Source organism: Streptomyces sp. Ag109_G2-15, from assembly GCF_900215565.1.
GTDB classification, from domain to species: Bacteria; Actinomycetota; Actinomycetes; order Streptomycetales; family Streptomycetaceae; genus Streptomyces; species Streptomyces diastatochromogenes.
The window spans coordinates 222,925-451,517 of the sequence record NZ_OCNI01000002.1; the positions used below are offsets into that span (position 1 = coordinate 222,925).

Here is a 228,593-nt window from a genome sequence, read left to right on the forward strand (position 1 = left end):
GGTCACTCGGACGGCGCCTACTACCAGCTGGTGAACCGGAAGACGGATCAGGTGATCGGTACCGGCGGCAAGACCAACGACGCGAACATCGGCAACGGCGACGTTCCCGACGTCCGTCTGGAGGCCCCCGGCTCGGCGGCGGACGCCGACACCCAGTTCTGGCACGTCGTGACCGAGCCCAACGGCGGTGCCACCCTGCTCAACAAGGCGGGCGGCCGCGCGGCAGCCATCTGGACGGGCAACGCGACGGTGGGACAGAAGATCGGCCAGTGGGTGGACAACAGCGCCACCGGCAGCTGGAACCTCGTCAAGACCAGCGACGGGTTCTACAAGCTGCAGTCCGTCAAGAACACGAACCTGTACCTGACCGGTGCGTCCGCCGGGGCACAGCCGACCTTGCAGAACGCGCTCACGGACGGCTCGCAGGACTGGGAGCTCGTCCAGTAGTCAGGGCGCCGGGGTGACAGCCCGGCAGTCGGGGCACAGACCCCAGAAGGTCACGGCGGCCTCCTGGATGTCGTACTCCTTGGGAAGCCGCGGTTCCAGGCAGGGAGCCGCACCCACCGAGCATTCCACGTCACGGATGGCGGCGCAGCGGAGGCACACGAAGTGGTGGTGGTTGTCGTGATGCTCGATCTCGTAGCGGGCCGGGTGACCGGGGATCTGGGTGCACCGGACCAGACCGGCGTCCGTGAGCGCGCGCAGCACGTTGTAGGTGGCCTGCAGGGACAGGCCACCCGTGACCCGCTGGGCGCGCTCGCGCAGGGCGTCGGCGTCGAGGTGGCCGGCCGACTCGGAGACCGCCATCAGCAGCGCCATGCGCTGCGCGGTCACCCGCATGCCTGCCGTGCGCAGGCGTGCCGCCGCCAGCGCCATCGGCTCCTCGCCAGTCGTCGCGGTTGTCATGCTGCCTCGCCTCTCCAGCCGCCCCTCAGTGCCACCGGGCCGTTCACGACGCTCCCGTCCCTCCACAGTGCGCTCTGCTCGTCCGAGGAATCCCCTCCGCCCGGCCCCGGCTCGTCCGCCCCGGCGGAGAGTTCGAACCATACGGTCTTCCCCAAGGGCAGGCCGCGCTCGTAGCCCCACCGTGCGGCCAGCATGTCCACGAGTGCCAGTCCGCGGCCGCCCTCGTCCTCGGAGCCGGCGTCGGAGAGTCGCGGAGGTTGCGTGGAACCGTCGCTGACCGTACAGCGCACATCCGGGACCCGCTCGAGGGTGAGGCGCAGCGGGCCGGCGCCATGCCGCAGCGCATTGCACACCAGCTCGCTCACCAACAGTTCGGCGACCGGGACGAGATCGCCGAGATCCCATCGGGGCAGTACGTCGCGTACGGCGGTCCTCGCCAGACCGCACGCGGTCGGCGACCACGGCAAGAGTCCAGGTCCCGGTCCCGAACGGGCCGGGGGCGGCCGTGTCAGGGATCGCTCCGCCCGAGCGGGAATCCCGGGCGATGGTGCGGGTCATGCGGGCACCCTTCAGGGGACGGTTGCCTTCTCTCTTTCGACCGTACGCCTTCTTTGGAGTCAGTCAAGTCTATGGAGTGGGTCCTCTTCTCTGATTACCTCAAGTTACTGGAGGCCACTCGGGTTGATTCCGCACGCCGGTGGGGGCGGGCCCGGCCGTTCGCAGGACCCACCCCCGGAAACGTCTCAGACGCCGACGGGCTTGGCCGGGCCGGGGACGTTGCGGAAGCGGAACGGCTCCGGTTCGCGGCCGGCCTGGATGAACCAGCACTCCCCGGTGCCGTCGCCGGCGACGATCCGCAGCACCGTGTCCGCGACGACCTCGGCCGGGATGACCGGCAGACCCTGCTCGGAGAGCATGCCGCGCAGGGGGTCGATGATGCGCGACTCGGCGAACCCTGGGCAGACCGCGTTGAAGCGCACGTTCTCCGGCGCGAGAGCCGGCCCCAGAGAGCGTGCGAGTCCCACGACCGCGTGCTTGTTGGCCCCATACAGCGGATCGAGCGGCACCGCCGCCAGGCCCGCCAGGGAAGCGGTCGCCACGATCGATCCTCCGCCGCGGGCCCTCAGCGCGGGCAGGACCGCGTGGGTGCCGAAGACCACGCCGTCGAGGTTGGCACCCATCGCCCGGCGGTAGCGCACCAGGTCGAAGTCCTCGCCGACGCCGCATCCGGTCGCCACGCCCGCGTTGAGCAGTGCGATGTCGACACCGCCGTACCGCTCCTGGGTGAACTCCACCAGGGCGCGGTTGGCGTCGAGGTCGGAGACGTCACAGGCGCGGAAGTGGCCGTCGACCATGTCGGCCACCTCCCGCCCGCCCTGCGCGTCGAGGTCGGCGACGACCACGCGCGCGCCCGCCCTCGCCAGTGCCAGCGCCGAGGCCCGGCCCAGTCCGCTGGCAGCGCCGGTGACGATCGCCACCTTTCCCTGGAGCGAGACGCCGTCCTTCTGCTCTTCCCACGGGGCGACGGACCCGCTCTCAGCGGCGGTCATGCCAGCTCCAGCACGAGCTTGCCGACGTTCTCGCCGCGGAAGAGCATCTGCAAGGTCGCGGGGAAGTCGTCGACGGTGCCCCTCACCACGTGTTCCTTGACCTTGATGCGGCCGGCGCCGATCCAGGCGGAGATCTCCTGCGCCGCCTCCGCGTAGCGCTTGGCGTAGTCGAAGACGACGAAGCCCTCCATGCGGGCGCGGCGCACCAGCAGCGAGAGGTAGTTGGAGGGGCCCTTGACCGGCGTGGCGTTGTTGTACTGGCTGATCGCGCCGCAGACCACAACGCGCGCGTGCATCGCGAGCCGGGTCAGGGCGGCGTCCAGGATGTCCCCTCCGACGTTGTCGAAGTAGACGTCGATGCCGTCGGGGGCGTGCTCGCGCAGCGCCTTTCTGACGTCTTCGGCTCGGTAGTCGATCGCCGCGTCGAATCCCAGTTCGTCGGTGAGCATGGCGCACTTCTCCGGCCCGCCGGCGATGCCCACGACGCGGCAGCCCTTGGCCTTCGCGATCTGACCCGCGATGGTGCCGACCGCGCCTGCCGCCCCCGACACCACGACGGTCTCGCCGTCCTGCAGCGCGCCGACGTCCAGCAGGCCGAAGTAGGCGGTCATGCCGGGCATGCCCAGCACTCCCAGATACGTCGAGGGCGGGGCGAGGGAGGTGTCGATCTTCAGGGCGCCCCGGCCGTCGGAGACCACGTGCTCCTGGACGCCGAACGTGCCGACCACGTGGTCGCCGGGCTGGAAGTCGGGGTGATTGGATGCGGTGACCTCAATGACCGATCCTGCGCGCATCACCTCCCCGATGCCCACTGGCGGCAGGTAGGAGGGGCGGTCGTCCAGCCAGCCCCGCATGGCCGGGTCCAGGGAGATGACGCGGGTCCGGCCCGCGAACCGGCCCGGACCCGGTTCCGTGAGCGGTGCGGAACAGTGCTCCCAGTCTTCGGGTTTCACTTCGCCCACGGGGCGGGCTGCCAGACGGATCTGGCGGTTGGTCGTGGACATCACGCCTCCTGTTGTTGCGGCTCCCCGAGACCATACCGACCAGTAGGTAGGTCGTTGCTCGTGATATTCCCCACAGATCATCCATGAGTCCGAGGACCTAGGGTCCGGGGGTCATGAACCGTCGACGGACCGCCGTCGACCGGATGCCTCATCGAGCCGAAAACGTAACTCTCCGCAGGGTTATCGGCCATTCCAACCAGTCGGTATCGTGCGCCGCCACACCGATGCTTCACCGCCACCTCCCACGGATCCGAGCCGCACCGGAAGGCCACGCGATGACACACCCCGACGACAACCGGTACCCGCCGCCGGGATGGCCGCAGACCGAGCCCCATGGCCACGCCCCTCGGCGCGAGCCGTACGGGCGGGATCCATGGCAGGGGTCGTACGGAAACGACGCCTCGCAGGACACCTCGTACGGATACGACGCCCCTTGGTACGACTCTTACGGGCAATCCCCCCGGCGCCCACCGCACGCGCACGAACCCCATCCGCACGATGCCGACCTCGCCGCCCTCCGCTCGGCCTACCGAGTGCTCCGCCGGGTCTCCACGCTCACCGCGCTCGGCTCTTTCGTGGTGTACGTGGTGCTGTCCTGCTGTGCGCCGGACCTGATGGGTTCCAAGATCGCCGGGGAGCTGAGCCTGGGAATGGGCCTGGGGATCCTCCAGCTCGTCGTCACCTTCGCGGCCGTCCTCTGGTACGGACGCAGTGCGCAACACTCCGTGGACCCGCTGGCGCGGGCCGTCAGGGAGCGCACGGTCCGGCCGAGCCGGGATGCCGGGGTGGCGGGATGAACGACTTCGGCTCAGGGACGCAGGCGCTCGTCCTGGTCCTGTTCAGCACCCTGGTGACCCTCACGCTGCTGATGTGCGTGATGGCGGGACCGGACCGCGACGACCTGACGAACTTCTACACCGGCTACCTCTCGCTCACCCCCCTCAAGAACGGCCTGGCGATCGCCGGCGACTACATCTCCGCGGCCACGGTGCTGAGCACCACCGGCATCATCGCGCTCGCCGGATACGACGGTTACGTCCTGGCGGTCAGCACCGCCCTGTCGCTGGTGCTGCTGATGTTCCTGCTGGCCGAGCCGCTGCGCAACGCCGGCAGCTTCACCATGGGCGACGTCCTGGCCCGCAACATGCCCGGGCGGGCCGTCCGCATCGCCTCCTGCCTGGTGACGCTCTCGGCGACCCTCCCCTTCCTGGTCGTCCAGCTCTCCGGGGCCGGGTCGCTGCTCACCTTCATCCTGGGCATGCCGCACGAGGCCGGCGCCAGGACGACATGCATCGTCCTCGTCGGCAGCCTGATGATCATCTACGCGGCGATCGGCGGCATGCGGGGCACCGCGCTCATCCAGATGATCAAGATCGTGATCCTGCTCGGCACCAGCGTCACCGTCGCCGCCCTGGTCCTCAACCGCTTCGACTGGAGCCTCGGCGAGGTGCTCCGAGCCGCCGAGCGCGGCAGCGGAACAGGCCCGGCCTTCCTTCAGCAGGGCCTCCAGCTGGGCACGTCGGCAGGTGAACGGCTCGACTTCGCCAGTCTTCAGATCACCGTGATCCTCGGCGCGGCCTGCCTGCCGCACATCACGATGCGTCTGTACTCCGCGCAAGACGTGCCCGCCGTGCGCCGCTCCATGTCCTGGGCGGTCGTTACGGTCACCGCGTTCTGCCTGACGGTGATCATCATGGGTACGGGCGCGGCGGCCCTGGTGGGATCGCAGTACATCACCGCGACCGACCCGCACGGCAGGACGTCGGTGCTCATGCTGTCCAGGGCGCTCGGCGGCGGCGCCGGCTCCGCGGGCACGACGGTTCTCTACGCGGCCATGGCGGGCACGGTGTTCATCACCCTGCTGTCCTCGGTCGCGGGGATGACCCTGGCCGCGGCCTCGTCGCTCGCCCACGACCTGTTCGCCCATGCGCTGCGGCGGGAACGGGCGGCGGCGCGTACGGAGATGACGGTGGCGGCGTGGACGAGCGTGGCGGTGGGGACCGTTGCCATCCTGCTCTCCGCCCTGGTCCAGAACTGGGACGTCGGCGTACTGACCACGCTGGCGATCTGCATCGGGGCATCGGCCGTCGCCCCCGCGTTGACCTACTCCCTGTTCTGGCGCGGATTCACACGCACCGGCCTGCTCGCCAGCCTCTACGGGGGCACGGTCTGCGCGCTGGTGCTGATGGTCTTCTCCAGGGCCGTTTCCGGCACGCCGTCCGCCGTCTTCCCGCACGCGGACTTCGACTGGTTCCCCATGCAGTCCACCGGCCTGGTCTCCATCCCGTTCGGCTATCTCGCGGGCTGGCTGGGCAGCCGTCTGGACCACCGGCGCCGCGCCGCCGAGAGCCGCGAGATGCGGCGACTGTACGAGGAGAGCGAGGCGCGGCTCCTGGCCGCGGCCGAATGACCCGCGACGACGGGCGGCCTCGAAGCCGGAGGTGATGCGGAGGTAAGGGCGTCGGTGCGGCACACGGCCGCGCCGACGCCCTGTGAGCTGCCTCACCCGGCGCCGTCGGCCCGGGCGCACGAACTGCCTGACCAGACCCCCTCTTCGCCCTCCGGCAACAGCACGTTGGCCGGATCCGTCAGTAAACTGTCATTGCAGCCAGTGCCACGCCCGATACAGGGTGTGACCGTGTTGGAGCGACGTGTTGTTGTGGTGGTGTACACGGGCGCGATGGCCCTGGACATCACCGGACCGATTGAAGTGTTCGATACCGCGAACCGGCTCCTGGGTCCGTCGGGCACCCCCTACCGAACCGAGTTCGTCTCCGCCGACGCACCACTGGTGCGCATGAGTTCAGGAGTGGTGGTGGGGGCCTCGCCGCTGGAGGCGGGGCAGGGCCCGATCGACACGCTCCTCGTGCCCGGCGGATGGAGTCTCGACAACGCGCTCCAGGACCGGGCGCTCGTGTCCTGGATCGGCCGGGCAGCGGCCCGGTCGCGCAGAGTCGCCTCCGTGTGCGGCGGATCCTTTCTGCTGGCCGAGGCGGGCCTCCTCGACGGCAGACGCGCCACCACTCACTGGGCGTACAGCGAGGCGATGGCCTGCCGCTATCCGGACGTCACGGTGGACGCCGAGCCGATCTTCGTCTGGGACGGCCCCTTCGTGACCTCCGCGGGCGTGTCCACGGGCATCGACATGGCGCTGGCCCTGGTGGAGGCCGATCACGGTGCGGCGCTCGCGCTGGAGACGGCAAGGTTTCTGGTGCTGTTCCTCAAGCGGCACGGAGGACAGTCCCAGTACAGCGCCCTCCTCGACGCCCAGTTGGCCGACCATCCGCCGATCCGGGCAGCACAGGAGTGGATTCTGGGCAACCTGGACAACCCGCTGCCCGTGGCCGAGATCGCGCGGCAGGCCAACATGAGCCTGCGCAACTTCGCCCGGGTTTTCCGGCGCGAGGTGGGCACGACACCCGGCCAGTACGTCGAGCGGACGCGTATCGCCCGCGCACGCGAGCTGCTGGAAACCACGGACCTGACGATCAGCCAGATAGCGGGCCGCTGCGGATTCGCCGCTCCCGAGACGTTCTTCCGCTCCTTCGGACGAACCCTGGGACTCACCCCCAAGGAATACCGGCACCGCTTTCAGGTCATGTCGCCATCCGGCCTCATCGACCGACACCACAACGAGGGCAGGAGCCCCGTATGACCGACACGACCTCGGAGTTACGCGAGGCAGGAACGGTACGCCTGGTCGACTATCTGGCCGCGGAACTCGCCAGGGCAGGCGTCACCCACGTGTTCGGCGTCGGCGGCGCGAACATCGAGGACCTGTACGACGCAGTGCATCGCGGCGGCGCCGTCCGCGGCGTCGTCGCCAAACACGAGTTCTCCGCCGTCACCATGGCCGACGGATACGCGCGTACCACCAGGCGCCTCGGCGTCGTTGCCGCCACCTCGGGCGGTGGGGCGATGAACCTCGTACCAGGTCTGGCGGAGGCGTACGCCTCCCGGGTGCCCGTGCTGGCTCTGGTGGGCCAGCCGCCGACCGGCCAGGAGGGCCACGGGGCGTTCCAGGACACCAGCGGCAAGGCGGGCTCCTTCGATGCCCTGGAGGTCTTCGCCCCCGTCGCCCGGTTCTGCGCCCGCGTCACTGAAGCGGACTCGATCTTGGAGTTGCTGCCCCGGGCAGTGGCGGCGGCACAGGCCGATCCACGCGGACCTGCCGTGCTGCTGCTGCCCAAGGACGTGCAGCGGGCACAGATCCAGCTGCCCGACCGTGACGCGGCGCCGCCACCGGGCGTGCCGGCGCCACGGCTCGACATACCCGCCCTCACCGCCGTGTCGGATGCCCTTCGCCGGGCCGGCCGCGTCCTCGTCATCGCCGGTGAAGATGTCGCCGCCGCCAACGCCCGTACGGAGCTGGCCGAACTGGCCCGGCGCCTGGGAGCGTGGGTGGCGGTCACCCCGGACGCCAAGGACGTCTTCGACAACCGTGATCCCCGATTCGCAGGTGTGGCCGGGGTGATGGGCCACGCCAACGTCGAAGACTGCCTGCGGCGGGCCGACGTATGCCTGCTGGTCGGAAGCCGCCTGCCGCTCCTGGCCCGCGGCGGCCTTGACCAGGCCCTGGCCACCACCGAGGTCGTCTGCCTGGGCCCCGAACCGCCGTTCGTGGCAGGCACCGCACTGGGCGGGAACCTGCGGGACGCGCTGAGCGCGGTCATCACCCAGCTGCCGTCTCGCCCGCGTCCCTGCCCGCCGCACACCGGTCCCCTTCCCACACCCGTGCCGAGCCCGCTCTCCCGGACACGTGGGCGCACCATCCCCTATACCGAGGCGGTCGCCGCGGTGGAGGCGGCACTCCCCCACGACGCCCACGTCTTCGTGGACGCCGGCAACGCAGGGGCCAGCGCGGTCCATCTCCTCCCGGCACCGCGCCACGGCCGCTTCGTGGTGGCGGTCGGCATGGGCGGCATGGGCTACACCTTCGGTGCCGGTATCGGCGCCGCGCTCGCCACCGGCCGACGCACCTACGTCCTCGCCGGCGACGGGGCCTTCTTCATGCACGGGATGGAAGTGCACACCGCCGTGGAGTACGCCGCACCCGTGACCTTCGTGATCTTCAACAACAACGCCCACGCCATGTGCGCGCTGCGTGAGGAGCTCTTCCAGGGCGGTATCCGCAGCCACGACCTGTTCGCCCGGACCGACCTCGCCGCCGGGGTGGCCGCCGCCTTCCCGTCCCTGGAGGCCATAGGGGCCGAGGACGCGGCGCAGCTGCGCACGGCGCTCCTGCGCAGCAATGCGGGCGGCGGCCCGGCGTTCGTCGCAGTGGCCTGCGATCCACGGGAGATCCCCCGTTCCTTCCCTTCCAGTCCTTCACCGAAGCCACCGAGAGCAAGGAGGGTTCAGATGAGCGAGGAGTCGTCCACGTTGGCTGACATCCCCGGTCTGGTCCGGATCGAGAACGCCGGCAAGGAGGAACTGACCGCCCACTGCATGGAACTCACGCACGCGGTCTACCCCCACCATCAGGTCTACGGGCAGTACTGCACCATCCACGAGTACGTCGACTGCCCCCCGGAGCAGGCCTACGACTACCTGCGCCAGGGACACCATCTGGAGGAGTGGACCTGCAGCCTGCGGGACTTCGCGCCATCCGGCACACCGGGTCTGTGGGTCGGTCACGACAGGCTGGAGGACGACACCAGGATCTACTGCGAGGTGCGCGCGAACCCCGAGGCCATGACCGTGGACTACCACTGCTCCTGGGACCAGGGCGAGAAGCTGTGGATGATCTACCTGATGCGTGTCGTACCGGCCCGGCTCGTGCTCGACAAGCCGGGTTCGGTGATCACCTGGACCAACTGTCGGCACCCGTACTACGACGACAACCCGCACCCCGACCTGGCGCCCCGCCCGGACCGGCCCTGGGTGGGCGACTACTGGGACCTCTTCTACGCAGGGCACACCGTGGAGATGCACAACCTCAAGGCCATCCTGGAACACCGCCACCGCAACGGCCTGCCGGTCAGCGCGGCTCCGGCGAGGGCGGTGGAGCGGTGACCACGGTCAGCCTCACCGACGTCGCGAGCTACCTGCCCGGCGAGCCGGTCCCCGCGGAGTTCTACACGGACTTCCCCGGAGCCGAGGACAAGCTCCGCAACCACCCCATGTTCAAGGTCCCGCCGTTACGGCACCACGTGGCCAGGGACGAGACCAACGCGGACATGGTCGAGCGCGCCGTACAGCCCCTGATCGAACGGTACGGCGCGGCGGAGATCCGAGGCGTCGACGTGCTGTTGGTGCACAGCCAGTTGCCGGACCTGCCGTTCGTGGGCGCCGGAACCGAGGTGGCGCGTCGGCTGGGTCTGAACCCGGAGTGGCTCGTCGACGTGGCCAACGCGGGCTGCGCGTCCTTCGTGTACATGGTGAAGATGGCCCGGCAGATCCTCACCACCACCGATGCGAGGACCGCGCTGATCTGCAACGCTCAAAGTGCCGCGGGTCAGTGGTTCACCCAGTCCGAGGTGCGCAAACTCGCCCAGGCGGCGATCCCGGGCGACGGGTGCGGTGTGGGGTATGTGACGACGTCGGCACAGTCGCCGGTCCTCGACGTGGAGACCCGGCACATCGGCGAGTACGCCGGGGACATGACGGTGGCGGTCGACGACGGTCGCAAGTACTGGGAGCCGGGAGAGTCCCAGCTGCGGATCGGGTTCACCGACGCGAGCGTCGCCAAGGTCCTGGCCCGCGGGAACCGCCTCGTCCCCGAGGTGGTCACGGACCTGTGCCGACGGCTCGGCGTGGCGACCACCGACATCGACGTCCTCATCACGAACCAGCCCAACCGGACCTTCCTGCGGAACTGGCGAGAGGCGCTGCAGTTGCCGGCCGAACGGCACCTGAACACTTTCGATGCGTACGGGAACCTGTTCGGAGCGGCGATTCCGATCACCTTGGACCGCGCGATCAGCTCCGGGCAGGTGGAGGACGGTGACCTGATGGTGCTCGGGGGGTTCGCTCACGCGGGCGACTTCGCCGGTGCCGTCGCCGTCCGCTGGCACGGCGGACGGGACTGAGCGATGGACATCCCCGTGCTGCACCGACTTGCCCTGAACGAGAGCCCGTATCCCCCGCTGCCCTCGGTGCGCGAGGCGATGCAACGGGCCGTCGCACAGGCCCACCGCTACCCGCAGTTCTACCCCGACGACCTCACCGAGCGTATCGCCGCATGGTGCCAGGTGACCCCCGACCGTGTCGCGGTCGGCAGCGGATCGGTGGGCGTGGCCCTGCAGTTGCTCCAGGCAGTGGTCCGGCCCGGCGACACAGTGGCCTACGCCTGGCGCACGTTCGACGCCTATCCCCTGCTGACCGCCATGGTCGGCGCTCAACCCGTCGCCGTACCCCTGTCGCCGGACGGACACCAGGATCTGGGCGCCCTGCTCGCGGCGCTCGACCACCGCACCCGTGTCGTGGTGCTGTGCAATCCCCACAACCCCACCGGAAGCCTCGTCACCGCCGACGCGCTGTCGGCGTTCCTGCGTCAGGTCCCCCGACACGTCACCGTGCTCCTCGACGAGGCGTACGTGGAGTTCGCCCATCACACCGCCCTGCCGGATGCGCGCTCGCTCTTGGGCACACACCCCAACCTGTTCGTCCTGCGCACCTTCTCCAAGGCCTACGGCCTCGCCGCCCTGCGGGTCGGCTACGGACTCGGCGCCTGCGAGCTGGTGGAGCGGGTCCGTCGGCAGCAGCTGCCCTTCGGGATCAACACGGTGGCAACAGCGGCGGTGAAGGCCTCGTTGCAGGCCGACAGCGAGTTGCGCCTACGGGTGGACACCGTCGTCGCCGAACGCGAACGGCTCCGTCACGAACTCGTCGAACTCGGCTGGCACGTACGCCCCGGCCACGCCAATTCCGTCTGGCTCGCCGCGCCCGACCCGATCTACGAGGGCGCCGCGGCACTCACCGACGCCGGTGTCCAGGCGCGCCACTACCCCGGCGAGGGACTCCGGCTCACCGTCGGCAGCCGAAATGCCAACGACACGGTGCTCACCGCGCTGGCGGGCGTGCGCGCGCACCCGTGTGTATCGCGGGGGTGAAGCACACGGGTGCGGCGGCCGGGCAGGGAGGCAGGCTCCAGCGGCAGAGGCCAGGAAGCGACGTCGTCGCTGGGGCGCGAGGGCACGAGTGAGTCGACCACTGCTCGGCACGTCCGTTCCAGGGCGTCCGCGGGGCGGGTGAGCGCTGCGCCCAGCTTGGTCAGGGCGGTGTCGGCATCGATGTGGCGTTCGCCGATGACTCCGTTGGTGTAGAGGCACAGCAGGCTTGCCTCGGCCAGTTCGATCTCCCGGGCCTCGAACGGCAGCCCGCCCAGGCCGGGCGGTGGGCCGGCGGGCAGGTCGAGCGGAGCCACCTGTCCGTCCGGAGCGGTCACCCACCGGCGGCGGGTGACCGGCGCGGGCCACGGAGCAGCGCCCGGAGACCGGGTCAATCCACTCACGGACCCCGTCATCTCGTGAGAGCGCATGGGCCCTCACTCCCGTCTCCACGAGCCGCCCGTCCCGGTGCCGCAAGGTGAGCACGCCGAACCAGCCGCCGACTCTCCTGCAGCTCACCGCGGCCTCCGTGACAGCCGGCAGATCGCGAGGATCGACCAGGACCTCGATGGCCGGACGACCGATCACGGCCGTGTCCGGATGGCCGAGCAGGTCCTGGGCACGGCGGTTCCATCCGACCACGACTCCCCGGTCGTCGAGCACCGCCAGGGTGGCGAGGTGCAGGGCGAACGGATCTTCGTGGCTTTCGTTGAACTCCTTCATCCGCTGCTCCACCGGTCACCACCACGTTGTACTCGGTCACCGATGTTTCTGCCGCGGGTCCTGACCGCGGCCGGTGACCGGCCTGAGGGCGTCCGGGGCGGTGGCTCTGCGTTCCCGCATGCACGCTGACCTGCTGATGCCATGCTCATGCCGGACCTCGTGGAGGTGTCCCCGGCTCGCGCGCCGCCAGGGCCCAGCTGAGCTCCAGCGCGGTGTCCGGAGCGTCCAGGCTGGTGCCGGTCAGCTCCTCGAAACGGCGCAGCCGATAGCGGACGGTGTTGACATGGACGTGTGCGCTGAGGGCGACTGCGCGGATGTGCCGGCCCCTCTCCAGATATCCCCGCACCGACTCCTCGATGAGCGCGCCGAACTCCCCCTCCGCCTCCAGTGGGCGCAGATAGCGGTCGAGCAGCAACTCGGCGAGTTCCGGTTCGGCGACGACCGCCACCCGCCAGGACAGGTCGCCCAGGTCGTACACGCCGCGCAGACCGTACGCACGGGCGGCTTCCAGCATCCTGCCGGCGGCACGGCAGGAGCGGTGCGCCGCGGCCAGGTCCGTCGGCGGGCCGAGCCCCGCCGTCATCTCCAGGTCACCGGTCTCCGGCTTGGCCCCGACGACTCCGACGACAGCTTCGTCCAGCACGGTGAGCAACGGGCCGCGGCCGTTCCTGCGGCCGAGGGACTCCAGGGAGCGTTCCAGCGCGTCCGGACCGGCGTTGCCGTTCGCGACGGCTCTGATGGCCCGGTACGGCCGTGACGGGTCCAGTCCGTAGATCGCCGCACCGCTGTGGATCTCCGCCGCGCTCAGCGTCCCGTAGAGCAGTCCACGCAGGAAGTCGGCGCGGCGGCGGGCGTCGAAGAGGGCGGAGGCGACCTCCGCCTGCCGGTGGACGGCGGCGATCTGCAGGCTCGCGACGTCCGCGAGTTCCCACAGGCACTTGGTGCGGTCGACGATGAGGCCGGGGTCCAGCCCGCGTTCGGTCGCCTCGGTGATGAACAGATCCCGTATCGCGCTCAGCGCCCGGCGGAAGGCGCGGAGCCCGTCGCCGAGCGGCACGCCTCGGGCGGCCCGGTCGCGGGCCACATCGGCTTCGTCGAAGCCGTCCGGCGCGGGCACCACTCGCCAGCCTACGACAGCTCCAAGGCGGGCCTGTTCGGTCTCACCCGCCATGTCGCCAAGGAGGGTGCGCCGCGCGGGATCCGCGCCAACCTGGTCGTCCCGGGCCTGATCGACACCCCGATGGGCCGTGAGGCCTCGGCCCGGCGGGCGTCGCGGTCCACCTCGTTCACCCGCATACCGCTCGGCCGCCAGGGCACCGCCTGGGAGGTGGCCGAAGCCGTCACCTTCCTGCTCTCCGACCGCGCCTCCTACATCACCGGGCAGAGCCTGGTGGTGGACGGAGGGTTGAGCGCCGTCTGAGTACTCAGGCGCCTGCTGACGGGCGAGGGCGGTCCCCAGGGATCACGGCATCGACCGGGACCGCCCCCACCGGCTCACCTCGTCAGCGGGCCGAACTCCTTGCGGGTGTCCACCGGCTTGCCGAACAGCTGCCACCGCTCACCCTTGAACCTCATCAGCTGCATCGTCTCGAGCGGGAAGGCGTCCCCGTGGCCCGTGGACAGGGTGACACCGGGCAGCAGCAGTCCCACCCTCACGTCCTTCAGGTTGCGCACCGCGTCCCGCAGCCCCTCCCTGGTCGGACACTTCATCGCGTCCAGGGCCTTGTGCAGGCTCGAGGCGACGGCCCAGCCATAGGCGTTGAACTGGTTGGCCGGGTCGGCGTCCGGGGCGTACTTGTGCATGGCGTTCATGTAGGTCTTCATCTCGGGGTCGTTCGCCCACTGCGGGTCGGCGGGGTCCTTGAAGTACGTCGCTGAGACCACACCCTGCACGTTCTTGAACCCGACGGGCTGGAGCACGGCGGCTGACGAGGCCACGTTGTTCACGATGTGCAGCGGGTTCCACTTGGTGTTCCTGACGTCGGCGGCGAGGGCCTGGCTGCCGAACTTGGGGGTGGTGACGTCCAGCAGCACACCCGCCTTGGATCGGGACAGGCTCGCCATCTGCGCCGACACGGACGGATCGGTGACCTCGTAGCTCTCCTCGGCAACCACCTTGATGCCGCTGCCGGCAACGGCCTTCTTGAACCCGCCGAGCAGGTCCTTGCCGAAGTCGTCGTTCTGGTAGAGGACCGCCACCTTGGCCTTCGGCTTCTTGTCCTTGAGGTACTTGGCGTACACCCGGGCCTCGGCCACGTAGTTGGGCTGCCACCCGATGGTCCAGGGATGCTTGTCGTCCGTGCCCCAGGCGGAGGCGCCGGTGGCGACGAACGGCTGTGGCACCTTCTGCTTGTTGAGGTAGTCCCGGACAGCTGCCGTGGACGGGGTGCCCAGGGTCTGGAACACGGCGAAGACCTTCTCCTGCTCGACGAGTCTGCGGGCCTCCTCGACCGCCTTGGGCGGCTGGTAGCCGTCGTCGCGGACGATGAACTGCACCTTGCGGCCGTCTATGCCGCCCTTGTCGTTGACGTACTTGAAGTAGGCGGCCACGCCCTTGCTGATCGTGCCGTACGCGGACGCAGGTCCTGACAGCGGGTAGATCCCGCCCAGCTTGATGGTCTTGTCGGTGATGCCGGTGGTCTGCTGACCCTTGCACGCGCCACCGGCGGTGGTGGACTGGTCGTCCTGCCCTCGCTGGCTGCTGCAGGCGGTGGCGGTGAGCAGGGCGGCGGTTGCGGCCGCAGCCGCCCGCAGAGCGGTCGTCTTGCGCATGTGGTTCATTCCTTTTCCGTGCGGGGCGGTGCGCCCACGGGTTCGGCGTCGACAACTGCGGAGTCCGCAGGGGTGAGGGTCGTGGCGGGTCGGCATCCCGCCTGGGACTTCGGTTCCGCCTCGGGCACGGAGTCCGCTTCGGGCGTCCGGTCGAGGGCGGCGGTGGTGCGGGGCAGGCGACGGGAGACGGCGCCCAGGACGCGGCCCGGCAGACCGGCCAGTCCCGTAGGGGCCACGAACATCACCGTGATGATCAGCAGCCCGAACACCACTCCCGGTGCCGCCTCGCTCAGGTCCTGCGACACGCTCGGCACGTACATCACGAACGCCGCGCCCAGCAGGGGTCCGTACAGCGAGGCGAGCCCCCCGACGACCAGGCCGGCCAGCAGGGTGATGGACAGAACGAAGCTGAAGGAATCGGGCGAGACGAAGCCGATCACCCAGGTGTACAGACACCCGGCGACACCCGCGAACATCGCGCTCCACGCGAAGGCGAGGGTCTTGTGCAGCGACAACCGCACTCCCATGACCTCGGCGGCGCTCTCGTTGTCACGCACGGCGAGCAGTGCCCGGCCGACCCTGGACCGCAGCAGGTTGCGGGCGAGCAGCAGGGCCACCGCGGTGACGGCGAGGACGACGAAGTACGTCCACTGGTCCTCGGCCAGTCCGCTCCACGCGGGCGGCTGCAGCTTGTCCACGGTCAGGCCCATGGAACCGCCCGTCACCGGTTCGAGCCGCTTGAGCAAGGGCGGCAGGAACACCGCGAACGAGAGGGTGACCAGGGCCAGGTACAGGCCGCGCAGCCGCAGGGCGGGCACTCCGAACCCGAGGCCCAGCAGGAAGCATCCGGCGGCCGCGACCGGCAGCGTGGCCAGGTGGCCGGAGTCGTACCGGTCGAGCATGACCGCCGCCGTGTACGCCCCCGCCGCGAAGAACGCGCCGTGCCCGAGCGAGATCTGCCCGCCGAAGCCGACCAGCAGGTTCAGCCCGGCCAGCGCCACGGCGTACAGGAGCACCATGGTCAGCTGGAAGACCTGGAAGGGGGCGAAGTAGAACGGTGCGCCGACGGCGGCTGCCGCCGCGAGCAGGACGGTGAGCGCGGCCCGCGGCCGCCGGGCCCGGTCGGTGCCGAGCGCCGCTGTGATGGTGTTCATGCGCGCTCCACCGCCGCCCGTCCGAACAGGCCCTGGGGCCGCACCAGCAGCACCGCCAGAATGATCACCAGGGGGACGCCCACCTTCAGATCGGCACCGATCACGCCGACGTACGCCCCGGTCAGCGTCTCGGCGACGCCCACGAACAGGCCGCCGACGACCGCACCGACCGGGCTGTCGAAGCCACCGAGGGTGGCCGCGGCGAATGCGTAGATCAGCACCCCGCCCATCATGTTGGGCTCCAGGAACAGCACCGGGGCGACGAGCACACCCGACACCGCGCCCACCGTCGCGGCCAGCCCCCAGCCGAGCATCAGCACCCGTCCCACCCGGATACCCGACAGCCGGGCGGAGGCCGGGTTGCAGGCGACCGCCCGCATCACCAGGCCGATGGAGGTGTGCTGGAACAGCAGATACAGCACGCCCATCACGACGGCCACCACACCGATGATCCCGAGCGTCGACCAGTCCACGCGCACCCCGGCCAGGTCGAGCCCGCCGTCGGGGAACGGCTGCGGGAAGTCCTTCACGGTGAACGACCAGATCAGGCCGGCCAGCGCGTTGACGAAGATGAACAGGCCGACCGTGACGATGACCACCGTCAGCTCGGGCGCGCCCTGCACGGGGCGGATGACGATCCGCTCGACCAGCATGCCGCCGGCGAAGGACACCGCGAGGGTGACCGGCAGTGCCAGCCAGAACGGCATCCCGGACGCCACCAGCTGCCAGGCGACGTACGTGGAGAGCATGGCCAGCTCGCCCTGCGCGAAGTTGACGATCCCCGTGAACCGGTGGATCAGCACCAGGGCCAGCGCCAGGCTGGCGTACACAGCGCCGGAGCCCAGTCCTTCCACCACTTGCTGGAGAAGATCGGTCACGGCGCTCACCCGGTCTTCCGGGAGCGGACGGAGACGCCGAGGTACACCTCGGCGACCTGCCCGTCCTCGCGGATCTGTGCGGCCGGTCCGGACAGCACCAGGCGGCCGGCCTCCAGTACGTGCGCCCGGTGCGCGATGTCCAGCGCCAGCTGGGCGTTCTGCTCGACGACGACCACGGTGGTGCGTTCCTCCTCGTTGACGGCACGGACGATCTCGAACAGCTCGCGCGTGACCAGCGGCGCGAGACCCAGGGACGGCTCGTCCAGGAGCAGCAGCGAGGGCCGCAGCATCAGCGCCCTGCCGATGGCGAGCATCTGCTGCTCCCCGCCGCTGAGGCTGCCGGCGGCCTGACGCGACCGCTGGCGCAGTTTGGGGAAGTAGTCGTAGATGCGTTCCAGGTCGGCGGCCACGGCCGCACGCTCGGGGCGGTCCCGCCACCGGGGGCCGGTGCGCAGGTGGGCGCCGATGCGCAGGTTCTCCTCGACGGTCAGGTCGTTGAAGGTGCCCCGGCCCTCGGGTACGTGCGCCACGCCGAGCCTGGCGGCCTGTTCGGGCGAGCGGCCCAGCAGTTCCGTGCCGTTCAAGGCGACCGAGCCGCGGCCGCCGCGGACCATGCCGCTCAGCGCACGCAGCGTGGTGGTCTTGCCCGCGCCGTTGGGTCCGAGGATCGCGCACACCTCACCGCGGGCGACGGAGAAGTCGAGGCCCTGGAGCACGCGGGCCTGGCCGTATCCGGCGTGCAGGCCGGAGACCTTCAGGAAGTCCGGCTGCGCACTCGCCTCGGCCTCGGTGCGGTCGGTGGTGGGCTCGCTCATGCGGCCACCCCCAGGTACGCCTCGATGACCGCGGGGTCGCGCTGGATCTCCTCCGGCGAGCCCTCGGCGATCTTGCGGCCGAAGTCGAGGCAGACCACCTTGTCGCACAGGCCCATCACGAACCCCATGTGGTGTTCGACCACCACGAGCGTGACGTCGAACTCCTGGCGCACCGACCTGACCAGATCCGCGAATTGGCCGACCTCGCCGTGGCTGAGCCCGTTGACGGGTTCGTCGAGCAACAGCAGCCGGGGCCGTACGGCGAGCGCCCGCGCGAGCTCGACGCGTTTGAGTGTGCCGAACGGCAGCCCGGAGGCGGGGTGGTCCGCGACGTCCGCCAGGCCGAGCCGCCGTAGCAAATCGTCCGCCTGGTCACGTAGTTCCCTCTCCTCCCGCCGGACGCGGGGCAGCCGGAGCGCCGCGGCGAGGTGTCCGGTGCGCCCCCGGCTGTGGGCGCCGACCATGACGTTCTCCCGGACCGTGAGCCGCGGGAACAGGCCCAGGTTCTGGAAGGTACGGGCGATGCCGCGCCCGGCCACGGCGTGCGGAGGGAGGACCAGCAGGTCCTCGTCCTCGAACCGCATGCCTCCCCCGTTGGGAGTGCAGCGCCTGGTGAGGCAGTTGAACAAGGTGGTCTTGCCGGCTCCGTTCGGCCCGATGAGCCCTACGGCGGTGCCCGGCTCGACGGTGAACGCGACACCGTCCAGTGCCGTGATCCCGCCGAAGAGCACGGTGATACCGTCGACCGCGAGCATGAGTGACGCCCCTTCCGACGTGCTGGGGGGGTGGGCGAGCGTCACAGTAGGTGCGGGCGTTCCAGGCACACATTGGGTGTGAGCACCCAACTTCTCGGTCGCCGAACTGTGCGCCGCGCACAGGTGCCGGGAGATGTCTCACACCGAGCCTGTTGACGGAGCACTAGGCGGACGGCGACGATCGGCGCCATGCCTCGCGGTCCTGCCCTGGGCACTCCCCAACTCTCCGAACCGCTCCGCCGCGAGCGGTGGCGGATCCTGCACGCCGTCCACGACCGGGTCGAGGAGGTGGCGGAGACCGCCGTCGATGTGATGCGCGCGGAGATCCCGTCGTACGCACTGCAGGACGAACGGTTCTTCGACGAGGTACGGGAGCAGGTGCTCGAGCACTACCGGATGCAACTGGCGGCGCTGGCCGGCGACCGCGACATCGCTCCCGAGGACCTGGTCTTCAGCCGCGCGGCAGCCATGCGCCGAGCACGCGCGGGGTTCGCCCTGGAGGACTGGATCAGTGCCTTCCGGGTCGGCCGACAGGTGATGTGGGACGCGCTGCTGGACTGCGCGGGCACCTCCGCCGAGGCCCAGCAGGCCGCGCTGTCCCTCGTCACCCCGCTGATGCGGTACGTCGACTACGCCAGCACCCATGCCGCGCAGGCATACGTCGAGTACCAGCAGCACGTGGTGGCGGACGCGGACCGGGAGCGCCGGGATCTCCTGGACCAGCTCCTGGCCGGCGTGGTGCCGACGCGCGGTCCGCTGTTCGCCGCGGCGCAGGCGTACGGCATCGGACCGCGCTCGCCGATGATGGCGGTCGTGGCGGTGTGTGTCGGCGACACGCGCACCGGGGACCTCACCTGGGCCGAGAACGGGTATGCCACCAGCGCGTCGATCAGCGTCGCCGGGCCCTGGGCCGGCAGGACCCTGGTCGTCGTGCGCCACGGCGAGGTGGTGGCCGTGCCCGTGGTCCGGGCCGGCATGAACGCAGAAGACATATGCGCCCACTTCGAGGCCGTGCAACAGCGGCTCGCGCGAGACGGAACCATGCTTTCCATGGGGATCAGTACGGTCGCGCAGGGCGCGTGCGAACTGCCGCGCGCCTACCAGGAGGCGCGTGCCGCTCTCGATCTGGTGCCGAGCGAGGGCGGGGTGGCGGCGCTGCCGCGGCTGTCACCGTTCGACTACCTGGCGCTGCGCGCCGACGACCTCGCCCGCCAGCTGGTCGATCCCCGCGTGCGTGTGCTGCTGGAGGAGGACCACAGGCGTGGCGACACGCTGGCCGCCACCATACGGGCCTTCGCGGAGGCGGACCTCAATCTGCGGCTGGCCGCCGACCGGCTGCGGGTGCACCACAACACGGCGCACTACCGGTTGCGACGGATCGAGGAACGCACCGGCCGCAACCCGCGCCGGATCGCCGACCTCCTGGAACTACTGGTCGCCCTCGCCATCCGCGACGGTGCCGGGGAAGGTGGGGATTGCCAGTGAGCGGCACGGTGGAGTCCGCCGGGACCGAGTCGGCGCGTCAGCTGCCGGGCGGGCAGGGGGGAACGGGTCTGCCGGAGGGGCGCGCCGGGCAGAGCCGAACGGTCCGGCGTGCGCTGCTGGACGCCGCGCTGGAGGTGTTCACCGAGCGCGGCTACACCGACGCCGGTCTCACCGAGATCGCGGCGCGCTCCGGCATCCCGGTGGGCAGCCTCTTCCAGCACTACGGCGGAAAGCGAGGGCTTTACCTCGCCCTGTGGGAGGAGTTCCGGGAGGAGCAGGAGCGCCGGACCGCGGCCACGCTGGCCGCCGAGCGCAATCGTGGTGTGGACGATCCCATCGCCCTCTTCGTGGCGGGGGCCAGGGCGTATCTGGAGGGTGCCTGGGACAACCGGAGGCTCGGCAGACTCCTCGTGGAGGACGACGGCCCCGCGGGCTTCGACGCGCTGCGCCGCCAGTGGGACCGCGCATGGGTACGGCGCAACGCCCGGCTGCTGGAGGTGGACGAGCGGCGACGCGCCGGCCGGGTCCGGGTGAGCGTGCTGACCACCGTCATCGGAGGGGCGGCGCGCGAGCTGGGCGACTGCGGGGACGAGACCGAGGCCCGGGAGATCGTGGACGAGGTGTGCGGCATCCTGATCCATCTGTCGGCACCGCCCGGCTGAGACGCCCGGCGAGGGCGACGCCGATGCCGACTCCCTGCCTGAATGGGCTTGCGTCACCGAGCAGTTGCCCGCGGTCCAGCACCATCGCGGCGTCATCTTCAACCAAGTACCGCCGTTGCCGGAATGCGCATGCTCGCGGTCTTGACAGTCCGTTCTTTCACCTGAAGGCTACCGACCAGTTGGTATGGAGAGGTGGATCGTGACTGAGCTGAGCATCTCCACCGGTGCGGGCGTGTTCGACGCGATTGTGTCGGGCCCGCCCGAGGGCCGCCCGGTGCTGCTGCTGCACGGCTTCCCGCAGACGGGGCTGGTGTGGGAACGGCAGATCGCGTCGTTGGCCGCGCACGGCTACCGGGTGGTGGCGCCCGACCAGCGTGGGTACTCCGTCGGCGCCCGCCCTCAGCGCCCCGAGGACTATCGCATCGGCCTCCTCGTCGACGACGTGGTAGCGATCACCGAGGAACTGGGCTGGCCGGAGTTCGACGTGGTCGGCCACGACTGGGGAGGTGCGGTGGCCTGGTGGACCGCTCACTTCCACCCCGGCCGTGTACGCACCCTGACCGTTGTCTCGACCCCGCACCCCGCCGCTCTGGCCACCGCCCTGCGCACCGACCAGGATCAGCGCGAGCGCTCGCATTACATGATCGACTGGCGCGAGACACCCGCGACCGAGGAGCGCATGCTCGCTCACAATGCCCAAGAGCTTCGCGACCTCTACGCCGGAAAGGTTCCGCAGGACAATGCCGAGGCCTACGTACGGCACCTGTCCCAGCCGGGCGCTCTCACCGCGGCGCTGAACTGGTACCGGGCCGGCCGCCCCGACGGGGCGATCGGCGTCATCGACGTGCCCACGCTGTACGTCTGGAGCACGGAGGACAGCGCGTTCGGCCCGGCGGCCGCACAGGAGACCGGGCGGTGGGTCAACGGGCCGTACCGGTGCGAGATCCTCCAGGGCGTCAGCCACTGGGTCCCCGAGGAGGCACCCGAAACGCTGAGCCGACTGCTGCTCGAACACCTACGAGCGCACGGCGAGTACGGAACCGGAGCGCATACCCCGCTCGTCGACTCCCCGAACAGGTGACCGCATGAAGACAGCACGTGCGGCCTGGCGCCGCCTCGAGCCGGTACACGGCATGATCTACTTCGTCCCCGAGGCAAGGCGACGGTACGCGGACCTGGGACTGAGTGGACGCGCCGGGTACTTCGCCTCCCGCGGCGCCGCCTTCGGCCGGGCATCCGCCGAGCTGATCATCTCGACCTTCTACAACTTCAACCCCGCTTTCGTACGGCAGGCGGTCGACGGGGCCTGGGACGCGACGACGCCGCAGCAGGTTCTGGACGCGCGGTACGCCGCGGCGGGCGAAGCCCTGCGGCGGGCGGGAATCCACGAGCTGCCCGACCTGGACGAGGTCCTGGCGCTTACCCGCCGGGCCGCCGAGGCGGCCGGCGAACACGGGCAGGGTCGCCCGCTGTTCGCCGCGCATGCCGCACTGCCCTGGCCGGAGGAGCCGGTGGTGCAGCTGTGGCACGCCCAGACGCTGCTCCGGGAGTTCCGTGGAGACGGCCATGTCGCGTGCCTGCTGACCGAGGGCGTCGGGGGCCTGGAGGCCCTGATTCTGCACGCAGCCACCGGTGAGGTTCCCGTCGACCTCCTCAAGGCCAGCCGCGCATGGCCCGCGGAGGAGTGGGCCGGCACCCGGGAGCGCCTGCGCGAGCGAGGCCTCCTCGACGGCGACTCCCTGAGCCCGGAAGGCCTGCTCCTGCGCCGGCACATCGAGGACCGCACCGACCGTCTGGCACTTCCCGCCTACGCCGCCCTGGGTGACGCCGGTTGTGAGCGTCTCGCCGAACTCGCCAGCCCCTACGGCCGCGCCGTCGTCGAAGCGGGCCTTCTCAAGCTCCGCTGACCGGGCCTTTCCCCCTCCGCCTGTGGTGGCCCGTCTACGGCCTCAGCGCACCGATCGGCGGACCCGGCCTGCCGGTGATCGTCGACATCGCCGGTGAACCCGGCCGAGGAAGCCTCGTCAACCGCCGCAGGCAGCGCGAATCCTGTAAAACGTGCTCAGGTACTTCGAGTGGTAGGACGCGCCGGCGATCCGTACGAGCGCCTCGTCGGCCGAGCGCAGCGACGACCCGGTCAGATTGGCGCTGCCCGTGTAGACGCGCGGTGTGGTGTCGCCGTTGTAGTACCCGTCGATCAGGAGCTGCTTGTTGTGCGGACGGACGTCGATTCCCGGGCCGTTGGGAATGCGGCACCTGCGGTACTGGATGCCGGCGGTGTTCAGCTTGGTGGTGATCGTGCTGTCGCTCTCGGCGTAGATGATGTCGATCCAGCAGCCCCTGCCGCGCAGCTGGGCCAGCTTGTCGGCGACCTGGACGCGCGAGCGGTAGAAGCTGTACATCACGATGCGGATGTCGCTTTGGTGCCGTAGCCCGTCCGTGCCGGTGTAGGCGCAGCTGATCTGGTTCAGCGCATTGACGACGGTGTCGGTGGCCGGGTTGTAGTACGAGGTGTCACCGCGCGGGAAGAAGAAGGCCCGGTAGGTCGAGCCGGTCGGGGTGGCGAAGTACGCGTTGTTGTCGCCGCGTGCGAGGGTGCGCCCGTACCGGAGCTTCTCGTGGTACGAGGCGTAGCCGTCGTAGACGGCGGCGTTCGCGAAGGTCACGGCGTCGTTGAAGGACTCGACCTTGTACCAGTCGGAGAGGTTCGAGGAGGTCTGGAAGACGACCTTCGGGTAGCTGGTGCCGTCGTCGAAGGGCCCGATCCTCGAGAAGATGAAGAACTTGTTGTGGTTGTAGGCCGGTTCGGGCGGAGCGACGCTCAGGCAGCCGCGCTGGACGTCATCCACGCCGTCGGCGTCCTCGAACCTGTCGTCGCAGACGACGATCCAGGAGCGGGCGGCGTCATTGGTTCCGAGCCCTGCTCTGAGGGACTTGTAGGCCGGATTGGCGTACTCGGCGCCGTTACCCCCGACATAGGTCGAGTCATCGACGATGAGCTTGACGTTGACGCCGCGCTGGTGGGCGGCGAGCAGCGCGTTGGCGACCTCCTGGTCCTGGAACTCGTACATCGAGCCGCGGATCTGCGCCCCGGCGGGCGTCGCGGCGATCAACCGAACGAGCTGGGTGAAGATTGCCTTCTGCTGCGTCGGCGTGCCCAGCGGGTCGTTGAACACGGGCCCGTTGACGATCGGCTTGGTCAGCGCGGCGGCGGGTGTCGCGCTGCCGAGGAGGAGGGCGGCCACCAGGTGCAGGACGACGGCGATGGGCGGCAGCGTACGGAGGTAGCGGGCCGCACGCGGGCGCACAATCGAACGGGTCATCTTCGCCTTCCTTGAGGTGAGTGCACGGGCGATTCAGGCATGAACAGCGCGGTCGGTCGGCGAAGGGCATGGCATGGGCGGGCAGAAAGATCACGAGAAGCGGCAAGATCACTTTGCGTCGTAGGGTCCAGTAGGCCACTGGAGGCCAGGCATTCGGGGCATTCGGCGAGCCGGGCCCTGCACGCCTACCTCCGATGGCGCAATGCCAACGACCGCCACCGCGACGTCCTGGTCGCCGAGCGCGAGGAACACGCCCGGATCCAGGGTGAGATCGAAGCCGAGGTGCACGGCTCGGCCCGGTGAGGGTGAGGCTCACAGATCCGGCGCCGCGGCCGTCGCCACCCCCGACCGCTCGCGCCTGTTCAGCCAGGCCGCTCCGCGATGGGAGCCCCAGGGTTGGGGTATTCGCTGTAGACGGTGCCGTGCCGCCCCCAACCCCGTTACAGCGACGCGAGGTTGTCGGCCAGGTCAGCGAGGCCGAGAGAGCCCTGGGCGAGCGCGTTCGTGTGCCAGGTCCACAGGTCGAAGCTGGTGCCGAGGCGTCGGCGGGAGGCGTCGCGGCCCTGCAGCCAGGCGCGCTCTCCGAGCTTGTAGCCGATGGCCTGGCCGGGCCAGCCGAGGTATCGGTCGATCTCGCTGGTGCGGCGGGCGGTGTCGCTGCCGTGGTGGGCGGCCATGAACGCGGTGGCGAGGTCCGGGGTCCAGCGCTCGCCGGGGTGGAAGCCGAAGCCGGCGGGGATGGCGAGTTGCAGGTGCATGCCGATGTCGACGATCACGCGGATGATCCTGAGCATCTGCTTGTCGAGGTAGCCGAGGCGGCGGGCGGGGTCGGTGAGAAAGCCCAGTTCGTCCATCAGACGCTCGGCGTACAGGGCCCATCCCTCCTTGTTGGCGCTGACCGCGCCGAGGGTGATCTGGTAGCGGCTGAGGCCGCCTGCCGCGGCAGTCCATCGGGCGGTCTGCAGGTGGTGCCCGGGGACGCCCTCGTGGTACCAGGTGCTGACGATCTGCCAGGTGGGGAAGGTCTGTTGGCCCAGCGTGGGCAGGTAGGTGCGCCCGGGGCGGCTGAAGTCGAGGCTGGGACCGGTGTAGTAGGGGGCGCCTGAGCTGCCCGGGGGCGCGATTCTCGTCTCGACCTGGCGGAGCGGGCCGGAGATGTCGAAGTGGGTGCCGTCCAGGGCGTCGATCGCCTCGTCCATGACGTTCTGGAGCCAGGCGCGGATGTTCTCCTCGCCCGCGATGGCATGGCCGTACCGGTTCAGGTGGTCCATGGTCTCCCGGACGGTCGCTCCCGGGAGGATCCGGCCGGCCTCGGCCCGCATCTCGGTGGCCGTGCGGTGGAACCCTTCCCAGGCCCAGGCGTAGGCCTCGGCAGGGTCCAGGTCGGTTCCGTTGGCCCAGCGGGCCGAGCGGAGGTAGCGTTCGCGGCCGACGGCGTCCGGGGTGCCTTCCGCGGCGGGCAGATAGGTGCCGTGCAGCCAGTCGCGGAAGCCGGCCACTGCGGCCGTCGCTCGTTCGGCGGCGGCGTCCAGCTCAGGCCTGAGCCGGTCCGGAGCGCCGGCCACGAACTCGGCGAACCAGCCGGCACCGCCGACGTCCTGGCCGGTCCAGGCAGCGAGCTGCCCGATGACGGCCCGGGCCTGGCGGGGCGCGCACAGCAGATCGCGTGCGATGCCCTCGGTCAGGGTCGCCCGGTAGCCGTCCAGCGCTCCGGGCAGGTTGCGCAGCCGCCCGGCGACGGTGGCCCAGTTCTCTTCGGTGTCGGTGGGCATGAGGGTGAACATGCGCCGCACCTTGTGCAGGGGCGAGCTGACGTTGCGCAGCTCGCGGACATGGTCACCGGCCTCATACAGGGCGAGTTCCGAGGTCAGTCTCTCCCGCAGCAGCCGGGCACAGTTGCGCTCGGCGTTCTCGAACTCCATGCCGTCCTTCTCGGTGGCATCGAGCGCGCAGAGTGTTCGCCGGGCCAGTTCGGCGAGGGCCTCGAAGCCCTCCGGTGACAGGTCCGGCTGCCGGTCGTCCTCGGGGTGCAGCCCGAGTCGGGTCGCGGTCCTGGGGTCGAGGGCAGCGACCTGCGCGACGTGGTCGTCGGCGATCCGGCGCGGGGTGCTCGGCTTGTCGCACATGTCCTTCATGCTGTCGCACCACCGCCGATGGTGTCAGCTGCCAGCAGTCGGCTTTCAGCCGCTTTCGGACAGTTTGGATCGCCTGCCTGCACGACCAGCTGGGACTCCGGGGAAACCCCTCGCTTCACCAGTGCCCGCGATCACGTCGGCCGGGTGCTACGCCCAGAGCAACACCCCGTTCCTGTCGTGCGGCCAGGCGGCGAAGCCCCTCTGCTGAGGGGCTGTCAGGCTGTGCGGTCCATTTCACGATGTGCGAGTCGTCGTAGAGAGCCCGCAGTTGGGGGGCAGGACCAGGGCGGCTGGTGAGCCCACCTGCGGTGTTGCGTTCCCTACATTTCCTATCGATTTACTAGGAAACCGTTGACGGCCCGCCCGGCGGGTGCGCAGGATGATGCACATGGCCCACACGCAGCAACGACTTGTTCGTCGTCGGCATGTCGACTTTGGTCACGTCGTCAGCGCCGCCTGCTGTCGCCTGTAGGGCACGCGGCTCACACGCCGCGCGTACCACTCCGCTCCTTCTCTCTCCTCCCAGGCGATCAGGCGAACCCACCCACCGCGCCTGACGGCCCGACGTACTTCTGAAGGACGACCGCCATGACCACGGCACTTCCGGCCCAGGCCACTCCATCGGATTCACCACTCCCCGACATGCGCCACCTCCGCCTCGTGGGCGACACCGCGCAGAGCGGCACGCCAAGGACGTCGCACGGCCGGAGAGTCGATCACGCGCGACATGTCGCAGAAGTGAACGGACGTGAACTCGGCCTCACCTACCTGGAGTTCGGGCTTCCGGCCCATCTCGTTCTGCACCCCCACCAAGTGCACTCGCGTGAGCAGCTGATGGCCGGCACATGGGGCTACGGCCACATCGGCGACGGTCGCACTGCGGATGTCCACATCGCGCGGCTCCGCCGCAAGCGGGGCCCGGATCACCGGCACCGGATCGTCACCGTACGGCGGGTGGGCTACAAGTACGTGCCCGACCAGCAAGAGAGTCCCAACACCGCGCCTTGCCGCCGACCTTGAGGGAGACCACCGCCATGGGCATTGCCACTGCGCCGTCCGGCACCACCTCGGAATCCGACTGGACCGTGCCCGGCCGTGCGCACTGGCTGCGCGTGGCCCGCGAAACGGCGGACGACCTGGCCACGGACGCGGTGGCCAGGGAGCAGGCAGGCAAGGCCCCGTTCGACGAGGTGTCCCGGCTTCGCGAGGCGGGACTGCTGACGCTCCTGATACCCGCCGAACTCGGGGGAGGCGGCACGGACTGGCCCACGGCCTACGCCGTAGTGCGGGAGATCGCCGCAGCCGACGGTGCGATCGGCCAACTGCTCGGCTGTCACTACTTCCTGTCGTGGAGCGCCCGGTTCTTCACCGAGCCCGCTCTCGCCGATCGGGTCGCGTGGCAGTCCGCGGCGGAGCAGTGGTGCTGGGGTGGTGGCTTCGCCCGTCAGGAACCGCTTCTGACACTGACCAAGACAGCTGATGGCCATGTGCTCGACGGCCGGCAGAGCTACGCCACGGGGGTCCTGGTCGCCGACCGCCTCGCCGTGCGGGCCGTACGAGCCGATACCGGCGAACCACTCGCCGTCGTCGTTGATTCCGTCCGTCACGGCGTGGGGATCGACGGCGACGCCGACACCTTCGGCCAGCGGCTCGCGGCCGGCGGCAGCGTGGAGTTCGACGCCGTACAGGTCGCTGCCGACGACATACTCGGCTCCCTGTCCGCGGACGAGGACACTCTGTCACCCCTGGCTGCTCTGGCATCGCCGGTCGGGCGTCTTCTCTCGGTCCAGCTCCTTCTCGGCATGGCTGAGGGAGTGCTCGCCGAAACCCGTGAGTACAGCAGGGCGGGCCACTCACCCTGGCATCCCGCCTGGCCGGTCGGCTCTCCCCAGGACCCGCATGTGCTGACCGCCTACGGAGAACTCACCGTCCTCACCCGCGCCGCGTCCGCACTGGCCGATCAAGCGCTGGAAGCCGTGCACGGCGGCCTGGCACGCGGCGAAGACCTCACCTACGACGAGTACGCGGAGATCTCGGTCCTCGTGGCCATGGCCGAAGCCGCCGCCTCCAGGGCTGCGCAGGAGTCCACCGCCCGCGCCCTCGACATCCTCGGCGCCCGCTCCGCGTCCTCGCGGCTGGGCTTCGACCGCTTCTGGCGCAACGCGCGGACCCACACCTTGTACGAGCCCGTCACCCACCGACTCCGCGACGTCGGGGACTACTTCCTCAACGGCGCACACCCTCCGTTCGTCCTGCCTGTCTGAGCCGAGAGGCCCTGCAGCACCGCACCCTCTGCCACGTCATCGAGGGCGGCGAGGCTTCCCGCTGCACGCCCGCCGCGGCCTGAGCACCCCGGCCGCCGGGTAGAGGAGACCCTCCCTGCCCGGCGGCCCGCCCGCAACGGACACCGCCGATGCCGTACGGGATAATGCGCACATGCGGATCTCAGCCAGAGCGGACTACGCGGTACGTGCCGCGCTGCATCTCGCCGCGTCACGGGATGACGGGCCGCTGAAGGCCGAGGCCATCGCCGACGCCCAGGACATCCCGCGCAAATTCCTCGAGAGCATCCTGAACGACATGCGCCGGGGCAGTCTCGTGCTCAGCCGGCGCGGCGGCAACGGCGGCTACCGGCTGGCGAGGCCCGCCGAGTCCATCAGCATCGCCGACGTCATACGCGCCGTGGACGGACCGCTGGTCTCGGTCCGCGGCGTCCGTCCCCCGGAGCTGTCCTACAGCGGCGCCGCCGAGTCGCTGCTCCCCTTGTGGATCGCGCTGCGGTCCCACGTGCGCGAGATCCTCGAGGGCGTCTCGCTCGCCGACGTCGCATCGGCCCAACTGCCCGCCGATGTACACGCGTTGACCAACGCCCCGGGCGCCTGGGTAAACCCCTGACACAGGGCCACTCAAGGTCCATCTCATCATGCGACACGGCTGTGTCCAACATACGAACACCCTCTTGGGGTGAACGCCGCCTTCTGCCACGATCCCTACCAGCCAGGTAGGAAAACTAGGGATCTTTGGGGGTGGCCGTGAGTAGGTTCGACCGCACGGGCCGAATGCTGCCCCTTCTGACCTCACGCCATCACATCGACCTCGGCCGTACGTCCAGTGCCATCTGTCGGCGCTTCTGACGCCACAGATCCTGACTCCCGCCGAACCAGCGCCGCCTCCCCGCCCGCTCCGCCCCTGTCGGCGGATCGGACACCCTCCTCGGCTGACCATGCCCCCACGTTCCACGTCTCAGCCCGCGACGGCATCCCTGCCGCCGACGGCCGAGGGGTGGAGCGTCGGTGCGTGCCGACAAGCAGCCGCTGCATCTTCGTACCTCCCTGATCACCCATCCCCTGAGAGGACACCTCCGTGTCTGCCGCGAGACCGCTCACCACCCTGCGCACCATTGCCGCCATAGCCGCGCTCCCCCTCCTGCTCACCGCCTGCGGCTACGGTTCCAACTCCACCGACGACGGCAAGCAGACCGCGGTCGCGGCAGGCGCCAAGAAGCTCTCCGCCGACGAGGTGAAGATCGGCTACTTCCCCAACCTCACGCACGCCACCGCTCTGGTGGGCGTCCAGGAGGGTCTGCTCCAGAAGGAGCTCGGCGGCACCACGATCAAGCCGTCCACCTTCAACGCCGGCCCCTCCGAGATCGAGGCGCTGAACGCAGGCTCCATCGACATCGGCTGGATCGGTCCCTCCCCCGCGATCAACGGCTACACCAAGTCGAACGGCAAGAACCTGCGCATCATCAGCGGTTCCGCCTCCGGCGGCGTGAAGCTCGTCGTCAACCCGAAGAAGATCAAGTCCCTGGACGACGTCAAGGGCAAGAAGATCGCGACCCCGCAGCTCGGCAACACCCAGGACGTGGCGTTCCTCAACTGGATCGCCGACCAGGGCTGGAAGGTCGACGCGAACACCGGCAAGGGCGATGTGTCGGTGGTCCGCACCGACAACAAGATCACCCCGGACGCCTACGCGTCCGGTGCCATCGACGGCGCCTGGGTGCCGGAGCCGACCGCGTCCAAGCTGGTCGCGGAGGGCGGCAAGGTACTGCTCGACGAGTCGACCCTGTGGCCCGACAAGAAGTTCGTGATCACGAACATCATCGTGTCGCAGAAGTTCCTCAAGGAGCACCCCGACGTCGTCGAGGCCGTGCTGCGCGGCTCCGTGAAGACCAACGAGTGGATCAACGCCAACCCGGAGAAGGCGAAGGCGTCCGCCAACGCGGCGCTGGAGAAGCTGTCGGGCAAGGCGTTGCCCGCCAATGTCATCGACCCCGCCTGGAAGTCCATCACCTTCCTCGACGACCCGCTGGCCGCCACCCTCAGCACCGAGGCGCAGCACGCGGTCAAGGCCGGTCTGCTGGAGAAGCCCAATCTGAAGGGCGTCTACGACCTCGCACTGCTCAACAAGGTCCTCAAGGCCGGCGGTAAGGACGCGGTCGACGACGCCGGTCTCGGCGCCGAGTAACGACAACCGGACCCGATGAGTTCCCAGGGGGTGACGAACATGGGTTCGCCACCCCCTGGAGGCCTGGGCGCGACCGGGCTGCGCGGGTCCTGGCACATCGTGATGCCGGGGGCGCTCCCCGGCTGTCTGGCGGGGCCGAGGCATGGCTGGGCGTTCTCCTGGCCAATTTCTTGGTCCTGCTCGTCGGTGTCGCCGTCGACCTGCCGGTCTTCGGCCCGCTGAGCGAACGGATCGCTCGGCACGGGATGCGCCACCCGACCAACGCCACATCCGGCGCACACCGGCTCTGCAGAGGCGCACGTGTTCCACGGTGTGCTCCCACCCGGTCCGCCGCGGGAGCGACAGCCCGGTCCAGCCGTCAGTGCCGGCCGCCCATGCCGGGGCCGGTCGCTTGTCACTCGCCCAGGTCGTTCGACAACCGAGAAATCCCCTTCAGTGGGATCGGTCATGGCTCATTCCGGGAACTCGGGCCCGATCGCGGTACGGGTACCGAGCGCCCTCCCCTTGCCCCGACCGAGCTCGCGCCGACACCCGCCGAGCGACCGATGCCGTCGCACCGCTCGCGCCCGTGTAGCCCTTGTCGACCAGGGCGACGTCGACGCCCGCCTGCGCGGCCTTGATCGCGGCCCAGGTACAGACGAGTCAGACGCCGGGCACCTGTGTCTCTGCGTGGTGGAACTGGTTGGCCGGCACGGGCAAACCGTAGTGCTCGCGGAGGGTTGCGCCTTCGTACTCCTCGCGGAAAAGGCCCTTGCCGCGCAGGATCGGCAGTACCTGATCGATGAAGGTCTCCAGGCCCGAGGGCAGGGCGGGCGCCATGATGTTGAACCCGTCCGCGGCACCGCCCTCGAACCAAGTGATGATCGTGTCCGCCACCTGCTCGGGCGTACCGATGAACTCGAAGTGACCGCGGCCGCCTCCCAGTCGCGAGATGATCTCACGGACCGTCAATTTCTCGCGTAGAGCAAGTTCGATGATCAGGTCGGAGCGGCTCTGTGATCCCTCGAGCTTGGGCCGCGCGAGGATGAAGTCCGGTAGGGGTTCGTCGAGTTCGAACACCGACGGCTCGGTTTCGAAGACCGCGGCCAGCTGGCGCAGCCCGTACTCGGGAATGCGCAGGTCGTCGAAGTGCTTCGCCAGCGCGCGGGCCTCCTCCTCGGTGGAGCCGATGTACGGGACGATTCCCGGCAGGACGATCACGCCGTCCGGGTCACGTCCCGCGGCCCTGGTCCGCGCCTTGATGTCGCCGTAGAAGTCGGCCGCGCGCTCGTACGTCTGGTGTGCGGTGAAGATCGCCTCGGCGTGCCGTGCCGCGAAGTCCTTGCCGTCCTCGGAGGAGCCGGCCTGGACGAGCAGCGGGTAACCCTGCGGTGGCCGCTCGACGTTGAGCGGGCCGGCCACCGAGAAGTACCTGCCCCGGTGGGCCGGTTTGTGGATCCGCGCGGGGTTGGCGTAGCGCCCTGTGGCTTTGTCCGCGACGACGGCCTCGGACTCCCAGCTGTCCCACAGTGCCTTGGCGATGTGCAGGAACTCGTCGGCCCGGGCGTAGCGTTCGGCGTGGTCGGGGCGGTTGTCGAGGCCGAAGTTGGCCGCTTCGTCGGCGCCCGCCGAGGTGACGATGTTCCAGCCTGCGCGGCCGCCGCTGACGTGATCGACCGAGGCGAGCCGACGCGCGAGGTTGTAGGGCTCGTTGTACGTCGACGACACCGTCGCGATGAGTCCGATCCTGCTGGTCGCCTGGGACAGCGCGGTCAGTAGCGTCAACGGTTCGAGCTGCCCCGGTGGCCGGAACTCGCCGGTGCCGATGATCGCCGGGCCGTCCGCGAGGAACAGCGAGTCGAACTTGGCACTCTCGGCCAGCTGGGCCAGCCTGATCCAGTGCTGCAGGTCGAAGTCGGCTCGTGGATTACTGTCCGGGAGCCGCCACGATGCCTCGTGGTGACCCGCCTCCATGAGGAAGGCGTTGAGATGGAGCCGGCGTCCTGTCTCGCTCACGCGTGCTCTCCTTTCGTGATCTGAGGGAGTCGAGCCTGCTCAGCCGACCTGCAGCTTCGAGCTGTCGAAGCCGGCCGGGAGCAGGTTGTCGGTGATCGACGAGACATCGACCTTCTTGGTGATCTGGCCCGCCTCCAGGAAGGCGTCGGCGAGCTTCTGCTCCGCCGCGATGTCCGACTTCTCCACCGGGGTCACCCGGGTCTCGAAGGCCTTCAGGGACGCCTTGGCATCGTCCAGGGGGATGCCCTCCTCCTTGGAGATCGCCTGCGCGTACTTGTCCTCGTGCTTGATCGCCCAGGCGAACTCGTGGGCCAGCCGCTGCAGGACATCGGTGAGAGCCGCCCGCTTCGTCTTGTCGTTCAGCGAACTCTCACTCGCGACGTAGTAACTGCTCGTCTGGTCGATCGGCGGGAGACCCTTCGCCAGGATCCGCGCCCCGTTCTTGACCGCGATCGCCGACTGCGGGTTCCAGATCGACCAGGCGTCGACCTTGCCGGTGTTGAACGCCGTGGCGCCGGCCGCCGGGTCGAGGAAGACCAGCTTCACGTCCTTGGGGCTCAGGCCCACGCTCTTGAGCGCGTTCAGGGCCAGACCATGAGCCGAACTGCCCTGCGGGACGGCGATCTTCTTGCCCTTGAGGTCCGCGAGCGTCTTCAGCTTCGATCCCTTGGGAACGATGATGTTCTCGTTCGACTGGGTGGGCGTGAGCGACCGGTTGACGGCCACGACCTTGAAGCCGTACTCCTTCGCGGCGCCCGTGATCGGCGGTACGTCGCCGACGGCTCCCAGGTCGATGTCGCCCGACGCGGCGGCCTGTACGAGCGGCGGCCCGTAGGTGAAGCGGGCGAACTTCACCTTGTAGGGCGCGTTGTCGAACACGCCGGTGATCTTCGCCAGTTCCTCGCTGCCGTCACCGCCGTTGTCACCGATGGTGAAGCTGTACTTCTTCCACTCGGGGTGGCTGCCGGCGCCCGATCCGCTAACGCTGCTCAGGGGCGCGGCTGCCTCCGACGTCGATGAGCAGGCGACGAGGGTGCTCCCCAGGGCGAGCAGGCCGGCGGCGGCGAGTCGGGAGGATCTTCTGGACATGAGTTCTCACGTGCTTTCTGTGCTGTGGTGGCAGAGGCCATTGGGTGTGGTGGGGGAAGTCAGCGCTGGTTGGCCAGACCGAGGTCTTCCAGAAGTGCGGAGCGCAGCTCCTCTCGCGCGATGCTCGCCTCGCGGTCCGCGGCGGACAGCTCGACGAGGTGGGAGGTGCCGATGCGTCCGTTACTCATGACGACGATGCGGTCGGCCAGCGCGATCGCCTCGTCGACGTCGTGGGTGACGAGGAGCATGGCCGCGTGGTGCTTACTCCTCAGCGCCCGCACGAGGTCGTGCATGCGCAGCCGCGTGATCGCGTCGAGCGCCGCGAAGGGCTCGTCGAGCAGCACGAGTTCGGGCTCGGAGACCAGCGCCCGCGCCAGCGACACTCGCTGGGCCTCGCCGCCGGACAGCTCCTTGGGCCACGCCTTCTCGCGGCCCGAGAGTCCGACCTCGGCGAGCACGTCGAGGGCCCGCTGGTCGGCGTCCGGTCCGTGCAGGCCGAGGGTGACGTTGCGCAGAACCCTCTGCCACGGCAGCAGACGGTCGGCCTGGAACACGATCGCCCGCTTCGCCGGGACCTCCACCCGCCCGCCGTCCGGCCGGTCAAGACCGGCGAGCAACCTGAGGAGGGTGCTCTTGCCGCAGCCGGAGGGGCCCAGCAGGACCACCAGTTCCTCGTCGGCGATGGTGAGGTCCAGGTCGTCGAGGACGACCCGGTCACCGAACTGCCGGACGACCTTCTCGACGACGGCTCCGGCCTGCCGGCGGGGCTGCGTGCTGTGCGTAGCAACCGTGGTGGTCATGCTGCCTCATAACTGGGGCGCCACCGCAGCAGCACCCGCTCGAGAGCCCGGACGAACTGGTCGGCGAGCAGACCGAGGAGCGAGTAGATCACCAGCCCCACGAAAACCTGGTTGGTCTGCAGGTAGGTCTGCCCTTGAGTGATGAGGAAGCCGAGACCCTTGTCCGCGTTGACCGTCTCGGCGGCGACGAGGCCCAGCACGCTGTACGCGAGAGAGAACCGGAGGCCGACCAGGAACCCCGGCAGTGCTCCCGGCACCAGGACACGGGTGACCAGGCGCCAGGTGCCGGCGCCCGTCGTCCGCGCCATCTCGATCAGACGCTGATCGACACCCCGGATCGCGGCGAACAGGTTGAGATACATCGGAACGCCTGCACCGAACGAGATCAGGAGCACCTTCGTGAGCTCGTCGATGCCGAACCACACGATCATCAGCGGCAGCACCGCCAGCAGCGGGATCGTGTTCAGCACCTGCACGACGCCGTTGAACAGATACTCGCCGCTGCGCAGCAGACCACCGAGCACCCCGGTGACGATGCCCACCGTCAGACCGATCACGAGCCCGATGCCGGCCCGTTGCAGCGAGATCGCCAGATCCGGCCCGAGGACGCCCTGCTGCCACAGATCGACGGCGGACTTCACGATGGAGGTCGGCGCTGGGGCATAGGTCTTCTTCAGCACTCCGGCCCTGGCCAGGATCTCCCAGGCGATGAGGACCACGATCGGAGTCGTATAGATCCCCAGCGGCCAGCGCAGGCGCTCGCGGAGCGTGCTGAACACCGTTTGGCGGCGGGCGTCGCGCGGCAGGAAGACCTCGCGCCCACTTGTCGCGCGTGGCGTCTCGGCAGCCGGCTCCACAGCCGGCGCCTTGAGGCTGACCTCGGTCACGCCGCCACCTCCAGGACGCTGCTGTAGTGCGAGGCGTCGCCGACGAGCGGCTCGCTGCGGCGGCCGTCGACGCCGACCGGCACATCTCCCGCGACCGTCACCCGGTTGAGGCGACGCGGGTGGTCGTCGTAGTTGTCCACCCCGTAGTGCTGGGTGATCCGGTTGTCGAAGATCAGCAGCTGGTCGGGGGACCAGGCCCAGCGCAGGATGTTCTCCGGTCGCGTCACGTACGACTGGAAGATGCGCAGCAGATCCGCCGACTCCCTGCTCGACAGGCCGACGATCCGCTTGGCGAACCCGCCGATGAACAGCCCGCGCTCGCCCGTCAGCGGATGCACCCGCACGAGAGGGTGCTCAGTCTCGTACGGGGTCGAGACGAAGACCCGGTCGTACTCCTCCCGCAGCGCCGTCGTGGCCGAAGGGCGCGCGTAGTCGTACTGGTTGGTGTGCACGACGCGCAGCGAGTCCGCGAGGGCGCGGAGCGGGTCGGGCAGGTCGCGGTAGGCCGCGGCCGCGTTCGCGATGAGCGTCTCGCCGCCGTACGGCGTGGTCACGATGGACCGGAGCGTGGTGAGCTGCGGTGGGTTGACCACGAAGGTGACGTCCGTGTGCCACTCGTTCGCCTTGGACGTCTCGCTGTCGACGGCGAGCACGTTCCTCGTACCGTCGGCGGCCGGCACGTTCGGGTGAGCGGCTGTCAGATCGCCGAACCACCCGGCCACATACTCCTGACCGGCGTTGTCGAGGTTCACGTTGTCGAACACGATCGCCTTGTGCTCGTTGAGGACATGGCGGAGCGTCGCGATGGTCGAGGGGTCGGGGCGCGCCGCCAGGTCGACGCCCTCGACGAGCGCGCCGATGCGGCCCGTGAGCTTGCGGATGGACGGAGACATGGGAGGTCCCTCTCAAGGAATTTGGGCACAGCCGGATGGCGGGAGCCGGAGTGAGCGGGTGATGGGCAGGGAGTACTCGGTCTGGGCGCGATGCGAGGGACCGACCACTACTCGAGGAGTGCCGGATGAAGGTCAGGCTCGTGTGGTGGAGGTCGCGCGATCGCTGCCTGACCGCACGTCACCTCGTCCACCTGGAGTGTGCCGCACGTACTTCTCCCCAACGGGCCGGGGAACGGCGGAGAGAGGATCAGGCGAAGGAGACGGTCACGCGGTGCGTACCGCGACCCCTCGTGGAGGCAGTGATGGGCCGAGAGCCGCTTTACGGATCAGCTACACGCTCTCCGGATCAACGGCAACAGAACGCGCTGGAGACGTGCGCCAGGTCGATGTGGCGCCGCCGAGTCAAATCCACGCGCGGGGTCATGGAACGTGAGTTGAGCAGACCTCCGCCTCTTCGGTCAATAGGTTCCGGACAGGTCTCACATTGCGGAAGCCTGATCCCGAGGGGGCGTCACGGACACGACGGCGAAGGCGTCCCGACTCATGTGCGCGAGGGCTTCGAGAGCGTCTTGGTGAAGTGGGTGACGGGGCGTTCCAGGCGTTCGCCGTCCACAGTGATGTCGACCGCTTCGTTGTAGAAGGCGAGGAGCCCCTTGATCGGGCCCACCGCGGGCAGCGGATCCGGGTAGCTCCAGACGATGCCGGGTGGTACGTCGGCCTCGCCGCGCCACGACCAGTACTCCGCCGTTCCCTTGTACGGGCAGCCGGTGCTGAGGTCCGTGGGTTCGAGCAGCTCGAGTCGGACGTCCTCGCGCGGGACGTAGTACCGCGTGGGCAGCCCGGTCTCGAAGAGCAGGACCGGGCGGTCGGTGTCGGCGACGACCGTGCCGTCGATCTCGACCTGGACATGGCGGCTGCTGGGGCTGGCGTCGACGCGTTTGTGCGGGTCGCGGGGGTGGATGAAGATCTCTTCCTCCTCCTCGTACCAGTGGTCGAGGCCCTTGCCGGTGCGCCGGAACCACTCGAAGGCGATGTGATCGGCCAGGTCGGCGGAGGGGTAGGTCCAGGCGGCGTTCTCCAGGAGTTCGCCGTCGACTGCGAGGTCGTAGAAGATCTGTGATCCGGCGTGGGCGCCCGTCGGCGGGCTCTTCGCCGGGCGGAGCAGGTCCTCGCGGACCTCCGCGCGGGGGAACGCGTACAGCGGGACGGGGACGCCGGGCTCCCAGACGAGGACGGGGTGCCGGCTGTCGACGACGGTGACGTCGCCCTTACGGCCGCGGACCCAGCGCTCGCTGGGCTCCCACAGGAGGCCCTCCGGGGTGGTCCGGACGGCTCGCGCGGTGGGGAATGTCGTCATGAGCGGCTCTCCTTCGGCTCGATCACGCGGTGACTTCAGCGACGTAGGGGCGGTTCTCCCGCCAGGCCGCGAGCTGCTCGGGGCGGCCGAACACCCGCAGGTACTCCTCGACGCTGCCGCTGGCCCTCTCCCACACTGACACGGGTTCGAAGTCGGAGCCCTCCGGGTCGGCGAAGGCCGGCAGCGGTTCCACGACCGTGTCCAGGCCCGGGTGGACGAACACCGCGGAGGAGCGGCGGGTCACCGAGCCCCCGGCGACCACGCGGTGCCGTCCGGGGCGCAGCCGCCCTTCCGTCCAGTTGGTCAGGAGGGTGCCGGTGAACACCTGAAGGGCGTCGGGCCGGATCGGTACGGGGGTCCAGGTGCCGTCGGGGCGCTGGCCCTGCAGGCCCGCGTAGTCGCCCTCCTGATGGAGCACGGTGATCACGGAACTGTCGGCGTGCTCCAGGAGCAGCAGCTTCTCCTCGTCCGAGGCGGCTGTGTGGGGCCACTTCGGGTAGTTGTTGACGACCACTGTCGTGTAGACGTCGTCGCCGAGCGGGAACGTCTCCGCGGGTACGTCCAGCACGCGCGCGTACAGGCCGAGGACGCGGCGCGCGACGTCCACGAACGCGTCGTGGTAGCGGTGGGTCGCGGCGCGCAGGCCGGGCTCCTGGGGCGGCCACACGTTGGCGTGCTCGTAGAGGGTGGCGTGCTCGGCGGACAGTCCGGCGGCGCGGGCCCCGTCCGTGTCGTCGTACTGGGCGATGCTGAACCGTTCGAGCTCCAGGCGCCCGAAGTCGTCCGGCCACTGGCGCCAGCCGCGGTAGGGGTGTCCGGTGGGACTGGTCAGCTGCTCCTTCTCCGCGCGGGGAAGGTCGAGGATGCGGCGGAAGCCGTCGTTGAACCCGGCGATCACCTCGGTGGGGACGCCGTGGTTGACGACCTGGATGATGCCGATGGTCTCGGCGGCGCGGCGCACGGTGACCAGCAGGTCCTCCGGGACGTCCTCGGCGAGGGCCGCGGCGAGGTCGATGACGGGGATGTCGTCGGACATGACGGGTGCTCCTTCAGGGGTCAGTCGGTCAGGGGGCGCAGGGCGTCGGCGAGGGACCGCGGATCCGGGTGGACGGTGACGATGTCGCCGTCGGGTACCTGGGCGCGGAAACGGTCGAGGGACACCGCGTCGAGCGGGCCGCCTTCGGTGCGGACGAGCAACGGGGCGGGGACGGCGGAGAGCTGCTCCCAGAGCGTCTCGTCGTCGAGGGCGGTGGGTGCGTCGGACGGCAGGCTGCCGAGGTGGTGGCGCCAGGACCAGGTGCCGTCCGCGGCCTGCTCGGTCTCCAGTTCGGCCGTGCGGGCGGTGTCGGTCGCACCACGCCCTTCCAGCCAGGCCGCCGCTTCGTCGCGGGTGGCGAACTCGGGGCTCGGCGTGGGCCACAGCCGCAGGCCCGGTGACAGTGTGCCGGGCAGCGCGTCGACGAGGACGAGGCGCCCGGCGCTGTGCGGGAACTTCGCCTTCAGCGCGATCGCGGCCAGCGCACCGAACCCGACTGCGACGACGGGCACGCCGCCCGGTGCGAAGGAGCGGATCGTCTCCTCCAGCGTGGCGGCCAGCCGGCGCGGACGGTAGTCGCCCCGGCCCCGCCTGCTGGAGCGGCCGTGTCCGGGCAGGTCGAGGGCGACGGCGGGCCGGTCCAGGGCCAGCAGCACCTCGTCCCACGCCCGGGCGCTGGAACCGGCGTCGTGCAGCAGGACGACGGCCGGCCTCTGCGTGTGCCAGAAGACGCCGCCGACATGGCCGCCGGTGGCGACGGTCACCCAACGGCGCTGGATGACAGGGGTGTTGGGCAGGTCGGCGAACTCCTCGGCGGCGGTGCTCGCGGTCGTGGTCATGAGGGCTCCCGGTGCTCGGGCGGTTATGGGTTCACAGGGGGTCGGCCGCGCTCAGCGCGGTGCTGGCCGGGATCCCGGCGGGCAGGTCGGAGGGGTCCAGGTGGCAGCGCACGACATGGCCCGCTCCCAGGTCTCTCTCCGGCGGCGGCACGTCCTCGCACAGCCCGGCGATCCGCCGCGTACAGCGGTCGGCAAAGCGGCAGCCGCTCGGCCGTGCCGGGGCTTTCACCGGTGTGGCCGCTTCCGGCGGGCCGGTCGCCACGGGGTGCGAAGCCGCCTCGACGAGCAGGGCGGTGTACGGATGCGACGGGCCGCGCAGCACGTCGGCCGCCGGTCCCTCCTCGACGATCACGCCGCGGTACATGACGGCGATCCGGTCGGCGAGATGGCCGACGACCGCGAGATCGTGCGAGATGAAGAGGTACGACGTCCCCGTGCGGTCCCGCTGGTCGGCCAGCACCTCCAGCACCGCCGCCTGCACGCTGACGTCCAGGGCGGACACGGGCTCGTCGCAGATCACCAGATCAGGGCTGCCGGCGAAGCTCCGGGCGATGGAGACGCGCTGTTTCTGTCCGCCGGAGAGCTGAGCGGGGCGGCGGTCGAGGAGGTCGGCGTCGATGTGGGTGCGGTCCAGAAGCGCCTCCAGGGACGTGGCCGAGGGATCTCCGAGGGTGGCGAGCGATCTCCTCAGGACGGTGCGCACGGTGTGACTGGGGTTGAGGGAGGATTCCGGGTTCTGGAAGACCATCTGGATGCGCGGGCGCAGGCGCGCGGCGCGCCGGGCGAGGCGCGCGGGCAAGGGTTCGCCATGTAGCCGCAGGCTCCCTTCGCCGTCCGGGGCGAGCCCCGCGATGGCCCGGGCGAGCGTGGTCTTTCCGCTGCCCGACTCCCCCACCAGGCCTAGGACTTCGCCCTCGCGGATGGTCAGATCGACGTGATCGACCGCGACCGTGGGCCCGAACCGCCGTACCAGGTCCCGGACTTCGACGAGGACCGTGGACGAATTCCTCGGCCGCGCGCTGCGCGCTGCCGTACGCACCCCCGTGTTGGCCTCCCCCGGGTGCAGGCAGCGCACTGCCCGGCCCCGTACCGCCGCTGCGTCCAGCGCGGGTTCGGCCTCCCGGCAGGCGTCATCGGCCAGCGCGCAGCGCGGCGCGAAGGCGCAGCCCGTCGCGGTCTCGCCCGGCAGCGGCAACCGTCCGGGCACGGGTCGCAGCGGGCGGTCGTGCCGCGTCGCACCGAGGACCGGCACCGCCGCCAGTAGGCCGGCGGTGTACGGGTGGGCCGGGGCGGCCAGGACCTCGCCGACCGGACCGGTCTCGACGAGGCGTCCCGCGTACAGCACTCCCACGCGGTCGCACATCCTGCCGATGAGGCCGAGGTCGTGGCTGACGAAGACCACGGCGGCGTTCAGCCGGCCCCGCAGCTCCTTGAGCAGGCCGAGCACTTCATGTTCGACCGAGGCATCGAGTCCCGTCGTCGGTTCGTCGAGGATCAGCAGGCGGGGCTGTGCGGCGAGGGCGGCGGCGATGACGACGCGTTGCTGCTGGCCGCCGGAGAGCTGGTGCGGGTAGCGGTGTGCGAGCCGCTCCGGGTCGGGCAGCCGTACCGTGCGCAGGAGTTCGACGACCCGATCGGCCGTCTCACCGCGTGACAGACCACGCCCGCGCAGGACCTCGGCCAGCTGCTTGCCGACCCGCATCGTCGGGTCGAGGGAACCCGCCGCGTCCTGGTGCACAAAGGCGAGCCGGGACGCGCGCCATTCCCGCAACCCGCGCCCGTTGAGGCCCAGTACGTCGGTGGCGTCCAGCCGCACACCGCCGCCGAGCACCCGCCCGCCCGGCGCGAAGTGGCGGGCCAGCGCGTACGCCAGGGTCGACTTGCCGCAGCCCGACTCGCCGACCAGGCCGAAGATCTCGCCGGGGGCGACCGTGAGCGACACGTCGTACAGCACCTGGGCGGAGCCGTACGCGATGCTCAACCCCTCGACCACGAGTCCCTGTTCGTCCGTACTCATCCGGCCCCGCCTCCCGCCGCCCGCCGTGAGGTGTCCGCGACCAGGGCGACACCGATCACCAGCGAGACGATCGCCAGGGAGGGTGCGAGAACCGTCCAGGGCGCGTTGTTCAGCCACACCCGGTTGTCGGCGACGGCCGCTCCCCACTCCGGTGAGCCCGGTGGCTGGCCGAGGCCGAGGAAGGAGAGGGTCGCGGCGGCGAACACGGCGTCGCCGAGCCGGGAGGTGACCTCGACGTACACGGTGCGGCGGACGTTGGGGAGGATCTCGCGGCCGAGCAGCGACCAGAGGGGTTCGCCGCGCAGCCGGGCGGCCTCGACGTACGGCTTCTCGCGTTCGACTAGGGTCGCCGCCCGCACGCTGCGCGTGACCAGCGTCGTGAGGGCGGCCGCGACCACGAGGACGAGCACCTCCGTGGAGCGGCCCAGGAGCGCCGCGAACAGGACGGCCGCGATGATGGCCGGGAAGACCACGACGGCGTCGACGATCCGCATCACCACGTCGTCCAGCCAACCGCCCACCCCGCCCGTGACCAGCCCGATCGTCGTGCCGGCGAGGACGGCCAGCGCGGTCGCGGCCGGCGCCACCTCCAGGACGGGGCGCGCTCCGGCGAGCGTGCGGGAGAACACGTCGCGGCCGAACTGGTCGGTGCCCAGCCAGTGTTCGCCGCCCGGCGACAGGAACCGGTCCTGGGGGCGCTGCACGTCGGGGTCGTACGGCACCAGGTGCGGCCAGAACAGGGCGACGGCCGTCCACAGCACGATCAGGGCGGCCCCGACGGCGGAGGCGATCGGCAGCCGTCCCGGTCGTCCCCATGGCCGCAGCGCGATCGACACGGCGATCAAGCCGCACCCCCAAGGCGTATACGCGGATCCAGCAACCGGTAGACCACGTCGGCGAGCAGCACGACCACCATGTACAGAACGCCCAGCACCATCGCGCTCGCCTGGAGCGTCGGCAGGTCCTTGTCCTGGGCCGACTGCAGCAACAGGGCTCCGGCTCCTGGGTAGTTGAAGAGAAGTTCGACCACGACGATGCCGCCGAGCAGGTACTGCAGCTGGACGCCGAGGGCGCTGGTGGCCGGCACCGTGGCATTGCGCAGCACGTGCCGTACGACGATCCGGGCGGAGCCGGCACCCCGCAGCCGGGCCGCTCGCACGTACGGGCCCTCGACCACGGCGATGGTGCTGGCGCGCACGTGCCGGGCGACGTAGCCGGTGCACACCAGCACCAGCGAGATCGCCGGCAGCAGCAGGTGCCACAGGGTCTGTCCCAGGCCGTCGGCTCCGGCCTGGGCCTGCGCGGACGCGGGCAGCCAGCGAAGCTGCACGGAGAACACCACCAGCAGGACGACCCCGGTCACGAACTCCGGTGTCGCACCCAGCGCCAGGGTCGTGGAGGTGATCGTCCGGTCCAGCGCCCGCCCGTGGTAGAGCCCCGCGACGACCCCGAGGGTGAGCGCGACCGGCACCAGCAGCAGGAACGCGAACACCGCCAGGAACAGCGAGTGCCCCAGCCGCTCCAGCAGCAGCCCGCGAACAGGCACGTGCAGTGTGTACGACGTGCCCCAGTCCCCGGTGACGAAGTGCCCCAGCCAGCTGCCGTACTGCACAGCGAGCGGCCGGTCCAGGCCGAGTTCGTGATGGAGGGCCCGCACCGAACCGTCGGAGGCCTCGCGGCCCAGCACAGTCCGGGCGACGTCACCGGGCAGCACCTGCGTGGCGAGGAACACCAGAAACGAGACCCCCAGCAGAGTCAGCGGGATCGCGGCGAGGCGGCGCAGCAGAAACCGGGTCATGGTTCAGACCCGGGAGACGGTGGTGAAGTCGACGTACTGGCTGGGGTGGGCCTCGACGCCCCGGAACCTGCCGCTGCTGTAGGCGCGCGCCGCGCCGCTCCAGTACGCGATGACGATCGGCACGTCCTCGTAGAGGGTCTTGGCGATGATCTCCGCCTGCTTGCGACGCTCGGCGTCGCTGGTGGCGGCGTCATAGGCCTCAGCGGCCGCGTCGAGGGCCTTGTCGGCGTACTTGGAGCCGTTCCAGACACCGTTGCTCTTCACCATGGGGATGATGAACTGGCTCGGCACGGCTCTGCCCGCCCAGCCGACCAGGTTGGCGGTGGTGAACAGCCAGGGCGTGTCCTTGGCCTGGTCGCCGCCGTAGAACTCCTTCGAGGAGCGCTGGTCGAGGTCGACCGTGATGCCGACCTCCTTCAACTGGCTCTGGACGGTGACCGCGTAGTCCTTGTTGGGCGGGTCGAAGGTGAGCGTGAAGCGCAGGCTGTCCAGGCCGGCCGTCTTGAGGAGTTCGGCGACCTTCGCCTTGTCCTTGGCGCGCTGCGGGATGTCGGTGGGTGCGGCCGGGAACAGCGGCGCGAACAGGTGGTCGTTGCCGAGGTCGCCCAGTCCACTGCCGGCAGCCTGGCGCACGGCGGGCCGGTCGAGGGCGTAGGCGACGGCCTGGCGGACCTCCTTGCGGTTGAAGGGCGCCTTGTCCACGCGGAGGGTGAGGACGGTGACACCGGTGCCCTTGACCTTGTCGACCGCGATGCCGCCGCTGTTCCCCAGGGGTTCGACGAGCGCGGGCCGGCTGAGGAACTGGGCGTCGATGTCACCGGACTGCAGGGCCACGAGGTCGGCCTGGTCGTCGGCGTAGAACTTCACCTCCACGCCGTCGAGGTAGGGCTTGGGGCTGTCCCAGTACTTGGGGTTGCGGACGAAGGAGGCGCCCGCGGACACGTCGTACGACTTGAGCGTGAACGGGCCCGTCCCGATGCCGTGCTTGGTGAAGTCGCCGGCGTAGTCCTTCTTCAGGATCACCGCGTTGTAGTTGCCGGCCGAGACCAGGTACGGGAAGTCGGAGAATGGGCGTTCCAGGGTGAAGACCACGGTCGAGTCGCCCTGGATGCTCACGCCGCCCGCCCTGAGGACGGTGTCGAAGGCGGACAGCGCGGCCGACTTGTTCTTCGGGTCGAGGAGCCGGTCGAAGGACGCCTTCACCGTGGCGGCGTCGAGCCTCGTGCCGTCGGAGAAGGTGACGCCCTCGCGCAGGGTGAAGGTCCACTTGCGGCCGGACGAGTCCGAGGTCCACTTGGTGGCGAGCCGCGGTACCAGCTTGAAGTCCTTGTCCAGCCAGATCAGGTACTCGGCGACGAGCTGGTAGAGGGCGATCGCGCTGCCGTCGTACGCGGTCACCGGGTCGACGGCGGTGGGCGGTGGCGGAGTGCCCACGCGGAGGGTTCCGCCGCGCTTGGCCGGGCCCGTGGCCGAGGCCTTCGTTCCGGCCGACGCGTCGTCCTCGGCGCTCGGGGCGCAGGCCGCGAGCAGGGCGGCCAGAGCACTGCCGCCGGCCAGGGTGAGGAAGCCGCGGCGGGAGGGTCCGGCGGGCAGGACGTCCTGCCAGTGCTGCGGGAGCGCGTCGGGATGGGATGCAGGCATGGGAGGTCTCCAGGGAATGACCGGCGGCACGGCACAACCAGGGGGAGCTGTACACGGGCGGGAGCGGGGCGAGGGAAGGCCGGGGGCCGTCAGAAGAGCGGCGACCGTGTTCGGCGCCGTATGAGCGCGGCCTCGGCGGGCCGCGCGCGATGGGGGGAACGCCTCAGCGCCGCGGACAGGCGCACGTGCCGACGCGCAGCAGATCCACGTGGATCCTTCGGGTCAGCGGCGTGTTCGCGGTCACGACTCATTGATAACAGCGGAGATCGACGCCAGACAATGCGGGACTTGTTTCAGAATCGAGAAACTCCGCCGTAAAACTCCGCCCGTAAACTTCCGGCATGACCGACTCCCGCACGCCGTCGCGCCTCGCCGCCGGCTGTCGCCGCCCCGGTTCCGACGACCACCGGCCGTCTCCCAGGCACGACACAGGAGTTGCTCGCGATGCAGTCACCGGCGCACATACGGCCCGAAGGGCTTCCGGGCAGCGCACCTGACACCGATCACCCGTCGATCGACGACCTGCTGGCCCGGGCCCGCACACGCCTGGACCGGCTCACGCCCGAGGACGCGGCCCGCGAACTCGCCGACGGTGCCCTGCTGGTGGACGTCCGGTCGGACATGGCGCGCCGGGCGGAGGGCGAGATCCCCGGCTCCCTCGTGATGGACCGGAACGTGCTGGAGTGGCGACTCGACCCCTGCAGCACCTGGCGCATCGAGGAGGCCGCCGACCACTCCCTGCGCGCCGTCATCGTGTGCTCCCAGGGCTACATGTCGAGCATGGCCGCCGCCGGGCTGCACGACCTCGGCCTGCTGCGGGCCACCGACATCATCGGCGGCTACGAGGCCTGGCGCGCCGCGGGACTGCCGATGGTGCCCGGCGGCACGATGCCCGGCTCGTACGTGGCCGCCGCGCCGTCTCCGATCAGCTTGGACCCCGGCGGGCAGCGCATGCTGGTCGACGGCGCTCCCGTCGCCCTGACCCCGCTGGAGTTCCGGCTGCTCACCGCACTCCTGCGCGGCAACGGCCGCGTGATACCCCGGGAGGACCTGCGCACGGGCCTGGGCGAATGGGACGGCAGCCGCAGCCGCTCCGTCGACCTCCACATCCACCGCATCCGCCGCAAGCTCGGACCACGCGCCGCGGCCCTGCTCACCACGGAGCGAGGCGTCGGCTTCCGCCTGCGCGCGGCGCCTGCTCCGGCCGACGGCCACTGAGCGATCCGCCTGCTCCTGCGCTCGGTTCGGACCCCGCCCGCCTGCTGAGCCGCGCGGAGCAGCTCGTCCAGCACCTGGTGGAAGCGTCGTGCGGACGCGCCGAGGGCTCGGGCGCGGCCAACTCGTGTCCGCCGACCAGGTCGTCGAGATGCCGGACGAGTACCGCCTCGAGCAGGATCTCCTTGCTGGGGTGCCGGTACACCTTGCCGGCGCCGACCCCCGCCTGCCGTGCGATCTCGCCGGCGTTCGGTCCGGCCGGTTCCGACGTGGAGCGGGAATTCGTCCGCGGCCGTGCTCTGGCCGATGCCGCGGTGGCCGCGGGAGTCGAACACGTCGTGTTCACCGGAGTCGCGTCCACGCCGAGGTCGGTGTCCGTGCTGCGCCTGGTGCGATTCATGGCGAACCATCTCGCGTCGCCGCTCTTCGGCATCGACGGCGACCGGCCGGACCGGTTCGCCGGGCGGACGCTGGAGCTCGCCGGGGACGCCCTCACTCCGACCGAAGCCGTCGCCGCGATCAGTGAAGCCACCGGTGTCACCATGCGCTACGAGCAGCTCACCCACGCCGAAGCCACAGCGCTCAACCCCGAGATCGCCCAGGTCAGGGAGCGGTGGGCAGCGGGCGCGCGCTGGCACGCCGGCATCGAAGCCCTGCGCGTCGTCCACCCCGGGCTGCGCACTCTCGCAGACTGGCCGCGGAATCCGGTGCCGCCCTGCTGCGGCCCCGGCTCCTCGGGACCGCCCAGGCGCATTGATCAGCAGCCCGCCTCACGGATCCACAAGGCCACCGCCGCTCCGGTGTCGAGGCGGCCGGTCCCGGTCGACGATGACGGAAGCGGGGGCAGCACGCGCGTGCTTCCCCGACGCAGGTGCTGACGGGCGTCGTGGCGTGGCGGCCCGGCGCAGCAACGACAGCACCAGGGCCAGAGTGAGCAGGCCGGCGCAGACACAGGAGGCCAGTGCATACGCGCCCCGAGGGCCGCTGTCCCCCGGCGACCTGGAAGCGGAGTGCAGATAGACCGCCGAGACGGCGCTGAGGCAGACGGCCGCCGCGATGCGCTGGGCCATCTGCAGGATGCCGCCGCCCACTCCGGCAGCTTCTGCGGGCGTGTGCCGCAGCACCTCGGTCTGGTTGGGTGACACGCTGAGCCCTCCGGCGACGCCGGCCATCAGCTGCGTTCCGGCCAACGCCATCGGAAGCCCCGCAGCCGGTACGGAGAGTGCGACCACCGCGCCCGCCAAGGCGGCGGCGGTTCCCAGTGTGAGGCCGACGGTGACGGTGCGCGGGCCGATCCGCCGCACCACCCGCCAGGCGAGTGCCGAGGAGACACCCATCGCGGCCGCCGAGGGCAGGGTGACCGCCGCCGTGAGCAGAGCGGACAGGCCCAGCCCGTCCTGGAGGAAGACGGTGAGCACGAGGGACGCGCCCAGCGAGGAACCGAAGTTGGCCATGGCGACAGCCGTGCCAAGCACATATTGTCTGGACGACGTCAGCGCCGGATGTACGAGCGGCTGATGGCCTTTCCGCACACGCATGCGCTGGTGTACCGCCAAGGTGACGGCGAGCACACACACCATGGCTCCCCACAGGAGCGCCTGTGACCCGCTGTCCGGGGTGCTGATGAAGGGCACCATCAACGTCAGCGTGCATCCGCAGGCCAGGCCGAGGCCGATGACATCCAGCCGGGAGTTCCCGGCGGTGCGCCGCGGCGGTGGCAGCCAGCGGGCCGCGAGGGCCAGGGTGATCAGCGCGCACGGTGAGCTCAGCAGGAGGCAGCACCGCCAGCCCGCCTGGGCGCCGAGTCCGGCGACGAGCGCACCGCCGAGTGGTGGGCCGAGTGCCGAGGCAACGCCGGCTGTGACCGCGTAGAGGCCCAGCGCACGGCCACGGTCCAGACCGTGGAAGACATCCTGAAGTGTGCCGATCACCTGTGAGTTGACGAGCCCCGCCGCGGCACCCTGCACCAGCCGCGCGCCGATCAGGGTCGCCGGCCCGCCGCCGGTCGCGGCCGCCACCCCGGCCACGACGAAAGCGGCCACTGCGGCCATGAAGAGACGCTTGCGCCCGTGCAGATCACCGAGGCTGCCACCGGGAACGAGGACCAGGCCGAAGGCCAGTGAGTAGCCGGCCACGATCCACTGGACGTCCGCCGCACTCGCCCCGATCGACTGACGCATGCTCGGGACGGCGATGTTCAGGACTGCCTGGTCCAGCAAGGTCGTCGCACCTGCGGCCATGCACACCAGCAGCACACGCCGTGCGGCACGACTCTCTCCGGGAAGCATGCGCCCTCTATCGGTGCCGGGATGGCCGCGGAAGGCCCAGATGTTCCCGCAGCGTGGCGCCCGTGTAGTGGGTACGGAACAGGCCGCGGCGACGCAGCTCGGGTATCACCAGCTCGGCGAAGTCGTTCAGGGTCCCCGGCAGATACGGGAAGATCACGTTGAAGCCGTCCGCGGCGCGCCCGTGGAACCACTCCTCGATGTGGTCGGCGATCTGCTCAGGGGTGCCGGTGACGGTGCGGTCGTCGTCGGCGAAGCGCCGGACGAGGTCGCGGATGGTGAGGTTGTCGCGGCGGGCCTCTTCGTAGATCTGTTGCTGGGCGGTGTGCGACTGGTTCGAGACCGGGAGTTCGGGCAGCGGGCCGTCCAGCGGGTAGGGGCTGAGGTCGAAGCCGCCGAGCCAGTACGAGAGGTCGGCCAGGGCGACCTGCGGTGGCAGGAGTGCGGTGAGCCGGGCCAGCTTCTCGCGGGCCTCGGACTCGGTGGGGGCGGTGACGACCGAAAGCCCCGGGAGCACCTTGAGGTGGTCCGGGTCGCGGCCGTGGGCGGCGGCGCGTTCCTTGATCTCGGTGTAGAACTCCTGGGCCTTGGCCAGGTCCCTGATGCCGGAGAAGATCACGTCGGCGATGCGGGAGGCGAGGTTCTTGCCCGCCTCGGAGGCACCGGCCTGCACGATGACCGGGTGTCCCTGCGGGGGCCGGGCGATGTTGAGCTCGAAGGAGTCCCAGAGCCCTGTCACCACGTCGTGGAACTCTTCGGCGCGCTCGTAGCGGGTGGCGTGGTCGAGATGGGCGTCGAGGCCGAAGTTCTGGGCCTCCCCGTCGTTGAGGGAAGTCACCACGTTCCATCCGGCACGCCCGTTGGAGATGTGGTCGATCGAGGCGAACGTACGGGCCACGTGATAGGGCTCGTTGTAGCTGGTCGACGCGGTGGCGATCAGACCGATCCGGGAGGTCCCGGCGGCGAGCGCGGCCAGCAGGGTCGTCGGTTCGAAGGAGTCGTTGACGACGCTGACCCTGCTGAGGACGTCCTCGCCCGCGAAGGGCACGCCGACAAGGTCGGCGAGGAACACCGCGTCGAAGGCGGCGTCTTCCGCGATCCTCGCGTAGGAGAGGACCTCCCGGATGTTCACCCCCGCGTCCGCTGCGGTGTCCGGGTGGCGCCAGGCGGCCAGGTACTCGCCCGGCGGCTTGAGGAAGGCGTTGAGGTGGAACTGGTCGCTGCGACGGCTCATCGTCCGGCCTCCTCGAGGTGTCGTGCGCGGGCGACGGGGCGCGACAGCCCGAGGTTCTCGCGCAGAGTGGTGCCCTCGTACGCGTTGGGGAACAGGCCGCGCTGCTGGAGCAGGGGCACGACGTGGTCCACGAAGTCCTCGGCGGGCCCGGGCAGATAGGGGAAGGAGACGTTGAACCCGTCGGCGGCACGCGCCCGGAACCAGGTCTCGATGTGGTCGGCGATCTGCTCGGGCGTACCGGCGACGACGGAGCCGGCGGCGAGGCGATGCGCGAGCTCGCGCATCGTCAATTTCTCGTCATGAGCCGACTTCAGCAACAGCTCACGGCGCGACCTGCTGCGGTTCGTGTCGGGGATGTCCGGCAACGGGCCGTCCACCGGATGGCCGGTCAGGTCGATGTCGCCGATGTGGTCCTGAACGAGGCGGCGTGCGACGTCGTCGTGGATGAGGTCCTGGAGTTCGGCGAGCCGCCGCCGTGCGTCCGCCTCGGTGGGTGCGACGAGCGGGGTGAGGCCCGGCCAGACCAGGACCTGGTCGGGGTCGCGGCCGTGGGCGGCGGCGCGTGCCTTGACGTCGGCATAGAAGGCCTGGGCGGCGCCCAGCTCGTGCTGGGTCGTGAACAGGACTTCCCCGTGCCGGGCGGCGAACTCCCGTCCCGTCTCGCAGGAGCCCGCCTGGAAGAGCACCGGATGGCCCTGCGGCGCGCGGGAGATGTTCAACGGCCCTCGTACGGCGAAGTGCTCGCCCCGGTGGTGCGGGGTGCGCAGCCCGGCCGGGTCGTAGTAGCGGCCGGTCGCCTTGTCCCGTACGACCGCGTCGTCGTCGAAGCTGTCCCAGAGGGCCTTCACGACCTGCACGAACTCGTCGGCGCGGCGGTAGCGCAACTCGTGTGCGAGGTGGGTGTCGTGGCCGAAGTTCGCCGCCTCCAGCGGAGCCACGGACGTGACGACGTTCCAGCCGGCCCGACCGGCGGAGAGGTGGTCGAGGGAGGCGAACTTGCGGGCGATGTGGAACGGATGGTTGTAGGTGGTGGTCGCCGTCGCCGCGAGACCGATGTGCTCGGTCACCAGGGAAAGCGCGGCCAGCAGCGTCAGCGGTTCGAAGTGCTCGGCACGGCCGGTGCGGGACAGGGAGTCGAGCTGGTGTCCCCGGCTCGCGACGACGTCGGCGACGAACAGCGCGTCGAACCGGCCGCGTTCGAGGGTTCGGGCGAGGTCGGCGTGGAAGGGGAAGTCGAGCTGTCCGTCGGGGCGGGCGTCCGGGTGCCCCCAGCCGGCGATGTGGCCGCCGGAGCCGTGCACCAGAGCTCCCAGGGTGAGTCGGCGGGGGCGTTCGGTCTGTGCTGTCATGTGAGCCTCACGGTCATGCGGGCAGCCGGGGTACGGCGGCCAGCAGGCGGCGTGTGTACGGGTGTCGGGGATCGGCCAGGACCGATGCGGCCGGGCCCTGTTCGACGGCTCTGCCGTCCTTCATCACCAGCACGTCGGTACACAGATGCCGTACGACACCGATGTCGTGGGAGACGAGCAGCAGCGTGAGGCCGTACGCCTCGGCGAGATCGTTCAGGAGGGCGAGGATCTGGGCGCGCACCGACACGTCGAGAGCACTGAGCGGTTCGTCGCCGACGAGGACCTTCGGCCCGGGGGCGAGCGCCCGCGCGATGGCGATGCGCTGCCGCTGCCCTCCGGAGAACTCGTGCGGATACCGGCCGCGCGCGGACGGGTCCAGGCCGACCGCGCGCAGCAGTTCGTCCACCCGGTCGTCGTGGTCGCCCGGCAGCCTCAGGCATTCCAGTGGCTCGGCGACGATGTCACGGACCGTGGAGCGTGGATCGAGCGAGCCCCTCGGGTCCTGGAGCACGACCTGGACCTCGCGCCGGTACCAAGTGAGCTTGCGTGGCACACCCGGCCGTACGTCCCGGCCCCGGTAGTGCACCGTTCCTGCGTCGGGCCGGTCCAGTGCGAGCAGGAGCCGGGCGAGCGTCGACTTCCCCGAGCCCGACTCCCCCACGATCCCGAGGCTCTTGCCCTCCCTCAGCTCCAGCGACACGTCCTGTACGGCGTGACGGAAGAGAGCCGGCGCGAACAGCGAGGTGCGCGGCAGCCGGAAGCTGCGGCTGAGGCCGGTGGCCTTGAGTAGCGTTGTCATCGCGCGACCTCCGGGGTGTCCCAGCCCGTCGCTCGGGCGGCTTCCACGAGCCGTTGTGTGTAGGGGTGCCGGGGAGCGCGTACGAGGGTGTCGGTGGCGCCTTCCTCGACGAGTCGCCCGTGCTCGAGTACGGCGGCACGTGCGCACAGCTGGGCGACCACGGCGAGGTCGTGACTGATGAACAGCAGTGCGGTGCCGTGCTGTTGGACGAGGTCGTCCAGCAGTCGCAGCATGTCGGCCTGGACGGTGACGTCGAGGGCGGTGGTGGGTTCGTCGGCGATGAGCAGCTCCGGGCGGGTGGCGAGTGCCATGGCCAGGCCGACGCGCTGCCGCTGTCCCCCCGAGAGCTGGTGCGGCCAGGAGCGGACGATGAGTTCCGGGTCCGGCAGTCCCACCTGTGCGGCGAGTTCGACGGCAGCGGCCGCGGCCCTGCGCCGGTTCAGCCCGCGGTGCAGCCGCAGGGGTTCGGCGAGTTGCTTTCCGATGCGCATCAGCGGGTTGAGCGCGCTCATGGGCTCCTGGAAGACCATCGCCATGCGCTCGCCGCGCAGCCGGGACAGCTCCCGGTCGCCGAGGCCGAGGAGTTCCTCGCCGCCGAGCCGGATGCTGCCGCCGGCCTCCGCGCCGACCGGCAGAAGTCCCATGACGGCGAGGGCGGTGAGGGACTTGCCCGAACCGGACTCGCCGATCAGCGCGAGACGTTCACCGGGAGCCAGCTCCAGGCCGACCTCGTCGACGACGGTCGTCCCGCCGATCCGCACACTCAGGTCGGTGATGTTCAACAGGCTCACGCCGGCACCTCCCGAGCCCTCAAGCGCGCATCCGTGGCCTCGCGCAGTCCGTCCCCGAGCAGGTTGAAGCCGAGCACGCAGGCGGCGACGGCCAGGCCCGGCCAGATCACGAGGAGCGGGCGGGCGGCGATGTACTGCTGCTGCTCGTGCAGCATGCGCCCCCAGGTGACCGCGGGGGCCGGAGCACCGAACCCGAGGAACGACAGGGCGGCTTCGGCGAGCACGGCCACGGACAGCACGAGCGAGAGCTGCACGATGAGCGTGGGCGCGATATTCGGCAGCAGGTGCTTGCGGACGGTGCGCCAGATCCCGGACCCGGCGGCGTGGGCGGCCAGAACGTAGTCGGTGCCCAGCACCCGCCCCGCTTCGGCACGGGCGACCCGGGCGACATTGACGCCCGCCCCGAGGCCGATCGCGGTGACCGTTGTCCAGGTGGAGCCGCCGTACACCGCGGTGAGGATCATCGCGATCAACAGAACGGGGAACGCGATCAGCACGTCCGTGAACTGGACCACCGCGGCTCCGATCCAGCGCGGTACGAGGACCGCGGCGAGCGCCAGGGCGAGCCCTACGACGGCCGCGACGGCCGCCGCGAGCAGGGCCGTCCGCAGGGTGCTGCGGGCCCCGGTGAGCAATTGGCTGAGCTCGTCCCGGCCCAGGCGGTCCGTCCCGAGGACGTGGCCGCCGGAAAGCGGCAGCAGCCAGCTGTCCTGCGGACGCACGAGCGTGGGGTCGTACGGCGTCCAGACGAGGGAGAGCAGGGCGGACAGCACGAGCAGGCCGACGAGGACCGAGCCGGCGAAGCCACTGCGGCTCCGCAGCAGCGCCCGGACGACGAGGGGGACCTTGAGAGGGACCTTCATACAGCGCTCCGCAGCCTCGGATCGATCAACCGGTGCACGAGGTCCACGAGGGTCCCGACGACCAGCACCGCCCCCGTGAGCAGCAGGATCTCGCCCTGCACCTTGTCCAGATCCCGGTTGCCGACATCCGTGATCAGCATCTGGCCCACGCCTGGAAGGACGAAGACCTGCTCCACTACGACCGCCCCCGCGACCAGCGCGGCGATCTGCAGCCCGAGCACCGACACCACCGGCACCGCCGCGTTGCGCAGCCCGTGCCGCACCAGCGCGCCCGTGCGGGTGTGGCCCTTGGCCCGGGCGGTTCGCAGCCAGTCCTGGTGCAGGACGTCCAGCACGGCGGACCGCACGAACCTCAGCAGTACGGCGCCCTCGGAAAGAGCCAGCGCCAGCCAGGGCAGGACGAGGCTGCGGAGCGCCTGCCCGGGCTCGTCCCAGCCGTCGACAGGGAACCCTTGGGCGGGCAGCCATCGGACCTGGACCGCGAACACCACGACGAGCAGCAGTCCGACCCACAGGGTCGGCAGCGCGATTCCGAGCTGCCCGAAGGCGTTGACCGCGCCGCCGAGCCGGGAGTCGCGGTGTACGGCCGCGAGGACGCCCAGCGGCACGGCGAAGGCGAGCGCGAGGACGACGGCGCCCACGGCCAGCGGCCCGGTCACGGCGAACTTCTCGGCGAGCTGCCCGGACACCGACGTGCCGTCGAGGGCCGACCGGCCGAGGTCTCCGGTCACCACTCCGCCGATCCAGCTTCCGTACTGCGCGACGAGTGGACGGTCCAGGCCCAGGTCGTGGCGGACGGCCGCGACCTGGGCCGGGGTGGCCTTGATGCCGCCGATGGTCTGGGCGACGTCGCCGGGCAGCAGCCGCAGCACGAGGAAGATCAGCACACTGGCGGCGAACAGGGAGACCAACAGGAGTCCGGCCCGGCGCAGCAGATACAGGGTCACGCGAGCCTCACTTCTTCGCCACGGCGAGGTCCGCGAGGTTGTAGCGATTGCTGGTGAAGTTGCGCGGCACGCCGGTGACTCCGCTGCGTACGACGGTGAGGGTCTGGTTGACGAACAGCCAGTCCGCGGCGGCGTCCTCGGAGACCCGCCGGGCCGCCTTCTTCAGGAGCGCGTCCCGTTGGGAGTCGCCGGCGGCGGTCTGCGCGGCGGCGTACCACTTCTGGACATGCGTGTTGTCGTAGCCGAAGTAGTAGCCGGGGTTGGCGAAGTTGTTCAGGTCGCGGGCTTCGGCGTGGTCGACGACGCTGAGCTGGTAGTCGTGCTTGGTGTAGACGGCGTCGAGCCAGGCCTGGAACTCGACCTGGCGCACGGTGAGTCGGACGCCCACCTGTTTGAGCTGGGAGGCGAGATAGTCGCCGATCTCGGCCGGGTAGATGTTGGGGATCTGTACCGTGAGCTTGAGGCCGCTGCCGTGACCGGCCTGCTTCAGCAGCTTCTTGGCGTTGTCCGGGTTGTAGGCGTCGATCGAGGTGAGGTTCTCGTAACCGGGATCGGTGGGCGGGATGGGCCCGCCGACCGGTACGGCGGCGCCGCCGAGAATCTTGATGAGCCCGGCGTTGTCGATGGCCTGACGGATGGCGCGGCGCACCCGGACGTCCTTGGTCGGGCCCGAGGCGTTGTTCAACGCGAGCGTGAACTTGTCGGTGGTGTCGCCGCGCAGCACCGCGTACCTGGTCTTGTCGGAGAAGGGCTGGAGCAGGTCCGCCTGCGCTGCCGTTTCGATGTCGGTCTGGCCCGTCTGCTGGGCGTTGTTGGCCGCGTTGGCGTCCTTGATGTAGTGGAAGACGACCTTCGCGACCTTCGCCTTCCTGCCCCAGTAGGCGTCGTTGCGGACGAAGGTGATGGAGGAGCCGCGTTTCCAGGCGCTGAGCTTGAAGGGACCCGTGCCGTTCTCCTTGCCGGCCGGCGCGGACAAGTCCGTCCCCTTCTTGAAGACGATGCCCGCCCGTCCGGTCAGGCTCCAGGTGAAGCCGGTGTCGCGGTGCTTGAGCCTGACGACCACGGTGTGGTCGTCGGAGGCGGACACGCTCTCCACCGATGCGAGCGCCGTCGCGTCGGGGTTCTTCGAACCGGCCGCGGTGACCTGCTCGAGCGACCAGACGGCGTCGGCGGCGGTGACCTTGGTGCCGTCGTGGAAGGTCGCGTTCTTCGCGAGGTGGAAGGTGTAGGTGAGCCCGTCGGACGACGTGCCGTACGAGGTGGCCAGACTCGGCTTGATCTTGTTGTCCTCGTCGCGGGTCAGCAGGCCCTGGTAGATGTTGTCGAGCAGGATCTGGTCGAGCGCCGCGCCCGCCGTGGAGGCGATGTCGAGGCTGGTCGGTTCCAGCACGAGGCGTATGTCGACAGTGGCATCGGTGTCGATGGCGGACGGTTCGGCGGCCTGGTTGGTCTGTCCGGCGTTCGCCGGGTCGTCGGCCGAGCCGGTGCCGCAGGCGGTCGTGGCCAGGCCGGCGAGTACTGCGATGGCGGCGAGCCGGACGGCGGTTCTGCGGCGCATGGCGGATGGTGCTCCTCGGGTGTGTGGGTGCTGACGGAGGTGCTTCATACGGCGGCGGCCCTCAGGCCCGCTTCGAGGTCGGCGATGAGGTCGTCGACCCCCTCGATCCCGACCGACAGCCGCACCAGGCCGGGCGTGACACCGGCCGCGGCCTGCTGACGGGCGTCCAGCTGGGCGTGGGTGGTGGAGGCGGGGTGGATGACGAGACTGCGTACGTCGCCGATGTTCGCGAGGTGGCTGAAGAGCCGGACGCCTTCGACGAAGCGCCGGCCCGCCTCCAGGCCGTCCGCGAGTTCGAAGGCGAGGACCGCGCCGGCGCCGCGCGGCAGGTAACGCTTGGCCCCGGCCTGCCACGGGCTGGAGGGCAGTCCGGCGTAGTGCACCTGCGAGACCTGCGGCCGCTGCTCGAGCCACTCGGCCAGCACCTGGGCGTTGGCGACGTGCCGTTCGATGCGCAGACTGAGCGTCTCGAGGCCTTGGAGAAGCAGGAAACTGTTGAACGGCGAGACGGCCGGTCCCAGATCCCGGACCAGCCGGGTGCGCAGGCGCAGCGCGTACGCGAGGCCCAGGTCGGAGAAGGAGTCCCAGAAGGACAGCCCGTTGTAGGTCGGGTCCGGGCGGGTCAGTCCGGGCCACCGGTCGGGGTCGGCACCGAAGTCGAAGTGCCCGCTGTCGACGACGACCCCGCCGATGCCGGTGCCGTGGCCGGACAGGAACTTGGTGGTGGAGTGCACGACGATGTCGGCGCCGTGCTCGATGGGCCGCAACAGGTAGGGCGTGAGCACCGTGTTGTCGATCACCAGCGGCACTCCGGCGTCGTGCGCGACCTGGGCGACGGCCTCGATGTCGAGCACGTTGCCGCGCGGGTTGCCGATGCTCTCGCCGAACAGGGCCTTGGTGCCGGGCCGTACGGCGGCACGCCAGGCTCTGAGGTCGTCCGGGTCGTCGACGAAGGTGACCGAGATACCGAAGTCGGCGAACGTGTGCTCGAGGAGGGTGCGGGTGCCGCCGTAGAGGGAGGAGGAGGCGACGATGTGGTCCCCCGTGCGGGCCAGGTTCAGCAGCGCGAGCGAGGTCGCGGCCTGGCCGCTGGCCACGGCGACCGCCGCCGAACCGCCCTCCAGGGAGGCGATGCGCTCCTCGGCCACGGCGGTGGTCGGGTTCGACAGGCGGGTGTAGGCGTGGGTGGTGAGGTCGGCCAGTTCGAAGGCCGCGGCGGCGTGCGCGGTGTCGCGGTAGACGTAGCTGGTGGTCTGGTGGATCGGCACGGCCCGCGCGCCGGTGGCCGGATCGGGTACGGCACCCGCGTGCACCTGGCGCGTCTCGAACTCCCAGCCGCCGGCCTGACGTTCAGTGGTCATCGACCGCTCTCCCTCCTCGCGACAACATCGGGCCACCAGCGATCGGCGACCCGTGGATGCGAGCGGAGCCAGCCGATCACGGCGTTCTCCCCGAAGGCCGCCAGGAGCGGGTTGTCCGGGTCGTCGGTGACACCTCGGCTGCGCGCCGCCAGTTCCGGCGGCAACTGCAGCGGCTTGACGACCGCGTCGAGGCGCGGGCCGAGGAAGAAGGGGATGGAGTAGCGGTGGACGCCCGGCTGTGGGCTGACGACCCGGTGCTGCGTGGCCCTCAGATAGCCCTGGGTGGCGATCTCCAGCATCTCGCCGATGTTGAACACGAAGGCGTCCGGCACAGGCGAGGCGGCGATCCACTCGCCGTCCTCGCGCCGCACCTGCAGCCCACCGACCTCGTCCTGCTGCAACAGGGCGAGATAGCCGTAGTCCTTGTGCGCGCCCACTCCCTGGTCGGCGTGCGCGGCCGCGCGCGGCGGGTAGTGCACGATCTTCACGTGTACGGCCGCCTCGTCGTCGAACCACTGGTCGAAGTAGCCCTCGTCCTGCCCGAGCGCGGCCGCCAGAGCCCGGAGGACCTCACGGCTCACGCGCAGCGCCTCCGCCTGCCAGCGCAGCACGACGTCCCTCAACTCCGGTATCGCGGAAGGCCATTGGTTTGGCCCGACGAGGCGCAGGTAGTCGGGATCGTCCGGGCCGGTGTCCAGTGCCTCACGCTCCGGGCCGATGTCGATCTGCTCGCGCCAGTCGGCACTGCCCGCCGTGTACTCGGTCCCCGTACGCGTGTAGCCGCGGAACTGCGGTGAGTTGACGTTCTCGATCTCCAGCCGTGCCTGCTCCGGCAGCGCGAAGAAGGCGCGGGCCGCGTTCAGCACCTCGTCTCTGAGCGATGCGGCAACACCGTGCCCGGTGACGTAGAAGAAGCCCACCTCGTGGGCGGCGGACCGGAGTTCGGCGAGGAAGGTGTCGCGGTCGGTGTGCGGGGCGCGGAAGCGGGAGATGTCGATGACGGGCAGGGCCGTGGGCTGGGCCATGGGTGTTCCTTCGCGGCAGCAGCGGACCGACTACGGCAACACAAGTGCCCTACCGACGCGGCCGGTTGTCGGTGGCGTGGTGTGCCGAGGCGAGTCGCAAGTCGAGAGAGGTCGAGATCAGGGGCCGTCGAACGACGGTCAGCAACAGACCTGGTCGAACTGGTCGGCGCGGCGGCTCACCCAGAACGGGTCGAGCAGCACCGTGCGTGCCGGGCCAGTTATCTCCATGGCCGGATCAAAGCACACAAGGGAAGGTGCGTCCACCACGCATCCCATCGGGTGAGACGACCACGTGGTGCCGGTGCGTGCTGCCCCGGTGTGCCATGAGTCAGCCGATCGGCTCCGTCACCGCCGGCCACATCGTCTCCAGCACGTCGTTGTAACCATCGAAGTGGAGCAAGTCGCCGCGCCGGTAGGCGAACTTGTTCCGCAGGCGCTGCCCGGCGGCCGGGGTGAGGCAGTCACTGGTGTTGTTCGCGGCGACTGTGGTTTGCTGGCTTCATGACCGTGCTCGTGACCCGCCGCCACGTCGACTACGTGCGCGTCACGACCACGGCCTGTTCCGCCGGACGGTGACGCCGCGCCCCAGGCGCCCGGCCAGTCCCTCGCGGCCCCGTTCATGCCGCCGTCGCGCCCTCAACCGCCCGTGAGCGGCGCCCCCTGACAGTGACCCTCTTCGCAGAGGGCTGGGACTCTCCGCTTCCGGTCCGGCAGCACGGTTGAGAGGAGCACCGCATGCATGCATACGGATCGAAGTCGAGCGGCGGCCCGGAGGTCCTGGGGGAGATCCAGACACCGGGGCGAGGGGACCGGCTGTCGGCGAGCAAGTCGCCGCCTACCTCCCGGCTTTCGGAGGCCAAGCCGAGTTTGCCGTGGCCGACACGGACTTCGTCCGACCGGTGGGCGCGCTGGGCTCCTCGAGAAGGCGGAACTGGCCGGCGTTTTGGGCTACGACACGTTGTTCGCCCGCGAGGGCTTCGCGGACGCAGGAACAGCCGCAGCATCGCCGGGTACAACATCGGGGACGTCGCCCGCCGCTCCCCCGCCAACAGACGCCGTGTGAGGCGCTGATCCTCCCCCAACCGGACTTAATCCCCAAGGAGTTCACATGACCGTCCAGGATTCCCCCACCGACATCGACGCCTTCACCGAGGAATGGGAGGCGTGGCACCTCCGGAAGGATGCCGCGCTCGCCCACGAACACGGATTCCTCGCCGTCACCGGCCTGCACTGGCCGACCGCCCAACCCCAGCGCTTCCCCGACGCGCCCGGCATCTGGTCGACGGGCGACGACGGTGTCAGCGTCGTACTCGGCGAGGACGAGGAACTCGTCGTCGACGGCACCGTGGTGCGCGGACGACACGCTTTCGGCGTCGTCCCGGAACGCGGCGGCGTCAACGCCGTCTGGAGGGACGCGGTGATCGAGATCGCCAGGCGCGGCGGCCACGACGTGATCCGGCCGCGGCACCCACAGCATCAGCTGCGCACCGCCTTCACCGGGACGCCCGCGTATGCGCCGGACCCGCGCTGGGTGGTCACCGGCAGGTACATCCCCTTCGCCCAACCACGGCCGACCACCGTGGGCGCCGCCGTCGAGGGGCTTCAGCACGTCTACGACGCACCCGGCCGGATCGACTTCGGCATCGCCGGCCGGGAGTTGAGCCTGACCGCGTTCAACGGACGCACACCGGGCAGCCTCATGGTGCTGTTCACCGACGCGACCTCAGGCGTGACCACATACGCGGCCAACCGCGCCCTGCAGATCGACGTCCCGGGGCCCGACGGCGCCGTGGTCCTGGACTTCAACCGCGCCACCAACCTGCCGTGCGCCTACACCGACTTCGCGACCTGCCCGCTGCCGCCCGCCGAGAACCGGCTCCCGGTGGCAATCGAGGCCGGCGAGAAGATTCCCCACGAACGGAAGTCGATCGCGTAGTGAGCATCTCACCCCCGCCTCGGATCCGCTCGTGTTCGAGTACGGGGAGCGCACCGCGTACGACGGCGCCTGGGTAGCTACGGCCGCATCAGGATTTTGATCGCCCCGTCCTGCTTGCGCTGGAACATCTCGTAGGCGTGCGGCGCCTCGGCCAGCGGCAGCCGGTGGGTGGCGAAGTCGTCGACACCCAGGGGGTCCTCGTCCGTGAGGTACAGCATGATCTGGTCGCTCCACCGGCGGACGTTCGCCTGCCCCATCCGTAGCTGGATCTGCTTGTCGAAGAGGGTGAGCAGGGGCATCGGGTCGGCCGTGCCGCCGTACACGCCGCTGAGCGAGATCGTGCCGCCGCGCCGGACCAGGTCGATGGCCATGTGGAGGGCTCCGAGCCGGTCGATGCTGAAGCGTTCCGCGAGCGGCCCGCTGAGCCTGCGGGGCAGGAGCGCGGAGGCCGTCTGGGCGAGTTTGGCGGCGGCGCTGCCGTGGGCCTCGGTGCCGACGGCATCGATCACGGCGTCCGGGCCCCGGCCGTCGGTCGCGTCGCGAATCGCGGTGACGAGCGCCTTCTCGTCGTCGAAGGCCCTGAGGTCGTACGTCTGCACGCCGCGTCGGCCCGCCCTGGCCAGCCGCTCGGGCACGAGGTCGACACCGAACACCCGCTCGGCACCCCGGGCCATCGCGATACGACAGGCCATGTCGCCGATCGGACCGAGGCCGAGGACGGCGAGAGTGCCGCCGGGCGGGAGGGACGCGTACTCGACGGCCTGCCATGCGGTGGGCAGCACGTCGGAGAGGTAGACGAAGCGGTCGTCCGGCGGACCCTCGGGCACCTTGATAGGGCCGTACTGCGCCTGCGGAACCCGCAGGTATTCCGCCTGTGCGCCGGGCACCGAACCGTACAGGCGGGTGTAGCCGAACAGGGCGGCGCCCATGCCCTCCCCGGTGACCTGGGTGGTCTCGCACTGGGTGGGCAGCCCCGTCAGGCACATCCAGCAGGATCCGCAGGCGATCTGGAACGGCACCACGACCCGGTCACCCGCCGCGAGGTCGGGTACCCCAGCGCCGACTTCCTCGACGATTCCCATCGGTTCGTGGCCAAGGATGTCACCCGGGGTCATGAACGGGGTGAGCACCTCGTACAAGTGCAGATCCGATCCGCACAGCCCGGTGGACGTAATGCGGATGACGGCATCGGTGGGCTCCTCGATCCGTGGGTCAGGCACGTCCTCGACGCGCACGTCCCGCCGCCCCTGCCAAATGACTGCCTTCATGGTGTCGCGTCCCTCCTCGCATGCGTACCGTCTGCCCCGCCGCGTCCGGTCAGCGGTGGCTGCCGGGTACCCGCGCATGCCGGCAGCGAACCCCCGCTCGCCTGCAGTCCCGCTCGAAGTAATGCAAGCCGCCCTGAGCGCCCGGCGGCGCCCCCGCCCTGGACCGCGACTGGCCATGTCCTGCCTGGTGCGCAGCCTGTGACACTCATACGCTGGTGTAGGGCCTCGCTGCTCGTGGCACAGGTGGTTCCCGTTGACCAGCGGTTCGTCCGCTGTCTCAGGTCTCTGGCACAGCCGCTCAGTCTCAGGAACGTGGCGGCTCCGTATCCGCCGGCGTATCCGCGGACCCGGTACGCCCTTCCCCGAGTCAGCAGCGAGGACGGAAGTTGTCCGTCCGGCCCGCCGCTGCGTCACGTCAGGCGGTGACGTCGTCGTGGCCGAGGTTGCCGCCCAGCTCGCGGGAGGCTTCGGCCTGGGCGAGGAGTTCTGCTCATGGCATGGGACAGGCCCGTGACCAGCGGTCCTTAGGTTGTCTCACGGTTGCTGATCGGCGGCTTCTTGCGGGGCGGACGCGGAGCGGTCCACAGGCCACGGTGCAGTCATGTCGAGCAGGAGCAGTGCATCGTGGTCGGGGCTGCCGGGTTCGGCGGTGTAGACGCCGATGCGCTGGCCGGGTGTGCCTTCAATGTGCAGTGACTGCGAGGTGAGGGTGATCGTGCCGACCTGGGGGTGGTGGAACGTCTTGTGGGCGGGTTTACGCCCGGTGACTTCGTAGCGTTCCCACAGGCCCGCGAAGTCAGGGCTCCTGAGAAGCAGCTCGCCGACGAGGTGGGTGAGGTCCGGGGCGTCGGGTGCGGTGCCGGCGATGGCGCGCAGGCGGGCGACGCAGGCGGTGATCTGCCGATCCCAGTCGGCGAAGATGTCGCGGGCTGCGGGGTGGAGGAAGAGGTAGCGGGCGAGGTTGCGGTGTTTGACGGGCCAGTCGTCCAGGCCCGCGTACAGGGCGAGGCCGCCGGGGTTCCAGGCGAGCACGTCCATGCTGCGGCTGATGACGTACGCCGGGTTCGGGCGCAGTGACTCCAGGAGCAGCTGGAGGTGGGGGCGCACGGTCCGGCTGGGCGCGGGCGGCGGCTCGGGGGTGTAGCGGGCGGCGCGGGCGGCGAGCTCGCGCAGGTGCTGGTGCTCTTGGTCGTCCATATGCAGGGCTCGGGCGAGCGAGTCCAGGACGGCGGGGCTGGGGCGGGTCTCCTTGCCGCGTTCCAGGCGCACGTAGTAGTCGATGCTGATGCCGGCGAGGGTGGCCAGCTCCTCGCGGCGCAGGCCGGGGGTGCGACGGATGCCGGCGCCGACGGTGAGGCCGACGTGTTCGGGGCTGGTCTGGGTGCGGCGGGCGCGCAGGTAGCGGCCCAGCTCGGCGCCCTCGCTGTTCGCGCTCTCGGATGCCATGACTCCAGTCTCACCCGCTCGGCACGTGGCTTGCAGACGGGAGGGGGTCCCTGTCATTACCCCTGAAGAGCCCGCCCTGCCACACCGGAGGAATCCGGGCGAAGGTGAATGAGCAAGATGCCGGCACCACCCTCGCTGCCGTCCAGGCCACGACAGGCACCGCCTGACGGCCTGGGCGAGAGTGGCGAAGGGGCCCGGCAGCACCACGAGCCGGAGAGGGCGAGATGCGGTACATCAAGCTGCGTGACCTGGAGGTTTCCCGGATCGGTCTGGGCGCTATGGGCATGTCCCACGGCTACACCGGCTCCGGTACCGATGAGGCGGAGTCGATCAGGACCGTGCACCGGGCGCTGGAGCTGGGCGTCACGCTCATCGACACCGCCGAGATCTACGGCCCCTACGCCAACGAGGAGTTGCTCGGGCGGGCGCTGAAGGGCCGCCGGGACAAGGTGGTGCTGGCCACCAAGTTCGGCCTGGTCTCACACGCCGGTGACGGCGCGTGGAACCTGGACTCCACCCCGGCGAACATCCGCACCGCGGTCGAGGGCTCACTGAAGCGGCTGGGTACCGACCACATCGACCTGTACTACCAGCACCGGGTGGATCCGAGCACGCCGATCGAGGAGACCGCCGGCGCCGTGGGCGAGCTGATTACCGAGGGTAAGGTGCGCGCTTTCGGCCTGTCCGAGGCCGGTCCGGACACGATCCGCCGGGCCCATGCCGTGCAGCCGGTCACCGCGGTGCAGTCGGAGTACTCGCTGTGGACCCGCGGCATCGAGGAGCGCGTTCTGCCCGTCCTGCGGGAGCTGAACATCGGCCTGGTGCCGTTCTCTCCGCTGGGCCGTGGCTTCCTGACCGGCACCGTCCGCTCCACCGACCAGTTCGACGAGGACGACTTCCGCCGCGACAACCCCCGCTTCACCGGGGAGAACTTCCAGCGCAACCTGGCGCTCGCCGACGAGGTCAAGGCCCTGGCCGCCGAGGTCGGCGCGACACCGGCGCAGGTCGCGCTGGCCTGGCTGCTCGCCCAGGGCGACGACATCGCCCCGATCCCCGGCACCAAGCGGGTGACCCGGGTCGAGGAGAACACCGCCGCCGATGCAGTCACGCTCACCGCCGAGCAGCTGCACCAGCTCAGCAGCCTGCCGCCTGCCGCCGGCGACACCCACACCGAAGCCCAGGCGCAGATGCTCGAACGCTGATCACCCGCACCGCCCAGCACACCTCCGTTTGGAGTAGTACCCCTGATGCGTGCAGCAGTGATGTACGGAGCCGGCGACGTCCGCGTCGAGTACCGGCCCGACCCGAAGATCGTGGATTCGACCGACGCGGTGGTGCGCACGCTGGCCGCGTGCGTGTGCGGCAGCGACCTGTGGCCCTACCAGTCGATGCCAGCCACTGACACCGGCCGCCCCATGGGGCACGAGTTCCTCGGCGTCGTCGAGGAGACCGGCGCGGACGTGACCGGCCTCAAGGCGGGCGACCTGGTCGTCGCGCCGTTCACCTACAGCGACAACACCTGCGACTACTGCACCAAGGGCCTGCACATCTCGTGCCGCAACGGCGGCCGGTACGGCTTCGACGCTGTAGACGGCGGGCAGGGCGAAGCCGTCCGAGTCCCGTACGCGGACGGCACCCTGGTGAAGCTGCCGGTAGCCGCCGACTCCGAGCTGCTGCCTTCGCTGCTGGCCCTGTCGGACGTGATGACCACCGGCCACCACGGAGCCGTCACAGCCCGCGTCGGCCGCGGGGACGCGGTGCTCGTCGTCGGCGACGGCGCGGTCGGTCTGTGCGCGGTGATCGCCGCGAAAAGGCTCGGTGCCGAGCGAATCGTGCTGGCCGGCCGCCACGAGGTGCGCACCACCCTGGGCCGCGACTTCGGCGCCACCGACGTGGTCGCCGAGCGCGGCGAGGAGGGCATCGCACGCATCCGCGAGTTGACCGGCGGCGTGGACAAGGTCATCGAGGCCGTCGGCACCCGCCAGGCCCTCGACACCGCGCTCGGCGCGGTTCTGAACGGCGGCACCATCAGTCGCCTGGGCGTCCCCCAAGTACGAGCAGGGGTCGATCGGCCCTGCCGAGTTCATGCGCAACATCACCCTGACCGGCGGCGCGAGCCCCGCCCGCGCCTATATCCCGGAACTGCTGGCCGACGTCCTGGACGGCACCATCGCTCCCGGCCGCGTCTTCGACCGCACCTTCACCCTCGACCGGACGCCAAACGCCTATCGGGCCATGGCCGACCGCCAGGTCCTCAAGGCCCTCATCCGCCCCTGACCACCCGCACTGCGAAGGACATTCCGCTCATGCAGACCGTCACTCTCAACAACGGTGTCGAGATGCCGCTCCTCGGCTTCGGCGTCTACCAGATTCCCGCCGAGGACACCGAGCGCGCCGTCTCCGAGGCCCTGGGCGCCGGCTACCGCCTGCTGGACACCGCCGCCGCCTACGGCAACGAAGAAGCCGTAGGCCGCGCCATCAAGTCCAGCGGCATCGCGCGCGAGGAGCTGTTCGTCACGACCAAGCTGTGGGTCCAGGACGCCCCCACCGAGGACAACACCCGCCGCGCGTTCGAGACGTCCCTGAACAAGCTGGGCCTGGACCACCTCGACCTGTACCTGATGCACCAGCCCTTCGGCGACGTCTACGGCCAGTGGCGTGCCATGGAGGCGCTCAACCGCGAGGGTGTGGCCAAGGCGGTCGGTGTCGCCAACTTCTACCCCGACCGGCTGATCGACCTGATCGTCAACAGCGAGATCACCCCGGCCGTCAACCAGATCGAGACCCACCCCTTCTTCCAGCGCGCCGAGTACCAGGACCTCATGCGCGAGCACGGGGTGCAGATCCAGTCCTGGGGCGGCTTCGCCGAGGGCAAGAACGACCTGTTTACCAACCCGCTGCTTGCCGAGATCGGCAAGGAGTTCGACAAGTCCGTCGCCCAGGTCGTCCTGCGCTGGCTGACCCAGCGCGGCGTCGTCGCCATCCCCAAGTCGGTGCGGGCCGAGCGCATGGCCGAGAACATCGACGTCTTCGACTTCCGGCTCACCGATGAGCAGATGGCCGCCATCGCCACCCTCGACACGGGCAGCTCCCTGTTCTTCGACCACCACGACCCAAAGATGGTCACCTGGCTCGCCAAGCGCCGCCTGGACGCCTGACCCGAACCCGCCACCCCAGGGGCGAACGGCCGCAGAGTCGGCCGTTCGCCCCTTCCGCTGCCAGATCCCTCGCGAAGGGCCTATCTGTGAACCAGCAGGACCGCTCTTCAGCCCGGCGTCACGCGGGGCCCGGTGCAGGGTCGGCAGCATACGGGCCCTGGCGTCCTGGTTGCTCGGCCCTTGGTCGGAGGCCGACGTGGTGTTCGGGATCCGCGCGACCGCGCACTTCAACAGGGGGCGAGCGCCCTGTCCACCGCCTGCCGCTCATCCTTCGTCCGCTCCCGGGCCGTCTACAGGAGGACCGACGCCCAGGCACCAGCGCGCCGCGGCCTCAAGTTGCAACAGGTTCAGCCCGGTTTCCCTGACCAGCTGTTCATTGCTCAATCCCACGTGATGCCGCTGCATCACCTGATCAATCTTCGCCACCCACAGCTCCTCGGTCACGAAGGGCCGCTCGCGAAACTGCCGCTGGAGCTCAGCCAGATGATCCACACAGCAGGAGGTCACCATTCGGTTGCCGTCCTGCTGCGGGTCGACAGGGTGGGCGAACGACGAGTCCCTCACCTGCCCATGGACAGCCTGCCCAGGGGCTATAGAGGCTCGGCAGAGATCACAGAACGCACGAGGCCCAGCATCCTCAACCAGCGGGTCGCCGTCCATCACTCGCTCCTGTCGGCGCGGCCGTGATCAACCTGTCGAGATGCGCACAAGACCCGGAATCCAACCGGGCGTTGCGCCCCTGGCGGCTTGACGCACGACAGCCATCGGCCGTCCGTCAGCCATACCTGAAGCGGCGATGAGCTCCGGTAGCTGCCCGCGCTGCCCGTCCGCAGCCCGTTCGGGAAGCCCGAGGGCCGGCCATCGTCGGATTCGATACGTCCTGCGCGCCGCCGCTCACACGTCCGGGCGCCTTGAGGCCGGGCACCGCCAGGCAAGTGCGGCAGGTGCAGCGAGGGGCCGGACCCTGTGCGGCTACTTCTGGGTCATGCCTCGTCTGGTGAAGTCGTCGCACGGCCATCATCGCCGTCCTCCTGGACAGACTGTTGCAACGGCTTCTCATCGGCAGGTGCATGGCCGGCGGGAAGAGAGGCGACAGCCGCGCGCACCTGCTGCTGGACTGCCGCGGAGAGCGCCTGGCCCTGAACCGTAGTCACCAGTTCCTCGGCGACCACGGCGAGTTTGGTGTTCGTGCTCTGGGAGACCTCGACCAGCACATGCCAGGCGTCCTGGGCTCTGAGGCCGAACGTGGCCATCAGGATCCCCGTGGCCTGGTCGATGACCGGACGCGTCTGCATGGCCCGACGCAGCTGTTCGACCTCCGTACGCAGGTCCTCGTCACCGTCCAGGGCTTCCTCCTCGTGTGCTGCGGTCGGCGGCGTGGGCGCGCATGCCGACTGGCTCAAGGCCCGGTGCTCAAGCGTGAACAGCGGCCACGTGCCCGTCACGCTCAGCAGGCGCTGCACCTGACGGCTGGCAGCCTGGATGGTCACAGTTTTGCCTGCCGGCAGGGCGCGGTGCCGCGCGGCCAGGAAGCAGTTCAAGCCGGTGCAATCGCAGAACGTTGTCCCGCTCATGTCGAGATCCACACCGTAGGTGCTCCGCGTGACGGCGTCCCGCAACGCGGCTTCGAGTGCCGCTTGCGCGCTCAAGTCGATCTCGCCGCGAATCGTCACGCACACGCGCCCCCCGTGGGGCGAGGCGTCGATCAGGAGACCCTGCGGTGCTGCATCCGCTCCGGCAGGCGATTGCATCACCGATCGCCTGCTCCCCATCTCCACCTCCCTGGCCTGCTGCCGGGGAAGCTTTCTTCTCAACATGGCCGCCTCCTCCGTGGCGCCCACTGATTCCGCATTCAGGTTCGACTCGCCGACTGTAGCCTGTCAAGTAATACCGGAAATTTGTTTCATCCTTTTGGACGCGTGAAACAGACGTCCTACCCTGGAAGCATGGGAGAAGTACCGGAGCCACACACGGGGTGGACGTTCCTCACCAACCACGCCCGGGTCCTGGCCGCGATCGCGACCAATCACCGGAGCCGCGTCCGCGACATTGCCGCACACTGCCGGCTCACCGAACGCGCGGTCCAGAAGATCATTTCCGACCTGGAGGCGGACGGTTACCTCACCCACGACCGCGAAGGTCGGTCCAACACGTACAAAATCCAGCCGGGAACCATCCTGCGCCACCCGGCCGAGGCGGACCTGACCGTGGCGGATCTGCTCTCCCTCCTGGTCCAGCACGACGTCAAGCACACCGAAGCAGCCGACAGAACCGGATGACAGCCCGACTCGGCTGACCCACGGGGCTTCTCGTGCTCGGTCGCGAGGACGACGGCACGCCGGAGATCGGGCCACGCGAAGGGTTCGGTGGGGAAATCCCGGCCGCACATCGACGTCAACGCCACCGACCGCGATCAGGACGCCGAACGCGAACGCCTTCAGAAGCTCGGTGCGCGCCCGGCCGACATCGGCCATACACGGCAGGAGCAGTGGCTACGGCTCCTGCCGGGCGGTGCATGCGCTGTTCCGGCGACACCGACGTCCCCGGCGCCTACCCTGCCGCTGATCGTCCAGCACTCCCCCGGGATCCCCTACCTGGCGGCGTACGTCCACTACAGCGGCCGGCACTCCACGGACGCCCCGGGCAGTGTGCGGATCGAGGCCGAGATCGGCGTATGGCCCCTGACCAGGGTCACACCGGGGCACCGGCTCGAAAGCCTCTTCGGCGGACGCATGGCCGCGCACGACCGGTCCCTGCTGGCGGCCTTCCTCGCCGAGTGCGCCCACGACGGAGCATCGGCCGAAGGCCTTGCCCCCGCCGTGTCGGCTCTGCAGCGCGGCCAGATCAAAGCCCTCTTCCTCAACCACCACCCCGAGTCGCCGCTCCGCCTGTGGGCCGGCCCGGAACCCGGCCAACTCGCCCTCACCGAACAGGAACTGCGCTCCTACGGCGTCCAGGACGTCCGCGAGGAGCGCGCCGACGCGGTCCTCACCCGCGCCCTGGTCGGCACCCGGGCCGAGCTGGTCCTGGTGCCCGAGCAGCAGGTGAGACTGCACGAGGGCGTGGGCGTACTGCTCCGCCACACCGAACCGGAACCCCGCGTGTGACCGCACGACGTGCGCGACGCCGTGGGGCCGTGCCCGAGGGCAGGGCCTTGTACTGTTCGGGCACCGAGCGGTACTCGCCCCGATGTCTCACCGAGTCGCTCACTCCTGGGTGTGCCGTATGCACTCGGTGACGACGTTGCGCAGGCTGCCCGTGCGCTCCATGAGCAGACGCTGCTCGCGGGCTCCGTTGCCGCGGTGCAGCAGTCGGGCCACAGCCTCCTCGACCAAGGCCGCATCCCCACTGCCGGTCAGTGCGTCTCCGGTGTGCCCCAGCAACGAGCGCACCACGTCCGGGGCGGGCCGGGGCCGCATGGTCGCGGGGTCGAGCAGTTCCTGGCCCAGACCCGACCGGGCAGCCTGCCAGGCGGCAAGCCTCAGCAGGCAGACACCGTGGTCGGGCGGTGGTGTGCCCGCCCGCCAGTCTCGCGCCGCCGTCTCGACCAGGGCCCGGGAGAGTGTGGCGACCAGGACGGCGGTATCCGCGCGCAGACACACGTCCGCCACCCGGATCTCCACCGTCGGGTAACGCGCGGACAGCCGCGCGTCGAAGTACGCCATCCGCTCGTCCAGGATGACCCCCGTGGCCACCATGTCCGACACCCACCGGTGGTACCGCTCGGCCGAGCCGAACAGCTCCGTAGGCCCCGCCGACGGCCAGCGCTCCCAAACCCGGCTGCGGTAGGCGGCGTAGCCGGTGTCCCGGCCCTGACAGAACGGCGAGTTGGCGCTGAGCGCCAGGAGCACCGGAAGCCACGGCCGGAGCCGGTCGAGGACGGCGACGCCCTCCTCGTCGGACTCCACCGAAACATGCACATGGCAGCCGCACACGAGCTGGTCCTGGGTGGTGATCCCGTACCGCCGGGCCATCCACTCGTAGCGCTCGTTCACGCTGATCGACGGGCTGGCCGGCAGCGGGGAAGTGGCGAGCGCGGCGACCGCGCACCCGAACTCGCCGGCGAGCCGCGCCGCCTCCTTGCGGCAGCGCACGATCTCGGCGCCGAGGTCCGCCATGTCCGCCTGCGGATGCGTGGCGAACTCCAGCATCTGCCCGAACAGCTCCTTCTGGAACACGTCCTGTCCGGGATCGTCCTGGGTGGCACGGGCGAGGACGGCGGCCGACAGCGACTTCGGCTCCCCGCTGTCCGGGTCGACCAGAAGGAGTTCCTCCTCCACTCCGACAGTGCGCACCACCTGATACCGCCCTCCTCTCCGTGCCACTCGGGGTCGTCCGGCGCCCCACGGGCAGTCGCAGGTCTGTACAACCCCCGACTGCCCCCGGGAGAGCCGTCGACACCTGCGGACTCGCGGCTGGGGAGCCCTCCGGGCCGCCACGCTGAGGGTGCTCACTCGTCGATCGCCCCCGGTTCCGTCGGCTCGGGTCGCTGCCCGCATCCAACCTGGTCCGGCGGGTACTCGGAGGGGGCCGCTGCTGCCTGTCCTTCCGGTGGAAGAGGTGGATCCGGATGCCCGTCCCCGACCGGTCGCTGCCGTTGCGCACCCGCAGCAACGCCGCTCGACGAAGTGGCTGAAGTTCAAGTGCAGCCGACGGCAGGAGCTGGTGATCGGCGGCTTCACCGGCCCCGGGGGCAGCCGTACCGGCTTCGGTGCGCTGCGGGTCGGTTACTACGAGAGACAACGGCTCTTCCACGCGGGAAAGGTCGGCACCGGCTACGACCGCAGGACTCTGGAGGAATTGCGCGCAGGCATGGACCGTCTGAAGACGAGGAGGTACTCATGGGTGCCAGGGCGAAGACCGGAGACGAGGTGCGTGTCGGCGGCCGCAGCGTGCCGTTGTCCCATCCGGACAAGGAACTGTTCCCGGACGATGGAATCACCAAGGCCGAACTGATCGACTACTACCGGACCGTGGCGCGCCCGATGCTCACCCATCTCAAGGACCGGCCCCTGATGATGGAACGCCACCCCGACGGCTACAAGGGAAAGTCCTTCTTCCACAAGGACGTTCCCGATTACTTCCCGGACTGGATTCATACCGTGCGGGTGCCCAAGGAGGGCGGCAGCCTCACCATGGTGGTCTGTGACGGCACCGCCACCCTCGTCTACCTCGCCAACCAGGCGTGCATCACGCCGCATCCGTGGCTGAGCCCCGCGGACTGCCTGCACTGCCCCGACCGGCTCGTCTTCGACCTCGACCCTCCCGGAGACACGAGCGACGGCTTCGAGACCGTCCGGTGGGCCGCACGTCAGTTGGGCGATCTGCTCACCGAACTGGGGCTGCGTCCCGCGCTGATGACAACGGGATCACGCGGCCTGCACCTGCTGGTCCCGCTCGACCGGCGCACGGACTTCGACACCGCACGGCACTTCGCCCGGCGCGTCGCCGACCTGCTCGCCGCTCGGCACAGCGACCGGCTGACCACCGAGCCGCGCAAGAACAAGCGCCGGGGGCGTCTCTACCTGGACACCCAACGCAACGCCTACGCCCAGACCTCGGTCGCCCCCTACGCCGTACGCGCCCGCCCGCACGCTCCGGTCGCCACCCCGCTGGACTGGGAGGAACTCGACGACCCGCAACTGGGCCCGCGGAAGTGGACACTGCGCAGCCTCCCCGAACGCCTGGACAAGTACGGAGACCCCTGGAAGGGCCTGGGCCGCTGCCGACGCTCCCTCGCCAGGGCGGAACGGCGCCTCGACGACCTGGCATGACCTGCCCCGGACCGTAGGGGGTGACCACCTCTCTGCGGTCTCACGCCTCCTCGTTCTCGTCTTCGTCCTCGTATTCCGTTTCGTCCTCCGGGTATTCGCCTTCTTCGGCTTCCTCGCCTTCCTCGCCTTCCTCGCCTTCCTCGCCTTCCTCGGCTTCCTCGCCTTCCTCGGCTTCCTCGCCTTCTTCGCCTTCCTCCGGTTCTTCTTCCTCGTACTCGGCATCCTCCTCCTCTAGCGCCTCCTCGTGGGTGCGCACCACTTCGCCGTCGCGGATCTCCCCGCGCCACCCGTCGGCGGCCTCGTCGGAGAGGGTGACGTATCGCTGGAAGTGCTTCGCATCGAGGCGCAGTCGGCGTCCCTGGGCACGCCAGAGGTTGCCGGTCTTCTCGAAGAGGCCGGAGGGGTAGTACTCGACGACGATCACGATGTGCGTGAGTGTGGGCGTCAGTTCGTGGAAGGTGACGCAGCCGCGGGTGCTGCCCTTGGCGCCGTCCGAGGTCCACATGATCCGCTCGTCCGGGATCTGTTCCTGGATGGTGGCCTTCCAGGAACGGGAGGAAGGCCCGACCTTCACTTTCCAGTCGCTGCTGGTCTCGTCCCCCTGGGACACACTGCGCACGCCTTTGGTGAAGGAGCTGAACTTCTCGAACCGGGTCCAGTGGTCGTAGGCGACGCGGACGGGGACGCCTACATCGAGGTGTTCGATGATGTTCGTGACCTTGGGATTGCCGGACTTGCGGCCCTTGCCACCACCGAACAGGTCCGCAGCCTTTTCGGTCACGCTGTCCTTGATGCTCTTCGCCTTCTCGCCGATCAGGGCTTTGATGGGTGAATCGCCCTGGAGGACGTGCGCGCCGACCTTCGGGAGAACGCCCCCGCCCTCGGCTACGTCCAGCAACTGGTCGGTGAGATCCTCCACTTTGTCGCCTGCCACGTCCGCGAGATGCTCCATCTGGGCGCCGAGGTAGTCGACGAGTTCGTCGCGCAACCGGTCGAGGCCGGAGAGCTCTTCTGTTTTCTGTGCCGTCCTGGCCATGGCCTACCTCCGCCGTGTGGACGCCTTCTTGGCCGTCGTCTTCTTCGCGGCAGTCTTCTTGGGCGCGGTCTTCCTGGGGGCAGTCTTCTTCGCAGCGGCCTTCCTTGCCGGTGCCGCGCTCTTCTTCGCAGCGGCCTTCCTTGCCGGTGCCGCGCTCTTCTTCGCAGCGGCCTTCCTTGCCGGTGCCGCGCTCTTCTTCGCAGCGGCCTTCCTTGCCGGTGCCGCGCTCTTCTTCGCAGCGGCCTTCCTTGCCGGTGCCGCGCTCTTCTTCGCAGCGGCCTTCCTTGCCGGTGCCGCGCTCTTCTTCGCAGCGGCCTTCTTCGCCGGCTGTGCCTTCCTGGCGGTGGTCTTGCGGGCTGTCGTTGTGCGCGACGCGGGCCGCGCGGAAGGACGCTTGGCTGTGCGCCGGCGCCTGGGGGGCTCCTCCTCCGACTCCTTCCTCGCACCTTGAGCCCGGCGGGTGGGGCGCCTGTGCCTGGATGTGGCCTTCTTCGCCCCCGGCTCCTCTTCCTCCTCCAATTCCTCAGTCTCCTCCGGCTCTTCCTCCTCTTCCTCTTCGGGCTCTTCCTCTTCCTCTTCGCGCTCTTCCTGTTCCTCTTCGGGCTCTTCCTCTTCGGGCTCTTCTTCTTCCTCTTCGGGCTCTTCGGGCTCTTCCTCTTCCTCTTCGGGCTCCTCTTCCTCGTCCTCGGGCTCTGCCTCTTCCTCCTCCGGTTCGTACTCCTCCTCTTCCTCTTCCTCTTCCTTCTCGCTGCCGATACGGGTGGTCCGTTCGTGCAAGGCGTCCGCGAGGTCTGTGAGTTTGCGGTCGGCCGCGGCGGCGAGAGCCTTGCGGCCCGCGTCCTTGAATTCGCCGCGCAGTTGGTCGTTGAGGTCGGCGACCTGCGGCAGCTCCTGAAGCTTGCGGAGCCCTTCGGTGAGCAGTTGCTGGGGCTCGAGGCCGAAACGGCGGCCCGCGAGATAGGTGGCCACTCCGAAGGCGAGTCGCCCCTTCTTCGCACGGCCGAGGACGTAGCCACCGGCGACCGCGGCAGCGAGAGTGATTTTCGTCGTATCGTTCATCGGTCATTCCCTCCGGCGAGCCGCTGCGCGCTCGCACGGCGGCGCGGCCGCCGGTGGCCCGTCGCGGCGCACTCATAAGGTGCATATGGTGAAATAGTACGTTTGAGTGACATGTAAGCGCTGCCCCAGCGACGGAGTTGGAAACATGGCCGCGTCAGAAAAGGACGGCACGGGGAGTGGCAGGCGACCCTCCCACGGTGACGACACCGCACGCCGCGTGCGCAGAGGCAGGGCATCGAAGCCCGGCAAGCACTCGGCGGCATGGGCCATGCGAACTGCCGCAGAGCAGCTCGAGGAACTCCTCGGACGTGCCCCCGAGTCGGTGTCGGCAATAAAACCGACCGAGGAGGGGTGGGAGGCGGATGTGGAGGTACTCGAACTGGAGCGGGTCCCCGAGACCACCAGCGTCCTGGGCACCTACCACGTGACGCTGGACGAGGAGGGTGACTTGCTGGCGTACGAACGGATCCGCCGCTACACACGCGGTCAGATCGACCGGCGCCGCTGACACACACAAGGGGGTGGTGAAGGGAGGCGCCATGACCGTGGTGCCGCAGAGCGGAGGCAGCATCTCGCGCGGAAGCACGAGCAGCCTGTACGACGTCCTGGATCTGATCCTCGACCGCGGTCTCGTCATCGACGTCTTCGTCCGCGTGTCCCTCGTCGGCATCGAGATACTCAAGATCGATGCCCGCATCGTCGTCGCCAGTGTGGACACCTACCTCAGCTTCGCCGAGGCCTGCAACCGCCTCGATCTCGAAACCGGTAGCAAGCAGCCCACGCAGCTCACCGACCTCGTCGGCGAGATCACCGAAGGCGGTGCCGAGGGCAAGTCCAAAGGAGCCCTGACCGGCGCCGTCGAGGCTGTCAAGGACACCCTGACCGGCGACGACGCGGAAGAGGAGGGCGAGGACGAGGAGGAGTACGAGGAGAACGGGGAAGACGAGCAGGAGGAACCCGAGTACGAGGAGGAGCCCAGGCAGCAGCGCCGCCGCCGACCGGCCGGACGGACTTCCCGGCGGCAGAGGGAGTGACCATGGCCGTCTACGTCTACTCCATCACCTCGAAGGACCATCCGATGCGGCTGGACGACGTGCATGGCGTCGGCGATCCTCCCAGCCCGCTGCGTACGGTGACCGCCGGAGTGCTGTGTGCGGTGGTCAGTGACGCGCCCGAGGACCTGCGCCCCAGGCGCCGCGACGTCCTGGCGCACCAACAGGTCCAGGAGCGGCTGATGGCCGACGGAGCGGTGCTGCCGCTGCGGTTCGGCATGACGGCCGAGAACGACGAAGTCGTTCGCGCAGCCCTGGAAGAAAGCGCTGACACGTACCAGGAACAGCTGCAGAACCTGAAGGGCGCCACCGAGTACAACCTGAAGGTCTCCTGGGAGGAGGCGGCACTGCTGCGCCGGATCCTGCTGGAATCGGAGGAGGCCCGCAAACTCAACGCCGCCACACGCGACGGCTCCGGTACCCCCGAGATGTCGCTGGCGCTCGGCGAACTGGTCGCGCAGGAAGCCGAGGTGCGGCAGCAGGCACTCGCCGCGGGCATCGTGGAGGCCCTGCGCCCGTACGTACGCGACGAGAGCCTGACGTCACCCGGTGGCCACGACTTCCTCAACATCTCCTTCCTGGTCCAGCAGGACAAGGAGGAGATGTTCCTGGCGACGGAGATCAGCTTGGCCAACCAACTGGGCGAGGAGTGCGATTTCCGGTTGAGCGGACCGCTGCCCCCGTACAGTTTCGTCTGAGAGGCGCGCTCATGGGCCTGCTAACCCAGATCCTCACCTTTCCGCTGGCGCCCGTGCGGGGCGTGGGCTGGGTCGCCGACCGGGTGAAGGAAGCCGCTGAGCGGGAGTACTACGACCCCGAGCCCGTGGAGCGTGAACTCGCCTCGCTGGAGCGAGCACTGCTCGAGGGCCGCATCGACCAGAAGACCTTCGACGAGCACGAGGACCGGCTCCTCGACCGCCTGGAGGAGATCGCGGCCTACCGGCGGGGCGACACCGCTCCCTGAGCTGGAATCGAGGTGCCCGCCGTGCCGGAACCGGCTCCCGACCGACTGAGTTCGTACCCGTCCCGGGCCATGTCCCCGTACGGCTACGGACAGGGCTCCTCGGCGAACCTGGCCGACATCCTGGAGCGCGTCCTGGACAAGGGGATCGTCATCGCGGGGGACATCCGGATCAATCTCCTCGACATCGAGCTGCTCACCATCAGGCTCCGGCTCATCGTGGCCTCCGTCGACAAGGCCAGGGAGATGGGAATCGACTGGTGGGAGCACGATCCGGCGCTGTCCTCCCGCGCCGGCGAGCGCGCACTGGCCGAGGAGAACAGGCGGCTCCACGCAGAGATCGAGGCGCTGAAGCAGGAGCGGGAGCTGTCGCCGGGCAAGGATCAGCGCACCGCCGGCCGGCGCACCACCTCGCGATCTTCCAGCAGGCGCAGGAGCGGAGCGGCTGATGACTGAGCCGGTCACCTACGCCTATGCCGTGCTCCGCGACATCGAGGGACTCGCCGCGGCCCTGGACGGCGTGGCAGGCGTGGCCGGGGCGCCGGTCCGCCTGGTGCGGGCGAGTCCCGGGAACGAGCTCGCCGCCGCCGTCAGCTCGGTGCCCGCCCAGGACTTCCGGGAGATGGCACTGCGGCGCCACCTCGAGGACCTGGACTGGCTGGAGGCCGTCGCCCGCGCTCACCACACCGTGATCGACGCCCTGGCCGCGCACACCACCGTACTGCCGCTGCGGCTCGCCACGGTGTACCTGGACGACAGACGCGTGGAGACGATGCTGCGCGCGGACGCGCAGCAGTTCTCGCAGGCCGTGCGGCGACTTGCCGGTCACCTCGAATGGGGCGTCAAGATCTACGTGGACCGGCAGCCGGACGTGCAGGTCACCAGCGAGGCGAGCGCGACCGCCACCTCCGAGGGACTCAGCCCCGGCCGGGCCTACCTGCGCGCCCGTCGTGTCCAACGCCACTCGCGCGACGAGTCCTACCGGGCCGCCCGGCAGGCCGCCGAACACGTCGAGGCGATCGGCCGCGACATGGCGGCCGGTCACGCCCGGCACCGGCTGCAGCAAGGGGAACTCGCGACCGGCGCCGGGGAGAACGTCGTCAACGACGCCTATCTCCTCGCGCACGAGACGGCGGCGGAATTCCGCGCGCGGGTCCTCGAGGCCGCCCGGGGACTGCCCGGCGTGCGCATCGACGTCACCGGGCCCTGGGCGCCGTACTCCTTCGCCGTCCCCTTCGGCGCGGAGGGCCCGGCACCGGACTCGGCGCCATGACCGGCGTAGAGCGGCCGCCGGGGGCCGACCCGCTGGAACAGCGCCAGGTGGCCCTCATCGACCTGCTCGACCGTCTGCTGAGCGGCGGCGTCGTCCTTACCGGCGATGTGGTGCTGTCGATCGCCGACATCGACCTGGTCCGTATCTCCCTGCGGGCGCTGATCGTCTCCGTGAGCGCCCGGAACCCGTCACCGTGGGAGACCTCGACACGCCCCGAGGACGAGCCGTGACGGGCGCAGCCGACGGCCGACGCCCCGATCCACCCGACCGCCTTGGCGAGATCGCCGAAGCGGCCGCCCGGGCGTTCCGGCTGCTGCCCGCCGTACCGGACGACATCACGCCGGCCGGACGGCCGGAGCCGCAGCACCCCGCCCGCCGCATCCGCACCGATCCCGACACGGTCGAACGCGACCTGATCAGGCTGGTCCTCACTCTGGTCGAGCTGCTGCGGCAGCTCATGGAGCGGCAGGCGCTGCACCGCGTCGACCAGGGCGACCTCACCGAGGAGGAGGAAGAGCGTCTGGGCACCACGCTGATGATCCTCCACGACCGCATGAGCGATCTGTGCGCCCGCTACGGCCTGGCCATGGAGGACCTCAATCTGGACCTCGGCCCGCTCGGCACGCTCCTGCCGCCCGATCAGGCCGACTGACGGTGGCGACGGGGGGAAGGTGTTCGCCTTCGGTCCGCCACGTGCCTGCTCCTCACCCCGACGCACGGTGTGGGACCTGCGCAGCCGTCCGGTCCTGTGCCTACGCTGCCGGGCGCGCGGTGGCTGATCACCCGCGCCCGGGTCAGAGCTCGCGCAGCGCGGGGAGCAGCGTCTTCTCCGCCCAGTCGAGGTAGGGCAATTGTGAGGCCCCGCCGACCTGGACGAGGGCGATCTCGGAGAAACCCGCCTCGACATAGGGGCGCACAGCTGCGGCGAACACCTCCGGGTCGTCCCCGCACGGGATCGAGTCCGCCACATCCTCCTTGCGCACGTACATACTTGCGGAGGCAAAGGCCGCTGTCCCGGGCAGCTCGGCGTTCACCTTCCAGCCGCCGCCGAACCAGCGGAACTGCTCATGTGCCCGCCGTACGGCTTCATCGCGGTCCGGGTCGTGGCAGACCGGCAGCTGACCTACGCGCGGTTTGCCGGCACCGCCGTTCTCGTCGAAGGCGGTGACGAGGTTCGCGTCCGGCTCGACCGCGATCATCAGGTCGGCGAGAAGGCCCGCCAGCTCGCAGGACTGCGGCCCGGAGACCGCCACGCCGATGGGCGGCGGGCTGTCGGGCAGGTCCCAGAGCCTGGCCGACTCCACGTCGAAGTGCCTGCCGTGGTGGTTGACGTAACCGCCGTCGAAGAGCGCACGAATGATCTCGATCGCCTCGGCGAGCATCTCCTGGCGCACGTCGGCGGCGGGCCAACCACCACCCACGACATGCTCGTTGAGGTTCTCTCCCGAGCCCAGACCCAACCGGAACCGGCCGCCGGACAGCAGCTGCATCGTCGCAGCCTTCTGTGCGACGACTGCGGGGTGGTAACGCATCGTCGGGCACGTCACGTAGGTCATCAGGGGAATCCGCGAGGTGGCCTGCGCGGCTGCGCCGAGCACGCTCCAGGCGTACGGCGAGTGCCCCTGCTCATCCAACCACGGAAAGTAGTGGTCCGACGTCACGGAGAAGTCGAATCCGGCTTCCTCGGCCCGGACGACATGCGTCACCAGGTCTTGCGGACCAGCCTGCTCGGTCATCATCGTGTATCCGAATCGCACCATGGGCCGACTCCTTTTCATCGGGCCGCACAAACCCTGAAAGCCGCGGGCGTGTTTTCCCGCCCGCCTCGGGTACCCGGAGTGGGTGGCCGCGAACGCTGCACGCGGTGAGGAGAGTGAACGACAATGGCCAAGAACCAAAAGGCCAAGGCCAAGATGGAGCAGACCAAGGGCAAGGCCAAGGCGACTGTCGGCCGCGCCGTAGGCAACGAGAAGTTGGCCGTAGAGGGACAGGCCGAGAAATCGAAGGGCGATGCGCGCCAGGCGAAGGAGAAGGCGAAGGACGTCTTCAAGCACTGACGTTCCAGCTCTCAGCGGGATCCCGATCCTCACGCCACCGGGATCCCGCTTTTCTATCCCCTCAGGGTGTGGCGTCGTACCGATGCCGGCACTCTGATCGCTGTTTCCTCCGCGATGCCGGGGTACCCGATGCCGATGGCCGAGTCACCCGATGCGTGCCGGTACGAGCACTGGAGGCCGATCATGAGCGAGAGGGCCGGCGACCGACCCGGACGGAGCGATGGGCTGGCCGCCGCTCTGCACGACGAGGCCGACGCCGAGGTCCGCTTCGATCCGGGCACCAGGGGCGCCTACTCCACGGATGGCTCCAACTACCGGCAGGTGCCGATCGGCGTGGTGGTTCCACACGGTGTCGAGGCCGGTGCCCACGCGATACAGGTGTGTGCACGGCAGGGCGGAGGCGATGGCGTCCAGCTTGCGCTGGATGGCGCGTTCGGCCCGTAGCTCCGAGTTCTTCAGCAGGGCGAGCAGGAGCAGCGTCACGGCCGTCATGCAGTCCCCGGCGAACACCTGCCACTCCGTGCCAAACCCGGCGGCATGGACGATCACCATCCGTGCGACCAGCGCCAGGCAGAACATGAAGAACAGGGGGAGCTGGTGAACCTCGACGCGGTCTCCGCGAGCCGTTCGAACCCCCGGCGCCGGTCGCCGCCCCGGTCGGCGGGATGCGGGAAGGTCATCGGCCGTCACCTCTCCGGGCGCGCCCGTCGCCGTCCGCGAGGACGTCTGCCACGAGGCGCAGATCGGCGACGAGGCCGTCGTAGACCGCCGCACGGTCGGTGGCGCGCAGCACGGCGGAGGGATGGATCGTCGCCACCAGCCCGCGGGGCCCTTCGTCGGCCTCGCCCGTGCCGTCTCCGTCCCCGCTAGTGTCGAGGCCCGGCCAGGGCAGCAGGGCGCCACGCTGCTCGGTCACCCGGAATGCGGAGCCGAGCAGGGCTTTGCCCGCCGTCGCACCGAGCGCGACGACCACCTGCGGTGACACGACCCGCAGCTCGGCCACGAGCCAGGGCCGGCAGGCCGTGATCTCGCGCAGGGTCGGAGCCTTGTGGATGCGGCGTTTACCGCGTTCGGGGACCGTGAACTTGAAGTGCTTGACCGCGTTGGTGACATAGACCCGTTCCGGATCGATGCCTGCATCCACGAGGGCTCGCCTCAGTACCTTGCCCGCGGGGCCGACGAAGGGTCTGCCCTGCCGGTCCTCCTGGTCCCCAGGCTGCTCACCGAGGAGCAGGACGCGGGCGTCCGTGTCGCCCTCGCCGAACACCGTCTGGGTCGCCTCCTGGTACAGCGGGCAGCCATGGCACCGCGCTGCCGCCTTCCGCAGCCCGGGCAGTCTCGCGCGCCGCGCCGGGAGGAAGGGCGTCGCGTCATGGCCCTGGCCCTCCCGGACCTTCACCACGCCCATGGCCGTTCCTCCTTCTGCGTGAGGTCCGTACAGGTCACCCCGTGGGAGCCGCTCGGTCCGAGTACCCGCACGAAGCGGGGTACTAGTGGGGTGCGCCAGACTGGCGAAGTCCCGGGGTACGCGGTGGCGTCCACGCCGGTCAGCTCCCCGAGCTTGCAGGCGCGGTCGGCCGTGCGCTGCCAGTCCTTCCCCGTCGTCCTCGTTTCCTGTTGTCCTGGTGCTCCAGGGGGCCGCTGGTCACTCCCGGCTCGCTCCTCGTCATTCCCCGGGTCCCGCGCCGCCGTGGAGATCCGGCGTCGGCGCCACCGTAGGCGCCGAAGTCGCCTTGATGGCCGGGTCGTCGAGGCAAACGAGACCCACGGGTTCACCGTGGTCGATCACCGCGACACGCCGAGCCGACCGCTCACGCATCGTCCGTGCGGCGTGCGCGATGTCTTCGTCCGCCTGAACAGTGATCAGATCCCCGGACACCGCTCGGGCCACGGGCATCTGCCGAGGGTCGGCCCCGTCCGCGACAGCTCCGACCAGGTCGCGATCGCTGACCAACCCCATCAGATCGCCGCCGTCCATGACCAGGACGAGGTCGACCCCCTCGTCGCGCATCACCTGGGTCACCGACGTCACCGACGCCTGCGCATCCACGGTCGTCGGAGCATCGGTCATGACGTCGCGCACATTCCTGGCCATTTCGATCCCCTTCCGGGCTCGGGCCCGGCGCTGTCACCGCGCCCGTCCGCCGGGTACCCCACACCACCCGCTTCACCGGGTGCTCACCCATCGGTGTGTCCGGCACTGCACACCGTCAGTGGGCTACAACCGCGCTACGGCACTGCCGCAGCCGCGCGGCTCTCAGACCTGAAGCAGCTGGTTGAAGAACGTACGGTAACGCCGAAGCGCGACACGGAGCCCTTCGGTCGGCTGTTCGCCCTCTTCGGCCCGTGCGGGCTCCGGAGTCGCCTCGCCCGGGTAGACGGCCGGTGACTCACCGGACACGTGTTCCGGTTCGGTTCGGGCCAGGTCCTCCGTCGTCAGTTCGGTGTCCGACGCGTTTCTCGCATTGTCGCGGGGTTTCCTCTCAGTTCACTTCGTTTCCTGCGGTCTCAAGCCGCGTCATGCCTCGTGGTCCCGTGGTGACGGGATTCGCTCCCGGGGTTGCCGAGCAACTCCCGGAAAAGGGTGCGGTAATGCACTATCGCGCCGCGCAACTCCTCCGTGGTCGCGCCGCCGCGCCCGCTGCGGAGACCGACGTCGTGCGCGGCACGGTACTGCTCCAGGGTGGTGGCATGCTCGACGGAGAGGTCCTTGATCCGTTGCTCGAAGTCCTCCACGGGGTAGCCGCGGTCCCTCATGACCCGAGTGACCAGACGGTCCGCTTCCCCGACGCTCTCGTTGGGCCTGTCGACAAAATGCTGTTCCAGGCGATTCCACTCCTCGGCGTACCGTTCGCGATCCTCCCGGGAAAGCGTTCTGATGTCGAGGTCGTCGTACCGCTTCTCACGCGAGCGCAACTCGCGTTCACCGGCCAGCCGGCCGTTCCCGGAACTCACGGCCCACGATCAGCGTTTCAGTGGTGGTCATCAGAACCTCCTCGTCATCCGGGTTCCGGAAACTCACCTCGGCTGCGTCAGTGGGCAGCCGCTCGCGGCGAGCGGGACGTCGTGCATGTTCCCTGCGTACGGGGCATGCGCGGAGCGGGCCAGGGCGCTGTTCGCCAGCGGGCCAGTTCAACGCCGCGTTGGCGGCGGCCGTCTTCTCAGCTCACGCGGTGACTCGGAGCGCACGGGACCCTTCGCAACGCCGAATAATGGGGTATAGCACGACTATCTGGGCATATCCCCCTTACGGGGAATCCTGCCCGTTCTCGGGTGCCGGGAGGAGGTGCGCGTTGCCGTGGATGCTGAACAGCGGGCAACGAACCATCGCGCGATGGGCGCAGGCCAAGGCGATCGGCTCGTCGTGGAGACGCTGCCCGAGACCCGGACGGACACAGTCGTACTGGTCATGACAGGCGAGGTGGACCACGACTCGGCAGGGCCCCTGAAGGAGGCGTTGGAGGAGGGAATCGGAGCAGGGCGGATCATTGCCGACTGCTCCGGGCTGCGGTTCTGCGACTCGACCGGCCTGAACGTCCTGCTCAAGGCCCGGTTGCGCATGCTCCACCACGGAGGGCGCCTGGATCTCGCCGGGCTGCGCCCGCCGGTGGACCGCATGTTCGAGATCACAGGCGCTCACAACGTCTTCCGGGTGTTCCAGGACGTCGAGGCTGCGCTCACGGACAGCCAGGCAGGCACGTGACGCACGGCGGTCGGAGCCGCGGAGGGATCATGACGACGAAAGGCGCCGACCACGAGCAGGTCAGACGGCTCGTCCTGCGCGGCACGAGCGGGGCGGTGACACGCTGCCGTGACTTCACCGCGGCGGCGCTGGCCGAGTGGGGCTGGCTCCCGGCCGAAACGCCGGAGATACGCGAACGGGCCGAGGATGTGCTGCTGCTGGTGTCGGAGGTGGTCACCAACGCCTGTCTGCACGCCGGAGGCCCGCAGGAGCTGGTCCTCCGGCACGCCGGCGGACGGCTCCGCGTGGAGGTGTCCGACGCCAGCCCCGAGCATCCACATGCTCAGGCGCACCGCTCGCCCGCACTCCCCGGGGGACACGGCCTCATGGTCCTCGACCGGCTGTCCGGCGCGTGGGGATCGGAGGCCAAGCCGAATCTCGCCCGTGGAAAGGTCGTATGGGTGGAGGTCACCCGCCCGCCCGGGCCGGCGTCTCTCCGCGCGCGGCGGGACCGTCGTCGACCAAGCCCGCTCTGAGCTCGCCCAGGATCCGTCTCAGCAGACGCGAGACGTGCATCTGCGACAGTCCGAGGCGTTCACCGATCTGCTTCTGGGTGAGCTCCTCACCGAAGCGCAGCGACAGGACGAGGCGATCCCGTTCATCCAGCCGCCCGATCAACGGCTTGAGTGACTCGAAGGCCTCGACGAGCTCGTACGACGGCTCCGATGTGGCCAGATGGCGTGTCATGAGACGCAGCGCGTCGGTGTCGTCGTCCTCGACCGGCGCGTCCAGGGAGCGGGCGGCATACCCGTTCGCCGCGCGTTCGCCCTCGGCCACACACTCCTCGGTGACATGCATCTGGGCGGCGAGCTCGCCACGGCTGGGCCGGTGCCCCAGCCGCTGTTCCAGACGATCGGCGGTCTTCGCCATGTCGATCCGCATTTCCTGGAGTCGTCGGGGCACTCTGACGGCCCAGGTGGTGTCTCGGAAAAATCGCTTCATCTCGCCGACGATCGTCGGCAGGGCGAACGCCGAGAATTCGATGTCGCGGTCGACATCGAAACGGTTGATGGCCTTGATCAGGCCGATCGTGCCGACCTGGATGATGTCCTCCGCCTCCTCGGCGTGGTCCCTGAACCTTCGGGCGGCGAACTTGACGAGACTGAGATTCAGTTCGACCAAGGTGTTGCGCACGTAGGAGTACTCGGGGGTGCCCTCCTCGAGGTCGCGCAGGCGGACGAAGAGGGCCACCGAGAGGGACCGTGCGTCATCCGTCGAGACCTCGGTGGGCCGCGTGATCTCGGGCAGTCCGGCAAGCGCCTCGCGCCGCATGACGGCTCCCGCGTCATGGCCGGAGGTGACGGACGTCTGGGTGGTGGACATGAGTTCCTTCGACGGTGGCGGTGGGCCTGCGCCGCGGTGCCTGCGGTGGGGTCCGTCGGTTGAGCGTCTTGTAAAGATTCTTCCCTTTTAAGATGCTTTAACACGGTATGCCCTTCACGATGGTTTGACACGTGCGGCATCGGAAAGCCGCAGCGCATGGCCAGGGCCGAGACGCAGCCGACCGGCGGCCACTCGTGGCGCTACGAACTCACGACGGGACACGGAGTGGTCGCTCAGTGCCGCGCCTTCACGCAACAGGCACTGCTCGAGTGGTTCGGGAGCGCCGGCGCGCCCGGCCGGAAAGCCGCCGACGACGCCGTGCTGCTGGTGTCGGAGGTGGTCACGAACGCCTGCACGCACGGGGGCCTCCCGTCCGAACTGAAACTCACGGCAACCGAGCGGGCACTGTGGGTGCAGGTCAGCGACAACACCCGGGAGGCTCCTCGTCCGCACGGCCGACATCACGCCGCTCGCGCCTCGGGGCACGGGCTGTATCTCGTCCAGCGGCTCGCGGCGCGCTCGGGTTGCGTACTCCGCCGTCATGGCGGCAAGACCGTCTGGTTCGAGGTGGACATCGTCCCGGAAGCTGAAGCTCCGGACCGGTCCTAGAGTGGAAGCGCGGTGTGCGCGGCCGCATCCCGGCCCGGACCACTCCCACGCGTCGCCCGTTCGTACGAGGTGGCCCCATGGCAAAGCGCAAAGCAACACGCCTCGGCACGGCCCCGGCGGCAGCCGGCCCCGATGAGGACGGCCTGCGTCGACTGCTCACCGGACTCACCGCGGCACGGGACGGTGATCTTTCCGTCCAGCTCCCCGAGGACTCCGGCGGAACCCTCGGCGACATAGCCGCGGTCTACAACGACATGGTCGCCCGGCTCGCCCTCCTCACCTCCGAGCTCACGCGAGTCGCCGGCGAGGTGGGCGACGAGGGTCTGCTCGGCAGTCGCGTGCGGGAACCGCGGGTCGAGGGGGCTTGGCAGGAGCTCATCAGCGGCGTCAACGCGATGGCCGACAACCTCACCCTTCAGGTGCGCTCCATCGCTCAGGTGGCGACCGCCGTCGCCCGCGGCGATCTCACCCAGAAGATCCGGGTGGACGCGCGCGGCGAGATCCTGGAGCTCAAGGAAACGATCAACACCATGGTCGACCGGCTCTCGTCGTTCGCGGAGGAGGTCACCCGCGTGGCACGAGAGGTCGGTACGGACGGCAAGCTGGGCGGTCAGGCCACGGTGCGCGGCGTGTCCGGGACCTGGAAGGACCTCACCGACAACGTCAACTCCATGGCCGACAACCTGACCAACCAGGTGCGCAACATCGCCCAGGTCACCACGTCCGTCGCACAGGGCGATCTGACCCGTCGCAGCGACGTCGCCGCACGAGGCGAGATCCTGGAACTCAAGACCACCATCAACACCATGGTGGACCAACTGTCGTCGTTCGCCGCCGAGGTGACGCGCGTGGCACGCGAAGTGGGAACGGAGGGAAAACTGGGCGGTCAGGCCACGGTCCACGGCGTGTCCGGGACCTGGAAGGACCTCACCGACAACGTCAACGAGCTCGCCGGCAACCTCACCCGGCAGGTCAGGGCCATCGCCGAGGTCACGAGCGCCGTGGCAGAGGGAGACCTCACCCGCTCCATCACCGCCGACGCCCCGGGCGAGGTGGGCGAACTGCGCGACAACATCAACGCGATGGTCGAGTCGCTGCGCGCGACGACCCGCTCCAACCAGGAGCAGGACTGGTTGCAGACGAATCTGGCCCGGATCACCGGACTGCTCCAGGGCACCCGCAGCCTGCCCGAGATAGCCGAACTGATCATGGCGGAGGTGCCGCCGCTGGTCTCGGCCCCGTACGGCGCCTTCTTCGTCGCCGAAGAGGGCGAGCACGGACCCGAGCTGGTCATGGCAGCCGGCTACGGACTCCCGGAGCCGACCGAGTCCGGCACACCGCGCCGGTTCCGCATCGGTCAGGGACTCGTGGGCCAGGCCGCCCGCGACAGACGAGCACTGCTCGTCGACAAGGTGCCCCCCGGGTACGCCACCGTGTCATCCGCTGTCGGCTCGGCGGAGCCGACAGCGCTCATCGTGCTGCCGATCGTGGTCGAGGACCTGGTGCTCGGCGCCGTCGAACTCGCCGCCCTCCACAGCTTCACCGCCCTGCACCGCGACTTCCTCGACCGGTTCGTGGTGAGCGCCGGAGCCGTGCTCAGCTCGCTGGTGGCGAACCTGCGCACCGACGAACTGCTCGCCCAGTCGCGGAGTCTCGCCGATGAACTCCGTTCCAAGACGAAGGAGTTGCAGGCCCAGCAGCAGGAGCTCCAGCGGTCCAACGCAGAACTGCAGGAGCAGGCCGCGCTCCTCGCCGAACGCAACAAGGACATCGAGTCGAAGAACCGGGTCATCGAGCAGGCCCGGCAGGAGCTGGAGGAGCGTGCCCAGCAGTTGTCCCGTACCTCGATGTACAAGTCCGAGTTCCTGGCCAACATGAGTCACGAACTGCGAACGCCGCTGAACAGTCTGCTCACCCTGGCCCGTCTCCTCGCCCAGAACCTCGACGGCAACCTGACGAAGAAGCAGGTCGACTACGCGGAGGTCATTCACTCGGCCGGTTCCGACCTGCTGCAGTTGATCAACGACATCCTGGATCTGTCCAAGGTGGAAGCAGGAAAGATGGAGGTCCGGCGCGAGCCGTTCGGGCTGTCCCAGCTCCTGGACCATCTGAAGGCGACATTCGGTCCCGTCGCGGACGAACGTGGGCTCGACTTCACCGTGTCCGTGGCGCGCGAGGTACCCGAATGCCTCACCACCGACGAGGCGCGGCTGCGTCAGGTGCTGGGCAACCTTCTCTCCAACGCGCTGAAGTTCACGGACGAAGGGGGCGTCACACTGACGGTGGAATACGCCGACGCCGCCGAGACGCCCGCCGATCTGCGCTGTGCCGAGCCGGTCCTCGCCTTCCGTGTCACCGACACCGGAATCGGCATCCCCGCGGAACGCCTCCGGCACATCTTCGAGGCCTTCCATCAGGGCGACGGCACCACCGCACGCCGCTACGGTGGCACCGGACTCGGTCTCTCCATCAGCCGAGAAGTCGCCACACTCATCGGCGGTGCCATCGAGGTCACGAGCGCCCCGGGTCGCGGCAGCCGCTTCACGTTGTACCTCCCCGACCACGCGAAGCAGCCCGCACCGGCCGCGGCTGCCACGAGCGAAGCCCCTCAGCCCCGGGAGCGCACGCTTCCGGAGCCTTCCGAGGAACGGTCCGGCGCGACCGTGCTGATCGTGGACGACGACCACCGCAACGTCTTCGCTCTCACCGAGGTCCTGAAGACCGACGGGCTGCGGGTCGTGACCGCCGACGGCGGACGCCGGGCCATCGAAGTGCTGACCGAGTACGACGAGATCGAGCTTGTGCTGATGGACGTGATGATGGCGGGGATGGACGGGTACGAGGCGATCGAGGAGATCCGTGGACTCCCGGGCCGCGCGAACCTCCCGGTCATCGTCGTCACCGCGCAGGCGATGCCCGGCGATCGTGCCCGGGCCCTGAAGGCCGGCGCCGACGACTACCTGGCCAAGCCGGTCGACGAGGCGGAACTGCTCGCCATGATCCATCGCCAGCTGGCGAGGTGAGAGCCCGGGCTGGGCGGCCCCTCGCCCCCGGAGCACAGCGGCGCCCGGTCGCGCCCCTCATCGGTACGCGGCTCAGCGCACCCCGACCGCGACGATGCACGTGTCGTCGTCCGTGTCCCCCATGGCCAACCCGATCAGTCCGTCGATCAGCAGCCCCAGACTGCCGCCGGCCGCGAGCTCCTCGACCGCGGCGACGAGGTGGGCGAGCCCGAGGTCCAGCCCGTCGTGCCGCTGCTCGATCAGGCCGTCCGTGTACAGGAGCAGCGTGTCATTCGGCCGCAGCACGATGCGGCGCTCGTGATAGGACGACGACGGCACCGCGCCGAGCAGGACGTCCGGCGGAGTCTCCAGCAGGCGCGCCCGACCGTCCCTGAGCAGCAGGAGGGGGAGGTGCCCGGCACTCGACCAGACGAAGTCCCCGGCGTCCGGGTCGTACATGGCGCACACCGCCGTCGCGGTGGTCCCCTCACCCGTGCGCAGGGCCACCTCGTTGAGCCAGCCCAGCACCTGCCCGGGCGGTCTGCCGGTGAAGGCCAGCGCCCGCTGGGCGTTGCGCAATGCGACCATGCCGGTGACAGAGTCGATCCCGTGCCCGGCGATGTCGCCGACGGTCACCAGCACCTTGCCGCCCGGCAGTGGCAACACGTCGTACCAGTCGCCGCCGACCTGGTACTCCTCCGCCGCCGGACGGTATCGAGCGGCGACGACCAGGCCGCCGGGCAGCTCCTGGAGGTCGGGGACCTCGGGAACGATGGCCTGCTGCAGTTGGAGAGCCAGTCGGTGCCGTATCGCCGCCTGGTCGCGGACCGCGGTCAGACTGTCGAAGGTCGCGCTGAGCACGAGTTGCGTTCGATGGATCGCCGACTCGTCCTGGTACACCCCGACGAAACCGGTGACAGCCTCCCCATCGAGCAGCGGCTCCGCCGCCACCCGGATGTGACGCACGGATCCGTCCGGACGCACGATCCGCAGCACTGACTGGGCGCCGGTGCGGCTTTCCATGAGTGCTCGCAGCAGTTCCGTGAGGGCAGCGTCGTCGCCCTGGTGGATCCGTCCCCGCAACGCCAGCAGGGGCACCGGGGCGTCGCCCGGCTCCATCCCGAACATCGCGTAGGCCTGCTCCGACCACACTGTCTCGCCGCCCGTCAGGCTGTCCTGGAAGGTGGCGACGCTCTGCAGCCGGGAAACGGCGCGATCGGCCGCGAGGCCGGAATCGCTCGCGGTGTTCCACAGGAGCAGGGTCCGCTCGTTCCCGGTCGGAAGGACTCGGACATCCAGCAGCGGTGCGGGCGCCTCGCCCGGCTCCGGGCGGCCGATCGCCGGCAACCGGGCGGCACGCTGGGGACGGCGGCCGTGACGGGCCCGCCGGACCAGCGAGGTGAGCTCCTGGTGGGCCAGCGGAAAGGCACGCGACAGGTGCTTGTCGTGGGCCGAGAGCGCTCCACCGAGGGCGGCGACCGCCGCTGCGTTGACGTGTTCGACGACCACGGCCCCGGTCGTGTCGCTCGTCCGCAGGAGTGCCGCCGGATGGCTGAGAGTGTCGAGCATGTCGACCAGCACCGGCACGGCCGGCTGCTCGCTGTCCGGAAGGTCCAGGACCCTGACCGCCATGCCCATCAAATCGGTGACAGCGCTCCGTACCGCGGCGTCGAGCAGTGTGGGACCCGGCCAGCCCACCAACGCCAGGCCGACTGTCTCGCCCTGACGCCGCAGGGGCAGCAAGGCCCTGGCCGCGTCCGCCCGTGCTCCCGGCGTCGGGCAGCCTTCGGCCGGCCCGTTCTCCAGCCACAGGGGATCACTGCCGACAAGAGCGGTGCGAAACGGCTCGGGGACGGCCGGCGAGATCCAACGCCAGGCCGCGGCCTCCGCAGCCCCGACCCCGGCGTGCCCCGCGAGGCTGAGGCAGCCGGCGCCGGTCAACCGCCACAGCCACAGACTGTCCGCCCCGAGCGGGCCGAGGGCTCCTTCCAGCAGAGTGCGGGCCGCGTCACTCACGCTGTCCGTCGTCTCGGCGGCCGCGGCGGTCCTGCGCTGCTGCCGGGCTTGGAACGGTGGGACCGGACCCGGAACGACGGGCGGGTCGCCTGGCGCCGCGACCGAGTTCACGACGTCCGCGGCGAGATCCACCAGCGGGACTCCGGTCGCCTGGGCGAGAGCTTCGAGATGCGCGGCCGCGTCGGCGACGGAGAACCCGAGCTGGGCGGCGAGAACACCTGTCGCGAGATCGACCAGATGGCGGCGCGCGGATTCGGCCCTGAGCCGCACGTTCTCCGCGGCCAGGCCGGTGAGTCCGGAATCGGACCAGTTGGCTGACGCCCCGGCGGGCCCCGCAGAGAGCGTCACGGCGACCTCCGTTCTGCCGTAGCGCGGGCGTCCGGGGCAGGACGGTCGTACTCCTGCGAATTCTACCCGCCCTTGCTGAACACGCAGGCAGCTCCGCTGCCCCGCATGAAGGCCGTTCACCGGGGCAGTCGCTGGGAGAGAGGCCGATGCCGGGCCCTGGCGGCCGGCGCCGGATCCTCGCCGCAGCGGAGGGCCCGAGCCCCCGCTCGGTCACGGTCGCCTCCGTGGCGCGACACGGCAGGCGAAGACCGCACGGCAGTCTGGAGGGCCGCGCTGGTGACGGGTGCTGACGGGCAGCGCGACCGGGGCTCCACGGCCCGGGACGTACGAACCCGGGTCACCGTCCTCGTCGCCCTCGGCGCCAACCTGGTGATAGCCGCGGCCAAGACCGCCGCCGGGCTGTTCGCGGGCTCCCCCGCGCTGCTCTCGGAGGCAGCGCATTCGGTCGCGGACAGCCTGAACGAGGTGTTCCTGCTCATCGCCGTGCGCCGCAGCAAGCGCCCCGCCGATGACCGCCATCCGTTCGGCTATGGCAAGGAGCGCTACTTCTGGGCACTGCTGGCCGCGGTGGGGATCTTCGTCATGGGCGGCTGCTTCTCGGTGTACCAGGGCGTTCAGGCCCTGCGCACGGACCAGCAGGAGTCGCTGAAGGGCTATCTGGCGGGGCTGGCGGTGCTCGGCGTGGCGCTGCTGGCCGACGGTGGCTCACTGGTCCGCGCCCTGTACCAAGCGCGTCGGCACCGGGACGCAACGACCGACCCGGCTCTGCGCACGGTGATCGCGGAGGACGCGACAGCCGTGGCCGGTGTGCTCCTCGCGGCGGGCGGTATCGTGCTGCACCTGGCGACCGGGCAGGTGGCCTGGGAGGCCGGCGCTTCCCTAGGGATCGGACTCCTGCTGGTGTACGTGGCGTATCGGCTGACCCGCGAGGCGCGGGACCGGCTGATCGGCGAGGCGGTCGATACGCAACTGCGCGACCGGATCGGTGACTTCCTCTCGTCCCAGGACGAGATCGACAAGGTCGCGGCGCTGCTGACGATGCGACTGGGACTGGACTCGGTGCTGGTCGCCGCCAGGATCGATCTGGTGCCGGGGCTCGACAGCGAGGAGGTCGAGCTGGTCTGTGTCCGGCTCAAGCAGAGGATCACGGGCAAGTGGCCGGAGGCCGAGCATGTGTTCCTGGACATCACCGAGGCGCCCGGACCCGAGGAGCTGTGAGCGGTCACGCGGCGTCGGCCAGTACCTGGTCCCGCAACTGTGAGCAGATGCGGTTCAGGATGCGGGAGACGTGCATCTGCGAGATCCCGTACTCCTCGGCTATACAGCGCTGTGTCATGCCCCTGAAGAACCGTAGATACAGGATCCGTCGGTCCCGCTCGGACAGCGCCCCGATCAACGGCCGCACCGACTCACGGTCCACCACGGTCTCCAGGCCGGGATCGGGGACACCGAGCACGTCCGCCAGCGTATTTCCCTCGCTGGGTCCCCCGGGCACCAGCTCGACGTCCAGTGACAGCGCGGCGTACGCGTGGCGGGCCGACAGCCCCTCGCGCACCTCCTCCGTCGGCAGGTGGGTACGCGCGGCGATCTCGGCGGCCGAGATCTCACCGCCCGACCGGGCGAGCTCCTGATACACCGCGCCGACCTGCCGGCGCAGCTCCTGGGTGCGGCGCGGCACCCGGAGCGCCCATGTATGGTCCCTGAAATGCTTGCGCACCTCGCCTGTGATGGTCGGTACGGCGTAGCTCTCGAACGCCCCTCCCCGCTCCGGGTCGAACCGGTCCACCGCCTTGATCAAAGCGAGCGCGGCGACCTGACGCAGGTCCTCGAGAGGTTCACCGCGGCCGCGGTAGCGTGTGGCGATCCGATGAGCCATCGGCAACCAGGCCCTCACCAGCTCGTCCCGCAGCCCGTCCCGTTGCGGGCCCTTCGGAAGCGTGTGCAGTCGACGGAAGTCCGCCATGGTGTCGGGGGCGTCGTCATGTGAGTGCTGCACTCGAGTCACGCTCATCACCTGTTCCGGTAGATCGTCACACACCCTCATAGGCGACAAGCCCGGGCGCCCGTGGCCGGCGTCTCCACGCGGCCGCTGTGGGCAAGTGGCGGTGGTGCCTCAGCAGGGCAAACCCGCGACTGCCCACGCATGCGCCGGAGAAACACAGCGGTCCGCAGGCGTGCGCCCGCGGCGACCGGGTACTCGCGGAGCGGTCCTGTCCGGGGTCCCGATGAGAGACGACGGCCCATGGGCGTAGATACTGGCCCTGAATGCAGGCACGGACGAGGAGCACGACGAGTGGCCAGCGACCATCGCATAGGACCGCCCAACTTTGGCAGCGAACGCGACATGTTGCGGTCCTTCCTCGACTACCACCGTGCGACCCTCGCCATGAAGTGCGAAGGGCTTACCGACGAGGAGCTGCGGCAGCAGTCGATGCCGCCGTCGACGCTTTCGCTGCTCGGTCTGGTGCGGCACATGGCAGAGGTGGAGCGTGCTTGGTTCCGTCGAGCGTTCCAGGACAACGACGCGCCCATGGTCTGGTCCGACGAGATCGACTTCCAGGCGGCCTACGACGCGAGCGCTTCGACGAGGGCCGAGGCGTTCGCAGCTTGGGAGACCGAGGTGGAGAACTCGCGCCGCATCGAGCGGGAGGCTGAATCCCTGGACCTGGCCGGGTATCAGCCAAGATGGGGTGAGGAGGTATCGCTGCGGATGGTGATGGTGCACGTGCTTCTGGAGTACGGCCGCCACAACGGTCACGCGGACTTTCTTCGCGAGGGCGTCGACGGGACCGTGGGCGCCTAGGTCCGCAGGAGGGCCCGATCTCCACATACTGAACGTTTACAGAGAATCGCCTGCGCGAGCGGAAGGAGGGGGTCCAACGTCGGTGTACGAAGACAGAGTTGGACTCCCTCGTATGCGACGCCGGAGTTCAGGCCGCGCGGCTGAAGCCGTGACCGGCGAACAGCCGAGCGAGGGACTCGTGCACCCGATCCTCCGGCGTTCTCGCATCGAGTCAGCTCACCCACGGTCGGAATGCGGCACCGCGCAACGTCATCGGCGTCCGCTGGTCCGCGCTTCCGGGGGATTGCCGGAGGCGGACGACCGCGGCGAGGCCGCCGCCCGGCGCGGGGTGCAGAGTGACCTCGCCGCCCGCCGCGCGGGTGAACTGCTGCACCATCGTCAGGCCGAGGCCGGTGCCGTCGTCGGGGGTGTCGCAGGCGCGCCAGAACCGGTCGAAGGCACGGCGCCGCGCGGTCTCGGTCATGCCCGGGCCCTGGTCGATGACGTGGAGTTCGGGCCCGTGCGGCCCGTGGGCGCGGGCGAGGGTGATCACGCTCCCGGGTGGGGAGACGCGCAGCGCGTTGGAGAGCAGGTTGTCGATGATCTGTTCCAGTCCGCCCGGGACCGCCCAGACGTGCCCGGCGTCCGGGCCGGTCACGAGGAAGTCGACGTCCTGTTCGGCGGCGAAGGCCGCCCACATCGCGGCGCGGTCGGCGACGACGGCATCGAGGTCGGCGGATTCCGGCGTGGTGGCCGAGTTCTCCAGGCGGGCGAGGGCGAGGAGGCCCTGGACCATGCGGCTGAGCCGCTCGACCTCGCCGAGTGCCGCGTCCAGGCCGGGCCGGGCCCGGGGGTGGAGGTGGGGCTCGAAGTTCTCCAATCGCAGCCGGAGTGCGGTCAGCGGGGTTTTGAGCTGGTGAGACGCTTCGGATGCGAACGCCTCCTGGGCGCGCAGCAGGTGCTGGAGCCGGGCGGCGGTGTGGGTGAAGGAGGCTGCAAGGCGGCGCAGTTCGGGCGGTCCGAGGCTGGTGTCGGGCGGATCGGTGAGGCGGCCCTCGGCAAGCTGCGCCGTGGCGTGTTCCAGGGCGCGGACGGGGCGGGTGATCCAACGAGCGAGGGCGAAGCCGATCATGGCGACGGCGGCCAGCACGCCGAGGCCGGCACCGGCCAGGGCGACCCATGCGTGGTGGACCCTCTCGTTGAGAGCGGTCAGCGGGTACGCGACGCGGACGGCACAGCGCACGGTGTCGCCGGAAGTCCCGGGCACGGTGGTGTAGAAGGCTTCGGCGCCGGTCGTCGTGTCCCGGACGGTGCCGCTGGCCGGCCGGCTGTGCAGAGCGGCGGCGATGTCGGGCCGGGCGGACCAGTCCTGACCGGCGGAGAGTGCGGTGGTCCGGGTGTCGGTGAGAACGACGCCGTCGCGGTCGGTGACGACGACACGGCTGCCCGTGCTCCGGGCGTAACTGCGGGCGAGCGCGGGGATGTCCGCCGTCCGACTGTGTTCGATCTTGTCCTCGCAGAGCTCTGACAGCCCCGCGGCGCCCTGCCCTACGGCGTGGGAGAGACGGGACAGTTCTCCACGGGCGTAGACGTAGCCGAAGGGCACCTCCAGGGCGAGCAGCACGAGCAGTATCAGGCTCAGGTAGCTGAGCAGCAGGCGGCGGGTCACCGCTCCGCGCCGTCGGGGTGGACCTGCGGAACCAGGCGGAATCCGATACCGCGGATGTTCTCGATCCAGGCGGGGTCGCCGAGCTTGCGGCGCAGGGCGGCGACGTGGACGTCCAGGGTCTTGGCGGGGCCGAAGTAATGGGCTTCCCAGACGGTGTCCAGGATCTGTTGCCGGGAGCAGACCGCTCCCGGGTCCTCGGCGAGGCAGACCAGCAGGTCGAACTCCTTGGGTGCCAGAGCGATCGGCACCTGGTGCAGGTGCACCTTGCGGGTGCGACGGTCGATGGCCAGCGCACCGATGCACTGGGGCTTGGACGGCCCGGTCGGGGCAGGGCCGTCCAAGGATCCCGAAGAGCGTGGTTCGGCCGCCCCTGCGGCGGCGATGCTGTGGCGGGTTCGGCGGGTGACAGCGCGGATACGGGCCACCAGCTCCCGTACGCCGAAGGGTTTGGACAGGTAGTCGTCCGCGCCCAGTTCAAGCCCGACGACCCGGTCGAGCTCGTCGTCCCTGGCTGTGATCATGATGATGGGCACGTCGGAGCGTCCCCGCAGGTCCCGGCAGACATCGATGCCGTCCATGTCGGGCAGACCCAGGTCCAGCAGCACCATCTCCGGTTCCGGGGCGGCCAGGCCGGCCGCGCCGGTGCGGGCATGTTCCACGGCGAAGCCGAAGCGGCTCAGGCCCTCAGCCAAGGGCCCGGCCACCCGGTCGTCGTCCTCGATCAGCAAGACACGCATGCCGACAGCTTCACAGCGCCCGAGCACTTCGCCCAGCGCAATCGCCGCAAGATCCCCCATGCCAGCGACGGGGCTCGTCTGCTGCTCGTGAACCTCTTTCGGGGGAGCCGATCCCAGAATGCGGAAATACAGGAAACGTCCAGCACTTCGGAAGGGCGTGGTAAGGGGATTGACAAGAGGTACGGGATGACGGAAGGTCGTAGCGAAAATTCTGGGCACGTCTTGTGTGCTTGCTTTATTTGCCGTGGCGGTGGGTTTACGTCCGGTCTCGTACCTGCGATTTCGGTAGCGCGTGGCCCGGTGCCGTAACTCGCCATACTCGGCCACGTGAACTCGACCAATGAACTGTGCCGGGTGCGCCCGGATCTGGCGAATCCCTTCACTGCCGCACTTCCCGGGGCACGGGCGGAGGTGCTCGGCAGGCTGTGGGGGGCTTTCTCCCGCGAACCCCTGCCCGGCATCGGCGCTCGCCGCCATGAGGCGGGCGCCCTGACGATCACTCTCGAACACGGCGGCTTACTGACCGGGTCCTCCGCTTGCGCACAGCGGTTTGCCCGGATTCCCGAGGACTTCGCGGTGGCCGGTCGCGACGGCCTCATCAGTGAACCCGCACAGCTGCTGACCGCCCTCGGACTGAACACACCGGCAGCGCGGCGGCTGGCGGCCGAGTTGGACAACAGCGTGGCCAATCTCGCCCTGGCCCGCGCCGCCCACGCCGCCGGGTCCGCGCCTGTCGGTGACTCGGCCGACGCCGAACAGGCGGTGGTCGACGGCCATCCGCAGCACCCGTGCTGCCGCACCCGCACCGGCCTGTCCGTCGCCGAGGTTCTCGCCTACGCCCCCGAGCACCGTCCCGTCGTCGACCTGGCGCTGCTCGCGGTCCCGGCCGACCGCTGGCAAGGCGCGGGGGACTGGCCTCAGGCGCTGCGCGACGGCGACACGGTCCTGATGCCGGTGCACCCCTGGCAGCGCGACCACGTCCTCGTGCACCACCCGGACCTGGCGGTGACCGGGCAGACGATCCCGGCCCGGCCGCTGCTGTCGCTGCGCACCCTCGCACCGCTGGACGTCCTGACCGGCTGTCACATCAAGACCGCGATGGACGTGCAGGTGACCAATTACCGGCGCACCATCTCCCCGGCCGAGGTCGCCGACGGACCGCCTCTGTCCGACCTGGTCTGCGCGGTCACCGACAAGGCCGGACACGGCGACAGCCTGCGGGTGCTGCGCGAGCTGGGCGGCGGCTCGGTACGGGTGTCCGGAGCGGCGTCGGCGAGCCTCTCCGCGATGATCCGGGAGAGCTGCGAACGACACCTCGGCCCCGGCGAGATCGCCGTACCGCTCACCGCCGTCCACGCGACCGGTGCCACGCTGACGGCCGGTGACCCGGTGCGTTGGCTGGCGGATTTCGCCGAGCTGGTCCTGCCGCCCGCGCTGACTCTGCTGTCCATGGGCATCGCACTGGAGGCCCACGGGCAGAACACCCTGGTCGTGCTGCGCGACGAGCGGCCTGTGCGGGTGCTGTACCGGGACCTGGACGGGGTGCGCATCCACCCGGGCCGCCTGGACGCCCACGGCTTCACGCTGCCGCCGCTGGCCGGCAACCGGGCCGCCGACGACGAGTGGGCGCTGCGCACCAAGCTGTTCGGCGCGCTGCTCAGCGGAGTCTTCAGCGAGCTGGTCGACGTCCTGTCCCGCGCCCGGGACGCCGACCCCGAGGCGCTGTGGCAGGCCGTGGCCGCCGTCGGCCGCCGCGTGTACGCGCAACTCCCGGACACGGAGGACTCGGCTGTCTTCTTCGGGGACACCCTGCCGCTGAAGGCGACCATCGCCATGCGCCTGGCCGACTCCCCCGGCACGGCGCAGTGGATCCCCGTCCCCAATCCTCTGGCCCGCCATCGCTGACGTCCGGGGCCGCCACCAGCCGCGTACCTGTCCCCCTCACGAACGCAACGGAGCCGCTCCCCATGACCGCCCCCACACTGACCGACAGTCCCGCACTGACCGCCGACCACGTCACCACCCACACCCTCCTGAACTGCCTGATCCGCGAGGTCTCCGGGCCCGAGCACCAGGTCACCGTCCACGGCGGCCACCTGCTGGTGCGCCTGCCCCGCCTTGGCCTGCTGCTGCGTGCGGCCCTGCGTCGCGCCTCGCTCATCGGTGCCCACCGCTTCAGCGGCCCCGTCGAGCGCCACGAAGACGGCGCGTGGACCGCCATCGGCTGGCGGGAGCTGGCCGCGTACGTCCAGGACGAGCTGGAGCTGCGTACCGGCACCGCCAACGAGGAGTTCCTGCTCCAGGTCACCGACAGCCGCGAGACCATCCGCACCATCCTGGAACACCGCTCCGACCAGCGGGATGTGGCACCCGGCTACCTGGACTCGGAGCAGTCCCTGGTCTTCGGCCACCGCTTCCATCCCGCCCCCAAAGCCCGCACCGGAGCCGCCCACGGCTGGATGACGTACGGCCCGGAGACCGGTGCGCGTTTTCCCCTGCGTCACTTGGCGGTACGCCGTGAACTCATCCGGGAGGAAGGCGACCTGAGCGAGTTGGCGGCGCTGATGCCATCCGCCGACCCGGGCTTCGTGACACTGCCGGTCCATCCGTGGCAGTACGAGCTGCTGCGCGGTCACCACGGGCTGCGCGAGGCGATGGCCACCGGGGACATCACCGACACCGGTCTCGCGGGACCGGAGTTCGCGCCGACCGCGTCGGTACGCACCCTCTACCAGCCGGACGCCGACCTGTTCCTGAAGTTCAGCCTGAACGTCCGTATCACCAACTGCGTCCGCAAGAACGCCGCCTACGAACTGTCCGGCGCCGTCGCCCTCAGCCGGCTGCTCCAGCCGGTCTTCGCGCAGCTCGCCGACCGGTTCCGCGGCTGTGCGCTGCTGGCCGAGCCGGGCTACCGCACGCTGGACGTCGGCGGCGACACGTCCCTGGTGGAAGGCTTCGGCGTGATCGTACGGTCCGGTCTGGGCCCGCACCTGCTTCCCGGGGTGACGCCGTTGCTGTGCGCGGCGGTCGCCGACGAACACCCCACGAGCCCGGCCCAGGTCGCGCATCTGCTCGCGCGCGGGACCGACGACGCGCTGGCGTGGTGGGACGCCTACCTCGGGCTGTTGCTGCCGCCGGTGCTGACGGCGTATTTCGAGCACGGGGTCGTCCTGGAACCGCACCTGCAGAACGTCATCGTCGGGGTGCGTCAGGACGGCAGGCCGGCACAGCTGTTCTTCCGTGACCTGGAGGGCACGAAGCTCCTGGCCGGGCACCACCGCGAGGCCCTCGCCGCACTCCCCGACGACGTGGGCGACCCGCTCACCTACGACGCCGTGCGCGGCTGGAACCGGGTCGCGTACTGCCTGCTGGTCAATCACACCGCCGAGATGCTCGCCGCCCTCGCGGACACGGCCGCCGGGCTGGAACCCGCTCTGTGGGGCCTGGTCCGCGACCACCTCGACGCCTGCTCCCGCAGCCTCGGCGACCCGCCCCGGCTGCGCGCCCTGCTGTCCGGCGTGCCGCTGCCCGCCAAGGCCAACCTGCTGCTGCGCTGGTCCCGCCAGGCCGACCGGCACGCCACCTACGTCCCCCTGCCCAGCCCGCTGGGCAGGGACTTCCCCCGCGAGGTGGCGCAGTGAACCCCGAAGCACTCTCCCCCATCGACCGGCTGACCGGCGGCGACCTGCCTGCCTACGTCTACGACCTGCACGCCCTGCGCGAGCACGTCCGCACCGTCCGTGCCGCGCTGCCCGAACGGGCCGAGCTGCTGTACGCGGCCAAGGCGAACTCCGACGCACGCCTGTTGCGCGTTCTCGCCGACCACGTCGACGGCTTCGAGGTCGCCTCCGGCGGCGAACTCGGCCATGTGCGCGGCCTGTTCCCGGACATCCCGATCGCCTTCGGCGGCCCGGGCAAGACACCCGCCGAACTCGCCGAGGCCGCCCGCCTCGGCGTATCCCGGCTGCACATCGAGAGCGCACACGAACTGCGCCTGCTGACGTCCGTGCTGGGCGACCGCAGTATCGACGTCCTGCTGCGCGCCAACCTGCCGCTGACCCCGGGACCGGTGGCCCTGGTCATGGGCGGGCGCCCCAGCCCCTTCGGTCTGGAACCGGCCCAGCTGGACGGGTGTCTGGCCGTCATCGCCGCCGACCGGCGCCTGAGGCTGCGCGGCCTGCATGTCCATCTCGCCAGCGGTCTCCAGGCGCCCGGCCACCTGGACCTGGCCGAAGACGTCCTGACGTGGGCCCGGGACTGGGCCCAGGCCCGCCATATCGACCTGACCGAAGTCAACATCGGCGGCGGCATGGGGGTCGACTACGCCCACCCGGACCAGCGGTTCGACTGGGCGGCCTTCGGTGCCGGACTCCACCGGCTGCTCGCCCGGCACCGGAACCTGACGGTGCGGATCGAGCCCGGCCGCTCCCTCACCGCCTACTGCGGCTGGTACGTCACCGAGGTCCTGGACGTGAAGCACAGCCACGGCGAGGCATTCGCCGTCCTGCGAGGCGGCACCCACCACCTGCGCACCCCCGCTGCCAAACAGCACAACCAGCCCTTCCGGATCATCCCGGTCGACACCTGGCCCCACCCCTGGCCGCGCCCGCAGGCACGGCGCGAACCAGTGACGCTCGTCGGCCAGTTGTGCACGCCCAAGGACGTCCTGGCCCACCGCGTCCCGGTACGACAACTGCGCTGCGGCGACCGGATCGCGTTCGCCATGGCCGGCGCCTACGCCTGGAACATCTCCCACCACGACTTCCTCATGCACCCCGCACCGGCCTTCCACCACCTGCACGAGGCACCCCTCCCAGCCGACGTCTCGTGAGCGCCCGCCGCCCCATGACCGCCAACACGACGCGGGCCACCCTCGGGTCCCGCAACCTCCGCCGCTATCTGGCCGGACAACTTGTCTCCAACACCGGCACCTGGATGCAGCGAGCCGCCCAGGACCTGCTCGCCCTCCATCTGACCGGGAACAGCGGCGCCGCCGTCGGCCTGCTCACCGCCCTGCAGTTCCTGCCCCAGACCCTGTTCGGCCTCACCGGTGGCGTCATCGCCGACCGCTTCCCCAAAAGACGGCTGCTGCTCTTCACCCAGACCGCCATGGCCGTACAGTCACTGCTCCTGGGCCTGTTGACCCTCACCGGAACGATCACCCTGCGGTCCCTGTGCGCGCTGGCCATCGCCCTGGGCACCGCCACCGCCCTCGACCAGCCCGCGCGCAACGCCTTCATCTCCGAACTCGTCGATCGGGACCGTGTCCCCGGCGCCGTCAGCCTGAACGCCGCCCAGTTCAACGTCGCCCGCATCCTCGGCCCGGCCCTCGCGGGCCTTGCCGTCGCCACCGCGGGACCCGGCCCGGTCTTCCTGGCCAACACCGCCTCGTACTCGGCCGTCCTGTACGGCCTGATCACCATCCGTCCCGGAGAACTCGTCACTCCCGCCGCGTCCAGCCCCCGCGACAGCGGGCTGAGGGACGCCCTCCGTCACATCGCCGCCACCCCGGAACTGCTCCTGCCGATCACGATCATCGGCTTCGTCGGTACCTTCGGCCTGAACTTCCAGGTCACCATCGCCGTGGTCGCCGTCACCGTCTTCCACACCGGCTCCGCCGCCTTCGGCTACCTGTCCGCCGCATACGCCGCCGGCAGCCTGATCGGCGCCCTGCGCGGCGCCGCCGGCGGACGGCCCCCCACCGCACGGAACCTGATCGCCTCGACAGTCGTCTTCGGGCTCCTCGAAGCCACCGTCGGGCTCATGCCCGGCTACGTCACCTTCCTGATCCTGCTCATCCCCACCGGCCTGGCCGGCGCGACCGCGACCACCACCGCCAACGCCCTCACCCAACTCAAGGCCGACCCGCACCTGCGCGGCCGCGTCATGTCCGTCTACTTCCTCGTCCTCCTCGGCGGAACCCCCCTTGGCGCCCCCCTGGTCGGCTGGGTCTCCGACACCCTCGGCGCCCGTTACAGCCTGATCCTCGGCGGCCTGGTCTCCGCCGCCGCCGCACTCGTACTCCCCCGCCTGATCACCTACCGCGCCCGGCCCGCAACGCGGTCCGGGCCGCTGTCCACCACAGTCACCGAAGAGACGCTCACCGGCACCCCGGTTCGGCCAATACGCCGATTCCCTCGCTGACGCAGCCTTCTCCTCAAGGCCTGGCTCGTCCTGCGGCACAAACCCAGCCGTACGGTGCGGGCTGCGGCACTCGCCGCACTGGCGGTACCGGTCGGCGCGGTCATCGCCATCGGCGTCAGCCGGGGAGCCGTGCCCGATCGGCCACGACCGCGGGGGCGCTGAAGACACGACCAGCAAACTGACGACAACTACGCGCCCTCGCCGCCATCGTCATCATCGTCCAGCTTGACCGCGGCCCGTCCCGCGCAGGGGCCGTAGTCCTTCGCCTGGGACGGACCAGCAGTGCGACGGGGAGGCGAACACGTCAGGCGGCGAACCCGATGTTGGTGACGTACTCGTACTGGCCCCACTCTGAGCCGAGGTCCACCACCGCGTCGCTGATCCAGGCGTCGTCCAGGGCCTCTTCGTCATCGTTGGCCCACGCCTCGACGATCCGGTCCCAGTGACGGACGTTGAGCGTGCGGTAGGTAACCACGCGCTGGCGGGGCCGATCGACCTGGGACTGGTTGAGCGGGTGGAACTCGACACGGGTTCCGCGGCCTTCACGGTTGAGGCGCGCGAGCAGGTAGCGGGCGACGTTGTGTCGGCGCACCGTTCGGTAGGCCGTCTCGATGCGCTCGAGGTTCTTCTTCGAAGGGCTGCGCCTGCCGTCCTGCCACGCCTTGAGCGTCCGCTCGGTGACGGTCAGGCCGACCTCGCGGGCCGCCTGGCGGGCGTGATCCGTGCGAGTGAGGTAGTGCAGGCGCGCGAGCAGGCCACGCCGTGCCGTGATCGGGGTGGCGATGAAGCTGGCGAGAGCATCGAGCTGGCGGGCCACGGCCTCATGTCCCTTGATGCCGCGAGCACCGTACTTGCCGAACTCGATATTCCTCTCCGGCACCTTCGTCTCCTCAGCCTGCTAATAGTCCAGCGGGTGCAACGCAATTGCACCGTCCGTTGTCACGATGCCGTCAGTTCTGAAACTACACTGCCACTCGCTCCACTTGCGTGATCCGACGCCGCCGCAGCTTCTGCCCGCAGTCCAGCAAGTGCGTGTTGTCGCTGCTGCTGGCAACGGCAACCTAACTGCGTTCTGAGGCTCCGCCCAGGCGACTCCACCTGGCCCCATTTCACGGACGGTTGGTGAAGATCGGGGGGCGATGTGAGGCGGCTCCCGAGGGCGGGATCATTGGGGACCACAGGCTTGACACCGTCGGTGGTTACGCGGGGCGGATACGGTCGTCTCGGGAGGAGCGGCAACGCCGATTAGGCTGCGCTGACAGGTTGAGACGGCCGACAGGGGGACCATGTGGATGTCATTGAGCGCGAGCTGACCGATCCCTGGCAGGGCGTCCTGGTCGCTCCCGCCCGCGAAAGTGACGTCGGTGTCCTGGTCCTGGCGGGATCCAGCGGGCGCGTCGAACGGGAGAGAGCACGCCTCCTTGCCCAGCAGGGCATGACGGCGGTGTCGATCCGCTGGTTCGGCGGGCCGGGGCAGTCCCCGGGGATCTGCGAGATCCCCCTGGAGACCTTCACCGCCGCTGTCGACTTCCTCCGGTTGAACGGGGCACGACGCATCGGCATTCTGGGCACTTCCAAGGGGGCTGAGGCGGCGCTGCTCACGGCAGTGCACGATCCGCGTGTGGACGTTGTCGTCGCGATGTCGCCCACGTCCCGGGTCTGGTGCAACGTCGGACCAGGGCGCGATGGAGCCCACCACCCGTATCGATCGTCCTGGACCTGGCGAGAGCAGGTGGTGCCTTTCGTCCCGCTGGACGATTCCTGGACTCCCGCGGAGACGGACGGTGGGCCGGTCTCCATCCGCGGGTGGTACGAACTGAGCGAGCGGACGTTCGCTGATCTGCTGAATCCGGCCGAGATCCCCGTGGACAAGGCGCGGGCCGATCTGCTGGTGGTCGCAGGCGGCGACGATGCGATGTGGCCGTCTCTTCCCTTCGCCGAACAACTGGCACAACGCCGACGCTCAGTCGGGGCCACGGTACGTCTGATCACCCGCCACGATGCCGGCCACCGCCCACGTTTTCCTGGCGAGAGCCCGGCGGCGGCATCCCCGCACTTCCAGTACGGAGGCACGCCGGAGGCTGACGCGCTTTTGGGGACGGCGGCCTGGCCCCACGTCCTCGACGCGCTCCGCAGCAGGGGCTGACCCTCCCTCCGGTTGATCGCACACGAAGCTCGGAAGGGGTGGGGGAACCCTACGGAATCACCAGCCCCGGCCCGTTGTCCCCACCCAGGTTCTCCCCGAACTCCGCTCCCGCCGCCGGCGCCCTCAGATCCACCGGGTTCTCCGTGAAGGCCTTGGAAGCCGTCAGACCCGAAGCCGTGCCGCGCAGCAACCACACCGCGCCACCGTTCGCGACCGCGCCCAGGTTCTCACCCGGCGCGCCCGCGGCCAGGTCCGCCTTCCCGTCCCCCGTCACGTCCAGCAGCCGTACCGAGCCGCCGAAGAGGTCGCCCCTCTCCACACTTCCCGGCACACCCGGTGTGTCCTGGTGGAAGGCCTGCGCGCCCGTGCCGGTGAGCCCGCCCCTGCCGCCCTTGAGCAGCACGACCGAGCCGGCCTTCGCCACCGAGCCGATCGCCTCGCCCGGGTCGCCCACGGCCAGGTCCGCGTATCCGTCGCCGTTCACGTCGCCCGCGCTCAGCCGCGCCCCGAACTGGTCGCCCTTCTCACTCACGCCGGGTACGCCTGCGGTCTCCTGCATGATCGTCTTCGTACGGGTCGTGCTGGGCCCGGCCGATGAGCCGTAGTAGATCTTGATCGTCCCCGGGTCCTCCTCCAGATACGTCTCACCGTTCGGGAAGACCCGGGTGGCGAGATCGGCATAGCCGTCCTTGTCGAAGTCGCCGACGGCGGTGGTGTTCGCGGAGGGCAGCCGTTGAGGGACGGTGGACAGGCCCTGTCGCGTGCCGAGCCACAGCTTGCCGCCCTCGGTGTGATTCTCGTAGACGTAGAAGGTCGCGAGGTCGTCGATGCCGTCGCCGTTGAAGTCGCCTGCCGCGGTGGAGCAGATCGTGTTGTCGGTGCTGAACACGGTCAGCTGCTGCTCGCGCGCCGGTGCCCCGCTCCGGTCGAACGGGCCGTAGAGCACTGCGCGGAAGTCGAAGTCCTCGGCGTCGCGCATGAAGAGGTCCGTGTGCCCGTCGCCGTCGAAGTCGCCCGCGGTGACGTCCTCGCCGACGAACGCGTTCGCAGGCGCGGGGACGCGGACCGCGCCCGTGCCGGAGATGCCCGTCGTGCGGCCCCACAGGATGATCACCGAGCCGCCGACGTTGTTCGCCGGCTGGTACTCGTTCGTCGCCACGGCCAGGTCGGTCAGACCGTCGCCGTCCAGGTCACGGGGGATCAGCGCGTAGCCGAAGCCGTGGTTGTCGCCGGAGGTGCCGGGCACGCCCGGGGTGTCCTGGGTGATGATCGTCGTACGGGCCGGGCCGAGGCCCTTCGCCGAGCCGTAGCTGATCGCGAGGTAGCCCGCCCAGGAGTGGCCGCCCACGGTGGCGGCGGGGGCGGCGACGGCGAGGTCCTGGTAGCCGTCGCCGTTGAAGTCCTCGCGCACGGTGGCGTTGCCCTCGGCGGCGAACGCCTTGTTCCCGGCGAGCGGCACGGTGAAGGCCCCGATCAGCGCGGCGGCTGCGGCGGCTGTGACGGCCGGTCTGCGGATGCCCACGGTTCCTCCTTGAAGCGCGAGCGGTGTCGAAGCGCGAGCGCACGCGAGTGAGATTCGACTGTGAGACACACGGCAACGGCAGATGGTTGTGCGGTGAACGGCGTGTGAATGCCTCGTACGACACCGTAGGGCCGGTACCGCGTGCGGTGCCGAGCCCCGATGGAACTCAGCGCGTCAGCCGGCCGCGTGCGCTACCGCCGGCGCGTTCGCTTCCACCAACGCGGTCTGGGCTCGCGAGCAGTCGGGTCCCTGTTCACACGCCAACGCGAGTGCCGGGTGATCAAAAGACTGTGACGGCCGGTGGGGTCCACCGGTGGGTGCGGGGCGTCGCGCTGGGGATGCCGTAGTCCTTCTTGAGCTGTTCGGGGATGGCGTAGTGCATGACGCGTCCGCGGGTGAGGGAGGACAGCTCGAACACGGTGGTGAGGTGGCCGAGACGGTCCAGGGCCCAGGCGCCGAGCGGGGAGCGGTCCTCGATGGTCTCCAGGACGCCGAGGAGATGGGGTACGGCCTTGACGACGGTGTCCCACGGTGTGTGCGGTACACGGAGCCAGTCGGCACAGGTGTCGCCGATGAGGTAGCGGATCAGGGCGGAGACGATCGGGTCGAAGAAGGTGCCGGGTACCACCTCTTCGTAGAGGTCGATGAGTTGCCGGGTCAGGTGGGCGCCCTCCTCGGAGGGTCCCATGTGCCGGATCATGTACCGGTCGAGGAAGTGGCGGGCCTCGTCGAGGGTCTTGGGGACGGCGTCCTGGTCGACGCCGAGCATGGCTCCGACGACGCGCCAGGCATAGGAGTAGGCTTCCGCGCCTTCCTGCGACAGGTGGATGCCGAGGCGGTGCAGGCTGTCCAGCACGAGCAGCGAGAAGAACATCTGCCCGCCGATCATGTCCTCCTGGTTGATCGGCGTGCCGAGCACGTCGGTGTCCCAGCGGTTCTCGCGCCTGAGGTGGTGGCGGATGGAGGCGTGCAGGAGGCGGACCTTCTGTGCGGCGGGGATGAAGCGGCTGCCGGCTTCGAAGGCGTCGGGCTGCATCAGGTAGACGGTGAACTGGCCCGTCTCCGCCATCCGCTTGGACGGGTACTTCAGCCCGTGCGTGGCGGACAGCAGCTTCGCCACGTGCGGGACGACGTAGCAGGCGGGCATGGAGGCGAAGGACAGGGCGGTGGAGATGTGCACGTTGTTGTCGATGAAGAACAGCCGGGCTTTCTCCATCTCGGCCCAGTCCACCCAGGCCGGAGGGACACGAGTGGCCTCGAGGTAGTCCCGGGCACTGTCGGGCAACCCGTCCGGAAGGGGAGCGCCTGCCGTGGAGACGTAGCGCATCAGGGTGTTGAAGGTGCCCACCTCGCCGCGTTCGAAGAGCGCGGCGACGGTGGCGTCGGCGAGTTCGTCGCCGGCGTTCCGCAGGGCGTCCATCGATGCTTCGGTGTAGGTCATGACAGGGCTCCTTGTCTTTCGCGGATCGTCCGCGAGCGGCGGGAGGGGCTGGGGCCGGGTCAGGCCGGCTCGGGTCTGTGCGACGTCGGTGCGAGAGTCAGGACAGGCGGTTCGCCGCTGTCCGCGCCAGCGAGGTCAGCGCGTCGGCGGCGTGCGCCGGTACGTCCAGCTCGTGCAGTGCGCCCAGTGCCTCCTCGACCCGTGCACTGATCAGTTCCTCGATGCGGTCGGGTGCCTTCAGGCGGCGCATCACCTCGCGGACCATGTCCAGAGCGTCCGCGTCCTGGCCGCGTCGGCCCAGCAGGGTGCGCAGCCGTACACGGTCGTTGTCGCCGGCGAGGCGCCAGGTCTCTGCCAGTAGGGCGGTGGGCCGGTGTCCGCGCACGTCGTCGGTGCTGGCCTTGCCGGTGCGTTCCGGGTCTCCGAACAGGCCGAGCAAGTCATCGCGAAGTTGGAATGCCTCGCCCAGCGGCAGCCCGTACGCGGAGTAGCCCTCGCGCAGCCGCTCACCGGCCCCGGCCAGGGCGCCACCGATCAGCAGGGGTTGCTCGACGGTGTACTTGGCGGTCTTGTACCGAATCACCTTCAGGGACGCCTCGGTGTCCGGGCCGACTCCGGTGCGCAGGATTTCGAGGCACTCCCCCGCGATCAGTTCCCGGGCCATCACCGCCCACAACGGGCGGGCCCGGGCGAGGTAGGCGGCCGGCAGCCCGCTGGTGGCGAACAGCTGCCCGGCCAGCGCCATCAGCAGGTCTCCCACCAGCATCGCCAGCGACCGCGCGGCGGCATCGGCGCGCGGACGGCGCCGTACGGTACCGCGCAGGGCGACGTGTGCGGTGGGGCGCCCGTGCCGCAGCGGGCTGTCGTCGATCAGGTCGTCGTGCACGACCGCTGCGGCATGCACCAGCTCCATGGACGCCGCCGCCCGCACCAGCGAGTCGCTGTCCGGCTGCCCCACCGCACGCCAGCCCCAGTAGCAGAACGCTGCCCGCAGCCGTTTGCCGTCGGCGACCGCAGCCTCGAGCTGATCTGCCACCGGGCCCAGCAGTGGATCGATCGCGGCGAACTGGTCGGCCTCCTGGGCGACGAACCGATGCAGCACCTCGTCGATGCGGGTCTTGAACGCCGCCGGCTCCCACCGGTCAGACATCGTCCGCCGCTCGTCGAGCCAGGGCGTGCCGGGCGAGGATCTCCAGGTGGGCCGGGGGTACAGCCGCGTACCGGTCCAACGCCAGGCGCCCACGTGCCATGAGGTCCTGCTCCGCCTGCGCCGCCAGCTCCGTGGCGTCCGAGCGGCGCAGCAGGCCCCGCACCGTCCCCACGGCCGAATCCAGCGTGCTCACCGCCAGATCGGCCAGCCCAGCCACCAGCAGCACGGCCTGTTCGTCCAGGCCCCTGCGCCGTCCCGTTTCTCGCGTCATGCTCTTCCCCACCCACAGCGCATCCGGACGGCGCCGGTCACGCGCCGCCTCTTCGAGCATCGCGCCGGACCGGGTGCGAGAGCGGAAGAACTCACGATCGAGTGATCACATCGCTCGATCGTACGGATCACCGCTGCCGCAGGCCCCAGACCCGCTCCCCGGAGAGAGTGTTGCGGCGGGCGGCCGCAGCGCTGGACCCTGGGCCGCGCACTGGCAGTGCCGGTCCTTCCGGTGATCCGGTAGGCGCCTCCGTGACACTTCCGCCGCGCAGGCGTTGAGGCGGGTCGTGGCCTACGGTTTTTCCTCGGAGGCGGAGCAGTGACGTCATCCGCCAAAGGCGGCGGACTACGCCGGCGTCCAGGCGCGCAGGGACGTGGATGCGGATGAGGCGGAGAGGTTCATTCGCCACCGGAAGCCGATGGTGCGGTGCCTCAGTCGGTCGTCTCGGTCCCGACGGTGTAGACGTCCTTGACCTTCACCTCGGTGACGCCGCGTCCCTCGGGGAACACGGCGCGCCAGTCACCGATCACGTGCAGTTCGTCGGTGCCCATCGCGCGGACGACCATCAGGCCCTCGTCGTACGCCCGGTGCGCCTTCCACCACAGGTTCACGAATGCCTGGGAGCGGATCAGGTGCATCCAGTCGGTGCGGTACAGCTCCCGGTTGTAGTTCGACTCCCCCATCGTCGAGACGAACTTCGAGTACATGGCCTTCACGTACTCCAGCGTGGTCTCGTCGTCCTCGGCGATCGCCCGCTCCCTGGCGTCCTTCAGCGCGACGCGGAACTTCTCCAGCAGGTTCTCCGTCGCCCCGGAGGTCCAGGACTCGTGGATCTCCGGCGGGTCGCACAGCCCGTACTTCGGACCCGAGAGACGCAGCAGCAGCCGCAGGGTCGGCTCCGTCACCCACAGCGGGCCCGGCTCGTCCCGGCTGCCGATCGGATTGGGCAGGTAGGCGTCGTGCTCCCAGGCGGGCGCGGTGATCAGGTGGACGCCGGCGCGGCGGTGGTCGTGGTGGTTGCCGGTGGAGTGCTCCAGCTGGCCGAGGGGCAGGTGCGTCTTGAGCGCGGACAGGTAGGCGCCGTTGACGTCGAGCGCGGTCACCTCGTGCTCGCCGGGCGGTAGTTCGGCCCGTGACCACTTGGGCCGGGCCTCCCAGATCTGGTCGGCGCCCCGGGAGGTCTGCTTGCGCAGGATGTCGGGCAGCCACGGGTGGGCGACGATGTCGTACCGGCCGCCCTTGCGGGTCTCGTCCAGCAACGCCATCGCGTCCGGGATGGCCCGCTTCACCAGCGCCGCGGTTGCCGCTGCGACGTCGCCGGAATGCTGGGCGAAGGCGGCCACGACGGCGGAGCCGATCAGATCCGGGGTGTCGGCGGTCTTCAGACGACGGCCGACGGGCACGACCTTGACTCCCCGAGCCGCCGGGCCCGCGCTACCGGAGGACGCCGGCCGACGGGGTTCGCTCTGCGGAGCGGGGTTCTCCGGCCGCGGCGGCTCGACCGTCTGCGTGTGCCCTGCCGTGCCGCAGTCGGCGGGGTCCAGGTGCTGCGGGAATCCCGCGACCTGGCGGGAGGCGGGCTGCCCGCACAGCACACAGGGCTCAGGCGCGGACAGGGCCTCGACGTCGTCGTGATCAGCCTCCTGCCCAGCTTCCGCCGGGGCGACGTCCGCCGGTTCCTCGGCGGGGGCCGCCTCGGCCGCAGTGGCAGCCAGCTTGGTCCGCGCTCCCTCGAGGAAGTACGCGTACTTCTCCCGCACTTCACCGCTCGGGTCCCGCCCGGCCTCCCAGCCCCCGACCGTGGAGGGGCTGACGTTCAAGGCCTGCGCGAGCTGGGCACGCGAAAGGCTCAGTCCTTCGCGTAGGGCACGCCGCTCCTCTGCGGGCGGCAGCGGGACCTCTTTCTTGGCCCCGGCGAGCAGGGCGTCGATCGCGTCGAAGTTCGTCATCGGGCTCCCCCGTCCTGTACGGCCGCAGAGCGTGCGGTGTGGGCGTGGCGCCCGGGAACGCGACGGCGTTCCTCGGGCAGCGACTCCGTGGCACGGGTGGGTCCTGCCAGGAGTTCGAGGACGTCGATGCCGTAGTGCGCGGCGACCGCGTCGCAGTCGGCCAGGCTCCATACGGCGGTACCTGACTGACGACGGCTCACCTGGGCCTGGCTCACTCCCAATGCGGCAGCGAGATCGGTCTGCGACTCACCTGTCGCGTGCAGGAGCGCGGCGACAGTGGAGCGTACCCGCTCATCGAGACTCATGCCCATGACGACGACTCTATCGCGTAACACTCATGAGCCATGCGTATATCGCATTACGATTCAGGGAGGGAGCGGGCTAGTCGGGTGAATCCGGTGCTCGCGCAGGATCTGGCCGCAGCCGAAGACGGGCGTGGAACAGATCCATGGAACACATGTGCCCGAGCCCGGCGTGCTCGTCATCGACGTCTCGGGTGCGGACGGCGAGACTGTCTTCGCCTTCCAGAACGCCGTGGCCCAGGTGTGGGCGATCGCGCTCGGGGCCCCGGGCAGGTCCTGCGTCCCATGTGCCCGAAGAAGCGCCGCGTCAGCCCTGCTCGCGCTGCCCGCCGCAGTAGTCGCCGCGCTTCGCCCTGGCAAGACGGCACTGGCTCCCACCCGTCTGGGGGATATGGCCGTGGGTGGCCGACAGTGCGCCATCCGTGGCCCACCATCCGGTAGCGCACCCTTCGCCCAGACCCCACACCGGAGGTCTAACGCCGGAAGGTGTTGCACACACAGCAAAAGCAGAGCTTCCCACCCGTATCATCGCCGCACCAAGGCACGCTGCGGCCGGAACATCTTCCCTGACCCGCTGCAACCGCCCGCCAGAGCTTCAACCCGGCACCGACCGAGGAGAGACAGATGTCCGAAGACACGGCTACCGCCACCGAGTTGACTTCGCAGTACATCAGCCAAGTGGCCAACGACCTGGAAGCCAACGTCAAGGAACAGGAACGCATCACCGCGGAACTCACCGCGCTCCAACAGCAGTTGACCACGCTGCAGCGCGACCACACCGTGCTGGTGAGCATGCAGCAGGCACTCGGCGTCAAAGCCCCGGCCTCTGAACCCGCCAAGGCCGACAGCACCACCGTGCCCTCCCCCAGGAAGAAGACCACGGCTGCGCCCAGCACACGACGACCGGCGAAGACGTCCACTGCACAACAGCCCGCCGCCAAGAAGCAGTCTGTCAAGAAGCCCGTTGCCAAGAAGGCGGCCACGAAGACGGGGACCACCCTGGTCGACCTCATCCACCGTCACCTCACCGAGCAGAGCGAACCCCGCTCCGCGGCGGAAATCGCCGAGGCACTCGGCCAGGCGCACCCCGACCGCAACATCAAGGCCACTGTCGTGCGTACCACCCTCGAAAACCTCGTCGCCAAAAGCCTGGCCCAGCGGGCCAAGCAGGGCAGCTCCGTCTTCTACACCGCCGCCCATGCGCCGGAGCCGACTGCGGCACCCACAGACGAGGTCCAGCCCGAGACAGCCGAATAGCCGCGGACCCTCGACTGCCCGCATGAGCGTGCTCGCCTGTCGTCTTGCGTTGGTCAGCGCTCCCGGACGGAAGCTCCGTAGCGGTCGGTCTGGCGGAGCATCACAACCTCGCCCTCGGCCGATAACGTTTCCACCCGCACACCGAGCCTTGCCGAGGAGGCAACGATGACGGACAGCGTCGGCCCCGCAGGGCCGCGTGGGTGGAGGTGACAGTGCCCATGAGGTCGTTGTTCGGTCGTCCGAGTCTGCGCCCCTATCACATGTATATGCAGCGTTCGGTGCTCACTCCTGATGGTCTGACCGCGTGCTTCCTGGGAACCAGTTCGCTGCTGCTCTCCGATGGGGACACCACACTGCTCTGCGACGGATTCGTCACCAGGCCCGGGTTGTTGCGCGTCTTGCTGGGCCGGATCGGACCCGATCGGGCGCTTGTCAGGGGTGCGATCGAGCGGTCGGACGTCCGCTCACTCGCGGCGGTGTTCTGCGCGCACACTCACTACGACCACGCTCTGGACGCTCCGGTGTGGTGTCTGGAGACGGGTGCTGATCTGGTCGGTTCGGAGTCAACAGCCAACGTCGGGCGCGGTGTGGGTGTGCCCGAGTCGTCGCTGAGGGTGGTCCGGGGCGGCGACGTGCTCACCTACGGCCATTTCGAGTTGACCTTCCTGGACTCCGTGCACAGTCCCGGCGACCACTATCCGGGCACGGTCGACCAACCACTGGTCCCGCCCGCCCGGGCGCGTGCCTGGAAGACCGGCACGGCTTTCTCCGTGCACGTTTCCCACCCGCGGGGCAGTGTGCTGCTGCACGCCAGCGCGAATCACCGGCCTGGAATGCTCGCCGACCGCCAGGCTGACGTGATCTACCTCGGCGTAGGGATGCTCGGCAAACAGTCACCCGAGTTCGTACGCACGTACTGGGATGGGGTCGTGGGTGCGACCGGCGCACGCCGGGTCTTCCTGGTGCACTGGGACGATTTCTTCACCAGTCTGGACCGACCGCTGCGGCCGATGCCCTCCTTCGCCGACCGGTTCGACACGACCATGGATCAACTGCTGCCCTTGGCCCGCCGAGACGGTGTCGATGTAGTGCTTCCGATTGCCTGGAAGCCCACTGACCCGCTCGCTGGGCTTACCTGAACGGTCCACCTCATTGTGTTGGCCGTTGGCACTGGCCCTTCCATGCAGCTGTCGGCGAGTGTGGAGGCGTCGACGTACCTCCACGGCCGATCTCGCCTGGACGCCGAGCTGGTCGGCCACCGGGGTAGAGGGTTGCCGGTTCAGCCGAAGTGCCGGATGCGGGCGGCCGTTGCGGGCGCGTAGGGCAGCCAGTCGTTCACCGATCCGGTCGTGACGAACTCGGCGACCGCGGTCGCGAAGGTGTGTCCCATGGCCCGCTCGGCGGCTGTGGGCTTGCCCAGCATCGGACTGTCCGGGTAGGCGTCGAAGGTGTTGAAGAGGAAGGGCAGTTCGGCGCAGTGGGTGGCGCCCAGGGCATGGGCGTCCTCGGCCGGCTGGTAGTCGAACTGGTAGACGTAGGTCGCGTTGCCGCCGGCCGCGTGGTGGTCGGCGATCTGCAGCGAACCGTTGCGGAACAGCTCATCGGTCTGCACCGCGGTGAAGATCTGCGCCGGCGTGGCCTGCGGAAGCCGGGCGGCATGCCGCTGGTAGATCTCGTTGGCCTGCTCGCCGATCTGGCCGGTCAGGATGGCCAGCGCGCCGGCGGAGGTGAGCGTCTGGATGCGCGGGTCGAAGGCGTAGAAGGCCGTCGCCTCGTCCCGGGTGGTACCGATCAGCAGCCCCTTGCCCTCCAGGGCGCCGTCCGCAAGCGCCCGCTGCCAGGCGCGGGGAACACCAGGGCCGCCGAGCACCGGATACATCGGCGGGGCAGCGTTGCCCGGACGCGCGAGTCGCCCCGCGAACCGGCCGTAGGCGGACAGCAACTGCTCAACGGGCAGTGCGCGCAGTACCTTTGCGGCGTCCGCTCCGCCCGGCACATCGAGCAGCCGCAGGTACGCCTCGGCGTTCTCGGCCGCGTTCTGCGGGTCCTGCGGCGGCAGACCGAAGGGACCGCTTTGGAGCAGCACGCGGCTGACGAGTCCCGTCGTCTGCGGATCGAGCGCCAGCGACAGGGCCGAGTACGCTCCGGCCGACTGCCCGCCGACCGTCACATTGCGCGGATCGCCGCCGAAGGAGGCGATGTTGTCCCGCACCCAGCGCAGCACGGCGGCCTGGTCCTGGGAACCGAGGTTGGCGGCGCCGATCTCCGGCAGGTACAGGTAGCCGAGGGGGCCCACCCGGTAGTTCGCGGTCACCACCACCATGTCGCCCAGTGCGGCCAGCCGGCCCCCGTCGTACCAGTCCCATCCGCCGGAGCCGCTGGTGAAGCCGCCCCCGTGCCACCACACCAGGACCGGGCGGGCCGCACCGCCCTCGACTGCCCGCAGCGGACTGTGGACGTTGACGGTCAGGCTGCCGTCCTCGTTCCAGTCCGGCACGCGGGTCCCCATCACCCGTTCCAGCCGGGAGGCCGCCTGCGGGACAGCCGGTCCGGCGTGCACCGCCTCCCGCACCCCGGTCCATCCCGGGTGCGGCTGGGGCGGCGCGAAACGCAGCTCACCGACCGGCGACGCCGCATAGGGGATTCCCCGGAAGGAGATCACCTCGCCCTTCGCGACTCCCCTGACCTTGCCTCGGTCCGCCTCCACGATCCGGTGCTCCATACCCGTCATCGTGCTCACCTCTCTCGCCTCGGTTGCTCTGGGTCGTTTCTCTCCGCGAGCATCGATCTGACCCAGGAAGAGCATCCTGAGGCGCGAATAAAGGACATACGATCTAGGAATATGGAGAAAGTGAGCCATCTCCTGAATGAAACGGACAGTCGTATCGCCGCTGCGATGCTGGCCTCCCCACGCGCCTCGTGGCGCACGGTCGGCCGCGTCCTGGGCACCTCGGAGCGCACCGTGGTGCGTCGCGCGGCACCGCTGTTCCACGACGGAACGCTGCGCGCCACGGCCGTACGCAACCCCGTGTGGTTCCCTGACCTGATTCCGCTGGCCCTGCGCATCCGATGCCGGCCCAACCGGATCAGCTCCATCGCCGCCACCCTGGCCCGCCGCCCCGACACCATCTGGGTGGACGTCCTCGGCGGCGGGGACGAAATCTGCACCATCCTGTTCCTGGACGGGCCGGACGCACGCAACGCGCTGCTGCTGCGCGATCTTCCCGCGACACCCGCCGTCCAGTCGTGGACCTCTCATGTCCTCCTGCGGGTCTTCCCAGCCGCCTTCGACTGGAGCGGCGGCCTGCTGTCGGAAGCCGAGCTGACCGGCCTGCGGCCGGACATACCTGCCGCACCCACCCCCTCCACCCTCCTGCCCGTCGACCACCAGCTGATCGCCGCGCTGATCGAGGACGGACGAGCCTCCTACACCGATCTCGCCCGCCGCGCCGACACCACCCCCCTCACCGCCCGCCGCCGGCTGGAGGCATTGGTGGGCGGCCAGGTCCTCAGGCTCGCGACCGAAGTCGACCTCGCCCGGCTGGGCATCCGCACGGAGGCACTCCTGTGGATCACCGTCGCGCCCGGCGGCCTGGAGGAGACGGGTCATCAGCTCAGCCGCCACCCACAAGTCCGCTTCGCCTCCGCCACCACCGGTTCGGCCAACCTCCTAGTGGCCGTCGCCGCAGCCGACCTCAACGCGCTCTACCACTTCCTGAGCGACACGATCGGCGCCCTCGCACACATCACCACCATCGAGGTCACCCCCATCCTGACCGGGGTCAAAAGGACCGGACTGGTCCGCCCAGGGAGCCTCTGAGCCGACCGCACGTGCGAGGTCGTCCATGGCCGGGCCCGCGTCACGTCACGGCAGGGCTACCGCAGCCCTCGAATACGTGACGGGTACCAGCAGCAGCATCTGCCCCCTCTCCTACGACGTCTGCTCTCACACCGCTGGACGCAGGGCTCACCGTCCTGCCCCAGACCACCTGCGTCCTCCACTGCCGAACATGCGTTGCTGCACGCACGGTCTCTTCCAGAGGGCCCTTCGTCAGCCGCGCAGTACCGGGCGTCAGTCGGCCGGCCGCAGCGGGGCACTGGAGATCCCCGACTCCCGCCCGCTGAGCGCGGCATCCAGGGTTTCCTGTGCCGTGCGCATCGACTCGGCGTACTTCGGCTCGAACATGCGCTGCCAGGCCGTGTCCGGGGCGACCTCCTCAACGCGGCTCACCACCCACCAGATGTTGCCGAACGGGTCGCGGACCCTGCCGCCGCGGTCACCCCACGCGCTGTCGCTGACCTCAGTGATCACCTGCGCCCCGTGAGCCACGGCGGCCGCCATCGCCGCGTCCGCGTCGGGGACGTAGATCCGCAGCAGCGAGAGCATGACGGGCCAGTCGGGGCGGCGGTCGAAGGCCAGAACGACCGTGTCTGCGACCCGGATCTCGCCGTGGCCGATAGTGCCGTCCTCCACCGGCACCCGGGCCAGTTCCTCACCTCCGAAGGCAGCGGCGACGAAGTCGAGCAGCGCTCCCGTGTCGTCGGTGACCACCCACGGCGCCACACTGGTGTATCCATCGGGCGCGGTGTGCTTCATCGGTGTCCCCTTCCGTCGTCACTCTTCCGCGGCTCCCCGCGCGGTACGACGACAGTAGGCATCAAGTAGGCCGGAACCTGTCCTAGTTGAGCCCACCCCTCGGGATCTCAAGCACCCATCAGCCAGGGTCGGGGCTGGACGCTGCACGGCCGGATCCGTGGTCGGGCTCCTGGTTGGGGTCGACGCCGGGGCGTGCGTACCGCTCCAGGCAGCGGACGGAGGCATCGCGGGGGCGAGCGGGCAGCATCGCCGTGCTGGTGCCGGACTCGGCGTCATGGGTGAGCGCGCTGTGCCGCCGGCGGTGCAGCGTCCAGCCCCGCAGGTCGTCCCACTGCTCGGGGCGGGCGAGCGGGTTGGCAAGCCCCTGGGTGGTCCCCTCGAAGATCTCCTCCGCCCGCCGGTAGGACAGCCGGGCACGTCCCGTGACGGGGAAGACGTCGTTGGTCGGGGTGCCGTCGGGGGCGCGCCGCTCGGTGCGGAACAGCGGCCCCTCGGTGCGGCGGGCGATCAGGCGGGCCAGCAGCTGGGCGGCGCCGGACTGCCAGTGGATCCGCTCACCGCCGACCAAACACGGCAAGATCACCGCCGAGGGTGTTGAGGCAGAGCACCTCCGCCGCCCGGACCGCGCTCTCGTACAGCAGCCGCCACAGGGTCCTCTCCCGCAAGCATCTCCAGACGCCAGACGGCGCCGACCTGGGCGAGGGAGAGCGCCTTCGTCCTGTCCGGCGGCCACGGGCGCCGCTCGATGTCGAGGGTCGGATCAGCGTCGATCCAGCCCTGTCGCAGCCACCAGGGCAGAAGCCCCGTCGCCGTCCGCACTTCGGCGGGTTCAGCGGCGGCCGTTCGTTCGGTTGTTCCTCGGCCGGTCCGAAGGCGCCGACGAGCCGCAGGGTGGGCGCGGCGGAGCGAACTCGCCGAGTTGAGGTGCCGTTGGCGAACGGCGAACCAACCGACATGTGGCTGAACGTGATGCTTGGACCGTGTCCTCCATGGCTATGAGCCGTTTTGGGGTGAGAGAGCAGGCGGTCGCGAACGCTGGGGTGCACATGACGTCCACTTCCCCTCATCGGGAGCTGATTCGTGTCGGTGTCGTGGGGCTGAGCGCGAGCGGCGGGTGGGCGGCCACCGCCCATGTGCCGGCGCTCGCCGGGCTCGACGGATACGAGTTGCGGGCGCTGAGCGCCAGCACCGCCGAATCGGCGCGTGCGGCCGGCGAGAAGTATGCGGTGCCGCTGGCCTTCGCCAGCGCAGAGGAGCTGGCCCGCAGTGAGGAAGTGGACCTCGTGGTGGTGACGGTGAAGGTTCCGCATCACCTGGAGCTCATCCGACCCGCGCTGGAAGCGGGGAAGATGGTGTTCAGCGAGTGGCCGCTCGGTGCCGACCTCGCGCAGGCCGAGGAACTGGCCGACCTCGCGCATCGCAGGGGTGTGCTTACGGCTGTCGGTCTGCAGGCCCGGTCGGCTCCGTCGCTTCGGTATCTGCGGGACCTGGTCGCCGACGGCTACGTAGGGCGCGTGCTGTCGACCAGCATGCTTGGGTCGGGCTGGATCGGGGGCGCCACGTACGACGACAACTATGCGTACGTGCTGGACGCCACGAGCGGCGCCACGCTGCTGTCGATCCCCTTCGGGCACTCGGTCGACGCGCTGGCCATGGTGCTCGGGGAGTTCCGCGAGGTGTCGGCTCTCATCGAGAACCTGCGCCCGGAGGTCACCCACGTCACGAGCGGGGCGGTCGCGGCCAAGAGCGCAGAGGACCAGATCGCCGTCACGGGGGTGCTGGAGTCGGGGGCCGTGGCTGCGGTGCACTTCCGCGGTGGAACGTCCCGCGCCACTGCGTTTCACTGGGAGATCAACGGCACGGAGGGTGATCTCGTCGTCAAGGCCGAACAGGCTCAGTGGTGGTACGGGGGGACGCAGCTGTACGGCGCCCGGGGAGAAGAGGGCGCGTTGACCGAACTTCCGGTTCCCGCCCGCTATCAGCGCTCGCTGACGCAATGGACCGAGCGATCCGCGGAGCCCGCCTGCAGCGTCGCTCACGAGTACGCGCTTCTGCGCGACCAGATCATCGGGAGCCTTGCGCCGGACGAGGACGGCGTTCCCGACTTCCGGCACGCCGTACGGCGGCACGCCATGCTGGAACGGGTCCGAGAGGCGGCGCGCGCGGGCCGGAAGGTCACACTCGCAGAGCAGGGCGCGTAAGCCCCGAAGTGAGTCAGGTCGTGAGCTCAACCGCTTCGCCCCCGGCGCGAGAACATCCCGACGACGAGGGGACGGATGCCATGCCTCTCGAGGGCGAGTATGAACCTCGTGTGGCCCGTTCCCTTGAGCATCGGCGGGATGCTCGTCGCAGGCGGGGCCCGCGACGGTTGTCGTGGGATGCGGCTGCCGAACGCACCGTCGACTACCCGGAGGGCCGATAGCGCCCCGGGCGTGCTGCTGTCCGCCCCCAGAGCTGTGGCCGGTGCCGACAGCCTCGACCTCTTGCTCCTACCCCGCGAACCTGTCCGGCCAGGCCCGGAGAGGTCCACCCAGGTCGGTCGGCGCGGGGCGTGCTTCGGTCTCCTCGGCTTCGGCGAGCGCCCGGTACAGCGGGGCGCCGACGGGTACTTGCCCGCGTTCTTGCCGGTCTTGATCGTCAGCTTCATCGCGATCGCCGGAACGGGGACACCCCGGACCTTGAACGCCCGGGCGAAGACGGGTGCTTGAACTTGTGGACGGTGAGGATGACCTCCTGGCCGGTGGCCGCCTCCCTGATGTCATACGCCGGCTTCAGCGCCTTCTCCTGGAGAATCGCCGTCCTCGGCACCAGTCACGCTCCATGCGACGGCTGGTGCCGTCACCCGGCGCAGCCTGCTGCCGCGCGGTCGCGTCAGGGCACGCTGGTGACGTCGGCCCAGTGGACAGCGCGTCCGGGTTCCTCACGGTCGCCGTGCGCGGCGGTGAGCTGGTCGACAATCTCCAGTCCGCGGCCGTGCTCGTCGGGGGTGCAGCTGGCTGCCCAGTCGCCTTCCATGGCGGCAGGGCCTCCGTCGGACACCTCGATGTGCACTCGCTGGGTGCCCGGGTCGTGCCTCAGTCCGAAGTTCAGTGGGGGCCGGGCATGCTCCACGGCGTTGGTGACGAGTTCGGAGACGGTCAGAAGGACCGAGTCGGCCGCGTCCTCGGCGACGCTCCACTGAGTCAGAAGCTCTTCGGTGATCTTGCGGGCTTCTCCGGCGGCCTCCGGGCGGTGCGCCAGGGTCCATGTGCCGACGGATGCCGACGGACTGCGAGCGGGGCCCTGCCGTGGGGGTGCTTCTGGGGTGTAGGTGCAGGTCACGGTCATCACCTTCCTCCGGCGCCGCCGTGGCGCCTTGGTTGTCACCGGAACCCCTGACGAGCTACGGCATTTATATCACTCCTCTATATAGAGTGTCTATATAGGTCAGAAATATAGACATCCTATATAGATGAGTGATATGGATGTGGGTATGGATGAGACACCTGAAGAGGGTCACCAGGAGGTGGCGGCGGCGTTGAACGAGCTGGCCACCGGGATGGTCAGACACCTTCTGTCGGAGCGGCAGAGCATGAGTCTGACCACCGCCGCGGCGCTCAGCCGGCTGGAGCGGGAAGGTCCGATCAGGCTGACCGCGCTGGCAGCGGCGGAGGGTATCGCCCAACCGTCGATGACAGCCCTGGTGCATCGGCTGGAAGATCAGGGCCTGGCCACTCGAGTGAGCCATCCCGAAGACGGGCGGGTCCGCCTCGTTGCCATCACGGAAGCCGGGCGAGAGCTGATGGCCGAGCGCCGGCGCGCGCAGTGTGCCCGGGTGGCCGACATGCTGGCCGCGTTGCCCGAGCAGGACGTGCGGGCGCTGGGCGAGGCCATGCGCACGGCTCTGCCCATCGTGCGGCGGATGGTCCAAGCCACCCCACAACCCCGCGTTTCCGGCGGCGAATCAGCCTCCTGAGCCTCCTGGCTGCGCTCTTCGGTGTCTCCTCCCGCAGGCCGGACCTGCTCCGTCGCGCCCCGCGCGCGCCAGGGCCCGGTTCCGGCACTGCCCCCATATCCGACTACGGAAAGGGCGGAGAACCATGAACACCTTCTCGGCACCCGGCACCGATGTGCCGTCGACGCAGGTACCGGACTACCCCATGACCCGGGCTGCCCGCTGCCCCTTCGATCCGCCGCCGGCCCTGCACACCCTGCAGGACCAGGCCCCGATCAGCCGGGTGCGGCTGTGGGACGGCAGCACCCCGTGGCTGGTCACCCGCTACGACGACGTACGGGCCCTGCTGGCCGATCCGCGGATCAGCTCGGAGAGCAACCTCCCGCACTACCCCCATCTGAGCCCGGCCCAGAAGGAGCGCCGGAGGCAGTCGCGGACCTTCATCAACATGGACGATCCGGAGCACGCCCGGCTTCGCCGAATGGTGACCGCGGCCTTCTCCATCAGGCAGGTGGAGGCGTTGCGGCCCGCCATTCAGAAGATCGTCGACGGCCTGATCGACACCATGCTCGCCGGGCCCAAGCCGGTGGACCTGGTACAGGCGTTCGCGTTGCCGGTGCCGTCACTGGTGATCTGCGAGCTGCTCGGCGTTCCGTACGCCGACCACGACTTCTTCCAGGCCAACAGCAAGATCCTGATCAAGCGCACCAGCACCGTTGAGCAGGCGCGGGTGGCCACACAGCAGCTGCTCGACTACCTGGACCGGCAGATCGGCGTCAAGCTCGCCCACCCGGCCGACGACGTGCTCTCCACGCTGGCCGCGCGGGTCAGGGCCGGCGAGCTCTCCCGGCGTGAAGCGGCCGGCATGGGGATGCTGCTGCTGACCGCCGGGCACGAGACCACCGCGAACATGATCGCGCTGGGCACCCTGGCCCTCCTGCAGAACCCGGACCAGCTGGCCCGGCTGCGCGAGAGCGACGACCCGAAGACCGTCGCCTCGGCGGTCGAGGAACTCCTGCGCTACCTCACCATCGTGCACAGCGGACGCCGCCGGGTGGCCCTGGCGGACATCGAGGTCGGCGGCGTGACCATCCGCACCGGCGAGGGCGTCGTCCTCTCCAACGACGTCGCGAACCGCGATCCCGCGGCCTTCCCCGCCCCCGACCGGCTGGACATCGACCGCAACCCCCGCCACCACGTGGCCTTCGGCTTCGGCGTCCACCAGTGCCTGGGCCAGCCACTGGCCCGGGTGGAGCTGCAGGTCGTCTACAGCACCCTGTACCGCCGCATCCCCACGTTGAAGCTCGCCGTCGATGTCGACGAGATCCCGTTCAAGCACGACGGGAACGTCTACGGCGTCTACGAGCTGCCCGTCACCTGGTGAGCGCGGCCAAGTGCCGCACGGAGAAGGAGGATCCGATGAAGGTGATCGTCGACCAGAACAAGTGTGTGGCCTCCGGGCAGTGCGTGCTGAGCGCACCGGAGGTGTTCGACCAGCGCGAGGAGGACGGCATCGTCGTACTCCTCGCCGAGAACCCGCCCGAGGGCCTCGCGGACGACGTCCGGCAGGCCGTCACCCTCTGTCCGGCCCAGGCGATCTGGGTGGAAGAAGAGGAGAAGGAGGAGTGAACCGGATCATCATCGTGGGAGCCTCGGCCGCCGGCCTGACCGCGGCCGAGACCCTCCGTCGCCGCGGCTGGGACGGTCACCTCACCCTGATCGGCGAGGAGCCCCATCCGCCGTACGACCGGCCCCCGCTGTCCAAGCAGATCCTGACCGGCGCCTGGGGGCCCGAACGCGCCACCCTGCGCTCCCTGTCGGATCTCGCGCGGCTGCGGGCCGACCTGCGGCTCGGACAGCGCGCCGTCGCCCTCGACGTCCCGGGCCGCCGGGTGCGCCTGGGAGGCGGCGAGAGCATCGGCTTCGACGCGCTGGTCATCGCCACCGGTGTGGCTCCCCGGCGCCTGCCCGACAGCGATCTGGCCGGAGTCCACGTCCTGCGCACGCTCGACGACGCGATCGCCCTGCGCGCCGCGCTGCGATCCGGGCCCCGGGTGGTCGTGGTCGGTGCCGGATTCCTCGGTACCGAGGTGGCCGCGGCCGCTCGGGCCATGGGCCTGGAGGTGACCGTCATCGAGCCGGAGCCGGTCCCGGTGCGGCGCCCGTTCGGGGACCGGATCGGTGCGCTCGTCGCGGAGTTGCACAGAGACCACGGAACACGCCTGCGCTGCGGAGTGCCGGTACGCCGGCTGCGCGGCGCCGGCGGCCGGGTGACCGGAGTGGAACTCGGCGACGGCACCACGCTGCCGGCCGACGTCGTCGTCCTGGCCCTCGGCGCCGCGCCCGCGACCGGCTGGCTGGAAGGTTCGGGCCTGCGGCTGGGAGACGGGGTGGAGTGCGACGCGTATTGCCAGGCGGCACCCGGAATCCACGCCGCCGGCGACGTCGCCTCCTGGCCCAATGCGCACTTCGGCAGCCGCATGCGGCTGGAGCACCGGATGAACGCCACCGAACAGGCCATGGCCGTGGCCGGCAACCTGCTCGGCGACGCCACCCCGTTCGCTCCCGTGCCCTACTTCTGGACCGACCAGTACGAGACCAGGATCCAGGCGTACGGCATCTTCCCGCCGGACGCGGAGATGCGGATCGTCTACGGCGACCCGTCGGACGGCCACTTCGCCGCCGCCTACGGCCACCGCGGGAGGGTGGTCGGCGTACTCGGCTGGAACGCCCCTCGGCAGGTACGCATGCTGCGCCGTCTGGTCGTCGACCGCACATCGTGGGCCGCCTTCGCGGCCACACCCGCGCTCAGCCCGGCAACCGTGAACTGACCCGCAGGCCCCACAGGAAGCAAGGAGGGAGGGCCGCCGGTGACCACCGACCAAACCCCCCGCCCGCTGGGCAGCGCTCCCGGTGTTCGGCCCCGCTGTCGCCGTGCCTGGATCAACGCCGACCACCCCCGCTACAAATGGGTGGCGCTGACCAACACCACGCTCGGTGTGCTGATCGCGACCATCAACGGCTCGATCGTGCTGATCGCGCTGCCCGGTATCTTCACCGGCATCCGTCTCGACCCGCTCCGGCCGGGCAACGTCAGCTACCTGCTGTGGATGCTGATGGGCTACCTGCTCGTCACCGCCATGCTGGTCGTCACCCTCGGCCGACTCGGCGACATGCGCGGCCGGGTACGCATCTACAACGCGGGATTCGTCATCTTCACCGTCACCTCGGTGATCCTCTCCGCCGACCCGCTGCACGGCTCGGCCGGGGCGCTGTGGCTGATCGGATGGCGGATCGTGCAGGCCGTCGGCGGTGCGATGCTGATGGCCAACTCGACCGCCATCCTCACCGACGCCTTCCCCACCCGGCAGCGCGGCATGGCGCTCGGCGTGAACATGGTCGCCGGCATCGCCGGCACGTTCCTCGGCCTGGTCCTCGGCGGCGCGCTCGTGGAGTGGAACTGGCGCTCCATCTTCTGGGTCAACGTGCCGATCGGACTGATCGGCACCATGTGGGCGTACAAGTCGCTGCACGAGACGGGCACGCGCGCCCCGGGACGCATCGACTGGTGGGGCAACCTCACCTTCGCCGCCGGCCTGACCGCACTGCTGGCCGCCATCACCTACGGCATCCAGCCGTACGGCGGACACACCATGGGCTGGACCGACCCCTGGGTGCTCGCCGGCCTCGTCGGCGGCACGCTGACCCTGGCCCTCTTCTGCCTCGTGGAGATGAACGTCGCCGAACCGATGTTCCCGCTGCGGCTGTTCCGTAACGCCGCCTTCGCCGGCGGCAACGCGGCCACCCTGCTGGGCGCGATCGCCCGCGGTGGCCTGCAGTTCATGCTCATCATCTGGCTGCAGGGCATCTGGCTGCCGCTCCACGGCTTCGACTACGCCCGCACCCCGCTGTGGGCCGGCATCTACCTGCTGCCCCTCACCATCGGCTTCCTCGCGGCCGGACCGGTATCCGGAGCCCTGTCGGACAGATTGGGCGCCCGGCCCTTCGCCGTCGCCGGGTGCGTCGTGACGGCCGCCTCCTTCGCCGGGCTGCTTCTCCTGCCCACCGACTTCCCGTACGGCCTCTTCGCAGCCCTGATCCTCCTCAACGGCCTCGGCAACGGGCTGTTCGCCGCCCCCAACACCTCGATCATCATGTCCAGCGTTCCGCCGGACGCCCGCGGCGCCGCCTCCGGCATGCGCGCCACCTTCCAGAACGCCGGCACGGTACTGTCCATGGGCGTCTTCTTCTCCCTGATGGTCGCCGGACTCGCCGGCTCACTGCCGCACACCCTCAGCTCCGGGCTCACTGCCCAGAACGTGCCCGCCCCAGCCGCTCACACCGTCGCCACGCTGCCGCCGGTAGGAGTCCTGTTCGCCGCCTTCCTCGGCTACAACCCGATCCGGCAACTCCTCGGCCCAGCCCTCCTCGGCCGGCTCCCGCGAGCCGACGCGGCCGTTCTGACCGGGCGGGAGTTCTTCCCGCACCTGATCTCCCGACCCTTCCACGACGGCTTGATCGTCGTCTTCACCCTGGCCATCGCCATGGCCCTCATCGCCGCGGCCACCTCGCTGATCCGCACTCGCACCGGAGCCGACACGGAGCACAGGTGGCCGGGCGGGACGGGGAGCCGGAAGGGGCAGCGGCCGACATGCTGATGTCGTTCCCGGCGAACATCCTGCTCGCCCCGAGGTCAGGCGGCCTGCAGAAAGGTGAGGACGGCTCGTACTCGCCGGTGGTCGTCGTCGGATTCCGGCAGGCCCAGTTTTCCGAGGATGCTGTGCACGTGCTTCTCGACGGTGCCCTCGGTGACCCAGAGACGGCGTGCGATACCGACGTTGGACCGGCCCTCCGCCATCAGAGCCAGCACCTCGCGCTCGCGGTCGCTCAGCACATCGAGCGGATTCTCGCGCCGCTGCGCCGACACCAGTTCCTGGATCAGAGCGGGATCCACGACGGATCCGCCCTTGGCGACCCTCCTGACCGCCTCCAGGAACTCCTCCACGTCGGCGACCCGGCTCTTGAGCAGATACCCGATCCGTCGGCCCTCCGCCAACAGGTCCATGGCGTGCTCGACCTCGACGTGCGCGGACAGGACCAGGATGCCGACGTCCGGCAGCTCGCGGCGGATGACGCGGGCCGCCTCCAGTCCCTCCGTGGTGTTGGTCGGCGGCATGCGGATGTCGACCACCACCAGGTCGGGCACCGTTTCCCGCACGAGTCGCAGCAGTGCGTCCCCGTCCCCGGCCTGCCCCACGACGGACACCTCGGACCGCTCGAGCAAGCCGGCCAGGCCCTGGCGGAGCAGGGTGTCGTCGTCGGCCAGAACCACCCGCAACTGCGTCATAGCGCGCCTTCCACCGGCATGTGCGGCAGGGACGGCCGGCCTCCCGGCCCAGGGCGGGGCGACCTGCCTACCAGCAGGCTCTCATGGTCGTCGGCACGGAGTCGAAGATGCTGAGCCGACGCACCGCACTCACTGTCGTGACGTCACTGCCGAATGTGACGGCCTGCGTGTACCTGTTCGCCAGGCCGTACGGGTTCGAGATCGTCGACGCGCAGAGCGCTGTCGCCCTGGGCACCTTCCTCCTCATGGCGGCTGTCGTCCGACAGCTGTCGGCCCGGCTGCGGCGCACCGCGCTGGAGTCGGCACGGCTGTCCCGGGAGCAGTCCGCGTTGCGCGAGGTCGCGACACTCGTCGCACGGTCGGCTCGGTCGTCGACGGTGTTCGACGCCGTCACCCGCGAGGTGGGCCTCCTCTGCGGCGCTGATCTGGTCGGCATGGCGCGTTACGAGACACACGGCACCGTCAGAGGCGTCGCTTCCTGGATCCGCCCGGGCGGACCGGATCCACTGGTCGTCGGCACTCGACCAGTCCTCGACGGACCGGGCCTCGCCCGCGAGGTCCGGAGGACGTGCGATCCGGTCCGCGTCGAAGACTTCGCGGGCGCCGTGGGTCCGATCGTTCAGGAGGCGCGAGCGGTGGGCATCCGTTCGTCGGTCGGGTACCCGATCCTCGTTGCCGGGCACTTGTGGGGGGTGATCATCGCGTCGAAGACGAGCGACGGCCCCTTCCCGGCGAATGCCGAGTCGCAAATCGCCGCGTTCACCGACCTGGTCGCCATCGCCATCGAGAACGCCAGGACCGACGCAGAACTGACCGCCTCACGAGCCCGCATCGTCACCGCGGCCGACGGGGAGCGCCGTCGCATCGAACGCGATCTGCACGACGGCGTCCAGCAGCGGCTCGTCTCGCTGCTTCTCCTGCTCAGGAACGCGCAGTTGACGGTTCCGCCGCAGCTCGGCGCGCTGCGCGCGGAACTCCACCACGTCGCCGTCGGGCTCACGGACGCGTTCGACGACCTCCGTGAGGTGGCGCACGGCATCCATCCCGCGATCCTTGCTCAGGGCGGCCTCGCCCCCGCGCTCAAGGCGCTCGCCCGCCGATCGGCCCTCCCCGTCGACGTCGCGGTGCACGTCCGGGAAAGACTGCCCGAGCAGGTAGAAGTCAGCGCGTACTACGTTGTCTCCGAGGCACTGACGAACGCGGTGAAGCACGCGCAGGCCTCGACCGTCACCGTCACCGTGGACGCCGACTCCGAAGTACTGCGTGTCCGTGTGGAGGACGACGGTGTCGGCGGTGCCGACTTCGCCGCCGGCACCGGACTCGTGGGCCTCAAAGACCGTGTGGAAGCGCTCGACGGCAGGATGTTCCTGGACAGTCCACGCACCGCAGGGACAACCCTCAGCGCGGAGCTGCCGTTTGTGCCGAACGACCGCGCACGACGCAGCCAGACCGCCGGCCGGGCTGCGGAAGGGGGCCGGCTGCGGAGCCGGCCCCCTCGGCGATGGATCTACCATCCCCAGCCGCCGTCGCCGCCACCGTCGCGGCCCCAGCCGCCCCAGTCACCGCCATCGCCGCCGCCATGGCCGCCGTGGCCGCCGTGACCGCGTCCGAAGTCGACGTAGTTGACGACGTGACCAAGCTGGTGGTCCTGAACAGCGCCCGCCGGTGCGGCGACGGCTGACGTAGCGGCACCACCCAGAGCCAGGGCGAGACCTGCAAGGGCAGCGAAGGGCCATTTGACATTCCGCATGATCAATCTCCTGGAATGGATCGAATGAATCTGACAACGCACCAAAGACGATGCGCAAGGAAGAGGGACTGTCAGACCTTGGGCCCGGTACGTCCGTCTACTTCCTTTTCCGTTGGCTCCACGCTGCCCTCCCGGCGCATGCGCGGACAACCCTGCAGGCGTGAAGCGGCTCTACCGGCCAGCTGCAATCCCCGGCTCGCAGTTCAGGGGCTCTGCCGGAGCCCAGGCGCTCTTGCGGCAGGCATCGGCCGGCACCTGACCCCTGGCGCACCGCCCGGAACCACCCGGGCGCCGACTACCGAACCCACCCGGCCACGGGCGATGATCCGGTCCTGAACGCCCGAACCGATGGCGGCTGTTGAGGGGAGCACACGGATGAGGGTCTTCATCTCGTCGGACATGGAGGGCACCGCGGGGGTCGTCGACTGGGACCAGTGCCGGCCGTCGGGCTCCGAGTACGGCCACTACCGGGAGCTGCTGCAGCAGGAGGTCAACGCGGCGATCGAGGGCGCGGGGGCAGCCGGTGCACGGGAGTTCCTGGTCAACGACTCGCACTCGGCGATGTCCAACCTGCGGCCGGACCGCCTGGCGCGCCGGGCACGTTACCTGTCCGGCCGGCACAAACCGCTGTACATGATGCAGGGGCTCGATGCGTCGTTCGACGCGGTCTTCTTCGTCTCGTACCACGGCTCCATGTCCGGCGCCCCGGCCACGCTGTCGCACACCTACAACCCGCGCGCGATCGCCGAGGTCCGGCTGAACGGCGTGCCGACCGGGGAGGCCGGGATCAACGCCCTGGTCGCGCTCGGACACCGGGTACCGGTCGTGCTGATCACCGGCGACGACGTCACCGCCGCGCAGATCGAGCCGTTCTGCCCCGGCATCCGGGCGGCGGTGGTGAAGACCTCGGTCTCCCGCTTCGCCGCCGACAGCCTGCACCCGGAGGAGGCCCGAGAGGTGATCGCGCAGAACGCCAGTGCCGCGGTGCGGGGGCTCGCGGACGCCCGACTGCCCGCGATCGGCCTGCCCGCGACCCTGACCGTCCGCTTCCGCAACGCCGACCTAGCCGAGATGGCGACCTGGATCAACGGCGTGGTCCGCGAGGACGAACTCACCGTCCACGTACGCGACGACGACCCGGTCCGGCTGTACCGCACCTTCGTCACCATCGTCCTGCTCACCAGAGGCATCGCCGAGTAGCTCGCACGCATCCGGGCGAGTCCTGGGACTTCAGATCCGGCAGAGCCCCCGCTCGTAGTCGACCGTGGCGGACTCCTTGGAATAGGTCCACTGCGGACTCAGCAGCTGGGCGTCGACCTGCTGGGCGGCCCGGGGGCTCTCGACGATGTACCCGAAGTCCTGCAACCACGCCGGGTACAGGTTCTTCGAGCCGATGTAGAACGCCGAGCCGTCGACCGAGACCAGCTTGTGGTGCTGGGCGTAGGGGTGCCCGTCGGCCCACTTCGCGCTCGGGGAGCTGCGGAAGGGCGCGAGCTGCAGGTTGGAGCAGAGTGCCGTAGTAGCGCTGTGCTCGTCGCCGGTGAGGCGGGCGAGCCGGCTGCGCAGTACGTCACTGATCTCGGAGAGGGACTTGATCTGGGAGTAGCCGCCGCTGCCGACGGCGCCCCGGTTGGCGGGGTCGCTGACGACGATGCGTACCTTGACGCCGGCGGCGAGCTTCGCGGCGAGGGCGTCGTAGACGCGGGTGTCGTATCGGGGCAGCGGCGGGCAGGTCGCGTTGAGGTCCTGCTGCGAGATCTCGATGTGGCTGGCCGCGCTGGAGATCAGTGAACGCAGGGCGCTCTCCTCGGGGTTGGCCGTGTCGTAGTCGCGGTCCCCGTTGGTGTTGTCGTGCAGCCCGATCACGCACCGGGTGCCGGATGTGTCCGGCAGGTCCGGATGCCAGGTGGAGGTGGGATCGGCGTCCTCGATGCCCACGCCGAGCCCGCCGACGGCGATCACCGGGACGTCGCCGGTGGCAGGGACGGCACGGGGGTTTGTGTCCCGTTCCATGGTTGCCATGCAGTCCGTGCTGCCCGAGGCGGCGTACCAGACGCTCGCGATGTTGTTCTTGTTGCGGCAGGTCCAGGTCCACAGCTGGTCCAGGTACCGGCCGGCTGTGCCGGCGGCAGGGCCGGTCAGGGCGAGGTCGACGTCGGTGACCGGGTGGGCGGTGTCGAGGTAGTCGCCCTTCCAGTTGTTGATGCCGCCGGTGATGGCGGAATCGCCGTCGACGACCAGGAGCTTGGAGTGGTTCCACGAGAAGGCCGTCTTCGACGTGGTCATCGACGCGACGTCGAGCGTGATGGCGTCGGCCGCCGGGCCGAGCTTGCTGCGCAGGTCGTCCCGGTACTTCGAGGGCAGTACGTTCATGTGGTAGACGGGTGCGGCTCCGACGAGGACCCGGACCTTGAGCTTGTGCCCGGAGGCCACGGAGGACTTCAGGCCCGCGACGATGGCGTCCTGGAAGGCGCCGTCCGGGAAGGGCGCGAGGCTGGAGATGTCGACGGTCCGCGTCGCCCGGGCAATGTTCTCGGTCATCTTGGCCAGCAGCCGCTTGGTGCCGGCGCGGTCCTTGCAGTCGGCGTCGCCCCAGCAGCCGGGCGTCTGGAGCAGCCAGCCGGCGGGGTCGTCGGCCGCGGCGTCGAGCTGGTTCCCGCTCGTCCGCTCCCACACGTCACCTTCGAAGCCGGGCGAGACCTCGCGCAAGGTGCGTTCCACGGCGTCGAGATGGGGGGTCGCCGAATCGGCGGCGGTGGCGGGTGCGGCGGGCAGCGCGGCCAGGGAGAGGGCGGATATCAGTGTGAGGCGCGCCAGACGGTTTAAGCGGGAGGAAAAGATCATCCGCAGAAGTTACCAGGCAGTACAGCCCGCGTATGACCGCAGAGTCCCACAACAGTCCGCAACCGCGTCAGAGGCACATCAGGCCGCCGTCAGAAGCCCCTGCCAAAGTTGTTCCCGTGAACGGCGCGGGACACCCCGAGGCCGGGAGCAGGGAGAGGTGCCCGGAGTGGTTGATCGGGGACCAGCGAGCACGCCTCAAGGTCGGGCCCCACAAGGCCCACGCAGGTTCGAATCCTGCCCTCTCCGCCAGTACGTTTCCGGACGCGTCCCTCATGCCTTGGCAACCGACGTCCAGGGCTTTTCCGGAGGAGGCGGCCCCTCCCAGGCGCTACGGAACTTCTCCCTCAGACTCTGGGGCGGGGCCACGCAGTCCTGCACTACATGCCACAGGTTCTCGCCCGACACGCCCGGCCGGGAGACGAGCCGGCGCGGCATGTTCAGAGGTCGTCCTGATGGCACGGGACGCCGTCGACGAGGATCCCCGGACTGCGCAAGGAACTGGACCGGTCTTCGACTACGGGGAAGGCATCGACTTCCTGCTCCCCGTGGGACTCGCACCTAGCAAACGCACCGGCGTCCGGATCCAGACCTTCACCCGCGACGAACTCGAACGCCGCCTTCGGCGCAAGGTACTCGCACTCCCCGAGGTCACCCTCATACCGTCCACCCCGTGTACGGGCCTGACCCGGGATGCCTCCGGCCGGGTGAGCGGGGTGACGTGCCGACCGCTCGGCGCCGACCCCTTCGACATCCCGGCCGACCTGGTGGTCGACGCCTCCGGACGCTCCAGCGCACTGCCCGACTGCCTGCACACGATGGGGATCACCGTGCCGCCGAAACGGACCGTGAAAGCGAAGGTCACGTACACGTCGACGAACTTCGACCGGCCAGCGGAGAGCCACCCCGCCCACCCGGACTTCTACATCGCCTACCAGATGCTGTTCGCCCCCCGCGTGCCCCGGGCCGGAGCCCTCCTCGCCGTCGAACGCAACCGGTGGACCTGCTCACTGTTCGCCTCCAGGATCAGCCGCCCACCGACGACGAGGGCTACCTCGCCTTTGCCGAAAGCCTCGACAACCCCCGCCTGGCCCAGCAGATCGGCCGACGCACCGTCCAGGAACCCACCTGTCGCTACACCAACGTCGACAACCAGTGGCGGCCCTACCAGCCGTCAGACACTGGCCCGACCGGCTCATCGCCCTCGGCGACGCCGTCTGCGTCTTCAACCCCGTCTACGGCCAGGGCCTGACCGTCGCCGTGATGGAAGCAGAACAGCTGCACAGGATGCTCGCCCGGCACAGCACTCTGCGGCGACTGGACGGCCTCGCCGGCCAGTTCCAGAAGAAGCTGGGCCGCCTGCTGATCGGCCCCTGGACGCTCGCCACCAACTCCGACCTCATGTGGAACCCCGACCGCCGGCCCCTGGCCGCACGCTTCGCCCACTGGTACAACACACGCCTCTTCCACGCGGCAGTCAAAGACGCAGCCGTATGGGCGAAGTTCGTACGGGTGGTGAACGCGCCCGATCCGCCGCGCACCACGCAGCGCGCCGATGGCGATGATGTCGTTGAAGGTGAAGACAGCGGTCACCTCGGGATGTTCGGCGAGCAGGCTCTCCAGTGCGGCTTCACCACCCTCCACGCTCTGATCCGCACGGCACACCGGTCCTTCGCCGAGTCCGCAGGCGGTCGATCAGGCAACAGGGCGAATGTTGGCTGATACGGCGGGCTGCGACCTAGGCACTCTTGTCGTAGCGGGTTGCCACGGCTCGAAAGCTCTTCAGCCCGCGTCGCCGCGAAGCGCCCTGGTGATCTCGCTCAGCGCGCTGGTCATCCGTGCGTAGTCGTCGGCTGCCAGTGGCTTCACGAAGTACTCCTCGACCACCTGGGCATGGACGGCCGCCGCGCGCAGGAACGTCGTGCGTCCCTCGGCGGTCGGTTCCACCAGGGCCACCCTCCGGTCCCCGGGTGACGGGACGCGGCGGACCAGGCCGGCTTCCTCCATACGGTCGATCAGCCGAGTGGTGCCACTGCTGGTCAGGGTGAGGTCGTCGGCCAGCTGCCGCTGGGAGACCTCCTCGCCGGGCTGGCGCCACAGCCGTATCAGCACCTCAAGCATGGTGTGGCTGATCCCGCACTCCCGCCGCAGCGCGCTGTCGATCCGCTGTTCCAGGCGGGTGGCGGACTTGATCAGCAGGCCGAAATCCCGCACGAGCCGACTGTTGGCGGCGCGGGCGGCTTCGTGCTCGTCGTGGTGCTGAGGCGTGGCGTTCATCGCCGCCGAGCTTACTGCTCCCTCATCTACTGCTTCCTCGACTACTTCCTTCTCAATTACTGAGCAAGCAATTGCTGACTAGTCAACGAAATCCTACAGTGGGCGCACACGCACGAGCGAGAGGAAGTCCAGTGGATCTGCAGCACTGGCTCGGCCGAGCCACGCACGCGATACAGGACTGGGCCGACACGTTCGGCCCCTACCAGCCGCACCCGTCCCTCCAGGTGGACGACGACCGCTTCGCGGCGGCGTTCGAGGAGTTCACCGGGCGACTGAAGGACAACTACCCCTTCTTCCACCCCCACTACGCGGGCCAGATGCTCAAGCCCCCACACCCGGCGGCCGTGGTCGGCTACCTCACCGCCATGCTGATCAACCCCAACAACCACGCCCTGGACGGCGGCCCCGCCACCGCGGCGATGGAACGCGAGGCGGTCGCGCAGCTCGCCGCCATGTTCGGCTACGACACCCACCTCGGCCACCTCACCACCAGCGGCACCATCGCCAACCTCGAAGCCCTCTTCGTCGCCCGCGAACTCCACCCCGGCCGGGGCGTCGCCCACAGCGCCGACGCCCACTACACCCACGGCCGCATGTGCCATGTCCTGGACATGACGAGCCACCCCGTCCGCACGGACAGCCAGGGCCGCATGGACCTCGACGCGCTGGAGGACCTGCTGTGCACCGGGGACGTGGGCACCGTCGTCCTCACCACCGGCACCACCGGACTCGGCGCCGTCGACCCCGTCCACGAGGTCCTGCCCCTCGCCGAGCGCTACGGCGTCCGCATCCACGTCGACGCCGCGTACGGCGGCTTCTTCACCCTCCTCGCCGGTGCCGACGGCCCCGAGGCGCTGTCACCCGAGCCCTGGCGGGCCGTGGCACAGGCCGACTCGATCGTCGTCGACCCGCACAAGCACGGACTCCAGCCCTACGGCTGCGGCGCCGTCCTCTTCCGCGACCCCGAGGTGGGCCGCTTCTACCTCCACGACTCGCCCTACACCTACTTCACCTCGGCCGAACTCCACCTCGGCGAGATCAGTCTGGAATGCTCCCGGGCCGGCGCCTCCGCGGCCGCCCTGTGGCTGACCTTCCAGCTTCTCCCGCCCACCCGCGACGGGCTCGGCCAGGTCCTGGCCGCCGGCCGGCGAGCGGCGCTGAAGTGGGCGGAAATGATCGAGGGATCCGACCTCCTGGAGCTCTACCAGCAACCCCAGCTGGACATCGTCACCTATTTCCCCGCCGTCGACCCGGCGACCCTCACCGGCATCGACGCGGCATCCGCCCGCATCCTCGCGGACGGCATGGCGAACCCCGACCCCGTCTTCCTGAGCACTCTCAAAGCCGGCCGCGAGGCGTTCGCCGCCCGACACCCCAAGATCACCGCGGATGCCGACGGCGCCCGGATCCTCCGTAGCGTCCTCATGAAGCCGGAGTCCGAACACCACGTCGAGCACCTGCACGACCGGATCGAGCAACTGGCCCAGACCGGCTGAGCAACGGGGGGCTTGTCCCGCCCTCGGACAGCTCAGGACTGGGCCAGGGCGACGAGCAGAGCGACGTCGTCCTCACCTCCGGGCGGCCGCAGAATCTCCAGGATGCGGTCGCAGGTGCGTTCCGGATCGTGGCCACGTGTCGCGGTGAGGGCGTCGAGAAGGGCGTCCAGGCGGGAGTCGATGGGTGCGCTTCGGCTTTCGACCAGGCCGTCGGTGTAGAGGGCGAGCTCGTCGCCGGGGTGGAAGGCGATAGTGGTGGCCTCGAAGGGGACACCACCGACACCGAGCGGTGCGCCGGTGGGCAGGTCGAGCAGTTGCGCCGCATGCCCGGCACGCATCAGGGCTGGGGGTAGGTGGCCGGCGAGGCAGATCTGGCACTGGCCCTGGTGAGGGTCGTAAACGCAGTAGATGCAGGTGGTGATGGTTTGCTCGATTCCCTCGGTCAGGTGATCGAGGTGACGCAGGGCCTCGGCGGGAGCAAGGTCGAGTTCGGCGAAGGCGCGGGCGGCAGTGCGAAGTTGCCCCATGGTGGCGGCGGCATTGATGCCGCTGCCCATGACGTCCCCGACGACCAAGGCGGTCTTGTCTCCCTGGAGAGGTATGGCGTCGAACCAGTCGCCGCCGATCTCGCTCGTGGCGCCGGCCGGCTGGTAGCGGCAGGCAACCTCCAAGCCCGGCAGGTGCGAGGGGGGCTCGGGAAGCAGGCTTCGTTGGAGGGTGAGGGCCGCGTGGCGCTGGGTCTGGTATCCGCGGGCGTTGTCGATGCAGACCGCGGCTCGGGCGGCCAACTCGCTGGCGAGGAATGCGTCGTCGTCATCGAAAGGAGCGGGGTTCCGGGTGCGTTTGAGGTCGAGAGCGCCGAGGACTTCGCCCCGGGCCACGAGCGGTACGGCCAGGTAGGAGTGCACGCCTGCCGCCGCGAGGAGGGCGGCGGCCTCGCCATGCCGCGCGATGCGCTCCAGATCCCCACGGGTTGTGTGGGGCACCAGTACCGGCTGACACGTGCGCACACACTGGGTGATCAGGCGGTCGCTGTCGTAGCGGGCGGCTCCCCCCGGCGGGTCGGCCGCCCGGACCGCCTCGGTGGAGTCGGCCGCGCTGACGGCGAGGGCGCGGAAGAAGGCCGGGCCCTCGTGTGGCGCGGTCCGGCCGTCAAGGGCGCTGTCGAGTACGTCCACGGCTGCCACATCGGCCAGGACCGGTACGACGACGTCGGCAAGCTCGCGCGCTGTCGTCTCCAGATCGAGAGTGGTACCCACCGACGCGGATGCCCTGGCGATCAGTGCCAGCCGTTGCCGGGCCTGTGCCGCTTCCGCATTGGCACGATGACGCTCTGTGACGTCGATGACGGAGTAGGCGAGGCCCAGCACCCGCCCACCGGAATCCTCCAGCCGGTAGTACGAGACGGACCAGGCATGCTCGTGGTCGGGGTCGGCGGGGGGACGACAGACGATGTCGCGGTCCACGACCGACTCGCCCGTCTCCAGGACACGGCGCAGACGTGCCTCGGGGTCCGTGTCCAGGAAGGTCAGGACCTCGCCGACCGGCCGGCCGAGACGCTCGGCGGCGGACTGACCGGTGATGCGTTCGAGAGCAGGATTCACGGCCAGGTACCGCAGGTCCGGGTCCAGAATGGCCAGCCCGACGGGGGACTGGGACACCAGACGCATGGCCAGGGCGGCATCTCGCTCGACCCGCTCCACAGCTGCCTGGTCCGCGGCAAGGCCCAGGACATAGGTGTCACCGAGGTCGTCCAGCAGCCGCATGTTGCGGAACTCCACCAGGCGGGTGCTGCCGTCCTTGTGCCGGATCGGGAAGGCCCCGGCCCAGTCGGTGCCGGATTCCATGACCTCCGCGAACAGCTTGATGACCTCGTCCCGGTGCTCCTCGTGGACCGTCAGCGGAGCCGCGTACTGCCCGAGCGCTTCTGCTGCCGTGTAGCCGAACAGCTCCTCGGCCTTCGGGCTCCAGAAGACCACCTGGCCCGTCGCATTCAGGACCACCGCGGCGACGCTGAGCAGATCCAGCAGGCCACTGGGCGGCGCGGCAGGACCCGCCGTCGACCGGCCGTCGCCTGCTCGGGAGGAGTCCATCGTGCCCATGTCTCACTTTCCTTCCCGCTCGGCGCCTTGGCTCGTGCCGTACCGGCGGGCGTTCTGCCTCCATCCATGGTCGTCCCAGACCGAGGCAGCACACACCTGGACCCGGAATCCACCGAGGGTCCGGGCCGGCAGCACTGAGGGGTGGAGCGCACGGTGGACTGACGCGGCAGCCACTGGCGCCTGCACCGCCATGACGACCGCAAGCGATAACCACTCCGGCTTTGACCAGGTCGACGCTGTGAGTCGATGCGCCGGCGCCGCTCCGTCAGCGAGACCTGCAGGATGCTGCGGCAAATGCGAGACCGTGGGGGTTGATCACCCCCACGGTCTCGTCAACTTCCCCGAACGACTGTGTGCGAGCCGATCACGGCAAGGCGATGAAGCTCTCGGCAGTCGGAGGAAGGGTGCCGCTGGTGCAGACGTGGCCCGTTGCCGGGACCGTCGTGCCGTCGAGCATCTTGGTCAGGTCCACCGCGACCATCTGGGTCGCTCCGTCATTGACCATGAGGGCGATGGCGTGTCCGCTGTTCGGGTGTCGTGGGCAGCGCGACCGCGGTCAGGCCGTCCCCACCGAACTCTCCGGTGATGACACCTGTGTGGGTTCCCTGCGCCATTGACGCCGCGGACGCTCCTGTACTCAGGCTGGAGCCGGTCAACGTCCGAACCTGCTCGGGTGCCGTCCAGGATCCGGGCGAGCCGGGGATGAACTGGGCACTGCTGATGTCCGCGATCTCAACCTGCGAAGGGTCACTGAACTCCGCGGGCGCCATGATGATCCCGGTGGAGCAGTCCTCCGCAGCAGAATCGAGTTCCGTGCCCGCGCTCACTGTCACCGGGTCCGCGTACACCGGCACCCCCCGCAGCCGACAGCGCCTCGACATCCCGGTAGATGGTGCGCACCGACACCTCCAGGCGCGCGGCCAGCTCGCTGGCCGGCACCTGTCCGTGTGTCTGCAGCAACAGGAGGATGGAGAGCAACCGGTCCGACTTCATACGTCAAGCATGGGGTACATACATGACGGGCTGCGTCAGGTATTTCCGCCTGCGCGGAACTCACCGATGGGTGCGGTGCGGGCGTTGTCAGTGGGATCGGCTTGGATGTGGCCGTGTCTGTCTATGAAGTGATCCGCCAGCTGCCCGGGATCTCCGTCGTCCGGGATCGCTCCCGAGCCATGGCCATGGTGGATGCCATCATGAGCCCGGACTGGGAGTCCCGGTTCTACTCGTTCGACTCGCGGTGGTCGCCGACGGAGGAGATGGCCTCCATGCGCGACGGCTGCGGCAATGAATACTCGATCGTCTTCTCGCCGGCGGGGGCATATGTCCGCGGCTTCGATCACGAGTCGCCCATGAGCCCGTATCGGGTGGATCCCCCGGCGCCGTGGCCCGGACTGTTCGAGGGAGTGCCCGAAGCGTTCCTTCCCCAGGTCGCAGAGCCCGCCTTCAGCGAGGTCGACGGGACGCCGCGAGCGACGACGTGCTTCTGGCGCGAACAGGCCGACACCGAGTGGAAGTGCGGCGCCGTCGAGGCCCTGCCGGAGGGGGTGGAGGACGACGGCAGCGCCGAGTGGCTCTTCGACGTCCTCGTCGACGGCCGGCCCGAGGCATACCGGCAGTTCGCGGAGGAGTACTACGAGGTGGTGGTAGACCTCGAGGCCGTGCGTCACGTCTATGCCTTGCGGCCTCTCACCCAGAGCGTTGTGTCATCGCTGAACCCGGATGTCGAACTGGCCGGTCTCGAAGAGGAGATGGCCCGGATCGGCTATCCCGTACTCGGGTGAGGCCCTGGCGGGGCACTTCGGGATACTGGCCCGATGCCGCAGCCATCGCTCAGCGTGGAACCCGAGCCGATATCCGCCGACCCGCCTCATTCCGCGGACCGCCCTCTCCTCACCCAGTCCTGGCTCGACCTGGCCTTCCTCCACTGGCCCGCCGCCCCGGCAGACGTCGCTCCGCTCCTGCCGGTCGGCACCCGACCGGACACACTGCACGGCCTCACCTACGTCGGACTCGTCGCCTTCCGGATGCACCGCGTCGGATGGTTCCGCCTCCCCGGCATCCCCTACCTCGGCTCCTTCCCCGAGACCAACGTGCGCCTGTACTCCGTGGACGCCCACGGCCGGCGCGGCGTCGTCTTCCGCTCGCTCGACGCCTCTCGTCTGATCCCCGTCGCCATCGGACGAACCGCCTTCCGCCTTCCCTACGTCTGGTCGCGGATGAAGATCCACCAGCAGGGCACCACGATCACGTACAGCAGCAGTCGGCGCTGGCCCGGCCCGCGCGACGCGCGCAGCAGCCTCGCGATACGGGTCGGCGAACGGGTCGAGGCACCGACCGAACTCGAGCACTTCCTCACCGCCCGCTGGGGCATGCACAGCACTTTCCACGGCCGCCCCCTGTACCTCCCCAACGCCCACCCTCGCTGGCCACTTCACCGCGCCGAACTACTCCACTGCGACGAGAACCTGGTCACCACGGCAGGCTTGCCCGCGCCCACCGGGGCACCCACAAGCGTGCTCTACTCCCCAGGAGTCCCGGTCGGGTTCACCCGCCCGCCCCGCACGCCGGCCGGCATCCCCAACCCCCGAACCCACGACCCGGCCACCTGAGAGCTTTCGGCGGCGTACGAACTGTCAGTCGGCCGTAACCACCGCACCCTCCGAGCGAACCTACTTCGATGACGCTCGAAATTTGACGGCCATCGAATATTGGGGCAGGGTCGTTATCAGCACCGAGCCGACTCGGTGTCTCCCCCGACCCCTGCTCCCAGGACGGATGCACCATGGCAAGACTCGTACAGTTCGACCGGCTCGGCGGCCCCGAGGTGCTGACTCTTCGCGATGTGGAGGTCGGTGCCCCGGGCGCGGGAGAGGTACTCATCCGTGTCGACGCGATCGGCCTGAACCGGGCCGAGATCATGTACCGCGAGGGCGGTTACTTCTACGAGCCGGTCTTCCCCTCCACGCTCGGCTACGAGGCCGCCGGCGTGGTCGAGGCGGTCGGTGAGGGTGTGGACGGCTTCGCCGAGGGCGACCTGGTCGCTGTTGTGCCGGCGTTCCTGCAGAGTGAGTACGGCACCTACGGCGACCACGTCATCGTCCCGGCCTCCGCCGTTGTCCCCCGCCCGGCGGATGTCGACCCCGTGCAGGCAGCGGCCGTGTGGATGGCCTACATCACCGCCTACGGTCCCCTCGCCGAAAGCGGTCAGGTGCGTCCCGGCGACCACGTGCTGATCACCGCGGCCTCCAGCAGCGTCGGTCTCGCCGCCATCCAGGTCGCCCGCCACGTCGGCGCGATCCCGATCGCCACCACGCGGGGTGCCGACAAGAAGCAGCGCCTCCTGGACGCCGGGGCGGCCCACGTCATCGTCACCGACGAGGAGGACCTCCCAGCCCGCATCAAGGAGATCACCGGCGGTGAAGGCGTCCGCCTGGCGTTCGATCCGATCGCCGGCCCCGGCGTCGAGACCCTCGCCCAGGGCATCGCCCCCGGCGGTTTCCTGGTGGTCTACGGAGCCCTCGACCCGCGCCCCACCCCACTGCCCAACGCACAGTCCTTCCCGGCGCTGACCACCAGCACCTACACCCTCTTCGAGATCACCACGAACCCCGAGCGCCTGCGCCGGGCGGTCGCGTTCGTCAACGCGGGGCTCGCCTCGGGCTCCTTCACCCCGGTCGTGGACCGCACCTTCGATCTCGCGGAGATCGCCGACGCCCATCGCTACATGGCGGCCAACGGGCAGGTCGGCAAGATCGTCGTGACTGTCACCCACGACGATGCGACGTCGTGAACCGGTCCGACGTGATCGCCGGACCGACTGCGGGAGGAGAGCCATGCGCCTGACCAAGTTCGGCCACGCCGCCGTCCGCGTGGAGAAGGACGGCCAGAGGCTGGTCATCGACCCGGGCACGCTCAGCGAGCCGGAGGCCCTGAACGGCGCGGACGCGGTGCTGGTGACCCACGACCACTTCGACCACTTCGACCACTTCGACGAGGAACGGCTGCGCGCCGCCGGGGCCAACCCGGGCGCGCCGGGACCTCGCCCGCTGCCTCACCCGCGCGCGGCCACGAACAGGGTCTGGGTACTGCGGCCGAGCGGCCCCTTCTCGTCGTGCAGGGCGGACTCGGCCAGGCCGATGCCCGCGCCGTCCACCATCGTCCGGGCGTCCAGGCAGACCCACTCACCCTCGGGGTGGCGGTGCAGGCTGACGGTGAGGTCGGCGTTGATGAAGACGTACCGGTGGAAGTCCAGCTCGGCGCTGACGCCGTTGCCCGAGTCGGCAGCCGTCAGCACCCGGCTGAGCGGCGTGATCTCCTCGCCCGCGACCAGAGGGACCCTCATGCGCATCCACGCCGTGGCCGGGCCGGGCTCGAGGAACGAACCCGCGGCGAAGCGCAGGTCCATGGCGGTGTGATAGCCCTGCTCCCACGGGACGGGGAAGAACGCTTTCGAGGGTGCTGCCTCGGGCCCGGGAACCTGCCGGCCCGGCGACACCTCCGGCACCGAGCCCGGCGCCGCCTTCATCAGCAGAACCGTCGCCCGCATCACTTCCTGGCCGCCGTCGGGTGTCAGGCCGACCTCCACGAGTTCGACGCTGCGCCCGGCGCGCAGCACGCGCGTGGACACGTTCAGCGGCCGCATCGGGACCGGGCGCATGATCTCGTACGTGAGCCGGGCCACCCGCATGTCCGGCCGGCCGCCCGGCCGTTGCTCGACGGCCAGCCCCAGCAGCGCGGCCGGCGGACCGGCGTGCTGGGAGTCGGCGTCCCAGGGCCCCCGGGTGTACGCGGTGGGGAGGAACCGGCCGTGGTCCTCCCGCTCGTAGAAGGCCTCGGCTTCCGACGCCGGCATAACCGTCCCTCCCTGCTGCGTGGACTGTACGCGGCCAGTCTACTAAGCGCTTGCTCATTACGCAGGGAGTTGCGGCTCCGCTCACCCGGAGACCCGCCCCGGCCAACAGGAAGGGGCGCGGTCAGCAGGTCATGGCGAGCCGGGCGCGGCAGGGGCGACCGGCGAGGGGTGGCGTCGATGCACGGTCGGGCCCACAGCCCATGCAGACGCCGGACGATTGGCCCCCGCGTGGCCCGCCTTCCCGGGATCGGCGGGCCGGTGCCTTGGGGGACACCGACGCGGGGTAAGCGGAACCTACGCTTCCGACGACAGAAACGGAAGCCCCTTTTTCTCTTGACCCCTCGACGTGCACAGACGCACCCTGAATCCCACGCGCCGCAAGGGAGCACCACATGAGCCGAGCCACCGACACACTCCGCGTCGTCGAGTACTGGACGGACAAGGACACCCACGTGATCTTTCCTGTCCAACGCAGCGAAGAAATCGACCGCATGAGCGACGAGCAGCTGATCTCCAAGTACGGGGACCCGCAGCACGGGACAGTCGCGCGCATCGTCCGGTAGGTCACATCACCGCCGGCTACGCCTCGGGCCGCCCGCTCCGCGCTTACGGGTGTTCGTCGAGCTGGAGGAAGCCCCCGAGCGAGAAGCACAGGGCGCCGGTGAGGGTGCCCCAGTTGGCGATGACGGCGTTGACCAGGCTGTCGGTGACGGGGCGGGTGAAGGCGGCGAGCGCCGAGACCATGAACAGGACGGAACCGAGCTGGTTCACAGCGACGATCCACCAGCCCAGGCTGCGCGTGCGGACGCAGGGCCGGCCGTGGCAGATCTCGACGAAGCCCAGGTGCCCGGAGATCAGGAAGAGTACGCAGCCGACCATGTCGGGCGCCCAGATCAGCCGGTTGACCTGCTGGACGCTCAGGCCGCGCAGGAACGAGTCCAGCAGGGAGACGCCGAAGACGAGTGTCCCCGCGAAGAGGACGAAGGCGCTCAGCCAGTCCACCCGCATCGGCTCGTAGCTCCACCACCGCCAGCGGCGGGAGACCAGTCGGCCTTCACCGCCGGCGACATGGCGGGGTGCGTTGATCACCTGGAGCAGCGAGACATAGCCACCGGTGTTGAAGAACAGTCCGCCCGCGAAGTAGATCGAGGCGCACTCGGTGGCATCGCCCGAGCCGAACTGGGCGACGGCCGCACCGGCCGCGAAGACCGCACCGCCGATGATGAAGGCGATCGCGGCGATGACGTTGAGTCTGCGCAGCCGACCGATGGCGACGGCGTCCGCATGCGCGTGCCGACTGGCCGCCGCACCGGGCGGACGGACGGCGAGCAGCCCGCGCCGTCGCGCGAGCCGTGACTCCCACACCGCAGTGCCGCCGCCGGGAGGGTTCCAGGTGGTCCTGGTGGTGAACGGTCCGGCGCCCTCGGCGCGCTGTTCGGGCTGCCCCACGGGCCGAGCCTAGACCGCAGGCGGGACCGGAAGGCGGGCGAAACGCCGCCCCGTTGGTGAGGCAGCCCGACCGCGGCGCGCCGTCACGATACAGAGTTGGTCGACCAATGATTGGCAGGCAAATATTTTGCTGCCAGGAGGTCACATGAGCTTCGACACGCCTTCGGGCACCCGTGGTAGGTGACGCCGGAGCTGTTCGTCAGCGGTTACGACCCGGCGGCCGTCGCAGGCGACGACGGAGCCCGGCAGCGCGAACGGCTCGCGGCCATCGCGCGGTCCGCCGGTGTGGCGCTCGTCGCCTCGACCGTGGACCACCAGGACGGCGAACGCTTCATCAGCACCTCGCTCTTCGACCGTGACGGACGCGAACTGACCAGGTATCACAAGGCACATCTCTTCGGCGCGGCGGAGAACACGTTCTTCACGCCCGGCCGTCAGCACCCTCAGGTCGTACCCCTGCACGGCGTCCCCGTCGCACTCGGCATCTGTTTCGACGTGGAGTTCCCCGAGTTCACCCGCGCGGTCGCCCGGTCCGGCGCCAAGCTGCTGTGCGTGCCCACCGCGGTGCCGCTGCGCCCGCCGGCCGACGGGCGGCCCGCGCCGTTCGACACCCGTCTCGTCCCCAAGATGGTCGTCCCCACGCGGGCGCTGGAGAGCCAGATCTTCATCGCCTACGCCAACCACGCGGGCCCTGGCTTCGCCGGGCTGAGCTGCCTCGGCGATCCCTACGGCCGACGCGTCGCGGCCGGCGAGACGGGCGAGGAACTGGTGGTGGCCGACGTGAGCCACCGCATCCTGCGTGCGGCCCGCCGCGACACCGACTATCTCGCCCTGTGCGGTTGACCGCCCGGCCGACAGCTACCCCCCTCCTTCTTTCCGCACTACCGACCCGCGCCGGGCCACCTGGCAGGAGCCTTCAGGAAATCCCGTGAACACTCCCCCGCAGAGCGGCATCAGAATGCTCATCCCCGACTTCCCCTTCCCCTACGACGAGTACCTGGCCCACGCCGACGGGCTGGGCTCGATCCCGCCCGAGCACCATGGCACCGAGGTCGCCGTGCACGCCCCCGAGGACGTCCGCCTACCCCGCGGTCGTCGCCACCTGCCAGTCGTGGCTGCTGTCCGCCCGGATCGACACCGACGAGACACTGTTCAGCCACCCGTTGTGGACGGCCATCGAGCGCACGCACTACATGCAGTCGTCCAAGACCTTCGTCGTGGTCGACCGGCCCTTCTGGAAGGACGTCGACCCGGAGACCGGGCAGCACGTGCTCAGCACCACGCTCACGGACCGGCTGACGCGTGGCACGTACCTGCTGGACGACGGCCCCGACAAGCCGGCACTGTTCTGCCTGTCGTACACCTGGAACGACGATGCGCTGAAGTGGCTGCCGCTCGATGTCGACGAGCGGGTGCGGCTGATGCTGCACTTCCTGAAGCAGATCTACCCCACCGTCGACATCGCCTCGCACATCATCGGCGACCCGGTCACCACCTCCTGGGAGGACGACCCGGACTTCATGGGCGCCTTCAGCGACAACCTGCCCGGCCACTACCGCTACCAGGAACGCCTCTACACCCACTTCATTTCGCTACAGATCGAAACCCTGGGCCCACCCGGGCCCACACCCTCCCCCAACAGCCCGTTCAGCTGTACACATTTGCCCGCGATCCAGCCGAGGTGTGGTCGGCTCACTGAATGCGGATCTCTGCCAACTGCAGCCGGTAGCGGGTGGACTCGTCGGAGGCGGGAGTGCCGAGCTTCGTTGCCCGCAGGCGCAGATAGCGGCCGGTGGCCGAGGTGAGTGTGTAGGTCTGGGCCGTTCCGTTCGGGTTGGCCTGGCCGGTGACCGTGCGGACGGTGGTGTAGGACGTGGAGCCGTCGGCCCGGGTCTGGATCGTGAAGTCCACGGGGAAGCCGGCCGTGCCGCCCCCGGCCGCCGCGGTGTCGGTTCGGGGATGGAGTGTGACCGAGCCTATGGCCCGCTCGGCACCCAGATCGACCTCGATCCACACGGGTGTGGCGCTGACGTCGGCGGAAGGGAAGTCGATGCTGGTGAAGCCCCTGGCGCCGCTCACGCTGGTCGTGATGCCGTCCAGTACCCGGGTCTTGCCCCAGTCGCCGTTCTCCAGTGTGTAGTTGGCGGTGACGGTGGTCGCGGCGGTGGGGACGGTGAGTTCGGCGAGCTGGAGGCGATACCTGGTGGTCTCGTCGGCGGCGGGAGTGCCGAGTCTCGTGGCCTGCAGGCGGACGTAGCGGGCGGTGGTGGTCTTGAAACCGTAGGTCTGTGGGAGTCCGTTGGGGTTGGGCTCGGCGGTGACGGTGCGGACGGTGGTGTAGGAGGCAGCGCCGTCCGCGCGGGTCTGGAGGGTGAAGTCGACCGGGAAGCCCGCGGTGCCGCCGCCGGAGGCGGGGGTGTCGGTGCGCGGGAAGAGCCGTACGGCATCGAGGTCGGTGTCGGCTCCGAGGTCGATCTCGACCCAGACGGGGTTCGCGCTGACGTCGGCGGAGGCGAAGTCGTTGCTGGTGTAGCCCTTGGCGCCGGTCACGCTGGTCAGAACGCCGTCGGTGAGCCGGTTCCGGCCCCAGTTGCCGTTCTCCAGGCTGTTGTTGCTGGTGACCGTCGCGCCCAGGGCGAGGTTGTCGAGGCGGCCGGTGCCGGTCGCGGTCAGGGTCCAGGTGCCGGGCCGCAGCGTGAAGCAGACGTAGGAGGAGTCCTTGCCCACGTACGTCAGCCCGCTGACACTGCCGGTGGATGAGCCTCCGGTGAAGACCGTGGTGCCGCCCGCCTTGATGACGGGCTGGGACCCGCCGTAGGTGGGCACGCCGACGCGGGCGGTTGTCCCGCTCGGCGAGGTGAGTGTCAGCGTCACTTCCGTGCCGTCGCGCTCGATGCCGAAGCGGATGTCACCCTTGACGGTGGGGATGACGGTGTCGATCTTCGCGAGGGTGCCGGTCTGCGGGAGGACGTCGTACGTCTCCCAGCCGGGCCGGGTAGGGCGGACTCCGGCGGCGTACGCGGACAGGGCGTACAGCGGACCGCCGTTCCAGGCGTGGTTGTCGGTGCCGGCGGCCTTGTCCCACAGCTCCCACAGCGTGTAGCAGGCGGGGTCGGCGACCTGGGCGGCGTACCGGTTGCGCATCCGCTCCTCGGCGACGGTGGCCGCGCCCATGAGGTAGAGCGCCTCCAGGACGTAGAACTCCATGTAGGGGCTGGCGTTGAGGTGGGTGCGCAGCACCTCGGTGACCGCGCGGTAGCGGGAGGCGGGGGCCAGGCCCGCGACGACGGCGAGGGCGTTGGCCCGGTCGTCGGTGTCCTTGGTGTAGCCGGGTGAGCGGTACTCGTTCTTCGAGGCGTTCCAGAGCACGCGGTCGAAGTTGGCTTTGACGCTGTCGCGTTGGGCCTGCCATCCGGCGACGTCGCCGCTGTTGCCGCTGAGCTCGGCCAGTTGGGCGGCGGTGTCCAGGGCCAGGTAGTACCAGCAGTTGTCGAGGACGCGGGCGTCGATGTTGCTGCCCCAGTCCTCCCAGTCCCAGTCCCCCTTGCGGTGGGTGACGAGGCCGTCGCTGTCCAGGCTCCACAGGTTGAGGTACTTCTTCACCGCCGGGTAGGCGCCGGTCACGGCGTCAGCGTTGCCGGTGTAGAGGTAGTACGTCCAGAACGACCAGACGGAGGCGAGCATCTGGACGGGCAGTTCGCTGGTCCAGATGACGGAGGGTATCGGCGAGTAGAGCGCCCCGCTGTCCTTCTGCCAGGACGTCAGCTGGGCGATGGCCTTCGCGCCGAGCGCGTGCGAGCGGTCGTCGAAGGTGTAGAAGCCCTCCTTGAGCTGGTTGACCACATCGCCCCACCACTGGGAGCGCTCGCGGGTGGGGCAGTCCATGTAGTTGTCCCGCATGTTGACGTACATCGTGCGGGCGGCCTTGCCCCACAGGGTGTCCAGGAAGGCGTCACTGCTGCTGAACGACCCGGCGAAGTCGGTGTCGTAGCCCGACTCCCGGTACTTCAGGCCCAGGATCGTCACGCCCGCCGGGATGGTGTACCGCACGGCCGTACCGCTCATCCACGCCAGAGACTCGAACTCCTGGACGCCGCCGGCGCAGACGTAGGTGGCGCGCACGTTGTAGCCGGTCCCGGGCTCGATGCCCGTCAGGCCCGCGCCGTCGTCGTAGTGATCGGTCTGCATGCCGATCACCGCCCCGGCCGGAGCGTCGACCTTCAGGTACGGGGTGACCTGGAGGTTGGACGGCAGGGCGGCCGAGATCGCGGTGGCGCCCTGGCCCGTGGACGGCAGCGAGGCGGCGTTGGTGTAGGCACGCAGGCCGGAGTGGCGGAACTGCGGAATCGGACGCTGCACCAACGCGTTCCAGGGCGCGGCGCCTGCGGCCCCGAGGTCGGCCGGCGCACTCCAGCCGCTGTCGTCGTAACCGGGCGATTCCCAGCCGGCCATCGCCGCGGCATTGCGGGCGTCGTAGTAGACGTTGGACTCGGGCAGCCGGAAGTTGACCTGCGTGCCACTGGTGTTGTTCGAGTAGCCCGGGTGGACGGTGTGCTTCCAGTTGGTGTCGCTGACCAGCCGGGTGGTGTTCGAGCCGGTCTGGATGTCGGACTGGAACAACAGCCCGCCCTGACCACTGCTGTTGTGCGAGAAGCCCTGCTTGCCGAAGTACCAGACCAGCAGCGCGACGGTGTTGCCGCCGCTGGTGAGGTACGGGGCGAGGTCGAGTTCGTCGTAGTAGGTGTCCGTGCGGTTGGGACCGCGCTTGAGCTGCCCTTCGAAGACCACGAGGGTGCCGTTGACCCACAGCCGGTACTTCGAGTCCGCCGCGATGCGGGTCACGGCCTTCGAGGGCGCCGAGTCAAGGGTGAACGATCTACGGAACGCCACCCACTGGTTCGCCGAACTGGCCGACGCCCAGATCCACTTCGCGCTCCAGGACACCGCTGCGGACGCCAGTGGTGTGAGCCCCGGCAGGACCAGGGAGCCAAGGGCCGGAGCGAGGGCCACGCCTATCGCAGAGCGCAGGGCGGATCGGCGAGAGAAGCGCTGCATTGCGGGAACCTTTCCGGTGATTGAATCGTTTCATTTCTGGGCGTGCAGGCGGGATCTTCCGCTGCCGGAAAGTCGCTGTCAATGGTTCGCGCAGAGGAGGTCCAGGGCGGGGCGGGGTGGCCGGGGCGGGGCGATTGCGCTCGGTGGCCGAATGAACACTCTCCGATTAACGTGGCAATCGGGAACACAATCCGCCGAGCGAAATGGTGCTTCCTGATGGCTGATAAGCCCACCGTTGTTCTGGTGCATGGGTTCTGGGGCGGAGCGGCCCACTGGTCGAAGGTCATCGTCGACCTTCACAATCGCGGCTTCAAGTCCCTGTTCGCGGTGGAGAATCCGCTGACCTCACTGGCCGACGACGCCGAGCGCACCCGCAAGATGGTCAAGCAGGTACAGGGACCCGTCCTGCTCGTGGGTCACTCCTATGGCGGTGCGGTCATCACGGAGATGGGAGATCTGCCGAATGTGACCGGCCTGGTCTATATCGCGGCGTTCGCTCCGGACGCGGGAGAGAGCCCGGGGCAGCTGAGCGAGGAGATGCCGCCGGCGGCGTTCGAGAACATCGCCCCGGACTCCGACGGCTACCTGTGGATCAAGCAGGACAAGTTCCACGAGAGCTTCGGTCAGGATCTGAGCGCCGACGAGGCCCTGGTCATGGCGGTCACTCAGAGGGCCCCGCTGGGCTCGACCTTCGGGGACACCGTCACCGCGCCGGCCTGGCGGGCCAAGCCGACCTGGTACCAGATCTCGAGCCAGGACCGCATGATCCATCCGGACAGCGAGCGGCGCATGGCCGAGCGGATGAGCCCACGCAAGATCATCGAACTCGACACCGGCCACGCGTCGTTGGCCTCGCGGCCGGTACCGGTCGCCGAGCTGATCGAGACGGCGGCCATTGACCTTGCCGGCTAGAGCGCGTCGCGTCGATCAGGTGACTCGTTGTTCTGGCCAGGCCCCAGCTGAAAACGTTTGCCCTATTGACGACGGCTCGTAGGCGCTGGTCGTCGGCGTGACGGTTTCGCCAGATGATGTAGCGCCGGATCATGCTGTCCTGCCCATTGCGGCTGGTGTGATCGGTGCCGTCGAGGGTGAAGTAGGCGATCTTCTTGACCTCGCGCCGCTCGGGCAGCGTAAAAGTCCTCGGGCGACCGCCCTTGTACTTGGGGTAGAGCGCCTCGAAGCCGTCGGTGTTGAAGTCGTGAATCACATCGCGGACCCGGTCCGCGCTGGGTGAACGTCACCTCGGCGATCTCCGCCACCGCCATGCCCTGTGCTGACAGCAGCACCATCTGGGCCCGCCGCCACGTCACGACCGAGCCGGTGCGGATGCTCCGCAGCAACCTCCGGCCTTCATCGTCATCGATCTCACGAACCCGTACACGTTCTGCCACCCGGACAGACTCATGGTGACGCACCGCCTGCGCCAGCACCTGCGCGGCGCGTCAGATCACAACAGGGCAGACGCTGCTTGATATGGCGCTAGATGCCCGCCGATGACATGGCGCGATGCGGTCTCGATGCCGCTGGCTCCCGGATTGTGGCGGCCGCCGACGGGAGGCAGGGTGGTGTCGAGACCGTTTGGGCGAGGCAGAAGGCACACGACCTGTCACGGATGCGGGCTGTGGCTTGTCCTCATCGCGAAGCGAGTTGTGTGAGCCGGGAACCGGCGAACTTGGTCACCGCCGAACGAGTGGGTCGGTCCACCGGTCCGGAATGCGGTGGCCAACGCAAGATCGTCCATTACGGGCAGGCTTACGGAGGTGTGGTACATGTCAGCGAAGAACCCAGAGCACGGGGGCGCCCTCGAGGTCTCCTTGCCGCCCGAAGTCAAGTTGCTGCAGGAAGTCACTCCGCCCTTCTTTCCCGAAGGTGGTTCGGGAATGACCATCCTCGTCGAGTGGCCTCCCGGTCACCCCGGGCTCCCTCCGCATCGCCACTCGGGCCCGTCGTTCGGCTACGTGATGGAGGGCGCGCTCCGGTTCGAGCTCGAGGGTGAGCCAGAGCGTGTGGTCGAGGCCGGTGGGACGTTCTGGGAGCCAGGCGGTGACGTGATCCACTACCAGGACGGCAACGCCCTGTCGGACGCACCGACCAAGTTCGTGGTGACCATGATGTGCGCGCCGGGTCAGCCGATGCTCACGCTGGTCGATGAGGAGGAGCTGAAGGAACGGGCGCACCTGCGCGCCCCGCGTCCCTCCGAAGGCTGACCCGCGAGATCGACAAGAGTGCGGAGTCCGGAACACCGATCCAGGTGCCGGGCTTTGCAGCAACCTCGGCCTTCATCGTCATCTATCTCACGTACCCGCACGCGTTCTGCCACCCGGACCGACTCATGGTGACGCACCGCTGCGCCAGCACCCGAGCGGCGCGTCACATCACAACAGGGCAAACGTTGCTTGATACGGCACTAGTGCTGTGACCGCATAGCCACGCTGCCATCGCCATGTGCGGATAATGCCTCCCGTGACCTCAGACATAGCCCGCCCGAGAGGGTGGTCCGCGCTTCGCGCTTTCCTGCTCTTCTTCGTCGGCGGCGGGCTCGGCTTCTTCGTCTACGGAGTGATGAGGCATCGTCCGGTTGCTGGAATGCCCTGGGGCGGGTTGCTGTTCGGGGCAGTCGTGTGTGCGACGCTCAGCGCACTGTCGCCAGGGCGACGTCGCCGCTGAGCCCCTCCCATACGAGCGCATTGGTGTTGCGCCAGCGCAGGTACGGTGCGGAGCGTTCCAGCGCGAGGTTCTGCGCCTGGTCCGGGAACGTGCGGAAGAGCGTAGCGGCCAACGCTTCAGTACGACGGCCGCCACGACTGAGCCTACTTCCAGGCCCCCATCGATCTACTGCCCTACCCGGCCGTCAATGCACTCGCGCAGCAGATCGGCGTGACCGCAGTGGCGGGCGTACTCCTCGATCCGGTGAACCAACAGCTCCCGGACCGAGATGCCGTCCTTGCCCACCCGTGCACCCAGATCCGGATACTCGGCCAGCACCGCATCGGTTGCCGCCTGTTCGCGAGCAAGGTCGGCGAATGCGCCCTCGACCACCGCCTGTTCCGCGACGACTCCATCGAAGTCGGCGTCACGCGCTCCGTACAGCTTCGGTGCCGGGTCTCCTGGCACGATCCAATTGCGCCAGTCCCGCTCCACCTCGGCGAGATGGCGGACCAGTCCCAGCAAGGACATGGTGGACGGTGGCACCGATCGGCGGGCCAGGTTCTCCGGATCCAGCCCCTCGCACTTCATCTGCAGAGTCAGTCGATAGTCCCTCAAGTATTCCTGAAGCGTCGCCAACTCACCGTCAGGGCTCACTCCGTCACTGTTGCGGGGATCCTCGTCGGGGTCCGCCCACATGTCGGGGTATACGCTGGCCTGGGTCCACCGCTCGGGTATGTCGCTCACCGTGTTCACGATGCGGAGCAGTGGCCCGACATGCAAGCGATTATGTGGAACCCGAGGCGCGTGGCGGCAACTGGTTCTGTGTGCGGGCGTGGGTGCAGATCCTGGTCGACCAGGGCCGGCGGGACGATGCGATCGAGGAGACGCGAGCGCGCTCCGACGCGGGCGCCTGATACGCGGTACAGAACCTCGCGAAGCTGCGCGCCGGCGCCGGCCGCCCGGCGGAGGCCGTCGCCGACTCCACCACGAGCTGAAGCAGGTCGAGGCCCTCCCCTGCAACAGGGTCGATTCCCCGTTCTGACGATCGGGCGGCATCGAACACGGAGTACCAGCGCTGCTCATCGCTACGAGCGCGAAGGCGTCGCCTCCTCCACCAGGCGGCGGAGCCAGATGTGAGCGGGGTCGTCGGTGAGGGTTTCGTGCCAGATCGAGGTGACGGTGTACTGGGGCATCGGGATGGGCGGCACGGTGGCGGTCAGGTCCAGGAGGTCGGCGTAGACGGTGGCCGCGTGGGTGGGAAAGGTGGCCAGGAACGGCAGCGTCGCGAGTTGGAGGGCGGCTCCGGCGAAGTGGGTGGTGGAGGCGAGCACCCGGCGGTCGAGTCCGCGGGCTTCCAGTAGGTCGTCGACGATGCCGCGCCGGCCGTCGTAGGAGATCAGCAGGTGGGGGTGGGCCAGGAAGTCGTCGAGGGTGAGCGGGGTGCGGAGCGGTAGGAGGCGGGGGTTGAACAGGCAGGTGTAGCCGGAGGCGAACAGGTCACGGCCGCGGTGGTCGGCGCGGTGTACGGGGGCGGCGGCCACGCCGAGGTCGACCTCGCCGCGGTCGATCATGTCGGCGACGGTGTTGCGGCTGGCCTGCCGTACGGCGAGCCGGATGCCCGGCAGTGCGGCTGTGGCGTTCAGCAGGCGGGGCATCAGCGCCGCCTCCAAGTCGTCGGACATGCCCAGGGTGAAGGTGCGCCGGGTGGTGGCCGCGTCGAAGCGGTCCCGGTCGGTCACGGCTCCGTGGATGAGCCCGAGGGCCGGTTCGATACGACGGGCCAGTTCGACAGCGCGTGGCGTGGGCTCGATGCCGCCGCGGGTGCGGGTGAACAGCTCGTCGTCGAAGAGTCCGCGCAGGCGACCGAGGGCGGCGCTGGTGGCGCCCTGGCTGAGGTGCAGGGCGGCGGCGGCCCGGGTGACACTGCGCTCGCGCATCAGGGCGGCGAAGACGACCAGCAGATTGAGGTCGGCGTTCCGGAATTCGGTTTCGTAGATGTCGATCATTTGAAAGATTAGTTTGCCGGATGGGTGGCTGGGTTTCTAACGTCTCACCATGCTTTCTGACTCGCCCGAGCCGCGCCGCACCGTGACCGTCGCCGTCGTCCAGGCGGCCGCCCCGCTGTTCGACACCCCGGCCGCGCTGGCCCGGGCCGAAGAACTCGTCCGCGAGGCCGCCGGCCCCCGGGGCGCCGAGGTCGTCGTGCTGCCCGAGGCATTCCTCGGCGGCTATCCCAAGGGACTGGACTTCGGCATCACGGTCGGCAGCCGCACCCCGGCCGGCCGCGATCTGTTCCGCCGCTACCACGCCGCCGCCATCGAGATCCCCGGCCCGGAGGTCGACGCCCTGGCCGCCGTCACCCGTGAGCTGGGCGTGCACGCCGTGGTCGGTGCGGTCGAACGGCAGGGCGGCACGCTGTACTGCGTCGCGCTCTTCTTCGGCCCCGGCGGTTACCTGGGCCTGCACCGCAAGCTGGTGCCCACCGCAGCCGAGCGCTACCTGTGGGGCCAGGGTGACGGCTCCACCCTCCCCGTCATCGACACTGGCACCGCCCGCCTCGGCGCGGCCATCTGCTGGGAGAACTACATGCCGCTCCTGCGCACCGCGATGTACGCCAAGGGCGTGGACCTGTGGTGCGCACCGACCGTCGACGACCGCGACGCCTGGCAGGCCACCATGCGGCACATCGCCCTGGAGGGCCGCTGCTTCGTCCTCAGTGCCAACCAGTACCTGCGCCGCGACGCCCTGCCCGACGACCTCCACCCCGTCCAGGGCGACGAACCGGACACGGTCCTGATCGGCGGCGGCTCCGTCATCGTCTCCCCGCTCGGCGAGGTACTGGCCGGCCCGTTGCGTGACGGCGAGGGCATCCTGACCGCCGAACTCGACCTCGACGACCTCGCCCGCGCCCGCTTCGACCTCGACACCACCGGCCACTACGCGCGCCCCGACATCTTCACCCTCCACGTCGACGAATCCCCCCGCACCACCGTCACCGGCAGTCTCCGGACCGAGTGAGAAGAAAGATGAAACTGGGGGGCGGTAATCCGACCGGCAGTTACAAGGACCGGATGGCTCTAGACGTCGACGGCACCGTCAAGAAGGCCCTGGGACCGCGTCTGGGTGATCGGCGAGATAGTCCTGCACGACTGACAGGAAGCTCGGGTCGGGCTCCAGACCGAGTCCAGCGGCGCGTCTGTTGTCGAAGAGGGCGGGCCACGATCCCACGATGGCCTCGATGGCAGGGTCGGGCGTGATGGTCACCAAGTCCGCGACGGCATCGCCGGCCACCTGCCGCAGCGTGGCGAGCATGTCGGTGACCGAGACCGTGAGCGCCGGAAGGTTGACCAGCGCCCGGCCATGGAGCCCGCCGCGCTCCGCCTCCGCAACGCGGAGGAGCCCCCGGACGGTACGTCGCGGCGAGGCCAGGGCCACGCGCAGGTCGGGCCGTACCGGGCAGGTCGCCGGGAGTCCGGCGAGCGGCTCGCGAATGATGCCGGACAGGAAGCCGGAGGCGGCCGCGTTCGGCCGGCCCGGCCGCACCGCGACGGTCATCAGGCGGGCGACGCGTCCGTCGAGGAAGCCGCGGCGCGTGTAGTCCGCCATCAGATGCTCGCAGATGAGCTTCTGTGTTCCGTAACTCGTCCGCGGCACGGGCAGGGACGACTCGCTGACCACCGGAGGCAGGGGCAGCTCAGGGCTCGAACCGTAGACGGCGAGGCTGCTGGCGAACACCACCCTCGGCTTCGGCCCGCCGGCGGTCGACTGCGCCCGGGCAGCGTCGAGCAGGGCGCGGGTGGTGTCCACGTTGGAGGACATGCCGAGGTCGAAGTCGGCCTCGCACTCGGCCGACACCGCGGCGGCGAGATGGAACAGCACATCGACCGGCTCGGCGAACAAGTCGTCGAGCCGGTCGATCAGGTCGCCGTGCACGATGTCCACGAGCGGATCCGTCGCCGCCGGGGAGTCGGGCAGCACGATGCGGTCGGCGAGCACCAGTCGTGTGATCGGTGCGCCACGAAACGTCCGCGTCCGCAGCAGAGTGCCGGTCAGCCGATGGCCCAGGAAGCCGAACGCGCCCGTGATGACGACCCTCACGTGTCTGCTCCTCGTATGCGTGCCCGGGGGCGTGGCACCTCCGACAGCGACGGCGAACTACCCACGCCGGCCCGTCCGCCAAACGCGCAGCCCATCGGCCACGGCCGGCTCAGGAAATGACCGTCCGCTTCGGACGGTGTCACCGTGCCAGGGCGTCGAACAGCGCGGCCGGATCCGGTTCCCGGCGGTGGTTCAGTGTCTGCTCGGCCCAGATCACCTTTCCCTGCGCCGCATAGCGGGTTCCCCACTGGTCGGCGAACTGCGAGACCAGGAACAGGCCGCGGCCGCCTTCGTCGGTGGCGGCCGCGCGCCGCAGCCGAGGTGAGGTGTTGCTGCCGTCCGACACCTCGCAGACCAGGGTGCTTCCCAGCATGATCCTGACTCTCACGGGCGGAGCGCCGTACCGGATCGCGTTGGTGAGCAGCTCGCTGAGGATCAGTTCCGTGCTGAACGCCGACTCCCCCAGCCCCCATTCGTCCAGGCGGCGGCTCACGTCCGCACGTACCTGGGACACGGCCCGCACATCGGACGGTACGTCCCAGGTCGCGACCTGGGACCGGTCGAACAGCCGGGTCCGGGCGACCAGCAGCGCCACGTCGTCGCTGGGTGTCTCGGGCAGCATCGTCTCCATCAGGGCGCGGCAGGTCTCCTCCGGTGTCCGGTCCGCACGGGCGATGGTCGAGCTGAGCAGCTCCAGGCCTTCGTCGATGTCCCGTCCGCGGTTCTCGATCAGGCCGTCGGTGAACAGGACGAGACGGCTGCCTTCCGGCAGGTCCAGCTCCCCGGCCTCGAAGGGGTACCCACCGACTCCCAGGGGCGGCGACAGGGGAACGTCGGGGAAGGTCACCCTGCCCTGGGCATCCACCACAGCCGGTGCGACGTGCCCGGCCCGGGAGAGGGTGCAGTGCCCGCCCACCGGGTCGTAGATGGCGTAGAGGCAGGTAGTACCGGTGAGCGGTGCACGGTCGTCGTCGGCGCTCGCCGACTGCGTGTCCAGCCGCGTCACCATCTCGTCCAGACGGCCCAGCAGTTCGTCCGGAGCCAGGTCCAGTGAGGAGAAGTTCAGCACCGCGGTCCGCAGCCGTCCCATGTTCACCGCCGCGTGCAACCCGTGCCCCACGACGTCCCCGACGACCAGTGCCACCCGGAAGCCGGGCAGGGGGATGACGTCGAACCAGTCGCCGCCCACACCGGACTGCGCCGGGAGATAGCGGGAGGCGATCTCCAGTACGGCCTGGTCCGGAAGCCCCACGGGCAGCAGGCTGCGCTGCAGCGTCACGGCCATGGCATGCTCACGGGAGTACCGGCGTGCGTTGTCGATCGCGACGGCCGCCCGGGCGACCAGTTCCTCGGCCACCGCGACGTCCTCCTCCTCGAACCGCGCGGAGTCCGCGCCCCGCCAGAAGTTGACGATGCCGAGAACGATTCCCCGGGCCTGCAGAGGGACCGTGACCAGTGAATGGATGCCGTAGTCCAGCGCCTGCCGTGCACCCTCCGGATCCTGGGCCCGCCAGTCCTGGGCGGTGTGCAGGTCCGACACCAGGACGGCCTTGCCGCGCTGCAGCGCCGCCACCATCGGCGTGTCGGCCACCACGAACTGGATCAGATCTCCCACCGGCTGCAACGGATGACCGGCCTGTGATTCCTTCAGCGCGGTGCGCCGCATCCTGTGTACGGCGCCGGTGGGCTCCTCGCCGCGCAGCACGGTGTCGAGGAGTTCCACGGTGACGAAGTCGGCCATGCGCGGGACCGCGACCTCCGAGAGCTCCTCGGCTGTACGCCGCACATCGAGCGTGGTGCCGATCCGCAGGCCCGCCTCGTACAGGTACGACAGCCGGCCCCGCGCCACCTCGGCCTGGCCGGACAGCGCTCTCAGCTCGGTGGTGTCCCGGAACGTGGCGACGAGACCCTGCGCGCCGCCGTACGGCGCGGTGTGCCGCGTGTTCACCGCCAGCAGCCGGTCGCCGACCGCGATCACCTCGTCGGAGGCGGCCTCACCCGACTCCAGCAACCGCGTCAGACCGGACCCCAGACCCAGCTCCGTCACCTGCCGCTGATCGGCGTCCTCGGCGAGGCCCAGCAGCTCGCGCGCCTCGTCGTTGGCGAGCAGCAGCCGCCCGTCGCCCCCGACGATCAGGACCCCCTCGCGCACCGCGTGCAGCACGGCGTCGTGATGCTCGTACATCCGGGTCATCTCGGCCGGGCCGAGACCGTGGGTCTGCCGGAGCAACCGCCGGCTGACCAGAGCCGCGCCGCCGGTCGCGAGCACGAGCGCCCCGGCCGCCGCGCCGAGCAGCAGCGGCAGCTGCTGGTTGAGCACGTGCCCCAGGGTCGCGACCCGGATCCCGGCACTGACCATGCCGATCACGCGCCTGCTGGCATCCGTCACGGGGACGACCGCGCGCACGGCGTCGGTCGGCCGGCCGTGGAACGTCTCCGTGAACGTCTCCCCCGCGGCGGCTCTGCCGACGCCCTCCGCCTTCGTGCCGATCAGGGCGGGATCCGTGTCGGTGAGCCGGACCCCGTGCTTGTCCAGGACGGACATGAAGTCGACGCCGGATCCCAGTCTCGCCCGCTCCGCGGGCACCTGCAGCCGTGCCGTCGGATCCGGTGACTGCAGCGCGACTGCTGTGCCGGGTGCGTGCGCGAACGCCTCCGCCGCGGCCAGTGAACGGTCCTTGGCGCTGCGCTCGGCGTCGTACCGCCCCTGCACCACCAGTGCGGCTGCCGCCACCGTGACCACAACCAGCATGATGAGGGCCTGCAGGAGAAAGACCTGCGCGGCGAGCGTGCGAACGCTGAGGGAGGGCAACAGGGGGCGTCTCTTTGACGGCCAGGGGCGTGTACGTCGGGGCGGACCGGATGGCCGCCGCGTGCCGGGCGGCGGCGCCGCTCGCCCCCATGGCCAGCGGTAACGTCCGCTCATGCCCCTTTTCTAACACTGCGGCTCACCACTCGGCGACCGGTGTGTCCGCTGCCGCCGGGGTGACCTGGCGACCCGCTGTCGACGGCCACCCGTGCGCCGCGGCCACCAGGAGGAGCTCGGTGAGCGTTCCAGCAGGCTACTCGGAGTGCTCCTGCCCCAGCGGGGTCCGGCAGCGCACGGCGAGGGCCGCGATGTCGTCGTCGAGCTTTCCGCCGCTGTAGTGGAGCAGGTCCCGGTGCAGCCGGTCCAGCAGCTCACGGGGTGGCGCCGGGCCGAGCTGCCGCATCCAGTCCGGCAGCGGGAAGAAGGTGCCGTCGCGGTCCCGGGTCTCCGTTACGCCGTCGGTGTAGAGCAGCATCTGGTCGCCCTCGTCGAAGGCGACGGTGTCGACGAAGTAGTGGTCTCCGAGGAGCGTCGCGAGGTTGAGGGGCGGCGAGGGCATGGCGGACTCCAGGACGCGGATCTCCCCGCGCCGCGCCAGCAGGGGCGGCGGGTGCCCACAGTTGAGAATTCTGACCTGCCCACCGCCGTACGGGATCTCGGCGATCAGCGCGGTGGCGAAGTGCTCGGGCTGATCCGGGGCGGGGTGAGCCAGGCTGTGACGGGCGATGCTGGCCTCCAGGCGGTGGATGATGCTCCTGAGGTCCGGCAGGTCGTACGCGTTCTCCCTGAAGCAGTTGATCACCGCCGAGGCCGCTCCCACTGCCTGGAGTCCCTTGCCGCGCACGTCGCCGATGAGCAGGCGGACCCCGTACGGCGTGTCGACCGCCTCGTAGAAATCGCCTCCGATCCGGGCCTGCTCCTGGGCCGCCAGATAGAGCGACTCGATTTCGACGTCCTGAATGCGGCGCGGCAGCGGGCGGAGCAGCACCTTCTGGGCCGCGTCGGCGACGAGCCGGACCTGGAAGAGCATCTCTTCCCGCTCGAGTCGAATATGGCTGGCGTATGCGGCCGCCAGGGTGACCGCGATGATCGCGGCGCCCGTGTACGGCGTCCCCAGATCGGAGTAGAAGAAGCTGAGCGTGACCATGACCACCAGGCAGAAGATCCCCAGCAGGACCGTCGGGACGACGGTCCACATCGCGGCCGCGAGGGCCGGCGCCGCGGGCAGCAGCCGGCTGAAGGCGAACTCTCTCGGGGTGGCGAACGCCAGGCCGGTGATGATCACGGTAAGGATCACCGGTGACAGCAGAACAGGTTCCCGTCGGCCACCGTGTCGAGGGCGGCGACGCCGGAGCCGTCCTGAACTGATCACAGACTTCATCTTAATGGGGTTAAACGGACATCACGCCGCACAGAGGCACTCACCCGGCGCCGACGCCTGTGCGGGCATGCCCGGTCCCGGCGTCGGCAGGGGGTTCGCCGGACTGTCGCAGGGTGCCGGAGGGTGGGGCGGGGCGACGGGGCCATCAGGGTGGTACCAAGCCGTGTCGGGCGGGCGGCACGGGACCGGTTGGCCATGCTGGGCCGGGTGTGGCACCCCTTCCCGGCGACAAGGAGCACGGTATGCCGACGGACCCGGTCGAACGATTCCTGACGGCCCTGGACCCGGATCACCGGGAGGCCGTCGGCGCCCGACCGCGCGAGGAGCAGGAGCGGCTCGCGGCGGCCTGGGAACGGGAACTGGAAGCGGATACCGAGCTGGACACCCTCGACGAACTGTCCCCGCCGGCGGCGGAAGCGGAGGCGGCCCGCCGGGTCCTGGAAGGCGAAACCGACTGAGTCAGGTACACGCCTGCCCGCTCAGGCCCGGTGCCGCACGCCGGGCGGCTGCGGCGCGCGGTTCGCCCGGCGGTACGGTGACGCACAAACCCAGGTGGTCCGCCTGCTCATATGACCGACGGTTCCGGCGATCCCGGGTGGCCGGTCGGGCAGGTCGGCCCGATTCGCGTCCGGAAGGTCACCGCCGATGCCCCAGCCCGCCATGGCCACTGACACCGCCGCCAACCCGGTCCTCGCCGAGGTCGTCCGTTCCGGATTCGTCGAGGGGCGGCACCGGGGCAGCCTGGTACTGCTCGCCGCCGACGGCTCGGTGGAACTGGCACTCGGTGACGTGACGTCCCCCGTCTTCCCGCGCTCCTCCAACAAGCCGATGCAGGCGGCGGGTGTGCTGCGGGCCGGACTGGACCTCGCGGGCGAACGGCTGGCGCTGGCGGCCGCGAGCCATTCCGGTGAGGCCTTCCACCGCGACCTGGTGCGCACGATGCTCGACGAGCACGGACTGAGCCCGGCACACCTGCGGTGCCCGCCCTCGCTCCCCCTGGACCAGGAGGAGCAGGAGGCCTACCTGGCAGCGGGCGCACCTCGCGACCGGGTGGCCATGAACTGCTCCGGCAAGCACACGGCGATGCTGGCGGCCGCCGCGCTGCGGGACTGGCCACTGGACTCCTACCTCGACCCGGACCACCCGCTGCAGCGGCTCATCCGCACCGTGGTGGAGGAGGCGGCCGGCGAGCCGGTGACCGCCGTCGGCACGGACGGCTGCGGGGCACCGCTGATGGCGATCGGACTGACGGGGCTCGCCCGTTCCTTCCGCTCCTTCGTCCTCGCCGCACCCGGCACGCCCGAGCGGCGGGTCGCCGACGCCATGCGCGCCCACCCCGAGTACGTCGCCGGCACCCGCCGCCACGACACCTGGCTCATGCGGGAGATACCGGGCGCCCTGTCGAAGGTGGGCGCCGAGGCCGTCCAGGCCGTCGCCCTGCCCGACGGCCGCGCCTTGGCCCTCAAGATCGAGGACGGTGGCACCCGGGCCCTGGGACCGGTCCTGGCCCGCGCACTCCGGCTGACCGGCCTGACCGCACCCGTGATCGACCGCGTGGGCCGAATGCCGCTGCTGGGCGGAGGGCGGGAAGTGGGAGAGGTACGGGCCGTGTTCTGAGGCGGCGGCGTGCGGGGCGCGGCGTGAGAGCAGCGCACCCACGCCCGCCCCGAGCAATACCCGGCCCTGGACCGTCAGTTCACCGCTCTCTTCACCAGCTCGGCGATCCTCGCCTCGTCGGCGGCGGTCAGCTCCGTGAGGGCGTAGGCGGCCGGCCACATGCTGCCGTCGTCGAGGTTGGCCTTGTCGCTGAAGCCGAACGTCGCGTACCTCGCGTTGAACTTCTGCGCGCTCTGGAAGAAACAGACGACCTTGCCGTCCTTGGCGTACGCGGGCATGCCGTACCAGAGCTTCGGCGCGAGGTCCGGCGCGCTCGCCTTGATGACGGCGTGGATCCGTTCGGCCATGACGCGGTCCGACTCCTGCATCTCGGCGATCTTCGCGAGTACGGCGGCCTCCTCCTCCGCCGCCTTGTCGGCGCGCGATCCGCGGCGCGCGGACGCCTTCACCTCTCGGGCGCGCTCCTTCATCGCGGCGCGCTCCTCGTCCGTGAACCCCTCGGACGTCGCGTCGGTCGCGGTGGTGGTCTTGGCGGGCTTCTGTACGTCCTTCACAGCGGGTTCCTCCCGGTCTACGGATGGGTGGGGTACATCTTCATGGTGGAGCGGTGTCCCAGGGACGGCTTCTCCGAAGCTGCTGGTCACGGGGTTCACCAGTGACACGCTGTCCGTCAGCCGCGGGCGCCGGCGATCTGGCGGGTGGTGGCGTTGAGCCGGTTGAAGAGGTTGGTGACGCCGATCGTCAGGATGATCGCGGCCAGTTGCTTCTCGTCGAAGTAGGTGGCGGCCGTGTCCCAGACCTCGTCGCTCACCGCGTCGGGACGGTCGGCCAGGCGCGTCGCGGCCTCGGCCAGGGCGAGGGCCGCCCGCTCGGCCGCGGTGAAGTACGGGGCCTCCCGCCAGGCGGCGACGGCGGCCAGCCGCTCGTCGCTCACTCCGGCCTCACGGGCCGTCCGGGCGCCGCCGTCGACGCAGGCGCTGCAGCCGTTGATCTGACTGACCCGCAGATGCACCAGCTCCAGCGTCTGCCCGTCGACGCCGCCGGAGTGCGCGGTCCTGAGGATCGCCTGGATGGGCTGCATCGCGTCGGGCAGTACGACGGCGGGGTTCCGCATGCGGGACTGCATCTCGGTCTGCTCCTCTTCCGGGTCGGTGCGCCCTGTCGTCGGGGCGTGACTCCATGACAGCCGGGTCTGCTCGCCGCGACCATGGCGGTGGGACACCGTGGGACAGCTGAAACGGCCTTGACCAGCGGTGACTTGGGTCGGGAGACTTCTGCCGAAACGGGACGGGGAAGCGGGGGAACAGTGGGCGTGACGGGACGTACGGCGGAGGGCGATCCGCAGGAGGAGCTGGCGGCCCGGCTGCGTCTGCTCCAGGAACTGTCCGGGCTGGGCGTACGGGCCCTCGCGCGGGACACCGGCCTCAGCTCCTCGTCGCTGTCGCGCTACCTCAACGGGCAGACCCTGCCGCCCTGGCCCGCGGTGGTCGCCCTCTGCCGCCTCGTCAAGCGCGACCCCCGCCCCCTGCGTCCGCTGTGGGAACGGACCTCGAACCCCTTGCCGGCACCCCCGAAGAGCAGCCGCCAGGTCCGGCCGCTGCCCCGCAACGATCTGCCGCGCGACGCGCCCGACTTCACCGGACGGGACGCCCAGCTCGCCGCCGTGCTGGCCGCGGTCGACAGCCATCGGGCGGTGTCCGTCGACGGCATGGCGGGCGTCGGCAAGACCTGTCTGGCGGTGCACGCCGCGCACCGGCTCGCCGCCGACTTCCCGGACGCCCAGCTCTATGTGGACCTGCACGGGTTCACCGAGGGCCGGGAGCCGATGGACCCCGACTCCGTGCTGCGGATGCTGTTCGCCGCGCTCGACGTCCCCTCCGAGCGGGTCCCGCGAGAGGGTGTCGAGCAACTGGCCGCGTGCTGGCGGTCGGAACTGGCCCGCCGACGGGTCGTCGTGGTCCTCGACAACGCCGCCGACGCCGACCAGGTCCGCCCGCTGCTCCCCGGCGCCGGCGAGTCCGTCGCCCTGGTCACGAGCCGCAACCGGCTTCTCGGCCTGGACGAGGTGCCCCCGGTCTCGCTCGACGTGCTGAGCCCGCGGGAGAGCGCGGAGCTGCTGGCCCGGGCCAGCGGCGACCCCGACGGCCCCGACGGGAGGCTCACTCGCGAACCGGAGTCGGCCGCCGAGGTGCTGCGGCTGTGCGGCCATCTGCCGCTGGCCCTGCGGCTGGCCGGGGCACGGCTACGGCACCGGCCGGGCTGGACCGTGGGCATCCTCGTCGAGCGGATGGCCGAGGGCGCGAGCGAGTTCGACGCTGAATTCAGCGCGGCGTTCGCCATGTCGGTCCGGCAGCTGAACCGGCCCCAGGCCCGCCTGTTCCGGATGCTGGGCCTGCTGCCCGGGGCGTCCTTCGACGAGTACGTGGTGGCGGCGCTGGCGGAGGTGCCGCTGCGCAGCGCCCTGGCGACGCTGGAGGACCTGGTCGACGCGCACCTCGTCCAGCAGCCGACGGCGGGCCGCTACCGGCTGCACGACCTGGTGCACCAGCACGCCCGCCGGGCCACGGCGGAACAGGACCCGGCGGCCGAGCGGGAGCGGGCCCTCGGCCGGATCCTCGACTACTACGTGCACGCGGCGGCCGCCGCCGACGCGGCGATGCCGTTCCTCTCCCCAGCCGTGCGGCCTCGGCGGGCCGGCCGCCGGCCGAGCTGCCCCGGTTCGCGGACAAGAACGCGGCCTTCTCCTGGCTCGTCGCGGAGTACGGAAACCTCCTCGCGGCCTTCGAGACGGCGGCCGCCGTCGGGGCCGACGCGCACGTGTGCGAACTGCCGCGCTTCCTGCGGGCGTACTTCGCCCGGCGCTGCGGCACGACGCATCTCAACGTCCTCTTCGAGCGGTCACTGGCCGCCGCCGAGCGCCTGGGCGATCCGCCGCAACTGGCCGAGGCACACAGCGACCTGGGCTTCGCGCGCTACAACGCGGGCCGGACGGCGGAGGCCGCCGCCGCGTACGAGGCCGCCGAACTCCGGCTGTCCGAGGCCGAGGACACGCAGGTGGAAGCCGAACTGGCCATGCGCCGCGGCTATCTGAGCTGGGACGCGGGGCACGTCGAGGAGCCGCTCGAACTCTTCCGGCTGGCAGGGAAGCTGTACGAGCGAGCCGGCAGTCCGGCGGGCGTGGCCCACGCGGCCGCGTCGGAGGCCTGGGCGATGCTGCAGCTGGGGCACCGCGAGGAGGCGGCGCGGCGGGCCCGGGAGGTGCTGGGCGTCCCGCACGCCGACCCTGCGTGGCCGCCCGCTCTGACGGCCCGGATCACGCTCGGCGTGGCCATCGCCCACGCCGAGCCCGACGAGGCGGCGGAGCACCTGCGCCACGCGCTGGCGCTGGCCCGCGACGACGGGCACCTGCACAACCAGGCGTGGTGCCTGAACTGCCGGGGCGTCGCACTGCGGCAGATGGGCCGGTACGAGGAGGCACTGGCCAGCCACCGGGAGGCGTTCGCCCTGCTCGACGAGCTGTTCGAGGAACACTGGAAGATTCATTTCCTCAACGGCTACGGCGAGACCTGCCGGCTTGCCGGCCTCCCCGAAGAGGCCCTACGACTGCACCGGCAGGCGCTGGAGCTGGCCCCGCGGCTGGGTAACCGGCACGAGGAAGCGCTGGCCCACGAAGGTATCGCCACCGTGCTCGACGGGACCGATCCGGCCGGGGCCGCCGAGCACCGGGCGGCGGGGCAGGCCGTCCTGCAACGGCTCAGCCCCGGGTCCTGCTGACCGCTCCCGCGCGGTCCGCGCCTCAGCTCGTCTGGGACGAGGCCCGGCGCGGCAGCTTCCAGTTCGGGCGCGGGAAGTGGCAGGTGTAGCCGTTCGGATAGCGCTCCAGGTAGTCCTGGTGCTCGGGCTCGGCCTCCCAGAAGTCGCCCACGGGCTCGACCTCCGTGACCACCTTCCCCGGCCACAGCCCGCTCGCCTCGACGTCCGCGATCGTGTCGACGGCGACGCGGTGCTGCTCTTCGTCGCTGTAGTAGATGGCGGACCGGTAGCTGCGCCCTATGTCGTTGCCCTGGCGGTCCTGCGTGGTCGGATCGTGGATCTGGAAGAAGAACTCCAGGATGTCGCGGTAGCTCGTGGCCGTGGGATCGAAGAGGATCTCGATGGCCTCGGCGTGGTCGCCGTGGTTGCGGTACGTGGCGTTCGGCGTGTCACCGCCGCTGTACCCGACGCGGGTGGACACGACGCCCGGCTGCTTGCGGATCAGGTCCTGCATCCCCCAGAAACAACCGCCCGCCAGTACTGCCCGCTCGGTTCCCACTGTCATCGGTCGCTCCCTCGTGTTCGAGCCGTGTACCGGCACGGTCGTTGACGTGCCGGTTCTCACGCTGATCCAGCTTACTGGTCGTCTCAGAGTGAGGTCCTGCGACGGCGGAGGACGTCCGCGACGGTCAGCCGCGCCGGTACGACTAATCCACCCGCGCGGGTGGTAGCTGCGTATCGCTCTCGGCGCGCCACGGTCGGCCCACCTATACAAGGGCCCGTCAGGTTGATCAACTGATGGGATCCCACCATGTTGCAGGCCGCTCTGCGGGTGCTCGCCGCCGTCTCTCTCGCCTCCGCTGTCTCCACCGTCGCGGCCTCCCCGGCCATGGCCGTCGCGGCTGCCGCCGATGACCTGACCCTCCCCTGCGGGCCCGTCGTCGACTACCGCGCCTGGGACTGGTGGCGCACGACGACCGAGCCGGAGATCGCCCGGACGGTCGCTGCCGCCGCGGCGAACGAGCGCTGGCAGTGGCGGGACGACGTCAACACACTCTGGCGCGGCGACACCCGGGAGAACGTGGACGAGATCTTCCACACCGGCTTCACCCCCCGGGGCAAGGGGGTGACTCCCCTCGCCGAGTACATCGTCAAGGGTGGCGGGCAGAACAGCGCACACCTCAGCACCAGTTGCGAGATGTGGGTGGCCCAGAAGTTCGCCACATACGGAGCTGCCAAGACGGGCTGGGTCTACGAGATCTATGCACCTGGCGGCATCGACGTCAACGCCACCGCCCGCCGCAACGGCTACCAGTCTCCCTACCTCTGGAACAAGGAGATCGACTTCCCGGGCGGGGTGGACGGCCGGTACATCAAGGGCGCCTGCAAGTACCACCTGACCTACACCAATCCGGACACGAAGATCAACACCTACGAGAACCTCGGATGCAAATCCAACGCCGCCTTCGCGCCCCACAGGACCGAGGCACCCGCCGCCTGACGGACACCGGCACGACCGGTGACCCCGGCCTCACTCTCGGCTCCCGTGGGCGATGCGGGCCAGATCGTTCATCAGCGAGCCCAGCCACGACACGGTGGCGTAGTACAGCCGCGGCGCGCCGGGCGGCTCCGTGGTGAATCCCGCGAGCGCCGGGTCGATCGGCGGTACCGAGGCGGTCGGGGTGTCGGCCCCGGGATCCAGCGCCGCCGAGACCAGCAGCATCCGCCCGGCCACCCGGTCGCCCAGCCCGCTGACCGACTCGGCCGCCGCCGGCCCCGGCGGTGCGTGCGGCGGCCCCAGCAGCCGCTCCGACCCCCACAGGGTGTGGTGACCGGCCATCAGCGTCGCCTGCCAGTCCACTTCGGGCAGCGCCACCCCGCGTCCCCGCCCTCCGAAGGGCGTCGGCTCACTCTGGAACTGCGCGTAGGCGGACTCCGCGAGGATGACCGCGTGCTGCAGGGACTGGTGACCGGTCACCCCGGACGGTGTGGCCGTCGCCCCGCCCTCCGCCACCGAGGCGCTGGTCGCCACCACGATCTCGGCGGCCCTGCGCAGCAGCCCGGCCGTCGCGCGGCGCAGCTCGTCGTGGGCCCCGCGAGGCCAGGCCAGCAGGCCGAAGACCGCGCCGATCGCGCTGCCGACCAGGACGTCCAGCATCCGCACCTCGGCCAACCGCCACGTCGGCGGCGCCAGCTGGGCGAAGACCAGCGCCACGAGCACGGTGAACAGTCCCTGTGCCCAGCCGACACCCTTGACCGGCCCCACGGTGAACGCGACCAGCATCCACACCGGCAGTACGGCGGCGTACACCGCGGTGTGGGCCCCCACCAGGGCCAGGGTCCCGGCGGTCACCAGGGCGCCGGCCAGCGTGCCGGCGAGGGCCCGGCGGATGGTGCTCCAGGTCTCGTCCATGGTGGTCCGGGTGAGGGTGAGCGTTGCCAGCATGGCCCAGAACCCGTGGGGCAGCGTGTCCAACCCGGCCACAAGGCGGGCTGCCGTCAGGGCCATGGCGATGCGCACCGCGTTCTGGAAGAACACCGACCGGCGCTCGGCGTGGCCGCGCAGTCGGTGCCACCACAGGGACGGGGCCCCGGCCGTGGCGTACCAGAAGCGCCCCGGCGACACCTCCACGGAGGCCTTTCGGCCCCGTACGGCGATGTCGGCCGCCGTGCCCATGGTGAGCGCGGCGTCGGCGGCCTCCAGCACGGCGGCGTGCCGGCGCAGTACGGCGGGCGGGAGGTCCGGCGCGGGAGCGGTCCCGTCGGTGGGGGCGGGGGCCGCGGACAAGGCCGACAGGTGTGCGCGGGCCGCGACCAGCTCCTCGTACGGCGCCACGGGCGACGGCCCCGCCCGCAGGTGGCTTGCGGTCGCCGTGGCCAGTCGCGCTGCCGCGTGCAGTACGGCGATCACGGCGGATTCCGGAGGCCCGCCCGGCGTGGCCGGCAGTTGCGTCAGTCGGTTGAGCAGGGTGCGGACGGCCAGACCGGTGTGGGTGAGGGCGCGGTCGCGCCGCCCCGGACCCGCCGGGCGCTCCGCCTCCGGCACGAACAGGGACCTCAGGCTGCGGCCGGCCTCGTGGGCGGCGCGGATGTCCGCGTCGGTCAGGGCGTACGGAGGTGCGGCGAGGAGCGTCGCGCAGTGGGCGGCGGTGTGGGCGGCCCGGGCCGCCCACTCCTGGTACGACGGCGGTGCGGGCCCGGGAAGGATCAGCGCCTCGGCGGCGGCGAACAGGGCCAGCCCGGTCGTCGTCCCGATCAGTCGCTCGTCGAGCGAGCCGGGATCGTACGGGGGGAAGGACGGCAGAATGTAGAGGAGTTGCAGGCCCGGCGCGGCCCCGGCCGGGCACGGCCCGCCGACGGCGGAGAAGGCCAGCGCGAAGCCGACCACGAACATGCCGGCGACGGCGCTCCAGGTGCGCACCGACAGACCGGTGCCGATCACCACCAGCAGCCAGCACACCGGCAGCAGGCGCAGCACCGTCGCGGCTCGCTGCCGCCCGGTCCCGGGGATCTTGGAGAGTCCGCCCAGCGCCACGGTGCCGAAGAGGGCGTAGGTGGCCGCGACGGGGCTGTCGAGGCCGTACCGGAAGAGGTAGAAACCGGCCGCGGCGACCAGGGTCACGCGGAGCGCGCGACGGCCCGAGGCGGCGTAGGCCGCCGGGATCCGACCGGCTGACACACCACACACCCCTCCAGGATCACGCACCACGGGACGCCCGGCACCTTCCCGACGGACCGGTCAGTTCCTGCTGAGGGTCCGGGTCACGCCCGCGACGACGGCGGTGGTCAGCAGCCAGCCGACCGCGATCAGGAGGTAGGCGAATCGCTGGACGCCGGCGTCGGTCCAGTACCAGCCGGTGCGCTGGCCCAGGCCGCCGATCGGGATGAGCAGGTCCAGGGTGTAGACGAGGGCGCTGAACCGCGGTCCGGGGCCGGACTGGGCCGGGTGCGGGGTGTGGGTGCCGAAGACGGTCGTACCGAGCGCGGTGAACGCCAGGAGCCACAACGCGGCGAGCCAGGGACGGTAGCCGTAGCCCACGGCGACGTCGAGCAGCAGGCCCCAGAGCCGCCCGGCCGGGTGCAGGGTGCGGCGGCGGTGGCGCTGCCTGGCCAGCAGTACCCGGCGCGCGTCGTCGTCATGGCCGGCCTTTCGGTACCAGCTCGCCAACTGCTCGTACGGCTGCGGGCTGTAGCCGGGGCTGCGGCGTATCCATGCCACGCGGTGGGCCACCGAGTCGCGCCGCGCCACCGCCTCCCGCCGCTCGCCGGCCGCTGCCACCTTGATGGAGCCGTAGACGAAGCCGTCCAGCTCCACCACATCCGGCCAGCTGTGGTCGCTGTCGTGGAGGTAGGACACCTGCGCGCCCCGCAGGTCCACCGTGCCGGACGGCCGCCGGGCAGGAGTGAAGTCGAAGTCGACGGCCTGCGTCAGGACGGCGACCAGGGACGGGCCGTGGCCGTCGGGCGGCCCGTTCAGGACCGCTCCCTCGAAGGTCAGGTTGTCGGAGACCCGGGCACCCCGCAGTCGTACCGTCCCGTCGGCGGTGAAGCCTGCGGAGAACTCGAGTGTCGAGGCCACGGCGTTGTCCAGGGCGAGGGCCACCCCACGGGGTCCGGGGCGCTCCAGGCGTGCGCCGTTCATGAAGAGCCCGCCCGGCAACTGTGCTCCCATCAGCCGGACTTCACCGTGCGCGACGAATCCGTCCCGGCAGTAGACGCCTCCTTCCGCGACCAGGCCGCCGGCGGACACGGCCCACTCCTCGGGTGCGGTGATCTCAGCCGCGTTGAGGCTCACGGCGCCGCTCACGTGGGCGTTGATGAGCGACAGGGCGGTGACGCTGCGGTGGAAGGGGGAGGCGGGGCCGCTTTCCAGGCGGGAGCGCCGCAGGTCGAGGCGGCCCTCCATGCGGATCGAGCCCGCTTCCACGCCCGGCACCCGGCTGCCCACGATCGCGATCGAGTGGGTCGACGCCCCGAAGAGGTCCACTCCTTCCTCGAACCAGCAGTCCTCGAACCAGATGGGGTTGCCAATCTCCACGCCCGCGAGATCGAGGTGTCCGGATATCCGCGCGCCGGAGAGCTTCAGGCAGGCGGCGACGCCCGGCTGCGCGGTACCCGCGCCCAGGACCAGCGCCGCGATCACGGCAGCCCGAACCGTGCGTTCGGGCCCCCACCGCCCGCCCCCGGCAACGTCGTCGTCCTCGGGCGTGCCCGTGCGCAGGTCCACCCGGCGCCCTTCGGGGAACGCGGCCCACACCTCACGTTCCGGTGGCGTCAACTCGTCATGTGAGAACACCCGGGCAGGGTAGTGATCTTCCCCTGCTCCTGTCGTGACCAGATCACCCTCGGTGCGGGTGCTCGCCTCGCTCCGCCGACGGCACACCTCGTACATTGGACAGATGGGCGTCCCTGCCGCAGCTGGGCAGCCGACCGTGGACCAGGTCGACTACGCCGCGCTGTTCGCCGCCGCCCCCAGTCCGTATCTGGTGCTCAGCCCCGGCCTGATGATCGTCGGCGTCAATGAGGCTTACAGCCGGGCGACCGGCCGCACCAGTCAGGATCTGCTCGGGCAGCACCTCTTCGATGCCTTTCCCGACAACCCCGCCGACCCTGACGCCAACGGAGTCCTCAATCTCTCCGCCTCGCTGGAGCGGGTGCTGGCCACGAGGAAACCGGACACCATGGCTGTTCACCGGTACGACATACCCGTGGCCGCGCAACCAGGCGCCTTCGAGGAACGCTGGTGGTCCACGGTCAACACCCCGGTGCTCGGGGCGGACGGCCACGTCGCATGGATCATTCACCGGGTCGAGGACGTGAGCTCCTTCGTCCGTGAGCGCCGGCAGCGCCAGCGGGACAGCACCGCCCCGCACGGCCGACCGGCGGGAGGCATGGAGGCCGAGCTGTACGCCCGAGCCAAGGAACTCGAACGTCTGAACGACGAGCTACGGCGTGCGCACGCACGCGAGCGGCAGGTGGCGATCACGCTGCAGGAGGCCATGCTGCACTCACCGGACCTGGCCCGGCACTCCAACGTGGCGGTGCGCTACCTGCCGGCGATCGGTTCACTGAACGTGTGCGGCGACTGGTACGACACCGCCGATCTCGCCGACGGACGTTTCACCGTCGCCGTCGGCGACGTGGTCGGCCATGGTCTGGAGGCCGCCACCGTCATGGGCATGCTGCGCAGCGCGCTGTCCGCCGCCAGCCGGGCCGTCGCGGGCCCCGCACAGGCCCTGGAGATCCTGGGCCTGTACGCCCGCTCCGTGGACGGCGCTCTGGCGGCCACTGCCGTGACAGCCCTGGTCGACACACGCTCACAGCTGATCATCTACTCCAGCGCGGGCCATCCGCCTCCCGTGCTGATGCACCGCGACGGCACCTGCGAGCTACTGGACCAGGCCACCGATCCACCCCTGGGCGCACGACCGGAACATGTTCCGCGCCCCCAGGCCGGCACCACCTATCACCCCGGCGACGTTCTCGTCCTCTACACGGACGGCCTGGTCGAACGCCGCGACGAGGACATCGACACCGGACTGGAGCGACTGACCGACACCCTGGCCCACTGCCAGGGGCTCGGCCCCCAGCGCCTGGCCGACACCCTGTTGGCGCGTCTGGGTGTCAGCCATGGCGCCAGGGACGACATCGCTCTGGTCGTCGTCGGGTTGTGAGCCTCAGCCCGTCCCCTGAAAGAAGCTCCTGCGGTCATCACCCATGGCCGGAGTCTTGACGTTGCAGGCGGCACTGGCGATCCTCGGTGGGCAGTTTTCATAGGACATGACAAATCCCGCCGACCGAGGGACGTGGGCCGTGGCCATGACCAGCCGCCCGTACCGCAGACGCAGAGACGTCACCGTCGTCTCGCTGCTCCTCCTCGTCCTGGCCGTCGTCCTCGGGCCCACCCCGAGTTCGGCGGCCGGCAACGACTGGTGGCTCCCGACCGCACGGCCCACGCCGGACTCCCAGATCAACGTCACCGGCGAGCCGTTCACCGGCACCAACGCCAAGGGCGAAGTGCGCGGGTTCGTCGACGCCCACGACCACCTGTTCGCCAACGAGGGCTTCGGCGGGCGCCTCATCTGCGGCAAGACCTTCTCCGAGGCCGGGATCGCCGACGCGCTCAAGGACTGTCCCGAGCACTACCCGGACGGCTCGCTGGCCGTCTTCGACTTCATCACCAAGGGCGGTGACGGCAGACACGACCCGGTCGGCTGGCCCACGTTCAAGGACTGGCCCGCACACGACTCGCTGACCCACCAGCAGAACTACTACGCGTGGGTGGAGCGGGCCTGGCGCGGCGGCCAGCGGGTGCTGGTCAACGACCTCGTCACCAACGGCGTGATCTGCTCGGTCTACTTCTTCAAGGACCGCAGCTGCGACGAGATGACGTCGATCCGGCTGCAGGCGAAGCTGACGTACGACCTGCAGGCCTACATCGACAAGATGTACGGCGGCCCGGGCAAGGGCTGGTTCCGGATCGTCACCGACAGCGCGCAGGCGCGTGAGGTCGTCAAGCAGGGCAAGCTTGCGGTCATCCTGGGCGTGGAGACCTCCGAGCCCTTCGGTTGCAAGCAGATCCTGGACATCCCGCAGTGCGACAAGAAGGACATCGACGCGGGCCTCGACGAGCTGTACGCGCTGGGCGTGCGCAGCATGTTCCTGTGCCACAAGTTCGACAACGCGCTGTGCGGGGTCCGCTTCGACTCGGGCGGGCTCGGAACGGCCATCAACGTCGGGCAGTTCCTGTCCACCGGCACCTTCTGGAAGACGGAGAAGTGCACGGGCCCGCAGCACGACAACCCCATCGGCTCGGCCGCGGCGCCCGGGGCCGAGGCGAAACTCCCGGCGGGCGTGAGCGTCCCCTCGTACGACTCGGACGCGCAGTGCAACACCCGCGGGCTCACCGACCTCGGTGAGTACGCCGTGCGCGGCATGATGAAACGCAAGATGATGCTGGAGATCGACCACATGAGCGTCAAGGCCGTCGGCCGCGCGCTCGACATCTTCGAGGCCGACTCCTACCCAGGTGTGATCTCCTCGCACAGCTGGATGGACCTGAACTGGACCGACCGGGTCTACGGCCTCGGTGGCTTCATCGCCCAGTACATGCACGGCTCCGAGGGATTCGTGGCCGAGGCGAACCGCACCAAGGCACTGCGGGACAAGTACGACGTCGGCTACGGCTACGGCACGGACATGAACGGTGTCGGCGGCTGGCCGGGACCCCGGGGCGCGGACGCCCCGAACAAGGTCACGTACCCGTTCCGCAGCGTCGACGGCGGCTCCCTCATCGACCGGCAGACCACCGGTGAGCGCACCTGGGACCTGAACACCGACGGAGCCGCGCACTACGGCCTCGTCCCGGACTGGATCGAGGACATCAGGCTCGTCGGCGGCCAGAGCGTGGTGAACGACCTCTTCCGGGGTGCCGAGTCCTACCTCGGCACCTGGGGAGCGACGGAGCAGCACCAGGCGGGAGTCGACCTCGCCAACGGGGCCTCGACCACCGCCAGTTCGACCGAGTGGAACCCGTTCACCAGCTACGCGTCGAGCCGCGCCGTGGACGGCACCCGGGGCACCCGCTGGGCCAGCGACTGGAGCGACGACCAGTGGCTGCGGATCGACCTGGGCTCCACCCACCGGGTCGGGCGCGTCACGCTCGACTGGGAGCGCGCGTACGGGAAGTCGTACCGCATCGAGCTGTCCACCGACGGCGTGAACTGGCGGACCGTCTGGTCGACCACCACCGGCGACGGCGGCCTCGACACCGCCCGTTTCACCGGCACGCCGGCCCGCTACGTCCGCATCACGGGCACGGAACGCGGGACCAAGTGGGGTTACTCGCTGTACGAGGTCGGCGTTCACAGCGACTGACCACCACGAAGGACATGCCCGGCGGTGCCGCTGCCGTACGCGCTGACGGCACCGCCGGGCTGTCCGTTACCCGGTCACCTTCAGCAGCTTGTTGGGCGTTCCACTGCTCGGGTTGGTGATCTTGTCACTGGTCGCCGCACCGACGAGTGCGGAGGCGACCTGGGCGGGCGTGGCGTCCGGGTGTCCGGCCAGGTAGACGGCTGCGGCTCCGGTGACGTGCGGGGTGGCCATGGAGGTGCCGGAGATCGTCTTGGTCCCCTGGTCGCTGTCGTTCCAGTCGGAGGTGATGTCCGAGCCCGGCGCGTACAGGTCCACGATCTTGCCGAAGTTGGAGAAGTCCGACTGGGCGTCGTCCTTGGTGCTGGAGGCGACCGTGATGGCCTCGGGGACCCGGGCCGGTGAACCCTGGCCCGCGTCCGCCGACTCGTTGCCGGCGGCGACGGCGAACGTGACGCCCGAGGCGATGGCCTTCTTGACCGCCTCGTCGAGAGCGGGGTCGGCCCCTCCGCCGAGGCTCATGTTGGCCACCGAGGGCCCGTGGTGGTTCTGGGTCACCCAGTCGATGCCGGCGACGACCTGCTCGGTGGTTCCGGAGCCGTTGTTGTCGAGCACCCTGACCGCGACGATCTTGGCCTTCTTGGCGACACCGTGGGCGGTTCCGGCGATGGTTCCGGCCACGTGGGTGCCGTGGCCGTTGCCGTCGTCGGCGGTGTTGTCCTTGTCGACGGCGTCGAACCCGTAGCTGGCGCGGCCGCCGAAGTCCTTGTGGCTGATGCGCACGCCGGTGTCGATGACGTACGCGGTCACACCCTCCCCGGCCTTGTCCGGGTAGGTGTACTTGTGATCGCCTGCCGTGTCCGCCTGGTCGATGCGGTCCAGGCCCCAGGACGGCGGGTTGTCCTGGGTGGCCTCGATGTGGAACTTCTTGTTCTGCACCACCGTTGCGACCGCCGGGTCGGCGGCGAGGCGCTTGGCCTCCGTCTCGGTGAGGCTGTCGGCGGAGAAACCGTTGACCGCCGAGCCGAAGGTGCGGCTGATCCTGCCGCCGTACTCCGTGGCCAGGTCCTTCTTCTCGGCAGCGGAAGCCTTCTGGTCCAGAAGGACGACGAAGCTGCCGGCCACGGCTCCTTCGGCGTGCAGGCCGTAGACCTTGCCTTCCGCGGGCTGTCCGGCCTGGGCGGCAGGGGACACGTACAGGGCCGTGCCTACGACGGTTGCGGCGGCCGCGATCGCGGTGACGGTCTTGGCCTTGCCTATGCGTTTGTGATGCGCCGTCAAGAGGGGTCTCCTCGTTTGCGTGTGGGGGGATTCGCGTTTCGCGCGGCAGAGTTCTGCTCGCGCTCAGCGAGAGTGCCGACTTGACGCGGTCAGATCAATCCCCTGGTCGCAGCCCCGAGTCCCTCCGACGGCCGATCTTCACAGGGCTTACGCAGGTTCGAAGCAACCCGAATGCAAACGTGCAGCCCTTTGCGCTGGTTGAATCACCAAGGATCGGTCAAGAATTATCCGTGCCGATCTCTTCACCGGCCGTTCACGCACGGTGGCGAGAAAAGGCCGGGGCGATGGGGATCCGCCATCGCCCCGGCCTGTGAAAGAGGTGCGGGCCGACCGCCCTAGGCCGGACCGGTCAGCCCCTTGCGTGCGGCGTACCGGCCGCTCAGGGCAGCTTCACCGCGAGCAGGTCGACGGGCCGGATGTCGGGCGGCGAGGCGAGCATGGTCTCCGCGGCCCCCATGAGCGCGGCGGCGATGCGTCCGCGCAGATGCTCGGCGCGGTCCTCGTCGTTCTCGAAGGTGTCGAAGATACCGAAGGTGGTGGCGTCCTCCCGGAAGGCGAACCAGGTGAGGGTCCGCTTCTCCGCCTCGGCGAGCTGCCGGGCTTCGGTCAGCAGCCGGGCGATCTCGTCGGCGTGCTCCGGCTTGGCCTCGATGCGGGCCAGCAGACCGATGTTGTTCATGGTGGCCTCCTTCGGCTCGGTCGCGTGTCCCCTCACCGGGGACACCGGTTGACACCTCTCACGCCAGGTCCCCCTAGCGGTGTTCCCAGCGGTGTGGGCCGGCCTCCAGTGCCGCTCGATCCCAACCGCCCAACTCGGCGATCGCCCCGTAGGTGTTGTGCAGAAACTCGCTCAGCACGCGGTCCGGATCGGCGGTGTCGGCAACCGCCTCGTAGGGCAGAGTGAACTCTCCGCTGCCCCGCTGGTACGACGCCGTCGCAGGGCGGACCGGATGGTCGGCGCAGCCGACCGGCTCGGGATAGCCATAGGCGTAGAACCCGCCCTCCTCACCGCCTCCGGGCCAGAACCCGCAGCTGAACAACTCAACGCAGTAGGCCTCCCTTGTCACCCAGTCCGGCACGTTGGGGATACCCCCGGGTGGATGCGGTGGTGCGGGGCGCCCGGAGAAGCGGGTGCAGGTCAGATCCATCGAACCCCAGAACAAATGCACGGGGCTGTCCTTGCCGACGAGATGGGTCCGGAATTCCCCGAGCACCCGGTTCGCCTGGAGTAGTTGGCCCCAGAACAGCCGCACGGCGTGCGGGTCGTAGAAGGCGTGCTCGTAGTCGTCCGCGAACGGGATCGCCGGGGCGACCTCGTTCGGCTGCGGGTGGATGCGCGTCCGAATGCCCATCTCTCCCAGCGCGCCCATGGTCTCGGCGTAGAACTGGGCCACCGGTTTGGGCTCCAGCGCCAGGTCGCGCCGGCTTCCGTCACTGACACGAATGCCCAGCCGGTGATCGAGGAAGTCGAACTCGATATCGAACACGCCAGTTCGGTACGGGATCGCGGAAGTGGTCAATCCCCGTGGTGTGAAATAAAGGGCGACCTGCCACCAGTGGTTGACCATGGGGGCGTGGGCCAGTCGGATCTTGCCGACGATCTGGGTCCACATGTGCAGTGTGTCCCGGGTATCGACCCAGTCCGCCACACGCAGCCGCGGCCAGTTCCCGACCTGCTGTGTCCTCTGTTCTGTCATCGCGCCTCCCACGGTCCTCGCGGCTCCGGCAACCCTGCGGTCTTCTTTGCCGAACTAGGGCAGCGCGGCGAGCCATTGGATTGCGGTCATGCCGGGCAAGTAGAAGTACTCGCCGCCCCGGACGGTCACGAAGCGCGGCAATCCGGTGAGTCGCCGGCGTACCGGCTTGCCGGGGAAGGTGTACGAATCGGTGCCGTCGTGGTTGCCGGTGAGCGGGTCCTTCTCGGTGCCGAGACCGACGAAGTCGCCGTCGTTCATCCAGACTTCCTGAATGAACTCGAACTGTCGGGACAGACTGGCTCCCAAGAAGATGAAGATGATGCCACGCTCCGCCCCGTCGTCCTCCAGTACGCCGTCGGGGAGCACCGGTCCATAGGCGGCGCCGCGCCGGATCAGCCGATGCGTGTTGACCGCGACCACGGTGTCCTTGAGGCTGTCCCGCGGGTTGACGCGCCGGATGTGAGCGCCGTGCGGCACACGCTGTCCGCGCGGATCGTCGTCGTAGTAGAGGAAGTCGTTATTGCGCATCGGGTCGGCCGCCAGCTCGGGATCGTCCCGGTCGGGCGACAGGGCGAGCGGCGCACCGCTGCGCCAGCGGCCGATGATCTTTGCGGCGATCAGTTCCTCGTCCTCGGGCGACCTGGCGTGCTCGCGCAGATATCGGCGGAACGCCGCTACGTCGGAGTGCAGTTGCCGGTACGCCAGGTAGGTGCCGTTACGGCTGAGCGCGTCCGGCACCGGCGCGTCGGGCAGCTCTCCTGACTCATCCTGGTAGCCGAGGATGAATTCGCCGGGCCAGATCTCGTCATGGCCGGGCAGTGGAGGGTTCGTACTTCCCCTGATGTGCGGTCCACCGATGCTGTCACGAAAGCCGAAGTGCTCACGTCCGGTGCTCGGGACGCTTACGTCGAGTTGATAGATCGAACTCACTCCGGCAAGGCGCCCGGCCTCGTTGCGCGGTTCGTCCAGCGCCTCGGCCTCCTGCGAGATGATCAGCACCCCGATATGGACGTCCCGACCGCCCAGCGGTGGAACCCAGTTGCTCGGGTCGTTCGCCCCGGTGTCGCCGAGCACATTCTTGCGGGCAGCCATACCCCCGCGAAACTCCGGCGAGAACGATGCGAGCGACTCCGCCGGAACTCCCAGCCGTTCGAGGCCGCTGTAAGTGAATGCGATGTTGAGGGTGAATGGCCGCGGGCTCTCCCAGTCCGCGGCATTCGTCACCATCGGCAGGATGCCGCGCAGCGACTGCTTCGCCGCACCGGCGTCATCGATTCGGTACAGCAGGTACACACCGTGGTAGTCGTCGGGTCGTCGGCGCAGTAATGTGCCCTGGATGTCCTCGAATTCCAGAGTGGGGACGGTGCGCCCGGCCGAGTCGCTCATTCCTGCACCGTGTCGAGCAGCTGGTTGAAGGCGTTGGTCACCCTCAGGCTCTTCGTGATGTCGCGCGGTGTCGCCTCCGGATCCGGACCGCCGTACCAGATGCCTGCTTCGACCTGGTATTTCGTGATGTACCGCAGCGCCTCGTCCGCCGATTTCATGCCCGGGTAGCCTTCCGCGACTCCCGTGAAGATGTAGTCGATCCACGGACCCGCGAAGCGGATGACATCCCTCACGTACGGCATGAATTCGTCACTGTATGTGGCGGCGAAGAGCAGCTGCTGATCATTGTTGATCAAGCAAACGCGCAGGTCATGGACGGTGCCGAGTCGACCCTCCCAATAGGGCGCCTCGATTTGCGCCTTCTTCGCCCGATCGCGGAAGACAGCCGGACCGTCCGGCTGGATCACCGGGGCGACCAGCGTGAATTCCGCCCGGTTGCCGACCCGGCTGCCCGCTCCCTCGGTCTGCCGCCGGAGCTCCTGGCTGTACTGGCCGATTTCCCCGGCACTGACCTGCGGTGAGATCGGGTCGTAGGTGCCTACATCGAACATGGCGATTACCTCCTTCAGGAGAGGGCCTGCAGGGAGGGCCGAGGGCCCTGTCCGCCTGAGCCCTCCTTCGAGGCCGACCTGTCGGGACCCTGGAGGTATTTGGGCCCTTCATACCAATATTCGCCCTACTCTGGTGCTATGCGCTCAGTGACCTTGCCGCTCCTCGCTTTCAGCGCGAGTTCGGTGAGCTCCACTTTCCAGGACACCGTTGTCGAGCCGTCGTACTGCCGCTCTCGCTGTGGGTGGGGACCCTGCCGAGGAGTGCCGTGCCAGAAGGAGGCCATGCCGTGTCCGACCACTTGTCCAGCCTGCGCGCGATGCAGGACCCGGTCATCGACCTGACCGACCTGTACTTCTTTCCCGTGCCCGATGTACCAGGTCGGCTGGCCGTGGTGCTGAACCTGTTCCCCGGCGCGCAGCCGGGAGCGGCCTTCTCCGACGCCGTCCTCTACCGCATGCGGCTGGCGCCCGCCCACATCGGCACCGACGCGGTGGTCCGAGCCCGCGGTGAGGACGCGATCGCGTTCGACGTCACGTTCACCGATATCGAACCGGACACTGGTGACCAGGGGGGCGCGCTCAGCTACGGCGCTGACCGCACGGTCGCTTTCCGCACCGGGGAGCAGGGCGCCGTACGCGGGCCCGAGGTGAGCATCTTCGCCGGCCTGCGCCGAGATCCCTTCTTCATGGACGTCCAGAGCGAGATCCGCACACGCGCCACCCGTCGGCTCGCCTTCACCGCTCCCGGCGTGGACGCCGTCGCGGAACAGAACGTGCTGAGTATCGTCCTGGAACTCGACGCGGACGCTGTCCTCGGCACCGCCCGCAGTGCGCTGTGGGCCGCCGTCGGGGAATCCCTCAGCCAGGGAGTACCGACCGCACGCTTCGAGCGCATCGGCCGACCCGAAGCGAAGAACGTGCTGCTGTCGGTCAACGGAAACGACACCGTGAACGCGAGCGTCGACCTGCGCGACCTGTACAACCTGGACGACCCCTTCGACGTCCCACCGCAGTCCGCGGCCGCCTACCGCGCTCGACTCGATGCGAATCTCGCCATGTTCGACCAGCTGGACGACGCCGTCGCCTGGCCTTTCACGGACGACCACCATCACCCGCTCACCGAGCCGCTGCTCCACGACCACCTGGTCCTGGACACCACAAAGCCCTTCGGCGACCACGGGTACCTCGACATCGAGCGCGGCGCCCTCACCGGTCAGCCCCACGAAACCTGTGGCGGCCGTTGGTTGAACGAAGACGTCATCGACATTCTCTATTCGGTGATCGTCGGCGGCTGGCACGGCACACCCGTCAGTGACGGAGTGGACTCCGCCGTCATCCCCGCGACGCGCGCCTTCCCCTACCTGGCCCAGGCCAACCCCAACCCGCCCGTACTGGATGCCGGAGCGATTCTTGCCCCCTCGCCCTGAACGCGCACACCTCGGCGGATGGCCCCTACCGCGGTGTACGTCCTCGACGATCGCCCTCGCCAATCTGGACGCCCAGATAGCGGGCCTGGCCCAGCACTACGCGCAGTCCGGCCACACCGCTGTGGGTGTGAGGCTCACCAACGCGTTGCTCGCACGCCACAGCATCACCTCCGACGCGTGCGACCTGAGGGCCGCCGACCGCATCACGACCGAACTGGTCAGCCACGCCCCCGCAGACCCCACTGCCTGGCTCACCCGCGCCCACGTGGCCACCACCACCCACCGTTTCGCCGAGTCGACGCGGGCCCTCGCGCTCGCCACGCACCACGGCGCGGCCACCGAGGACCTCGCCGAGGAACGCGCCGACGTACTCGAGGCGTGCGGGCGCGGCCCGGCCGCCCTCAGGCTCCGCCTGGCACACGGCACAACCCACGCCGAGCCCCAGCAGATGGCGCGCATCGCGTGTCTGCGCGTGTCGATGGGCAACGATCAGCTGGCGCGGGACGCGCTCGGCGAAGCCCTCGGGAGATACACGAGCCCCTCCCCGCTTCCCCTGGCCGCCATCCTCTACAACTGGGGGCACGCACTCCAGCACGCCGGACAACATGACCCGGCGGTGAAGGCATACCGAGCCGTCCTCGCATACTTCCCCACCCATGCGCGGGCCCTTCGGGCACTCACCGAATGACGGAACACCCCCGCGGGGCTGCGCACGCGCTGCGCAGCCCCGAACACCCCCTGGCTCCGGCTCAGAAGGCCGTGTGGGCGAACCAGCGGTCCAGCGTCTCGGACTCCCCTGTCACGTCGAAGGCGGCCTCCTGGTACGACCGACGTCCGTAGAGCAGGAGCAGGAGGTCGGCCGCCTGGGCCCGCACGGTCGTCGTCCGCGCGCCGGACGGTTCGCCGTCCTCCCCTCGGGGCAGCAGACGGAAACCGTCGGCTTCCAGCCGCACCCGCCACTCCTCACCGCTGCCGCCGGTGTCGGGGCCGGCGCACTGGAACACGATGGTCTCGCCGTCACCTTTCAGCTGGGCCACGGCCGGGGCGAAGAGGTGCGCGTCGGGCAGGTTGACGAGGAACTCGTCGATCCCGTCCGCCGCCAGCACGGGGCCGACGGGTGACTCCTGGCCCACGGACCGCTCCGCGTCGACCCGGTGGAGCAGCGTCTCGAACAGCATCCGGCGGGCCCAGAACCTGGCGTGCTGGTCCTCGCCCCAGGCCCACATGGGTGCCTGGGGATCGGTGGCCCGCAGCACGGCGGCCACCTGGGGGATGCCGGCCGCCACCCAGCGGGGGTAGTCGTGCGCGCTGTCCGGCAGCCCCAACTCCACCTCACGGCTCCGCGGGGGCTCCTGCACCAGTCGGGTCAGCAGGGTGGAGAACCAGCGCTGCAGGCTCCCGACGTGCCGGGTGAGGTCGGCCACCGTCCAGTCGGGGCAGGACGGCACAAGGGTTGCCGGATCCACGCCCTCGACCACTTCGGCGAAGCGCGCCGTCTCTTGCTCGATCGCCTGCTGGTAGGTCGTGTACGGCAGCGGGTGCACCGCCGCTCGGGTGCTTTCCATGTCGCGTCCGCCCTTTCGTTCGCGGGAGGTGTCCCACCGTCATCGACCGCGCGCCGCATGTGTGCCAGGCGCCGTCCGCGGTCCCGCCTCATGATCCACCATCGCCGCCAGGCCCTGCCCCGGTGCCCTCCCCCGCTCACCCCAGCCCACAGCTGCCCCAGCCCCGGATCTCGGCCGAGGAGGAGGAGTCGGGCCGGGGGCTGCAGCTCGCACCGGCCCTCGCCGACGACTGGGGAGTCGAGTCCGGCCGACCGACGAGGGCAAGCCGACGTGGTTCAGCCTCAGGATGGGGCAGCGGGTCGGCCCTCGGCCGGCAGGGCCGTAGGACCAGGACGAGCAGGAGCCGATCGAAGCAGCCGCACGGGACGGGAGAAACCGCTGCGGGCGCGGCGCGGCGCGCCGCTCCTCGGGAGCGGCGCGCCGTGGTGCGGGTGTCGGGTGCCGAGTCAGGGTCGTCGGCACACCGGGGACGGTCAGAAGCGGTGGTCGCCGCGGTGGCTGTCGCCGTCACCACCGCGGTAGTGACGGTCGCCGTCACCACGGTCGTGACGGTCGCCGTCGCCGCGGAAGTCGCGGTGGTCGTCGCCACGGTAGTCGCGGTGGTCGTCACGCCGGCCGCCACCCCAGGACGTGGCGTCGACGAAGCGGCCGTGGTCGTTGCGCAGGGTGGCGGTGTCGGCGTTGCGGTCCCAGACCGAGTAGTGGCGGTCCTGGTAGACGTCGGACGAGCTGTCGCGGCCGACACCGGTGTGGACGCGGACGGTTCCTCGGCCCCCCAGCCAGAAGTGGCGGAAGGTGTAGGTGTTGCCGTCCCGGTCGGACAGGGTCCAGCCGCTCAGGTTCACGTCGCGACGGCTGTTGTTGGTGATGTCGACCCACTCCCGGTTGAGGGCCAGGTTGGATCGCTCGTAGCGGCCATGAACGCTGTACTGCACGTCACCGATGACCACCTGAGCGCGGTCCGGGTACGCGCTCGGCCGGTCCGCGGCGGAGGCGGGCAGCGCCACCGCTCCGACCAGAGCTGCCGCCACGGCGGCGGCTGCGGTCAGACGGCGCGGGGTCACAGAAACGGAAGCGGACACAAGGTCCCCCTTGCAGGGTGTGGGCACGTCCGGGCTTCACGACATCGGGCCGTGGGCCGGGGTGCGGCGGGTGAGGAGCGGCCGTGCGGCCGCGCACCCACACCCTCCTGCCCCGAGCCGGAGAAGCACGGCACATACGGGGCATGTTACAGATCGTCAACATATTGGTGACACTCGCATGCATAGTCCATCTATGTCATGAATGCCCATTTTGGGGCCTTTTCGGGCCATCCTTCACATGAGTGCGCACCCGCCTGTCACCCGAAAGTGAGCAACAGCCCTCAGGCGCCCGCCGCGCGTACACCCGCTGCCCGTCGGCCGCGAAGTGGCCGATTTCGAGCCTTACTTCAGGTAGGACTTGCAAGCCGGGTGGGATTATATGATCAAATCTCCCGATGCGTACCCCCCACATACCGACGCATCGACCTGCCCAGTCGGACGGGTATTCCACCGAGCGGGTTCCACCCAGCCGCAATCCGTATGACGAACTGGCTGCGCTGGCAGACAATCCGCTGGACGACTTCCTCACCGAGGACAGCACGTCGACCTCGCAGGACGACGACGCCGAGGAGCCCTGGGCCCCGCCCAACCACCGGCGCGGCAGCCGCCGCCGCAACCGCGCCACCGGCCTGCCCACCGTGGTCAGAGTTCTCGCCTGGGCGCTCACCCTCGCCTGCCTGGTCACCCTCGCCGATCGCTGGGCACTGCTCTATGCCGAGCACAAGGCGTCCGAACGACTCAAGGACCAGCTCCATCTCGCCGCCGCCCCCGAGGTACGGATCGGCGGGTTCCCCTTCCTCACCCAGCTGGCCGCACAGCGCCTGGACGCGGTCCGGATCACCGTCCCCGGCATCCCGGCCCGCCGGGTCACCCTCACCCAGGTCACCGCCACCGCACACGACATACGTATCGACGGCGACGGACCCACCGCCGTGCGCGGCGCACTCGTGCGGCGGGTGCACGGTCGCGTCCTGCTGTCCTTCGCCGACATGAACCGCGAACTCGGCGCCTCCCAGGTGTCCTTCACAGCCCGCGGACCGGGCCGCGTCCGGGCCCACGGCGATCTGCGGGTCGCGGGGAACGATCTGCGGGTACGTGCCGACGTCCGGATCCGGCGCGAAGGGGCGCGCGGCATCGCCACCTCCGTGGACGGCATGCGGCTCGACATCGGTGACCTCGCGACGTACCGGCCCGGCACCGGGCCCGCCGAGGGCCTGCACCTGACCCGCGCCTCGGCGCGCCGGCTCACCCGGGAGGCGGAGAAGATCAGGGCCTTTCTGGCCGTCCCGGAGATAGTGCGGCGCCTGGGCGTCCCCGACAGCGCGGTGCGCGCCGCGCTGCACGACGAGGACAGGCTCCATCAACTCACCGGCGCACCACGCTTCCTGCACGACCTGACCCGCATGAACCTAGTGGACGTGGCGGTCGCCCACCCGGGGCTCCTCAAGCGGCTCGGCCTCGACCTCTCCCTCCTCACGGCACTGACCAAGCTCACCCGCCCGCAGATCGCCGACCGCTTCTCCTTCTCCTTCCAGCTCCCGAAACCGCCCTCGGGCGCGCTGCGCCTGCAGCGCGTGACCGTGCACAAGGACGGCATCCACGCCGACGTCACGGGGTCGGGACTGCTCCTGGGGCACTGAGCATCCGAGCCGGAATCACTGACGGTTCCTCAATTCATCGATTTTCCAAGGCAGTTGATCCAGTCATGGATCGCCTGTGCCGTGGTGGGTGCGTGTTCCTCGGCGATGGTCCAGTGGTCGCCGGGGACGTCCACCGTCTCGGACGGCTGTGGCCAGGAGGCCCGCCAGTCGCGGCTTCCGGTCTCGCGGCCGCCGTGGGTGCGCATCTCCGGCAACTGATCGGTGGCGCGTACCAGGAGCGTGGGTACGTCCACCGGTTCGGGGCGCCAGCCGCGGAGCATCCGGGTGTAGGCCCCGAGTGCGGTCAGCGCCATGTCCTCCACCGCGGTGTCGAACCCCTCCCCCATGGCCAGGGCCGCGCGGGCGGGCAGGGCGAGCAGCCATGGCTCGGCCTCCCGCTCGGGGGTCACGTGGTAGGTGTCGACGAGGACCAGGCCCGCGGGCGGGGTGCCGGTCGCCGCCAGCCGCGCCGCGACCGCGTGTGCCGGACAGCCGCCCATCGACCAGCCCAGCAGGACCGGCCGGCGGTCGCCCAACTGCTCCCGCAGGGTGGCCGCGTGCAGGTCGACCAGTGTCTGCCAGTCGCGGGGCAGCGCGTCGCCGGCGGTGACCCCGGGGTGCCGTGTCTCCAGCACGTCCCGGTCTCCGTCGAAGTGGCGCGCGAGCGCGTCGTACCAGGGCCTGCCCAGGGCCGGGGAGAAGCCGGGGAAGCAGACCAGAGGTGGCCGGTCGTCCGCGCCGGCGGCCAGCTGGAGCGGCTGCAGGGCGTGCGCGGCGGCGTCCTCGGGGCCGAAGGCGGGGACGGCCAGTGAGGCGGTCACGAGCAGGTGCATGGCCGAGACGACGTCACCGGTCCCGCACACGCGGCGGTAGAGGGAGGCCAGGGTCTGTGCGGGGCGTGCCGGCCGCGCACCGGTGGCTGCCTGCCGACGGGGCAACGCCTCGTGCAGTTCGGCGAGCAGGTGGCTCGCCAGTCGGTCGGTGGTGGGCAGGTCGAAGGTGAGGGTGGCGGGCAGTTCCAGGCCGGTGAGCAGACTCAGCCGGTTGCGCAGCAGGACGGCGGTCAGGGAGTCGAGGCCCAGCTCCGTGAGGGCGCGGTCGGCCGTCACGGCGGCCGCTCCGGGATGGCCGAGCACCTCGGCGACCGCTTCCCTGACCAGCGCGAGCAACGCGGAGGCGCGGTCGTCGGCGGGCAGCTGCGCCAGCCGCTCTCGCCAGGCTCCAGGCGAGTCGTGCGTCGAGCGGGCGGTGCCGGCCGTCGGCCGCGCACCTCCCAGGTCCCCGTCCGGGCCGGACGAGCGCAGGAGATCCTGCAACGGTGGCGGAACCGGCTGCCGTCGCATCCCGGCCTTCGGGTCCAGCGGCAGCGGTGCCAGGACGGGTTCGCCCGCCGTCAGAGCGGCGTCGAACAGTGCCAGTCCCTCGGCAGGGGTGACGGCGTGCAGCACGCCGTCGCCGGTCCGGCCGGTACGGGCCGCCATCCCCTCGGCTCCCGCCCAGGGCCCCCACACCAGGGAGAGCGCGGGCAGTCCCAGGGCGGCCCGGTGCAGCGCGAGGGCGTCGAGGAACGCGTTCGCGGCGGCGTAGCCCGCCTGACCGGGATTGCCGAGCAGGCCCGCCGCCGAGGAGAAGAGCACGAACTGCGACAGGGGCAGGTCCTTCGTCAGTTCGTGGAGGTGCCAGGCGGCGTCCGCCTTCGGCCGCAGGACGGCCGCGAGCCGCTCGGGCGTCTGTGCCTCCAGCACGCCGTCGTCGAGGACACCCGCCGCGTGCACCACGGCGGTCAGGTCCGCGGCGTACCGGTCGATCACCGCGGCCAGTGCGGACCGGTCGGCGGCGTCGCAGGCGACCACCTCCACCCGGCCGCCGGCCTGCTCGATCTCCTCCCTCAGCCGTCGCGCACCGGGCGACTCCGGACCACTGCGGCTGGTGAGCACCAGGCGCCGAACCTTGTGATGCTCCGTCAAGTGGCGGGCCAGGAGCGCGCCGAGAGCCCCGGTACCCCCGGTGATCAGTACGGTGCCGTCCTCCGTGAACGGAGCCGAGTGGGAGGGTGCGGTGGCCGCTTGTGCCAGTCGCGACACCAGCACCTTGCCGGCGCGGAGGGCGAGTTGGGGTTCGCCCGTTGCCAGGGCTGCCGTCAGCCGGCGCAGCGACTCGGGGTGGTGGTCCACGTCGACGACGGTGAGGCGGCCGGGGTACTCCGACTGCGCGCTGCGCGCCAGCCCCCAGACGGCGGCTGCGGGCAGGTCCGGGTCCGGTCCGGTGGCACCGCGGGTGACCAGGATCAGGCGCGATCCCGGGGCCAGGGTGGGCAGCCGGTCGCGCAGCAGTTCCAGGGCGCGCGTGACGAGGGCGCGCGCTTCGGTGGCCGGGGTGGTGGACGAGGCCGTAGAGGCGAGGGAGACGACGACGGCCGGCGCGTCGCCTCCGAGGGATGTCCCGGCCCCCGCTGAAGCGGACAGCGCTGCTCCCAGGTCCAGGTCGTCCGGCGATGCCACCGCGAGCGCGGAGACGGTGGAGTGCGCGGGGGCCGCGGCGGTCCAACCCGGGCGGTACAGCGCCCCCAGGCGTGCGGCGGTGCCCGGGACCGCCCGCGTCGTCAGCGCCTCCACCCGCAGCACCGGCCTGCCCGCCGGGTCGGTGAGGTCCACGGCGACCGTGTCCTCGGAGGTGCGGCGCAGTCGTACCCGCAGCGCGGCGACACCGGTCGCGTACCGGCTGACGCCCCGCCAGGCATACGGCAGCCGGGTCGGTGCGGGCTCCTTCTGGTCCTCGGGGAGCAGCAGCGGAGCGTGGATGGCGGCGTCGAGCAGCGCGGGATGGATGCCGTATCGCTGCGCCTCTTCTACGGCCGTGTCGGGGAGCCGTACGTCGGCGAGGAGGTCGTCTCCCTGTCTCCAGACGGCGCGCACGCAGCGGAAGGCCGGGCCGTAGGCGTAGCCTGCGCCCGCCAGCCGGTCGTAGGCCCCTGTCAGGTCGACCGGTACGGCGTCCGGGGGCGGCCAGGATCCCTGTGGGCCGTGGCTCGGGCCGGGGTCGGTGGCCGGCGGTGCCAGCCGGCCGGTGGCGTGGTGGGTCCACGTACCGACCGGGCCGGAATCCTCGGGGCGGGCGTGGATGTCGACGGTCCGGCGGCCGGACGGGTCCGGTTCTCCGAGCGCCACCTGCACCTCGACGCGCCGGCCGGAGCCGGGCAGTTGCAGCGGCAGCAGCAGGGTCAGCTCCTCCAGGACGTCCAGCCCGCAGGTGCCGCCGGTGTGGAGCGCCAGGTCGGCGAGAGCGGCGGCGGGCACCAGCGGGCGTCCGTCGACGACGTGGTCGCCCAGCCAGGGCTGGTCGGCGTCCGACAGGTGGCCGGTGCACAGCAGGCGGCCCGAGTCCGGGAGGCTGGTCGTGGACGTCAGCACCGGATGGCCGGAGCCGGGGCGTGCAGCGGCGGTCGGCGTGGGGTCGGCAGGCTCGGCCAGCCAGTAGCGCTCCCGCTGGAAGGGGTAGGTGGGCAGGTCCACCCGCTGGGCATGCCTGCCTGGGTGTGCCTGGTGCACGGCGTCCCAGTCGACCGCGGTGCCGTGCTCGTGGAGTCGGGCGAGTGCCGCCAGGACCGCGTCGGGCTCCGGGTGGCCCGCCCGCACCGTCGGGGTGAACACCAGGTCCCCAGGCTCCTCGGCCGTTGTCATGGCGGCCGAGGTGAGCTGGGTGCCGGGGCCCACCTCGGCGAACGCCGTCACCCTCGCTTCCCGCACCAGATGACGTACGACGTCCGCGAACCGCACCGTTTCACGGGCGTGGCGGACCCAGTAGGCCGCCGAGCGCAGGTCGTCTCCGGTGGCCTGACGTCCGGTCAGTGCCGAGACGACCGGAATACGGGGCGCACGGAAGGCGGCCCGGGACGCAGCTCGGGCGAACTCCGCGAGCGCCGGTTCGATCAGCGGCGAGTGGAAGGCGTGGCTGGTGCGCAGCCGTACGGTGCGACGACCGCGGGCCTGGAAACGTTCGGCCACCGCCGTCACCGCCTGCTCCGCCCCGGAGACGACGACCGACCGTGGGCCGTTCACCGCCGCGACCGCCACCGGCCCGGCCGCCGCCGGCAGCTCCGCCAACGCTGTCAACGTCTCTTCCTCGGTGGCGTCCAGGGACACCATGGCGCCGCCTGCCGGGAGTTGCTGCATCAACCGCCCCCGGGCGGCGACCAGTTCGACGGCGTCGCTTTCCGCGAGGATCCCGGCGGTATGCGCTGCGGCCAGTTCGCCGACGGAGTGGCCGGCCAGGAAGTCCGGTCGTACGCCCCAGGATTCGAGCAGCCGGAACAGCGCGACCTCGAACGTGAACAGGCCGGCCTGCGCGGCATCCGTCCTGTGCTGCTGCACGTCGGCGGGCGCCGTGTCCCACAGCGCCTCGCGCAGGGGCCGGTCCCCGACGCCGGCGGTGTCGAACCGGCCGCACAGGGCGTCGAAGGCGTCGGCGAAGACGGGGTACGCGGCGTGCAACTCCCGGCCGAGGCCCGCCCATCCGGCGCCCTGGCCGGTGAAGAGCAGCGCCAGCCGTCCGCCCGTCCGGACCGGGGACGGCACGGCCGCCGCCCCCTCGGCCGAGAGCCGGTCCAGATCGCTCAGCAGGGCGGCGCGGTCCCGGACGGGCAGCGCCGCCCGGTGGCGGAGTGCGGCGCGGGAGGTCGCCGAGGTGAACGCCACGTCCCCGAGCGGCAGTTCGGGCCACTCGCGGAGGAACGCGGCCGTACACCGCGCCTGGGCACGCAGCGCTTCGGTACTCGCGCCGGACAGCAGGAGCGGCGGCTCGGGAGCGGGACGGGCACTCGCGTGGTCCGGGCCGTCCTGCCCCTCACCCGTACGCCGCGCCTGGCAGCGGAGCCCCTCGGTACTCGCGCCGGACAGCAGGACCGGCAGCTCGGGAGCGGGACGGGCACTTGGGCGGTGCGGGGCGCCCCGCTCGTCGACCGCTTCCTCCAGGATCACGTGGGCGTTGGTTCCGCCGATGCCGAAGGCGGACACCGCGGCGCGCCGGGGCCGCCCGGGAGCGGTGCGCCAGGGCTGCTCCCGCTGCAGCAGGCGTACGGCGCCGGAGGACCAGTCGACCCCCAAAGAGGGCTCGTCGGCGTGCAGCGTGCGCGGCAGCACCCCGTGCCGCATCGCCAGGACGGTCCTGATGACCCCCGCGACGCCGGCCGCGGCCTGGGTGTGTCCGATGTTGGACTTCAGCGATCCCAGCCACAGCGGCCGCTCGGCCGGGCGGTCCTGCCCGTACACCGCGAGGAGCGCACGGGCTTCGATGGGGTCGCCGAGCGGGGTACCGGTGCCGTGGGCCTCCACGGCGTCGATGTCGGCCGGGGTGAGCCCGGCGGCGGCGAGGGCGTCGCCGATCACCCGCTCCTGGGCGGGCCCGCTGGGCGCGGTCAGGCCGTTGGACGCGCCGTCGCCGTTGACGGCGGAGCCGCGGAGTACGGCCAGCACGGGGTGGCCGTTGCGCCGGGCGTCGGCGAGCCGCTCCAGCAGGACCAGTCCGACGCCCTCGCCCCAGGCGGTGCCGTCGGCCGCGGCCGAGAACGGCTTGCACCGTCCGTCGGGCGACAGGCCGCGCAGCCTGCTGAACGCGACGAACGGCACCGGGCTGGCCATGACGGTGGCTCCGCCGGCCACGGCCAGCGAGCACTGGCCCGAGCGCAGCGCCCGCGCCGCCCAGTCCATCGCCACCAGCGACGAGGAGCAGGCCGTGTCCACTGTCACCGCTGGCCCCTCCAGGCCCAGGGTGTAGGCGATGCGCCCGGAGGCCACGCTGCCCGCCGAGCCGAGCGCGAGGTGTGCCTCGTACTCGTGTCCTCCACGGTGCAGCAGACGGCCCCCGTAGTCGCCGTGCATCACGCCGACGAAGACTCCGGTGTCGCTGCCGCGCAGGGCGTTCGGGGCGATGCCCGCCCGTTCCACGACCTCCCAGGCGGTCTCCAGCAGCAGCCTCTGCTGGGGGTCGGTGGCCAGCGCCTCCCGGGGGGACATGCCGAAGAAGGCCGCGTCGAAGTCGGCGGCCCGGCGCAGGAAGCCGCCGCGGCGGGTGACCGACGTGCCCGGCCGGTCCGGGTCGGCGTCGAACAGCCCGGCCAGATCCCAGCCCCGGTCGGCGGGGAACGCGGAGGTGGCGTCCGTGCCGTCGGCGAGCAGCCGCCACAGCTCCTCCGGTGAGGTGACGTCGTCCACGAGTCCCGGGTAGCGGCAGGCCATGGCGACGATGGCCACCGGTTCGTCGGGCGAGGGCGGGTCACCGGGTGTGCCTGGCCTGGCCCCGCGCGCCGCCGGGGTCGGGGCGCCGAGCAGCGAGTCGTGCAGGAACTCGGCCACCGCGTCCGGCGTCGGGCGGTCGAAGACCAGGGTCGCGGGCAGCTCCAGACCGGTCACGGCCCCGAGCCGGTCTCGCAGCAGGACACCCTGAAGGGAGCTGACTCCCAGATCGGTGAAGGCCTGGTCCGGCTCCGGGTGGGTCTCCCCGTCGCCGCGCAGTTCGACCATGACGAGGTTCAGCACCGCGCGGCGCCGCTCCGGGGCGGGCAGCGCAAGCAGCCGGGCCCGCAGTCCGGCGGAGGCGTTCTCCCGCTCGGCGGCCAGGGCTTCGGTCAACTGCCCGGTGAGCACCGCCCGTTGGACCTTGCCTGAGGAGGTACGAGGCAGCGACTCGCTCAGCCGGATCTCGTCCGGCACCTTGAACGCGGACAGCCGCTCCCGGCACGCGGCCCGCAGCCGCGCGAGGTCGACTCCGTCCGGCCCGGGGACGACGAACGCCACCGGGACCTCCCCCAGCACGTCGTGCGCCCTGCCCACGACCGCCGCGTCGGCGACACCGGAACAGGCCAGGAGCACCTGCTCCACCTCGACCGGGTTGACGTTCTGCCCACCGCGGATGATCAGGTCGCCCACCCGTCCGGTGACCCGCAACCCGCCACCGGGCTCGCGGCGGCCGAGGTCACCGGTGCGGTACCAGCCGTCCCGGAGGACCTGCGCCGTAGCGTCGGGGCGACCGTGGTAGCCGATCATCAGGTTGGGGCCGCGCACCCAGATCTCGCCCTCGTCGCCGTCGGCGGCGGTGGCACCGGAGAGCGGGTCGGCCACCCGGACCTCGACTCCGGGCACCGGCTGCGGCACGCGCCGCGGACCCGGCACCTCGAGTCGGTCGACCGCGATCTTGCCACTGGTCTCGGTGGCGCCGTAGCCGTCCAGCAGCGGCGCGCCCAGCAACTCCTCGACGGAGGAGCGCAGTTCCGGCGGGCAGGGCGCTCCGGCGGTGACGCACAGCCGCAACCCGCTCAGCGCCTGCGGCGCCTCGCGCAGTGCGCTCACCAGCAGGTGGTAGGTGGCCGGTACCCCGGCCAGCATCGTGAACGGTCCCTGCAGCGGCTGGCGTTGGAGTGTCTCCACGACGTCCACGCCCCTGTCCAGGAGGTAGGCGCTCGCACCGGTGGCGACCACGGCGAGGATGCCCAGCGAGTACGCGTAGGCGTGGTGCATCGGCAACGGCCACAGCAGCCGGTCCTCCTCGGACATGCCGAAGAGCGGCGCGTAGGCGGCGGCCGTCGACCACAGCGCGGCCCGCTGGCTCGTCACCACGCCTTTTCGTTCGCCGGTGGTGCCTGAGGTGTAGAGGATCCAGGCCGGTTCGTCGAGGCCGAGACCGTCGTACGGCGGACGGCCCGCATCGGTCCCGGCCAGCTCGTCGTACGACACCGCGCCGGCGGGCGCTCCGGGCGGCAGCGCACGTGTGGCTCTGCCGTCCTGTTGACCGACCTCGGCCGACGCAGAGGGCGACGCGACAGGCTGCGCACCCACGACCACGACCACCCGCAGCGGTTGCCGCCCGGCCGCCACCCGCGCCAGGCGCTCCAGCAGCGCTGCCTCGATCACGATCGCCACCGCGCCGCTGTCGTCGAGGACATGGGCCAACTCGCCGTCGGCCGCCCCGGGATCCAGGGGCACCCCGACCGCCCCCGCACGCACGGCGGCCAGGCAACTCTCCACCATTTCCACGCGGTTGGACAGGCAGAACGCCACCCGGTCCCCGCGGCGTACGCCCAGCCGTTGCAGATGCCCCGCGATCCGCGCCGTCCGCTGATCCAGCTGCGCCCAGGTCACGCCTCGACGCCCGTCGCGGAAGGCGGTCCTGTCCCCCGCGCGGGCCGCATGCGACCGAACGGTTTCGGCCAACGGACGGACCAGTTCCCCGTGAACTCCCGTCATCCCCACCCCACTTGTGTGCCCGTCCCCCGACGACCATCGACTATAGGGTCACGCACCGTTCACGGCCGTCCGCGCCGAGCCGGGTCGCGGGCACCGCCGTACGGGTGACGGCTCACCGGGTGAACTCTGCCGGGGAAACGGCACGCCACCATGCTCCCGGTCCCCCTCCCGTGCGGCGTGCTGCGGCAGCGGGCATGGCCGCAGATGTTTGTCAACACGGCTGAACAGGGAGGACGGCCCTGGCGGGCGGGGGCGGACCGGGCCGCGATAGAGGAGAGTTATGAGCCGGTCCCGAACAGCCTCCTATGCGGCCTCCCTCCTCCTCGCGGCCGCCGCCTGTACCCTCGCCGGTCCCGTGAGGGCGCCGGCGGCGCCGAGCACCCAGGCCATGGACTACGTGGCTCTCGGTGACTCCTACTCGGCCGGTGTCGGAGCCGGCAGCTACTTCACCTCCGGCGCGGACTGCCTGCGCAGCAGCCTGGCGTACCCCGCCCTGTGGGCCGCGGCCCATGCGCCGGCGTCGTTCGGCTTCACCGCGTGCAACGGCGCCCGGACGAGCGACGTCATGGCGAAGCAGCTCGGCCCGCTGAGCCCCCGTACGGATCTGGTCAGCCTCACCGTCGGCGGCAGCGACTCGGGCTTCACCGGCGTCATGGCGACCTGCGTACTGCCCGGCACCGAGGCGTGTCTCTCCGCCGTCGCCAAAGCGCGCTCCTTCATGGACGGGACCCTCCCGGGCGATCTCGACCGTCTCTACTCGGCCATCCGGAGCAAGGCGCCCGCCGCCCACGTCGTGGTACTCGGCTATCCGCACCTCTACCTGCTCCACGGCACCTGTTCGGGCGGCCTCGCGGACACGGAGAGGTCGGCGCTCAACGAGGCCGTGGACGAGCTCAACAGCGTGATCGCCGAGCGTGCCGCCGACCACGGGTTCACTTTCGCCGACGCCCGGACCTCCTTCGCCGGGCACGAGATCTGCTCGTCCACGCCCTGGCTGCACAGTGTCGACTGGCTGGATCTGACCGTGTCGTACCACCCCACGGCGCCCGGGCAGTCGCTGGGCTACCTTCCCCTCCTCACCGGTGCGGCCTGACCTCTCCATACATCGGATGTGTCATAGACCCATGGCCACCAAGAAGGTTGACAGGCACATGAGGCATGCCTAACTTCCACCATACACCCGATGTTTCGAGGGTCCGTCAGCTCGGGAGGACGATGATGACCTCGCAGGGGGAGAAGCGCTCGCCGGTGCCCCGCAGAGCCGTACTCGGCACCGCGTTGGGCGGAGCGGCCACGGTGGCCCTGCCGCCGCAGGCCCACGCCGAACCGCCCTTACGGCCGGGGTCGTCCGGCGGAGCCGGTCCGGCGGGCGGGGCCGTCGGACGCCCATGGCGACTGCGCGACACCATGACCACCGACGACGCCTGGGAACGGTTCCTGCGCGGCCAGGACCTGTTGTGGACCAGGCTGCCCGCCCTCTGGCACGAGGGCCCGTTCCTCGGCGACGGGCTGCTCGGCAGCATGGTCTACCAGGAGCCGGGCGCCCACCAGGTCCGTTTCACCGTCCAGCACGGCCGCGTGCAGGACCACCGGCCGGAGTTCGGCAGCGGCTGGGGCACCTGCCGTCTGCCGGTCGGGCATCTCACGCTCGAACCGGTCGGCACCATCACCGCCGTCGACTGGCGGCTGAGCCTGTGGAACGCCGAACTCACCGGCACCATCACCACCAGCGCGGGCACGCTCACCCTCTCCGCGCTCATCCACGACGAGGTCCTGGCCGTCCGTGTGCGGGCCGACGGCGGCGAACGGGTCACCTGGACGTTCCACCCGGAGGAGGCCGTCAGCCCCCGCCGCATCAGCGAGGCCCCGCCCGCCGGCTACACCGCCAACCCGCCCTGGACCACGCGGACCGCCGCCGACGGCACCGAGCAGGTGCTCCAGCCCCTCACCGGTGGCGGTCAGACCGCCACCGCCTACCGCCGCACCGGCGACGACCTGCTGCTCAGCGTCGGACACAGCTCGCCCTCCGACACCGCCGCCGAGGCCGCCTCGCTGCGCAACCTCCGGCGCGTGACGTCGTACGACGCCCTCAGGCGACGGCACACCCGCTGGTGGCACGCGTTCTACCGCAAGAGCTTCGTTTCCTTCCCCGACCAGCGGCTGCAGAGCTTCCACTGGATCCAGCTCTACAAGGTCGCCTCCGCCAGCCGCGCGGGCGGTCCCGTCATGGCCACCAGCGGGCCGTGGCTGGAGCCCACGCCCTGGCCCGCGGTCTGGTGGAACCTCAACGTCCAGCTGGAGTACTGGCTCATCCATGGCTTCAACCACCCGGAACTCGACGCGCTCGCCACCACGCTGCGACAGAGCCAGGAACAGCTCATCGCCAACGTGCCCGCCGCCTACCGCGCGGACAGCTCCGGCATCGGCCGCAGCTCCGACATGTTCGCCGACCGCGGTGTGGGCTGGCCCGGCACCGGCGCCGAGACCGGCGACCTCACCTGGGCGCTGCACAACGTGTGGCTGTCCTACCGGCACTCCATGGACAAGGCCCTGCTGCGCGACACGCTCTTCCCGGTGCTGCGCCGCGCCATCAACTACTACCTGCACTTCCTCACCCCGGGCAGCGACGGCAGGCTCCATCTGCCGAGCACGCTCTCGCCCGAATACCCCGTCGTGCCGCCGCAGGACACCACCTACGACCTGGCCCTGATCCGCTGGGGCTGCCAGACGCTGATCGAGTCGTCTCAACTGCTCGGCATCGAGGACGAGTTGACACCGCGTTGGCAGGAGGTGCTGGCCCGGCTCACACCGTACCCGGTCGACGACAACGGCTTCATGATCGGCGCCGGTACCCCGTACGCCCAGTCCCACCGGCACTACTCGCACCTGCTGATGGTGTATCCGCTGTACCTCGTCAACTGGGACCAGCCGGAGAACCGCGACCTGATCTCGAAGTCCGTGGCGCACTGGCACGCGCTGACCGGCGCCCACCGGGGCTACAGCTACACCGGGGCCGCCTCGATGTACGCGATGACCGGCGACGGCGACACCGCGATCACCTACCTGCGCAGGTTCTTCGACCCCACGACCCGCTACCCGTGCCGCGCCAACACGCACTACACCGAGGCCGGTCCGGTCATCGAGACCCCGCTGTCCGCCTCGCAGTCGCTGCACGACATGTTCTGCCAGAGCTGGGGCGGCGTGGTCCGCGTCTTCCCGGCCGTCCCGTCCGCCTGGGCGGACGTCACCCTGCACGACTTCCGCACCCAGGGCGCCTTCCTGGTCAGCGCCGTACGGGAGGCGGGGGCGACCCGCTTCATCCGGATCAGGAGCCTGGCGGGCGAGCCGCTCCGACTGCGTCACGGCCTCAGCGGCGCCCTCACCGTGCTGCTGGACGACGGCACCCCGGCCCGCACCCAGGACCTGGGCGACGGCACCCTCGCCATCGACCTGCCCCGGGGCCGCGAGGTGCTCGTCCACTCCGGCTCCCGGCCCGACCTCGTCATCGCGCCCGTCGCCGTCAGCGAGCCGGGCCCGGCGTGGGGCCTGCCGTAGCGGGTGGGTGCACCACCCGACGTCAACTGTGCGCAGGTCCGTTGCGCCGTCGAGGGAATCTCCCGGCGCCACGGACCGGCAGGCCGTGGCGTGTGTCAGGCTGCCGCCGAACGCCCCAGCCCGACAGGCCGGGCCAGGTTCAGTGCAGGAGGCAGCGACCCGTGATCGCCGGCGACGACCCCCTCGGCTGGGACACCACTGCCGCAGCCGACGCCTATCGAGACCGCGACATGCGGCTGGCCGAGAAGCTGATCTTCCCCGCGGTGCTGCAACGGCTCGGCCGCAGTCCGAGCCCGGACCGGCTGGTGCTGGACGTCGGGTGCGGCACCGGCGCGATCGCGGCGCGGCTCGCCGGTGGCGGGGAGTGGACGGTCCAGGGGCTCGACCCGTCGGCGGACATGCTGGACATCGCTCGGGCCGACCGCCCCCACCCTCGTGTCTCCTACCGGCTGTTCGACGGCCGTACCCTGCCCTGGCTCGCCGACGACAGCGTCGACGGCGCCGTGTGCGGCCTGGTGTACTGCACCGACCCCGACGACGACCGGCTGGCCGCCCTCACCGCCGAGATCCACCGCGTCCTGCGCCCCGGCGCCCCGTATCTCCTCGCCGACCTCAACCCCACGGCGACCGGCGTGGGCTTCTCCACCGTGCGCCATGGCGAACCAGGAGCCGTGTATACCGACGGCGACACCGTGCCCACGCAGCTCCGGCTGCGCGACGGCACCACGATGACGAGTGCCACGCATTACCGCTCCCTCGATCGCTACCGGTCCTTCCTGACCGAGGCCGGCTTCCCCGCCCCCACCGTGGACCTGCCCACGCTCCCCTTCGACGGCACCGCGGAAGACGCTCCGGCGGAAACCAGGACCGCGCCATACATGATCTTGACGACGCGGGCCTGAGGGAGCGCGCGGCTCCGGCACCGCTCGCTGCGTGCGTACACGCGGGCACGAGTCGTAAGGGGTGGGGCCCGGCGGGCCGCGCAAGGGTGAGGGCGCGTGGGAGCCGAGGTTAGATGGGTCTATGGACCGGCGGCCCGGGCGTCTGCGGTCCTGGCAGGGGCTGCGTACCGTCGCCGGCCAGGTCTTCATCCTGCAGGTCTTCATCATCGTGGTCCTGGTGGCCGCGGCGGTCGTCGCGCTACTGCTGCAGTCCCGGACGGACGCCGAGCGCGAGGCCCGCAACCGCACACTGGCGGTGGCCACGGCCGTCGCCTCGTCCCCTTCGGTGCGACAGGCCCTGGGGGGCCCGAACCCCAGCGCCGCGCTGCAGCCGCAGGCCGAGGAGACCCGCAAACGCTCCGACGTGGACTTCGTCGTGGTGATGAGCCCGGACGGCATCCGCTACACCCATCCGAATCCGGCGCGGATCGGCCAGCGCTACATCGGCAGCATCGCGGCGGCACAGCACGGTGGAGTCGTCACCGAGACCACCAGGGGGACGCTGGGCCGCTCGGTGCGGACCGTCGTCCCGGTCACCTCCTCCGACGGGAAGGTCATCGGACTGGTCTCCGCGGGCATCACGATCAAGCAGGTGAGCGGGGCGGCCGACCGGCAGGTGCCGCTCGTGCTGGTCGCGACCGGGGTGGTGCTCCTGGCGGCCACCGGGGGGACCGCACTGATCAGCAGGCGGCTGCGCCGTCAGACACACGGGCTCGGCCCGGTGCAGATGACACGCATGTACGAGCACCACGACGCCGTGCTGCACGCGGTGCGCGAAGGTGTGCTGATCATCGATCCGCAAGGCCGTCTGCTCCTGGCCAATGACGAAGCACGACGCCTGCTCGGGCTCGGGGCGGACGCGGAGGGCCGGCCGGTCGAGAGTCTGGGGCTCGAGCCGACCGCCGAGCAGCTTCTGCTGTCCGGCACGGCGGCCACGGACCAGGTGATCAGGGTCGGCGACCGGCTGCTGGCGATCAGCCAGCGCCCCATGGCGCAGCAGCCCGGGCCAGGGGGCGCGGTCGCGACCCTCCGCGACACCACGGAACTCAGCGCGCTGATGGGCCGCGTGGAGGACGTACAGGAACGGCTCAGGCTGCTGTACGACGCCGGCATCCGCATCGGCACCACGCTCAACGTGACCCGCACGGCCGAGGAACTGGCCGAGCTGGCCGTGCCCCGGTTCGCCGACTACGTCACCGTCGACCTGGCCGACGCCGTACTGCGTGGTGAGGAACCGAACCAGGCGAACATGGCGGAGCTGCGTCGTGTCGCCCTGTACGGCATCCGGGAGGACACGCCGCTGTATCCACCCGGTGAGCTGATCCACTTCGACCCCTCCACGCCGCAGGCCTCCGGGTTCGGTTCCGGGGAGATGGTGCTGGAGGCCGACATGGGGGCTTACACCGGCTGGCAGGCCCAGGCCCCCGACCGGGCTCGCCGGCTGGTGGCCTCCGGCATTCATTCCATGATCGCGGCTCCGCTGCGGGCCCGCGGGGTGATTCTGGGCGTGGCGACCTTCTGGCGTTCGAAGGAGCCCACGCCCTTCGGTCAGGAGGACCTCTCGGTGGCGGAGGAGCTGGTCGCCCGTGCCGCGGTGAGCATCGACAACGCCCGCCGTTTCACCCGGGAGCACGCCATGGCCGTCGCGCTGCAGCGCAGCCTTCTGCCCCATGCTCTTCCCGAGCAGAGCGCCGTCGAGGTGGCCCACCGCTATCTGCCGGCCGAGGCGGGGCTCGGCGGGGTCGGCGGCGACTGGTTCGACGTCATACCCCTGCCGGGAGCCCGCGTCGCATTCGTGGTGGGCGACGTCGTGGGGCATGGTCTGCACGCCGCCGCCACCATGGGGCAACTGCGCACCGCCGTGCACAACTTCTCGACGCTCGACCTGCCGCCCGACGAGTTGCTCTGGCACCTGGACGAACTCGTCACCCGCATCGACCAGGACCGGGACGACGAGAACAGCGAGGCACCGACACTCACGGGTGCCACGTGCCTGTACGCGATCTACGACCCGATGTCCGGTCTGTGCACCATGGCCAGAGCCGGCCATCTGGACCCCCTGATCGTGTTCCCGGACGGCCGTGCGGACCTGGCCGGGACACCGGCCGGTCCCCCGCTGGGCCTCGGCGGGCTGCCGTACGAGACGGCGGAGATACACCTCCCCGAGAGCAGCGGCATCGTGCTGTACACCAACGGCCTGATCGAGGAACGGCAGCGTGACATCGACGAGGGGATCGAGCAGTTGCGCCGCGCCATCGCACACGCCGGACGGACGCCGGAGGAGATGTGCCAGGCCGTGATGGACGCGCTGCTGCCGACGGCACCACGCGACGACGTGGCCCTGCTGGTCGCTCGCACCCGGCTGCTCGACAGTGACCGTACCTCGGCGTGGAGCGTGCCCTCCGATCCCTCGGCCGTCGCCGGTGTGCGGGCTTGCGCCGGCAGGCTGATGCACGCGTGGGGTCTGGACGAGGAGGCGTTCACCCTGGAACTGATCCTGAGCGAGCTGGTCACCAACGCCATCCGGCACGCGACCGGCCCCATCAGCGTGCGCCTGATCCGGGACCGCAGCCTCATCTGCGAAGTGTCCGACGGGAGCAGCGTGTCCCCGCACCTGCGCCGGGCCACCACCATGGACGAGGGCGGCCGCGGCCTCTTCCTCGTGGCCCAGTTCGCCGACCGCTGGGGCACGCGCTACACGCCTGACGGCAAGGTCATCTGGACCGAACAGCAGCTGCACGCATAGCCGTTGCGGCCCCGGTCAGCTCCGCTGACCTCGGTCGTACGCCACCCGTGCCTCGCCGATCGCCTGCGCCGTCAGCTCGGCCCACCGCCGTATCTCCTGTACGACCGGGCACATGGTCCCGCCCAGCGCCGTGAGTTCGTACTCCACGCGGACCGGGACCTCGGGGTAGACCCGGCGAGCTACGAGTCCGTCGCGCTCGAGGTCGCGGAGTGCTCTGGCCAGCACCTGCCCACTCACCCCGAGAATGTACTCATTCGACAAACCTTCGTTTCCGTGACGGTAATTCAATTCTGACCAGGTCAGGTGGCGAGCACCTGTCCGGCCGGCTGACTGACGGCTGCAGCCGCTTCCAGCAGGATGTCGGCACCGAGACGGGCGTTGAAAGCGGCCCAGGGTGCGGTGGCGCCGACTTCCTCCGCCATGATCCGCACGATGTCGTCGGTGCGGCTCACCATCAGTTCGGCCGCCTTGAGAAGGATCTGCCGGCGTGTGGCGGGCTTGGTGGCGGCCCACGCCTCGAAGGCCGCGTCGGCCGCGTCCACCGCGCGGCGTACGTCATCGACGGTGCCGGCGGCGACCTGCGCGTGGACGTCCCCTGTCCAGGGGTTGATGTCGGGAGTCGTTCGGGCGGAGGAGGCGGGCACCTCGGTGCCGTCGATGATCAGGCCGCGGGTGGTGGGCATGAGCTGCTCCAGGGTGAGGGGGGCGGGGTGGTCAGGTGGTCGCCGGCTGGGCGGGGGCCGGTCGGCCGGTGCGCAGGGTGCGGTGGGCCAGGCCGGTGAGGAGACCGGCGACGAGGGGGGGAGAGCAGGTTGGTCCCCAGGTGGGTGTACTCGCCGGAGAGCAACGCCGGACCGAAGGCACGGGCCGGATTGATGTTGGCGCCGGTGACCGCGCCCAGCGAGGCGATGACGAGGCCCACACCCACGGCGATGACCGCCGGGATCAGTGCGTGCAGCCGGGGGCGGCCCATCACCACGGCCACCGCCGCGAGTACGGCGATCAGCGCCGCGGTCTCGATCAGGAACAGCGCAGTCGTGCCGGTGCCCGGGGCGGGCGCCACCAGGGCGTAGTGGATGCGGAGGACGGGGTCGCCCCACACGAGGCGGGCCAGGGCTGGGCCACTGACCGAACCGGCCAGCTGCGCCGCGACGTAGGGCAGGACCGCGCGGCCGGGAAACAGGCCGTCGGCCCACAGGAAGACGGTCACTCCGGGGTTGAAGTGGCCGCCGGAGGCACGTCCGGTCGGTGCGTACATGAGCGCGGCGAGCAGCAGCGCCACCACGGCACCGGCCGTGCCGAGCATGAGGCGGGCGTCTCTGATCGCCAGGGGCGAGTCCGGTAGCGCGAGCAGGCGCACCAGGCTGACCACGAAGCGGCCGAGGCGGACTTCGCCGCCTGGATCTCCGACGCGGCCGAGCAGGGCTGGGCCCTGGACGACCAGATCGCCGCCCCGGGCCTGGTCGCCTTGTCCGTTCCCGTTCCCGTTCCCGTTCCTGTTTCCGGCCAGGACGGCGGGCCCCGGTATGCGCTGAGCGTCCTCGCCCATACGAGCCGCTTCAGCGCGGAGGCGCTGCGCGCACACGCCCTGCCCCATCTCACCCGGGCGGCACGGGAGATGGGTGACGCCCTCAATGCCGACGGTCCTGCGGCCGACGGCCTCACCCCGTCCCCCTACGCCGATGCCAAAACGGAGCTGGGAACCCTCTTCCTGCAGGCCCTGGCTCGCGGACTAGCCGTGCTCACCGCGCTCGGAGGGGCCCGCGGCGGCCTCACCCTCAACGAAGCGGCGGAGGCCGCCGGCCTGTCGTACCAGAGCACGCGCCGCAACCTGCTGACCCTGCTGGACCTGGGCTACGCCGAGCAGCGCGGACGGTACTACCTTCCCGCCCCGCGCACTCTCGGCCTCGGCTACGCCCGCCTGTCAGGTCTCGGCCTGGCCGACATCGCGCAGCCGCATCTGGCCGAACTCGCCACCCGCGCCCATGAGTCCGCCTCCGTCGCCGTACTCGACGGAGCGGAGGTGCGTTACCTGGCCCGCTCCGCCACCCAGCAGGTCACGAGCGTCAGCATCCATCCGGGAGCCCGGCTGCCCGCCTACGCCACCTCCATGGGCCGCGTGCTGCTGGCCGACCTGACACGGCCGGACCAGGAGCGACTGCTCGCCGCGCTGCCGCCCCGGCCGCTGACCTCCTTCACCCGTACCTCGCCCATGGATCTCAGCCAACTCCTCACCCAGGCACGGCACGACGGGTACGCCCTGGTCGAGCAGGAGCTGGAGCTGGGACTTCGTTCCATGGCGGTCCCCCTGCGCGACGCGCGCGGCAGGGCCGTCGCCGCGGTCAATGTCGCCCTGCACGCGGGACCGGAGACTCCCGAGCAGTCCCGCGAGCGTCTGCTCCCACACCTGATCTCCACCGCCAGGGCGATGGAAGCCGATGTGGCCGCGGTCTTCGCGTTCGGGCCGGTACGCAGCGACTGACGCGGGCCGCAGCCCCTCGGGTACGCGACGGTGGCTAGCGGACGGCCACCTCAGGTGGACGTTCCCGGAGTGCGCCGTAGCCGATGAAGTACGCGGGCAGGCGCCGTATCCATCGTGACCCGGCGACCAGGCGTGCGAGGCGCTGGGCCCGCTCCGCGCTGCCGAGAGGCGGACGGCCCTGCAGGACGGGAGCGATGAAGAGGGCGTGGGCTGTTCGCTGGAGCGCCTGGGTGACGACCGTGGTCGGAAGGCGCCGCCGCTGCACACCGCGTACGTCGCGCAGGCCCACGGTCCCGCTGCGCAGTGGCCCGGTCAGATAGCGGGCGGCGGCCACGGCGTCCTGGACCGCGAGGTTGATGCCGATGCCGAAGACCGGGGACATCGCGTGCGCGGCGTCGCCGATGCACAGCAGCCCCGGACGGTGCCAGCGGCGCAGGCGGTCCAGGCGTACGTCCAGGAGCTTGACCTCGCCCCACGAGCGCAACGCGTGCGAGCGGTCGGCGATCCACGGGACGGCCGCGGTGAACTGGGCCAGGAACCGGTCCAGGCCCGCGGCACGGCGTTGCGCGTCGGTGCCCTTCGGAATGAGTCCGGCGCACTGCCAGTAGTCGCCGCGGTCGATCATCGCGGTCAGGAAGCGGTCCCCGGCGCCGCCGACGAGTCCCCGCGGGTCGCCCTGATGCCGCGGCAGGCGGAACCACCAGGCGTCCATCGGGCAGGTGAAGCTGCGCAGTCCCAGTTCCGGCCGGGAGCGCGCCAGTGATCCGCGGCCGTCGCAGGCGACGGTGAGGAGGGCGCGCAGCTCGCCGGTGCGGCCGTCGGCGGTGCGGTAGCGCACCCCGGTCACCCGTCCCGACTCGATCAGGAAGGAGGTCGCTTCGGTGTTCATCCGAAGCTGGAAGGACGGCTCTCGCCGGGCTTCGTCGGCGAGCAGGTCCAAGAGGTCCCACTGGGGCACCATCGCCACGTAGTTGTAGGGCCCGCGCAGCACCGTGAGGTCCGCGACGGTGACCGTCGAGCGGCCGGCTCCGACCGGCAGCTGGACGGTGTTCACCCGGCGCTGCGGCAGCTCGGCGAAGCGTTCGGCCAGCCCCAGGTCGTCCAGGAGGGCCAGCGTGGAGGGGTGGACGGTGTCGCCGCGGAAGTCGCGCAGGAAGTCGCCGTGCTTCTCCAGGACCGTCACCGCGACACCGGCCCGGGCCAGCAGCAGCGCGAGCACCATGCCCGCCGGACCGCCTCCCACCACACAGCACGTGGTCTGTTCCATTGCAGTCCCTGCCCTTCACGAGAGGAGAGCAGTAATTCATCGGTTGATGAATACTATACCCCCGCCACGTCGACCGATCCAGGAAGCCTGGCGCGCAACGCACTTGCTTCGAGCACACTCGAACGATCTAGCGTGGCCGGCATGAGCCACGCCATCGAACAGATCCGCAAGGTCGAGCTGGGCACCGGCGGCCCCCTGGTCGGCGTCCAGGGCTTCGGCGCCATGGGCATCACCAACGCCTACGGAGAGACGGACGTCGCGGCGGCCCGCGACACCCTGGAGGCCACCCTCGAGGCCGGCGTCACCCTCATCGACACCGCCGACGTCTACGGCACCGGCGCCAACGAGGAGTTCCTCGCGCCGTTCGTCGCCGCGCACCGCGACGAGATCACGCTCGCCACCAAGTTCGGCATCGAGCGCCGTGCCGACGACCCGCTCCACCGCGGTATCCGCAACGAGCCCGCCTACCTGAAGAACGCGGTCGAGGCGAGCCTGCGCCGCCTGAACGTCGAGGTCATCGACCTCTACTACATGCACCGGCGCGACCCCGCCGTCCCGCTCGCCGAGTCCGTCGGCGCCATGGCGGAACTGGTGCGGGAGGGCAAGGTCAAGCACCTCGGCCTGAGCGAGGTCACCGGTGCCGAGCTGCGCGAGGCACACGCCGTGCACCCGATCACCGCCCTGCAGTCGGAGTGGTCGGTCTTCAGCCGGGACGTCGAGCGCAGCGCGGTGGGCGCGGCCACCGAGCTGGGGGTCGCGTTCGTGCCGTACTCGCCGCTGGGCCGGGGCTTTCTGGCCGGAGCCTTCGCCGACGCGAGCACGGAGCTCTCCAGCAACGACTTCCGGCAGTTCCAGCCGCGCTTCAGCGGCGACAACGCCAAGGCGAACGCCGCTCTCCTGGAGCCCCTGCGCAAGATCGCGGCCGACCATGGCGCCACCACGGCGCAGATCGCCCTCGCCTGGGTGCACCAGCGGGCCCAGGTGCACGGTCTGACCGTGATACCGATCCCGGGGACCCGCAAGCGCAGCCGCCTCCTCGAGAACACCGCGGCCACCCGGATCGTGCTGACGACCGACGAGCTGGCCCTGCTGGAGCCGATCGCCGGCCGGGTGGCGGGCGACCGCTACCCGGACATGTCGTTCACGTCCGTGGGGCGGGAGGCCTGACCAGGGCCTGACTCGAAGTCGTCTCGGGCGGTGGGGCGTTGCCGTGGCCACGGTGGACACCGCACCGCCCCCACGACCCCGGCCCCCAGAACATGCCGCCAGGTGGAGCAATCACCGGTGTGCCGGGACGCGGCGCAGGAGGCTGGACCTCTTGCAGGGGTCGTGTGATCAGGAGTCCGGTGTGCGAAGGCCGCGTAAGCCGAACCGTCAGGCATGTCGTCCACCGGCACGGCACGCTTCCCGGGCCGCTCCGGCGGCTGCGACGGCGTGCGCGTGCAGGGGCGACGGGTGAGTCACCGACGCGCCCACCGGGTGCCGCAGGCCGGCATGGCCGTACGGACCCAGCTGCCCGCGCCCGTGGCGTGGATGCGCTGGCTTCCGGTGCTGTTCGTCGTGGGCCTTCTGGTGCTCGAACCCCTCACACCCGTGGACTGGCCGGTCAGCTTCGTGCTGATCGCCCTCCCGCTGGTGGCCGCCTTCGCCCACGGGCCCCTCGTGGTCGCCGGCGCCACGGTCTTCGCCGTCGTCTTCGAAGGGGTCCTGGCCGGCACCCCTTGCTGTGCGGGCCGGTCCGTCGGCTACCTGTGGGACCGCCACTACGTGGCCTCGTACTTCTGCACCGCCCTGGTGGGCGCCCTCGGCACGATCCTGGCCGCCCACCGGACCCGCCGTGAGCGCACGCTCGCCGACGTACGCTTCGTGGCCGAGATCGCGCAGCGCGTCCTGCTCAGACCGGTCCCGCACCGGATCGGCAACCTCCTCCTGGAGAGCCTCTACCTCTCCGCCGCCGCGGAGGCGCGCATCGGCGGCGACCTCTACGAGGCCGTCCCCACCGCGCACGGGATCCGGCTGCTCATCGGCGACGTCCGCGGCAAGGGTCTGCTCGCGGTCGAGACCGCCGCCACCCTGCTCGGCGCGTTCCGGGAGGCGGCGCACGACGAACCCGATCTGGCCGCCCTGGCGGACCGCGTGGAGACGAGCATGGACCGCAGGGCGATGCTGCTCGGCGGAAGCGAGCTGGGCGAACGGTTCGTCACGGCCGTCTTCGCCGAGATCCCCGCCGCCGGTCATCTCGTCCGCATCGTCAACTGCGGCCACCCGCCCCCGCTCCTCATCCGCAGTGACGAGGTGCGCGAACTGGACCGAGGGCAGTCGGCTCCCCCGCTGAACCTCGGCATGCTGGTCGACGACCCGTATCACGTCGACGTCTACGACTTCCGGCCCGGCGACCAGCTCCTGCTCTACACGGACGGCATCACGGAAACCCGCGATCCCGACGGCGCCTTCTACCCGCTGGTCGAGCGCCTGCGATCCTGGGGCCCGCTCCCGCCCCGGGAGCTGCTGGAACAGCTCCACCGCGACCTGATGGCCTACAGCCACAACCGCCTCCAGGACGACACCGCAGCGCTCACCGCCTGCCTGCTCGCCGACCAGCGGTCCGTGCCGCCTGCGCCGTCGGCCCCGTGAGACACCGTGGTAGCGTCCCGGCGGAGGCTCGGACGTGCCTGCCCCGGACGAGATGTGCGCCGTACCCGGCCCGCCAAGACGACGCACGCACGGAGGCATCGTGCACAGCGGCACGCATCTCATCGACTTCACCGGCGCCCCTCCCGCGGCGCGCCCGCTGGACGTGCGGTGGATCCACGGTTCGCCCTCGGCCAAGCACAACACGGACCCGGACATCCAGGTCCACGCGTACGACGAGCACACGTTCATCCTGCGGCAGAACATGGCGGTCCACTACGAGGCGCCGTTCCTGTTCCTGCTGTGCGGCAACGAACGGGCGGTGCTGATCGACACCGGTGCCACCGGGTCCGCCGAGTTCTTCCCCCTGCGCCGGGTGGTCGACGGGCTCCTCGCGGACTGGCTCGCCCGGCATCCCCGGGACGGCTACGAGCTGTTGGTGCTGCACACCCACGGGCACGGTGACCACATCGCGGGCGACGGCCAGTTCGCCGACCGCCCCGGCACCACGGTGGTGGGCGCCGACCACACCACCGCCTGGCGGTACTTCGGGTTCGACGCGGACCCGGACGCCGTCGCCCACGTCGACCTGGGCGGCCGGGTCCTGGAGTGCCTGGCCACCCCCGGCCATCACGAGGCGGCCGTCACGTACTACGACGCTGCCACCGGCCTCCTGCTCACCGGCGACAGCGTCTATCCCGGGCGGCTCTACATCGAGGACGTTCCCGCCTTCACCCGCAGCATCGACCGGCTGATCGAGTTCACCGACCGCCGGCCGGTCACCCATGTGCTCGGCTGCCACATCGAGATGACCAAGGAACCGGGCGTGGACTACCCGGTCCGCACCACCTACCAGCCCGACGAGCCCCCGCTCCAGCTGACCCCGGCCCACCTCCGCAGGATCCGTGACGCGCTCACCGAACTCGGCGCCGACCTCACCTGGCGCGCGTACTCCGACTTCGTCCTGTGCCCAGGTACCTGAGCCCGGTGTGGCAGGCAGTGCCCCTGGTCAGGACGGGAGGGCACCGAGCTGGCGCAGCTGCGCGAGGACGTCGACGACGCCCCTGATCTCGGCGATCCGCCCCTCGGCGAAGCGGACGATGAAGATCTCGCTGTAGGTGACGGTCTTTCCGGTGGGCGGCAGGCCCTGGTACTCGCCCAGGTGGGTCCCGGTCACCGTGTTCCGGGAGGCGACCTTGTCGCCCTCCGCGACCGTCTCCTCGACGGCGACGTGGATGTCCGGGAACGCGCGCAGGAGCACCTCCCACACCCGCTTCAGGGCCTCCGCTCCCGTCGCGCCCATCGGTACCGGCGCGTGGAAGAGCACGTCCGGTGCGACGCACTCGTCGATCGCCTTCGAGATGATTCCCGGGTCTCCGCTGTTCACGGCGGAGTGGAGGCGGTTGAGCGTCTCCGTGTTGCTGGTCGCCCCGGCTGCCGGCATGCGGTCTCTCCTCTGCTCCGTGCTGGACGGTGTCTCACCCGTAGGACGACACAGCCGCCGGGAATGTGACACGGCGCGCGGACACTCGTCAGTCGGCCTTCAGTCTCTGGATGCGCCGAAGGACTCACCTGTCGGGGAGTCCTCGCCGGACCAACGGCCGAGCCCCGTGCCCTGCTCCGGCCGAACGGCACCGGCCAGGCGGATTCTGCGCAGGGTCATCGGGGCGGTGAGCCGTCGATGTGGGTGACGAAGGCGGTGGCGCCCTTGATTGCTGGTGCTCTGTGGAATTTGAGTCTTGCTTTCCAACCCACCAGGAACCGTCTCTCAGACTCAGGCCGCGTCGCGTTCCCCCCGGTCGTGGTGGATCGGCGTCCTCACGCCGGTCAGAGGCACGCCCGTCCCGCCTCGCCTCGCGGCGACGATCTCCGCCGCGATCGACAGCGCCGTCTCCTCCGGCGTACGCGCGCCGAGGTCGAGGCCGATCGGGGAGCGCAGCCGGGCCAGCTGCCGCTCGCTCACGCCCTCCTCCCGCAGGCGCCGATCACGATCCTCGTGCGTGCGGCGCGAGCCCATCGCACCGACGAAGGCCACCGGCATCTCAAGGGCCGCCTTCAGCAGGGGTACGTCGAACTTCGCGTCGTGGGTGAGCACGCACAGGACCGTACGGGCATCGGTCGCGGTGCGCCGCAGATAGCGGTGCGGCCAGTCGACGACCACCTCGTCGGCGTCGGGGAAACGGGCCCGCGTGGCGAAGACGGGGCGGGCGTCGCAGACGGTCACGTGGTAGCCGAGGAACTTGCCGGCCCGCGCCAACGCCGAGGCGAAGTCCACCGCACCGAAGACGATCATCCGCGGGGGCGGCACGTGCGACTCGACCAGCAGCGTGAGGCCGCCGGGGCAGTGCGAACCGTCCGCGGCGATGTCCACCGTGCCGGTACGCCCGGCCTCCAGCAGGGCCCGGGCCTCGGCCGCCGCCGTCCGGTCCAGCTCCGGGTGGCCGCCGAGACCGCCCTCGTGCGTGCCGTCGGGTCGTACCAGCAGGGCCCGGCCGAGGAGTTCGGCCGGACCGCGGGCGACCCGGGCGAGGGCAGCCGGTTCGCCCCGGACGGCGGCCGACAGAGCCGACGTCATGACCGTCCGGGCGGGCGCCTGCACGCCCACCGGCGTGATCAGCACCTCGATCGTCCCGCCGCAGGTCAGTCCTACGGCGAAGGCGTCCGCGTCGCTGTAGCCGAACCGTTCCGTGACGCTCTCGCCGGTCTGGAGCGCTTCCTGGCACAGGTCGTAGACCGCGCCCTCCACGCACCCGCCGGAGACCGAGCCGATGACGGTGCCCTCGCTGTCGACGGCGAGGGCGGCGCCGGGACCGCGCGGCGCGCTGCCGCCCACCGCCAGCACGGTGGCGACGGCGAAGTCCCGGCCCTCCTCGGTCCAGCGAATCAACTCCGCGGCGATATCAAGCACTTTGCGCCCCGGCCAGGATGACGCGGTCCGGTCGGATGGGCAGGCTGCGGTGGCGTACGCCGGTCGCGTGCCAGACCGCGTTGGCGATGGCGGCCGCGGCGCCCACGATGCCGATCTCGCCGATGCCCTTGATCCCGACCGGATCCCTCGGGTCCGGGTCCTCGATCCAGTCGGCCTCGATGTCCGGTACGTCGGCGTGCGTGGCCACGTGGTAGCCCGCGAGGTCGGCGCCGACGTGGCCGCCCGTGGCGCGGTCCCGGATCGCCTCCTCGTGCAGGGCCATGGAGATGCCCCAGATCATGCCGCCCTCGAACTGGCCCCGTGCGGTGAGCGGGTTGACGATCCGGCCCGCCGCGAAGATGCCGAGCATGCGCCGCACGCGCACCTCGCCGGTGGTGACGTCCACGGCCACCTCGGCGAACTGCGCCCCGAAGGAGTGCCGTTCGGCGGGGGCGAGGGCGCCGATGGCCGCGGTGGTGTCCGACCGTACCGTGATGCCCTCCGCGGGGATGCCGGTGCCCAGGGCCAGCCTGTCGCGCAGTTCGTCGGCCGCGGCCGTGACCGCCCAGGCCCAGGAGCGGGTGCCCATGGAGCCGCCGGCGATCATCGCCGGTCCGAAGTCACTGTCGCCGATGCGTACGCGGACCCGCTCCGGGGGCACGCGCAGCGCGTCCGCGGCCACCAGGGTGAGCGCGGTACGGGCCCCGGTGCCGATGTCGGCCGCGGCGATCCGGACGGTGAAGGTGCCGTCCGGGTGCGCGGTCACGGTCGCCGTGGACGGCATGGCACCCGCGTGGAAGGAGGCCGCCGCCGTGCCGGTGCCGAGCAGCCAGCGTCCGTCCCGGCGCAGGCCCGGGCGCGGGTCGCGGTCCGCCCAGCCGAACCTGCGGGCGCCCTCGCGGAAGCAGGCGGGCAGATCGCGGCCCGCGAACGGCAGGCCGGAGACCGGTCCCTTGTCGGGTTCGTTGCGCAGGCGCAGCTCGATCGGGTCGATCCCGCACTTCTCGGCGAGTTCGTCGAGCGCCGCCTCCAGCGCGAACGAGCCCGGCGCCTCGCCCGGGGCGCGCATCCACGTCGGGGTCGGCACGTCGAGCCGTACGACGCGGTTGGCGGTGTGGTGGGCGTCGGCGTCGTACATCACCCGTGCCACCCCGGCGCTCGGTTCGACGAACTCGTGCACGGTGGAGGTGAGGCTGACCGAACGGTGCTCCAGCGCGCGCAGCCGCCCCTCGGCGTCGGCGCCGAGCCTGACACGTTGGACGGTGGGGCTGCGGTAGCCGGCGAGCGAGAACATCTGACGGCGGGTCAGGACGACGCGTACCGGGCGCTGCAGCACGGTCGCGGCCATCACGGCGGCCACCTGGTGGGCGCGGACGCCCTTGCTGCCGAAGCCGCCGCCGACGTGTTCGGAGCGTACGCGCACCGAGGCCGGGTCGAGCGAGAAGAGGCTCGCGAGTTCGCCGACGACCCAGGTCGCGCCCTGGTTGGAGTCGACCACCTCGAGCCGGCCGCCGTCCCAGCGGGCGGTCGCCGCGTGCGGTTCCATGGGGTTGTGGTGCTCTTCGGGGGTGGTGTACTCGGCGTCGAGGACGACGGCCGACGCGGCGAGTTCGGCGTCGAGGTCCCCCTTCTCCGCCACCGCCGGCATATGGCCGTCCAGCGGGTAGGCGTCCGGGTGCTCGCCCCTGAAGTCGACGTCGTGGGGCTCCTGTTCGTAGTGCACCACGAGCGCCTCGGCGGCCTCCCTGGCCTGCTCGGACGTCTCGGCGACGACCAGGGCCACCGGCCAGCCCAGGTGCGGCACCCGGTCGTGCTGGAAGACGGCGCAGGTCGGGTCGGGCTTCGATCCCATCAGGCCGGTGTAATCGGTCTCGACGCGCGGGGCGTTGCGGTGGTCCAGGACGGCGAGGACGCCCGGGAGTTCGAGGACGGGAGCGGTGTCGAGCTCGCGGATGCGGCCGCGGGCGACCGTGGACAGCACCAGCCAGCCGTGCGCGAGGTCGGCGAAGGGGACCTCTCCCGCGTAGCGGGCCGCTCCGGTGACCTTGTCGCGGCCTTCGACACGGGTGTGCGCGGTGCCGACGGCGTTCTTGTGCGCCGTGGTGACGGTGGTCATCGGGCGGCCTCCTCGGCGAGTTCGGTCAGCACGGCCACCACGAGGTTGCGCATCAGGGTCACCTTGTAGCCGTTGTGCGGCAGCGGCCGCGCCGCCGTCAGCTCCGCCTCCGCGGCGGCGGCGAAGGTCTCGGCTTCGGCCGGCGCGCCGGTCAGGACCCGTTCGGCCGCGACGGCCCGCCACGGGCGGGAGGCCACCGCGCCGAGAGCCAGGCGGACGTCCCGGACGACGCCGTCGCGAACGTCGAGGGCGGCGGCCACCGAGCCGATGGCGAACGCGTACGAGGCGCGCTCGCGCACCTTGCGGTAACGGGAGTGGGCGGCCGCCGGCGTGGGCGGCAGGGTGACACCGGTGATCAGCGCGCCCGGCGGCAGGGCGGTCTCGCGGTGCGGGGTGTCGGCGACGGGCAGGTAGAACTCGCGGAGCGGCGACTCGCCTGGCCCGTCCGCGGTTTCGTACGAGACGACGGCGTCGAAGGCGGTGAGTGCGACGGCCATGTCCGAGGGGTGTACGGCCACGCAGTGGTCGGATGCGCCGAGGATGGCGGAGTTGTGGTGTTCGCCCTCGACGGCGGGGCAGCCGCTGCCGGGGACACGCTTGTTGCAGGGCTTGGTGACATCCGTGAAGTAGCCGCAGCGGGTGCGCTGGAGCAGGTTGCCGCCGACCGTGGCCATGTTGCGCAGCTGCCCGGACGCGCCGGCCAGCACCGCCTGGGCGAGGGCCGGGTAGCGGCGCCGGACTTCGGGGTGGGCGGCCAGGTCGCCGTTGGTGACGGTGGCGCCGATGCGCAGACCGCCCTCCAGCGTCGACTCGATCTCGTCGAGCGGGAGTTCGCGGATGTCGATGAGGCGGGCGGGGCGTTCGACGCCGGTCTTCATGAGGTCGACCAGGTTGGTGCCGCCGCCGAGGAAGCGTGTGTCCGGATCGGCGCCGAGCAGCGCGACGGCGCCGGCGACGTCGGACGCCCGCTGATAACCGAACTCCCTCATGCCACGGCCTCCTCGGCCGCCGCTTCGGGGCTGATGCGCGCCGCAGCGGCTGTGCTCGTGTCCGTTCCGGCCTCGGCCGCCCGGGCCACGGCCTCGACGATCGAGACGTACGCGCCGCAACGGCACAGATTGCCGCTCATCCGCTCGCGGATCTCGTCGGCGGTCAGGGGTGGTGGTCCCGCTTCGGGCCGTATGTCGTCGGTGACGGCGCTCGGCCAGCCCGCCGCGTGTTCCTGGATCACGCCGATCGCCGAACAGATCTGTCCCGGGGTGCAGTAGCCGCACTGGAAGCCGTCCAGGTCGAGGAAGGCCTGCTGCACGGGGTGCAACTGCTCACCGTCCGCCACGCCCTCGACGGTGGTGATCTCGCGGCCCTCGGCCGCCACGGCCAGTTGCAGGCAGGCGACGGTCCGGCGCCCGTCCAGCAGGACGGTGCAGGCACCGCACTGACCCTGGTCACAGCCCTTCTTGGTGCCGGTCAGATCGAGGCGCTCGCGCAGTGCGTCGAGCAGGGTGGTCCGGTGGTCGACGGGCAGTGTGTACTTCTCGCCGTTGATCTTCAGGGTGATGACACTGGACGTCGATAAAGCCATGAGCAACTTCTTTCGCTTTCCAGAACAGTTGGGAGAGAACCGAAGGTGCGGGATGCTCGGGCCGAATGGGGCGACTGCCTACTGCAGTGGGGCCGCGTCCACAGCTATCGTGGACGTAACCGGACAGCTATCCGCTACCCGAGGAACCTATACGGACAGCTGTCCGGTTAGCAAGGGCGGGGTTCGGCCAGAACCCTTGAGGAGGACGAGTGCCACACAAGAAGGACCCACCGATGCGGTCCGACGCGCAGCGCAACCGTGAGCGCATCCTGGAAGTGGCACTCGTCGAGCTGACGCGCAGTGCGGACGCGCCGCTCAGCGCGATCGCCAAGAAGGCCGGCGTCGGGCAGGGCACGTTCTACCGCAACTTCCCCAACCGCGAGGCACTCGTTCTGGAGATCTACCGCCACGAGATGCGGCAGGTCGCCGACAGCGCGGCACAGCTGCTCGAGACCCGGGCGCCCGAACAGGCCCTGCGTGCCTGGATGGACCGGCTCGCCGAGTTCGCCATGACCAAGGCCGGCCTGGCCGACGCGATACGCCAGGCGACCAGCGCACCGGGAGGCCCGGCCAGACCGGCCCACACACCGGTGACCACCGCGGCGGAACTCCTGCTCCGCGCCAACGAGGAGGCCGGCACCATCCGACCCGGAGTCAGCGCGGACGACTTCGTCCTCGCCATCGCGGGTCTGTGGCAGCTCGACCCGCACGACGACTGGCAGCCACGCGCCACCCGGCTCCTCGACCTCGTGATGGACGGCCTGCGGGCGGGGGCGCCCGGTCGGTGAGACAGGCACTGCCCTCGGCGGTCCGGCCGAGGCGGTGTCAGGTGAGGTCCTCGGCCGACATCGCTCCCCGCTCCCGCAGCCAGGCGACCAGGGCGGGGTGGCCGGATCTGCCGGCGGCATCGAGCGCGGTCAGCTCGTCGTAGCCGATCCAGTTGACGTCACCGCCGTGCTCCCACAGGTAGGCGGCGATCCGCTGCTGCCCACCGTGGCAGGCGCACCACAGCGCGCCGGTGATCTCCTCGCGGCTCGGAGGCTCGGCACGGGGCGGGAAACAGGCGGCGACGCGGTCGGCTTCACCGAGGGCGGCGGCCTGCCACAGGCTGGTGCGGGCACCCCGTTCCAGCAGGCGCCGGGCGGCGGTCCACTGACCGAAGGCGACCGCGTCGGCGATCGGGGTGCCGTCGCCGATGACCCCGCCGTCGGCTTCGATGTCCGCGCCGAGGTCGAGCAGGGTGTCCAGGACGGGGACGTCGTCGCTGCTGGCCGCCCAGTGCAGGGGGGTCTCGCGGTGCGGGCCGGTGAAGCGTGCGTTCACGTCCGCTCCCGCCGCGACCAGGGCGGTGACGGTGTGCGGGCCGCGCGGGTAGTGGCCGGGCCGGTCCGTGGCGACGTGCAGGAGGGTGCGGGCGGTCCGCGTGTCGCCCAGCCGGGCTGTGGCCAGGCCCGGGTGGGCGGTGAGCAGGTCCCGCAGTGCGGGCACGTCGCCGGCGTGGACCGCCTCGACGGCGGCAAGAGCCAGTGGTGCGGTCGCGTTGAGCAGCATCGGGCCACCTCCCAGTTCACCACCTGGGTAGCACGAGCCACTGACAACCGGGGCGTCGACCGGGGGCGCGTCCGAACGGGTGACAGCGGAACGCTTCTGCTCCGATGGTCCGCATGCGAGGCGCTCGCGGGGAGCAGGGCTGCAGATGACCTTGGTCGTCCTCACGAAACGAGAACTCTGTGCGTCTCCGGAACACCGTCGCCGCCGCTTGCGGTGCCATCGCCCTCACCGCCGTCCTGGCCACGCCCGCCCAGGCCGCCACCGGTGACTTCACCTACAAGTTCATCGGCCTCAACGGCCAACCCCAGGCGGCCACCCTGTACGACCCGGCGAGCGATGAGTGCATCACCCTCCCCGAAGTCGCGGACCCGGACGCCTCCGAGCCCGCCTTCGCCCCGCACAACGACACCGACGCGTTCGCCCTCGTCTTCACCGGGACCGACTGCTCGGGCGACTCCTGGTCCCTCCGTCCCCACGGCCGCCCCGCCACGGACCGCCTGAAGCTCCGCTCGGTCGTCTTCCTCGGTTCCTGACCCTCTCGACCAGGGCCCCGGCATGCGGGGCCCTCCCCCATGCCTGCCGCATTGCGGCCCGCCGCCAGGTGCGGATCATTGATCTCATGGCGGTGAGCAGGAGGAGCTCGACATGGCCGTGGCGAACGCCGAGGTGGACGTACTGATCGTCGGCGGCGGGCCGGTCGGGCTCACCGCCCGGGCGCTGCTGGAACGCTGGGGCGTCCGGGTACTGCTGGTCGAGAAACACGCCGAGCTGTCACCGTTTCCCCGGTCCCGGCTGGTCAACGTGCGCTCGATGGAGATCTATCGCCAGCTGGGCCTCGCCGACAGGATCGCCGCCAACGCGTTCGCACCGGAGTACGCGCGCGTCCGCTTCCGCGACACCCTGCACGACCGGGACTTCGCCACGGCGGCGATGGTCGGGGTCAACGCGCCGGTTCCCGAGAGCCCCGTGATCGGCGTCGTCTCCTCACAGGATCGGCTGGAACCCACCCTGCTCGCCGCGGCGGACGCGGAAGTGCGGTTCGGGGTCGAACTCGTCGACCTGGCCGAAGAAGCCGGGAGCGTCGTGGCCCTGCTCGCCGACCACCGACGCGGTGAAGAGACGCGTGTCCGTGCCCGTTACGTACTCGCCGCCGACGGCGCGAGTTCCACTGTCCGACCACTGCTCGGGATCGGCACCGAGGGCCCCGGAGCGCTGGGCGGCTTCACCACCGTCGTGTTCGACGCCGACCTCGACCGCTGGTGCGCCGACCAGCCCGCCGGGGTCTACTTCACCCCGCACGGCTCCTTCGCCCCGCTCTACCCCGAGGGAGGCTGGGCCTGGTTCGGAGCCACGCCCGAGGACGTCGCGGACGCCGACTGGCCCGACGTCGTCTCGCGCGCCCTCGGCCCCCGCGCGGACGTACAGGCCGAGGTGTTGCGGGTCCAGCACTGGGTGATGAACGCGTTCGTCGCCGAGCGCTTCCGGCACGGCCGGGTTCTGCTGGCCGGCGACGCCGCGCACGCGCTCCCCATCATCGGCGGTCTGGGCATGAACACCGGCCTCGCCGATGTGCACAACCTGTGCTGGAAGCTGGCGGGTGTGCTGCACGGATGGGCCGAACCGGGCCTGCTGGAGTCCTACGAGACGGAACGCCACCCCGTCGCCCTCCGGACGCTCCGCCAGGCGGTGGCCAACACCGAGCTCATGGTCCAGGTACTGACCCGGCGCCGCGACCAGCTCCAATCCGGCGAACCTGCCTCGTCCGAACTCGAACTTCCCTGGTCGGAGCGGTACTTCGCCCAGCTGGGCCTCGTGCTCGGCGTCAGCTACGACTCCGCAGCCGTCCTCACCGGCGACGGCACCCCGCCCCAACCGCCCGACGGAGCCACGGACTACGTCCCCACCGCGGAGCCAGGCCATCGCATGCCCCACTTCTGGCTCACTCCCGACCGCTCCACACTCGATGCCTTCGGCGAGTGGTTCACCCTGCTCACCCCGGACCCCACCCGCTGGGCCCAACACACCTACACACACCGGCCACTGCGCGTCGAGCCCCTGCCGAAGGAGCACGCCGACCTCTGCGGCATCCACCCGCGCGGAGCGCTCCTCATCCGGCCCGACGGCCACATCGGCGCCCGCTGGGACGACCACCCGTCGAGTGACGGCACCCTCCACCACGCGCTCACCGCGCTCACCCGGGGCTGAGCGAGGGCGCACCCGATGACGACTGGTGGGAATGAATCCGTATCCGGGCAAGTCCTGACCTGCCCCCGCTAAAGACTCAGCGTGATCGCGGCAACACCCCCGCCCAGACCGAGGGCGAGCGCCGCCTCCCCCCAACCGCCCGTGCCCCAGCGGAAGAAGCGGTCGACGGCGAGGCGGCCCGGGCCGATGGCCGCGATGGCCAGGGCGACCACGGTGATGCAGACGCTGTACTCCACGCCGCCGTCCGTGTCCCACAGACCATGGGCGCCGGTGACGGTCGCCATGGCATTGATCATCACGCCGATCAGGGCGGCGGCCGCCAGTGGAGTGAGCAGTCCGAGAGCCAGGCCGAGGCCACCGAGGGATTCGGACAGGCCGCCGATCACGGCGAACAGCTTTCCCGGGCGGTAGCCGATGCTCTCGAACGCCCGACCGGTCGCCGTCAGGCCGGTTCCGCCGAAGATCCCGAACAGTTTCTGAGCGCCGTGCGCGGCCATCAGCAGTCCGAAGGTCAGCCGGATGAGCAGAAGACCGCAGTCGGCGGCGGAGGCCAGAGGTGCGGCGGTGGCGTGCGTTCCCGATCCAGTAGGACTCGAAACAGGACTCGAAAGACGTTGCAATATGCGTTTCGTATTCATGTCAAAGCTCCGGTAACAACGCCGGGACGGGCGTTTCCCCCAGCTCGGACAGAGGCCGAGGCACCGGTCGGTGGCGAGCCCCGCGCCGCGTCGCGGAGCGTGGACCACCCATGCCGATCCTTCCGCTGCGAGCACGATCATGCATCTGGGCGGCAGCCCGCGAGAACCGTATGCGGTCGGGCGGTAGCCTGCTCGTGAGGGTTGCCATGGCCGATGAGGTAGACATCCGGCTCCTCGGTGGCTTCGCCGTGGCGGTCGGGGACCGCCCGGTCGCCGCCGGGGCGTGGCGGCTGCGCAAGGCCCGGAGCCTGCTCAAACTGCTGTGCCTGTCGCCGGGCCATCAGATGCACCGGGAACGGCTCTACGACCTCCTGTGGCCGGACCTCGACCGGACAGCCGCGTCGAACAACCTGCACCAGGTGCTGCACGCCGTGCGGCGCGCGCTGGCCGCCACGGGGGCGCCGGGGGACGTTCTCGTCCTCCGCGACGACCTGGTGGTGCTCGGACCCGACGGCGGTGTGCGGATCGACCTCGACGCGTTCGAGGAGACGGCCCGGCGGGCCTCGGACGGTGGCGGTGCCGCGGACTACCGTGCCGCGCTCGCCCTGGCCGATGCCGGGCTGCTGCCCGAGGACCGGTACGAGCCCTGGGCGAGCGAGGCGGCCGAGGCGCTGGAGGCACGGCGTACGGCACTGCGGCTGGGGCTGGGCGAGACGCTCGAGCGCGATCACCACACGGCCGAGGCCATCGACGTACTACGAGCCCTGATCGCGCAGAGTCCGCTGCACGAGCCCGGCCACCGTGCGCTGATGCGGGTCCTGGCCGACGCCGGGCAACGGCGGGAGGCGCTGGCCGACTACGAGGACCTGCGGGACGTACTCCGCCGTGACACCGGCGCCGACCCCGACCCGCTGACGCGCCGCCTCTACCGTGAGCTGCTGTCCGACTCGGTCGAGGCGCGGGAGCAGCGGCCGCCGACGCCACGGCACCGTCTGCCGGCGCCCGCGACGGCCCTCATCGGGCGGGAACGCGAGATGGCCGAGGTGGAGAAGCTGCTCGGGCGGGGCAGGCTGCTGACCCTCACCGGGGCCGGTGGCTGCGGAAAGACCCGGCTCGCGCTCGCCGTGGCGGCTCGTCGGGGCGACGGCTACCGGGACGGGGCGTGGTTCGTCGACCTCGCCGGCCTGGCGGAACCGCACCTCGTGCCCGAGGCGGTCGCCGCGGCCCTGGAACTGCAGCTCCCGCCGTCCGGCAGCGGCCGGGAGGCGCTGATCGCGCAGCTCGGCGGCCGGGAGATGCTGCTGGTGCTGGACAACTGCGAGCACCTGATCGACGCGTGTGCCGCCCTGGCCTCGGAGGTCCTGGCCCGCTGCCCTGGCGTCTTCGTCCTCACGACCAGCCGGGAGCCGCTGCGCAGCTACGGGGAACGTACCTTCCGGGTGCCCTCCCTGGGTCTGCCGGATCCGCGCCGGCTGCCGTCCGTGGCGGAGCTGGGCCGCTTCGCCTCGGTACGGCTGTTCGTGGAGCGGGCCGGGGACGCGGACCCCGGGTTCCGGCTGACCCCGGGGAACGCGGAGGCCGTCGCGCAGATCTGTTTCCGGCTCGACGGCATGCCCCTGGCCCTGGAGCTGGCGGCGGCTCGGGTGCCCGTACTGGCCCCACGTCAGATCGCCGAACGGCTCGACGACGCCCTGGCCCTCCTGGGCCGGGGCAGCCGGCGCGGTGCGACCCGCCAGGAGACGCTGCTGGCCACCCTGGAGTGGAGCCATCGGCTGCTCGACGAGGAGGAACGGCGTCTGTTCCGCCGGCTGGCGGTCTTCGCGGGCGGGTTCTCTCTTGCTGCCGCCGAGGAGGTGTGCGCGGACGGTGCGCACGGCACCTCGGTGCTGGATCTCCTCGGCCGACTGGCCGACAAGTCCCTGGTGTGGGCGGAGCCCCGGCAGGACGAGGTCCGCTACCGGCTGCTGGAGACGATCCGGCAGTACGCCGCCGAGCGGCTGCGGGCCGCCGGGGAACTGGCGGCCACCGAGGCCGGCCATCGCCGCTTCTACCTGGCGCTCGCCGAGGTGCGGGACCACGAGCCGCCGACCGGCATCTCGGGGGCGACCTCGCTGGAGCTGGAGGCCGACTACGGCAACCTCCGGGCCGCCCTGCGCTCCTTCCTGCGCCACGAACCGGACAGTGCGCTCCGGCTGGCCGTGGCCCTGCGCTCGTTCTGGCCCGACCGGGGACGCCTCGCCGAGGGCCGGCGATGGCTGGACGACGCCCTGGCCGCCGCACCGGAGCCCACCCCGCAGCGGGCGAGGGCGCTGATGGGGCGGGCCGTGCTGGCGATCCGCCTCGGTGACGGCTCCCCCTTGGAGGACATCGGCGAGCAGATCGTAGGGATCCACCGGCGGCGGGCGGACCCGGCGGCGCTGGCGTACGCCCACTGCCAGCAGGCGATCCTGCTGTGGATGCGGGGTACGTGGGACCGCGCCCGCACCGCCCTCGACCTGGCCCGCACCCTCGGCGACGCCGCCGACGATCCCTCGGTCCTCGCCGTCGCCGCGCACCTGGAGGGCGTCTGGGCCGTCTGCCGTGGCGAGGGCGCGGTGGCGCGCGAGGCCTGCGTGGAGTGTCTCCGGCTGCTGGACGACGTCCAGGGCGGGAGCGGGCCGTTCTTCCCGGTCATGACACCGGGTTACGTGGTCGAGGACGACGAGGCGGGGCAGGTGTCGCTGTGCTACGAGGAGACGGTGCTCGCCGGCCGCACGGTCGGCCCCTCCCGGGCACGCGGCTACGCCCTGGCGACGCTCGCGTGGGCGAGCCGCCTCGACGGCGACACCGGCGCCGCCGGCGCGGCGGCCGACCGCAGTGTCGACTGCTTCCGCGCGCTCGACGACCCGCACGGTGAATCCCTGGCCCTCAACACCCTCGGCAACATCCACCGGAGCCGGGGCGACCACGACGCGGCACGGAAACACCTCGAGGCGGCGCTGGCGATCAGGCGCCGGCTGGGCGACCGCCGGGAGGAGGGCATCACCCTCGGGTGCCTCGGCCTGCTCCACCTGGCCGCCGGGGACACCGACAGCGCGCAGGCGACCCTGTCCGATGTCCTCGCGGGTTTCGAGGAGACCGACGACATCCCGGGCACCACCAACAGCGTGCTCCACCTAGGGCTCGTGGCCAGGGCCGCGGGTGATACGGCGCGAGCCCTCACCCTGCTGACCCGCGCCCAGGGCCTGGACCACGTCGCCGGGTCGACCTGCACCGTCGGCTGGGTCGCCCTCATGCTGGCCCGGCTGCTGTGGCAGGCGGGCGATCGCGAGGCTTCCCAGGCGGCGGCCGCCCGGGCCGGTGCTCTCTTCGCCGACCTCGGCGACACGCGCGGCCCGGCCGTCCTGCGGCGCACGCTGCCCTGGGCGACCGCCGGCCAAAGCGGCTGCTGAGTGGATGCTAAGAGGCACTGCCTACGGTCCCGAGTGTCAGCACAACCACTCGCACCGAGGAGCCGACCATGTCGATCGACACGGCAAAGGGCGTCCTGGGGGACGCCACCGTCGCCGAACTGGAGGCAGGCCTGCGCGGCACTGTCGTCCGCCCCGACGACGCCGACTACGACCAGGCCCGCACGGTCTGGAACGCGGCCCATGACAAGCACCCGGCCCTGATCGTGCGGTGCGCCGGGACCGCGGACGTGATGCGCGCCGTCGAGTTCGCACGCAGTCAGGACCTGCTCGTCGCCGTGCGCGGTGGCGCCCACAGCATCGCCGGGTTCTCGACCTGCGACGACGGCATCGTCATCGACCTGTCGCCCATGAAGGGCGCCATCGTGGATCCCGTACGCCGCCGGGTGATCGCCCAGACCGGTCTGACCTGGGGCGACCTCGACCATGAGACGCAGGCCTTCGGTCTCGCCGTGACCGGTGGCCTGGTCTCCTCGACCGGTATCGCGGGCTTCACGCTCGGCGGCGGCGTGGGCTGGCTGCTGCGCCGCCATGGTCTGGCCTCCGACAACGTGACGGCGGCCGAGGTGGTCACCGCGGACGGCCGTGTGGTGCGCGCGGACCCGCAGGAGAACGCCGAGCTGTTCTGGGCCCTGCGGGGTGGCGGCGGCAACTTCGGTGTCGTGACCTCGCTCGAGTACCAGCTGCACCCGGTCGGGCCGCAGGTCCTGGCCGGCCTGATCGTCTATCCCCTGGAGCAGGCCCGGCAGGTGGTCACGGGCTGGCGCGAGCTGACCGGAGGCATGCCCGACGAGCTGACGACCCTGGTCAACCTGACCACGGCACCTCCGCTGCCCTTCCTGCCCCCGGAGGTCCACGGCACCCGCATCGTAGTGCTGGCCGGCATGTACGCGGGCGACCCCGCGGCCGGTGAGGCGGCCGTCGGCCCGCTGCGGACGCTGGGGACACCGCTGGCCGACCTCATGGGCCCCATGCCGTACATCGGCATGCAGTCACTGCTCGACCCGCTGTGGACGGCCGGGGCGCACAACTACTTCACGTCGGCGTTCATCGAGCCGTCCGACACCGCGCTCGACGCCGTACTGCGTCACCACCTGACGACCCCCACGCCCGCCAGCGAACTCCATCTGCACCACCTGGGCGGTGCCTTCGCCCGCGTGCCCGCCGACTCCACGGCCTTCAGCCAGCGGGATCCGAGCGTGCTGTGCAACGTGATCACGCGGTCCCCGGACGCGACGGGCTTCGACCGGTCCGTCGCCTGGGCCCGCGCCGCCCGCGAGGAGATCGCCCGCCACGGCCGCGGCACCATGTACGTCAACTTCACCGGCGACGCTGCCGAGGACAAGGTGCGCGCCGCGTACCCCGACGCGGTGCACGAACGTCTGGTGAGGGTGAAGGACACCTACGATCCCACGAACCTGTTCCGCCTCAACCAGAACATCCGGCCCTCGAACGCGGCCTGATCGACCGTCCGGTCCGAGGCAGATGTCGTACCGACGATCACACGATCGTGGACAGCCCTCCCGTACCGCGTTGCGCGCGCCTGCGCCCGCCGTTGACCGATAGGTCGATCGCCCATCGCCGTACTGGCGGCCCTGGCGCTCGCGGTATGCGCGCTGCCGTTCCGGCACGTGGCCTTCGCCCTCAGCGACGAGCGTGTGCTGCCCGGCGATGCCCCCGTGGTCCGGGCGACGCGTGAACTGCGGTCGGTGTGCCCGGAGTGGACGTCATCCTGCCCGGCTGGGCGCCGGGCCGCAGCGCCTCCCGCACGGCGGCACTCGACGCCTACGCCCGGCACCTGTCGGCGCTGCCGGGCGCCAGGTCCGTGCGGACGGCGACCGGGGTCTACGCACACGGCGAACGGCTGCCCCGCCCCTGCGCCGCAGCGGCCGACTGCGGGGTTCCCGCCAGGCGCTACCTCTCCCCCGCCGGTGGTACCTGGCTCGCCGTCCGCGGCCCGTCCGAACCCTTCGGGCCGGCCAGTGTGCGGCTGGCCCGCGCGGTGCGGGCCGCCGACGCTCCCACGACCGCACTCGTGGCCGGGCCACCGGCCCGCCTGCTCGACGTCCGTGACGCCGTCGCCTCCCGCCTGCCGACGGCCATCGCCATCGTCGTGGCGACGACCCTGGTCCTGCTGCTGATGTTCACCGGGGGCGCGCTCTTCCTCGCGGTCAAGGCCCTGGTGATGAACGCGCTGAGCATGACCGCGACCTTCGGCGCCATGGTCTGGATCTTCCAGGAGGGCCATCTGCGGTCGCTGCTCGGGCCGTTCACCGTCACCGGCCAGACCGACATCATGAGCCCGGTCACCGTGTTCTGTCTCGCCTTCGGGCTGTCCCTGGACTACGAGGTGCTGCTGCTCGCGAGAGTGACCGAAGAGCACCGGCGCACGGGCCGGACCACCGCGGCCGTCGCGGCCGGACTCGCCTCGGCAGCACCGCTGTTCACGGCATCGGCCACGTTCCGGCCGTGATGTCCTTGGCCGGGGAGGCGAACGGGTGGTCGCTGCGACGTCTTGTCACCAGGGCACCGGCCCGGAAGGCGGCGACGCTGCCGCAACAAGGGCCGCGCTCCCGGTCAGCGCGGCTCAGCGCACAGCCGATACGGCACTGGTGGCCGCCTCCTTCAGCAGGGAACCCAGCAGATGGATGTCGGGTCTGCGGGCGGTGCCCGAGCGGCTGACGGTGAAGACGGTTCTGCTCACCGGTGTCACCAGCGGGTGAAGACTGACGCCCTCGGCGTTGTCGGGTACGGCCAGGCGAGGGGCCAGGGCTACCCCGGCACCTGCGGCCACCAGTGCTGTCAGCACGGAGAAGTCGCTGCTCCGTACGCGGATGTCGGGCACGAAACCGGCGGCGCCGCAGGTGCGCTGGATCATCTCGTAGCAGGACGTGTCCGGCGCCGGGGCCAGCCACGGGTCGTGCGCGAGGTCGGCCAGGTCCGCCGGTTCGCCGGGAGTGAGCCCCAGAGCCCGCGCATGATCGGGGTGGAGAACGGCTACGACCGGGTCCTCCATGAGCACGTCCTGTTCGCTGCCCGACGGGAAGTCGCGGGGCAGCACGGTGTAGCTGTGTACGACGGCCACATCCGTCTCACGCTTGCGCAGGGCCTCCAGAGCCGCGTCGGGTTCCTGTTCGACGAGGTGGACCGTGAGGGCGGGCGCCGAGTCGGTGGCCTGTTCCGCGAGCGCCCTGTACACCGGGGGCAGGAGTGTGCGGGCGGCCGAGGCGAACGCGGCCACCCGGATCAGTCCGCGTCGCCCTCCGCGCAGGGCCGCGAGGTCGGACTCCGCCGCCGCAAGGTCACCGAGGACGACTTCGGCGTGCGCCACCAGCAGCTCCCCCGCGGCCGTCAGCCTCAAGGTGCGGCCCTGCTTCTCCACCACGGGCAGTCCGGCCTCGCGCTCGAGCACCGCGAGCTGTTGGGACACGGCCGGCGCGGTCAGATGCAGGGCATCAGCGGCCGCCGCCACCGTTCCGTAGGTGGCCAGATGTTGCAGGATCCTGAGCCGACGTACATCAAGCATAAGTCGATCTTAAGCTTGATGAAGGGAAAATCAAGATTGGCTTTTGCATGACATCCGGCCGATGAGCTGAGCGATTAAGCATCTCTATGGCTATCGGGAACAAACCCTAACTGGACCTTTTCATTCAGCGGGGACACGGTAGGCGGGTGATTACCCGCTTCGCCTCTCCCCGCTTCCTGGCCCTGGCCGGCACGGTCGTGCTCTGGGCATCCGCCTTTCCGGCGATCCGTGTCGGTGTCGACGGACTCGGTCTGGCGGCTCTGTCGTTCCTTCGCCTGGCCATCGCCGCGGTCGCGCTGGTCGCCGTTGCACCCTTCGCTCGGGTGCGGCTGCCGAAGCGGAGCGACCTGCCCTTGATCGCCCTGTGCGGCCTCACCGGTATGACCGCCTACCAGATCCTGCTGAACTGGGGGGAGATCCATGTCGAAGCCGGAACGGCCAGCCTGCTGATCGCGGCCGCACCCGTGTTCAGCATCCTCCTCGGCAGCGCCTTCCTGGCCGAGCCACTGACCCGCGACATCGTCATCGGCAGTGCCATCGCCCTCGTGGGAACCGCCGTCGTCACCCTGGCCGACGGCGTTTCCGGATTCACCGCCGCTTCCTTGGTCGTCCTGGCCGCAGCCGTCGTCCAGGGCATCTACCACTGCGCCACGAAGCCACTCCTGCGCCGGTACACGGGCCTGGAGGTCGCCACCTACGCCATGGTCGCCGGCACCGTGTTCGCCCTGCCGTTGACGCCGGCAGCGGTACGCGCCATGCCCCAGGCCCCGGCCGACGCTCTGCTGTCCGCCGCTTTCCTCGGGCTTCTGCCTTCCGCGCTCGGGTTCGTCATCTGGGGCTACGCCGTCGCACGACTGCCGCTCGCGGTCTCCACCGCAGCGCTGTACCTGGTGCCGCCGGTGGCGCTCGCCGTGTCCTTCGTCTGGCTCGGGGAGGTCCCTCACCTGGTCGAACTCCTGGGCGGAGGCGTCGTCGTGGCCGGAGTGACCCTCATCAACCGCCGCCGGCACCGACCCGTGCCGCCACAGAGCCTGCGCTACGACCTCGCACCACAGCCGGCTTCCCGGCGGCTCGATCGCCGGTGACCGAGGGACTGCGACTCCCCTCTCTCATCGGCCAGTTCACCCCTTGACGCGATTGGTACAGACCTTTTAGGTTCCAGGTCTGCCGGGTGGGTCTGATCCCACTCATCCGCCCATCGCGAGAGGCTGTGAACTCCCCCTTGCCCGCACAACCCCCCACACGTTCATCCCTGTTACGTTCCGCCCTTGCCGTCGCCGTCCTCGCCGTGCCGACCGGGCTGCTCACCGCCGCCCCGGCCCAGGCCGCCACCGGCGCCATCACCGGCCTCGCCGGCAAGTGCCTCGACGTCGCCGGGGCAAGTTCCGCCGACGGCACGGCCGTCCAGCTCTACGACTGCAACGGCACCGCCGCCCAGCAGTGGACCGTCGGCAGCGACGGCACCATCCGCGCCCTGGGCAAGTGCCTCGACGTCACCGGGAACGCGACCGCCGACGGCGCCAAGGCCCAGCTCTGGTCCTGTAGCGGCGGCGCGAACCAGAAGTGGACGGTCACCGCCGCCCACGACATCGTCAACCCGCAGGCGAACAAGTGCCTGGACGTCACCGGCAACACCTCGGCCAACGGCGCCCGCGCCCAGATATGGACCTGCACCGGCGCCGCCAACCAGAAGTGGACCGCACCGGCCACGCAGGCCACCGACCAGTGCTGGGCGACGCACTACGGCCCCCAGCCGCCCGGCGCCCTCACCGCCAGCGGCGAGCTGTTCGACAACAACGCCGACACGGCGGCGACATCGCTCAGCCGTCAGCCGCAACTGCCGTTCGGCACACGGGTCCAGGTGACCAACACCGCCAACGGCAGGTCCCTGGTGGTCCGCATCAACGACCGGGGCACCTTCACCCAGACTCCCCAGGAACCCAAGTGCCTTGACCTGACCGACGGCGCCTTCAGCCGGCTCGGCGGGAGCCTCGACCCCGACGACGGCCACATCGTCGTCACCCAGACCGTCTTGAACTGAGGTGCCGGGAGCGACCGTGATGCCCGCCTGGGCGGGCGCGCAGTCGGTGGCCGAAAGACTGGGCATCCGGTCCGTGTCCGTGGCCTCCCAGAAGATCACCCTGCCGTCGCCGCACCAGCCGCCACTGGCGTATCGGGGCCGGCCGTTCCCACCGGCGGTGACCGACAACCGGGTGCTGTGGGACCCGCGGGCGACCGCCGTGGCCGGCACGATCCGCACCGCCGGCGCGACGGTGGCCGCGCAACGGTTGCTCGACGCGAACCGCCGTGGCCGGCACGATCCGCACCGCCGGCGCGACGGTGGCCGCGCAACGGTTGCTCGACGCGAACCGCCGTGGCCGGCACGATCCGCACCGCCGGCGCGACGGTGGCCGCGCAACGGTTGCTCGACGCGATCAGCCGAGCGCGATCAGCCGAAGAGCGCGGCGTTCCGAGGCCCGGTCCTCGGCTCGAAGACCCGCCTGAACGTCAAGCGCCTATTCGGCGTCCTGCACCCGCTCTCCCTCCGCCTGGGACGGCTCGGTCCTGGGAACGTCCGGGTGCTGCTCCGTGGCCGCGCGCTCGGCCGGCTCATCGCGCTCGCCCTCGGCCTGGGAGGGAGTACGCGAGTACAGCCAGGCGTCGTAATCCGAGGCTCCCGTTTTCATGGCAGGCCCCCTTTGCTCGCCCTCGCTCACTCGCCTTCCATACTCCTCCGGGAATCGCAGCAGGGCGAGAGCAGCTCCTGCCCCGCTGCGCATTCCCCGCCAAGCCCGGATTTCGAGATCCTGGCGGAAAGGATCAACCGGAATTTCCCGGATAGGGGATCAGCGGTGCCCTCAGCCGATGCCGATGCCGACGCCGATCCCGATGGAGCCGATCGGCTGCCAGTCGTTCCAGTTGCCGTGCCACCAGGCGTTGCCCGGCTCGTCTTCCTGGAGTTCGCGCTCGTCTACAGCAACGACTGGTACCAGCTGCCCTGCGCCCTGCCGGCCGGGACGTACGCCTCGATCCGCGGGCTCGCCGTGACCGACGTCTTCGGGGAGAAGCTGTGGATCACCCCCGCGGGCACGGGCAGCGATGCCGACTGGCAGCGCTGGTCGATGTTCACCCTCGACACCGTCGGCGACGACGACGTCCCCGCCGACACCGGTCTGCTGCTGCCGCCGGGCGCCGTGGTGGTCGCCGACGGCCCGCCGCTGGAGGAGGTCGTCCTGGCCCGGGACGAGAGCGCGAACCTGGTGTGGGGTGTCGAGGCGACCGTGCCCACCGCCACGGGTACGGCCCGGCGCGGCACCGAGATCTCCGCCGAGGAGCTGGCCCACCGGCTGCGGCTGCGGACACCGCCCACCGTGCCGGCACCGGCGGCGGCCGTCGCGTACCGGGCGATGAACTCCGTACCGGAGCACTGGATCCCGTTCATCCCGGTGCACGTGCCCGGTCAGGACCGGGCGATCCGGTTGCAGCGCGCCGCGATGCCCAGCGCGGTCACCGGCCTGCCCGTTCCCCCGCGAACGTCGCTGCTGCGGCAGGGCCTCGATCAGGGGCACCAGTACTACGTCAACGAGGAGGAGGTCCCGCAGACCGGCACCCGGCTGTCCCTGGCCTACAACCGCGCCCGCCGGCGCGACGGCCGCGTCTCGGTCTGGCTCAGTGCCCGCCGGGGCATCGGCCGGGGCGAGGGTTCCAGCGGGCTGGCGTTCGACTTTCTGGTGGACACCACGGGGACGGATGGGGCGGGGGCCCCATGACGGAGCATCACGTGGGCTTCCCAGCCCCGCCGGGCACCGTACATCCTCGGAGGCACATCGCCCCCAACCACCAAGGGCTGTCCACATGTCGATCGCACCAGCTGTCCTGCGTCTGGCCGGAACCGTCGCGGGACTCGTGCTCGTGGCCGCGCAGACGACTACGGCGTCCGCCGCCCCACCGCCCCGCTCACCCACCCCGTACACCGCCACATGGTCTGCGCCCCTGTCCACCCAGGGCCGCTACATCGTCGACGCGCAGGGCAACCGCTTCCGGCTGAAAGCGGCCAACTGGGACGGCGCACAGGGATCGTGGACCGGCAGCGGAAGTGTCACCGACCCCGCCAACCATCACGCCGGCCAGAACTCCTACGGCATACCGCTCGGCCTCGACCGCGTCCCGCTGGACGGGCTGCTCGCCGACTTCCACCAGCTGGGGATCAACACCGTCCGGCTGCCGTTCTCCAACGAGATGATCCACAGCACGACCCCGGTGCCCGACAACGCCGTCGGGGCCAACCCCCAGCTGCGGGGCAGGACGCCCCTGCAGATCTACGACGCCGTCGTCGGCGCGCTCAGCGAGAGCGGGTTCGCCGTCATCCTCAACAACCACACCAACACGTCCCGTTGGTGTTGCGGGGTCGACGGCAACGAGCGGTGGAACAGCGGGCAGTCCACGCAGCAGTGGGCCGACGACTGGGTCTTCATGGCCCGCCGTTACGCCGCCGTGCCCCGCGTGGTCGGCGCCGACCTGTACAACGAGGTGCGACGCGACGTCCTGGACGACCCCAACTGGGGCCTGGGCGACAACCACGACTGGTACGCGGCCGCCCAGCTCGCCGCCGACCGGATCCTCACGGAGGCCAACCCCCGTCTCCTCATCGTCATCGAGGGCATCAACTGGACCGGTGTGCCCGTGGACGGGCTGCCGCACGGCCGGCCGATGCTCACCCCTGCCCGCGCCCTCTCGCACACCCTCGTCGACGCCCACAAGCTGGTCTACTCCGCCCACTTCTACGGGTACACCGGCCCCCACCACAGCGGCGCCACCGGCATCGGCGAGACACACGATGCCCGCTACCAGGATCTGACCCGTGAGGAGTTGGCCGCGGCTCTCGACGACGAGGCGTTCTTCGTCGAGGAGAGCGGCCGGCACTACACCGCACCCGTCTGGGTCAGCGAGTTCGGCATCGGGAGCGGCGAGACGAACGCGGCGGCCCGTGCCTGGTTCGGCAACGTCACCGACTACTTCGCCGACCATGACGCCGACTTCGCGTACTGGCCGCTGGTGGGCTTCGCCGGCCACGACGACTGGGCACTGCTGCGCTACGACACCGCCGGGCACCGCACCGGCATCCTGGACTCCGACGACTGGCGCGGTGCGGCATGGCAGCACCTGATGTCCGCGCCGAGCACGACCGGTCCCGTAGCGGCCGTTCCGGTGTGGCGCATGCTGAGCACCGACCACGGTGACGCGGTGGAGTCGCTGCGTGTGCGGGCCACCGGAGACTGGGATCCGGGGGCCTACAAGGCCGCCTGCCCCGACGGGTTGCGGCTGATCGGTCTGGGGCACACCACGGGTCGCGGTCT

At 70.4% G+C, this 228,593-nt stretch carries 198 protein-coding genes, 11 pseudogenes and 1 riboswitch (2 of these 210 only partly in view); of the genes and pseudogenes, 102 read left to right on the forward strand and 107 right to left on the reverse strand.

Translation table 11 applies throughout. The features are described from left to right. Window positions 1-447 (forward strand): annotated as a pseudogene (locus tag CRP49_RS37510) (RICIN domain-containing protein); it begins 1,358 nt to the left of the window's first position. Here CRP49_RS37510 and CRP49_RS37515 read toward each other — a convergent pair. From CRP49_RS37515 to CRP49_RS37530, 4 genes are all read right to left on the reverse strand, one after another. After that, entirely contained in the window at window positions 448-906 is a 459-nt protein-coding gene (locus CRP49_RS37515; RefSeq protein WP_097257888.1) for a Fur family transcriptional regulator, read from the reverse strand. Continuing rightward, complete coding sequence (locus tag CRP49_RS37520; RefSeq protein ID WP_097257889.1) at window positions 903-1,373, reverse strand: ATP-binding protein; 471 nt, start codon at window positions 1,371-1,373, stop codon at window positions 903-905. The genes CRP49_RS37515 and CRP49_RS37520 overlap by 4 nt, the downstream gene beginning before the upstream one ends. Before the next feature lie 276 nt (window positions 1,374-1,649). Further along, the gene (locus tag CRP49_RS37525) at window positions 1,650-2,456 is read right to left on the reverse strand and encodes an SDR family NAD(P)-dependent oxidoreductase (protein WP_097257890.1); all 807 of its coding nucleotides are present in this window, start codon (window positions 2,454-2,456) and stop codon (window positions 1,650-1,652) included. Beyond that, entirely contained in the window at window positions 2,453-3,460 is a 1,008-nt protein-coding gene (locus tag CRP49_RS37530; RefSeq protein WP_179851970.1) for an NADP-dependent oxidoreductase, read from the reverse strand. Before CRP49_RS37530 ends, CRP49_RS37525 begins: the two co-directional genes overlap by 4 nt. A 275-nt stretch (window positions 3,461-3,735) precedes the next feature. Here CRP49_RS37530 and CRP49_RS37535 point away from each other — a divergent pair, with 275 nt between their 5' ends. From CRP49_RS37535 to CRP49_RS37565, 6 genes are all read left to right on the forward strand, one after another. Then, the gene (locus CRP49_RS37535) at window positions 3,736-4,257 is read left to right on the forward strand and encodes a DUF485 domain-containing protein (RefSeq protein WP_097257891.1); all 522 of its coding nucleotides are present in this window, start codon (window positions 3,736-3,738) and stop codon (window positions 4,255-4,257) included. Then, on the forward strand, window positions 4,254-5,870 hold the full coding sequence (locus CRP49_RS37540; protein WP_097257892.1) for a cation acetate symporter: 1,617 nt from the start codon (window positions 4,254-4,256) through the stop codon (window positions 5,868-5,870). Before CRP49_RS37535 ends, CRP49_RS37540 begins: the two co-directional genes overlap by 4 nt. A gap of 228 nt (window positions 5,871-6,098) precedes the next feature. Next, window positions 6,099-7,115 carry a GlxA family transcriptional regulator gene (locus CRP49_RS37545; protein ID WP_257033757.1) on the forward strand — a complete coding sequence of 339 codons (1,017 nt, stop codon included), beginning with the start codon at window positions 6,099-6,101 and terminating at the stop codon, window positions 7,113-7,115. Continuing rightward, window positions 7,112-9,475: a thiamine pyrophosphate-binding protein gene (locus CRP49_RS37550; protein WP_101924665.1), complete on the forward strand. Its 2,364-nt coding sequence runs from the start codon at window positions 7,112-7,114 to the stop codon at window positions 9,473-9,475. Before CRP49_RS37545 ends, CRP49_RS37550 begins: the two co-directional genes overlap by 4 nt. Next, on the forward strand, window positions 9,472-10,491 hold the full coding sequence (locus CRP49_RS37560) for a 3-oxoacyl-ACP synthase III family protein (protein WP_097257894.1): 1,020 nt from the start codon (window positions 9,472-9,474) through the stop codon (window positions 10,489-10,491). The genes CRP49_RS37550 and CRP49_RS37560 overlap by 4 nt, the downstream gene beginning before the upstream one ends. 3 nt (window positions 10,492-10,494) lie before the next feature. After that, the gene (locus CRP49_RS37565) at window positions 10,495-11,514 is read left to right on the forward strand and encodes a histidinol-phosphate transaminase (protein ID WP_097257895.1); all 1,020 of its coding nucleotides are present in this window, start codon (window positions 10,495-10,497) and stop codon (window positions 11,512-11,514) included. On the opposite strand, the gene CRP49_RS48520 is transcribed toward CRP49_RS37565, so the two are convergent. The 3 genes and pseudogenes from CRP49_RS48520 to CRP49_RS47220 all read right to left on the reverse strand — a co-directional run bounded on the left by CRP49_RS48520 (window position 11,406) and on the right by CRP49_RS47220 (window position 13,405). Next, entirely contained in the window at window positions 11,406-11,942 is a 537-nt protein-coding gene (locus CRP49_RS48520; protein ID WP_306459793.1) for a SpoIIE family protein phosphatase, read from the reverse strand. The two genes, CRP49_RS37565 and CRP49_RS48520, sit on opposite strands and share 109 nt — an antisense overlap. After that, window positions 11,935-12,234: pseudogene (locus CRP49_RS48525) on the reverse strand (PAS domain-containing protein); the annotation flags it as partial. The pseudogene CRP49_RS48525 and the gene CRP49_RS48520, both read right to left, overlap by 8 nt. 145 nt (window positions 12,235-12,379) lie before the next feature. Further along, window positions 12,380-13,405, reverse strand: coding sequence for a CdaR family transcriptional regulator (locus CRP49_RS47220; RefSeq protein WP_097257896.1), 1,026 nt, complete (start codon window positions 13,403-13,405; stop codon window positions 12,380-12,382). On the opposite strand from CRP49_RS47220, the gene CRP49_RS37580 reads away from it, so the two are divergent. Next, complete coding sequence (locus tag CRP49_RS37580) at window positions 13,319-13,654, forward strand: SDR family oxidoreductase (RefSeq protein WP_257033867.1); 336 nt, start codon at window positions 13,319-13,321, stop codon at window positions 13,652-13,654. The two genes, CRP49_RS47220 and CRP49_RS37580, sit on opposite strands and share 87 nt — an antisense overlap. Before the next feature lie 74 nt (window positions 13,655-13,728). Here the strand turns inward: CRP49_RS37580 and CRP49_RS37585 are convergent, their stop codons facing one another. Genes CRP49_RS37585 through CRP49_RS37605 form a run of 5 tightly spaced genes read right to left on the reverse strand, consistent with a single transcriptional unit; the run spans window position 13,729 to window position 18,608 of the window. Then, window positions 13,729-15,006: an ABC transporter substrate-binding protein gene (locus CRP49_RS37585; protein ID WP_097257897.1), complete on the reverse strand. Its 1,278-nt coding sequence runs from the start codon at window positions 15,004-15,006 to the stop codon at window positions 13,729-13,731. A 5-nt stretch (window positions 15,007-15,011) separates the two neighbouring features. Next, window positions 15,012-16,160, reverse strand: a complete 1,149-nt coding sequence (locus CRP49_RS37590) for a branched-chain amino acid ABC transporter permease (RefSeq protein WP_097257898.1) — start codon at window positions 16,158-16,160, stop codon at window positions 15,012-15,014. Beyond that, complete coding sequence (locus tag CRP49_RS37595) at window positions 16,157-17,038, reverse strand: branched-chain amino acid ABC transporter permease (protein ID WP_097259233.1); 882 nt, start codon at window positions 17,036-17,038, stop codon at window positions 16,157-16,159. The genes CRP49_RS37590 and CRP49_RS37595 overlap by 4 nt, the downstream gene beginning before the upstream one ends. A gap of 5 nt (window positions 17,039-17,043) precedes the next feature. Continuing rightward, a complete protein-coding gene (locus CRP49_RS37600; RefSeq protein WP_097257899.1) occupies window positions 17,044-17,853 on the reverse strand; it encodes an ABC transporter ATP-binding protein in 810 nt (269 codons plus the stop codon). Further along, on the reverse strand, window positions 17,850-18,608 hold the full coding sequence (locus CRP49_RS37605) for an ABC transporter ATP-binding protein (RefSeq protein WP_097257900.1): 759 nt from the start codon (window positions 18,606-18,608) through the stop codon (window positions 17,850-17,852). Before CRP49_RS37605 ends, CRP49_RS37600 begins: the two co-directional genes overlap by 4 nt. A 189-nt stretch (window positions 18,609-18,797) precedes the next feature. Between CRP49_RS37605 and CRP49_RS37610 the strand changes: the two genes are divergently transcribed. The 4 genes from CRP49_RS37610 to CRP49_RS37625 all read left to right on the forward strand — a co-directional run bounded on the left by CRP49_RS37610 (window position 18,798) and on the right by CRP49_RS37625 (window position 22,662). Continuing rightward, window positions 18,798-20,093: a CdaR family transcriptional regulator gene (locus CRP49_RS37610; RefSeq protein ID WP_097257901.1), complete on the forward strand. Its 1,296-nt coding sequence runs from the start codon at window positions 18,798-18,800 to the stop codon at window positions 20,091-20,093. Then, the gene (locus CRP49_RS37615; RefSeq protein ID WP_218893012.1) at window positions 20,090-20,755 is read left to right on the forward strand and encodes a TetR/AcrR family transcriptional regulator; all 666 of its coding nucleotides are present in this window, start codon (window positions 20,090-20,092) and stop codon (window positions 20,753-20,755) included. Before CRP49_RS37610 ends, CRP49_RS37615 begins: the two co-directional genes overlap by 4 nt. A gap of 199 nt (window positions 20,756-20,954) precedes the next feature. After that, window positions 20,955-21,836 carry an alpha/beta fold hydrolase gene (locus tag CRP49_RS37620; protein WP_306459794.1) on the forward strand — a complete coding sequence of 294 codons (882 nt, stop codon included), beginning with the start codon at window positions 20,955-20,957 and terminating at the stop codon, window positions 21,834-21,836. 4 nt (window positions 21,837-21,840) lie between these two features. Continuing rightward, entirely contained in the window at window positions 21,841-22,662 is an 822-nt protein-coding gene (locus CRP49_RS37625) for a hypothetical protein (RefSeq protein ID WP_097257902.1), read from the forward strand. A gap of 117 nt (window positions 22,663-22,779) precedes the next feature. Here CRP49_RS37625 and CRP49_RS37630 read toward each other — a convergent pair whose 3' ends face one another. Beyond that, complete coding sequence (locus tag CRP49_RS37630; protein ID WP_097257903.1) at window positions 22,780-24,078, reverse strand: phosphatidylserine/phosphatidylglycerophosphate/cardiolipin synthase family protein; 1,299 nt, start codon at window positions 24,076-24,078, stop codon at window positions 22,780-22,782. A 440-nt stretch (window positions 24,079-24,518) separates the two neighbouring features. Beyond that, window positions 24,519-26,204 (reverse strand): DUF885 domain-containing protein, encoded by a 1,686-nt coding sequence (locus CRP49_RS37640; RefSeq protein WP_097259236.1) that lies wholly within the window; start codon window positions 26,202-26,204, stop codon window positions 24,519-24,521. 597 nt (window positions 26,205-26,801) lie between these two features. On the opposite strand from CRP49_RS37640, the gene CRP49_RS37645 reads away from it, so the two are divergent. The 6 genes and pseudogenes from CRP49_RS37645 to CRP49_RS49415 form a co-directional block, all read left to right on the forward strand. Then, on the forward strand, window positions 26,802-27,233 hold the full coding sequence (locus CRP49_RS37645; protein ID WP_097257905.1) for a response regulator transcription factor: 432 nt from the start codon (window positions 26,802-26,804) through the stop codon (window positions 27,231-27,233). Between the two features lie 14 nt (window positions 27,234-27,247). Continuing rightward, a complete protein-coding gene (locus CRP49_RS37650; RefSeq protein WP_097257906.1) occupies window positions 27,248-28,477 on the forward strand; it encodes an acyl-CoA dehydrogenase family protein in 1,230 nt (409 codons plus the stop codon). Between the two features lie 172 nt (window positions 28,478-28,649). Beyond that, window positions 28,650-29,108 (forward strand): Rrf2 family transcriptional regulator, encoded by a 459-nt coding sequence (locus CRP49_RS37655; protein WP_097257907.1) that lies wholly within the window; start codon window positions 28,650-28,652, stop codon window positions 29,106-29,108. Window positions 29,109-29,272: 164 nt separating this feature from the next. Then, on the forward strand, window positions 29,273-29,347 hold the full coding sequence (locus tag CRP49_RS49410) for a putative leader peptide (protein WP_373560441.1): 75 nt from the start codon (window positions 29,273-29,275) through the stop codon (window positions 29,345-29,347). Between the two features lie 229 nt (window positions 29,348-29,576). Continuing rightward, window positions 29,577-30,683 (forward strand): aliphatic sulfonate ABC transporter substrate-binding protein, encoded by a 1,107-nt coding sequence (locus CRP49_RS37660; protein ID WP_097257908.1) that lies wholly within the window; start codon window positions 29,577-29,579, stop codon window positions 30,681-30,683. 63 nt (window positions 30,684-30,746) lie between these two features. After that, window positions 30,747-30,845, forward strand: a pseudogene (locus tag CRP49_RS49415) (ABC transporter permease); the annotation flags it as partial. A gap of 480 nt (window positions 30,846-31,325) precedes the next feature. On the opposite strand, the gene CRP49_RS37670 reads toward CRP49_RS49415, so the two are convergent. The 13 genes from CRP49_RS37670 to CRP49_RS49420 all read right to left on the reverse strand — a co-directional run bounded on the left by CRP49_RS37670 (window position 31,326) and on the right by CRP49_RS49420 (window position 45,279). Beyond that, window positions 31,326-32,636 carry an LLM class flavin-dependent oxidoreductase gene (locus CRP49_RS37670; RefSeq protein WP_097259237.1) on the reverse strand — a complete coding sequence of 437 codons (1,311 nt, stop codon included), beginning with the start codon at window positions 32,634-32,636 and terminating at the stop codon, window positions 31,326-31,328. A gap of 81 nt (window positions 32,637-32,717) precedes the next feature. Beyond that, window positions 32,718-33,767, reverse strand: a complete 1,050-nt coding sequence (locus tag CRP49_RS37675) for an aliphatic sulfonate ABC transporter substrate-binding protein (RefSeq protein ID WP_097257909.1) — start codon at window positions 33,765-33,767, stop codon at window positions 32,718-32,720. Between the two features lie 59 nt (window positions 33,768-33,826). Continuing rightward, entirely contained in the window at window positions 33,827-34,567 is a 741-nt protein-coding gene (locus tag CRP49_RS37680) for an ABC transporter ATP-binding protein (RefSeq protein ID WP_097257910.1), read from the reverse strand. Beyond that, window positions 34,564-35,454 (reverse strand): ABC transporter permease, encoded by an 891-nt coding sequence (locus tag CRP49_RS37685; protein WP_097257911.1) that lies wholly within the window; start codon window positions 35,452-35,454, stop codon window positions 34,564-34,566. Before CRP49_RS37685 ends, CRP49_RS37680 begins: the two co-directional genes overlap by 4 nt. After that, on the reverse strand, window positions 35,451-36,347 hold the full coding sequence (locus tag CRP49_RS37690) for a TauD/TfdA family dioxygenase (RefSeq protein ID WP_097257912.1): 897 nt from the start codon (window positions 36,345-36,347) through the stop codon (window positions 35,451-35,453). The genes CRP49_RS37685 and CRP49_RS37690 overlap by 4 nt, the downstream gene beginning before the upstream one ends. Before the next feature lie 541 nt (window positions 36,348-36,888). Beyond that, the gene (locus CRP49_RS37695; RefSeq protein ID WP_097257913.1) at window positions 36,889-37,704 is read right to left on the reverse strand and encodes a DUF427 domain-containing protein; all 816 of its coding nucleotides are present in this window, start codon (window positions 37,702-37,704) and stop codon (window positions 36,889-36,891) included. A gap of 22 nt (window positions 37,705-37,726) precedes the next feature. Then, window positions 37,727-38,740, reverse strand: a complete 1,014-nt coding sequence (locus CRP49_RS37700; protein WP_097257914.1) for a 2-oxoglutarate and iron-dependent oxygenase domain-containing protein — start codon at window positions 38,738-38,740, stop codon at window positions 37,727-37,729. Window positions 38,741-38,760: 20 nt separating this feature from the next. Next, window positions 38,761-39,579: an alpha/beta fold hydrolase gene (locus CRP49_RS37705; RefSeq protein ID WP_097257915.1), complete on the reverse strand. Its 819-nt coding sequence runs from the start codon at window positions 39,577-39,579 to the stop codon at window positions 38,761-38,763. Window positions 39,580-39,610: 31 nt separating this feature from the next. After that, window positions 39,611-41,596 (reverse strand): ABC transporter ATP-binding protein, encoded by a 1,986-nt coding sequence (locus CRP49_RS37710; protein ID WP_097257916.1) that lies wholly within the window; start codon window positions 41,594-41,596, stop codon window positions 39,611-39,613. Then, window positions 41,593-42,432, reverse strand: coding sequence for an ABC transporter permease (locus tag CRP49_RS37715; RefSeq protein WP_257033868.1), 840 nt, complete (start codon window positions 42,430-42,432; stop codon window positions 41,593-41,595). The genes CRP49_RS37710 and CRP49_RS37715 overlap by 4 nt, the downstream gene beginning before the upstream one ends. Before the next feature lie 5 nt (window positions 42,433-42,437). Beyond that, the gene (locus tag CRP49_RS37720; protein ID WP_097257918.1) at window positions 42,438-43,394 is read right to left on the reverse strand and encodes an ABC transporter permease; all 957 of its coding nucleotides are present in this window, start codon (window positions 43,392-43,394) and stop codon (window positions 42,438-42,440) included. Between the two features lie 3 nt (window positions 43,395-43,397). Next, window positions 43,398-45,035 (reverse strand): ABC transporter substrate-binding protein, encoded by a 1,638-nt coding sequence (locus tag CRP49_RS37725; RefSeq protein WP_097257919.1) that lies wholly within the window; start codon window positions 45,033-45,035, stop codon window positions 43,398-43,400. Window positions 45,036-45,198: 163 nt separating this feature from the next. After that, a complete protein-coding gene (locus tag CRP49_RS49420; RefSeq protein ID WP_373560442.1) occupies window positions 45,199-45,279 on the reverse strand; it encodes a putative leader peptide in 81 nt (26 codons plus the stop codon). A gap of 200 nt (window positions 45,280-45,479) precedes the next feature. Here CRP49_RS49420 and CRP49_RS48950 point away from each other — a divergent pair, with 200 nt between their 5' ends. Next, window positions 45,480-46,253, forward strand: coding sequence for a winged helix-turn-helix domain-containing protein (locus CRP49_RS48950; RefSeq protein WP_101375599.1), 774 nt, complete (start codon window positions 45,480-45,482; stop codon window positions 46,251-46,253). A 203-nt stretch (window positions 46,254-46,456) separates the two neighbouring features. Further along, entirely contained in the window at window positions 46,457-47,128 is a 672-nt protein-coding gene (locus tag CRP49_RS37740) for a hypothetical protein (protein ID WP_097257920.1), read from the forward strand. On the opposite strand, the gene CRP49_RS37745 is transcribed toward CRP49_RS37740, so the two are convergent. Genes CRP49_RS37745 through CRP49_RS37790 form a run of 10 tightly spaced genes read right to left on the reverse strand, consistent with a single transcriptional unit; the run spans window position 47,021 to window position 58,462 of the window. Then, window positions 47,021-48,538 carry an MFS transporter gene (locus CRP49_RS37745; RefSeq protein WP_179851972.1) on the reverse strand — a complete coding sequence of 506 codons (1,518 nt, stop codon included), beginning with the start codon at window positions 48,536-48,538 and terminating at the stop codon, window positions 47,021-47,023. The two genes, CRP49_RS37740 and CRP49_RS37745, sit on opposite strands and share 108 nt — an antisense overlap. Window positions 48,539-48,545: 7 nt before the next feature. After that, a complete protein-coding gene (locus CRP49_RS37750; RefSeq protein ID WP_097257922.1) occupies window positions 48,546-49,769 on the reverse strand; it encodes an LLM class flavin-dependent oxidoreductase in 1,224 nt (407 codons plus the stop codon). Beyond that, a complete protein-coding gene (locus tag CRP49_RS37755) occupies window positions 49,766-51,118 on the reverse strand; it encodes an LLM class flavin-dependent oxidoreductase (RefSeq protein ID WP_097257923.1) in 1,353 nt (450 codons plus the stop codon). Before CRP49_RS37755 ends, CRP49_RS37750 begins: the two co-directional genes overlap by 4 nt. A 13-nt stretch (window positions 51,119-51,131) precedes the next feature. Then, a complete protein-coding gene (locus tag CRP49_RS37760; protein ID WP_097257924.1) occupies window positions 51,132-51,917 on the reverse strand; it encodes an ABC transporter ATP-binding protein in 786 nt (261 codons plus the stop codon). Further along, entirely contained in the window at window positions 51,914-52,708 is a 795-nt protein-coding gene (locus tag CRP49_RS37765) for an ABC transporter ATP-binding protein (protein WP_097257925.1), read from the reverse strand. Before CRP49_RS37765 ends, CRP49_RS37760 begins: the two co-directional genes overlap by 4 nt. Then, a complete protein-coding gene (locus CRP49_RS37770) occupies window positions 52,705-53,571 on the reverse strand; it encodes an ABC transporter permease (RefSeq protein ID WP_097257926.1) in 867 nt (288 codons plus the stop codon). Before CRP49_RS37770 ends, CRP49_RS37765 begins: the two co-directional genes overlap by 4 nt. Then, entirely contained in the window at window positions 53,568-54,518 is a 951-nt protein-coding gene (locus CRP49_RS37775; protein ID WP_097257927.1) for an ABC transporter permease, read from the reverse strand. Before CRP49_RS37775 ends, CRP49_RS37770 begins: the two co-directional genes overlap by 4 nt. Before the next feature lie 7 nt (window positions 54,519-54,525). Beyond that, a complete protein-coding gene (locus tag CRP49_RS37780) occupies window positions 54,526-56,076 on the reverse strand; it encodes an ABC transporter substrate-binding protein (RefSeq protein ID WP_097257928.1) in 1,551 nt (516 codons plus the stop codon). A gap of 44 nt (window positions 56,077-56,120) precedes the next feature. After that, window positions 56,121-57,437, reverse strand: a complete 1,317-nt coding sequence (locus tag CRP49_RS37785; RefSeq protein WP_097257929.1) for a bifunctional o-acetylhomoserine/o-acetylserine sulfhydrylase — start codon at window positions 57,435-57,437, stop codon at window positions 56,121-56,123. Further along, a complete protein-coding gene (locus CRP49_RS37790; RefSeq protein WP_097257930.1) occupies window positions 57,434-58,462 on the reverse strand; it encodes an isopenicillin N synthase family oxygenase in 1,029 nt (342 codons plus the stop codon). The genes CRP49_RS37785 and CRP49_RS37790 overlap by 4 nt, the downstream gene beginning before the upstream one ends. A 1,108-nt stretch (window positions 58,463-59,570) precedes the next feature. Here CRP49_RS37790 and CRP49_RS37795 point away from each other — a divergent pair. Then, a complete protein-coding gene (locus CRP49_RS37795; protein WP_097257931.1) occupies window positions 59,571-60,398 on the forward strand; it encodes a DUF1684 domain-containing protein in 828 nt (275 codons plus the stop codon). Window positions 60,399-60,475: 77 nt separating this feature from the next. Here CRP49_RS37795 and CRP49_RS37800 read toward each other — a convergent pair whose 3' ends face one another. Together CRP49_RS37800 and CRP49_RS37805 are read right to left on the reverse strand one after the other, a co-directional pair. Beyond that, window positions 60,476-61,666 carry a zinc-dependent alcohol dehydrogenase gene (locus CRP49_RS37800; RefSeq protein ID WP_097257932.1) on the reverse strand — a complete coding sequence of 397 codons (1,191 nt, stop codon included), beginning with the start codon at window positions 61,664-61,666 and terminating at the stop codon, window positions 60,476-60,478. 534 nt (window positions 61,667-62,200) lie between these two features. Further along, window positions 62,201-63,112, reverse strand: coding sequence for a helix-turn-helix transcriptional regulator (locus CRP49_RS37805; RefSeq protein WP_097257933.1), 912 nt, complete (start codon window positions 63,110-63,112; stop codon window positions 62,201-62,203). 224 nt (window positions 63,113-63,336) lie between these two features. On the opposite strand from CRP49_RS37805, the gene CRP49_RS37810 reads away from it, so the two are divergent. From CRP49_RS37810 to CRP49_RS37820, 3 genes and pseudogenes are all read left to right on the forward strand, one after another. After that, the gene (locus CRP49_RS37810) at window positions 63,337-64,314 is read left to right on the forward strand and encodes an aldo/keto reductase (protein ID WP_097257934.1); all 978 of its coding nucleotides are present in this window, start codon (window positions 63,337-63,339) and stop codon (window positions 64,312-64,314) included. A gap of 45 nt (window positions 64,315-64,359) precedes the next feature. Then, window positions 64,360-65,389, forward strand: a pseudogene (locus CRP49_RS37815) (zinc-binding dehydrogenase). Window positions 65,390-65,418: 29 nt separating this feature from the next. Then, window positions 65,419-66,270 (forward strand): aldo/keto reductase, encoded by an 852-nt coding sequence (locus CRP49_RS37820; protein ID WP_097257935.1) that lies wholly within the window; start codon window positions 65,419-65,421, stop codon window positions 66,268-66,270. 264 nt (window positions 66,271-66,534) lie between these two features. Here the strand turns inward: CRP49_RS37820 and CRP49_RS37825 are convergent, their stop codons facing one another. Continuing rightward, window positions 66,535-66,930 carry a hypothetical protein gene (locus CRP49_RS37825; protein ID WP_097257936.1) on the reverse strand — a complete coding sequence of 132 codons (396 nt, stop codon included), beginning with the start codon at window positions 66,928-66,930 and terminating at the stop codon, window positions 66,535-66,537. 323 nt (window positions 66,931-67,253) lie between these two features. Next, window positions 67,254-68,087 carry an ANTAR domain-containing protein gene (locus CRP49_RS37830; protein WP_257033760.1) on the reverse strand — a complete coding sequence of 278 codons (834 nt, stop codon included), beginning with the start codon at window positions 68,085-68,087 and terminating at the stop codon, window positions 67,254-67,256. Between the two features lie 129 nt (window positions 68,088-68,216). Between CRP49_RS37830 and CRP49_RS37835 the strand changes: the two genes are divergently transcribed. Together CRP49_RS37835 and CRP49_RS37840 are read left to right on the forward strand one after the other, a co-directional pair. Then, window positions 68,217-68,549, forward strand: coding sequence for a helix-turn-helix domain-containing protein (locus tag CRP49_RS37835; RefSeq protein WP_097257937.1), 333 nt, complete (start codon window positions 68,217-68,219; stop codon window positions 68,547-68,549). A gap of 29 nt (window positions 68,550-68,578) precedes the next feature. Further along, a pseudogene (locus CRP49_RS37840) lies at window positions 68,579-68,762 on the forward strand (VOC family protein); the annotation flags it as partial. Window positions 68,763-69,476: 714 nt separating this feature from the next. Here the strand turns inward: CRP49_RS37840 and CRP49_RS37845 are convergent. Next, the gene (locus tag CRP49_RS37845) at window positions 69,477-70,565 is read right to left on the reverse strand and encodes a glutamate--cysteine ligase (protein WP_097259239.1); all 1,089 of its coding nucleotides are present in this window, start codon (window positions 70,563-70,565) and stop codon (window positions 69,477-69,479) included. Between the two features lie 370 nt (window positions 70,566-70,935). On the opposite strand from CRP49_RS37845, the gene CRP49_RS49425 reads away from it, so the two are divergent. Together CRP49_RS49425 and ligD are read left to right on the forward strand one after the other, a co-directional pair. Next, on the forward strand, window positions 70,936-71,226 hold the full coding sequence (locus tag CRP49_RS49425; protein ID WP_373560443.1) for a hypothetical protein: 291 nt from the start codon (window positions 70,936-70,938) through the stop codon (window positions 71,224-71,226). Further along, window positions 71,112-72,044 carry a non-homologous end-joining DNA ligase gene (ligD, locus tag CRP49_RS37855; RefSeq protein WP_143670088.1) on the forward strand — a complete coding sequence of 311 codons (933 nt, stop codon included), beginning with the start codon at window positions 71,112-71,114 and terminating at the stop codon, window positions 72,042-72,044. Before CRP49_RS49425 ends, ligD begins: the two co-directional genes overlap by 115 nt. 40 nt (window positions 72,045-72,084) lie before the next feature. Here the strand turns inward: ligD and CRP49_RS37860 are convergent, their stop codons facing one another. After that, window positions 72,085-73,080, reverse strand: a complete 996-nt coding sequence (locus CRP49_RS37860) for an SRPBCC family protein (protein ID WP_097257940.1) — start codon at window positions 73,078-73,080, stop codon at window positions 72,085-72,087. Window positions 73,081-73,083: 3 nt separating this feature from the next. Further along, entirely contained in the window at window positions 73,084-74,139 is a 1,056-nt protein-coding gene (locus CRP49_RS47230) for a histone protein (RefSeq protein ID WP_179851973.1), read from the reverse strand. Between the two features lie 145 nt (window positions 74,140-74,284). On the opposite strand from CRP49_RS47230, the gene CRP49_RS37875 reads away from it, so the two are divergent. The 8 genes from CRP49_RS37875 (at window position 74,285) to CRP49_RS37910 (ending at window position 78,077) form a co-directional block, all read left to right on the forward strand. Beyond that, the gene (locus tag CRP49_RS37875) at window positions 74,285-74,647 is read left to right on the forward strand and encodes a gas vesicle protein (RefSeq protein WP_097257941.1); all 363 of its coding nucleotides are present in this window, start codon (window positions 74,285-74,287) and stop codon (window positions 74,645-74,647) included. 31 nt (window positions 74,648-74,678) lie between these two features. Next, entirely contained in the window at window positions 74,679-75,173 is a 495-nt protein-coding gene (locus CRP49_RS37880) for a gas vesicle structural protein GvpA (RefSeq protein WP_097257942.1), read from the forward strand. 2 nt (window positions 75,174-75,175) lie between these two features. Continuing rightward, a complete protein-coding gene (locus CRP49_RS37885) occupies window positions 75,176-75,889 on the forward strand; it encodes a GvpL/GvpF family gas vesicle protein (RefSeq protein WP_097257943.1) in 714 nt (237 codons plus the stop codon). A gap of 11 nt (window positions 75,890-75,900) precedes the next feature. After that, window positions 75,901-76,155 carry a gas vesicle protein GvpG gene (locus tag CRP49_RS37890; protein WP_097257944.1) on the forward strand — a complete coding sequence of 85 codons (255 nt, stop codon included), beginning with the start codon at window positions 75,901-75,903 and terminating at the stop codon, window positions 76,153-76,155. A gap of 69 nt (window positions 76,156-76,224) precedes the next feature. Beyond that, on the forward strand, window positions 76,225-76,608 hold the full coding sequence (gene gvpJ / locus CRP49_RS37895; RefSeq protein ID WP_097259240.1) for a gas vesicle protein: 384 nt from the start codon (window positions 76,225-76,227) through the stop codon (window positions 76,606-76,608). Continuing rightward, a complete protein-coding gene (locus CRP49_RS37900) occupies window positions 76,601-77,425 on the forward strand; it encodes a GvpL/GvpF family gas vesicle protein (protein ID WP_097257945.1) in 825 nt (274 codons plus the stop codon). The genes gvpJ and CRP49_RS37900 overlap by 8 nt, the downstream gene beginning before the upstream one ends. Next, window positions 77,422-77,655, forward strand: coding sequence for a gas vesicle protein (locus CRP49_RS37905; protein ID WP_094222803.1), 234 nt, complete (start codon window positions 77,422-77,424; stop codon window positions 77,653-77,655). The genes CRP49_RS37900 and CRP49_RS37905 overlap by 4 nt, the downstream gene beginning before the upstream one ends. Continuing rightward, window positions 77,652-78,077 (forward strand): gas vesicle protein K, encoded by a 426-nt coding sequence (locus tag CRP49_RS37910; protein WP_097257946.1) that lies wholly within the window; start codon window positions 77,652-77,654, stop codon window positions 78,075-78,077. The genes CRP49_RS37905 and CRP49_RS37910 overlap by 4 nt, the downstream gene beginning before the upstream one ends. A gap of 142 nt (window positions 78,078-78,219) precedes the next feature. On the opposite strand, the gene CRP49_RS37915 is transcribed toward CRP49_RS37910, so the two are convergent. Next, the gene (locus tag CRP49_RS37915) at window positions 78,220-79,185 is read right to left on the reverse strand and encodes an LLM class F420-dependent oxidoreductase (protein WP_097257947.1); all 966 of its coding nucleotides are present in this window, start codon (window positions 79,183-79,185) and stop codon (window positions 78,220-78,222) included. 123 nt (window positions 79,186-79,308) lie between these two features. Between CRP49_RS37915 and CRP49_RS37920 the strand changes: the two genes are divergently transcribed. After that, a complete protein-coding gene (locus CRP49_RS37920) occupies window positions 79,309-79,482 on the forward strand; it encodes a CsbD family protein (protein ID WP_097257948.1) in 174 nt (57 codons plus the stop codon). 183 nt (window positions 79,483-79,665) lie between these two features. Next, window positions 79,666-79,884: pseudogene (locus CRP49_RS48555) on the forward strand (hypothetical protein); the annotation flags it as partial. A 274-nt stretch (window positions 79,885-80,158) separates the two neighbouring features. Here CRP49_RS48555 and CRP49_RS37930 read toward each other — a convergent pair. The 3 genes from CRP49_RS37930 to CRP49_RS37940 form a co-directional block, all read right to left on the reverse strand. Next, window positions 80,159-80,890: a UdgX family uracil-DNA binding protein gene (locus tag CRP49_RS37930; protein ID WP_097257949.1), complete on the reverse strand. Its 732-nt coding sequence runs from the start codon at window positions 80,888-80,890 to the stop codon at window positions 80,159-80,161. Window positions 80,891-81,148: 258 nt separating this feature from the next. Next, on the reverse strand, window positions 81,149-81,577 hold the full coding sequence (locus CRP49_RS37935) for a cyclic nucleotide-binding/CBS domain-containing protein (RefSeq protein ID WP_097257950.1): 429 nt from the start codon (window positions 81,575-81,577) through the stop codon (window positions 81,149-81,151). 413 nt (window positions 81,578-81,990) lie between these two features. Next, window positions 81,991-82,437 (reverse strand): hypothetical protein, encoded by a 447-nt coding sequence (locus tag CRP49_RS37940; RefSeq protein WP_097257951.1) that lies wholly within the window; start codon window positions 82,435-82,437, stop codon window positions 81,991-81,993. A 379-nt stretch (window positions 82,438-82,816) separates the two neighbouring features. On the opposite strand from CRP49_RS37940, the gene CRP49_RS37945 reads away from it, so the two are divergent. Together CRP49_RS37945 and CRP49_RS37950 are read left to right on the forward strand one after the other, a co-directional pair. Then, the gene (locus tag CRP49_RS37945) at window positions 82,817-83,185 is read left to right on the forward strand and encodes an STAS domain-containing protein (protein ID WP_097257952.1); all 369 of its coding nucleotides are present in this window, start codon (window positions 82,817-82,819) and stop codon (window positions 83,183-83,185) included. A gap of 29 nt (window positions 83,186-83,214) precedes the next feature. Continuing rightward, window positions 83,215-83,700 (forward strand): ATP-binding protein, encoded by a 486-nt coding sequence (locus CRP49_RS37950; RefSeq protein WP_097257953.1) that lies wholly within the window; start codon window positions 83,215-83,217, stop codon window positions 83,698-83,700. Here the strand turns inward: CRP49_RS37950 and CRP49_RS37955 are convergent. Beyond that, window positions 83,633-84,547 (reverse strand): SigB/SigF/SigG family RNA polymerase sigma factor, encoded by a 915-nt coding sequence (locus CRP49_RS37955; RefSeq protein WP_097257954.1) that lies wholly within the window; start codon window positions 84,545-84,547, stop codon window positions 83,633-83,635. The two genes, CRP49_RS37950 and CRP49_RS37955, sit on opposite strands and share 68 nt — an antisense overlap. Window positions 84,548-84,703: 156 nt before the next feature. On the opposite strand from CRP49_RS37955, the gene CRP49_RS37960 reads away from it, so the two are divergent. Then, the gene (locus CRP49_RS37960) at window positions 84,704-85,156 is read left to right on the forward strand and encodes an ATP-binding protein (protein ID WP_097257955.1); all 453 of its coding nucleotides are present in this window, start codon (window positions 84,704-84,706) and stop codon (window positions 85,154-85,156) included. A 77-nt stretch (window positions 85,157-85,233) separates the two neighbouring features. Continuing rightward, the gene (locus tag CRP49_RS37965) at window positions 85,234-88,179 is read left to right on the forward strand and encodes a HAMP domain-containing protein (RefSeq protein WP_097257956.1); all 2,946 of its coding nucleotides are present in this window, start codon (window positions 85,234-85,236) and stop codon (window positions 88,177-88,179) included. 72 nt (window positions 88,180-88,251) lie between these two features. On the opposite strand, the gene CRP49_RS37970 is transcribed toward CRP49_RS37965, so the two are convergent. Next, window positions 88,252-90,522, reverse strand: coding sequence for a SpoIIE family protein phosphatase (locus CRP49_RS37970; RefSeq protein WP_097257957.1), 2,271 nt, complete (start codon window positions 90,520-90,522; stop codon window positions 88,252-88,254). Between the two features lie 276 nt (window positions 90,523-90,798). On the opposite strand from CRP49_RS37970, the gene CRP49_RS37975 reads away from it, so the two are divergent. Beyond that, window positions 90,799-91,740, forward strand: a complete 942-nt coding sequence (locus CRP49_RS37975) for a cation diffusion facilitator family transporter (RefSeq protein ID WP_257033761.1) — start codon at window positions 90,799-90,801, stop codon at window positions 91,738-91,740. A 4-nt stretch (window positions 91,741-91,744) separates the two neighbouring features. On the opposite strand, the gene CRP49_RS37980 is transcribed toward CRP49_RS37975, so the two are convergent. After that, entirely contained in the window at window positions 91,745-92,533 is a 789-nt protein-coding gene (locus CRP49_RS37980; RefSeq protein WP_097257959.1) for a SigB/SigF/SigG family RNA polymerase sigma factor, read from the reverse strand. A 333-nt stretch (window positions 92,534-92,866) separates the two neighbouring features. On the opposite strand from CRP49_RS37980, the gene CRP49_RS37985 reads away from it, so the two are divergent. Then, complete coding sequence (locus tag CRP49_RS37985; protein WP_373560444.1) at window positions 92,867-93,325, forward strand: DinB family protein; 459 nt, start codon at window positions 92,867-92,869, stop codon at window positions 93,323-93,325. A 211-nt stretch (window positions 93,326-93,536) separates the two neighbouring features. Here CRP49_RS37985 and CRP49_RS37990 read toward each other — a convergent pair whose 3' ends face one another. Next, window positions 93,537-94,973, reverse strand: coding sequence for a HAMP domain-containing sensor histidine kinase (locus CRP49_RS37990; RefSeq protein ID WP_097257961.1), 1,437 nt, complete (start codon window positions 94,971-94,973; stop codon window positions 93,537-93,539). Then, window positions 94,970-95,710, reverse strand: coding sequence for a response regulator transcription factor (locus tag CRP49_RS37995; RefSeq protein WP_097257962.1), 741 nt, complete (start codon window positions 95,708-95,710; stop codon window positions 94,970-94,972). Before CRP49_RS37995 ends, CRP49_RS37990 begins: the two co-directional genes overlap by 4 nt. A gap of 327 nt (window positions 95,711-96,037) precedes the next feature. Here CRP49_RS37995 and CRP49_RS38000 point away from each other — a divergent pair, with 327 nt between their 5' ends. From CRP49_RS38000 to CRP49_RS38015, 4 genes are all read left to right on the forward strand, one after another. Further along, the gene (locus tag CRP49_RS38000) at window positions 96,038-97,615 is read left to right on the forward strand and encodes an IucA/IucC family siderophore biosynthesis protein (RefSeq protein ID WP_257033762.1); all 1,578 of its coding nucleotides are present in this window, start codon (window positions 96,038-96,040) and stop codon (window positions 97,613-97,615) included. Window positions 97,616-97,677: 62 nt separating this feature from the next. After that, on the forward strand, window positions 97,678-99,351 hold the full coding sequence (locus tag CRP49_RS38005) for an IucA/IucC family siderophore biosynthesis protein (RefSeq protein WP_097257963.1): 1,674 nt from the start codon (window positions 97,678-97,680) through the stop codon (window positions 99,349-99,351). Further along, on the forward strand, window positions 99,348-100,541 hold the full coding sequence (locus CRP49_RS38010) for a type III PLP-dependent enzyme (RefSeq protein WP_097257964.1): 1,194 nt from the start codon (window positions 99,348-99,350) through the stop codon (window positions 100,539-100,541). Before CRP49_RS38005 ends, CRP49_RS38010 begins: the two co-directional genes overlap by 4 nt. Before the next feature lie 14 nt (window positions 100,542-100,555). Continuing rightward, window positions 100,556-101,854: an MFS transporter gene (locus CRP49_RS38015; protein ID WP_097257965.1), complete on the forward strand. Its 1,299-nt coding sequence runs from the start codon at window positions 100,556-100,558 to the stop codon at window positions 101,852-101,854. A gap of 304 nt (window positions 101,855-102,158) precedes the next feature. Here the strand turns inward: CRP49_RS38015 and CRP49_RS38020 are convergent, their stop codons facing one another. Further along, on the reverse strand, window positions 102,159-102,734 hold the full coding sequence (locus CRP49_RS38020) for a transcriptional regulator (RefSeq protein WP_097257966.1): 576 nt from the start codon (window positions 102,732-102,734) through the stop codon (window positions 102,159-102,161). 408 nt (window positions 102,735-103,142) lie between these two features. Between CRP49_RS38020 and CRP49_RS38025 the strand changes: the two genes are divergently transcribed. After that, window positions 103,143-104,000 (forward strand): acyl-CoA thioester hydrolase/BAAT C-terminal domain-containing protein, encoded by an 858-nt coding sequence (locus CRP49_RS38025; RefSeq protein ID WP_097257967.1) that lies wholly within the window; start codon window positions 103,143-103,145, stop codon window positions 103,998-104,000. Window positions 104,001-104,049: 49 nt separating this feature from the next. On the opposite strand, the gene CRP49_RS38030 is transcribed toward CRP49_RS38025, so the two are convergent. The 6 genes from CRP49_RS38030 to CRP49_RS38055 form a co-directional block, all read right to left on the reverse strand. Then, window positions 104,050-105,522, reverse strand: coding sequence for an FG-GAP-like repeat-containing protein (locus CRP49_RS38030; protein WP_097257968.1), 1,473 nt, complete (start codon window positions 105,520-105,522; stop codon window positions 104,050-104,052). Window positions 105,523-105,802: 280 nt separating this feature from the next. Next, a complete protein-coding gene (locus CRP49_RS38035) occupies window positions 105,803-106,963 on the reverse strand; it encodes an oxygenase MpaB family protein (protein WP_097257969.1) in 1,161 nt (386 codons plus the stop codon). Window positions 106,964-107,060: 97 nt separating this feature from the next. After that, entirely contained in the window at window positions 107,061-108,113 is a 1,053-nt protein-coding gene (locus tag CRP49_RS38040; RefSeq protein WP_097257970.1) for a polyprenyl synthetase family protein, read from the reverse strand. Next, entirely contained in the window at window positions 108,106-108,384 is a 279-nt protein-coding gene (locus tag CRP49_RS38045) for a polyprenyl synthetase (protein ID WP_097259242.1), read from the reverse strand. Before CRP49_RS38045 ends, CRP49_RS38040 begins: the two co-directional genes overlap by 8 nt. 431 nt (window positions 108,385-108,815) lie before the next feature. Beyond that, a complete protein-coding gene (locus tag CRP49_RS38050) occupies window positions 108,816-110,333 on the reverse strand; it encodes a DNA-binding transcriptional regulator (RefSeq protein ID WP_097257971.1) in 1,518 nt (505 codons plus the stop codon). Then, window positions 110,330-110,644 (reverse strand): helix-turn-helix transcriptional regulator, encoded by a 315-nt coding sequence (locus CRP49_RS38055; protein WP_097257972.1) that lies wholly within the window; start codon window positions 110,642-110,644, stop codon window positions 110,330-110,332. Before CRP49_RS38055 ends, CRP49_RS38050 begins: the two co-directional genes overlap by 4 nt. Window positions 110,645-110,768: 124 nt before the next feature. Between CRP49_RS38055 and CRP49_RS48565 the strand changes: the two genes are divergently transcribed. The 3 genes from CRP49_RS48565 to CRP49_RS38065 all read left to right on the forward strand — a co-directional run bounded on the left by CRP49_RS48565 (window position 110,769) and on the right by CRP49_RS38065 (window position 113,031). After that, window positions 110,769-111,293, forward strand: coding sequence for a DUF6207 family protein (locus tag CRP49_RS48565; protein WP_257033763.1), 525 nt, complete (start codon window positions 110,769-110,771; stop codon window positions 111,291-111,293). Next, a complete protein-coding gene (locus tag CRP49_RS38060; protein WP_097257973.1) occupies window positions 111,260-111,892 on the forward strand; it encodes a BlaI/MecI/CopY family transcriptional regulator in 633 nt (210 codons plus the stop codon). Before CRP49_RS48565 ends, CRP49_RS38060 begins: the two co-directional genes overlap by 34 nt. A 266-nt stretch (window positions 111,893-112,158) precedes the next feature. Further along, window positions 112,159-113,031 carry an MBL fold metallo-hydrolase gene (locus tag CRP49_RS38065; RefSeq protein WP_218893014.1) on the forward strand — a complete coding sequence of 291 codons (873 nt, stop codon included), beginning with the start codon at window positions 112,159-112,161 and terminating at the stop codon, window positions 113,029-113,031. 140 nt (window positions 113,032-113,171) lie between these two features. Here the strand turns inward: CRP49_RS38065 and CRP49_RS38070 are convergent, their stop codons facing one another. Continuing rightward, the gene (locus CRP49_RS38070) at window positions 113,172-114,623 is read right to left on the reverse strand and encodes a carboxylesterase/lipase family protein (RefSeq protein ID WP_097257974.1); all 1,452 of its coding nucleotides are present in this window, start codon (window positions 114,621-114,623) and stop codon (window positions 113,172-113,174) included. 111 nt (window positions 114,624-114,734) lie between these two features. On the opposite strand from CRP49_RS38070, the gene CRP49_RS38075 reads away from it, so the two are divergent. After that, window positions 114,735-115,712: an Lrp/AsnC ligand binding domain-containing protein gene (locus CRP49_RS38075; protein ID WP_179851975.1), complete on the forward strand. Its 978-nt coding sequence runs from the start codon at window positions 114,735-114,737 to the stop codon at window positions 115,710-115,712. A gap of 252 nt (window positions 115,713-115,964) precedes the next feature. On the opposite strand, the gene CRP49_RS38080 is transcribed toward CRP49_RS38075, so the two are convergent. Beyond that, complete coding sequence (locus tag CRP49_RS38080) at window positions 115,965-116,489, reverse strand: VOC family protein (protein ID WP_097257975.1); 525 nt, start codon at window positions 116,487-116,489, stop codon at window positions 115,965-115,967. 118 nt (window positions 116,490-116,607) lie between these two features. Further along, window positions 116,608-117,072: a site-specific integrase gene (locus CRP49_RS38085; RefSeq protein WP_257033764.1), complete on the reverse strand. Its 465-nt coding sequence runs from the start codon at window positions 117,070-117,072 to the stop codon at window positions 116,608-116,610. 406 nt (window positions 117,073-117,478) lie between these two features. Between CRP49_RS38085 and CRP49_RS38090 the strand changes: the two genes are divergently transcribed. Beyond that, window positions 117,479-118,690: a Gfo/Idh/MocA family protein gene (locus CRP49_RS38090; RefSeq protein ID WP_306459795.1), complete on the forward strand. Its 1,212-nt coding sequence runs from the start codon at window positions 117,479-117,481 to the stop codon at window positions 118,688-118,690. 670 nt (window positions 118,691-119,360) lie between these two features. Here the strand turns inward: CRP49_RS38090 and CRP49_RS38100 are convergent. Next, window positions 119,361-119,810, reverse strand: a complete 450-nt coding sequence (locus CRP49_RS38100) for an ATP-binding protein (RefSeq protein WP_257033765.1) — start codon at window positions 119,808-119,810, stop codon at window positions 119,361-119,363. A gap of 130 nt (window positions 119,811-119,940) precedes the next feature. Here CRP49_RS38100 and CRP49_RS38105 point away from each other — a divergent pair, with 130 nt between their 5' ends. From CRP49_RS38105 to CRP49_RS38125, 5 genes are all read left to right on the forward strand, one after another. After that, window positions 119,941-120,444, forward strand: a complete 504-nt coding sequence (locus CRP49_RS38105; RefSeq protein WP_179851976.1) for a MarR family winged helix-turn-helix transcriptional regulator — start codon at window positions 119,941-119,943, stop codon at window positions 120,442-120,444. 124 nt (window positions 120,445-120,568) lie between these two features. Next, on the forward strand, window positions 120,569-121,807 hold the full coding sequence (locus tag CRP49_RS38110) for a cytochrome P450 (protein ID WP_097257978.1): 1,239 nt from the start codon (window positions 120,569-120,571) through the stop codon (window positions 121,805-121,807). 35 nt (window positions 121,808-121,842) lie between these two features. Further along, window positions 121,843-122,052 (forward strand): ferredoxin, encoded by a 210-nt coding sequence (locus tag CRP49_RS38115; protein WP_097259247.1) that lies wholly within the window; start codon window positions 121,843-121,845, stop codon window positions 122,050-122,052. Next, entirely contained in the window at window positions 122,049-123,254 is a 1,206-nt protein-coding gene (locus CRP49_RS38120; protein WP_218893015.1) for an NAD(P)/FAD-dependent oxidoreductase, read from the forward strand. The genes CRP49_RS38115 and CRP49_RS38120 overlap by 4 nt, the downstream gene beginning before the upstream one ends. A gap of 66 nt (window positions 123,255-123,320) precedes the next feature. Then, a complete protein-coding gene (locus tag CRP49_RS38125) occupies window positions 123,321-125,081 on the forward strand; it encodes an MFS transporter (RefSeq protein ID WP_097259249.1) in 1,761 nt (586 codons plus the stop codon). Window positions 125,082-125,116: 35 nt separating this feature from the next. Here CRP49_RS38125 and CRP49_RS38130 read toward each other — a convergent pair whose 3' ends face one another. Continuing rightward, window positions 125,117-125,770 (reverse strand): response regulator transcription factor, encoded by a 654-nt coding sequence (locus tag CRP49_RS38130; RefSeq protein ID WP_097257979.1) that lies wholly within the window; start codon window positions 125,768-125,770, stop codon window positions 125,117-125,119. Between the two features lie 83 nt (window positions 125,771-125,853). Between CRP49_RS38130 and CRP49_RS38135 the strand changes: the two genes are divergently transcribed. Both CRP49_RS38135 and CRP49_RS38140 read left to right on the forward strand, forming a co-directional pair. Further along, a complete protein-coding gene (locus CRP49_RS38135; RefSeq protein WP_097257980.1) occupies window positions 125,854-127,371 on the forward strand; it encodes a GAF domain-containing protein in 1,518 nt (505 codons plus the stop codon). A 524-nt stretch (window positions 127,372-127,895) separates the two neighbouring features. Next, complete coding sequence (locus CRP49_RS38140; RefSeq protein ID WP_097257981.1) at window positions 127,896-128,720, forward strand: M55 family metallopeptidase; 825 nt, start codon at window positions 127,896-127,898, stop codon at window positions 128,718-128,720. Between the two features lie 30 nt (window positions 128,721-128,750). Here CRP49_RS38140 and CRP49_RS38145 read toward each other — a convergent pair whose 3' ends face one another. Then, window positions 128,751-130,364, reverse strand: coding sequence for a phospholipase D-like domain-containing protein (locus CRP49_RS38145; RefSeq protein ID WP_097257982.1), 1,614 nt, complete (start codon window positions 130,362-130,364; stop codon window positions 128,751-128,753). Window positions 130,365-130,515: 151 nt separating this feature from the next. On the opposite strand from CRP49_RS38145, the pseudogene CRP49_RS47240 reads away from it, so the two are divergent. After that, a pseudogene (locus tag CRP49_RS47240) lies at window positions 130,516-130,613 on the forward strand. 912 nt (window positions 130,614-131,525) lie between these two features. Here the strand turns inward: CRP49_RS47240 and CRP49_RS49430 are convergent. After that, on the reverse strand, window positions 131,526-132,026 hold the full coding sequence (locus CRP49_RS49430; RefSeq protein WP_373560421.1) for a hypothetical protein: 501 nt from the start codon (window positions 132,024-132,026) through the stop codon (window positions 131,526-131,528). Window positions 132,027-132,143: 117 nt separating this feature from the next. Beyond that, window positions 132,144-132,638: a MarR family winged helix-turn-helix transcriptional regulator gene (locus tag CRP49_RS38160; RefSeq protein WP_097257984.1), complete on the reverse strand. Its 495-nt coding sequence runs from the start codon at window positions 132,636-132,638 to the stop codon at window positions 132,144-132,146. A 131-nt stretch (window positions 132,639-132,769) separates the two neighbouring features. On the opposite strand from CRP49_RS38160, the gene CRP49_RS38165 reads away from it, so the two are divergent. Further along, window positions 132,770-134,134: an aminotransferase class I/II-fold pyridoxal phosphate-dependent enzyme gene (locus CRP49_RS38165; protein WP_097257985.1), complete on the forward strand. Its 1,365-nt coding sequence runs from the start codon at window positions 132,770-132,772 to the stop codon at window positions 134,132-134,134. Between the two features lie 32 nt (window positions 134,135-134,166). Here CRP49_RS38165 and CRP49_RS38170 read toward each other — a convergent pair whose 3' ends face one another. The 3 genes and pseudogenes from CRP49_RS38170 to CRP49_RS38175 form a co-directional block, all read right to left on the reverse strand. Beyond that, complete coding sequence (locus CRP49_RS38170; RefSeq protein ID WP_097257986.1) at window positions 134,167-136,236, reverse strand: SpoIIE family protein phosphatase; 2,070 nt, start codon at window positions 136,234-136,236, stop codon at window positions 134,167-134,169. Window positions 136,237-136,600: 364 nt separating this feature from the next. Beyond that, a complete protein-coding gene (locus tag CRP49_RS47245; protein ID WP_179851977.1) occupies window positions 136,601-136,741 on the reverse strand; it encodes a hypothetical protein in 141 nt (46 codons plus the stop codon). A 331-nt stretch (window positions 136,742-137,072) separates the two neighbouring features. After that, window positions 137,073-137,229, reverse strand: a pseudogene (locus CRP49_RS38175) (HTH domain-containing protein); the annotation flags it as partial. Between the two features lie 113 nt (window positions 137,230-137,342). On the opposite strand from CRP49_RS38175, the gene CRP49_RS38180 reads away from it, so the two are divergent. The 4 genes and pseudogenes from CRP49_RS38180 to CRP49_RS38195 form a co-directional block, all read left to right on the forward strand. Further along, the gene (locus CRP49_RS38180; protein WP_257033766.1) at window positions 137,343-138,017 is read left to right on the forward strand and encodes a hypothetical protein; all 675 of its coding nucleotides are present in this window, start codon (window positions 137,343-137,345) and stop codon (window positions 138,015-138,017) included. 33 nt (window positions 138,018-138,050) lie between these two features. Continuing rightward, a complete protein-coding gene (locus CRP49_RS38185; protein ID WP_097257988.1) occupies window positions 138,051-138,845 on the forward strand; it encodes a YqjF family protein in 795 nt (264 codons plus the stop codon). Between the two features lie 173 nt (window positions 138,846-139,018). Continuing rightward, window positions 139,019-140,026 (forward strand): zinc-dependent alcohol dehydrogenase family protein, encoded by a 1,008-nt coding sequence (locus tag CRP49_RS38190; RefSeq protein WP_097257989.1) that lies wholly within the window; start codon window positions 139,019-139,021, stop codon window positions 140,024-140,026. A 43-nt stretch (window positions 140,027-140,069) separates the two neighbouring features. Then, a pseudogene (locus tag CRP49_RS38195) lies at window positions 140,070-140,267 on the forward strand (MBL fold metallo-hydrolase); the annotation flags it as partial. A 20-nt stretch (window positions 140,268-140,287) separates the two neighbouring features. Here the strand turns inward: CRP49_RS38195 and CRP49_RS38200 are convergent. Further along, on the reverse strand, window positions 140,288-141,088 hold the full coding sequence (locus CRP49_RS38200) for a thioesterase family protein (protein WP_097257990.1): 801 nt from the start codon (window positions 141,086-141,088) through the stop codon (window positions 140,288-140,290). 392 nt (window positions 141,089-141,480) lie between these two features. Here CRP49_RS38200 and CRP49_RS47250 point away from each other — a divergent pair, with 392 nt between their 5' ends. Then, window positions 141,481-141,651, forward strand: a complete 171-nt coding sequence (locus CRP49_RS47250; protein WP_179851978.1) for a hypothetical protein — start codon at window positions 141,481-141,483, stop codon at window positions 141,649-141,651. Between the two features lie 43 nt (window positions 141,652-141,694). On the opposite strand, the gene CRP49_RS38205 is transcribed toward CRP49_RS47250, so the two are convergent. Further along, window positions 141,695-142,537, reverse strand: a complete 843-nt coding sequence (locus CRP49_RS38205; protein ID WP_097257991.1) for a hypothetical protein — start codon at window positions 142,535-142,537, stop codon at window positions 141,695-141,697. Between the two features lie 180 nt (window positions 142,538-142,717). Between CRP49_RS38205 and CRP49_RS38210 the strand changes: the two genes are divergently transcribed. After that, on the forward strand, window positions 142,718-143,380 hold the full coding sequence (locus CRP49_RS38210; protein ID WP_097257992.1) for a nitrilase-related carbon-nitrogen hydrolase: 663 nt from the start codon (window positions 142,718-142,720) through the stop codon (window positions 143,378-143,380). Window positions 143,381-143,619: 239 nt separating this feature from the next. Further along, window positions 143,620-144,126 (forward strand): annotated as a pseudogene (locus tag CRP49_RS38215) (flavin monoamine oxidase family protein); the annotation flags it as partial. 103 nt (window positions 144,127-144,229) lie between these two features. On the opposite strand, the gene CRP49_RS38220 reads toward CRP49_RS38215, so the two are convergent. Further along, entirely contained in the window at window positions 144,230-147,592 is a 3,363-nt protein-coding gene (locus CRP49_RS38220; RefSeq protein ID WP_097257993.1) for a discoidin domain-containing protein, read from the reverse strand. 171 nt (window positions 147,593-147,763) lie between these two features. Here CRP49_RS38220 and CRP49_RS38225 point away from each other — a divergent pair, with 171 nt between their 5' ends. Next, the gene (locus CRP49_RS38225) at window positions 147,764-148,504 is read left to right on the forward strand and encodes an alpha/beta hydrolase (RefSeq protein WP_257033767.1); all 741 of its coding nucleotides are present in this window, start codon (window positions 147,764-147,766) and stop codon (window positions 148,502-148,504) included. A gap of 184 nt (window positions 148,505-148,688) precedes the next feature. Here CRP49_RS38225 and CRP49_RS48955 read toward each other — a convergent pair. Then, window positions 148,689-148,983: pseudogene (locus tag CRP49_RS48955) on the reverse strand (transposase); the annotation flags it as partial. A gap of 378 nt (window positions 148,984-149,361) precedes the next feature. Here CRP49_RS48955 and CRP49_RS38240 point away from each other — a divergent pair. Further along, entirely contained in the window at window positions 149,362-149,799 is a 438-nt protein-coding gene (locus CRP49_RS38240) for a cupin domain-containing protein (RefSeq protein WP_097257995.1), read from the forward strand. Between the two features lie 425 nt (window positions 149,800-150,224). Here CRP49_RS38240 and CRP49_RS47255 read toward each other — a convergent pair whose 3' ends face one another. Both CRP49_RS47255 and CRP49_RS38245 read right to left on the reverse strand, forming a co-directional pair. Then, a complete protein-coding gene (locus CRP49_RS47255) occupies window positions 150,225-150,371 on the reverse strand; it encodes a hypothetical protein (protein WP_179851979.1) in 147 nt (48 codons plus the stop codon). 53 nt (window positions 150,372-150,424) lie between these two features. Then, window positions 150,425-150,985, reverse strand: coding sequence for a DinB family protein (locus CRP49_RS38245; RefSeq protein ID WP_097257996.1), 561 nt, complete (start codon window positions 150,983-150,985; stop codon window positions 150,425-150,427). Window positions 150,986-151,005: 20 nt separating this feature from the next. Between CRP49_RS38245 and CRP49_RS47260 the strand changes: the two genes are divergently transcribed. Then, complete coding sequence (locus tag CRP49_RS47260) at window positions 151,006-151,155, forward strand: hypothetical protein (protein WP_179851980.1); 150 nt, start codon at window positions 151,006-151,008, stop codon at window positions 151,153-151,155. Window positions 151,156-151,326: 171 nt separating this feature from the next. Here CRP49_RS47260 and CRP49_RS38250 read toward each other — a convergent pair whose 3' ends face one another. Beyond that, window positions 151,327-152,247 (reverse strand): LysR family transcriptional regulator, encoded by a 921-nt coding sequence (locus CRP49_RS38250; protein WP_097257997.1) that lies wholly within the window; start codon window positions 152,245-152,247, stop codon window positions 151,327-151,329. A 49-nt stretch (window positions 152,248-152,296) separates the two neighbouring features. Between CRP49_RS38250 and CRP49_RS38255 the strand changes: the two genes are divergently transcribed. After that, window positions 152,297-153,259, forward strand: coding sequence for a nitrilase-related carbon-nitrogen hydrolase (locus tag CRP49_RS38255; RefSeq protein ID WP_097257998.1), 963 nt, complete (start codon window positions 152,297-152,299; stop codon window positions 153,257-153,259). A 78-nt stretch (window positions 153,260-153,337) separates the two neighbouring features. Here the strand turns inward: CRP49_RS38255 and denD are convergent, their stop codons facing one another. From denD to CRP49_RS38270, 3 genes are all read right to left on the reverse strand, one after another. Then, window positions 153,338-154,339 (reverse strand): D-erythronate dehydrogenase, encoded by a 1,002-nt coding sequence (gene denD / locus CRP49_RS38260; RefSeq protein ID WP_097257999.1) that lies wholly within the window; start codon window positions 154,337-154,339, stop codon window positions 153,338-153,340. 139 nt (window positions 154,340-154,478) lie between these two features. Continuing rightward, window positions 154,479-157,265, reverse strand: coding sequence for a SpoIIE family protein phosphatase (locus CRP49_RS38265; protein WP_097258000.1), 2,787 nt, complete (start codon window positions 157,263-157,265; stop codon window positions 154,479-154,481). A gap of 136 nt (window positions 157,266-157,401) precedes the next feature. After that, complete coding sequence (locus tag CRP49_RS38270) at window positions 157,402-158,520, reverse strand: PP2C family protein-serine/threonine phosphatase (protein ID WP_373560422.1); 1,119 nt, start codon at window positions 158,518-158,520, stop codon at window positions 157,402-157,404. Window positions 158,521-158,771: 251 nt separating this feature from the next. Between CRP49_RS38270 and CRP49_RS38275 the strand changes: the two genes are divergently transcribed. Together CRP49_RS38275 and CRP49_RS38280 are read left to right on the forward strand one after the other, a co-directional pair. Next, window positions 158,772-158,987, forward strand: a complete 216-nt coding sequence (locus CRP49_RS38275; RefSeq protein ID WP_097258002.1) for a hypothetical protein — start codon at window positions 158,772-158,774, stop codon at window positions 158,985-158,987. 187 nt (window positions 158,988-159,174) lie between these two features. Beyond that, on the forward strand, window positions 159,175-160,146 hold the full coding sequence (locus CRP49_RS38280) for an asparaginase (RefSeq protein ID WP_097258003.1): 972 nt from the start codon (window positions 159,175-159,177) through the stop codon (window positions 160,144-160,146). 74 nt (window positions 160,147-160,220) lie between these two features. Here the strand turns inward: CRP49_RS38280 and CRP49_RS38285 are convergent, their stop codons facing one another. Then, entirely contained in the window at window positions 160,221-160,616 is a 396-nt protein-coding gene (locus CRP49_RS38285; RefSeq protein WP_097259250.1) for an iron chaperone, read from the reverse strand. 200 nt (window positions 160,617-160,816) lie between these two features. Continuing rightward, the gene (locus tag CRP49_RS38290; RefSeq protein WP_097258004.1) at window positions 160,817-161,272 is read right to left on the reverse strand and encodes a carboxymuconolactone decarboxylase family protein; all 456 of its coding nucleotides are present in this window, start codon (window positions 161,270-161,272) and stop codon (window positions 160,817-160,819) included. 186 nt (window positions 161,273-161,458) lie between these two features. On the opposite strand from CRP49_RS38290, the gene CRP49_RS38295 reads away from it, so the two are divergent. After that, window positions 161,459-163,237, forward strand: coding sequence for an XRE family transcriptional regulator (locus CRP49_RS38295; RefSeq protein ID WP_257033769.1), 1,779 nt, complete (start codon window positions 161,459-161,461; stop codon window positions 163,235-163,237). Beyond that, window positions 163,201-163,920, forward strand: coding sequence for a tetratricopeptide repeat protein (locus CRP49_RS48570; RefSeq protein ID WP_257033770.1), 720 nt, complete (start codon window positions 163,201-163,203; stop codon window positions 163,918-163,920). The genes CRP49_RS38295 and CRP49_RS48570 overlap by 37 nt, the downstream gene beginning before the upstream one ends. 22 nt (window positions 163,921-163,942) lie before the next feature. On the opposite strand, the gene msrA is transcribed toward CRP49_RS48570, so the two are convergent. Continuing rightward, the gene (msrA, locus tag CRP49_RS38300; RefSeq protein WP_097258005.1) at window positions 163,943-164,464 is read right to left on the reverse strand and encodes a peptide-methionine (S)-S-oxide reductase MsrA; all 522 of its coding nucleotides are present in this window, start codon (window positions 164,462-164,464) and stop codon (window positions 163,943-163,945) included. A gap of 246 nt (window positions 164,465-164,710) precedes the next feature. Here msrA and CRP49_RS38305 point away from each other — a divergent pair, with 246 nt between their 5' ends. Then, the gene (locus CRP49_RS38305; RefSeq protein ID WP_097258006.1) at window positions 164,711-165,400 is read left to right on the forward strand and encodes a hypothetical protein; all 690 of its coding nucleotides are present in this window, start codon (window positions 164,711-164,713) and stop codon (window positions 165,398-165,400) included. Window positions 165,401-165,430: 30 nt separating this feature from the next. Here CRP49_RS38305 and CRP49_RS38310 read toward each other — a convergent pair whose 3' ends face one another. Continuing rightward, window positions 165,431-167,578 (reverse strand): FUSC family protein, encoded by a 2,148-nt coding sequence (locus CRP49_RS38310; RefSeq protein ID WP_257033771.1) that lies wholly within the window; start codon window positions 167,576-167,578, stop codon window positions 165,431-165,433. A 60-nt stretch (window positions 167,579-167,638) separates the two neighbouring features. Next, window positions 167,639-169,195 carry an oxidoreductase gene (locus CRP49_RS38315; protein ID WP_097258008.1) on the reverse strand — a complete coding sequence of 519 codons (1,557 nt, stop codon included), beginning with the start codon at window positions 169,193-169,195 and terminating at the stop codon, window positions 167,639-167,641. A 103-nt stretch (window positions 169,196-169,298) separates the two neighbouring features. On the opposite strand from CRP49_RS38315, the gene CRP49_RS38320 reads away from it, so the two are divergent. Together CRP49_RS38320 and CRP49_RS38325 are read left to right on the forward strand one after the other, a co-directional pair. After that, the gene (locus tag CRP49_RS38320; RefSeq protein WP_097258009.1) at window positions 169,299-170,573 is read left to right on the forward strand and encodes a PP2C family protein-serine/threonine phosphatase; all 1,275 of its coding nucleotides are present in this window, start codon (window positions 169,299-169,301) and stop codon (window positions 170,571-170,573) included. A 145-nt stretch (window positions 170,574-170,718) separates the two neighbouring features. Then, the gene (locus CRP49_RS38325; protein ID WP_097259251.1) at window positions 170,719-172,776 is read left to right on the forward strand and encodes a discoidin domain-containing protein; all 2,058 of its coding nucleotides are present in this window, start codon (window positions 170,719-170,721) and stop codon (window positions 172,774-172,776) included. 66 nt (window positions 172,777-172,842) lie between these two features. Here CRP49_RS38325 and CRP49_RS38330 read toward each other — a convergent pair whose 3' ends face one another. From CRP49_RS38330 to CRP49_RS38350, 5 genes are all read right to left on the reverse strand, one after another. Next, the gene (locus CRP49_RS38330) at window positions 172,843-174,054 is read right to left on the reverse strand and encodes a S8 family peptidase (RefSeq protein ID WP_097258010.1); all 1,212 of its coding nucleotides are present in this window, start codon (window positions 174,052-174,054) and stop codon (window positions 172,843-172,845) included. 379 nt (window positions 174,055-174,433) lie between these two features. Beyond that, the gene (locus tag CRP49_RS38335; RefSeq protein ID WP_097258011.1) at window positions 174,434-174,733 is read right to left on the reverse strand and encodes a putative quinol monooxygenase; all 300 of its coding nucleotides are present in this window, start codon (window positions 174,731-174,733) and stop codon (window positions 174,434-174,436) included. 73 nt (window positions 174,734-174,806) lie between these two features. Continuing rightward, on the reverse strand, window positions 174,807-175,751 hold the full coding sequence (locus tag CRP49_RS38340) for a DUF5996 family protein (RefSeq protein WP_097258012.1): 945 nt from the start codon (window positions 175,749-175,751) through the stop codon (window positions 174,807-174,809). A 54-nt stretch (window positions 175,752-175,805) separates the two neighbouring features. Next, window positions 175,806-177,137 (reverse strand): Dyp-type peroxidase, encoded by a 1,332-nt coding sequence (locus tag CRP49_RS38345; protein WP_097258013.1) that lies wholly within the window; start codon window positions 177,135-177,137, stop codon window positions 175,806-175,808. Further along, on the reverse strand, window positions 177,134-177,688 hold the full coding sequence (locus CRP49_RS38350) for a hypothetical protein (protein ID WP_097258014.1): 555 nt from the start codon (window positions 177,686-177,688) through the stop codon (window positions 177,134-177,136). Before CRP49_RS38350 ends, CRP49_RS38345 begins: the two co-directional genes overlap by 4 nt. Before the next feature lie 287 nt (window positions 177,689-177,975). On the opposite strand from CRP49_RS38350, the gene CRP49_RS38355 reads away from it, so the two are divergent. Together CRP49_RS38355 and CRP49_RS38360 are read left to right on the forward strand one after the other, a co-directional pair. After that, window positions 177,976-179,115, forward strand: coding sequence for a DUF4331 family protein (locus CRP49_RS38355; RefSeq protein ID WP_097258015.1), 1,140 nt, complete (start codon window positions 177,976-177,978; stop codon window positions 179,113-179,115). Next, complete coding sequence (locus CRP49_RS38360) at window positions 179,099-179,803, forward strand: tetratricopeptide repeat protein (RefSeq protein WP_097258016.1); 705 nt, start codon at window positions 179,099-179,101, stop codon at window positions 179,801-179,803. Before CRP49_RS38355 ends, CRP49_RS38360 begins: the two co-directional genes overlap by 17 nt. Window positions 179,804-179,864: 61 nt before the next feature. Here CRP49_RS38360 and CRP49_RS38365 read toward each other — a convergent pair whose 3' ends face one another. Together CRP49_RS38365 and CRP49_RS38370 are read right to left on the reverse strand one after the other, a co-directional pair. After that, window positions 179,865-180,680 carry a maleylpyruvate isomerase family mycothiol-dependent enzyme gene (locus CRP49_RS38365; protein WP_097258017.1) on the reverse strand — a complete coding sequence of 272 codons (816 nt, stop codon included), beginning with the start codon at window positions 180,678-180,680 and terminating at the stop codon, window positions 179,865-179,867. 473 nt (window positions 180,681-181,153) lie between these two features. Continuing rightward, window positions 181,154-181,762, reverse strand: coding sequence for a lamin tail domain-containing protein (locus tag CRP49_RS38370; RefSeq protein ID WP_373560423.1), 609 nt, complete (start codon window positions 181,760-181,762; stop codon window positions 181,154-181,156). Window positions 181,763-182,157: 395 nt separating this feature from the next. On the opposite strand from CRP49_RS38370, the gene CRP49_RS38375 reads away from it, so the two are divergent. Next, window positions 182,158-183,402: a DUF2993 domain-containing protein gene (locus tag CRP49_RS38375; RefSeq protein ID WP_097258018.1), complete on the forward strand. Its 1,245-nt coding sequence runs from the start codon at window positions 182,158-182,160 to the stop codon at window positions 183,400-183,402. A 29-nt stretch (window positions 183,403-183,431) separates the two neighbouring features. Here the strand turns inward: CRP49_RS38375 and CRP49_RS38380 are convergent, their stop codons facing one another. Next, complete coding sequence (locus CRP49_RS38380; protein ID WP_097258019.1) at window positions 183,432-191,639, reverse strand: type I polyketide synthase; 8,208 nt, start codon at window positions 191,637-191,639, stop codon at window positions 183,432-183,434. Between the two features lie 280 nt (window positions 191,640-191,919). Between CRP49_RS38380 and CRP49_RS38385 the strand changes: the two genes are divergently transcribed. From CRP49_RS38385 to CRP49_RS38400, 4 genes are all read left to right on the forward strand, one after another. After that, window positions 191,920-192,732 carry an SGNH/GDSL hydrolase family protein gene (locus CRP49_RS38385; protein ID WP_097258020.1) on the forward strand — a complete coding sequence of 271 codons (813 nt, stop codon included), beginning with the start codon at window positions 191,920-191,922 and terminating at the stop codon, window positions 192,730-192,732. A gap of 125 nt (window positions 192,733-192,857) precedes the next feature. After that, the gene (locus tag CRP49_RS38390) at window positions 192,858-195,194 is read left to right on the forward strand and encodes a Tat pathway signal sequence domain protein (protein ID WP_097258021.1); all 2,337 of its coding nucleotides are present in this window, start codon (window positions 192,858-192,860) and stop codon (window positions 195,192-195,194) included. Between the two features lie 161 nt (window positions 195,195-195,355). Then, complete coding sequence (locus tag CRP49_RS38395; protein ID WP_097258022.1) at window positions 195,356-196,096, forward strand: class I SAM-dependent methyltransferase; 741 nt, start codon at window positions 195,356-195,358, stop codon at window positions 196,094-196,096. Between the two features lie 121 nt (window positions 196,097-196,217). Then, window positions 196,218-198,881: a SpoIIE family protein phosphatase gene (locus tag CRP49_RS38400; RefSeq protein WP_097258023.1), complete on the forward strand. Its 2,664-nt coding sequence runs from the start codon at window positions 196,218-196,220 to the stop codon at window positions 198,879-198,881. A 15-nt stretch (window positions 198,882-198,896) separates the two neighbouring features. Here CRP49_RS38400 and CRP49_RS48575 read toward each other — a convergent pair whose 3' ends face one another. The 3 genes from CRP49_RS48575 to CRP49_RS38415 form a co-directional block, all read right to left on the reverse strand. After that, the gene (locus tag CRP49_RS48575; protein ID WP_257033772.1) at window positions 198,897-199,118 is read right to left on the reverse strand and encodes a helix-turn-helix domain-containing protein; all 222 of its coding nucleotides are present in this window, start codon (window positions 199,116-199,118) and stop codon (window positions 198,897-198,899) included. A 62-nt stretch (window positions 199,119-199,180) separates the two neighbouring features. Beyond that, on the reverse strand, window positions 199,181-199,564 hold the full coding sequence (locus CRP49_RS38410) for an aldehyde dehydrogenase family protein (RefSeq protein WP_097258024.1): 384 nt from the start codon (window positions 199,562-199,564) through the stop codon (window positions 199,181-199,183). Next, window positions 199,543-200,430 (reverse strand): aquaporin, encoded by an 888-nt coding sequence (locus CRP49_RS38415; protein ID WP_143670089.1) that lies wholly within the window; start codon window positions 200,428-200,430, stop codon window positions 199,543-199,545. Before CRP49_RS38415 ends, CRP49_RS38410 begins: the two co-directional genes overlap by 22 nt. 69 nt (window positions 200,431-200,499) lie before the next feature. Between CRP49_RS38415 and CRP49_RS38420 the strand changes: the two genes are divergently transcribed. Next, window positions 200,500-201,363 (forward strand): IclR family transcriptional regulator C-terminal domain-containing protein, encoded by an 864-nt coding sequence (locus CRP49_RS38420; RefSeq protein ID WP_143670090.1) that lies wholly within the window; start codon window positions 200,500-200,502, stop codon window positions 201,361-201,363. Window positions 201,364-201,397: 34 nt separating this feature from the next. Here the strand turns inward: CRP49_RS38420 and CRP49_RS38425 are convergent, their stop codons facing one another. Beyond that, window positions 201,398-202,630, reverse strand: coding sequence for an FAD-dependent oxidoreductase (locus tag CRP49_RS38425; RefSeq protein WP_097258027.1), 1,233 nt, complete (start codon window positions 202,628-202,630; stop codon window positions 201,398-201,400). Window positions 202,631-202,771: 141 nt separating this feature from the next. Between CRP49_RS38425 and CRP49_RS38430 the strand changes: the two genes are divergently transcribed. The 3 genes from CRP49_RS38430 to CRP49_RS38440 all read left to right on the forward strand — a co-directional run bounded on the left by CRP49_RS38430 (window position 202,772) and on the right by CRP49_RS38440 (window position 206,243). Beyond that, window positions 202,772-203,797 (forward strand): aldo/keto reductase, encoded by a 1,026-nt coding sequence (locus CRP49_RS38430; protein WP_097259254.1) that lies wholly within the window; start codon window positions 202,772-202,774, stop codon window positions 203,795-203,797. Between the two features lie 213 nt (window positions 203,798-204,010). Next, window positions 204,011-205,264 carry a PP2C family protein-serine/threonine phosphatase gene (locus CRP49_RS38435; RefSeq protein ID WP_257033773.1) on the forward strand — a complete coding sequence of 418 codons (1,254 nt, stop codon included), beginning with the start codon at window positions 204,011-204,013 and terminating at the stop codon, window positions 205,262-205,264. A 20-nt stretch (window positions 205,265-205,284) separates the two neighbouring features. Further along, window positions 205,285-205,352, forward strand: a riboswitch (guanidine-III (ykkC-III) riboswitch). 12 nt (window positions 205,353-205,364) lie between these two features. After that, a complete protein-coding gene (locus CRP49_RS38440; RefSeq protein WP_257033774.1) occupies window positions 205,365-206,243 on the forward strand; it encodes an MBL fold metallo-hydrolase in 879 nt (292 codons plus the stop codon). A 27-nt stretch (window positions 206,244-206,270) separates the two neighbouring features. Here the strand turns inward: CRP49_RS38440 and CRP49_RS38445 are convergent, their stop codons facing one another. From CRP49_RS38445 to CRP49_RS38465, 5 genes are all read right to left on the reverse strand, one after another. After that, the gene (locus tag CRP49_RS38445; protein WP_097258028.1) at window positions 206,271-206,705 is read right to left on the reverse strand and encodes an ester cyclase; all 435 of its coding nucleotides are present in this window, start codon (window positions 206,703-206,705) and stop codon (window positions 206,271-206,273) included. 330 nt (window positions 206,706-207,035) lie between these two features. Further along, window positions 207,036-208,169, reverse strand: coding sequence for an XdhC family protein (locus CRP49_RS38450; protein ID WP_097258029.1), 1,134 nt, complete (start codon window positions 208,167-208,169; stop codon window positions 207,036-207,038). Further along, complete coding sequence (locus CRP49_RS38455; protein WP_097258030.1) at window positions 208,162-210,285, reverse strand: xanthine dehydrogenase family protein molybdopterin-binding subunit; 2,124 nt, start codon at window positions 210,283-210,285, stop codon at window positions 208,162-208,164. Before CRP49_RS38455 ends, CRP49_RS38450 begins: the two co-directional genes overlap by 8 nt. Continuing rightward, a complete protein-coding gene (locus tag CRP49_RS38460; protein WP_097258031.1) occupies window positions 210,282-211,274 on the reverse strand; it encodes a xanthine dehydrogenase family protein subunit M in 993 nt (330 codons plus the stop codon). Before CRP49_RS38460 ends, CRP49_RS38455 begins: the two co-directional genes overlap by 4 nt. Further along, on the reverse strand, window positions 211,271-211,867 hold the full coding sequence (locus CRP49_RS38465) for a (2Fe-2S)-binding protein (protein WP_097258032.1): 597 nt from the start codon (window positions 211,865-211,867) through the stop codon (window positions 211,271-211,273). Before CRP49_RS38465 ends, CRP49_RS38460 begins: the two co-directional genes overlap by 4 nt. A 233-nt stretch (window positions 211,868-212,100) precedes the next feature. Between CRP49_RS38465 and CRP49_RS38470 the strand changes: the two genes are divergently transcribed. Further along, window positions 212,101-212,655, forward strand: coding sequence for a TetR/AcrR family transcriptional regulator (locus CRP49_RS38470; protein WP_220378258.1), 555 nt, complete (start codon window positions 212,101-212,103; stop codon window positions 212,653-212,655). Between the two features lie 37 nt (window positions 212,656-212,692). Here the strand turns inward: CRP49_RS38470 and CRP49_RS38475 are convergent, their stop codons facing one another. Then, a complete protein-coding gene (locus tag CRP49_RS38475; RefSeq protein WP_097258034.1) occupies window positions 212,693-213,418 on the reverse strand; it encodes an ankyrin repeat domain-containing protein in 726 nt (241 codons plus the stop codon). 179 nt (window positions 213,419-213,597) lie between these two features. Here CRP49_RS38475 and CRP49_RS38480 point away from each other — a divergent pair, with 179 nt between their 5' ends. Both CRP49_RS38480 and CRP49_RS38485 read left to right on the forward strand, forming a co-directional pair. Then, on the forward strand, window positions 213,598-213,951 hold the full coding sequence (locus CRP49_RS38480; RefSeq protein ID WP_097258035.1) for a hypothetical protein: 354 nt from the start codon (window positions 213,598-213,600) through the stop codon (window positions 213,949-213,951). A gap of 112 nt (window positions 213,952-214,063) precedes the next feature. Further along, entirely contained in the window at window positions 214,064-215,623 is a 1,560-nt protein-coding gene (locus CRP49_RS38485; RefSeq protein ID WP_097258036.1) for an FAD-dependent monooxygenase, read from the forward strand. Between the two features lie 68 nt (window positions 215,624-215,691). Here CRP49_RS38485 and CRP49_RS38490 read toward each other — a convergent pair whose 3' ends face one another. Next, a complete protein-coding gene (locus CRP49_RS38490; protein WP_179851981.1) occupies window positions 215,692-216,261 on the reverse strand; it encodes a DoxX family protein in 570 nt (189 codons plus the stop codon). Between the two features lie 206 nt (window positions 216,262-216,467). On the opposite strand from CRP49_RS38490, the gene CRP49_RS38495 reads away from it, so the two are divergent. From CRP49_RS38495 to CRP49_RS38505, 3 genes are all read left to right on the forward strand, one after another. After that, window positions 216,468-219,692, forward strand: coding sequence for a BTAD domain-containing putative transcriptional regulator (locus CRP49_RS38495; protein ID WP_179851982.1), 3,225 nt, complete (start codon window positions 216,468-216,470; stop codon window positions 219,690-219,692). A 68-nt stretch (window positions 219,693-219,760) separates the two neighbouring features. Further along, window positions 219,761-221,173 carry an FAD-binding oxidoreductase gene (locus CRP49_RS38500; RefSeq protein WP_097258038.1) on the forward strand — a complete coding sequence of 471 codons (1,413 nt, stop codon included), beginning with the start codon at window positions 219,761-219,763 and terminating at the stop codon, window positions 221,171-221,173. Window positions 221,174-221,421: 248 nt separating this feature from the next. Continuing rightward, entirely contained in the window at window positions 221,422-222,183 is a 762-nt protein-coding gene (locus tag CRP49_RS38505; protein WP_097258039.1) for an MMPL family transporter, read from the forward strand. A 114-nt stretch (window positions 222,184-222,297) separates the two neighbouring features. Here CRP49_RS38505 and CRP49_RS38510 read toward each other — a convergent pair whose 3' ends face one another. Next, window positions 222,298-223,236, reverse strand: coding sequence for a LysR family transcriptional regulator (locus tag CRP49_RS38510; protein ID WP_097258040.1), 939 nt, complete (start codon window positions 223,234-223,236; stop codon window positions 222,298-222,300). 146 nt (window positions 223,237-223,382) lie between these two features. Between CRP49_RS38510 and CRP49_RS38515 the strand changes: the two genes are divergently transcribed. Together CRP49_RS38515 and CRP49_RS38520 are read left to right on the forward strand one after the other, a co-directional pair. Next, window positions 223,383-224,321, forward strand: a complete 939-nt coding sequence (locus CRP49_RS38515; protein WP_097258041.1) for a DMT family transporter — start codon at window positions 223,383-223,385, stop codon at window positions 224,319-224,321. Between the two features lie 167 nt (window positions 224,322-224,488). Next, on the forward strand, window positions 224,489-225,277 hold the full coding sequence (locus tag CRP49_RS38520) for a lectin (protein ID WP_257033874.1): 789 nt from the start codon (window positions 224,489-224,491) through the stop codon (window positions 225,275-225,277). Window positions 225,278-225,752: 475 nt separating this feature from the next. Here the strand turns inward: CRP49_RS38520 and CRP49_RS47265 are convergent, their stop codons facing one another. Then, window positions 225,753-225,923 carry a hypothetical protein gene (locus CRP49_RS47265; RefSeq protein WP_179851983.1) on the reverse strand — a complete coding sequence of 57 codons (171 nt, stop codon included), beginning with the start codon at window positions 225,921-225,923 and terminating at the stop codon, window positions 225,753-225,755. A gap of 237 nt (window positions 225,924-226,160) precedes the next feature. Here CRP49_RS47265 and CRP49_RS47270 point away from each other — a divergent pair, with 237 nt between their 5' ends. Together CRP49_RS47270 and CRP49_RS38530 are read left to right on the forward strand one after the other, a co-directional pair. Next, complete coding sequence (locus CRP49_RS47270; RefSeq protein WP_179851984.1) at window positions 226,161-227,006, forward strand: hypothetical protein; 846 nt, start codon at window positions 226,161-226,163, stop codon at window positions 227,004-227,006. 85 nt (window positions 227,007-227,091) lie between these two features. Then, on the forward strand, window positions 227,092-228,593 hold the 5' portion of the coding sequence (locus CRP49_RS38530) for a glycoside hydrolase family 5 protein (protein WP_097258042.1). Its footprint extends 397 nt past the window's final position; only the first 1,502 of its 1,899 coding nucleotides appear in the window; it begins with the start codon at window positions 227,092-227,094; its stop codon lies off the right edge, out of view.

Coding starts and splice junctions, on each gene's coding strand:
- CRP49_RS37695 (WP_097257913.1), bottom strand. CDS start 37,704: ATGACGACATTCCCCACCGCGCGAGCCGTCCGGACCACCCCGGAGGGC.
- CRP49_RS37810 (WP_097257934.1), top strand. CDS start 63,337: ATGCGGTACATCAAGCTGCGTGACCTGGAGGTTTCCCGGATCGGTCTG.
- CRP49_RS37755 (WP_097257923.1), bottom strand. CDS start 51,118: ATGACAGCACAGACCGAACGCCCCCGCCGACTCACCCTGGGAGCTCTG.
- CRP49_RS37780 (WP_097257928.1), bottom strand. CDS start 56,076: ATGCGCCGCAGAACCGCCGTCCGGCTCGCCGCCATCGCAGTACTCGCC.
- CRP49_RS37670 (WP_097259237.1), bottom strand. CDS start 32,636: ATGGAGGCGGGTCACCACGAGGCATCGTGGCGGCTCCCGGACAGTAAT.
- CRP49_RS38455 (WP_097258030.1), bottom strand. CDS start 210,285: ATGACCACCGTCACCACGGCGCACAAGAACGCCGTCGGCACCGCGCAC.
- CRP49_RS37985 (WP_373560444.1), top strand. CDS start 92,867: ATGTTGCGGTCCTTCCTCGACTACCACCGTGCGACCCTCGCCATGAAG.
- CRP49_RS37880 (WP_097257942.1), top strand. CDS start 74,679: ATGACCGTGGTGCCGCAGAGCGGAGGCAGCATCTCGCGCGGAAGCACG.
- CRP49_RS38170 (WP_097257986.1), bottom strand. CDS start 136,236: ATGGGCACGATGGACTCCTCCCGAGCAGGCGACGGCCGGTCGACGGCG.
- CRP49_RS38005 (WP_097257963.1), top strand. CDS start 97,678: ATGACCGCCCCCACACTGACCGACAGTCCCGCACTGACCGCCGACCAC.
- CRP49_RS47220 (WP_097257896.1), bottom strand. CDS start 13,405: ATGGCGGGTGAGACCGAACAGGCCCGCCTTGGAGCTGTCGTAGGCTGG.
- CRP49_RS38080 (WP_097257975.1), bottom strand. CDS start 116,489: ATGAAGCACACCGCGCCCGATGGATACACCAGTGTGGCGCCGTGGGTG.
- CRP49_RS37585 (WP_097257897.1), bottom strand. CDS start 15,006: ATGCGCAAGACGACCGCTCTGCGGGCGGCTGCGGCCGCAACCGCCGCC.
- CRP49_RS38255 (WP_097257998.1), top strand. CDS start 152,297: ATGCTTTCTGACTCGCCCGAGCCGCGCCGCACCGTGACCGTCGCCGTC.
- CRP49_RS37890 (WP_097257944.1), top strand. CDS start 75,901: ATGGGCCTGCTAACCCAGATCCTCACCTTTCCGCTGGCGCCCGTGCGG.
- CRP49_RS38035 (WP_097257969.1), bottom strand. CDS start 106,963: ATGACCTACACCGAAGCATCGATGGACGCCCTGCGGAACGCCGGCGAC.
- CRP49_RS37945 (WP_097257952.1), top strand. CDS start 82,817: ATGGGCGCAGGCCAAGGCGATCGGCTCGTCGTGGAGACGCTGCCCGAG.
- CRP49_RS38200 (WP_097257990.1), bottom strand. CDS start 141,088: ATGCCGGCGTCGGAAGCCGAGGCCTTCTACGAGCGGGAGGACCACGGC.
- CRP49_RS38090 (WP_306459795.1), top strand. CDS start 117,479: ATGGCTATGAGCCGTTTTGGGGTGAGAGAGCAGGCGGTCGCGAACGCT.
- CRP49_RS37885 (WP_097257943.1), top strand. CDS start 75,176: ATGGCCGTCTACGTCTACTCCATCACCTCGAAGGACCATCCGATGCGG.
- CRP49_RS37980 (WP_097257959.1), bottom strand. CDS start 92,533: ATGAGCGTGACTCGAGTGCAGCACTCACATGACGACGCCCCCGACACC.
- CRP49_RS37835 (WP_097257937.1), top strand. CDS start 68,217: ATGGGAGAAGTACCGGAGCCACACACGGGGTGGACGTTCCTCACCAAC.
- CRP49_RS38280 (WP_097258003.1), top strand. CDS start 159,175: ATGCCCCAGCCCGCCATGGCCACTGACACCGCCGCCAACCCGGTCCTC.
- CRP49_RS37610 (WP_097257901.1), top strand. CDS start 18,798: ATGCCTCGCGGTCCTGCCCTGGGCACTCCCCAACTCTCCGAACCGCTC.
- CRP49_RS38400 (WP_097258023.1), top strand. CDS start 196,218: ATGGACCGGCGGCCCGGGCGTCTGCGGTCCTGGCAGGGGCTGCGTACC.
- CRP49_RS38390 (WP_097258021.1), top strand. CDS start 192,858: ATGACCTCGCAGGGGGAGAAGCGCTCGCCGGTGCCCCGCAGAGCCGTA.
- CRP49_RS38040 (WP_097257970.1), bottom strand. CDS start 108,113: ATGTCTGACCGGTGGGAGCCGGCGGCGTTCAAGACCCGCATCGACGAG.
- CRP49_RS37640 (WP_097259236.1), bottom strand. CDS start 26,204: ATGTGCGACAAGCCGAGCACCCCGCGCCGGATCGCCGACGACCACGTC.
- CRP49_RS37720 (WP_097257918.1), bottom strand. CDS start 43,394: ATGACCCGGTTTCTGCTGCGCCGCCTCGCCGCGATCCCGCTGACTCTG.
- CRP49_RS37995 (WP_097257962.1), bottom strand. CDS start 95,710: ATGCGTGTCTTGCTGATCGAGGACGACGACCGGGTGGCCGGGCCCTTG.
- CRP49_RS37915 (WP_097257947.1), bottom strand. CDS start 79,185: ATGGTGCGATTCGGATACACGATGATGACCGAGCAGGCTGGTCCGCAA.
- CRP49_RS37955 (WP_097257954.1), bottom strand. CDS start 84,547: ATGTCCACCACCCAGACGTCCGTCACCTCCGGCCATGACGCGGGAGCC.
- CRP49_RS37905 (WP_094222803.1), top strand. CDS start 77,422: ATGACCGGCGTAGAGCGGCCGCCGGGGGCCGACCCGCTGGAACAGCGC.
- CRP49_RS37930 (WP_097257949.1), bottom strand. CDS start 80,890: ATGGGCGTGGTGAAGGTCCGGGAGGGCCAGGGCCATGACGCGACGCCC.
- CRP49_RS38465 (WP_097258032.1), bottom strand. CDS start 211,867: ATGGCTTTATCGACGTCCAGTGTCATCACCCTGAAGATCAACGGCGAG.
- CRP49_RS38130 (WP_097257979.1), bottom strand. CDS start 125,770: ATGACGCAGTTGCGGGTGGTTCTGGCCGACGACGACACCCTGCTCCGC.
- CRP49_RS48950 (WP_101375599.1), top strand. CDS start 45,480: ATGCAGTCACCGGCGCACATACGGCCCGAAGGGCTTCCGGGCAGCGCA.
- CRP49_RS38470 (WP_220378258.1), top strand. CDS start 212,101: ATGCGGTCCGACGCGCAGCGCAACCGTGAGCGCATCCTGGAAGTGGCA.
- CRP49_RS38265 (WP_097258000.1), bottom strand. CDS start 157,265: ATGAGCGGACGTTACCGCTGGCCATGGGGGCGAGCGGCGCCGCCGCCC.
- CRP49_RS38425 (WP_097258027.1), bottom strand. CDS start 202,630: ATGGAACAGACCACGTGCTGTGTGGTGGGAGGCGGTCCGGCGGGCATG.
- CRP49_RS38075 (WP_179851975.1), top strand. CDS start 114,735: ATGGAGAAAGTGAGCCATCTCCTGAATGAAACGGACAGTCGTATCGCC.
- CRP49_RS37790 (WP_097257930.1), bottom strand. CDS start 58,462: ATGGCCCAGCCCACGGCCCTGCCCGTCATCGACATCTCCCGCTTCCGC.
- CRP49_RS38445 (WP_097258028.1), bottom strand. CDS start 206,705: ATGCCGGCAGCCGGGGCGACCAGCAACACGGAGACGCTCAACCGCCTC.
- CRP49_RS37825 (WP_097257936.1), bottom strand. CDS start 66,930: ATGGACGGCGACCCGCTGGTTGAGGATGCTGGGCCTCGTGCGTTCTGT.
- CRP49_RS37960 (WP_097257955.1), top strand. CDS start 84,704: ATGGCCAGGGCCGAGACGCAGCCGACCGGCGGCCACTCGTGGCGCTAC.
- CRP49_RS38050 (WP_097257971.1), bottom strand. CDS start 110,333: ATGACGAACTTCGACGCGATCGACGCCCTGCTCGCCGGGGCCAAGAAA.
- CRP49_RS37770 (WP_097257926.1), bottom strand. CDS start 53,571: ATGAAGGTCCCTCTCAAGGTCCCCCTCGTCGTCCGGGCGCTGCTGCGG.
- CRP49_RS37590 (WP_097257898.1), bottom strand. CDS start 16,160: ATGAACACCATCACAGCGGCGCTCGGCACCGACCGGGCCCGGCGGCCG.
- CRP49_RS38410 (WP_097258024.1), bottom strand. CDS start 199,564: ATGCCCACCACCCGCGGCCTGATCATCGACGGCACCGAGGTGCCCGCC.
- CRP49_RS37535 (WP_097257891.1), top strand. CDS start 3,736: ATGACACACCCCGACGACAACCGGTACCCGCCGCCGGGATGGCCGCAG.
- CRP49_RS37935 (WP_097257950.1), bottom strand. CDS start 81,577: ATGGCCAGGAATGTGCGCGACGTCATGACCGATGCTCCGACGACCGTG.
- CRP49_RS38380 (WP_097258019.1), bottom strand. CDS start 191,639: ATGACGGGAGTTCACGGGGAACTGGTCCGTCCGTTGGCCGAAACCGTT.
- CRP49_RS37645 (WP_097257905.1), top strand. CDS start 26,802: ATGACCACGGCACTTCCGGCCCAGGCCACTCCATCGGATTCACCACTC.
- CRP49_RS38335 (WP_097258011.1), bottom strand. CDS start 174,733: ATGAACAACATCGGTCTGCTGGCCCGCATCGAGGCCAAGCCGGAGCAC.
- CRP49_RS38475 (WP_097258034.1), bottom strand. CDS start 213,418: ATGCTGCTCAACGCGACCGCACCACTGGCTCTTGCCGCCGTCGAGGCG.
- CRP49_RS38325 (WP_097259251.1), top strand. CDS start 170,719: ATGACCAGCCGCCCGTACCGCAGACGCAGAGACGTCACCGTCGTCTCG.
- CRP49_RS47250 (WP_179851978.1), top strand. CDS start 141,481: ATGAGCCGAGCCACCGACACACTCCGCGTCGTCGAGTACTGGACGGAC.
- CRP49_RS38185 (WP_097257988.1), top strand. CDS start 138,051: ATGCCGCAGCCATCGCTCAGCGTGGAACCCGAGCCGATATCCGCCGAC.
- CRP49_RS38495 (WP_179851982.1), top strand. CDS start 216,468: ATGGCCGATGAGGTAGACATCCGGCTCCTCGGTGGCTTCGCCGTGGCG.
- CRP49_RS38430 (WP_097259254.1), top strand. CDS start 202,772: ATGAGCCACGCCATCGAACAGATCCGCAAGGTCGAGCTGGGCACCGGC.
- CRP49_RS38285 (WP_097259250.1), bottom strand. CDS start 160,616: ATGAAGGAGCGCGCCCGAGAGGTGAAGGCGTCCGCGCGCCGCGGATCG.
- CRP49_RS38365 (WP_097258017.1), bottom strand. CDS start 180,680: ATGGAAAGCACCCGAGCGGCGGTGCACCCGCTGCCGTACACGACCTAC.
- CRP49_RS38190 (WP_097257989.1), top strand. CDS start 139,019: ATGGCAAGACTCGTACAGTTCGACCGGCTCGGCGGCCCCGAGGTGCTG.
- CRP49_RS47245 (WP_179851977.1), bottom strand. CDS start 136,741: ATGGTCAATGACGGAGCGACCCAGATGGTCGCGGTGGACCTGACCAAG.
- CRP49_RS38510 (WP_097258040.1), bottom strand. CDS start 223,236: ATGCTTGATGTACGTCGGCTCAGGATCCTGCAACATCTGGCCACCTAC.
- CRP49_RS38460 (WP_097258031.1), bottom strand. CDS start 211,274: ATGAGGGAGTTCGGTTATCAGCGGGCGTCCGACGTCGCCGGCGCCGTC.
- CRP49_RS38115 (WP_097259247.1), top strand. CDS start 121,843: ATGAAGGTGATCGTCGACCAGAACAAGTGTGTGGCCTCCGGGCAGTGC.
- msrA (WP_097258005.1), bottom strand. CDS start 164,464: ATGACAGTGGGAACCGAGCGGGCAGTACTGGCGGGCGGTTGTTTCTGG.
- CRP49_RS37820 (WP_097257935.1), top strand. CDS start 65,419: ATGCAGACCGTCACTCTCAACAACGGTGTCGAGATGCCGCTCCTCGGC.
- CRP49_RS38070 (WP_097257974.1), bottom strand. CDS start 114,623: ATGACGGGTATGGAGCACCGGATCGTGGAGGCGGACCGAGGCAAGGTC.
- CRP49_RS38145 (WP_097257982.1), bottom strand. CDS start 130,364: ATGATCTTTTCCTCCCGCTTAAACCGTCTGGCGCGCCTCACACTGATA.
- CRP49_RS37630 (WP_097257903.1), bottom strand. CDS start 24,078: ATGACCCGTTCGATTGTGCGCCCGCGTGCGGCCCGCTACCTCCGTACG.
- CRP49_RS38015 (WP_097257965.1), top strand. CDS start 100,556: ATGACCGCCAACACGACGCGGGCCACCCTCGGGTCCCGCAACCTCCGC.
- CRP49_RS47265 (WP_179851983.1), bottom strand. CDS start 225,923: ATGAAAACGGGAGCCTCGGATTACGACGCCTGGCTGTACTCGCGTACT.
- CRP49_RS38415 (WP_143670089.1), bottom strand. CDS start 200,430: ATGGGCGAGGACGCTCAGCGCATACCGGGGCCCGCCGTCCTGGCCGGA.
- CRP49_RS37650 (WP_097257906.1), top strand. CDS start 27,248: ATGGGCATTGCCACTGCGCCGTCCGGCACCACCTCGGAATCCGACTGG.
- CRP49_RS37745 (WP_179851972.1), bottom strand. CDS start 48,538: ATGCTTCCCGGAGAGAGTCGTGCCGCACGGCGTGTGCTGCTGGTGTGC.
- CRP49_RS37710 (WP_097257916.1), bottom strand. CDS start 41,596: ATGAGTACGGACGAACAGGGACTCGTGGTCGAGGGGTTGAGCATCGCG.
- CRP49_RS38350 (WP_097258014.1), bottom strand. CDS start 177,688: ATGTTCGATGTAGGCACCTACGACCCGATCTCACCGCAGGTCAGTGCC.
- CRP49_RS37540 (WP_097257892.1), top strand. CDS start 4,254: ATGAACGACTTCGGCTCAGGGACGCAGGCGCTCGTCCTGGTCCTGTTC.
- CRP49_RS38290 (WP_097258004.1), bottom strand. CDS start 161,272: ATGCAGTCCCGCATGCGGAACCCCGCCGTCGTACTGCCCGACGCGATG.
- CRP49_RS37705 (WP_097257915.1), bottom strand. CDS start 39,579: ATGACCACGACCGCGAGCACCGCCGCCGAGGAGTTCGCCGACCTGCCC.
- CRP49_RS37920 (WP_097257948.1), top strand. CDS start 79,309: ATGGCCAAGAACCAAAAGGCCAAGGCCAAGATGGAGCAGACCAAGGGC.
- CRP49_RS37805 (WP_097257933.1), bottom strand. CDS start 63,112: ATGGCATCCGAGAGCGCGAACAGCGAGGGCGCCGAGCTGGGCCGCTAC.
- CRP49_RS37565 (WP_097257895.1), top strand. CDS start 10,495: ATGGACATCCCCGTGCTGCACCGACTTGCCCTGAACGAGAGCCCGTAT.
- CRP49_RS37785 (WP_097257929.1), bottom strand. CDS start 57,437: ATGACCACTGAACGTCAGGCCGGCGGCTGGGAGTTCGAGACGCGCCAG.
- CRP49_RS37725 (WP_097257919.1), bottom strand. CDS start 45,035: ATGCCTGCATCCCATCCCGACGCGCTCCCGCAGCACTGGCAGGACGTC.
- CRP49_RS38275 (WP_097258002.1), top strand. CDS start 158,772: ATGCCGACGGACCCGGTCGAACGATTCCTGACGGCCCTGGACCCGGAT.
- CRP49_RS38110 (WP_097257978.1), top strand. CDS start 120,569: ATGAACACCTTCTCGGCACCCGGCACCGATGTGCCGTCGACGCAGGTA.
- CRP49_RS37760 (WP_097257924.1), bottom strand. CDS start 51,917: ATGACAACGCTACTCAAGGCCACCGGCCTCAGCCGCAGCTTCCGGCTG.
- gvpJ (WP_097259240.1), top strand. CDS start 76,225: ATGTCCCCGTACGGCTACGGACAGGGCTCCTCGGCGAACCTGGCCGAC.
- CRP49_RS37605 (WP_097257900.1), bottom strand. CDS start 18,608: ATGCTCGCGGTCGACGGTATCACCGTGCTCTTCGGCGGGATCACGGCA.
- CRP49_RS37950 (WP_097257953.1), top strand. CDS start 83,215: ATGACGACGAAAGGCGCCGACCACGAGCAGGTCAGACGGCTCGTCCTG.
- CRP49_RS37750 (WP_097257922.1), bottom strand. CDS start 49,769: ATGAGCCGTCGCAGCGACCAGTTCCACCTCAACGCCTTCCTCAAGCCG.
- CRP49_RS38220 (WP_097257993.1), bottom strand. CDS start 147,592: ATGCAGCGCTTCTCTCGCCGATCCGCCCTGCGCTCTGCGATAGGCGTG.
- CRP49_RS37795 (WP_097257931.1), top strand. CDS start 59,571: ATGACCGTCCAGGATTCCCCCACCGACATCGACGCCTTCACCGAGGAA.
- CRP49_RS38435 (WP_257033773.1), top strand. CDS start 204,011: ATGTCGTCCACCGGCACGGCACGCTTCCCGGGCCGCTCCGGCGGCTGC.
- CRP49_RS38490 (WP_179851981.1), bottom strand. CDS start 216,261: ATGAATACGAAACGCATATTGCAACGTCTTTCGAGTCCTGTTTCGAGT.
- CRP49_RS38320 (WP_097258009.1), top strand. CDS start 169,299: ATGGGCGTCCCTGCCGCAGCTGGGCAGCCGACCGTGGACCAGGTCGAC.
- CRP49_RS37700 (WP_097257914.1), bottom strand. CDS start 38,740: ATGTCCGACGACATCCCCGTCATCGACCTCGCCGCGGCCCTCGCCGAG.
- CRP49_RS38375 (WP_097258018.1), top strand. CDS start 182,158: ATGCGTACCCCCCACATACCGACGCATCGACCTGCCCAGTCGGACGGG.
- CRP49_RS38305 (WP_097258006.1), top strand. CDS start 164,711: ATGTTGCAGGCCGCTCTGCGGGTGCTCGCCGCCGTCTCTCTCGCCTCC.
- CRP49_RS37690 (WP_097257912.1), bottom strand. CDS start 36,347: ATGTCTCCGTCCATCCGCAAGCTCACGGGCCGCATCGGCGCGCTCGTC.
- CRP49_RS38140 (WP_097257981.1), top strand. CDS start 127,896: ATGAGGGTCTTCATCTCGTCGGACATGGAGGGCACCGCGGGGGTCGTC.
- CRP49_RS47230 (WP_179851973.1), bottom strand. CDS start 74,139: ATGAACGATACGACGAAAATCACTCTCGCTGCCGCGGTCGCCGGTGGC.
- CRP49_RS38160 (WP_097257984.1), bottom strand. CDS start 132,638: ATGAACGCCACGCCTCAGCACCACGACGAGCACGAAGCCGCCCGCGCC.
- CRP49_RS37830 (WP_257033760.1), bottom strand. CDS start 68,087: ATGTTGAGAAGAAAGCTTCCCCGGCAGCAGGCCAGGGAGGTGGAGATG.
- CRP49_RS38240 (WP_097257995.1), top strand. CDS start 149,362: ATGTCAGCGAAGAACCCAGAGCACGGGGGCGCCCTCGAGGTCTCCTTG.
- CRP49_RS38045 (WP_097259242.1), bottom strand. CDS start 108,384: ATGACGCGAGAAACGGGACGGCGCAGGGGCCTGGACGAACAGGCCGTG.
- CRP49_RS37655 (WP_097257907.1), top strand. CDS start 28,650: ATGCGGATCTCAGCCAGAGCGGACTACGCGGTACGTGCCGCGCTGCAT.
- CRP49_RS37600 (WP_097257899.1), bottom strand. CDS start 17,853: ATGAGCGAGCCCACCACCGACCGCACCGAGGCCGAGGCGAGTGCGCAG.
- CRP49_RS37800 (WP_097257932.1), bottom strand. CDS start 61,666: ATGAAGGCAGTCATTTGGCAGGGGCGGCGGGACGTGCGCGTCGAGGAC.
- CRP49_RS37530 (WP_179851970.1), bottom strand. CDS start 3,460: ATGTCCACGACCAACCGCCAGATCCGTCTGGCAGCCCGCCCCGTGGGC.
- CRP49_RS48520 (WP_306459793.1), bottom strand. CDS start 11,942: ATGCGCTCTCACGAGATGACGGGGTCCGTGAGTGGATTGACCCGGTCT.
- ligD (WP_143670088.1), top strand. CDS start 71,112: ATGGGTGCCAGGGCGAAGACCGGAGACGAGGTGCGTGTCGGCGGCCGC.
- CRP49_RS37680 (WP_097257910.1), bottom strand. CDS start 34,567: ATGACCACCACGGTTGCTACGCACAGCACGCAGCCCCGCCGGCAGGCC.
- CRP49_RS38250 (WP_097257997.1), bottom strand. CDS start 152,247: ATGATCGACATCTACGAAACCGAATTCCGGAACGCCGACCTCAATCTG.
- CRP49_RS38500 (WP_097258038.1), top strand. CDS start 219,761: ATGTCGATCGACACGGCAAAGGGCGTCCTGGGGGACGCCACCGTCGCC.
- CRP49_RS37965 (WP_097257956.1), top strand. CDS start 85,234: ATGGCAAAGCGCAAAGCAACACGCCTCGGCACGGCCCCGGCGGCAGCC.
- CRP49_RS38485 (WP_097258036.1), top strand. CDS start 214,064: ATGGCCGTGGCGAACGCCGAGGTGGACGTACTGATCGTCGGCGGCGGG.
- CRP49_RS38340 (WP_097258012.1), bottom strand. CDS start 175,751: ATGACAGAACAGAGGACACAGCAGGTCGGGAACTGGCCGCGGCTGCGT.
- CRP49_RS37875 (WP_097257941.1), top strand. CDS start 74,285: ATGGCCGCGTCAGAAAAGGACGGCACGGGGAGTGGCAGGCGACCCTCC.
- CRP49_RS37625 (WP_097257902.1), top strand. CDS start 21,841: ATGAAGACAGCACGTGCGGCCTGGCGCCGCCTCGAGCCGGTACACGGC.
- CRP49_RS37525 (WP_097257890.1), bottom strand. CDS start 2,456: ATGACCGCCGCTGAGAGCGGGTCCGTCGCCCCGTGGGAAGAGCAGAAG.
- CRP49_RS38345 (WP_097258013.1), bottom strand. CDS start 177,137: ATGAGCGACTCGGCCGGGCGCACCGTCCCCACTCTGGAATTCGAGGAC.
- CRP49_RS37675 (WP_097257909.1), bottom strand. CDS start 33,767: ATGTCCAGAAGATCCTCCCGACTCGCCGCCGCCGGCCTGCTCGCCCTG.
- CRP49_RS38060 (WP_097257973.1), top strand. CDS start 111,260: ATGTCCGAAGACACGGCTACCGCCACCGAGTTGACTTCGCAGTACATC.
- CRP49_RS37860 (WP_097257940.1), bottom strand. CDS start 73,080: ATGGCCAGGACGGCACAGAAAACAGAAGAGCTCTCCGGCCTCGACCGG.
- CRP49_RS37900 (WP_097257945.1), top strand. CDS start 76,601: ATGACTGAGCCGGTCACCTACGCCTATGCCGTGCTCCGCGACATCGAG.
- CRP49_RS38055 (WP_097257972.1), bottom strand. CDS start 110,644: ATGGGCATGAGTCTCGATGAGCGGGTACGCTCCACTGTCGCCGCGCTC.
- CRP49_RS38135 (WP_097257980.1), top strand. CDS start 125,854: ATGGTCGTCGGCACGGAGTCGAAGATGCTGAGCCGACGCACCGCACTC.
- CRP49_RS37515 (WP_097257888.1), bottom strand. CDS start 906: ATGACAACCGCGACGACTGGCGAGGAGCCGATGGCGCTGGCGGCGGCA.
- CRP49_RS38065 (WP_218893014.1), top strand. CDS start 112,159: ATGCAGCGTTCGGTGCTCACTCCTGATGGTCTGACCGCGTGCTTCCTG.
- CRP49_RS37550 (WP_101924665.1), top strand. CDS start 7,112: ATGACCGACACGACCTCGGAGTTACGCGAGGCAGGAACGGTACGCCTG.
- CRP49_RS38105 (WP_179851976.1), top strand. CDS start 119,941: ATGAGTGATATGGATGTGGGTATGGATGAGACACCTGAAGAGGGTCAC.
- CRP49_RS38420 (WP_143670090.1), top strand. CDS start 200,500: ATGGGTGACGCCCTCAATGCCGACGGTCCTGCGGCCGACGGCCTCACC.
- CRP49_RS38385 (WP_097258020.1), top strand. CDS start 191,920: ATGAGCCGGTCCCGAACAGCCTCCTATGCGGCCTCCCTCCTCCTCGCG.